We start from the raw sequence: 230,686 nt of genomic DNA, 5'->3' as shown, positions 1-230,686 counted from the left end.
CGGTCGCAACCATAGCCATGCAAAGTGTCTTAATTAGGATACTTCTCATCTTTCTGATTTTTTAAGTTGATGTCTGGTTTAGAAGTATAAAAGTTAATCCGGTTTAGGCTCTAATGCGATTTTAATGATTAATCAATTCGTAATCAATAAGTTGAATTCTCGTTCAAGTGTCTCTTTAAATTGCATTATTTGAGTAATTTCTTCCTCAATGCAGAGCATTTTGGTACAGATCGCAAGTCTTCCAATGTTTTTTCTGATGCAGTTTTAGTGTCAATACTGTATACTGCCTTATGTTTTGCATTAGTAAATGGCTAAATTACATCAGCTATTAACCTCAAAAAACAAATATTATGAGTCTTAACCCAGAAGAAACTGCTGTTGTTCTGATAGAATTTCAAAACGACTTTACCACTGATGGAGGTATTTTTCATGGTGCAGTCAAGAGCGTGATGGATTCCACAAATATGCTGGAAAATGCAGCAGAAACCGTAAAGCAAGCGCGGAAAGCTGGCATTAACATCATACATGTGCCTATTTCCTTTACCGAAGATTATCATGAAGTTACACCGAACCCGTACGGTATTATGAAAGGTGTTGTGGATAATGGCGCGTTTAAAAAAAATACCTGGGGAACCGACTTTGCTCACTCACTTACTCCTGAGCCGGGAGAAATAGTAATCGAGGGAAAAAGAAGCTTCTGCGGTTTCGCCAGTACTAATCTTGACTTTGTATTACGTAGTCGGGGCATCAAAAATATTGCCCTGGCAGGATATTTAACCAATTGTTGCGTAGAATCAACGATGAGAACTGCATACGACAAAGGTTATAATGTGATTTCATTAACAGACTGTTGCGCTACACTTAGCCAGGAAGAGCACGACAATGCGATCAAAAATGACTTTCCCATGTTTAGTCAACCTATGTTACATACAGAGTTCATCGCGATATTAAAAAATGAGGCTGCTCTTGACCTGAAGGGAAAAGGTTACGAGTGATGTTGTATCTAAATAATAAAAAATGAAATTTTGGAAAACGATCATTGTTGCATTTTTGCTGACTCTTGCACATGAAAGCTATAGTCAGAATTTCAACGCCGAACTTCGCAAACTCAATGGCCAGATTGATGCAGCACGAAAATCCGGAAAACTGACTGAACTTGAATACAGTAAGTTGAAAAAGGAGCAGGATATTATCAAACTGGCTATCGACAAGGCCAATGCAGATGATATAATGACGCCTGCAGAAAAGAATAAAATCCACTCAAAAATAGTCAGATCCAAGAAACGACTGGCGAAGTATAAAACCAATCGTGAAATCTATTGAAATGAATACAAAAATGGCAGTCACTTCGTGGCTGCCATTTTTAGCTTTAACTACTAGTAATCTTTTTTTCCGTCTTTTTTTGCCTTCTTTTCAGCTCTTTTTTCTTTGAGGTTTTTCTCAGGCTCCTTTTTGGTGCTGCCTTTGTCCAGGTTTTTTCCTTTTGCCATGACGATATGATTTAATATGATTGGTGTAAAAGTAACTTAATGCCTCCTATTTTTGGTATTCAGGGCATCCGGTTAATTTGAATTTTCTAAGGTTCTCCAACGTATCAGCCCTTATTGGTGATCATATCTATGATTATGTTGGACCTGATGCCCGTTTTTCCATTACTTATGGACTGACCATTTCCTGTAAGTTCACCTACTATCTGAGTAATTAACGGCTGCTGAACATGCTCTGGATATGGAATTGTAAACACTTCTGTGCTATTTTCAGTAATTACGGTAATATCGAACTTTTCAAAAAACGAAAATATGATCTGCCCCCTGGAACCTATGATTTTTGCTTCATCCAAACGTTGTTCTTTGCTCACTGTAAAGCACCAACTACCGGTTCCTAATACACCCGAATCAAATTCCCAGTTTGCTATGGTAATATCATCTGCTACATACAAGCCAGCTTGATTTGCTGTAATTCCATTGGCAGATTTCACTGGCCCAAAAACATATTCCAGAAAGTCGAACTGATGAGATGCCAGATCGTGGAAATGCCCTCCACCGGAGATCTCTGGATCAACACGCCATCTTGTTTTCACAAGCTTACCTATCTCCTCCTGGTGCGGTTGCCATTGTAACACAATGCTCACCAGGCGTATATCTCCTACTAAACCACTGTTAACTAAGTCTTTTACTTTCTGAAAATAAGGCATTGCCCTGCGATAATAGGCTACGAAAAGAGGAACTCCGGTTTGTTCACTCACATCTATCATTCGCTGGCATTCTGCCGTATTTCTGCCCATAGGCTTTTCTACATATACCGGCTTTCCAGCCTGCATTGCTCTTATTGCATACAGTTCGTGGGTATCGGGAGGTGTTGCAACATATATAGCGTTGACGTCCGGATCGTTAATCAGTTCATCCGCGCTATCGTACCATTTTGGCACGCTATGTCTTCTGGCGTAGTCAGAGGCAAGATCTGCATCCCTTCGCATGACGGCTACCAGTTCAGAATTGTCAACCTTATTAAATGCCGGACCGCTTTTTACTTCCGTTACATTTCCGCAGCCAATAATGCCCCATTTTACTTTTTCCATAACAAGCACGTAATTTTGAACTAATAGTTAAGTACAATTATTATTAATTCTAATGAATTTACCTTAAATTATATATTAATAGAAAAGAGATGTCGACGCAGCTAAACAATCCCCTACACGGAAAAACACTTGAAGCCATACTGAATGAACTGGTTGACTACTATGGATGGGAACAAATGGGCTATCATGTCAATATCAATAGTTTCAGATTCGAACCCAGTGTCAAATCCAGTTTAAAGTTTTTGCGTAAAACGCCCTGGGCCAGGAAAAAAGTAGAGGAGTTGTACATACAAATGCTCGACAGAAAATAATAAAGGTTTCATAAGAAGTCTTCGTCACACAACAGCTTATACAGAATGTCATTTGTTGATTACTATCAGATACTTGGCTTGCAGAAAAGTGCAACCGATAAGGAAGTGAAGAACGCCTATCGGAAGCTTGCCAGGAAGTATCATCCCGACTTAAATCCGGATGATAAGGAAGCACAAAAGAAATTTCAGGAGTTAAACGAAGCTAATGAGGTGCTGAGTGATCCTGCGAAAAGGAAAAAGTACGATCAGTACGGAAAGGATTGGCAACATGGTGAGGAGTATGAACGGGCACGTCAGTCTCGATCTAACACTCACGAGAGTTCATGGTATTCGGGAAATGAGGGAGGAGGTTTTTCTGACTTCTTTGAATCCATGTTTGGATCGTCGGGAGGTTATGGTGGGCGTCAGACAAGATTCCGTGGTCAGGATTATAAATCCGAATTGCAAATGAATCTGGAGGATGCTTACACATCACATAAACAGACATTGACTGTAAATGGCAAAAATATAAGAATTACAGTTCCGGCAGGTGTTGAAAATGGGCAAACAATTAAAATCCCAGGGCATGGCGGACCAGGTGCTAATGGTGGTCCTCATGGGGATCTGTACATCACATTTGTGATTACAGGCAGTGAAAAGTACCGTAGAGGTGGAAATGATATTCATATGAAAGAAGACATCAGCTTATATACAGCCGTATTGGGAGGAGAGTTGATTGTGGATACACTGAGCGGAAAGGTGAAGTTGCCTGTAAAGCCCGAAACTCAGAATGGGTCGATAGTTCGGCTCAAAGGGAAAGGTTTCCCGATTTACAAACGGGATGGCCAATACGGAGATCTATATATTACGTTCAATGTATTAATCCCTACAAATCTTACAGATAAGCAAAAACAGCTTTTTGAAGAATTGTCTAAATCATAAAACTGTATAGCAATGGATAAGGATCAGCTGATTGCCACTGAGAAGTTCTGTGTATACTATAGTGTGAGTAAGCCTTTTATGGAGTCGTTGATATCGATAGGGATGATTGAGACTGTCATTGTCAGTGATGTTAGCCACCTTAAAATTTCTCACTTAGGTCAGATTGAGAAGATGATAAGATTGCATGAGGATCTCGGTTTAACCCCGGAGGGTATTGAGATTATCCATGCTTTGCTTGAAAAAATAAGCGTTCTCAACGAAGAGGTGATGACACTGAAAAACCGCGTCAGATTCTACGAGTCATAAGAGCATTTGGTCATAATCTGTAAAATGCCCGGCTACAACCGTATCTTTACGGTCTTATTTATTATATCAGGCAAATAGAAAATGCCTGTAACACCTGTTTTTATGAAATTTGAAGATTATCGCATTGCAAGCGAGATAAAGAAAAACCTGGCAACTGCAGGATTTAAAAAACCGACTGATATTCAGTTTAAAGCTATTCCAGCTATTTTAAAGGGAGAAGACGTACTTGCTATTGCGCAAACAGGGACTGGAAAGACAGCAGCTTTTGCCATACCTATAGTAGATATTTTGAATGCCAGAAAGGTTTCATCGAGAGCTGAAGGCATCAGGTGTGTAGTGATGGTGCCGACCAGGGAACTGGCTATTCAGATTACAGGTGTTTTTGAAAAAATCGCAAAACATACCAAAGTAAAGGCATTTAGTGTTTTTGGAGGCGTAGAACAGGGTCCACAAATCGCTCAGCTTGAAAAAGGTATCGATGTACTTATATCTACGCCTGGCAGAATGTTCGATTTGGTGAGTCAGGGACATATCAAGTTGAATCAGGTGGAGATGCTTGTGTTGGATGAGGCAGATCATATGTTGGATTTGGGCTTTATCAAAGATATACAGGACCTGGTGAAGCATTTACCTAAGAACAGACAGACTATGTTTTTCTCTGCAACCATTAACGAGAAAATTAAGAAGCTTGCTTATTCTTTGGTTCGAAATGCAATTCGGATTCAGATATCACCGAACAATCCGGTGGCACGAAATATCACTCACTCCGTTGCATTTGTCGGCATGGACGACAAGCGGTTTTTTCTTGAAAGGATTATTAAAGAAAACCTGGAAAGTAAAATACTGGTTTTTGTAAGAACAAAAGTTAGAGCGGAGCGGGTCTGCAGCGCGTTGGAAAGGATGGGATTGAAAAGTGCTACATTACATGGAGACAAGGAACAGGCCGATCGTTTGATTGCTTTAAATGAGTTCAGAAGTGGGAAGGTTAAAGTATTGGTTGCAACAGATGTAAGTTCGCGTGGAATTGATATTGCGAATGTCGACTATGTGATTAATTATGACTTGCCGGAGCAGCCGGAAAACTATGTTCACCGTGTCGGACGAACGGGGCGAGGCACTCAGAAAGGCTTGGCAGTGTCATTTTGCAGTCCTGAGGAAAAAGCTTTACTCGAAGAAATTGAAATGTATTTGGATAAGCCTGTTGAGGTCGTTAAAATAAGTCATCAGGATTATTCTGAGACGCTAGACTTTACCGCAGATACCACTTATGATCTGAATGCTTTGATGAAAGAAGTGGAAGATTACGAAGGTAACAGGAAAAAGAAGAAGAAATAAACGAAGAAAGGGGCATTATTGCCCCTTTCTTCGTTTGAACCGTTTTATTTATTCGACTGGTAAAATCTGTCCACGGTATTCCTTTGTAGGATCAGCGGCAGTTGTAATATTTACATAAAGCTGACCAATAATCAAAGCAGTCACTTCAACATCTGAAAGCGCACGTGTTTTACCAGTGACCTGTGAGGATGAAAAACCTGACAAAGGGAATAAAGCAGATCCTCTCTCCCATGCCGGATCCGCACGGTTAATGGCTACCGCTGTAGGTGTAACTCCACTGTAAGAAATGTTATAAGTCAATTCTTTAGTTACTTTGTTGTATTCAAAAGCACCAGTACCTACGGCTGGCGAAACGTTAATTGCTGCTGTAAATTTCACAATATCATCTTTGTGAGGTCCCTCCTCTTTGCAGGACATGATTGAACCCATCACGGCAATACTCATCATAAACAGTAAAAAACTTTTCATCGGCTTTTTCATACATCAATTAATTTAAAAAAAGTTAACCCTTAAAACTAAAATATAAACTTGTCAGTTACAAAAATAATACCAGCATTGATAGATCATATACTGAGTAGGTCATTTTTACGTATATAAACGATTTTGTTATTCCAAATTACCCTGTTCCAATGATCGACCGTACCAAACAGTGTAAGTTTATGACCTTTTTTTACCACATCTACTACCCCGGATGCAGATGATGGCTCCTCCCGGAGAAATGTATTGTCATTTGCGATCACAGCAGTTTTATATAAAGACGGTGCATTAATCATTGCCAGAATAATTAGGAGGTACACCAATGTGGAAGCTTTATGAATCCATAAGATGGACTCGTGCCGCCGCGTTTTCAACATCATGATAAAAACGATGTATGCGCCCAAAGTTAGGAGCAATATCGGAATGTACTCACCATATTTGCGATAAAAAATGATAAAGTAGTTATAATCGTCGAACTCATAGCCAGTTAAATTTTGCTCTTTCGCCAAATTATCCATTTTTTCGAAAAGAGAACGTGAGGGTTTTGTAAGAGCTAGTTTGCTAAGGTAGTAAAGGCAGGATGTGTAGTTATTTCTCTTTTCAGAGAGAAATGCAAGCTTTAAAAGCAGGTTAGGATTATTTTTTTCGTTGTCCCGAAAATTTTTTTTGTATAAAATTTCTGCTTCCGTATACTTGGCCATAGCGAACAGAGAATCAGCAGATTTTAACTCTCTTAAACCAGCAGAAACTGCCGGGTTTTGGAAACAAAAAAGGGAAGTCAGAAGTAATATTGACAGTTTTTTATTGAACAGAATTTGCATTATACTTTTAAGAATTCTACTTTTGCATCGCAATTAAGGAAAACGCAACGGCTAATCCAACAAATTGTAACATTCATTGAAATAAGAAAAATTAAATAGTGTAGTTCTGGATTACAGCTCTACATTACTTCCCTGGCTCATTTGGTAGAGCAATACATGTCAGCACAACCGGCAGTGTAGAGGTAAGGGTTCAAGGCCCTTGGGACAGACAACTGCATTGGACAGTAAGCCAATAACGATTCCGTAGCTCAGCTGGTAGAGCAATACACTTTTAATGTATGGGTCCTGGGTTCGAATCCCAGCGGGATCACAAGTCTGAAAGTTGATAATATATCAAAATCAGAATAAGGTATAAACTGAAATCGAACAGTTTTAAAATAAATCGGTAATGATTCCGTAGCTCAGCTGGTAGAGCAATACACTTTTAATGTATGGGTCCTGGGTTCGAATCCCAGCGGGATCACAAGTCTGAAAGTTGATAATATATCAAAATCAGAATAAGGTATAAACTGAAATCGAACAGTTTTAAAATAAATCGGTAATGATTCCGTAGCTCAGCTGGTAGAGCAATACACTTTTAATGTATGGGTCCTGGGTTCGAATCCCAGCGGGATCACCTGATGGGATAAATCTGAAAATAACAGATTTGTCCCTTTTTTATTTCCAGATAACTCACTGTTTTTCTGATAAATAAGATTGAGCACTTCATTAATTCTGGTGGTTCGATGTTGCACACCATCAAAAGTGAGTTTTTCCGGGAAGATCGAACCAAGAATCTTTCGCTTTTCTTCAATATTGCCGTTTTCATAAAGCAAATCGAGTCCTGAAAGGTTTTTTAAGGCTTTTTCAAGTAGAACACTAATTTCCTTATCCCTTCCTTGAAGGCTGTTCAATTTCTTTTCCAGCTCCTCAGTTTTGGTGGCTGATTCCTCCTTAACCATCTTAAAGTCCGATTCATCCAAATCTCCGTCTATCTTCATGATCCTTGCCTTTTGCATGCGGATACCAATACTATCCAGTTCAGACAGTATCTGCTTACGGTCGGTTTCCTGATGTTTCACTTTTTGCTTCAAGTCATCCGTGATGGCTTGGGTGAATAGTTCTATCCTTCCGGGTTTCGGTATCAATTCTCGCAAGTCGTGCAGTAACCTTTCGTTTGCTAATTGGGCTTTAAACCTCACTTTGCAGGCCGCAGAACAGTGGTAATAGTAATAATAGCCACCATTCCCCTTCGAAGCGCTTCCCGTGAGCATCCTGTTACACTTTGGACATTTCAAAAAGCCACGTAGTGGTAAATCTTCCAGCGAACGAATTTTAGGCTTTTGGTTTGAATTTCGTTTTCGGCCATCCAGTGACTGTTGTGCCTGCTCAAAGAGCGACTCCGAGATAATTGTTTCATGAACACCCGTTACAAAATAACCAGTTTCATCTTTGTAGGGAGGGATAAAGATTTTCCCGCAGTACACCGGATTACGAATAGCAACCCAGAAATTATTTTTACTACTTCTAAGCCCTTTTTGTCTTGCCATCTTCCAAATCTGCTCGGTGTTATAAGTTCCGGCAGCAATTTGTTCGAAGACTTCTAGCATAATTGGCGCATTAACAGGGTGTGGTGCAATATGTTTTCTTCCCTCTGGCGTTATCCTGTTGATATATCCAATAGGTGCTGTAGCCATCCAGCGGCCTTCTTTTTTTGCACGCCTCATTCCGTGAAACACATTTAATGCCCTTCGGTCATTCTCTACCTCCGGAGCTGCCAGATAAACTGCCAGCATCATTTTGTTCTCAGGAACAGATAAATCCAAAGGCTGCTCAATTGCCTGGGGTTCCGCTCCCAATTTGCCCAGAAGACTGATCATCTGATAAGCATCGCCCGTATTGCGGCTAAAACGATCCCATTTTGTAAACAGGATCAATCTTGGCTGCCGGGATTTTCTCAGGTGTGCAAGAAGGCGTCGCCAGGACGGGCGTTCAAAAGTTTTGGCCGAATAGTCTTCAATAATGACTTCGTCGATTTCGATGGATTGCAGTTGACAGTGCCGCCTGAGCCTTTCTTCCTGATCTCTTTGGGAGTAACCTTTGTCAGCCTGCTCATCGGTACTGACCCGGATATATAAACATGCCTTTCTCATCTTTAAAAAATCGATTAATGGAGTAATAATTATTCGATTAAAATCAGCAACTGTAAAAAAATCTAACTTTTGGTATTTCTAAGATACTGATTTACTGCGATTCCGGCAAGTAAATTCACCATTTCTAACATCCTTTTTGCCTCTTGGACGGTGACAATTTCATGATGTCTTGCCAGTATTTTAATAACCATCTCCGGTGTCATTCCTTTGCTTTCCTTATGCTCCTCTTCCATATCCCACTGTCTTTAACGTTAAACAAGCCGGAAACTAGGAAAAGACGATTTGTTGAGCGTTCCAAAGGATCCCGCCGGAATGAAAAGAATCTTTTTTATTGTAACGCAGATGGAAGTAATGCTATTTATCTTCAAAGAGCCTGAAAGTTCATGATTGATAGTCTTTAAAATAGCATAGCCCAGCGATGTGCTCAGGGCCATCGCTTGCTCCAATCGAAGAAAAAATGACGGGGTTTATCCCCTTGGCTGCAAGGTCAGTCTGCGGTTTAAGGAGCTGCATTAAGCCGGGGGCGCCCAGCCGCGGTAAATAGCGGACTATTCTTGCAGCCGTCATTTTTGCTTTGTAACTTTCGTCGCACTGACTGATAACCTGTGCGGCTGATACCTTGATTTGAGCTTTAAAATAATTGCTTATACTGCCACCGGGGCGCCTTTAGGAAAATATAGGCTAGTGCTGCAGTAGCAGGTCAATATTGCCACGGGCTCGCGTAGAGAGTTAAGGCATGTTCAAATCTTGCACGCCTCATGAATGTAGCACAAGATTCAAGTCTTAAAATTTTAACAATTGAAAAGTCAAGTTGGCTGGCACTGGCGGGAAACAAATTGATATGATCGAACCCACTGCTGTTAATACCGTTACCCTCTTCATTCCAGCTTTGGACGCTTTTTAGAGCTTTGCCAGCCTTTTCCGTACCGCCAAATTGATTCACTAGCATAGACCACTCGCTATCCGTTGGTAAATGCCAACCGCTGGGATTGGCTTTTTTCGCTGCCTCCCAATTGCAAAGCAAGCCAAACTATTAACGACCATTCTCATTGTCATTATAAGCATAGCTACCTTCAACTTTATAGTTCAGGTTTTGTGCCATCCATTTAACGGTTCTGCCCGTCAAAGCTTCTTTAAAGCTGATCGTTTGATACGTTTGACCATTGCGCGAGTCAGTGAAGGCGCTAGTAGATTGGGCAATTCCCACCTGTGTGAAAAACAGGGTAGCAAGTATTGTAAAGATGTGGTATTTCATCTTTGTAGTTTAAGGTTATTTTTGTCATTATAAGAATTACCAGCTGATACTAATCTACTTAAAGTATATTAAAAAGCGATCTTTTGTGCAAAGTAAACATAGGAGAAATGTATCTTTGAGTTATCTTCCTTCGTCATTGACTAGAACTTCAACATGAATAGAATTGTTATTTTGGGAAACGGCTTTGACATAGCACATGGGCTTCCGACTAGTTACCGCAACTTCATCGCACATCTTCAAAAAGACTTTGTCGATTTTGTAAATGTTAGTAGCCAAGAATGTATTCCAAAAGAGCATCTCCTTTTTTATTTCACCCCGGCTGATGCTATACGTATTAATGAAGCAGAACCCTCTTATGTAGTTTTTAGACGTAATAAAGAAGTAATCAAGTGTTGGGGCGATTTAGAGGCCCAAGTATCTATAAGGTACAATGGCAATGATGTGTGCAATGCGCAGTTGTCTTTCAATAATTTACTGCTTGGCTATGTTTTTATTAGCTCAAGCAGTACCACATGGGGAGGATTTGAAAATGACTATAAGGATGTTCTTACAAGAATTATGCAGGGCAAACCTGACAACGGAAAGGGCATCATTCCCAAAAATTATACTGCCAAAAATTTAAATGATGACCTAAGGCAGATAGTTGACCTTTTGTACAAATATTTGAAAGACCAAATAACTATTCCCAAGACATTAGATAATAAGGTTCTATCAAGGTTGCTTACCAAACCAATTAGAAAATCAAGGATGGATAGCAAGCATGTTCTTAGATATGGAGAAATTCCAATTATTAACAAGCAAGAAGAGACTGACAAATTAGAAAACGTCTTATTTCTCAGTTTCAACTATACCGCAACAATACAGAATTATCTATTCAAACAGGAGAATTTTAAAGCAATAGACAATTGTAACTTGGATTATAACAGTAGGAACAGAATTACGACCTCATTAAGGTACATACATGGAGACCTTGATGACGACAGCCCGGAATCATTAATATTTGGTTATGGTGATGAGCTCGACGAGAATCAGGCCATTCTTGAACGGTCAGACGATGAATTCTTAAAACACATTAAATCAGTTTTGTATACTCGAAGCCCATACTACAGGGAAGTTATTGATTTCGCAGATGCAGATCAATTTGATATCGTAATTTACGGTCACTCATGTTCTAATACTGACCGAACACTTTTAAATGCGCTATTTGAACACGAAAACTGTGTTTCAATCCAGCCATATTTATATGACCAAAATGACCCGTCAATTTATATAAATATTTATCGTTGCTTCAAGGATAAACAGCTAATGAGGAGGAGAGTGGTCGATCAAACGAGCACTATTTGTGGATAGTCATTGCATCCATATATCAAATCAATACTTTGGACTAGAACAATTGGCGTATTTATGAAATCGTTACGAGATCGAGTTGAAGTCGTTCCTTGGTTTGATGCGTTATTATCTAAATTTCTTACAATGCGTAATGATCTGATTCATGATGTTGAACGAAATTTTGGATTTGGTGTCAATTCGGAGGAAGAATAATTAGTAGCGTCAACATACCTTAATAAGCGCTTAGATTATAATAAAATCAAACAAAATACTATGTTTGCCTTAGGAAGGGCTTGGCAGCTTCATAAAGAAATTATTTTGCCACATTTCGATGCTAACCAGGACTTTATGAAAGGCGTTGATCACATGGTTGTTCCATTGATTGATCAAGTTTTATTATAAAAAAGGGACAGTAGCATTTTTATAATAGTCTCCATTCAGGATCCATTAGAAACATTCGTTATACGTTTACATCTTGAAATTGTGTCAGAAAAGGAAACAACAATTCTATTCAATTATGCAAAATATTGACTATAAAATATTTTACTCAAGCTATGCTGACGACTACCATATGTATAAGTTAGCAACCCTAAATTCGATATTAACAGATATTCCAAGGTTTGAAAAAGAATTTTTGCGAACTACGATTACAGGTACTAACGAAAGTAGATATACTAGATTTCTAAAATCGGAAATTAGAATTACCTGTTTTCATGCAATTGAAACTCTATTTGAGTTAATATTTGCGCTTGAACCTCGGGGTAATGATTTACAAGATGAAAAACTTATGCAGAATCTTAGTACAGCTAATTTTAGTGTAAACTATGATAAAATTGTTCGAATTTCGAATGATATTAATGAATTAAACTTTCTTGATTCGATTTATGCTGGTTTAGGCAGTTCTCCCGCATGGCTATATGTTTTTTACTTTGGATTTACTTTAGAGAATAGGGATTCTGATACTATTAATGAATTTCAAGAATGCAATGATGCTATTAAGATATTTATCAAATCTATCGCTGAAATATTCAGCAACAGGGCCGAATACAATGCATATAAGCACGGTCTACGAATAATGAATACAGTTACAGAAATTTCTCTTGGTTCTGGTTTGAATAATTCTTTGGTTGAGTGGGATATGAGTGATTCCATGTCAATATATTCTGTGGAAAAGGACAATAAGAAGAAACCTATTGCGGAAATTATTGATGTTTTGATATTTGATACACGTAGAGATATGGAGATTATTCGAATCTGCTCTCTTTTAATTCAAAACATTATTGGCCACCGTCGAGCGCATTATTTATCCCAATATAGTGCTCCATTTTATATGTTTACCCAAGTGGCTATTAAAGATAGCCTTCAAAATACTGCTATTGAAGGTGGAATGCAATTCAGAAATCCAATAAAGAATTAGCTATCAGATTAATACATAAATTTTGGCAAAAAATCTCAATTATATCATGCCCCTCTATAATTCAAGAATTTTTAATTACTATGATCTAAGCTGTAAAAAATACATTCATCAATTTAGTAATCCCAACAATTTTTTGATGGAGCTTCGAAATGATTTTGATTTTATAATTTGTTACCATTCGACGAAAATTAGCACCCAAGAATCATCTTCTATTATGGAGCATGGATTATTAAGGAGTGATAACGAATTATTACAAGTTCTTGCCAATAATAGATTCGTAAGTTCTTCTGATGCTGTTTCAACACAATCGGAAACCAAAGCCTTCATTGCTGATTACTTTCTAAAAAATGAATCAGATAGAGAAATAAATTTTGTAATTGATCGAAAATTGTTTCGAGAGTCTTACCAATATCTCTTATTTGGTCCAGAGTCATTGTTACCATTGGCCGATTGCCTTTCTCGAAAATTTAGTAAAAGGTATCGTGATAGGTTATTAATGTATGGTGAAAGTACTATTATTACAACAAAGGTACCTGTCGAAATTGTCCAGGATATATGGATCAGTGGAATATATGAATATCATATGGAGGAGGGCTTAGATTGTTCTTTAGTAATTCAAAATGATCTTGCTCCTGAATACATACTTAAAATTGAAACTGTTGAAAGATGTAAGCGGTAACTAACAATGCACCAAAAATGGAAATTAGGAGTGCACCAAAATTGGCAACAGGAATGCACCACTTTGGCAAATATACATGGGTTAATTTTGGGGTTCAAAAAAAGTCTTTGTATCGTCCTAAAAAAAGCTTACAGTTTCGATTGATAATCCTGATTAAATCTTACGCTACTTTTTAGTAATCCTACCATAATCTTACACCTAAATTTTCTTAATACTGTATTTACTTTACAAGTATAATGTAAGCCATTTGCCAATCTAAATTTATAGTTAAAAAAATCTCTATTGGCTTTGAACATTGCTTCTTGTAATCCCCCCACAAGTAAAACGGGGGGTTATAAGAAGCAATGTGGACTTCGAATTATACCTTCATGCTTCAGTTGCCTCGGGTACGTCTTTCCTTTTCCTACGATAGGTCTTCCAGCGCTTTAATAACTGTCCTTCGCGTTCGTGAGCTTGTTCAGGAGTTAAATAATCCAGACTCGCGTGTGGCCGTTTGCCGTTGTAAATCTGAATAATTTTCGAAATAGCCTTAGACGCTTCCTTGTGATTCTGATAAACCCGCTTTGGAAAAAATTCATTCTTTATGATTCCATTTACCCGTTCTGCAAGTGCATTGTCATATGGACTACCACTCTGCGTCATACTTATCGCAATATTCTCGTTGCCCAAAATACTTACATATTCCGCAGAACAGTACTGAATTCCTCGATCAGAATGATGAATTAGAAAATAGGGCGAATCACACTTTCGTCCTTCGACTGCCATTCTTAACGCATTGATACAGCCAACTGCCTCTAATGTTTGGTAAAGAGAATAACCTACGATTTTTCTCGAAAATGCATCTGTTATCAGACTTAGATAACTGAATCCTTCAAGAGTTCTTATATAGGTTAAATCACTTACCCACAGCTGGTTTGGTCCTGTCACCTCTAATCCCTTGATTAAATTAGGATACTTTTTTAGCCAGTGATGAGAGTCGGTAGTCTTTACCATACGCTTCCTTCTACGGATCAACAGACCATGAAAACGTAGTAGTTCGAACAATTGATCTCTTCCGATTTTAATACCATGTTGTATTAAATCAGGCACTAATAGGAAAAGAAGCTTTCTAGTTCCAATGAAAGGAATGTTGCTTCTGTATTCTCGGACTAAAGACAAAACGAGCATGTGAGCTATTGATGTTTTCTTTTCATGCTCCGCCGCATCGTAATAAGCCTGACGGGTGACACCAAACAGTTCGCAAAGACTTCCGAGGCTTTCTTCCGGATGTTTCTGCCGCATCCTTTTTACCGTTTGGTACCAGGCTTTTTTCTGATCTTAATATGAAGTTCCTGTTCACTTACTTCGATCATAGTTTGCAGTCCGCTGATCTTCAGGTTTGCCTTTTCAAGTTGCTTCGTTAAATCCTGGACTTGTTTGGCCAGAATTTTGGTCTTTGAATTCTCAGTCATTTTGTCAATTGCTTCTGCTGCCACTTCTCGTGGCTTAACATTAAACGAAGAAAATTCTACTACCCATGCGCCAACAGTCTTTCGATTTAAACTGTATTTTCGAGCAGCAGCCCTCTGACCAATTAATCCGGAATTGATTTCATGAACAATCTTCTTCTTTTCGTTATCGCTCAATCTTTCATAAGGTTTCCGAGTTTTCACAGTAACTTTTTTCTCTTTTGCTTTCATCCTTTTTTGCTTTTGTGTAAAGCTATTTCAGGACAATACACTTTCTGTTTTTCATTCGGTAACTTTTTCCACTCATACTGATCACGTCGCATCTGTAAAGCAATCGGTCCAGTAAAGCCGTTGCAAGCACTTCGTCATCCAGCATTTTGGCCCATTCCGTTGCCATTTTATTGGTTGTAATAATAAAACAGGTTTTCTCGTAGAGCAGGTTGATGAAGTTAAACAATGAGACCGCCTGACTTTTTTCTACTGGAAAGAGCATGATATCATCAATGACAATCAAGTCAGCCTTTATAAGCCTCTTATAATCAGCCAAAGCAGACCCTGTCAAGTCTTTCATCTTGAGAATACTTATCAGTTCTCCCATCGTTTTAAAATAGGCCTTGTATCCTTTTTCAATGGCGTCTGCACACAGACCGGCAGCTAGGAATGTTTTTCCTGTTCCGGAAGGTCCAAGAAGCATCAGATTAAATCCCTGGTCCAGCCAATTAAGTTCTCGGAGTTGATTCAGACGCGTTTTGGGTACTCCGTTATCAAAAGTGTCATCATAAGCATTCAGGTCACTTGTTCTTGGAAGTCCGGCCGCTTTTCTGCGTCTTTTTGCATCATTTTCCTGCCTGTGCCTGGACTCAGCATCAAGCAGTTGGAATGTAAATTCGATATACCCACTATTTTGTTTTTCGGCTGTGCTGATGATTTCATCAAGGCCGCGCTGCATGCCGGCTATTCTAAATTGCCGGCAGTAGTCAATAATCTGTTCTTTTTTATCCATTGTTCTGATTGGTTTAAGTCCACCAGGATTTACGGGACCCTGGTGGACTGGTGGTTACTTATTGATTTTCTTGTTTTAAAAGATTTTGATAATCATCGATGGAACTTTTATCAGGCTGTATTAAAGCATTTTGTGGCACTTTTCCATTTAACGGGTTTAGGGGTATTATTTTCGGGTCTGCTCTTTTCTCTTTTTTCTGCATTCCGATAATGCTTTTAAAGTCCGATGCCCGGCTGATATGGTTTTCAAGACAGTATTCCAGCACCTGTCCCAAGGTTTGAGCATCCAGGTCCACTATGCTGCTTTTGATCACAATCAGTTGATCGCGGACATATCGAGGCTTTTCTGACTTAACTATTTCGAGCCATTCCAACGCTTTCTGCTGATCAGGGAATAAAGCTGCAACCTGCGTGATCATTTCATGGACGGCAATGCTTTTATCCCTGTTATGGTCAGTTTTAAGCACTTTTTGTCCTCTACCGGCGGCGATTGTGTGGCTGCATATTTCCTGATTACCCTCTGTAGAACTGATAATTAATCGGGAATCTTCCGTTCTTACACACACCTGTGTTTGTTTGCCCTTAAAGGTGCCAATCGGTAGTGAATAGAAGTTTCCCTTGTAAGAGATTGTATTATCTTTTCTGACAGCGTAAGTGGAAAAAACGACTGGCTTGAAAGTATGTGCCCGGTAGGGTTGCAAGAAGCTACGCTCGATGATGTGTTCGACATAAGGCATTTTTCGCGTCACAGCATGTGGCAGTGAATTAGCGGTCCGTCCAAGCCAGCTCATGGCTTCGCTATTCAGAGTCTCAATGTTGTGGTAGGTCCGATTGTAAAGGAAATTTTGTTTGATATACTTGACCAGATTTTCCACCTTTCCCTTACTTTCTGGATCGGATTTTCTACAAAAATGAAGAGAGAAAGACTGTTCCCTGGTGAAGGCGCGGAATGCGGCTGTAAGGATGATATCGCCACCGTTTTCGCTGACGATAAATACTTTATCCTGATCATAAACGATCTCGTCAGGAACACCTTCTATATACTCAAAAGCCTTCTCATGAGCTATGATCGCCAGTTCTGATGTAAAGTAGCGATCTGTAAACCAGACATATTTAAACCTGGATCGAGACAGGATCATCGTGAAGAAGAATACCTTCGCCCTGGTGCCAGATGGGCTTCGCATATTGTACTCACCAAAGTCTACCTGGGCCTGCTTTCCATATGGAAGCTCGTCGACCATTTGATACTCGCGCTCGGTACTTGTTACCGGAATCTGATGTTTGTCTCTGACCCAGCAAACAAAATTAAACACCGTTTTTTGCGAGACTGCCGGTAAGTCATCAAAGTGCTCTTTAAGCCAATCATGCATTTGGGCAGCCGAAGTGTCCTGGAACTTTTCCAGACGCTCTCTGACGAAGTCTTCATACGGAAGTAGGATCTTTTTACGATCCGCCTGCTGGATCAAAAAAGACTCGTACTCCTGTTCGCTCATGTTAAGATACTTGATAACCGTGCGCCGGTTCAGTACCAGGTAACTGCTGATGTGCCGGACGGACAGACCTTCACGGTGCATTCGGTGGATTTCGAAATAAGTCATAAATTTGGCTAAATACACATTCATAAATGCCAGGGTTGGTAAGCCGGCAATTTAGGTGTAGAAAGCTTTGGGGGCATGCCCCCAAAGCTTTCTATCTGGTGCATTCTTGTTACCAATTATGGTGCACTCTTATTTACCAATCGTGGTGCATTGTTATTTACCGATCACAAAAGACCGAAAGATATTTATAATATGTTATCCATTAATTGATAATGACCTCTAAAAGCCAACATAAATAGACTCAAAAACTTGTATATATTACTGAAGGCTTTCAAAAAAATTGAATCATTAGTTTCAAAAAATGACCGTCATAGAAACTGACCTCCACTCGGACAACTGGATAATTAAAAACTAGAGAAAATCGGTCGATTTTGATAATTTAACCATCAGGAAAATCGCTTATAAAAAAGATCGCAGCGGCGGCCGCAAAATTTAGTGAAGCGCAAATCATTTTAGCATTACGCCAGGCGGAAAACGGCGGTTTAAAGAGCGGCATTAAGCCGCGGTAAATATCAAGGTACTCTTGAAACGTTCAGTTTTTTTTGCTCTGTAACTTTCTTGTATTATCCGTTAAAATTCACACACTAATTGCTTGTGTTTCTATACCTACACTGCCATTCAGACTTTGTCTAATCTTTGAGAGTCCGGTCTACACGACTCCGGCCAGATGTCAGGTTGTATCACAACCTATCTGGCGGCCGGCTGCCTCTCACTCCGAAGTCGTTGGCAGGTGAGTTTTAAAGTAGCATGGCCGGACCCTAAAAATGATCTTGCGATGAATAAGTAAAATAATATACCAAATTGTTAAATTTGTAAAGTGACCATAAAAAGTAGGGGTATAGCGGTCAAGGAAATGAGATTTGAAAATGGAAGACTTTGGGGGCTTCTCATACCTACTGAAGATATAGAAGAACTTAAAGGCGATTGACAGTTTCTGAGTGACCTAGATGAAATTTTGTTCAAACAACAGGAATTGGAATAGACCTTACAACAGCCTCTACCAAATGGTCTTTCTTTTCAGCAGACGAGTGAAAGAGCGGCGGAAGTAATCACAAATCTTTATTGAGAAGCCTTTTTAAAGTAATTTTGATTTACCATCGGGACGCCAAGATAACTCCCCAAAAGAATTTATCAGGGACAATCCCGACAGTTCAGAGGATTTTGTCTCAATGGATCTATTAACGGCTAAATATACTCTAATCAAACGTTTAGTACCTAAGGGAGAAGGAAGCTGGACATAGCTTCAAAAGTTTTTTACTTTAAAAACGCCAGCGGGAATTGAAATAAATGTCCAAACAACGTATACAAAATAGAGTATGTTTCCTTATTAGTAGCGGCATTGACCACCGCATTTATCGCTATTTCTTTTGCTAATTTTAGCCATGTAAGTTTGTTTTCAGTCTGCACCAACTCAATTAATTGGTCCAATTTACTTTCCAGATTATTAAGCCGGTCCGTTGGAAGACCGATTTCCTGAACATGTTTTTTGGAGATATCCAGATCATGTTGGATCAATAATTTTTCAGATTCTGAGAATGGTACATCAACTTTGAAATCGATTGTTTTAATACCTGAACTCAGCTCTTTCGGAAGCTTATATTTTTTGTATCTTTTTTCCCAGGGATCTTCGTAGGCTTGTTCAGTGGTCCACTTCTCAATATTTTCGATCCAGATATCAAGTTCACGCGCAACACTTTCAAAATCAATATTTTGAATCGCTATTACAGGGTAATTCTTTTCGAAATTTGTTCGTTCAATTTCAAACCAATGAAAGGATGTGGTCTCCTTAATTTTGATCCATAACCGTTGATTTGGATCAAAAGTTAATATTATTCCATCTGTGACGTCACTTTTTAAGACTTTTTTTTCTAATCGGTTTTGGCGAGTGATGTCGTAAATTTCGTCCCGGTATGAGTTCAGCATAAGAATTTATCTATTCACATAAGTACGTCAGCAGCCATATTGCCGACCCGATCTTGACAGGCACAATTATTTTTTATTAAAAGTTGGCAACACGTATTTAATCATTACATCAAATGGCAGTTTGGATTTAGCGGAGCCGTAACTATTTCCAGTAAAAGCTACTACCAAATTCAAATCCTTAATGACCATAATGTACTGTCCTCCGTTCCCCGAAGCAAAAATGATGTTGTAATCAAATTCTTTTGTTTTCACCTGCTCATTATACCACTTATAGCCGTAGTAAGTGGGTTGCGGAATTGCATTTTTATTTTTTGAGATTCTGACATTAGAAAAATCGTCTATCAGAGTTATCCTTTTGGTCATTTGCACTATCCATTTGGCCGATACAATGCTCTTCCCACCATAAATCCCATTATCCAATACCAATTGACCAATTTTAATCATATCAGTTGGCAGCATATAGAAACTTCCAGCAGTGAGCTCGTGCCCAAGCGGGTCTTTGGCCCAGATGTATTTTGTGATGTTTAGCGGATTGAAAAGGTATTTTTCAGCAAATTCAGAAACGGTCATATGACTTGCATTTGCGATAATCCCGCCTAATAGCATTGTATTTATTGAGGTGTAATCCCATTTACTTCCTGGACTGTTCTTTAAATCCAAATCGAGACAGAATTTGATCCAGTCGTTTGTAGTGACCATATCATCCTCACAGTCTTTGTCTCCATTCCATTCTTCACAATTGAAACCCGATTTCATTGTGAGCAAATGTTCAATGGTCATGCTATCCTTTCTCTTGTCCCAAACCTTTGGTTTATGATAATTTGGAAAAAAATCATACACTTTTTGGTTTAAGCTTTTTATGAACCCTTTGTCAACGGCTATACCGATTAAGATTCCCGTAATTGATTTGAAAGCTGATCTTGTATCGTGTAAGCTATCTTTTGTTTGTGCGTTGTAATAACTCTGAAATACAATTTTCCCATGTTGAGATACAACAATAGCGTCAAGATTAGGATAGGTGCCGTTTTTAGCAAAAATATCTATACTGTCCAGTTTAGGAAACCCTGATTGGGCACTTGCTGTAAGTTCAAAAAGGAGTATAAAAATCAGTAAGATTAGTTTCTTGATCACTAAAATAGCTGTTAGTTAGGGAAGAGGAGCAATAACCGTTGTTTCGTTATCTCTACGAAGTCTTTAGGTATTGTCATCAACTCTTAAGAGAATTGAAAACTTCCAAATAAATCAACTTTTTCCCTTCAACAATTCCGCCTTTTCCCGTTCACTTTGAAGCAAGCGTTCAAGTAGTGCTACCTTTTCATCATAAAGCTGAATAATCTTCTCGAGAGGATTAATGGTGCATAAATAGTTATTATTATTTGAGCTATTATCGCCAAAACTATTTCCAATAATATTGAATACCGCTTCTTCGCTAAAATTTTTAATTCCTTCAACGGGCACTCCTAAGATTTGTGCAATCTGTTCCAATATCTGCTCTTCCACTGTTTCACTTTGTTCAATTTTCGACACAGTCTGCTGGCTCACTTTTAACTCAAAGGCCAATGATTCCTGTTTCAGTCCGCGGAGTTCGCGAATGCGGCTTATTTTGTGTCCGATGTGATTGGGTTTCGTTGATGTGCTCATAGTTACAAATATAAAAAAACTTTCAAGGAACGGCAACTCCTCTACGCCGGTAATATACGCATCAAAATTGGTAGAATACAACTTCTTTTAATTCGGTACGCGCCTGAAATCGTTTTCATTTGTCTAAAATCTAACAAACACGCAAGATGGAAAATCACGAAAGTTACGAGAGGTACGGCGGTCAGGCGGACATTGATCATTCGATGCAGAAAATCAATTCACTGCTTCACATTCCCGCAAAGCACAGCGAGCTGAAACCAATTTTAGATCTTGTTATCATGGCCTTTGCTCCGATGCGGGTTTTCATGATCACACATCAATTAAATATTGCCAACCAGACTCAGACCTACACTGAAATAATCCTGGTGCTGGATACTATTGACGGACAAACGAAAGATAAAATGAGAACTTTTGGGAAGCTTGCATTCGCGGAAAAAGAAAACATCTTTATCTCAATGCTTACTGAAAGTGATATGGAATCTCGCCTCACATTTGGGCATCCCTATTACTGCTGCCATTTTCAGAAAAAGTACCAGGTCTATTCCTGTAAGAGAAGTAAACTTATTAAAATGGATCATGATCAATTAGCCAAATTAAAATTGACAGCACAATCCGCTTTCCAGACACTGATCGAACGGGCCACAGAACTGCTGACGCTGGCGGATAATTTCATACAAAATGAGCGTTACGACACAGCTGCCTTTTTACTTTATCAAGGCATGCTGGTCATCTATCAATCCATCACTACGTCTTTTATCGGGAGGTTTCCTAAACATTATACAGCAAAGCAATACCAGAAAGTTGCGTTCATGTGTCTTCCGGCTATTAAATCTACACCGGCACTAAAAAAACTACCTTTAAAGCTTGAAGAAGCATGTAGTCTGCAGTGTCAGCCCAAATATCAAAATACTCCTCTAGCTATAGAAGTCCTGTCAAGTGACGCGCAATTGCTGATGCAAATTTCCAAAATGGCTTTTGCAGCTAAGATCAGCTTGTTTAACAGCGCCCCGAAAGATTATTAGGGTCATGAAATCATTACTTAAATTCTATAAATCATGAGCACAATACTTAATATCAACAATTTCTATGGTGGTAAGGTCATTATTGCGAATTCCGGTAACGAGTGGAGAGCGCTGATTGAACATTTTATCAGTAAACAGCAGCAGCGCAACGACCGAATCAACCAATTACTGGAAGTGCTCGCTGATGCAGAACCGGAAGAAAAGCAGAAAGCCATTTCTACACTGCACCTGCTTCAAAAGGATAACGAAGCTTATCTGGCAGCATTCAAGCAAGTCACAAACGGCGAATAGCATTAGAAGGTCAACTAATCACGATAAAAATCTGGGAGGAAATCATGGAAAAGCTTGAAACTAATCAAACGGAAACCGGTTCATTGAAGGGCATCATTGGTCAGATTATTGCGTTGGTCGATGTGGAAAGGATTTATGTGCATAAGCATGAGAAAGAGAAAGAAGAAATCTGCCATACCGTGCTGACCATCCTGATCGCGAATACCTGCACCAAGTCTCCAGTCGAACTGCTGCCCCTTGTCAATATTCTCTTTAACGAGCAACAGGAACTGCGCTTCACCCTGCATCCTGCCCATCAGATTAAGGACGCCATAGGCAAAGGCAATCTTTATTTTTACAATATATGTACAGAAGCTAATCTGCTCTACGTAAAAGCCGGATCAGATTATGAGCTCATTTCAACATCAATGGACCGGCATGAATTGCTGGAAAATGCCCGGAAGCAGTATGACTCAGAGGAAGAAAAAATCAAAGCGTTTATCAGTGGAGCTGATTTTTACCTGGAAAAGGAAAATTACGCCCAGTCGGCCTTTATGCTGCATCAGGCGATGGAGCTCACTTACCGGGCTATGGAGCACTTTATAACCGGAAAATCGAAAATCACACACAGCATCAAAGCGCATCAAAAATACCTGGAACCTTATGATACAGCACTGAGTAGCATCTTTTTGCCGGATTGTGAAAGAGATATAACACTCCTGAAACTACTGGACGATGCCTATCTGGCTGTTCGATATGAAAACAGCTACCAGATCAACAAACTGGATCTTTCGTCACTGCGGGTAAAAACCAGCGAAGTGAAACTGGCTGCATTTAAAACGTATCAGCAATTGTTGTCAAACTTCCGGCAGTGCTCAGAGACAGCCAGTTTGACGCAGAAAAGCACTCAGGCAGAACAAGAGAAAGCAGTACATATTCAGACTCTTTCGAAGTATGACGTACCTGTTTCTTTAATCAATCAGATAGCAGGTGCCTTTGCGGTTGACAGTATCTACTGTTTTGGAAAAAGAAAATTTTCAAGCTCGCGCACGAGTCCATTTTCCAACATAGAGGCAGATCAAACGCGCGAAGTGCATTATGACCTGCTGATCATAACCAGTGTTGAGCCGGTCAATTGTCCTGCCGACCTTCAAAGCAAAATCAATGGGGATACCGAAAGCGGGTGTTCGTTGTTGTTGCTTGTTTACAGCGTAGCGTCTGCCACACGCGCACTGCGGTTGAACAATCGCTTTTTTCATCAATCCATGCAACAATCCGCCCGGATTTATTGCAGGCAGGATTGCATTCAACCGGAAGGCATACCGGTGTATGATCCGGCAAACGCGCTCTCAAATTGTGATCTGCATTGGAGACAGCGTTGTTTCCGGGCCGACGCATTCATAGATGCAGCAGAGTGTATCTGGATTGACCAGGATGAAACCGTTGTTTTATCCTTAATTGGCCAGGCGGTAGAGCAGCTCTGCCTGGGCTTAATCTATGTATTTCTTGGCTATCGGCCCAAGCAGCATTCATTGCATCATCTGGTGGACTTGTGTAATAATTTTACCAGAGCGGTAGATCATATTTTTCCCCGCCAGACCGAGCAGGATAAAAACATTTTCTCCGTCCTAAGCAAAAGTTCTAGCAGTGCACGGTTTGTTGTTAAGTCATCTGTTGATCCGACTGATTGTGGTCTGCTTCATCGAAAGGCGAGATTGCTTTTGGAAAAATCCGAGCAGATTGCCGAGCAAAGATTACTTACGATGTCCGACGGGTAACTTTCGCCTTCCTGACCGCTGAACGAGGTTTAAATTGGCCTCTGGATTTTGGAAAAACGCTACATAGGGAGAGTTCTGAAATAGAAAAAATAGTGATCAAAAAATATTCATATGCGGATCCGGTTTTTTGAACTGCTAAGTTTCCTGCTTCCGACAATTCGTCGTCTGAAACCAAATCCCGTTCATAAGAAAAAATTAGGTATGGTTGAATCTGGTGTGTAAACCTAGCGTTAAAAATCACATAACTATTTTTAATTCCTGATAATCGTTTTACCGAAGTGTTTCTGCTTCCCTTTGAAGGAAAAGAGCGTGTTGACGCGGTTTTAAGTGCTTACTCTTTTTATAGTTGGATAGCTTATATTGTGTGGCTGTTTTGGTAGTAAGAGAAAATACATCATCGCCTATACGCGCGAAATAATATCTTGGCGCGATGTAAAAAACAGTCACGTCATCCACCGTAAGTGTCCATTCATCAATTTCTTCTTTATATATGTGTTTAGATTTTGACTGAGGAAGCAGCTTATTCCAGGCTAACGAGCCAGTTTTCATCGGCTGATACAGGTCCATAGGTGAGGGTTTAATCTCAAGATAAGATAATTTACCCAAGTCCTGGTCGTCTAACAGAATCAAATTGGAAAATTGGCCAGAATAACGCTGGCCTTCCTGACCAAGTCCATGCATAAAAAACCGGCATATCGCCCTTATGCCTTTCTCAATACATACAACAGCTGCGTTAAGCACCATCATTTCTTCCTGCTCATAAGACATCTCGCTTACATCTGTACCAACAGTGAAATTGTAGACAAACCTCTTAAATTTTTCAAATGGATTAGAATTATCGTTGGTTTTTTCGAGGATGATCGTGTCGATATAAAAGTACCTCTGATTTATAGCAAAGTTCGTTACAACAGCTAGGAACTGACGAAACGACTTGTCATGCGTGAGATAATCAACAGCCTCCGTGAGTAGCGGATGGTGAGGTGAAGTAAGTGTAGCGGAGTACTCAATGAGCTCAGACAACATCAAATCAATGCCATGCCCGTTGGCATAATTACGGAACCTTAGCCTGGCCGTCTGCTCGTTAGGGAACGATCCGGTTAAGTGTTTGTCTTTAATCAGGAGTAAAATTTTCAGTAACCGTTCAGTACCTGATGCAAATAATTGAAGTGCAACATGGTTATTAGATACAGCAGAACTTTGGCCTTTTAAATGCCATAATCCCGCAGTTATGTACTTGTAGGATGCCGTAATTTCCTCACTAACGGCATTTACTTTATTGCTTTCTATAATTATTTCCTCCATTCTATTTCTTACAATTGGTTTTCAGCAGGCAATTTAACAATATCACTGTCAACTCAAAATTTCAGTGTGCCCTGCAATGCGATTGTCCTCCGCATGGTATTTCACATGGGCTGTTTGTTAAAGTTAGAAAATCCAGGAAGAAAACCATCTCGAAAAGATGTCGTAGCTATACATTGGGAGTTACGTTCATGGATACTGCGTTAGAAAAATCATAGAGATAACGGAAAATTAATTACTACAAGTGAATCCCAAAGTATTTAGCCACGGTAAAAATTTTTCCTTCCAACCCCTCCGTGACCTGAGAGAGGGGATTGAAAGAAAAAATTTGTTTATCTGGGGAAGAAATATGAAATGAGCGCAATAGCAGATTCATCGCCCAATCGGAACCATCGGCAATTTCCAGATTTTTTGATCCAAAAGAATCATTCTTCCGCCACCAAGATATCTTCAGAGCAGAATGAGATTGAAATGAGCTAAAAAGAGATGAATACGTTCTATCTGGGATCATTTTGGCTAAAAAACGATGAATGGTTTATTCATTCGGATTTGGTCTAATTGGAAACTTTTCGTCCGAGTTCGGAAATGCTAGTCTGGATTCATCCAAATTGATAATTGTAATAATTTGGATCCCGCTCAGGTTTTTCGTTTCGAGTTGACTTTTCTTAACTTTAGCTGCCAAAAGTTAACTTTCACTACCATTTTTGAACTTACTGTCTCCTGCGGTTAAGATGGGATGAATTCCGGAAGGGTGAATTGGGGTGCATGTCAATCTAAGGCGTCTTTTTAAAGCAATACCTGAATCAAAACTGAAATATTAATACAAAACTAAGGCTCTTTGACTTGGTCTTTTTAGAATAACAAAATGCTGAAACCACCTGCTTTCCCGTGGTTGTCCAGATGTACAGTTGTATCACCGTCACCGGGTGATACAACTGAAATCTGGCCCGCGAAATCGCCTCGAAATTCGGCTTGTGCTTTGAAGTCCATAAGTAAGTAATGGGCATGCTGTTAGAATGATGGTGGAAGGCCCACCGTAGAAGTTGGCAGACAATTTCTACAAACCGCCTGCTGGTGCTTTATTTCGAAAGGGTAAGATGCTGAACGAGCATCGAAATGGCGAAGCATATTCGTCAGGTATGGGACAGAGAGTTGAACAAGGTGAATTACCAAACAAAGCATCGTTATAGGTGATAACCCATCAAAATTTGAGACTGCCGAGATCTCTTAGACATAGCTTAGCAGCAGTAATCTGAAAAACGATTTTCAGTTAAACTTTTGATTTTGTGATGTCAAATCATAGAATTAAAATGTTCTGGAAATCGTGGGTAAAGGGGATTACAATTAGGCATATTTTCTAATTCAACTAAGCAAATGCCGGCTTCATTGGATACTGCTACTACATGTTATGTCAAAATTAGATTTATGGGATTTTAAATTACAAAAATGTTTACTTTCAGGATAATAAAATGGATAATGAATAGGAGGTAACATCATTGACCTGGCTTTCCAGCTGAACAAGTTGTTGGTTAGAGCCCAACTTCGGATGCTTTGAAAGTTAAAAGGCTTGATAATCAAACGATTATCAAGCCATATTTGTTGCATAATCACCTGTGCTTTGAAGTTTTTCTCTGAATGCCGTGCCTAAGCCTAGTTTTTTAGAGAAGTGAGCCAATGAAAAATTATATAATAGCTTTACGTAAAATAAATAGATGAGCCTAACATTAGAAGATTTTAGTTATTCAACATTTCTTAGTAGCATGGATTTCGGGGTCTCCACGGGCTCTGGCTTTCGATTGCATAATAAAAATGCAGAATACTTGATTACAGCCCGACATGTTATCTTTAGCGAAGCAAATACCCTCAGGTGTAATTCATATCTATGCACTTCTCAGAATTATAAAGGGGAACCAGAGGATGCAAGAACAATAATAATTGACTTGACGCTATCAAGTATAAAATCCTTTACGGAGATAGACTTGGTTGCGATTGAACTAATTGAGGGTCATAATTATGATGTGCAGCAAAATGGTAACGATATAAATTCTGTTGATGTTGAGGATCTCATTAGGCTTGACGATGTTATGATCGCGGCAAATATTATACAGGTTGGATTTCCAACATCCTTATATTTGGATGGCTTTAAATTTTTTGATATTAATCGCCCTTTACTTCGAAAAGGAATTGTTGCAGGGGTACATGTTAAAGAAGAGACATTCATAATTGATTGTCCAGCCTACTATGGTAATAGTGGTGGTCCAATAATTCAAATTGTTAACGAGGAAGTCAAAATTGCAGGCATAGTCTCTCGATATATACCTTTCGTTACTGAATGGAGAAATAAGCATGAGAAGCAGTTTGCAAGGGAGGAGTTTTACAATTCAGGGTATGCCGTTTGTGTTCCTCTGGATTTAGTAATAGATTATGTTTTACAAAATCAGAACTAACAGAATGAATACAATAAAAAATCCTAGGGTTAACCAAATGATCAATCCAAATATTAATCGGATGATCAATCCAAATATTAATCGGATGATCAACCCGAATGTTAATCGGATGATTAACCCGAATGTAAACCGGATGATTAACCCGAATGTAAACCGGATGATCAACCCGAATGTAAACAGAATGATCAATCCGAATGTAAATCGGATGATTAATCCGAATGTAAACCGAATGATCAATCCGAAAATAAATCGGACGATCAACCCGAATGTAAATAAGGCGTTTGATGGTTATTTTATTTACGACATGGAGCTGAATCCCAAGGAATTCGTTATTCAAGCTAATGGTGATGTTATTCAGGTATTTAATCTTAAACTTGAAAATGTTAGGTTTGGGGTGAAGCATTCACAAAATGGATATTCAATTTTTGATCTGATGCTAAATTACGTCGGTCATTTCGAAAGTGATTCGCAAAATGGCTTTAACGAATTTGGAATTAACAATGATTGGAAAGGTATTGTAAAATAATTTTTAAGAGTTGGTGATTATTTTATTTGTAGTGGTTCTACGGTTCCGCTACACATAATTACCTTATTATGATAATTGATTTACAGCTGAAGTATACATTATATTAATAGCCTCGGTGCTTCAGCTGTGCTCGATGGATTTCGAGAGCATGTTGACCCCAAAAATCCGGAATTTTTTGGAATGTTAAAGTAGCCTTATTCGCTGGAATCGCCTGTCATTCAGGCACATGTCAAAATCAAATTTGCAAGTTAAACTACAAAATTCCCATTTGCTCTTCGCTACTCAATGACTATTTCTGCATGTTCCTCAAACTTTCTTACACTTATTGTGCATGTCGAAGAAGATGATCTTGAAAATTTTAGGTGGTCTAAAACAATGAGCTATGAGCCCAGAGGCGAATAGCTGGGGGTCAAGGGGGCTCTGCCCCTTGCAAGCTTCCGCCGGTCGCCGTTTTTTACGGCGTACCGGCGATAGCTTGATTTGGGGAAGCCAACGCCTATGTTCTATTGAAGCTGAAATGTTTCTAAAATGGCTCTTATGATTGCCCTTTCGGGCTGACTTTGGCTTATTGTTGCCTGACTGGACGTACTTCTGCTTAATTTTCGGACTATTTGAGATCAACAGGAAAGGTTTTGGATCATTGTAGCCGTTTAAGGGGCACTTTGACCACTTTTTGCCTTTCGTCAAACTCGTAGGTCTGCCCGAAGGTGTGTCTGCCTTTTTTGACCGGCTTTAAGATCAGGTAAACAACCCCGTCGTCCTCTGTCAATTCCCCCTGACTGATCAGGTATTCATAGCTGGTCACATTACGGTAGCTGCGGACAGTGTCTTTCAGGTTTTCATAATCTTTGTACGTACTCATGTAAACGTAAAAGAAAACACCTAGGATCAATGCGCAGACAGCGTACGGAAGACTCCGCCCAAAACCGTAGCGAAAAGCTTCCGGTTTTGAGTTGAAGTGTATCTGTTTGATCGAACCCTTGAAGGTTTCACTAAGCCGTTTGTTTTCTCTCAGGTTTGCCAGCAGCTGCATATTCATTTTATCAAACTGTACCTGATTGTCCAGCATCGTGATCGCCGTCCAGTCATCCATCTCCATACCGTATCGGGCCAGGTAATCTGCCTTGATAAGTAGCAGCTCTTTCTGCTGCAGTGGCGTCTTGTCAGTCATAGTGAAAGTTGATATCGAGTTCTCTTATCAGTCTTTTTCTTGGACCACGGTCATAATTTTCCAGGGCTAGTCCTTTGCTTACTCCCGAGAGTATTTCAGTACCAACGTATGTATCTGGCTCAAAGTCACCAAATCTCCGAAAAGTGAGGCCCATGTTCTCACAGTTCTCAGCGAGTTCCTTTGCCAGTTCTGGAAATTTGCGAAATCCGGTAACACTTTCCCACACCGTAATCTTAAAGTCATCTCTTACAACTTTTACCATTTTAAGCAGGTATTCAACCGAAGCATTGTACGCACCTGCGCCGCCGATGACAATGTGAAATTCGATGTCCATATCATCGGCAAATTCCCGTAGTGGCAATTGCACATCATCAAATTCAATCAATGCAGGAAGCTGCTCACTTTCCGGTGCACCCAGGTCAATGTATATTTCCTGATAACGGCTCCGGGATAGCTTATCCAGATAAACAAAAAGATTGTCCCGCTGAATAGCTGCTCTTTCATTTAAAAGACTTACTGTGTCAAGCTTGTCTTCATCTACAAAACTCAGCTGACGTCTGCTGGTAAACGTAGAAGCATCCATGTCTACAAACAGACAATTCTCCTTATGGTGGTTTTTAAGTGCCATCAGATACATCAGAAGGGATTTGCCAACGCCCCCTTTAGACTGTGCAATAAAATGTAGCTTTTTCATAATGAGTCAAGTTTAGATCCTGTGAAAATTGGATTTTTCAATTCTTCCTGGTTTGTCCAGATTTCTTTCTTTACGTTTTTCCTTTCTACCGTGTGCTGCTTGGTTTCAGCAGTTTCTGGCTTAGCTGTTTTCCACTGATTGCAATGGGCCCGAATGTATTTGACATCCTGACGGTTTACCAAAGCAAAGCCTAAATCTGCATTGATTAGCTCGATGGTAAACCGGGCGGAGTGCTGCTGCTGAAAATAATGCTCATAATACTCGTATAGCTTCCTTCGTCTTCTGACATCCCTGCTTTCTAAAAGCCGGATGAGCTGCTCTTTGCTTGCTTTCATACCGGCTGGTTTTGAGATGGAAGAGACACATCCTGCCAGTCATTCAGTATTTTCCAAAGTTGCAGGACGTCTTTAAAAAAATACAGCCGTCCACCCTGACGGATGTGCGGGATCCTGTTATGAGCGCATTGGTAGTAAAGCGCATGCTTTGAAATACCGCCCAGAAAGACGCGCGCTTGACGGGTGTCAAGAAGCATAGCGGCGTGTTGTCCGGTGTCCGGTGAAGTAACCCGGACTAAAATGGTTTCCAGATCGGCGAGTGTTAGATCGGAGACTTTGGTTTGACTGTTTATCATATTGCAGCTCGTTTTAGTAGAACAGGCTGCAAAGTTGATCCGGACAGATGGCAAAAACATTCCCGCAGTTCCGGCGGGAATGAAAAGAACATAAAAGTGAAATTTCAGGCCCGGATCGGCACTATAAATCCTGAATCAGCAACTTACAATCCTGGACATATTTGTATCGCGGCTGGCGGACACTGCAATTAAAAGCGTCCTGTTGCTCGGGCTGGAAAGATTTGACAAATGAGTCCTTTGAAATATGATGGGAAAGCCAGCTACCAAAGAGCGCTGCGATTTGTGTAGCCAAGAGCTCCTGGGCAATATGCCCTTGTTTGTTGAGCACATAATACAAAGCCGCCAGTTGCAGTCTTGCGCCTCTGCCGGTATTTCGGAAGCTGTAAATGCCATCGTTATCTGTTGGAGTAATCCACTGTTCCCGCATCAGGACTGAAATCAACCGCTCGAACTTTTGCCGCTTCTCTCTATGATCTGCACCGGAGAGTATCTGACAGAAATGTTCATACGCAGACTTTTTACAAGATTTTACAGGCATTGTCTGAGTTGATGCTGAAAGAAACGGTGCCAGTGCCGTTTCTAACTCCTGTTTCCATTGATTGAAATCTATATCTGAGGGCGGATGGATTCTGGATGGTAATGTTTCAAGCCATCTAAAAATTTCAAGAATCGTCTGCTGTTTGGCTTCCCAGGAGCTGTAATCCTTTCGGGCTAGAAGCTGATCAAAGATTTGGCGGTTATTTTTAAGAAGAAAATACATTCTTTTTCTGACGATCTCGATCCGCTCTCTTTTGAAAGCCGCCAGATACCAGAATCTCAGGGGTTTTTCCAGATACTTTTCATAATCATCCAGGTAATTTTCGGTTTCATCATAAATCGAGAACACATACCGGTTATGGTAAAGAATTAGCATCCTGTTCAGACATGTGAGCTCATTCTGGTAAAAGCTACCTGCGAATTCCTCTGATAGATACTTGAGTAAGGGGTACTGTAAATTTGAATGTAGGTTCATCTTTCTCTCCGTTTTCGTTCTGCACATTTAAACCTGGGTAAAGTCCATAAGAGACCTTAATCACACGAATATAAAAAATTTTGGGCGAATTAGAAGACCGAATTGAAATCTAGATAAGACATGTATCCCCTTATTGCATTAATCACAGTAGCGCAATAGGAATGAATAATCTTAGTTTCGCTACCACCAACTCAAAACCGTGGCTGACCGCAAGCATCCACACATTAGGAAATGAAATTATTTTATATGAAATATGCATATTAGGGATATCTAACTGTCAGTATCCTGCTAAGATATCCCAAAACCACTTTTGAACTTTAAAATGAACAACATCAGCGAATTTTTTTCTAAACCGTGGTGGCAGGGTATTTCTGTTATACTGACAGTTCTAGGCATAGCGGTCACTTTATTTCAGTTTCGAAAGAAGAAATTAGGTTATCTGGTGCAATTTTCTGAGTCGATTTTTAATGATGAAGATCTTGATATAGCAAAGCAACTTTCAATTTCTTACAAAAATAACCCCGTTGAATCATTAAGAGTAGTTTCGATAAAAATTATGAACTATGGTTTCTTGCCAATAAAAAGAGATGATTTTCAAGAAGCTATTCAAATTCAACTACAAGGGAATTTAAAAATTCTTTATCATGAGGTGAAATCAATAGTTCCGAATAATCTAAAGATAGTGTGTGCGCAGGACTTGCAATCGATTTTCATTGAACCCACGCTGTTAAATTCAAAAGATACCTTCTCTATTAAAATTGTTTATGATGGAGATGATGCTCAAATCGAACCGGCCTGCAGAATTGTTGGAATAAGCCGTATCAAAGATTTAGAGCTCGTTCGACTCGCTGGCCGTAATCTGTTCGCAATAGGTGTTTTTGCGGCCATCACGATTTATGCTCTATTTAATTGGGCTTTCTATACAACTCAGCCCGGTTATGGTTTTCAAGTCCTAGGATGTTTATTATTACTAGCTGTTATTTCTTACATATCCGTTTATCGGGATCGGATGATTGAAAATCTATGATTTCAGGAATTTTATAGCTAAACGGTCCTCGGCAAAAGCTATATATGAACGAACCGCTTAATATTACAAATCAGGATATTGCGACACCAGAATATCGGTGTTTTGAATGAGGTTTACTTTATACTGCAATGTAGGATCATCTTTCTATCCGTTTGATTCTGCACATCGTGAATAATATGGAGGTTTAGCACGGGGTAAAATTTAATGTCCACTACTCTAAATGTTACTAAATAAAGGCAGTAACATGGATTTACACAGCAAATACTTAACCCAAACTTCCCGATGAGGCCTATCACAATTATATCCTGAGCTGATGCAGCAAACTACAAGTAGGTTGACCCATTTTTTCTAGTTCTCAATCCTAAAATCTCCCAAGTCTCATGTAAGCTAGCTCATTGTAATTATTATTATAAATTTTATGACTAAATATTTAAATAGGATGATAGCCCTGGTAGAAAATATACATTATGTCTCTTAGGAAGTAAGCTAAGAAACACTTAGATTTGAGAATATCAAATTAAAACCTTCCTTATTCTATCTGGATTTGGCACCATGCTCCAGATACTCATAATTTATTATATGTCTGAAACATTACTTCCAAAACTAGAAGCATCAAGAAAAGAACTGTTAGATCTGGGGATGAGAAATTCCCTACTTAACTATAAAATACCTCAGGGGAGAGGCCTTCATATAGTTCAAGAAAAATCTTCTGCCATATACGACATCTTGGTTAGGCAAGCCAAAGCAATGACCTTTTTGGGAAGGCCAGGTAAAGAAGAGGATAATGAAACAGATCTGCCGGAACTGACAGAATTGGAATTGACTGATGCATATAACGATACTAGGCTTCAAACAAACGAGACAGAGAAAAAGCTTCAGGCAAAAATACTAAACACCTATTACTTCGCTCGCACAAGTATTGAGGAGCAAGGGGTTAACATTCTCTACATCTCCTTGGGAATGCTCAATTGGTATGAGGAAGGAAATAAAGAAAATGCTAGACAAGCCCCTTTGATTTTGATCCCTGTCTCGCTTGAAAGGTCAAGTGCGAATGAGCGTTTTCGTTTGAGATATACTGGTAGTGATGTTGGAGGTAACTTATCGTTACAAGCAAAAATGCTTGCTGATTTCAATATTACTTTACCAGAACTTCCCGAATTCGAAGAACTTAATATTGAAAAGTATTTTGATGTAATATCTGAACGTATTAGTCATCATCCTTCCTGGAAAATTGAAAAAGATGTAATTGAGCTGGGATTTTTCTCTTTTGGCAAATTTATGATCTATCATGATCTGGACAGCTCCAAATGGCCAGACGATAAAAAGCCTTACAATAATGCAATTCTAAAATCACTGTTTGAGACGGGTTTTCGCGACCCGGCTCCCACAGCGACAGAAGACCATAACCTGGATACTGAAACCAGTGCCGACGATCTTTATAATGTGGTAGATGCAGATAGTTCGCAGGTTCTTGCAATGCTCGCAGTTCAGGAAGGCAGGCATATGGTGATTCAAGGCCCTCCGGGAACCGGAAAGTCACAGACGATTACAAATATTATTGCAAATGCAGTCGGCCAAGGCAAAAAGGTGCTTTTTGTGGCTGAAAAAATGGCGGCACTTGACGTCGTTAAGCGGAGACTTGATAGTATTGGTTTAGGCGAAGCCTGCCTGGAATTACACAGTCACAAATCGAATAAAAAGGAACTTCACGAAGAACTCAAGAGAATATTGGAGTTGGGAAGGCCTACACTATTGCATTTGGAGCGAGAAATTTTTCTTCTTCAGGCACAGAAGGATGAATTAAATGCATATTGCAGTTCAATAAACGTAGAGATTTCTGCAAGCGGACTGTCTGCACAAAAAGTAATTGGCCATTTATTAAATATAGATCAAGAGACGGAAGGTGTTCAGCTCCCCAAAATTAATGTTGATTCAGTACAATATTACAGTAGAGAGCAGATAACCATGGCAGAAGCGATGGCAGATCGCATACAGGCTCGGCTTAAGGATATAGGCGTTCCAACAGAGCTATTGTTTTGGGGCAGTCGTTTGAAAATGTTTCTCCGTAGTGACCAGGAAACGATTTTAACTCTTCTAAACACCACATATCAGGCTACGGCAGACTTGCAGTTAGAATCAGTCAAAATCGCAAATTCCTTTGAAACCCATATTCCAGATAGTTCTGAGCAGACTGCATCGCTGATTCGATTTGGAGAACTTGCCGGGCAACCTCACGATTTACGCGATTTAGCTGTTGAGGACGAACGTTGGCTGTTGAACAAAGAGGATATTGCCGAATTATTGGATACAGGAAAAAAGCTATCTGCAATTCGTAATGAGTATGCTGAGATATTTTTACCTGAAGCCTGGGACCAAAATGTTCTTGAAATCAGACAGAACTTAATTACACACGGTTCAAGCTTTTTTAAATTCCTTAACGGCTCCTATAAGCAAAGCAACAAACAATTAGCTTCTTTTTGCAAAACTGCACTACCGAATGATCTTCAGTTAAAAATCACTTATGTTGATGCAATTTTAGAAGCAAAGCGGCTAGAGAATACACTCAGAGATCTCGAACCTATGGGGGTAAGCCTATTTAGTAAACGTTGGCATAAATATAGGGCAGACTGGGAAGCGCTTAAATCTCAATCTGATTATTTATTGCTTGTCCATCAACAGGTTTTAAATGGATTTGTTTCGAAAGATATTCTGAAATATCTAACTCGCAACGAACCTGCTTCAACAGCTTCAGAATACACGCGAATTCTTAACCAGAAAATCAAGGAACATAGAGAAGCGATAAATGCTGTCCTGGGAAAACTAGAAATTGACGAAGTTAGAAGGTCACCGGGCAAATTTTTGTTGAATGAAAAATTTGTCTCTCAAACAGAGGTATTAGGCCTATGGAAGGAACGCCTTTCTGAAATTCAACAGGTAATAGCATGGAATAATTTAGAAGAAACTGCCAAAAACGATGGATTGCAATTCCTAACTAATGCATCTGTGCATTGGCCCGGGGCAGCCGATTTCTTAAAAATTGCTTTTCAGAAAACCTGGTATGAAAGTTTAATTGAACAAGCGGTGTCGTCAAGTGCTGCCTTAAGAAATTTTGAACGGACAAGCCATGAAGAGGTCGTAGAAAAATTTAAAAAAATAGACCTTTTAAAACTCCAGTATAACAGGGCATTGGTAGCATTGAAACATTGGGAAAGTGTTCCTCGGCAAGAAGCGGGTGGCCAGGTTAATATTTTAAGAGCGGAATTTAACAAGAAAGCCCGGCACAAACCGATTCGTAAACTCGTGCACGAAGCTGGGCTTGCAATTCAGGCAATAAAACCTGTTATCATGATGAGCCCTATGTCCATTGCAAATTTTATGGCACCTGGTTCAATCGAATTTGATCTTGTAATATTTGATGAAGCAAGCCAGGTACGTCCCGTAGATGCTTTGGGCGCATTACTTCGCGGAAAACAACTAGTAGTTGTGGGTGACACAAAACAGCTTCCCCCAACAAGTTTTTTTGATAAAATGAACAATGACTCAGAAGATGAAGAAAACGTTACTTCTGATATGCAAAGTATCTTGGGGATGTGTAACGGACAGGGTGCATCCGAAAGAATGTTGAGGTGGCACTACAGGAGCCGTCATGAATCACTTATCAGTCTTTCGAACCGTGAATTCTACGAAAACCGTCTGGTGATATTTCCAAGTCCAGGCTCTAAAACCAGAATGGGGTTAGCTTATCATCATTTGCCCAATACGGTTTACGAAAAAGGAAAAACAAGTACCAATCCCAAAGAAGCTGAGTATGTCGCGGATGCTGTCATTGAGCATGCCCTGAAAAATCCGAAACAAACGTTGGGTGTTGTTGCCTTCAGTTCCAAGCAAATGCAGGCTATACAGTTTGCGCTGGAGATCAAACGTAGGAAAAACCCTGCTGTCGAATCATTCTTTACGAGCCATCCGAACGAGCCATTTTTTGTAAAAAATCTGGAAAATGTTCAGGGCGATGAGCGAGATGTTATTTTAATAAGTATAGGTTACGGACGAATCGAGGATGGAACAGTACCCAAACGCTTTGGCCCGCTTAATAACGAAGGCGGGGAACGCAGATTAAATGTATTGATCACCAGAGCAAAATTGCGCTGTGAGGTCTTCGCAAACATAATTTCAGATGATATTGCGATAACGCCCGGTGAAAAATTTGGAATTAGGGCATTAAGGAATTTCCTTTATTTTGCTCAACATGGAAAATTTAACGTTGAGAAGGATATAAGTATTCCCTTAGTCCGGCCATTTGAAGATCATGTTGCTGATCAATTAATTGAGGCGGGCTATACAGTTCGTAAACAAGTTGGGTCAGATGGCTTTTATATTGACTTAGCAGTTGTTGACAATGATAACCCAGGTCGGTATCTTCTGGGAATAGAATGTGACGGAGAAGCATATGCCAGTGCGAAATCAGCCAGAGACCGTGACCGGCTCAGAAGACAGGTTCTTGAAGCAATAGGCTGGAAAATATACAGGGTATGGAGTACTGACTGGTTCCGAAATCCTGAAAAGGAACGGCAAAGACTCATCGCTGCAATCGAAACTGCCAGAAATCAAACGCTGGTGGATGATTCCGTTGAAGAAGAATTACAGATGGAACTAAGTGCTGTGATTCGTGAAGAAGTAAAAGTAATTGAGGTGTTGCTGCCCATTTATGAATTAGCGTTGTTGCCAGCCGAAGTAGCGTCCCAAGAATTACATCTTCATTCACTGGGAAAGCTTGGTGGATGGATACAAGATATCGTAGCCGTTGAAAGTCCTGTTCATTTTGATGAAATGGCAAGGCGACTTGCAGACGCGGCTGGCGTATCAAAAGTTGGCTCACGTATCAGGCAAACTTTGACTGATGCAGTCAGATATGCATCTTCGTCTGGCCTTATAAAAGTTAACGGCGATTTCTTATGGTATCCTGAAATGCAAGTTCCCGTAATTCGAGAGCGAAGCAATTTCCCTGGTACCTCCAAACGCTTACAATATATTTCTTCCGAGGAAATTCAGCAGGCAGTTAAGAAAATTGTAGAAACCTCGCTGGCGATTCAACCAGATTCAGCTGTTCCGCTTGTCGCAAAGCTATTTGGTTTTTCACGAGTAACTGAGGAAATGCGTAAGGATATTTTAGTTGCAATCGATCGTAGCACAGAAAATAATCTTGTATTAAAAGATGGTGAATTTCTGAAAATACCTTGAAATCAGTTTGTCCCTCAACGATCAGAAAAATGCGTTTTTTCTGAAATCTCGCTTCAACTATGAATATCAATAAGGTCACCTACGTCGAGATTGAACGACTAAATGATATACAACTATCAAAATTGCTATTGCTTCTTCTAAGCAAAGAGGCGGAGCGTTTCCAGTTTACTGGCATTGAAAAAATTTTGGTTCCACTTAAGATTAATGTTGGAGATGGAGGGGAAGATGGACGAATAGAGTGTGAAGACACTAATGGGTCGATTTATATTTCAAATAAATTATCCTTATTTCAATGTAAAGCAACGGATCTTTCGGAAACCGAAATATTCAATGAGTTCTTTATCAAAAAGAAGTCAAATTCGAAAGCAACAAAAGCTAACAAATTAGTATTGAAAGATAAGATAAAGGAGGTCCTTGACCAAGGAGGGCAGTATGTTTTTTTTATAAGTCACAGCTACAATACTACTCTATCTGATCGAAGATTAAAAGGTGCGCGAAATGCAATAAGCGATTACAATGATCTTGAAGGTACAAATTATACAAGTAATCAAGTCAAGATACTGGAAGGAAATACAATTGCAAATTGGGTAAACGAGCATTTGGAAGCAGTGATTTTAGTTCAAAGATTTAATGGAATTACAAGACCTATTGGGCTAAAAACGATAGATGAACTTGGAGATTTCGATAGGTTCAATGCTATACAATTCTATTCCAATGAAAAATTGGATAGATATATGGAACAAATTTTAGAAACCACGAAAAATCCAAGAACTTCTCTTAGGATAATTGGGCATTCGGGTCTAGGAAAAAGTAGGCTTGTTTACGAAAGTCTGAAGGGGCTTGGGAAAAATAGCGACGCAGTATATTATAACGTTACCAAAGATGCCCAAGGAATAATAGATTTTGTCATTTCACACAGCACAACTTTGAGCGGGACGCTTATTGTTGATAATTGTGATTATAAAAGTCACAGATTACTAAAGGAAGAAATTGACAGGTTCAACAGTAAATTCAAACTTATTACTATTGACTACAACGTTGCAGAAGAATCGGATGTCTCTAAAACAAACAGTGAGAGCTACATTTTTCTTAAGAATTCGGACTATTTTTTAATTGTTAAGCAAATATTAGCTGAGTTGTTCGGCCGTCGGTTAGAACCAATTCAAATTGATCAAATTGCTGACTTTGCAGAAGGATTTCCTGGAATGGCTGTTCTGTTTGGACGCGCAAGGCTGAGAGGAAGTGAAAACTTAACAGAATTGCTGGAAGACGAAATGATTCAAAGACTTGCGTTCGGTCGAGATTGGGAAAGTAGAGATAATCGGAAATTAGAGATGTTAAAATCTTTCTCCATATTTTCTTCTTTTGGAAACCCGGACCAAAATTCAATCGACCTACTATCAATTGACGAGAGGAATCATTACGACGCTCAGAAGGAATTTATCATCAATAAAATTTGTGAACCGGTAAGTACTCATCGTGAATTTATGGATAGCTCCCACTACTTCATTGAAAGACAAGTAATGGAGCGCAGAGGAAACTTTCTTTCAGTCAAGCCCGCACCTTTAGCTATTAAGCTTGCGATGCAGTGGTGGAAGTCTTATAATCATATTCAACTTGTAGACATATTCGAGGATCTTGAAAGATTAAATTTGGCTATTCCACTCGTTAATAGGCTCTCGCAGTTAAATCAATTGAAGAGCGCGAAAGCAATCGTTAATGACCTATGGGGACCTGAAAGCCCTTTTGGGAAAGCGGAAGTTCTTAATACTTCTTTGGGGGCACGCCTCTTCCGCTCGATTTCAAATGTGAACCCAGAGAGTTCGGTTGCCGCCCTGGAAGTAGCATTCGGAGAAATTAAGATTCAGGATTTGAAACAAGGAATGGGCCCAGGTCGTAGAAATATCATATGGGCCCTCGAAGCCTTAGCTTTCCGAAGACAGGTGTTTGAACGTGCGGTTCGCCTTCTGTTTAGATTTGCGGCAGCTGAAAACGAAAATATCAGTAATAATGCAACTGGACAGCTAATGCAATTATTTGGCATAAAGCTGGCAGGTACAGAGTCCGATTTGGAACAGAGATTATCTGCAATCGACACAGCACTATCTGATAAAGAGGATTCTATTCATAACCTTGCGGTAGATGTTACTATTAACGGGCTCACAAAGAGTACCTTTAACCGCCTAGTTGGAGCAGAATTTGTTAGCCCAGATTTCAATTTAATTGACTTTAATCCAAGTCGTGAACAAATTTCACATTACCTAGAGGGCTTAGTACAAAGATTGGTGATGGAAGCAAAAACCAACATTAATCAAAGAGAGAAAATTAAGGAAGCAGTCGCCCAGTCAATCAGGCTACTTTATAGAAATAAGAAATTTACACTTGTACAGGATTCAATTAAAGCAATTCTGGAATTTGATAAAACTTTATGGATTAATGCAATCAATAATCTAAATGATCTTGCAGAATATGAAAATTTGTCGAGTAATGAGTTGAAATCCGTAAATGATCTGTTGGAGAATTTACGACCTCAAACCCTTGAAGCCCAATTAGAATACTACGTTAGTACACCTTTGAGGAGAGGGAAATCAGATCGTGCTCATCTCAATTTTGACGTTGCTGGTGCAGAAGCTGAAAAATTAGCAGAAAGTATTGTTGAAAATGGTTATGACATTTTACCTGTAATCGAAATTCTTCTCTCCGGCGAGCAAAGGAGAGGTTTTATCTTCGGTAAAAAACTTGGAGAACTTACACAATCCTTTGATTTCGTGAAGTACTTGTTAGATGCTCTCAAAAAGATCAATTTACAAGACCAGAATCCAGAGGTAATTGGCGGTTACATTTCTTCTTTGTCTGTTGAGCAAAGAGAGCAAATTTTAAGAGCTATATATAACGACGATCTTTTGTTAAGACATGCATTCTATTTGACTAAAGCGCAGAAGCCAAATTTAAAAGATATTGAAAATCTTTTCACTTTGGTCTCAAACAACAGACTTCCGATAGCAGAGTTTTACCAATTTTCTTATGGCAGAGGGTTTTACGACATAAGTGAACAGGATACCCTTGTAGTTCTTGAAAGAATTTCCAAATTCTCAGGTGGCTCTGTTATTGCACTGGAATTATTTGATGACTACATCGGCATTGACGAAGCCCGATGGATCTACTATAAGAGTTTCCTAAAAACATTACTATCCGATAGTAGTATTTTGGCATTGGGTGGCAGGATCACATATACGTGGTTTTTATATGTTAAAAAATTGTTAGATGACTCCGTTGACAGTAATTTTTGGAAAACAATATCTCGACAAATTTTAGACGCGATCGTAGCGGATAGAATCGACTCCTATGACGGTTATGTTAAAGAAATTTTGATTATAATTATTGAAAGTCACTTTGAAATATTTCTGGAAATATTTGGAGAATCATTCTTAAATAATTCTTCATACTTTAAGCTTAAATTCTTTTTAGGACCAACCAATGGCTCTATGCCAGAAGCAGGGCTTCTAGGATTTGGCAATCACGAAATGTTGATAGATTGGTGTAAAAGAGATCCGCAACGAGCTCCCCTCAAAATTGCCTATATGATGCCAATAACAAATAACAAAAATTCGAAAGATTGGCACCCATTGGCACTCAAAATGATTGATACTTTTGGTGATCAAGAAGGGTTTATGGATGAGGTAGGCGCCAACATGGGAAGTTTTGGTTATTCTGGCTCTGAAGTGCCATACTATAAAAATCAAATAATGTTAATCTCAGTACTAAAAACACATCCTGCAAAGAATGTTAAAGTTTGGGCAGATAATATGATTCAAGCTCTAGAAAAAAGAATTAAAAGAACAATTTTAGATGATCAAAACTATCAGGTCGACAGATGAAAATTTAAAAAAGTTAGACTCTTTGTGGTAGTATTTTTTTTAGTCGACAATGAGCTGCTAATAGGATGTCATGGTTTTAGAGCGGAGGAATTGAAAGTTATGAGAGATAACTGGAAAAAATGCAAAGAAGAAGAACTGAAAATAGCACATAGATGCGTATATAGCTATTAGTAACGTAAAATTATTATGAAAATATTGAAAATTGAAATCATAAACTTCCGACTATTGAGACAGTTTTCCATGGATTTGGAAAATGAATTATCTCTTGTAATTGGGAAGAATAATACCGGGAAGACATCCATTCTGGTAGTCTTAGAAAAATTTCTAAATCAGTCGGAGCGAAATAAATTTCTGTTTGATGATTTCAATATTGAATACAAAAAACACGTAAAAGGTTTACTAGAGAGCGATACCTTACTTCAAGAGAGTGAATACAATGCATCAGGTATAAAACTTAAAGTTTTTATAGACTATAACGAACACGATAATCTATCTAACGTCAGCCGCGTGATGATGGATTTAGATCCCGACAATAACATTATTGTACTTGGTTTTGAATATGTGCTGGATTACACGAATTATCTAAAAATAAGAAATGCGTTTACGGAGCATAAAGCTATTGAAGCTGAAAAGTTAGCTAAAGATGAAAATTATAGGACGAAAGGTGTTTATGAATTTTTAAAGGTAAAGCAACAAGACTTTTTCCAACTTCATAAAAAATCTTTTGAATACAGCCTTACAGATAGTAAAGTAAATGAAGACGTTTATCTTAATTTGATTAAAGAAGATATAAGTGTTAAGGATATTGTTAATTTCAAGTTTATCAGCGCGCGAAGGGATGTTACGAACAAAGAGGTAGATAAAACCCTTTCTGGCCAAACATCTAGAATCTATGAAAAAACAGAATCAACCGAGGAGCAGAACAAAGCGGTAGATGACTTTAAGGAAACCCTCAGTGAAACAGATGATCATCTAAGTGGAATTTACAAATCCTTATTTAATGGGATAGTTGAGAAAGTTAAGGCGTTTGGAGGTGTAAAAATAAACGAATCCGACATCGAAATTATATCTACACTACAACACCGTGAACTTTTAAAGGGTAACACAACAGTAGTTTACAAACATGACGAAGAAAACCGACTACCCGAACATTATAATGGATTAGGCTATATGAACCTAATCAGTATGATATTTGAAATCGAGATATTGGTGCATGAGTTCAGGAGAGAAGCAGATAAAATTCCGGCAGATATAAACCTTCTCATTATCGAAGAGCCAGAAGCTCATACACACCCGCAGATGCAATATGTTTTTATCAAAAACATTAAGAGCCTACTTGGTGAGGGCGTTTTAAGGAAAGACGGTATTCAAGGGAAGTTACAATATATCATTAGTACACACTCTTCACATATTGTTGCGGATAGCGACTTTAATGACATTAAATACCTGAGGAAACAAGGCATTAACGGTGTTGATGCGAAAAATTTAAAAGATCTTAAGAAGGATTATGATTTGAACACCAATCAATACCAATTCCTAACCCAATATCTTACTATCAGTAGAGCAGAGATTTTTTTTGCTGACAAGGCCATACTCATTGAAGGCGACACAGAACGAATTTTGCTGCCGACAATGATGAAAAAAATTGATATTCAGGAGAAGACAAAATTTGACTTAGCTAGAGAAGAAGATACTTGTCTACCACTTCTTTCTCAGAATATATCGGTTATCGAAGTTGGTGCTTACTCTCACATTTTCGAGAAATTCATCGACTTCTTAGGTATAAAATCTTTAATCGTCACCGACTTAGATGCTATAGATGAAAACATGGAAGCGATTGCTGTGGCAGACGGCATCAATTACTCTAATGCTGCACTTAGTTTCTTCTTTGGTGCTGCTACATTAAACGACTTAAAAGGCTACACTATCACCAACAAATGCTTCAATAAGGTCGCTGAATTTTGGCAAAATGCGGAAGATGGGAAACTTTGTGTTATTTACCAAATTATGGATGATGGATATCACGCAAGAAGTTTTGAAGATGCCTATATCCACATCAATCGACAGTTTATCACCGATAATAAAGATAATTTTAATGGACTAAAAAATAGAAACCTCATGGACGTGGCGGACAATAATGCGTATTTCTTAGCGGAAAAATGCATAAAGAAAAAAACACATTTCGCTATGGATATAATTTACCATAGTAACTCTAATTTGAGTAACTGGAAGATTCCTGCATACATTAAAGAAGGCTTATTATGGTTGAAACAAGATTAGAGCTCGAGCCAGAGGTTCAGGAAATCTTTGCGGCTATTGATGCGAAAAAAAACTTCCTGCTTAGCGGCGGTGCCGGCAGTGGCAAAACTTATTCATTAGTACAGGTCATCAGACAAGTAATAGAAGAACACCCTTCCTCAAAAATAGCATGCATGACTTACACCAATGCAGCTGTGAAAGAGATTGAGGAACGTGTTAATCACAAAAATTTAAATGTTACCACAATTCATGACTTTCTCTGGGACAATATAAAGCATTTTCAGAAAGAGTTAAAGCTTGCCTTGGTAAATCTTTGCAATGATGAAACAATAACGCAATTTACAATTGATGACCTCAACCCGCTACCAAAGGACTATTTCGACTTATTTGAGGAAGGTATTCAATACAAGGAGTATGTGAAGTTAAAAGAAGGAATTATATCTCACGACGAGATACTGACCATCGCCAACTTCCTTTTTAAGACGTATCCTAAATTGAGCGATATCGTCAAAGATAAATACCCTTTTATTTTTATAGACGAATACCAGGATACTAGTCAGTCTGTGGTAGATATCTTTCTAGTCCATTTCTGTCTTAGTAAAAAACAAAATATAATAGGGTTCTTTGGTGATGCTATGCAATCGATTTATGACGACACTATTGGAAATCTAAATGATTATCCAGATCAAGTCACTGAGATTAAAAAAGAACAGAACCGCCGTAATCCGAAAAAAATTATTGATCTGGCCAATCTTTTGAGAACTGATGGAATAATTCAAATTCCTTCAGTAGACAATAAAGCTCCTAATATGTCAGGGGGCACGTTAAAAGAAGGAAGTATAGTATTTCTTCATTCAATTAATGGGGATATTTCAAGAGTTGAAAAATTCCTTTCAGAGCATTCCGCCTGGCAATTTCAGGATGCTGCGAAGACAAAAGAATTGAACCTGACCCATAATCTAATAGCAGATAAAGCTGGATTTAGAACGCTTATGGATATCTATGATAAAGATCCTGTAATTGGTCTAAAAGCTGATATCTTGAAAAAAATAAAAGACAACAAAAAAAACAATGTTACTGACATAGAAATATTTGACACTGATACTTTTGATATGGTAGTAGACAAATACCAATTGAAGAACAGGCAAAGAGAATTGAAAAAGACTATTCTCCTTCAGGAACCAGCAAGTGCAGAATTATACAATCAGTTGAAGGATAAATTATTTTCAGAAGTTCGAAAAATATATCTGGATAAGGATGCTCTAATCGACGACAAAAAGAAAGATGAAAAAGACGCTGCAAAAAAGGGCACTAAGCGAGATAATTTAATAAAGCACCTATTTAAGATACAGACCAATATTTCACTTTACCAAAAACGCTTCTACAATGACTTTCTGCGTGCGACTGACTATAGGTTTCGTATACAAAATATCGCTGACAAGAAAGTATTAAAGGAAAACATCGAGAGTTTAATAAACGTTGGAGAAAAAACTATCGAAGATATAATTGTCGAGGCAGATGAAAAAGGCATCTGTTTTATTGACGATAGGCTTAGCGCCTTTATTGATAGTAATCCTTATCTGTATAACAGAGTGAAAGGCGTTCGCTTTTCGGATTTTCAACTGCTATATAACTATTTAGAAGGCAAAACCCCGTTTTCAACTCAACACAAAACCAAGGGAACAGAATTCGATAATGTACTGGTCATTTTAGACAACGGAGGATGGAGTGATTATAACTTCAACTATTTATTTGATACAGATAACGTATATAACGAGCTGGTTGCTGGAAGATCAAAAACTAAAAGTAAGTTGGAATCATTTCCGAGAATTCTTGACAGAACCCAAAAGATATTTTACGTCTGCTGTACCAGGGCTAAAGAGAAATTAGCCGTTTTTTATCATAATCCGCATCCAAATATTGTAAATAAAGCCAGGGAATGGTTTGGCGATGACAATGTTATGGAAATAACTAACTAAATTTCATTCTACACATTATGCAAGCAAAGTCAGCTAGATTACTTGATGTCATTAAAGGACCGAAACAATTTGTAATTCCAATTTATCAGAGAACATACAGCTGGCAGTTATCACAATGCCGACAGCTTTTTCAGGATATATTAAAAGCTGGCAATACCAAATCTACATCGGGTCATTTTGTGGGATCTGTGGTTTATTTTCAAGAAAGCATTTACAATACCACAGACGTTCCCCAACTATTAATTATAGATGGTCAGCAGCGGGTAACGACTGTGTGTTTAATTATTCTCGCACTATCAGAATATCTGAAAACTACCGAGATTGATATTGAAACTAATAACACTAAACTTAGAAACTATTATTTACTTAATGCGGAGGAAGATAAGGATCTGCATTATAAATTGCTCTTAACCAGAAAAGATAAAGAAACCTACATAAATTTATTAAACAGTCATCCGCTTCCAGAAAAACACTCTCAGCGTATTACAGAAAATTATGAATTCTTTAGAAAAGAAATTTCTATTGATAATGTTATAGCTATTTATAATGGCTTAATGAAGTTGTTTGTCGTAGATGTAACCCTTGAAAAGGAGAAAGATAATCCCCAATTGATCTTCGAGAGCATGAACTCCACGGGTCTGGATTTATCACAAGCCGACTTAATTAGGAATTATATTCTGATGGGTCAGGAAATTAAGATACAATCAACTTTGTATGAGAAGTATTGGTATCCGATGGAACAGAATTATGGCAATGACTACACCGCGTATTTCGACCGCTTCATGAGAGATTTTCTTTCTGCTAAAACAGGGTTGATCCCAAATATAAATAACGTATACAACGCCTTTAAATCTTATGCTAATGGATTATTAATTGAAGATATCGTTGCGGAAATAACCGAATACGCAGCTTACTATGCTAATATGGTGCTGTTAAAAGAGAAAGATAGAGATCTTCTTATCGCTTTTAAAAATCTTGCCACCCTAAGAGTCGATGTTGCATATCCATTTTTACTTGCCGTTTATAATGATTACACGCAAAGTACTATAACGAAGGAAATTTTCCTTCGGCTACTCCAACTTGTAGAAAATTACGTCTTCCGCCGAGCAATCTGTGGTATTCCCACAAACAGTCTAAACAAAACGTTTCTCACCCTTTACAGATCTGCTGATAAATCCGATTATTGGAACAGCTTAGCAGCTACTATGCAATTGTTTAATGGTTACAAGCGTTTCCCGAATGATAATGAATTCATAAGGGAGATAAAGATAAAAGACCTTTACAATTTCCGTTCGAAAACCTATTTTCTAAGTAAGATGGAGAATTATAAGCGGAAAGAGTGGGTTTCCATTAGTGATTATACGATAGAGCATATTCTGCCCCAGAATGAAAACTTAAATAGTGAATGGCAACAAATGCTAGGAGAAAATTGGAAGGAAATTCAAAGTACATGGTTACACACATTAGGTAATATCACCTTGACCGGCTATAATTCAGAACTTAGCGATCATTCCTTCAATAAAAAGAAAACAATTGATGGTGGGTTTAATAACTCTCCTCTGAATTTAAACAGCTACATGCGCACCATAGAAGTTTGGGGCGATATTCATATTCAACAACGCGCAGAGCAACTAGCTCACAAAGCATCACTTATTTGGAATTACCCAAATATTCCCATTGAAAAACTTGGATTATATGCTGAGTCGGAAAAACGGCAGGCTAATGAATATTCTATATCACATTATGAATATCTTTCAGGGGATATGCTTGGAACATTTGAAGAACTTAGAAAAAGAATTCTGGAATTAGATGAATCGGTTAGAGAAGAGTTTAAGAAGTTATACATCGCCTATAAGACATCTACAAATTTTGTGGACATAGTCCCTCAAAAATCGAGGCTTCGTCTATCCTTAAATATGCCATTTGCGGAACTCATTGACCCGGATAATCTCTGTAAAAATGTAACAGATTTAGGGCGATGGGGAAATGGCGATGTTGAAGTTGGAGTAGTTTCTATTGCTGACATTGATAGGATAATGAATTTTGTTCAACAAGCCTTAGATTATCAGGAACAATAAAATTAAATCACGGATATTGAAATGACCTATAACCGATGTTTTAAATGATTACCTTGTAAAATGAAAAAGATACAACTATATATTATTTCTTTATGGCTGTTATTCTTGTTGATAGCAGTTAAAGAATTCGTGTTCGTATCTTGGGAAGTTGATTTTAGTTGGGTGGGCTTTAAAACTTTCGCACTTCCTAATACATCGATGCTTGTTTCTATTTTTTTTCTACTATTAGGAATTTTCTACTATATACGGTTTTCTTATCTACTTAAGGGTTCTACAAAACTTCCAAAAAGGATCACCAAAATTGAAGATCAGAATTATGAACATCTTACATTTCTTACGACATATATTATTCCATTTCTTAGAGTAAAATTGGAAGGCAGAGATCTAATAGTGACCATCTTATTGTTGATAATTATAGGGGCAATTTACGTACGAACTAACCTTTTCTATAAGAATCCAACCTTAGCGTTGCTCGGCTATAAACTATATAAAGTTGACACAGAGAAAACTAGTAATTTAATTTTCATATCTAAAGAGGAACTAAATCTGGGAGACAGTGTCCATCACATCCTCCTTCATAATAATGTATATTTTGTAAAAAAATGAATAGAGAACAATTACTTGAACGACTATCGTATTTTCTTAACCCTGAAAACGGAATCGGTGCAGCCTTATATTTTGTGTTAAATGAAGGCGGTGAAAACATTATTCGTTTTGCCGACATTGAAGACGGCGCAAAGGGGGAACTACTTATTCGATTCCTCGAGTATGTAAGAGAGAAATTCACAGATAATCAAGACTTTCACTATCTTGATGTAAGTCAGGCGGATGAAAGAAAAAATGTAGTCTATAGGTATGATATTGAAGAGCGTCCGGAAGGTTTAAGTATTTTAGATGAGATATTGGATAATGGAGAAAGAGACCCATTCAATTTCAATAATCATGGATTAGAAAACCTTCAAGGATATCTAATTACAATTGGCAATGAGGGAAACCAAATAGCATTATATAAAAAACATCATCCAGTGAATCTCCTTAAACGGGATCGTTTTTTATTGGTTCCAAGCAACCAACGGTTAGTAGCTTTAAACAGCGATGCCATAGCTATTGATAAAAGCTTTGATTTCATGATGGTTGATGGTAACCTTATAGTGTTAAAACTGAATATCCTTGAAAGATTTTTCGGATTTGAACAAGTTATACGCACTCAGGCTCAGAACACAATCGCATCGGTCGAGGCTCTAGCTCTATTGGAAGATATTGAGCAGCTTAATGAACTTGCAGCAAGTCTACCTAACGCCCGGAAGCTAATGAGAATTCGCTCATCTCCTGTTCTAGGAGTGCCTGTAAATAATGTTATAAATTTCATAAATAACCATCCTGAATTAACAGGAAAGATTGGGTTCAACGATGATAATTCGCGGGTCAGATTGACAACAGGTGTCTCAAAAAAGCTCTTTCTAAAATTATTAAATGACGATTACCTTTTTTCACAACTGACCGAATTGCAATATGATAGTCTTGCCAAAGACCGCCTTAATGCTAATCCTCAGGCAGATGAAAATTAATTTATTATTTATCACTAACTTGAGGCAGTAGGCCTAGGGTGCTAGGGCCGCTAATAACTCACTTAAAAGCTTTAAATCTTCAAACAAATGGTTCGAGTTTTGTACCAGCGGGATCACTGAAAGCGCCTTAAAAGGTGCTTTTTTTGTTTGCCGCCAATCTGTATTCTAGCTGGTAAAACAATATACTTCTTATATATGGGTTCTGGCCGTGCAGCCGTTGCCGTTCGAATCCCAGCGGAATCACCTCATGGAATCAATCAAATTTTAAGAAACTTGTCACTTTTTTTGTCTTCTAAGTTACTGTACTTCAATTAAATAATACTAATCACTTCATTGATCGCAGAGTTCGATATTGTGTTCCGTGAAAAGTCAGATTTTCGGGGAAGATCGAACTCTCGATAACTTTTTTCTCAGTTGTTGTTCCTTTTCGATAGATTGAATGCAGCCAATTAGTCGAATTCAGGTCTGCCGGATGTAATGGCCAGCTAAATATCTGGCAGGACCTGGTCATTCAGCTACTGTCAAAGCTGCCCTGTTTCAGCATAAGCTGCTGAAAATGCGTTCGCACAGCATATAGCCACTGCTCAAAGTATTTAATTGTTTGGATCTTGCGTGAGGTATGTTGCGTAATCCCTTAAGCTCCAAATCTTTTTTCTGGTTTAAACATCTCTACACCTCGAAGGATCTCATTCCATGAATTACGGTTTTCACTTTTAAGAATGACTGATAACTATAAACCAGGATGAGAACTTCTTGACCGGCAGCTCCCAATCGATTCCACGACCCGCCACTTCGGGTTTCACTCGGCAAAGTAATTGCAGAGATGCTTTCAGTACATGTAAACACTTTTAAATCGTGCTATTAAGCAAACAACCGGCCGCACTACTATTGATCATATCAATGAACGGTTGATTATTCAAGCAAAGGCATTATTAAAATATACCAATCTAAACATATCTGAAATTAGCTACATGTTGGTTTTTCAGGATCAGGAACATTTCAATAAGTTCTTCAAAAAAACAGAACTTCTTCTCCTTCTGCATTCCACAAGGTTTGAATTTGACAAAAATCTGTTTGCCAGCGACCAAATCACCGGCATGTCTCTCCATTGTAAATTTGTATCAGATCATAGCCAGCTTATTTTCCAACTTGCGGACTGTTTTGATCTGTTCATTTATTAAATCTTTGTAAATTCTCTTGAAATGATGAAAGTGATAGAAAGGAAGTTATGTATACTCCTACTTTGATCGAAAGCAGGTATGCGTCTGTGGCAGGGGTGGCAATGGGTTTTAGCTGGCGTTAGAAGGCTAATTGAAATTATTGCGTCAATCCTCTATTCTGACTTTTTCGAACATTTTAGCTTTCTCTCTGGAGCCTATCCCGCTTACCTCCTAGCTGAAGCTCACTTTTGTCGATATCAGCTTGCAGCCAGCTTCGGATATTTTCGATCTCAGCTGCACGCTGACCCTTACGAAATCTTTTGCCAATTACTGAAGTTACATAAAACCCCGGAGGCATATATGCTATAATTGTTCTATACTGACAATGTCGAAGTTTTTTGAACATGAATTTAACTAGAAGGGACCATTGCAACAGCACTCATGCTATTCTAATCATCACAAAAATGGAATTTGACAACAGAAAATCACAGTAGAATTACAATATGATCCCACGGACATTAGCTCTCTTTCAAACCCATGGGCTGGATTATTGTTTAATCAGGAATAATAATCCAGCCCATGATGTTATTCTTTTGATGGTCACGGACAATGATTTAGGCCTCCGGATCTTGTTAGCAGAAGACTTCAATCGCAAAAAAGGCAATAATTGATGAACGAAACAGATAATATATATAGAGACTTCAGGATATCTGTCCCAAAGGAATTTGAAGAAGTATTTACGCATTTTTATTTTGCGGAAAACAAATCCGGTGAAGTCATCAATAAGACCCTGCTACCATCTTATGAAACCATCTTAATTTTCAGTTTCGGTGCCAGCCCATCCCTCCATACCAAGCAAAATACGACGGTAGAAGTAGGCAGATGTATTATGATTGGCCCCATCAAACAAAGCTTTAATTATGCCCTGCCACCCGAGGCCGAAATATTAACCTTGAATTTTAAGGATGATGCCTTTTTTCGATTCTTTGGCAATGCTTCAATGGCGGAACATTTACCTGTAAATCCTGATGAACTATTACCAGAAGACTGCTTCTCGGTCTTGTGGTATGAACTGAAAAAAATAAACCAGATTAATGATAGGGTTAATCATATCCTTGGATTTTGTAAACCCTATTTGCGGCACCGAAACAAGATAGCTGAACATTTGGCTACCTTCAAAACACAGGATGTGGATCCTATAAAATCTGTAGCTCTGGAAAACAGCCAATCCAAGCGCAGTATCCAACTGATGCATAAAAAGCATTTTGGTTATTCGGCAAAAGAGCGAAACCGGTACCAACGATTTTTAAAAGCTATTGAGTTGATACAAGCGCATGCTTTAGAAACTTCAAAAATTGATTGGTTTGAAGTAATCAGTGGATGTGGCTACTATGATCAAAGCCAACTCATACACGACTTTAATCACTATATCAGTTTAAGCCCGGCACAGTACCTTAAATTTCAGCAGGACATTTGCAACCCGGTGAGCTGATTTCGTTTTCTTACAATTGTAGCGCATAAGGGTACCATACCTTTGTTTCATCAACAATAAATGTAAAACGATGAAACACCTAATTATTTATGCCCATCCTAATCCCGCCAGCTTAAACAGCCATTTAAAAAATGAATTAATTGAACATCTTAAAACCGGCAAACACGAAGTAATAGTCAGGGATCTTTATCTGCTGAATTTCAATCCGGTCCTTTCGCTGGAGGATATGGCCGGCCAACGGCAAGGAATAGTGAGCGGCGACGTAAAAGAGGAACAGGAATATATCAGCTGGGCAGATTGCATTACTTTTGTTCATCCCATATGGTGGACAGGATTACCTGCAATTATGAAAGGATACATAGACAGGGTTTTCAGCTATGGATTTGCCTATTGTTATAATAATGGTATACAGAAAGGTTTGCTCAGCGGGAAAAGGGCGGTCATGATCAATACACATGGAAAATCGAACGCGGAATATAAAGTAATCGGAATGGATAAAGCACTTTTGCTGACCTCAGATACAGGCATTTATTCTTACTCCGGCTTAGACATCGTAGGACACCTTCTCTTCGATCAGGCAGATAGACCAGTCCAGGAAAACCTTGAAAATTGGACGGCAGAAATTAAATCATTATTTGTAAACTAAGCTGTAATGGAAGTACTGATTCAAATTGAAGAACTTACGATACACCTAGGGTGCATTTACCTGTTCTTGCGTCTGAACCTGAAGTGATGGTGGTTTCCCATGCGCTACTGTTAGTATCCGACCTGGCAACGGCAGGTTATCTGGTCAGCCTCAGCGTTGGAGCGATTATATACAATATCGTGCATTTCAAAGGCAAGGCAGTGGCAATCGGGCTTTACGGGCTGGCAAAAGGAAACAGAACTTTGATGCTGGCAGGAATAATACTTATAGCGCGTGCAACAACGGACAGAGCTATAGGTGCGAGCCTGAAATACTTTGACGGATTCTGGCATACAAGTTTGGGTAGTCAGAAATTCTTGTAAGGTCCAGGAATTAACTGATAAATATACCCTTTTAATATCTTGCTATATCTCATTTCGAAGAGCAAACAAGCCGCTAAGAACTGATCCTTATAAGGATCAGTTCTTAGCGGCTTGTATTATCAGGACTTATCACCTTATAAATTTACAGATACTGTCGGGCATTCTAATTTGAATTCGCAATTTAATTCAGTAAGGTATAATATCTTGCTTCTTGTACTCCCCTACTCAGTCGGTAGAACAAGAAGCAAGGTGTATTGCAACTTTGCTTCTTGTTTTCAGCTTACTTTTTAAAATATGTCAAAATTGGAATCGTATCTTACAACAAGCTGGATTAAGGATGACCATTTCCTCCAGCAGCTCCATAAATTTGCCCTGTTGCATAACTAGCATCATTGTCTGCCAGTTGAACGAAGATAGATGCAAGCTCTGCTGGCTGGCCTGGCCTTCCCAGGGGTGTGACCTTACCAAATTCGACTATTGAATCCTGTGGCTGCCCACCGCTGACCTGCAAAGGTGTCCACACCGGACCCGGAGCTACGCCGTTAACCCGTATCCCCTTCGGACCTAACTGTTTAGCCAAAGATTTCACAAATGCGACGTTGGCTGCTTTCGTTTGGGCATAATCAAATAGATTTTCTGAAGGGTCATATGCCTGAACTGAGCTGGTGGCGATAATCACAGATCCTGCCGGCAAATGAGGAAGCGCTGCTTTGGTGATCCAGAACGGGGCATAAATGTTGGTTTTCATCGTTATATCAAAGTTCTCTGTTGATAAATCCAGCAAAGAATCCACGGCCTGCTGTCGTCCGGCATTGTTAACCACAATATCCAATCCACCCAATTTCTCAACTGTTTGATCAACTAATTGACTGCAAAAGGCTTCATCTGTAATATCTCCCGAAATACCGTATATTTTCCCTCCTTCGGATTTTAATAGTTCGATGACTTCATCAGCATCTGACTGCTCATCGGGTAAATAATTGATAACAACCTCTGCACCCTCTCGTATATAGGCAATCGCGGCAGCACGTCCTATTCCGGAATCGCCACCTGTTATCAATGCCTTTCTACCGATAAGCCGTCCGTTTCCTTTATAAGATTTTTCTCCGTGATCAGGCACTGGTTGCATTTTCGATGCTAGTCCGGGTACCGGTTGCGGCTGTTTATTGAATGGCGGCTTTGGATACTTATCAGTTGGATTTTGAAGCGATTTTTTAGTTTGGTCTGACATGTTAGTGAGTTTTGTTAAAGTTATATTTGGTATAAATGATTACAGCACCCCATCTGATAAATCAAGTTAGGTTGATACTGCAGTCAAACAGTACGCGAGGTTTAATAAAACTTTGCCAGAGATGTGATTTAAACAAATGAATAGTGAATACTGTTAATTTTCAAACAAATAAGAATCATAAGAACATCTGCTTTAAAGTAATCGATAATGCCATGTTTTATGTGTGTAATGGACCAAGAAGAGATTGGTCTTTGCTTTTAGTTAGCGACTCCGGGCATAACGTTACTTCATTTTAACTCACTACTAGGGAAATAATTTTACAAGATTTATCAGTTGTAAAACAAAACAGACTTCCGTAAGAATCGAAAGTCTGCTTATAACCCACGTGAATCCATAGTGTATACGAGATTTGCTTTACTATGGACTTTCTGCCTGATATTGTCTGCAAAAGCAAATTGTCTGCATCTTTCCAACATTAAACTGATTCTAAATTTTTAAGATCTATAATGCTGAATTCGAAGCGGATAAATCAATTGATGTTAAAACTTAATCATTCTTTCTGACACCTTGTGGCTTAACATCACTTTTGTTTACGTTATTGGTATCTGTATTTTTACGATCAGCATCCATACGGCTAGCTGCTGGCTGTTTACTCCCCTTATGGGTAGAAGAAGGCTGACCTTGAGCCGCGTGACCTCCATGGCTTACCTTCGCTTCTTTATTTGTATTCACATTTTTATCAGCGTTGGTGGCACGTTCACTTTGAAAGGCATTGTTTTGATTTTTAGTTGCAGTACCATCCGTCTTATCTGCCTTTTCAACTCCTTTTGTTGTAGCAGGAACATTGTTTTGGTTTTTCACTGTGCTATCACTGCTGGTTTTAATGGAATGACTTTGCGAAAATGCTGCCGTTGTACAGACCATCACCACAGCAATTGTATTTGTGATTAATTTTTTCATGTTAGATAAGTTATTTAGTTAGATAAGTTATTGATAATGTTTAAGCGGACAGGTATGGTAAAAATTGTGCCACTTCCGTCCAGAAGTGGCATAATGTTCAGACTTACTTGGTACGTAATTATGTCATTATCGGTCTTCCTCTATCCTCATTAAGTGCCCTATGTGCATACGGACAAAAAAATGGAGTTGAGATTTCAACTACGAAATACCCAGCTCCAAGTGTGGTGTTAAGATTATAATTAGTCTAAACGGCCGAATTCTTTTTCAACTCGTGCCACTTGTCAATTTCATTATCTCCTGCATCCGTGAAGTTAACCTTCAGGTATTGCAACATAGCAAATTTATCCTCATCGGATTTCAGGTATAGCTGATCCTCTTCTCCGTCAGCTTTAACTAATTATTCATAACCGTCGTTTGTTACATTTTTATTAGTAAAAAACTTGCCGGATCTTTCGAAGTTATTAATCGAATTGTACAGATTATAAACGTCCTCGGATTCTTCCAGGTTCAAAATAGAAAGCCACTGCTGATAGTCTGTTGTTTTTTCTATATTACAAAAATTTTCGATTCGCGCAAATGTTGTAAAAACCGTACCAGTTTAACATATTTTGATATGTATGACCCCACTGGTATTAAACCAACTACACTTTATTATCCTGAAAAGCTGACTATTGATCAAATAGCCAACTTTTCAGAATAAGACATATCATCCAAGGGATAGCTCAAATTTGATTCACCTCGTTAATGATAGTTTTGGCGATCATGTCTGCCGTTTGGAGTATGATTTGTTCAGGAGATCCTTCAAACACTGAATGCAGAGCAAGAGAGTTATTTTTGAATAATATATGAATAAACATGGTCCCGATCGGTTTCTTTTCATTTTCGCTGCCACCAGGCGTAGTTAGTCCTGTAACTGCTACCTGGATATCGGATTTGATGAGATTTCGAAGTCCATATGCGAGCGCAATGGTTACCTCCGGTGATTCAGGCGTAAATTCTTCGACAAGCAGTGGATCGATGCCTAGTAGATCCTGCTTTACCTGAACATTATAGCACACAACTCCACCTTTTAGTACACCTCCGGAGTCGGGAGTCATGGCAAATTCTGAACTCAATCTCCCTGCACTTGCACTTTCAGCGAAAGTAATTGTGAGGTCACGCTCTTTCAAAATTCGCGCACAGGTTATAATTTGGTCTGACGGCATATTTCTGACATTGTTTAAGGTAAGATATATTCAAATTGGAGGGTGGCTAAACGAAAAAACCATGCCATTACCTATCTGTGATATAATCTATACTAATGTTATCACTTTCACATTGTGCGGTGAAATATGATCAGTATTTGATCCCCCACGTATTTTTACTTTTAGCTGCATTATCCGTGAGCTGCTGCGAGATGAGTTCCTGGCCCCAAAACAGAGCTTGTCGGGACGGGTAATGCAAAACACGGGCATGTTTGTCTGAGAAATCTGTATCCCAAAGTCCGGAATGATGCCATATATGAGGGTGATCCCAGTCGGGCCGGTCAATAATGGGATATATACAAACGCCAAATAATGGTATCTCTTTCTCAATCACCTTTGCACATTCTCTCGCAATCATCCGGATCCATATGGGTCTATCTTCTTTCGGATGGCTGGTTTCTGATAGTACGATGGGCTTGTTGTACCTCAGATATCCGGCTTGCAGCATGTCTGAAAGAGCCCTCCAGCGCGGATCCGGAACCGGACTGTTCCAATCCAAAAATTCGTAATTACCTAAAATCCACTGGTTGTTGTAGTAATAATTGAAGCCAATGATATCTACCAGCTCCGGGCTGCCTCCGAGTTCAGGACATATGTGTCCATACAGCATATCCACAGCCTGGTATTGTAATTCATTTTCATATATCGCCCTTTCAAGGTCTTCTTCCGTAGGCTCAAGACTTGTAACCATATTTACCAGTGGTTCCGTAGTTACTATTCTCACCAGACTGCTCATTCTTTTCATTGCTTTAGCTGCAGCAATATAAGCTTTCATTAAAGCATATTTCAGTTCCCATCCGTTTCTCACGCAATAGGGTGTGGTTGCACCTACTTCTCCACCCAGCCACGAAATGAAGCTCACTTCGTTAATGGGCGTAATTAGTATTGGTTCGTCAGGATTGCTATCTGCCAGAAAAGCGACAAAAGCTTCACAAAGCGCCACAAAACGAGATACAAAATGGGGGTGAAAAGGACTGAGATCATCCGGATACCCAAAATGACACACATCCCATATTTGCTGTATCCCGTTTTCTTTACCAGCACGAATCATCTCTGCAACTTTTTCAAAATTGTACTGGTAAGGGCGGGGCTCAACAACACTCCATCGGATTCCTTCACGTACGGATTCGATATGTAGCGAACGTAGCCGTGCGTAATCCTCATTTATCAGTTCTATATGTGCCGTCATCTCTAAAAGATCGACCCTGTTACCGGAAGAATTAAGCTGATCACTACATTCAAACCCAGCCATCCAAAAAGTTTTGAAAGGATTCTCAAAATGTGTCAACGTGAAAGAAGAAGTTTCCGGTTGCATGTACAAGGTTTTATAATGGCAGATGATTGTAGATATTACTCTTTTGGACTATTAACTCGCGCTTTTCAGTACTTCCTTCAGAATGTCCGGTTTGCTATTTTGAGATGCGGAGAACATCTGTTTTTGCATGGAGTGAAAAGTGTGCTCCCAGGACTTGTCAGCAAGAAAACGATCCACAGCATCCAGCCATGTTTTATTTTTCCGATTGTTCAATTCGTGTTCAATGGCCTGAATGAAAGAATCGGCGTCCTCTCCTATGCTCACTAATCCTAGTTGTTGATAGGGACAAACCACATCGGTGATTGCCGAGGAAACAACCGGCCTTCCGGCAGCCAGGTATTCAGGAGTCTTTGTAGGACTGATAAATCGTGTGGATTCGTTCAGCTGAAAAGGGATTAGGGCCACATCCCACCCGGAAAGGTAATCAGGCAGCTCCTGATAACTTTTGCCACCAAGATAGTGAATGTTAGCAGCACGAGGCAGTTCGGCAGGGTCTATTTTAACGACAGGGCCAATTAAGACGATATGCCATTCCGGACGTTTAGCTGCAATTTCTCTGATCAGATTTTGATCAAATCTTTCGTCAATCACCCCGTAAAAGCCCAGCTTGATACCAGGAATATTCGCCTGATCTTCCGGCTGCTTGGTCATTGATCTCGCCTGTTGGAAGTGTTCTTTATCAATGCTACTCGGAAAAGGATGAATATTATTGTGGCTATCTTTTTTGGCCTCATATAGACTCTGGCCTCCTGTGAATACCAGATCTGCTTTCAACATCAGTTGGCGCTCCATGTATTTCAACTGAGGCGGGGCAAACTTGAAGGCAGATAACTCATCCATGCAGTCATATACAACCAGATCCAGGGCAAAAGACCGGGAGAATTCGAATGCAAGTGGTGTGTAGTACCAGAATACAGGATTGGAAGAAAAACGTTCGCCAAGAAACGCTTCCAGCAATAATTTCGTCGCCTCTAAAAACTGTTCATGTGTGTAGCCATCAGGTAAATGTGGTATGCAACGCCACAGGTTTGGGAGTTGCTGCTCACATTCCAAATAGGGAGCGATATGGCTGCCAAATATGGGTTCTTCCCAAAAATATACATTTCTGGCTTGGGCAAATCGGGTCATTAAATGCTGAGGACGTTGAAATACAAAATCCCAGCGTAAATGTGAAAAACAAAGCAGGTCTTTTTCTACGTTGATGGTCATAAAGTAAAAGTGTGAGGTTTGAAAAATGATCCCACTTTAATAAGAATTATGCCAGCATTAAAATGCCCCTGTACAGCGTTGAAGAATCACAGTTGCAGCTGTATCCGGCTATGGTTACGCTGGATTTTTCCATGGCAACTCTGATCAGGAACTTTTATGGTATAATAATCTTTTTGAACATAAACTGAGTTTGAAAATAGAAACCTGAAAGATGCTTTAATGAAGAAAATAGGATTTTTATCGTTCGGGCACTGGTCCAACCATCCCGCATACAAAGCTCAGACAGCCAGTGATACGCTGCTTCAGTCCATCGACCTGGCCGTGGCTGCTGAAGAAATCGGTCTCGACGGCGCCTATTTTCGCGTACATCATTTTGCAGCACAGTTGGCATCGCCATTTCCTTTACTTTCGGCTATAGGTGCCAAAACCAGCAAAATAGAGATAGGTACAGGTGTCATCGACATGCGTTATGAAAATCCATTGTACATGGTGGAGGACGCCGGTGCTGCAGATTTAATTTCAGAAGGCCGATTACAATTGGGAATTAGCAGAGGATCGCCGGAACAGGTTATTGACGGCTGGCGCTATTTCGGGTACGAACCGGCTGAAGGAGAAACAGACGCGGACATGGGCCGCCGTAAAGCATTGGAGTTCCTTGATAGACTTGAAGGCGTAGGATTTGCCCGGCCTAACCCATCCCCAATGTTTCCGAACCCTCCCGGCTTGTTACGTTTGGAGCCGCACTCAGAAGGATTGCGTGAACGTATCTGGTGGGGAGCTGCCTCTAATGCAACGGCTGTCTGGGCTGCCGAAAACGGCATGTATCTTCAAAGTTCTACCTTGAAATACGATGAAAGTGGTAAGCCTTTCCATGTGCAACAAGCCGAACAAATCAGGTTGTATAAGGAAGCATGGATGAAGGCCGGACACAAGCGTGAGCCCAGGGTTTCGGTGAGCCGATCTATTTTTGCATTGGTAAACGATCAGGATCGTTACTTCTTTGGACAGGAAGCAGACAGACGCGACAAAATCGGTATGATTGAACAGGATAAACGGGCAATTTTCGGAAGAAGCTATGCTGCGGAGCCTGATCAACTCATCAAAGAATTGGCTCAGGATGAAGCTGTTCAGGAGGCTGATACGATTCTTTTAACAATACCAAATACGTTGGGCGTTGATTACAATGTACATGTATTGTCTTCCATTCTGGAGCATGTAGCACCGGGACTTGGCTGGCGTTAGATCCTATAAATCAGTTCGATTTTATTAATTCGTATAGTCAACAATGAAAGCCACACTCATTGCTTTTATTGTTGACTATATAAAAATCAGTCGGGTAATTGACTACTAACAGGTCGTATAGAAACGATATAGTTCATATACGGTAAAATTATTCCCTCCTCTACCCCATTCCCGACAAGTGGATATCCGCGTATAAGCTGATCATCGTTACATCACCGCAGAACTAATCTGATATTCTTCATTACACCAGGTAAATAAGTGACCAGCCAGCCAAGTCTTATTTCGTTTGATCCGACTGGAGGAAATAATCTGATTGAGTACCGAGGGCTCGTTGTATCAGATAGTTACTGAATCCCTATTTCTATGGCATGATATTTATAATCAAGCCGTGCAATTTTTATTTTAATTCAAACTTCAACAATAATTATGAAAACGAAAAAAGCTGAAACCACTGCTAAAAAACAAATCACTGAACAAGATGGTGACAAGCTCAAGGAGCTTTTCGTAGATGGTCTTAAAGATATATACTGGGCTGAAAAAAACCTGGCGAAGGCATTAGTAAAATTAGCAAAAAACGCTACTTCGGATGAATTGAAAAAGGCCTTCGAATTGCATAAAGGGCAGACTGACGAACATGTTACAACCGTTGAAAAAGTATTCGAAATTGTTGGAGAAAAGGCGCAGGCAAAGAAGTGTGCTGCCATGGAAGGATTAATCGAAGAAGCTAACGAAATTATCGAGAGCACAGAGAAGGGTACAATGGTACGCGACTGTGGCCTCATCATGGCTGCTCAAAAGGTGGAACATTATGAAATCGCATCTTATGGTACACTTCGTAACATCGCTCGCACACTAGGATATACGGAGGCTGCTGATCTGTTACAACAAACACTAGATCAGGAAGGAGAAACAGATCATCTGCTGACGGAGCTTGCAGAAACCTATGTGAATGAAAAAGCAGGAGTTGAATAGGATGTCTTTTGTTGACGGAAGGGCCGCGGTTTTTTAAAGAACCGCGGCCCTTCCGTTTTTATGTAAACGCTCGCAAACAAGTACAGGTATCAGAGTGAAAGTGACAGGGTGATCAGGCGCAGATTTAGGCAGATTCAATGATCTGGGCAGCCGATTGATTCATCATATCATATCAGTATTTAAATCCACACCTATAGCCATGTGTGGATGGAACGATTTTTAACTTAGGTAAGGCTCATCAAAATAATTCTGAATATGAAGAATCTGACAGACGCCACCCACGGGGAAGGCAAAGTTGCGGAAGCAATCGAAGAGCAAACTGCTAAAATTCCTTCGGATGTATTTCTTTGGGCATCAATGGCGGCCATAGGTGCATCACTGGCTCTTAAGATTATGGGACGCAAGCATACAGCATTATTTGTGGGTCAATGGGCTTCTCCGTTTTTATTACTTGGGATCTATAACAAAATTGTTAAGACGCAAGGACATGATAAGGATGATGAGTAGTTGTAAAACGATTTTCCTATACCACTGACCCGCCCTGGTACAGTTTTCGCCTGCTATCCCCTACCATTGTGGTTGTGGATAGCAGGCGTTATAATAATGGATTTTATGTGGATGTATATGCCTGTTTTCTACAACGCAATACAGTTCACTTTAAACAGTCAGTAAGTTTTGTATGGGCAAGGAAATATTTTTAGTGGATGATGACCCCGATTTTCAGTTTATATTTTTTAAACTTCTCAAATCACTTAAGAAGCAATATCCGGTAAAGTTTTTTGAAAATCCCAAAGCATTATATCAGCACTTAAAAGTTTTACAGATCAGAGACGAGGAGAGCCTGCCCTCCCTGATCGTCTTGGATCTCAATATGCCGGGAATGAATGGCGTGCAGTTACTCAAAACGATAAAGCATTCGAGATCACTTCCAGGCGATAAGATACAAAGAATACCGATCATCGTGATGAGCGGCGATATATCCAATGATAACGTCCGGCAGTGTTATGAAGCAGGTGCCGATGCCGTTTTACATAAAAAGCCTGACCTGCAACTCATGAAAGCTACTTTACAATCCGCTTGCGATTTCTGGCTGGAAAGAGATCATCTGGTGCCCACCATTATTTAATATGTTTCAGATCTACTGCGTGGTCCGACTATAACGAAAATTTGAAGCAGAATGGTTTTAAGGCTTAATTGCGCTAACAAAAGTAGTATTGTCGTAAGGGTAAATGGTCTCTTTCTTACGTCTTAGAAATACTGATGGCAATTGTAATGCAGATTCAATACAAATTTGTACAAAATTGCATTCCCAACTTACGACAGCAACCGCATGAAATTATTCGTTCTTTTGAGTCTTTGCTTTACAAGCCTGTTTACATTTGATTTAATTGCCCAAAAACAAATGTCGAGGACAGAAAAAAGAGATGCAGTTCTTAAAAATATTGTTGCGCCCAGGATTTCAGTAAATACCTTTCTTTTGACAGATTTTGGAGCGAGAGGTGATTCTGCTACAGATGCCAAGCCTGCTTTTGATCAAGCACTTCAGGCTTGTAAAGATAAAAAGGGTGGGAAAATAGTTGTTCCACCAGGAATCTATATTGTAAACGGACCAATTCATTTGGTGAGCAATAGCAGTCTTGAGATCCAGAAAGGAGCTAAACTTGTTTTTGGAACAAACCCTTCCGACTACCTGCCTGTAGTTCCGACCAGCTGGGAAGGAACTTTCATCAACAATTATAGTCCTTTGATATATGCATACAAGGTTGAAAATGTGGCTATAACGGGTGAAGGAGTTATTGATGGAAATGGTAAGGAAGGTTTTGCGAAATGGTATGACAAGCAAAAGCCGGCCCAGCAGCTCAGCCGCAAAATGAATCATGAAAGTGTTCCGGTAAAAGACCGTATATTCGGAGAAGGACATTTTCTGCGTCCTCAACTTATTCAGTTTTTTGAATGCAAGAATATTTTGATCGAAGGTGTAACCGTGGCCAACTCTCCGTTCTGGTGCGTTCACTTTTTAAGGTCCGAAAACATCATCGCCCGCAAAGTGAAATTCGATGCGTTCAATAAAAATAATGATGGTTTTGATCCAGAGTATTGCAAAAATGTGCTGATCGAAGATATAGACTTCAATAATGCAGACGACAACGTAGCTATTAAAGCCGGACGGGATCATGAAGGACGTAAAATGGGCATTACCTCAGAGAATATCGTTATTCGTAACTGTCGGTTTAAAGGATTACATGGTGTGGTGATCGGTAGTGAGATGTCTGCAGGTGTACAGAATGTTTTTGTAGAAAACTGTACTTATGGCGGTTATTGCAAACGTGGTATTTATCTTAAATCAAATCCGGATCGTGGTGGATTTATTAAAGATATCCATGTGAATGATGTAGCTTTTGGTAACGTGAAAGATGCCATCTTCATCACCTCATTTTACCATGGCGAAGGACAAGGTTTCGAGACTGATATCCGTAATGTCTTTTTTGAAAATGTAACGTTTAAAGCAGCAAGTAATGCAGGGCTTGTTATTCAGGGATATCCTACCAAAAAGGTAAGTAATATCCATTTCTCCCAGGTAAAAATAGATTCCTGTGCTACCGCGGTTAGTTTTACCAATGCAGAGAAAATTGTGTTTAACGACGTCGTGATCGGACAAGAAATAAAAGAACAGCCGTCGGCGGTTAAGTAGATTTACGGAATCGTGTAGACAGTTGATAAACATGTCTTTGGGTGTGAAAAATGGTGAACCATATCCATTCTAACCGCGTAAATGCCCCATATTCCGGAATGATAAAATCCGTACATAATGCTTCCAGATTTTCATTTAAGATAATGTCTTCAAATTCCTCCACACAGGTATTTATTTGAGAAAGTAGTTGCGCTTGATCAATAAAATGCTCTGAAGGCAAAATGGCTTCAGGCGATTCCATTCTGATTGAAAAATCCAGAAATATATCACGTATCATTTCAACATGCATATCCGGCTGGCGGTCAACGGGGCATGTACTACCACGCAGCGTTTTTATCAAGCCGTATGATTTCAACAAGTGATCTCCTATTTGACCGGCCGACCAAATGCGACTATCAGGTTTGGTATTAAAGTCTTTCTCCTGAATCTCAGAAAGAACATCTATCAGTTTATCGGTCGTCTGCTGGAACGCCATGAGCGGGATATCAGTATGCATATACATGGATCAATAGTAGAGAATTATCTTCATAACAAAACTCATAAAACCATCATAGAATAACTATCCGCATACAAGACAATCATAAGGGCCATACGCGACAATTTTTAAAAACAGCAATACAAAAATGGATTTTTTCACCCATTACTGATCAGCATTGTAGGACAAGGCGGAAATTTAATACGCAACAATGTTGCATAAGTAGCCTTTATTGATTCATTTTGCAACAATGTTGTGGCTTCCAAATTGATGAAGCTATTGGCAAGATCAATGTCTTACATGAAACCTAACGATAGTATATGCAGCCCAAGCTGATCAGAATTATAGCCTCACATGAAATCAAAGTGATTTTTCGTAACAAAATATCATGGGTGCTATATCTCATACTGCTATGCGTAAGCGTGATAGCTGTATATACGGGATGGAGCTATGTAAGTCAATTCAATGGCCAGCAAACAGCTGCAAAGAATGAAGTCACCAAGCACTGGATGAACCAACCCGAGCGGCATCCTCACAGGGTCGCACATTATGGGTATCTGGTATTTCGTGAAAAATCAGCCTTGAGCTTTTTCGACTACGGACTGGATAGTTACGTCGGCAATTCTGTATTTCTCGAAGCTCACAGACAAAATACTGTCAATATGAGTGAGGCGGGATTTTCTAACGGTATGCTCCGATTCGGCGAATTAAGTATTGCAATGGTGCTGCAAATGCTGGTTCCTTTGTTTATTATTTTTATCGGATTCCAAACTATTTCCGGTCTTAAACAAAACGGCGTACTGAAAATTCTACTATGCCAAAAAGCATCTTACTTCGACATTTTGACAGGAAAAACGCTGAGTATCGTGCTCGTTTCATGGCTTCTGTTTCTGCCGCTGATTCTGTTGAGTTTGTTATTAGGTATCGGGTACTCCCAGACTGGCTTTACCGGCGACGTTTTATTAAGATCCTTACTGGTTATTTTAACATATGCAGGATATCTGCTTGCCATTTCGCTATTTGTAGTGGGTATTTCAGCAATATGTAAGTCGGCAGGAAATGCTCTTATTACCCTCATTTTATTCTGGATCTTGTTTTGTATAGTGATTCCCAAAAGTGCACAGACCGTGGGAAGTCGTCTGTTTTCAGCCCCCGACAAAATTGCTTTTGAACATAGTATTGAGGAAGACATCAGTAAGGAAGGTGATAGCCATGATCCGGATGATCCTCATTTCTCGAAACTAAAATCCGAAATGTTGAAAAAATATGGGGTTGATTCCATATCGCAGCTACCTGTTAATTACGGTGCTCTTGTCATGCAGGAGGGCGAAAACATCAGTTCGGCTATATTTTCATCCCATTTCGATAAGCTGATTAATACATATCGTCGACAGAACAGTGTGTCGTCCGTATTTAGTCTGGTGAATCCTTATCTGGCGATCCGCAATATTTCCATGAATCTTTCCGGTACCGACTTTGAAACTTTTACTGAATTTCAGAGACAAACGGAGAAGTACAGATTTGATAAGACAAAACAAATCAATGATATACATCTTACCCAAATCAAATTTAAAAACGACAGGGATCAAAAGGTCAGCAGCAAAAACTGGCAGGAACAGTCTGAATTTCGCTATCAGCCTGTATCCGTTAAAACGAATTTGTTAAATTCTTTTTTAAGTCTTTTCGCGCTGGCATTGTGGATTGCAGGAGGGCTTGCTGCACTCAAATACATCTCCTCAAAACAGGCATATCAATCATGAAAAATATCCGCAAGGTTCTTTATCTGGAAGCAAAAAACTTCCTGACTGGCCGTATTGTTCAAATCGGTATTGTTGCTATAATTCTATTTGGAATGTATGGGTTTTATTACGGAGACAAACTCATCGGTGACCAGCAAGCAACAATCAACTCGTTGAGTGAGGTACAAAAAAAACACTTGAATCAGGTGGTGGAACATGGGAAAGGTAAGGCAGCCGGAAGCACTGCCTACTATCCGTTCTTTTATACGTACAATAGTGGCACACCATGGGCGAAGTTCTCCGTCGGACAGAGGGATGTGAACCCATTTACACTGAAGGTGAAGATGCTCGCTATTGAGGGACAGCTATATGATTCCGAGCTGGTTAACCCCCTTACGTTACTGGTCGGGAATCTGGACGCAGCGTTTGTTTTCGTATTCCTCTTCCCTCTTCTTATCATCGCATTTACGTACAATGTCATATCGAATGAGCAGGAAAATGGTGTCTGGAAACTTGTTCAAACGTCTAATTCGGAAGTTATGAAGACAATCCTTCTGAAATTAGCTGTGCGTTACGTTACCATCCTCGTTACAGCACTATTCCTCTTCGGCACTGGCATTGTAGTGTTAGGTTTACCATTGTCGGTTCCTACGTGGCAACTTGCAATAGGTTTACTGCTCTATGTGACTTTCTGGTTTGGTATTACCATGTTGGTCATTTCATTCAACAAAAACTCGTCCTTTAACGCTACAACTCTGCTCGGAATATGGATATTGCTGTGTATTCTTTATCCGGGAGTCGTTAACATATGCATAAATAGAGCAGTACCTGTCCCTGAGGCAACTCAAACAGCTATTGATCAGCGGGAAGGTTATCATGAAAAGTGGGATATGCCCAAAGCACCGACGATGGAGAAATTCTATGCAGTTTATCCGCAATACAAAAAATACCCGATCTCAGAAGATACCTATTCATCGGGTTGGTACTATGCCATGCAGTTTGCCGGAGATCAGGAATCTGCGAATTCTTCGGCGAAATTGTTTGGCAAACTGAATGAACGTCAAAGGTTGTCAGAGATAGCGGGGATGCTAAATCCTGTTGTAGGTGTTCAACAGCTCTTCAATACCGTAGCCAATACCGACCTGGCAGCACATGTTCGCTATTTGAATGCCGTGAAAAGTCATCACAGGAAAGTGAGAGAGTATTTTTATCCTTTCATTTTTGAAGAAACACTCACAGAAAATCTGGATTGGCATGCATACCCTGGTTATGAACCTGCAGGATATACACAAGAAGACATTAATGACAACACTTGTTCTTTTGCGATCTGGACCGTGTTGCTAACGGGGATATCATGGATACTTATCAGAAGAAATTTCATTTACATTCAGGCCTGAAAAATATGTTGGAAGCAAAGAAATTAACAAAATCATACGGTGATCACCTCGCACTCAACAACCTAGACTTATCGGTGGAACGGGGTGAAATATTTGCACTTCTCGGGCAAAACGGAGCTGGGAAAACAACCACGATCAACCTTTTCCTTGGATTTCTGAAACCCACGTCGGGTGGTGCTTTCGTCAACGGCATTTCCGTTGCAGAACATCCGGGGGAAGTTAAAAAACATCTGGCTTATCTACCTGAAACAGTATTGTTGTATCCGAATCTAACGGGTAGGGAAAATCTTGGATATTTTTCTGCTTTGGCAGGTTTCGAGTATACAAAAGAAAAGTTGGGCGATCTGCTGTCTGCGGCAGGATTACAGCAAAAGGCGTTTGATGTCAGATTAGAAGGTTACTCAAAAGGTATGCGGCAAAAAGTGGGTATCGCGATTGCTATGGCGAAACAGGCTAAGTTTTTGCTATTAGACGAACCTACCAGTGGATTGGATCCAAAAGCCTCCAATGATTTTTCAGAGCTCATAACAACGTTATCAAAAAATGGTACTGCTATACTCATGGCGACGCATGACATATTCAGAGCTAAAGAAGTAGCTACGCATATAGGCATTATGAAACAGGGTGTTTTACAAGCTGTGGTAAAGGCTGCGGATATATCGGCCAACGAGCTGGAAAGCCTTTATTTACGAACTGTTTAATAAAATACCATCCATTTTTTTGCAAATGATGGATGGTATTTCCTATAGATATAAACCTGTTCAGAGCGGCTGGATTATTTCCATTTATTCTGAATTATTTTGATTGCTCCTGCCGCTGCAATGCCACCAATTGTGTACCAGGCTACCGTGAGTACCTGAGTCCTGATATTCCGGTTTACGGGACGGTCGTCCAGGCCCAAGGGTTTTGTCAATCCCAACGCCCCCACCCCAGCCGTAATACCATACGCTGCACCACGTAACCAGAGACCTTTTGGATCTCCCTTTCCAATCATACTGAAATACGAGGCATTACCAGCTAAATCGGCAAACAAAGTGGTACCATATAGTTTGTTTCCTGTTGGCGGTGTTACACCGGCCGCGAGTGCAGTCTTAACAATAGCTTCCTCTCCTACCTCCTGAATTTGAGGAGCATCTACCCAAAGTTTCCTCGCTGCCTCGTGAACTAGATTAAGCACCACTGCGCCAAACAGTCCGCCTAAAAGGTTTTTCGATAATTCCATTTTCTGATTTAAGTTGATGTCAAAAAAATGCTTCAAAATTCAGACCAGCATGTCATAGCCTATATCAGAGTTGATTGTACTTGATTTCTGCCTGATCTGTTAATGCTGTTGTAGTACCTTGTGAGGATTCAGATTCACTTTCGTATCCTTTTCTGGTCGTGGTATTTTCACTGTGTGGTAAATACTGGTTTGCAAATGCAGCCACCGCGGCCACGGAATCCGGAGCAAGTGCCTGTAGTATTACGGCTAGTTTCGCAGTCAGTGTGAGTGTAACATTACGTTTTTCCTGTTCAACAGCAGATAGGATTCTTTTGGCTGCGTCATGTGCGGTTTGTGAAAGCAGTGGCATGGAGTCAGATATTTTAAACCATGCATATTCGGCCTGGTGATCTCCCTTCAAAGTTATATTACGCGGGCTTCCTGTGATCATCAGATTCGGTGTAACTGTTGTTACTTTAATACCTGATTTAGACAGTTCAGCCGAAATTCCCTGAGAAAAGCCTGAAAGCGCGAATTTGCTTACGCTATATGGTAACATGTGAGGAACTGCAATTTTGCCGCCAATTGAAGTGATATTCACAATATGACCTGCTTCCTGTTTTCGGAAATAAGGTAACGCTGCCTGAGTAGTGTAGAAAGCAGACCAGAAATTAGCATCCATAATTTCTTTATAATCGGCGGTTTGCAAAACGTTCTCAGGCGCAACGAGCATAACACCGGCATTATTGATCAGCACATCTATATGTCCGTAATATGCTATTACTTGATCTATCATTTGTAGAACATGCTGTTCATCCCTTAAATCTGCAGAAACACTGAGTACCTCGGCGCCTGTCTTGCGGAGTTGAGATGCTGCGAGATTAAGATGCACTTCGTCTCTTGCACAAATTGCCAGACGTGCTCCGCGAGCTGCAGCTTCCATACCTATCGCAAGTCCCAGACCTCTGGATCCTCCGGTAATCAGAATAACTTTATCTTTCAGATCCTTTCTGCCAGCATGCTGTATGATTTTCCTGCCAACATATAATGCTCCTATGCCGAATGCGATCAAATACTTTGTTCCTCCTGAACACAAGTATTTATATAAGCTATTGATCTTTGTCATTGGTTATTAAGTGTGTGATCGTAATTGCATGAACTAATAAGAAGCGTTTTTCTCAACTGGTTTCTGCTGTTCCTTCATGGTATCGGCTGCCATACTATCAGGAATCACACTTCCAATCGCAACCTGCAGCTTATTTTGTAGTCCCGACACGACCATATCTTTACCGGCCATAAGTGCTTCGTAGCCATCTTTGGCTACACTTACGGCTTCGCCCAGTTTACCGTCCTGAACAATTTTAGACTCCTGCATATCTGCTTTATTGAAGAAATCTGTGTCTGTGGCTCCTGGCAACAAGGAAGTTACCGTAATATCCGTACCCTTCAGCTCACTTCTTATGGCCTCAGTGAATGAGTGTACAAAAGCCTTTGTACCATGATAAACAGCCTGATAAGGGCCAGGTACTTTACCCGCAATAGAAGACACATTCAGGATTTTTCCTGATCCCCTCGTTATCATATCTTTGACAAACAACTTTGTCAAAATAATCAGGGAACTAATGTTTAAATGAATGATATCCAATTCCCGGTACAAATCTGTTTCTGAAAATTTCCCATAGACGCCCTGCCCGGCATCATTCACCAAAATATCTACGATGACACCTTCCGCCTTGAGTTCCTCATAGACGGCAACCGCATTATTGGTATCAAAAAGGTCTTTTGACAAAGTTTTTACGTCTACACCAATGTATGAAAACTCATCAGCTACCAAATCAAGTTGCTCTCCATCCCTGGCTACCAAAATCAGATTGTATCCATCTGCAGCAAAAAGTCTGGCGAGTTCAAGACCTATCCCGGATGTCCCGCCTGTGATCAAAACGTAATTTTTCATAACTAAATGACTTTAAATGATAATAGAATTGATGTTCTAAGATTGAGGTTGGCGTGTAAGAACAAAAGTCGTGCCCGTTGAGTATGAATTCAGCATGATTCGGATTTCAAATACCCGAAACAATCGCAACCTTTGCAGAGGAAAAAGAAGTAATCATGAGCGAACAGGAATCCATAGATTATAATCGCATTGCAGCAGCGATCAACTACATCAGACTCAATTTTAAGGAACAGCCCGATCTGGACAAAGTTGCGGAAAGTATCCATTTAAGTCCATCGCATTTTCAACGGATGTTTACAGAATGGGCTGGCACAAGCCCGAAGAAATTCCTGCAGTACGTCAGTATTGAACATGCGAAGAAAGTGCTCCGCAGATCGGCAGAAACTACTTTATCGGTTGCAGCTGCTGATACGGGACTTTCAAGTACGAGCAGACTGCATGATCTGTTTATTAATATTGAAGGCATGACTCCTGCAGATTATAAGTCGGGAGGAATCAACTTGTCTATTCATTACAGCTTTGCTACAAGCCCATTCGGTAATCTTATAATCGCTTCGACTTCCAAGGGCATTTGCCATATGGCCTTCTTTGAAGATGAGCTTAAGGCATTGGAGCATCTCCGGGAAGGGTTTCCCAACGCTGCAATCAAGTATAAAAAAGACAATATGCAGGAGCAAGCACTGTTATTTTTTAATCATCAGAGTATTCACTTACCATCTGTCAAGCTGCATTTAAAAGGTACCAGTTTTCAGATTAAAGTTTGGGAAAGTCTGTTGAAAATACCATTCGGAGCGATGGCTACTTATGGAAGCATCGCTAAGCAAGTGGGTAATCCGAACGCTGCACGGGCGGTTGGAACGGCAATAGGCAGCAACCCGGTCGCTTTCCTTATTCCCTGCCATCGTGTGATTCAGGGGAGCGGTGCGTTGGGTGGATACATGTGGGGAACAACCCGGAAAACTGCCATACTGGGTTGGGAAGGTTCCAGATCTGATTATGAAATGAATGTAAACACCCATGAAATAGAATGATAGATCTTTTTGGAAATGCGCCAGACAAGGATCGAAATTGGTTGCCGGACGGTGGCATAGTGCAGTACCATGGAAAAATACTGACTCATCGGGCTGCGAATGATTACCTGCAGGCATTACTCACCCATATAGCATGGCGTAACGATGAGGCGATTATATTCGGTAAACGTATAATTACCAAGCGCAAAGTCGCCTGGTATGGCGATCAGCCGTTTCAGTACTCCTATTCAAATGTAACCAAACAAGCTCTTCCATGGACTAAGGAATTGCAGGAATTAAAAAAGTTGGTAGAGACTGAGTCAGGTGAAACCTATAACTCATGTCTGTTGAACTTGTACCATACAGGAGAAGAAGGTATGGCATGGCATAGCGATGCAGAAAAGGATTTAAAGAAAGATGGAGCCATTGGTTCACTTAGCTTGGGGGCTGAAAGGAAATTTGCATTCAGGCATAAACAGACCAAAGAAACGATAAATTTGTTTCTGGAGCATGGAAGCCTCTTGGTAATGAAGGGATCCACGCAGACGAATTGGTTACACAGGCTGCCTCCGTCTAAAAGAGTGTCGGAACTAAGGATAAACCTTACTTTCAGATCAATTGTGACTTCTGGATAATTTAGTATTACATACCTGTGTAATTATTATCGGGAACGGTTTTTTACGATGGCGGGGTCAAATGACTTTCGGGAGTATCCCGGAAAATGGACCACACAAATCAAAGATCATGGAAAACGAAAATAAAGGTAACGCAGAAAACCCCGAAACTAAGTTTCCACAACCACCATTTCCAAAGCAGAAACAGGAGTTCCCCGGAAATGAAGCAACTATGGAACCGAAGGCAGATCATGGACAGAAAAGCTATAAGGGATCCGAAAGATTAAAAGGAAAAAGTGCAGTGATTACCGGTGGAGATTCCGGAATAGGTAAAGCAGTGGCGATTGCTTTTGCGCGGGAAGGAGCCGATGTACTGATCAGTTATCTGGATGATATGGAAGACGAGGATGCAAATGATACCGCGGGTTATGTCAGGGATGCAGGTCAAAAATGTGTCATTGTGAAAGGCGATATTACCAGCGAAGCGCATTGTAAGAAAATCATAGATATAGCGGTCAAAGAATTTGGCTCTATTGATATTCTCGTGAACAACGCTGCTTTTCAGATGGCTCGTAAGGGTGTACAGGAAATCCCATCTGATGAATGGACGCATACCTTTGCCGTAAATATTCACGCTATGTTCTATCTGACCAAGGCAGCCGAGCCGCATATGAAGCCAGGTAGTTCTATCATTAATACCACTTCAGTGAATGCTTATCACCCGTCGCCCGATTTATTGCCTTATGCGGCGACTAAAGCAGCCATTCAAAATTATACGGCCAATCTCAGTCAGATCTATCTGGAACAAGGAAAAGGAATTCGTGTGAATGCTGTTGCACCGGGGCCTGTATGGACACCGTTGATCCCATCAACCAAGTGGGAAGATGCTGATATATTTGGTGAGAACACGCCGATTGGCCGTCCGGGTCAACCTGTAGAAATAGCACCTGCATACGTATTCCTCGCATCCGAAGAAAGCAGTTATGTATCGGGAGCCACTTTACCGGCAACGGGCGGACGTATTACGATTTAATTTGTTATATCAGGTTACTTTAAACCCATTCATAAGCGTATATTATTTTATAACGCTTATGAATGGGTTTCCACACAATACTGAATCTGAAAAGAACTTATGCAGGCAAAAACGATTACCATAGATGGAAATACCTTTTCTGATCTACCGGGATTTTATGAAGAAATGGACCGGCTATTTATGAAAGGTGTGGATTGGAAGCTAGGACATAGCCTTGATGCACTCAACGACATTCTTTACGGCGGGTTCGGTGTCTTTGAACCGAAGGAACAGATATGTGTAATATGGGTAGACTTCAAAAAAAGCCAACTTGCATTGGGCAAAAACGAAACTGTCAAATTATACCAACGGAAGATTGAAACCGGCTATCCTTATAACGTAGCGCTCTTTAAAGAAAAATTGAAGGAGGTAGAAAAAGAAGATGGTCCCTTTCTCTGGCATATTGTGCTTGAGATTTTCAGGGACCATCCAAATATTGAGTTGATTCTGAAAGATTAAACAGTGTCTTACTCGGAATAACCGTTTGCCTTCAAATAAGTCTTCCAGTCATCAATCATAAAATTCTTAAATACACGTGGAAACTTGTGCTGTCCGCCCATCTTCCCTTTTGATTCCATCCAACCGTAGAATGCTTTATTGGGTAATACAGTGATAAAGACCTCCTTCAAAGCGTGTTTTCGTTCTACCGCATAATCATCGTTCAATTCAGAAAGACGTTCGTCAATTTTCCTCTTCAGGAGCCTGGTATCGACATTTTCTTCTTCCACACCTATATACCAGTGATGCGCAAATAGCGACCCATAAGGAACTCCACACACCGTAAACTCTTTCACGGTAAGTCCCATTTCATCGGAAACGAGATCTATGGCTTTATTCATGTTGTCAACTGAAAGGTGTTCGCCACATAAGCTGAGATAATGCTTCGTACGACCGGTAATAGCTATTTCTCCGCGCTGCTTATCCACGAATTTAATGGTGTCACCAATCAGGTAACGCCAGGCGCCCGAGCATGTGGAAAGTACCAGAGCATATTCCTTGTTCTCCTCAATCTGATCAACCATCAGTGTTTCGGCGCCTGCCTTCAATGTACCGTCGGAATCAAAATTCTTTTCATTAAAAGGAATAAACTCGAAGAAAATACCATTATCACATACCAGTTCCATTCCCTGTGCACCTGGTCGGGTTTGATAAGCGATAAAACCTTCGGAGGCCAGATAAGTATTGATATAGATCAGCGGTCTGGCCAATAATTTTTCAAACCCTTTGCGGTATGGTTCGAACGATACACCACCGTGCGCGAATACCTGCAGGTTTGGCCATATATCGTGAATCGTTTTCACATTGTAATGAGCAATGATCTTTTCCATCAAAAGTTGAATCCATGCCGGAACGCCCACGATAAAACCAATATCCCATTCGTGCGCCTGTTTTGTGATTTCTTCCAGCTTGATACCCCAGTCCTTTTGAGAAGCAATTTTTTCGCCGGGTTTGTAATAGGGACGGAACCAATAAGGTATCTGCTTGGCAGTGATGCCACTCAAATCTCCCTCAAAATGTTTGTCCTGATTATTCAGATTGGTACTTCCTCCCAGCATCAGAAAGCCCTTTTCATAAAGGTCGTTTGGGAGATCCTTATAATGTCCCAGTGACAAAATCTGGCGAATACTGGTTTTTTGAATCGCCTTCGACATGGCCTTTGTGACAGGAATGTGCTTTGTTGCAGCCTCGGATGTACCGGAACTCAACGCATAGTACTTAATCTGCCCTGGCCAGCATATATCTTTTTCTCCGTCCAGCGAGCGATGCCACCATTCATTGAAAATCTTGTTATAATCGAAAATGGGAACAGTCTTCTTATATTCCTCATAAAATGCACCGGGTTTACCAAACAGGATCGAAGAAAGCACCTCATCAAAATTGTACTTCTCTCCAAATTCGGTATACCGCGCTTTACCTAAAAGTTTAGCGAGCGTCTTTTTTTGCTGTTGATGCAAGCTCGCCTTTTTTCTGTTAGCTACAATGTTGCTGAACAGAATCCCCTTTTTAAGTAAACTTCCTACTAAAGCCATAACTAGTTTTTCAATCGTGAACTATAAATTCCAGGTAGAAAGCTGTTTGAGTGCTTCATATCCTGTAAGATCGTATTGACATGGAACTACTGATATATAGTTGTTATCCAATGCCCATACGTCAGTGTCTTCCCTTTCTGTATCAAAGTTAACAAAATCACCTGCCATCCATAAATAACCTCGTCCATTAGGATCAACACGGTAATCAAACTTTTCCTGCCATTTGGCATTCGCCTGTCGACACACTTTAATTCCTTTTAGAGGTGATTCGGTTTTGGCCGGAATATTAACATTCAGCGCGATTCCTTTTGGAATACCATTTTTCAATGCTGATTCTGTAATAGATTTGATATGTTCAACGGCATGACTAAAATCTGCGTCTTCTCTGAAATCACAAAGTGAGAACCCTATAGATGGTATTCCTTCAATTGCTCCTTCTATAGCTGCTGACATGGTACCTGAGTACAGTACGCTGATTGAACTGTTGCTGCCATGGTTGATTCCACTTACAACCAGATCCGGTTTGCGATCCTGTAATACGTAATGCTTAGCAAGTTTTACACAGTCAGCAGGTGTTCCTGAACATTCATATTCAACCACGTTATCAAAAATGTGTGTTTCATATAAGCGGAGCGGTTCACCAATGGTAATAGCATGGCCCATCCCTGATTGCGGGCTGTTGGGAGCAACAACGATGACATCACCGATCGTCTGCATGGTTTCAACTAGTGTTTTAATTCCCAGAGATGTGATTCCGTCGTCGTTTGTTACTAAAATAAGGGGTTTCATATTTGTTGATGAATTCCTGACGATCCTCAGAACCGTTTGGAAAATTCATATGTTGGATTTTTGAATGAACAGATCGTTTTCAGAAACAACAGCTTTTGACAGCTGCACATTTACCAAAATTAACTAAAATGCCATCATTCACAATAAGGCTTGCCAGCGTTCAGGATATTCCTGCAATCATCGATATTCATCAGAAAACATGGGAACCTACTTACAGGGAGATCCTTACCAAAGAACAGATCACCTTTATGTCGCAAAAATTTTATTCTGCAGAAGCGCTTAGCATATCAATATCAATCGATAAACATCAATTTATGTTGTTATACGTCGATGATGAGGTATCCGGTTTTGCATCTGTTTCCCAATTGGATGACAAGTTTTATAAACTTCATAAAATTTACGTGCTGCCGTCGAGCCAGGGCACCGGAGCAGGGAAGTTTCTCATAACCGAGGTAGAGAAATATGTAAAAAATGAAGGTGGTCAAAAGCTCCTGCTGAATGTAAACAGATACAATAAAGCCCGTTATTTTTACGAAAAGATGAATTACCGGGTTACCCATGAAGAAGATATCCCGGTAGGTCCTTATTGGATGAACGACTATATTCTGGAGAAAGAGCTATAGCGCTAGGCTGACTCCCGTTCGGCCTGCTTTTGTTGCTTAATGTTTCGCTTCTGACTTTTCAAACCCTGAACAGGCTGATAGTGGTTACTCTTGCTCACGTAATATCCTGTGCCGTCATAGATACGTTTGTGGGGATGTGCTTTGCATTCTGCTGAGCATGCGCCTTCCATTTCTTCTGCACATTTGTGGCAGATCGGCAAGTGGTTATTACATTCTGCATTAGCACAATTGACCATTCGGTCGCAGGGCTCATGACAAATATGACAAGTAGAAATGACGCTAGGATTGACGGTATTAACGTCTACAGTGATACGATTGTCAAATACATAACATTTACCATCGAAATTCTCCCCTCCTTCTTCCAGGCCGTAGCGTATAATGCCGCCATGAAGCTGATAAACATCAGTAAAGCCTTTCTCGATCAGGTATGCACTTGCCTTTTCGCATTTGATACCGCCGGTGCAATAGGTAACAATTTTTTTATCTTTTAAATGTTCAATTTCATGTACATGATCGGGAAGCTCCCTTAAGTTGTGCATGTCAAAAGTGATAGCACCCTTAAACTTCCCTACCTCATGCTCGTAATCAGAACGCATATCGACCAGAACCACTTCTGGATCATTCAGCAGTGCTTTGAATTCTGATGGTTCCAGATGTTTGCCCGTTTTTAACAACGGATTAACCGGCAGATCAGAATTCACAATCTCGTCTTTAACGCGCACGTGGAGTTTTTGAAATGCAGGTTTATCATGCTCTTCCACTTTAAACTGTGTATGCGCAAATCTTGGATCTGCGTGGATATAATTCATGTATGCCTTGCAATCTTCAGGAGAGCCGGAAACCGTTCCGTTCAAACCTTCAGGGGCAATGATAATACGTCCAAGAAGATTATTTTCTACGCAAAAGATATGATGCTCATCGCGGTATTTTTCGGTATCCTCAATCGGCGAATAGCAATAGTACAATATAACTTGATACGGTTTCATTTATTTATAGTATTGAGCGTCTTAATTGTAAACGCTGGTTCTTCATCTCACTCAATCCCTGCTTCAAGAGGAATTGAAGTCTTTAAGACTGCAAATATACGAATATTACAAGTTTTGAGAAACAGCGCATCTTGTGACTTTGATCACAATACAGCATTAATTGTAATTTGTTACTTTTGCCATGACCTCCTGATTGGAAATTGATCATTCATTTTTATTACATATTTATGCATATCGCAATAGTAGGAAACATTGGCGCAGGAAAAACCACATTGACCCAAATGCTTGGAGCACATTATAAATGGGACGTCATGTATGAGGCGGTTGAAGGAAACCCCTACCTGGCTAGTTTCTACGAAGATATGGAGCGCTGGGCTTTCAATCTGCAGATTTATTTTTTGAATAGCCGTTTTGCGCAAGTACAACAGATACGATCCACGACGTATGCGACAATTATCCAGGACAGAACTATTTATGAAGATGCTTTCATATTTGCCAGAAATCTTTTCGATAGCGGTGTCATGACTCAGCGGGATTACGATACCTATTTGCTTTTATTCAATTCGATCATTAATACTGTATCTCAGCCGGACTTACTGATTTATCTGAAAGCAGATATACCTAAGCTCGTGTCGCAGATTAAAAAGAGAGGTCGGGATTTTGAATCTGACATTTCTGTTGAATATCTGACGAGTCTGAATGAATACTACGAGGACTTTGCCAGAAATTATGAACACGGACGGTTAATCGAGATTGATGTGAACAGTATGGATTTTGCCAATAATCCCTCTGATTTTACATTAATCACCAATAAATTGGATAAGGAATTATTTTACATTTAAGGCGGAGCGGTAATGGCAGACGAACATATCACAAGAAAAGATTTTTTACGCAATTCGGCGGCAGCCACTTTCGGCTTGGGCTTATCCTCACACCTGGTGAACGCAAAGCAGGCAGTATCATCCGATGCTGCCCGGAACCTCAATACTGATACATTGATTTTTAAAAATGTAAGACTGGAAACCGGATTTGAATATGATGGAGATGAGGTTGTTGCAACACGAACCGAGCTATTTAACGTCAGAATGGAAAATGGTAAATTTAAAGCCATTCTTCCCAATGAACCGAAAAGTAAAGCGGTTGATGCGAAGGGACTTCTGATGTTGCCGGCATTCAGAGATATGCATATTCATTTGGATAAAACGTTTTATGGCGGACCTTGGAAGGCGGTTCGTAAACGTCAGGGAGGTGTGAAAGGCATGATCGGGCTTGAACAGAAGATTCTTCCGGAGCTCTTGAAAACTTCAACGGAACGCGCAGAAAAACTCATTGAATTACTGCAGTCGTACGGAAGTAGTTTTGCCAGGAGCCATGTGAATATTGAACCGACATCCAGGCTGGATTCGTTGAAAAACCTTCAAAAGGCACTGGAAAACAAAAAGCAAACCTTCGGTGCAGAGCTGGTGGCTTTTCCTCAGCATGGACTTTATTACACGGACTCGACAGCATTGATGAAGGAAGCTGCTCAGATGGGAATAGATTTTATCGGAGGAGTTGATCCTTATACAGTAGATGGCGAAATTGCAAAATCCATGGACTTTACGGTGAAACTGGCACTTGATTACAACAAAGGAATTGATATTCATTTACATGAATCCGGAGAATCGGGTTTGAAAACAGTAGCATATCTGATCGACCGCGTGAATGAGAATCCGGTTCTGAAAGGAAAGACCTTTCTGAGTCATTGCTTTGTGTTGGGTAAATTGGATACCAGAAAACAGGAAGAAATGGCCGACAAACTGGCTCAGGCTGGGATTGGCATAGTTTCGACTATTCCTTTTGGCGGACTCATCATGCCCATTCCTACACTTATGAAGTACGGCGTAGATATAGCTACGGGGAATGACAGCATAGTTGATCATTGGAACACTTGGGGAACTGGAAGTGTACTGCAAAAAGCACAATTGATGGCTCAGCTATATGGTTTCGGAACGGAATTTCTATTATCCAGAAGTCTGAAGCTGGCAACGCACAAAATTACCCCGCTTGATGATGCGGGTAAGCAGCAGTGGCCGAAACCGGACGATGAAGCGAATGCTGTTTTAGTGGACGCCAGTTGTTCTGCTGAAGCGGTATCCAGAATTTCACCGGTAAGATCATTGATTCACCAGGGAAGAAAGGTCTTTTAATTAAAAAGTAGAGATCATGTTAAGGAAAAGCATCTTACTTATTTTATGGACTACACTGAGCTACATGTCAACAGCATATGCGCGACAAAATATGGAAACATTTCAGAATGAGGAAATTGTAAAATTTGTATTGCAGAATAACCTGCAAGCTGTAGAGCGGTTACTAAAAACGGGAACAGCGGTTAATACCCGGAGTGAAGAAGGACGCTCCCTGCTGCTCCTTGCCACGCGTGAAGGTCTGGCAGATATGGCAAAGTTACTTGTATCATTTGACGCAAATGTGAATCAACAGGATGATATCGGTGACAGTCCGTTTCTGTATGCAGGTGCTACAGGTCAAACTGAACTAGTTAAACTATTCCTCGCAAACGGTGCACGGTTCAACATCTTTAACAGATATAACGGAACTGCGCTGATACCTGCATGTGAACGTGGACACATTGAAACGGTGCGTTTATTGGCGCAGACAAAAGGATTTCCCATCAATCACGTAAATCGGCTGGGCTGGACCGCATTGATGGAAGCCGTAGTATTAGGAGATGGTAGTAAGAAATACCAGGAAATTACAAAAATCCTCAAAGCGGCAGGGGTTGATCTCTCAATTCCTGACAAAGATGGAAAGACCGCACTGCAACATGCGAAGTCTTCAGGGTATACGGAGATTGTAAAGGTATTGGCTGGCAATTAAACTTTTCCGAAATTGCTTATCGGGAAATGGTTATAAATAAGAAAAGTGCGTTTAAAAACTCCAAACGCACTTTTCTTATGTGACCAAAAGGAGATTCGAACTCCCACACCCGTAAGGGCACTACCCCCTCAAAGTAGCGTGTCTACCAATTCCACCACCTGGCCGTGAGTAACAAATATCTGAGTCGATTCTCAAATGTGTTGCAAAAGTAAAATAAAATTAAAAGCTTCCAACATCTTCAGAAAGGTTTTTACAATAGTATATCGTTCACCGTGCTCCACTTGTGGAAAATACATACATTAAGTAATTGTGAATGAGGAGTCCGCAGTCAGGTTAATTGAATGGCAATTTTTTTTAAAATCCGTCAGCAGCTCCGGTTTTTTTTGTTTTCTTGCTGGCACGATATATGCGTATATAGTCTGAGAGTGCAGTAGCTCTGTGTTCAGCAAAATCCCTTTACGATATACCACAACAATCTGTACCAAATCAACTTTTACATTTTTTATCTATGAAAGATCTACCATTAACCGTGCGACGCTCTATTGAATTGCTGGGCCTTGTATTGCTAGGCTATTTGCTTGTCATTGGGAATGACATCATTATGCCGATCATCATGGCTTTTTTTATCAGCATTGTTCTATTACCTGTGTTTCGTTTTCTTAAGAAAAATCGGTTTCCGGAAGTGCTGGCCATTGTTCTGCCCATTTTACTTCTCGCGATCATACTTGCAGGAATCATTTGGTTTTTTTCTGCTCAGGTCAGTTTGTTAGTAGCTGATTTTCCCCAGATCAAGAATAATGTAAATGCACATCTGTTGGCTTTGAGCGACTGGATTTCTACCATTAGCCACTATTCAACCAAAGAACAGGTCGACTTCATCAATAAAAATACCAATGAACTCATCAGTTTCGCAGGAAAGAGAGCAAGTGGTGCAGCGGTGACACTGAGTTCTCTTTTCGTTTTCGTCGGACTTTTACCCATTTACATTTACCTGATGCTTTTTTATAAAGATATCATACTTCGTTTCATCTTTATGTGGTTTCAGCCTGACCATCACGACAAAGTAAAAGAAGCTATTTACGAGTCTGAGGTGATTATCAAAAGCTACTTGGTCGGCTTGCTGATCCAGGTAACCTACATGACAATTCTTCTTGGAGGCACATTAATGATCATTGGAATCAAACATGCTCTTCTCATAGGTGTCATTTTCGCCTTTCTAAACCTGATTCCATATGTTGGGGCACTTTTAGGCAATATTATTGGCGTACTGATCACAATTACTTCCTCAACAGAATTGTGGCCTGTAATCACCGTGCTGGCAGTCATTGCAGGAGTGCAGTTTCTGGATAATAACATACTGATGCCACGAATCGTAGGATCCAAGGTTAAAATCAATGCGCTTTTTGCAATTTTGGGTGTCATCATCGGTGGAAATGTGGCCGGCGTCTCGGGCATGTTCCTTTCCATGCCGATTATCGCCGTTCTGAAAGTTATTTTCGACCGTACAGATATGTTTAAACAATGGGGTGTGTTACTTGGTGATGCACGTCCGCAGCGGAGTCCTATGCAGTTCGCCGCATTTCGAAAGAAAAAAGACGTGGCCAATAAGCCAGGTGTCGAGCACTGATTGCTTCAGTTAAATTGGGTTTTGATCCGGCTATGATTAGCTTTATGGTTTGTGCTATCTCATTTTTGACTACGTATCAGTTGCTATGAAAAGAAAATTTATTGCCAGCCTGATGGCTTTCCTTTATGTAAATATATTAAATGCGCAAAACACGCCTCCACCATTCCGGGATCATGTACCTATAGATTCTATCCGCCTGAGTGATCCTTTTATCCTGACAGATAAGAAAACTGCCACTTACTACATGACTGGAACCGGTGGTATGCTCTGGAAAAGCAAGGATCTAAAAACCTGGAGTGGCCCTTCTGCCATTGCAAAGACTGATCCCGATTCATGGATGGGTGCTAAACCCATGATTTGGGCGGCAGAAATTCACGAGTATAACGGAAAGTATTTTTACTTCGCTACTTTCACAAATAAGGCACTGAAATCAGAAGGTGATCTTGAACGCAGAGCCTGTCATGTGCTGGTGAGTAATAAACCTGAGGGACCGTATGTGCCTATGAAGCAACCTACCTACCTTCCTGCCAACAAGTTAACACTGGATGCAACCCTTTGGAAAGATACGGATGGGAAGCCTTACATGGTCTATTGTCACGAATGGCTGCAAAATGATGATGGAACCGTTGAGAAGATTGAACTTCTCCCGGATTTGTCAGGAACAAAAGGTGAGCCCAAACTGATGTTTTTGGCAAGTGACTCTCCCTGGAGCAGAGAAAAGGATAAAAATGGAAAAGATATTCCTAATAAAGTCACAGATGGTCCCTGGTTATTCAAAACGCAAACTGGAAAGCTGGGCATACTTTGGACAAGCTGGATCTATGATGTGTATACCCAAGGGGTAGCATATTCAAAAAGTGGTACATTGGACGGTCCCTGGATGCAGGATAAGGAGCCTTTTACCCCACCAAACCATGGTCATGGAATGATGTTTAAAACATTGGAAGGGAAATTACTGCTTGTGATGCACAGCCACAAAAGTGTAAACGGCAAGTTTATCCGTGTCCCCAAAATCTTCGAAGTAGATGATTCCGGCGATAAGATCACACTCGGCAAGCAGCTCTGAATTTTTAAAAGAAAGTTCGATAGGCTATCTGGCAGGCGATCAGTATAAATACTGCGCCGGTCACCCTGTTAAATATTAAAACAACTTTCGGGGTAAAAAGGCGTTTGAGTTTATGGGCATAAAAGGCAATAATACACTCCACAACGAGTATGGCAATTACACTGGCTGTAAAAAAAGCAACTACCTGTCCCATATGAAAATGCAGATTCGAACGGATGTAGGTAGCAATAGTTACCCATGTAATAAAGTTAACCGGGTTAAGCGCATTAAGTAAAAAGCCGGTTGTAAAATAGTAAAGCAGATTACCAAAGCGGGTTTTCGGATAAGCTATATTTGGCTGTCCGTTTACAAAATTATTGACTCCCAGAATAAGCAGAAATATTATTCCTGCACCCGCTATCCATTGTTTGAAATTGGATACGTCGGGAAGAAAGGTGGTTCCGAATATGGCACAAAAAACGAAAATGACATCACTGACAAATACGCCCAGTGCAATCTTCACTCCTGTCCTGAACCCATTATCTACGCTGTTCTGAACGAGTGAAAAGAAGACGGTACCGAATGTGAGGCAAAGCGCAATACCGGTGGCCGTACCATACAACAAAGCTTCTAGCATGATTATATCCCTCTGTGCCTGGCGGCTATTAATATAGCACAAACAGACAGGGAATCCGTAATCTCGGATCGCATCACCATCTCAACCGCGTCTTTAAGCGGCAATTTTTGTATCTGAAAAACTTCTGTGTCTTCTGGTTCAGCTTCTTCCTGACTAAGATCTTCAGCTATAAACAGAAACCCTTCTTCGTTGGTTGCGGAATTAGATGTATGTATTCTACCCAGGTTGGTCCAGGTGTTGGCTACCAGTCCGGTCTCTTCTTTCAATTCACGTTTTGCTGCAATAAGCGGATCTGCACCAAGTTTCCCCCCTCCTTCCGGTATTTCCCAGGAGTATTCATCAATGGCGTATCGGAATTGGCCTACCAGATATATATTATTTTCATGATCAATAGGGAGTACACCGATTGCCTGGTTTTTAAATTTGACCAGACCATAAATTCCATTCGATCCCCCGGGGGTGATTACTTCCCGATGACTGAGTTCCAGCCATGCATTTTCGTAGACTGTGTTAGTAGTCAGCGTCTTCCAGTTATTTTCAGTATTCATAACATCCAAATTCTCAGTTCTTCCATGGTAATGGAGTTTGCAAAGAAACCAAAAATTACCTTTAGGAACATCGCTTACCCTCATCTTTCGTGATGACTTTAATTTTATATGTTAAACTCGTTCACAACAAAAATCTGTTTGATAAGCTACTTATAATGAATTATTTGGAAGGTGCGCATATATGAAGTTAATTACCGGGTCTGATTAGAATTTGGCAAAAGATCTCAGAATAAATGCTGAAAAATTCATAAAAAATGAGAAACTTCACACCGACGCACAAATGAATCAACTCGAATATCTATCATATTTAAATTTCTAATCCATGATGAATTTCTCTAGAAGAGATTTCCTTAAGAAGGCTGGTGCTACTGCTTTGGCCGCGACTGCTTTTACGGACCTGATTGCCGCGACTGCACCTCAAAAATTGTGGTTTGACATCTCACTCGCCGAATGGTCGCTGCACAAAGAATTATTTGCAAAAAAAATTACCAATCTTGACTTTCCTGAGCTAGCCAAAAAAGAATTTGGAATCAGTATTGTAGAATACGTAAATCAGTTCTTCAAAGACAAAGCTGAAGATAAAACGTATCTGGCGGAACTATTGAAAAGAGCAAAGGATAACGGCGTTAAAAATAATCTGATTATGATAGATGGTGAAGGCGGCCTGGGTGACACGGATACCGCAGCACGTAACAAAGCGGTGGAGAATCACTACAAATGGGTGGAAGCTGCGAAATTTCTGGGATGTAAGACAATTCGTGTAAATGCCTTTGGTAGAGGTAGTAACGAAGACGTAGCAAAGGCTGCTATTGAAGGTCTTGGTAAATTAGGTGAGTTTGCTGCTAAAACGAAAATAAACGTAATTGTTGAAAACCATGGTGGCTCTTCTTCCAACGGACAATGGCTATCAGGTGTAATGAAGCAGGTGAATATGAAGAACGTGGGTACACTGCCTGATTTCGGCAATTTCTGCATTACCAGAAAAGATGGCGGCTGTGCAGAATCTTACGACAGATACCAGGGAACCAAAGAACTGATGCCTTTTGCAAAAGGTGTAAGTGCAAAAACGTATGACTTTGATGAGAAAGGGAATTGTATAGAAACCGATTATGCAAAAATTCTAAAAATCGTTAAAGACAGCGGATTCCGTGGTATCGCCGGTATTGAATATGAAGGAAGCAAGCTTTCAGAATATGAAGGTATTAAAGCAACGAAGGCGCTTTTGGAAAGAATTGGGCCGACGGTTTAATTTTTAATTAGGAATGAAAAGTTAAGAACTAAGAGTTGCTTACTAATAGGAATGACTCCGACTGATCTGGTCGATCTTTCTGAGTCATTCCTCGTTATTCTTAATTCTACATTCTTAATTAACTTCCCAGATTCAGATAGCTCAGGAACTCTTTCTTCGTAGCTTCTTCTTCAAATTTTCCACCATAATAAGCAGTTACGGTTGAGCTTCCGGAATCTCTGACGCCACGTGACTGTACACACATGTGTCGTGCGTCAATGACTACTGCAATATCGTCAGTATTTAAAGCCTCCTTCAATTCGTTTGCGATTTGTACAGTAAGTCGTTCCTGCACCTGTGGGCGCTTGCTGTAATACTCCACAATACGATTAAGCTTGGATAATCCTATTACCTTTCCACTTGATATATAGGCGACATGCGCTTTACCATAAATGGGTACAAAGTGATGCTCGCAGTTTGAAAATACGGTAATATCCTTCTCAACAAGCATTTGGTTATACTTGTACTTATTTTCGAAAAGTGCCACAGCAGGCTTATTTTTTGGATCAAGTCCGCTGAACACTTCTTTGATATACATTTTAGCAACTCTTTTGGGAGTTCCCTTCAGGCTGTCATCTATCAGATCCAGCCCCATAATTTCCATAATGTGGCGAAAGTGCTTTTCGATCAGCTCGATTTTGGTATCATCATCCAGCGCAAAGGCATCTGCGCGCATCGGTGTTTCGATTGATGTCAGCAGGTGACTGTCCCCTACTTCTTCAGCCTCCAGCAAATCAATTGACGGGATATTCGACAAAGTTCCGTTCTGTTTCATATAGTCTGATTTTCAGGTCCAGCGCCTGATCGATTTTGTTTCTTAAGATAGAATAAATTACCACTGCGATATTTTCAGCTGATGGATTCAGATCAGAAAATTCCTCGACATCCAGGTTTAGATTTTTGTGATCGAAACGATCCAGGACAAACTCCTTGATCACATCGCTCAAAACCTTCATGTCAATCACATAGCCCGTTTCAGGATTGATCTCGCCGGTAACCTGAATGATTAGTTCGTAGTTGTGCCCATGAAAATGGGGATTATTACACTTTCCAAATACAGCTTCATTCTTCTCATCCGACCATTCGGGATTGTGAAGACGATGTGCCGCATTAAAATGTTCTTTACGGAACACCGACGCTTTATGAGCCATATTTTTTCCAACTAAAATTGCTAATGCCTTAAATGTCGTTACAAAGTATGTGTCCAACACACTTAAAGCCGCCGAGCGATGATGGATGCTCTTTGGAGTTACTTGCATGGTGTCAACGTCAAAGAAAAAGAAAATGTTCAGTATGAATCAAAAATCCTGCAATTGCATGGCTTCATGAAGGATTAGGTAGTTAATAAAAAAAATTAAAAATGTCTGGATTTCGCGTATATTGCGGTCATTGAGTTCTTCTAACATTTAAACCTATAACCCTTTAACTGCTGCCTCAATGAGCAATAAGAACAATAATTATTTGGTTCCGCTTATTATTATCGGTGTTTTATTCTTTGTAATGGGATTTGTTACCTGGGTCAACGGGACGCTCATTACCTTCTTTAAAAAGGCTTTCAGTCTTGATAATACAAGTTCTTATCTGGTCACCTTTGCATTCTTCATATCCTATACACTTATGGCAATACCGTCCTCAATGGTATTGAAAAAGACTGGCTTCAAGAATGGGATGTCCTTAGGTCTGCTGGTGATGGCGGCAGGAACTTTGATATTTATACCAGCTGCTGAAATGGCGAGTTACAACTTGTTTCTGGTAGGTCTTTTCACCATTGGAATAGGACTTACAGTTTTGCAGACAGCCTCCAATCCCTACGTGACCATATTGGGACCCCGTGAAAGTGCAGCACAACGGATCAGCATCATGGGTATTGCCAACAAAACCGCTGGTATAATCAGCCAGGTCGTAGTGGGTAGTCTTTTACTTGCTGGTGCAACCAGCGTGGACCCTAAAGATGAGCTTGATAAAGTGGTTGTCCCTTATCTGGTACTAACAGGTATTTTGATAGGACTGGCCTTATTAATCCGTTTGTCAAAAGGATTAGTAGAAGTGAGTGAAGAAGAGGAAGCTCCTGTTGCTGCGGCTCATGTAGTAGTTGAGAAAACGAGCGTTTTTCAATTTCCGAATCTCGTCCTGGGCGTACTTGCACTGTTTTGTTATGTAGGTGTAGAGGTGATTGCAGGAGATACGATTATCAGTTATGGGGTTTCACTGGGTTTTGCTGAAGAAGAAGCACGCCTTTTTGGTACTTACACGCTGGCAGGCATGATGTTCGGCTATGTGCTGGGTATTGTTCTGATTCCTAAATATGTTTCACAGCAGTCCTATCTGATGTTTTCCGCAGTTCTCGGTGTGGTGGTAACCATAGCTGCTATATTCTCAACTGGCTTCACCTCGGTATTATGCATTGCTGTGCTGGGGTTTGCAAACGCGGTAATCTGGCCTGCCCTTTGGCCACTGGCTTTAAGTGGTTTGGGGAAATTTACTAAAATAGGTTCAGCATTGTTAATCATGGGTATATCAGGGGGAGCTATCATGCCATTGATATATGGTGGTATTGCTGACTTCATCGGTAGTACGCAAAATGCATACTGGCTAATGCTCCCACTTTATTTATTCATTCTGTATTTCGGTCTTTTTGGTCATAAAAAAAGAAGTTGGTAGCTATAATATAAAGATGATTCAGCCTGAGGTTCAGATCGAATCTCAGGCTTTTTTATGCCGTATTATTGCCTGTTCCGTATATTATTTGGCTGAATTCAACATTATAAGGAAGAAATGCACCATTGTAATTCGTATTGTGTTTTAGTTTTGTCAACTTTGTACGGCGATGTATGGCTTTGCCCGACCGCCAACAGTAAAATTGAATAGACACTGCAGATGACATTGATCACAGCTCCTGAAAAGCTAAACTTATATTGTCCGTCACTGACGGAGTACAAACGCCGTAAGAGTATCACGATCCATATTGGTGACGTAGCTATGGGGTCAGACTATCCTATAAGGGTTCAATCGATGACTACCGTAGATACCATGGATACGCAAGGCTCCATAGATGAAGTAATCAGGATGGTGGATTCCGGCTGTGAATACGTGCGTATAACCGCTCCGAGTGTAAAGGAAGCACAGAATCTGGAAAATATCCGAAACGGACTTCGTAAAGCAGGCATATCCGTTCCGCTTATCGCTGATATACATTTTACTCCGAATGCTGCAGAATTAGCGGCTAGGATTGTAGAAAAAGTGAGGATCAATCCTGGAAATTATGCCGATCGTAAACGTTTCGAAATCATTGATTATACCGATGCTTCATACGCAGCAGAACTGGAGCGGATCCGTGAAAAATTTATTCCGCTGATTAAAATCTGTAAAGAGTATGGTACTGCAATGCGGATAGGAACCAATCATGGCTCACTTTCAGACAGGATTTTGAGCCGCTATGGTGATACACCGCTTGGCATGGTGGAATCAGCATTGGAATTTCTTCGGATTTGCGAAGAGCTTAACTATTATAACATCGCTCTTTCGATGAAGTCCAGTAATACGCAGGTGATGGTAGAAGCATACCGCTTACTTGTTCAACGGTTGGATCAGGAAGGATTGAAGCCATATCCGTTACACTTAGGTGTTACCGAAGCCGGAGAAGCAGAAGATGGCCGTATCAAGTCAGCGGTGGGTATCGGTACATTATTGGAAGACGGTCTGGGAGATACGGTGCGTGTATCGCTGACAGAAGCGCCTGAAAAGGAGGCACCTGTTGCAAGAGCACTTATTGATCGATATACAAAACGCAGTCCACACGCCTACATCGAACCTATAGAAAACTGTCCGATTAATCCATTTCAATACACAAAGAGAGAGACCAGCGAAGTGTATAATATTGGACATCTGAATGTTCCCAGGGTCATTGCTGATTACTCCAATATCGATGTAAAGGGATATGATGATCTGAAAAGTATCGGACATTTCTTCCTGCCAGTTCCTGATAAATGGGCTATGAATGATCAGGGGGCCGATTTTATGTATTCTGGTCAAAAGACAGTACCCTTTATGCTGCCGAATGGATTAAAGGAAATTCTTGATGTTCGGGTTTGGCATAGCCAGCAGGATAGGACAAATCGCTTTCCCTTGTTTTCTGTGGCGGAATGGAGTGAGCTTCATCATTCAGGCATCTCCGCGCAGCTTAATTTCATAAAAGGCGATATTCATCAATTTGATATAGCATTTCTGGAGTCAATCAAAGACACCGCCAATGTAGTGTTGGTGTTATCCTCAGAAAACGCTCATGCCATGCCGGAAATGAGAAGATTTTTCTACCGGATGACGGAGCAGAATTACAAGGTACCTGTTATCATACAGCGTGATTATCCGGCGTATGCCACAGATGAACTGACTCTGTTTGCAGCAACAGATATAGGCGGATTATTGGTGGATGGTTTTGGTGATGGTGTACTTGTATCTCCTGTTTTTGATTCCATAGAGCAACAGAAACTCACATATGCGGGTACTTTCAATAGTGTTGCATTTGGAATTTTGCAGGCTGCCCGTACCCGAATGTCAAAAACAGAGTATATCTCCTGCCCTTCCTGCGGTCGTACACTTTTCGACTTACAGGAAACAACCGCAATGATCAGGAAACACACTGAACATCTCAAGGGTATCAAAATTGGTATTATGGGGTGTATAGTAAATGGTCCTGGAGAAATGGCTGATGCCGATTATGGGTATGTAGGAATGGGTAAAGACAAAATTGCTTTGTATCGTGGCCAAGAGGTTATCAAACGCTCGGTACATTCATCCAAAGCAGTGGAAGAATTGATAGAATTAATACGGGAAGATGGCAGATGGATCGATCCATCTGAAGTGGAAGTTTTGAATTAGTGATTTTAATAGAAAAGAATATGAAAAAGTATTTTCAGCTGGGGGAAGTATTTCATTATTTCATCCGGGTTTTTAAGAAGCCTGATCCTAATGCTCCAAACTCGTTTAACCTGCGTGTCATGCATGGTATAAACCGGATATCCATCGTGATGTTTATCTTCTGTCTGGTAGTAATGATTATCAGAGCGTTTACCCGATGAATCCGGAATCACTCAGAGATTTTTGTCTCTTATTGGCTGGCGTGACCGAAGAATTGCCTTTTGGTCCTGACACGCTTGTTTTTAAGGTAATGGGAAAAGTATTTCTGCTAACTCCTTTAGACGGAGTGGAATTTACGATAAACGTAAAGTGCGATCCGGAAAAAGCAGAAGATTTACGTGCTGGTTATACTGATGTGCAGCCGGGTTATCACATGAATAAAAAACATTGGAACACAGTGTATATCAATGGGAGTATTCCAGGTAACTTGCTTTTTGAATGGGTCAAAGATTCTTACGATTTAGTGGTCAAATCGCTGACCAAGGTTCAAAAGCAGGAGCTAAAAGACTTAACAGACAAATAACAAAAACCCGGAATGTCATATTCCGGGTTTTGTTTTATTTGGCAGCTTTCATTTCTTCATCCAGCTTCTTGCTAAGTGTTTCGCAAAGCCCCTCTATCGCTTCTCCCATTCCTCTGTCGTTGGTCGCTGTCAGCAATGTATCAGCAATTCCACTCATGATTTCGATATAAAAACGCTTCATTTCGAAAACCTCCATTTCCTTAGTCCAAAGGTCAATTTTCAGTGTTCCCCGGTGGTAGTGATCCCATACAGCAATAGCAATGGCCCTCGTATCATTGATCCCTTCATTCGGATTATCTGTAGCGTTCCAGTGAATTTTTTCTGGTACATTCTGGGCATCAAGTTCTATGGTGAAATTTATCTCTGAATTTTTCATAAAAATTTTAAAATTTCACAAAAGTAAGCAATAAACGTTCACCAGGTATCAATAAAGCCTATTTTCCGGCTTGACTGAATACCTTTTTGAGCAAATCGCTTACCCTTGCCATAGGATCCTGTCTTATTTTTTTCTCTTCCTGAGCTATCAAAACGTACAATCCGTCTATTGTTTTCTGCGTAGCATATTCTTTCAAATTCGGATTAACCTTTTTAACGAGCGGAACCTGGTTATAAATGTTTACGATATTCGCGTAGTAATCTGTTGCTTTGTTGATTCTTAGTGTACTGTCTACGACGGGAAAGAATGTTTTAAAAAGCTCGTCATTGGTGGTCTTCTTAAGGTACACCGTCGCCGCATCTTCCTGTCCCTTTAAGATGCTTACTGCATCTGTAATGGTCATCGAGGTTACAGCTTTTACAAAAATAGGTTTAGATTTTTTCGCTGCATCTTCTGCTGCTCGGTTGAGTGATAATGTAAATTTATCAACTTCACTTCCCAAGCCCATTTTACGGAGTGTTTCAGCCACTTTCTGAGCCTCCGGCGGGATCGCAATTTTGATCAGTTCATTTTTAAAGAATCCATCCACTTTTGATGCCTCTGCAGATCCGTTACTCACGCCCACATTTAAAGCTTCCTTCAAACCTGCTGCAATGTCACCTTCGCTGAGCGCACCTGACGACCCCTGTACTTTTTCCAGAACTTTGCCAAGCTTCGTTTTAAACTGTGCTTCAGACGCACAACTAGTGAAAACCAGTAACATGGCAGTAATAATCCATTTTTGCTTCATTCCTGTTTTAAGTTCGTTAATGTCTATCTATGTTTCAAACGTAATCAATAACGATTAATTTTACTTATTTTTGAGAAAATATACGCTTAATTTCAACCTGTTTCTGTTCTATGAATCCCATTATAAGGGCTGAGATCTTAACAATCGGAGATGAAATACTTTTCGGACAAATCATAGACACCAACACCCAATGGATTGGCTCTGAGTTAACAGGTATTGGCATTAAACCTGTTCGTAAATCTTCCGTGGGTGATACGAAAGCAGACATTATCTCGGCATTTGCAGAAGCGGGTAACCGTGCAGACGTAGTCATTGTCACGGGTGGGCTCGGACCTACCAAGGATGATATTACAAAAGACGCATTTTGTGAGTATTTTGGAAGTACCCTACAAATCAATGAGGAGGCGTTAACTCTTGTAACCAGCTTTTTTGCGAAACGGGGGCGAGCTATGACTGAATTAAATATTCAACAGGCTGCCCTTCCTGATAACTGCATATATGTTCCCAATCTTTGGGGTACAGCACCCGGAATGTGGTTTGAAAAAGATGGTGTCGTTTATGTTTCGCTGCCAGGCGTTCCCTATGAGATGAAAAGTCTGATGGAATTTGAGATTCTTCCCAGATTGAAGCAGAAATTTATTCTCAACATCATTCAGCATAAATCTGTAAGAACAATAGGTATAGGTGAATCTTTTCTGGCAGAAAAAATTGCGGCCTGGGAAAGGGCCCTGCCTGACCATATCAAGCTGGCATATCTGCCTCATTTCGGACAGGTCAAACTGAGATTGACCGGGACTGGTGCTGATGCGAATATATTAAATGCAGAATTACTCGAACAGATAGAATTGGTTAAGCCAATAATCGGGGAGTTCATCTTTGGTTATGATCAGGATGAACTGGAATCGGTAATAGCAGCGTTGTTATTGGAGCGCCAGGCAACGGTAGGCACCGCGGAAAGCTGTACAGGCGGATATGTTTCTCACAGACTGACAAGTTTGCCTGGTTCTTCTGCTTATTTTCAGGGAGCTGTTGTGAGCTATAGTAATGAGCTCAAAATGAGGTTGCTGGGCGTATCAGGTGATACGCTGGTACAACATGGTGCAGTAAGTGAGCAGACTGCCCGTGAAATGGCAGAAGGCGCCAGACATGTCTTGGGCACTACCTACGCTATTGCCACAACAGGCATTGCCGGCCCAGACGGAGGAAGCGATGAAAAGCCGGTGGGAACGGTTTGGATTGCCTGCGCAACACCTAATGAAACAGTAACTCAGCTATTGAAACTAGCTAATGTCCGGAGCATTAATATTGAAACGTCTTCAACCTATGCTTTGAATTTACTCAGAAAGTCTATATTAAAGTCAGAGCAGTTATAGAGTAAATTGATTGTTTAGACAAAGATTCAGGACGAATTTCAATTTAAATTTCTTATTTGCGAAACTAACTATACCTACTGTCAACTATTGTGTCAGTTTGGTCAGATCATATTTTATGAAAGTAATTGAAATGCTGATGCCCCCAATGGGCGAGAGTATTATGGAATGTACAGTATTGCATCTTCTTAAAAAGGAAGGTGATAACGTGTCTGCTGATGATTCTATACTCGAAGTCGCTACTGATAAGGTAGACACCGAGGTGCCGTGTCCTATTGACGGGATTTTGAAAAAATGGCTCGTGAAGGAAGATCAGGTGGTTCCTATTGGCAGTCCGGTAGCGCTCATCGAAACTTCGGGTGAAGGAGCTGCAACGGAAGAGCAAGGAATAGAGCCGGGTGATACGGAGCAGGTCAGTGAGGAATCTGTGGTAGCATCCTTAGAGAAAGATTTTGAAACTGCGCTGGAAACCCGAACAACTACTCCTGTAAATTCGGGTGATGGCGAGGGAAATACATTTTACTCTCCCCTTGTTTTAAGCATAGCCCGTGAAGAAGGTATATCATCAGAAGAACTGATGAAAGTAAAAGGAACCGGAGTAGAGGGAAGAATTACTAAAAATGACATTCTGGCGTACCTCACAAATCGTGATGTACCAGTGGTTTCTCCTGTAAAAACGGTTTCTGTTAGTGGTGGGAACGAAATTCTGGAAATGGATCGGATGCGTAAGATGATCTCTCAGCGCATGACAGAATCCAGGAAGATATCGGCACACGTAACCTCGTTCATAGAAACAGATATGACACCTGTTGTGAAATGGCGGGAAGGAATAAAAAATGATTACCGGAAACAATCCGGAGATAGCATTACTTTCACTCCCATATTGATTGAAGCAGTTGTGAAAGCAATTAAGGACTATCCGCTGATCAATATTTCGGTTGAAGGAGACAAGATTGTAAAGAAAAAAGATATTAACATCGGAATGGCTGTTGCACTACCTGACGGCAATTTGATTGTTCCTGTTATTCACCGTGCGGATCAGTACGATTTAGCAGGTTTGGCAAGAAAAGTAAATGAGCTGGCGAAAAAAGCAAGAGAAAATAAGCTAAAAGCCGATGATGTTTCTGGCGGAACTTACACTGTTTCTAATATCGGTGCCTTTGCGAACCTGATGGGCACGCCAATCATTGTTCAACCACAAGTGGGTATTATGGCATTTGGAGCCATCAAGAAAAAACCGGCTGTGATAGAAACTCCTCAGGGAGATTTACTAGGCATAAGAAGCCTGATGTTTATTTCTCACTCTTACGATCACCGGGTAGTGGATGGCTCTTTAGGTGGCCTGTTTCTGAAACGGGTAAATGATTATCTGGAGGGTTTCGATACACATAGAAAGTTGATCTGAATGCTTAGACTCACGCTGGATATGGACGATGTGCTGGCCAATACACATGAAAAGTTGGTCAGCGTGGTATTGAACGACTTTCCGACAAATCTGACGCTGGAGGATCTGAAATCGGCACCATTAAGGGATTTGTTACATCCGAAGCAACTGACTAAACTTAATAAAATCATTAATACACCCGGTTTTTTTGCTGATATAGAGGTTAAGGAGGGAGCTGTCGAAACTGTGCTGTCACTTTCCAGATTTTACGAGTTGTTTATTGCCACCGCATGTATGGAATACCCTAATTCTTTCAAGGATAAATTCGACTGGCTCGGAAAACACTTCGGCTTTATTCCATGGAGCAATATTGTTTTCTGTGGTTATAAAAGTATTATACACTCAGATTATCTTATAGACGATCATCCCAGAAATTTACACGCCTTCAATGGGCAGGGCATTCTTTTTACTGCATTACATAACATAAAAGAAGAAGGATTCAGAAGAGTGAATAACTGGAAAGAAATATCTGAACTATTTTTACCTATTGTATGAAGCTACTACTCATAGAGGATGAACCCAAGACTGTACAGTCGCTCAGACAAGGGCTGGAAGAAGACGGATATGAAGTTGATATTGCCTATGACGGCCTGATCGGAAAGCAACTGGCGAAAAATAACACCTATCAATTAATTATCAGTGATATTATCATTCCCGGAATAAACGGAATTGAGCTCTGCAGGGAAATTCGCAATTCTGGTGATGCTACTCCTATATTGATGCTGACAGCGTTGGGTACTACCGATGACAAGGTCACCGGCCTTGATGCCGGCGCTGACGACTATCTGGTGAAGCCATTTGAGTTTAAAGAATTGCTGGCACGTGTACGGGCGCTTACTAAACGTGGCGCTGGTATTATGCACACATCGCAAACACTGAAATTTGCAGATGTGGAAGTATCAATCGATGCCAAAACCGTTCACAGAGCGGGTAATAAAATAAACCTCACTGCAAGAGAGTTTAATTTGCTGGTTTATCTGATACGCAATCAGGGGCGTGTGGTTTCCAAAGTCGAAATTGCGGAACAGGTATGGGATATCGGATTTGATACAGGTACTAATATCATTGAGGTGTATGTCAATTATCTTAGAAAGAAACTTGATAAAGATTATCCTGTCAAACTCATTCATACTCAGTTTGGTATGGGGTATGTGCTTAAAGTAGAAGATTAATGCAGATCAGAACCAAGCTTACGGTTCAATTTTCGCTGCTGGTGAGTAGTATCCTCCTGGTTAGCTTTCTTGCGATTTACTATTTTTCTTATGAAAACCTTACAGAGGATTTTTACGATCGACTGAGGTCTAAAGCAAACTCTACTGCAGCACTACTGGACGGTCCGGTTGTAAGCCCGGATATAATTCGTGCTTTAGAAGGTTCTAATGCGGATCGTATCTACAATCAGATCATTCTCATATTTGACGAGCAAAATCGTCTTATTTACACGAATTCAGCTACCGGGCATCAAAACATTCACGTATCTAAATACTGGCTGGACGAAATCCGTAAAGCCGGCGAAATCCGCTATACAGACGGAGATTCAAAAGTTGTAGGTCTATACACTAAATTTCCATTTACTCGTGCTGTAGTGCTGATGGGGGCTCAGGATAAGGTCGGTGAGGTAAACCTGATCAATCTTCTGCAACTGCTTGTAGCTTCATTTCTGATTGCAACCATCATAGTCACTTTCGCAGGCTGGATATTTGCAAAAAGAGCCCTTCGACCTATCTCGAAAGTAATGAATGCCGTGGAGGGAATATTACCGCAAAATTTACACACAAGGTTGGATGTTGCCAATCAGAAGGACGAAATCGGGCGCCTCATCACTACATTTAATAATCTGCTGGATCGTATTGAAGCAGCATTTCAGATGCAGAAAATATTTGTGGCAAACGTTTCTCATGAACTAAAAAACCCATTAACAAAGATACGCTCCCAACTGGAAGTAAGTATTTTGAAAGAAAGAAGCCAGCTCGATTATCAGTTGACAATCCGTTCGGTGCTGGAAGATATTCTGGAACTAGCGCAGCTTTCCAATACATTACTTGAATTGGCGAAGGTCAGCGAGGATCAGAACGACTTGCTCACAGAGACAGTACGTGTTGATGAGCTCCTGCTAGACTCAAGGCAAATGCTCATACAGTCCAATCCTTCATATAAAATTGCTATCGACTTCGACGATCTTCCCGAAGATGACACATGGCTTGAAATCGCAGGTAATCCAACACTTCTCAAAACAGCATTTCTAAACCTGATGGACAATGCCTGTAAGTTTTCAGAAGACCTGAGTGTCTCGGTAATGCTTAAATGTAACAACGGTAATATTTATATCAAATTCTCTGATCAGGGCAAAGGAATTCCTGAAAAGGATCAAGGTTTAGTGTTTCAACCTTTCTACAGAAGTGAAAATACGGCTAACATCAAGGGGTACGGGATCGGTCTCTCTCTTGTTGAAAGAATCGTCCGCTTGCATAATGGTACTATCGTCATTCAGTCTAACCAACCCAAGGGAACCACATTCCTTATCAATTTCCAGATTTAATGGTTAAAGTTTTTTTGCTCTTTAAGCAAATTCTAAGTTATTATTAACGTGCTTTTAAGTATTGCTATATTTATTTGTATTGTTCTTATAGGACAATGCCTCGCAAAGAGGAAGACATTGAACTAGATTTCATTTTTTGTGGTGTTAATAAGCAAACTTGGCAGGTGTTTCTCACACCTGCCAAAGTTTTTATAGGGCCAGCAAGATTTCTTACAGGCACAAAAAAAGCAGCTACATCTCCACAGCTGCTTTCTAAACATTTTAAATAACTAGTGCTTCTTTCTGATTTCGATAATCTTCATCTTGTTCAAAAGTTTGATTACCGGATAAGTCGGGTCAACTTCCCACCATTTGGAACCGAAATTAATGCTGTTCGGTCGTTTGTGATGATTATTTTGGAATAACTCTCCCATCATCAAAAAGTCGAATATTAAGGAGTTTTTTGACTTATCTTCATTGTCGAAGTTCTGATAACCATACTTGTGTCCGCTCCAGTTAACTATTGCACCATGAATGGGTCCCATCAGGAAATGGATAGGCAAAAGAAAAAAGAATGCCCAGTGCATATCCAGATATAAATAAGCCAGAACATAAAATGCAGTGTAAAGGATCGCCCATCCTGCACGTGAAAACCAGGAATCTCCCAGCTTTTCCACCAATCTCCATTCCGGATAATTTCGCTCGAAGCGGGATTCAATTGCTCTTTTCCGATTTAATACCGCATTGTAAATATCCTTTGTTTCCCACATCATCGTGAACACATTTTTTGTGTGGTGTGGGGAATGTGGATCTCTTTCAGTATCACTGAAAGCATGATGCATACGGTGAAGAATAGCATAAGCTCTCGGACTTAAATAAGATGACCCCTGGGAAATATAGGTTAACAAATAGAAAAATCGCTCCCAAGGCTTGCTCATAATGAACATTTTGTGAGCTGAATATCTGTGCAGGAAAAAGGTTTGGCAAAAAAGGGATAGATACCAGTGTATTACAAATACGGCAATGACTATGTACATAGAAACTTTTAGATTATAACATAACTATCTACAAAAATAGCGCTAACCACTCAGAATCCCATACAAGTTAAAACGAAATTTGAAAAATTATTTATACTGATTCTATTTTAGGGCTGTGAAACGTGGCGCTTCTATATATTTCAAAATATGGTAAAGGCATAACTCACAAGATTCGCGCCCATTTGCAATGCCTTACTGCGCGTTTCTTCGGGATTATTATAGACGCTCTGATCTTCCCAACCGTTACCCAGGTCGGTTTCATAAGAATAATAACATATCAACTTACCTTGCCAGATAAGACCAAAGCCTTGTGGACTTTTACCATCATGCTCATGCACCTTTGGTAAACCATCAGCAAACTGGTATTTTATTTTATACACCCCATGATCATAGGGCAGCTCAATAAATGAAAGTTCCGGGAAAACTTTCTTCATTTCCCTTCTGATAAACGGATCCAGTCCGTAGTTATCATCGATATGCAGAAAACCTCCGGACAGCAGGTAGCTACGCAGGTTTTTAGCTTCAGCATCGGTAAAGACTACATTGCCATGTCCTGTCATGTGCACAAAAGGATATCCAAATATATCAGGACTACCTGCTTCCACGACATCTTCGTTGGGGTTGATATTCATCCGAAGCTCAGTATTGCAGAACTTTATCAGGTTAGGTAAAGATGTTTTATTGGCGTACCAGTCGCCTCCTCCACCATATTTCAATTTGGCAATCTTAAGCGAAGTTTGTGCCGTCCCCACCTGAGGCAGAGTAACTGTCAGGTAAAATAAAAAAAACAGGTAAGGCAATCTTATTTTAATCATGTCTACTCAGATTTATAATTCCGGTAAATTGGCAAGATTTATCGCGTGGCAGCCAGCTATCGCTGCAGTCTCAGTTCTCAATCTGGTTGCTCCTAGGGAAGTCGCCACAAATCCTTTATCAAGTACAAATCCAACTTCTTCAGGGGTAAAATCACCTTCGGGACCTATCAAGAGTAAAGTGTCTCCACCCTTTTCAGCCAATTTAATCACATGTGGAGATAAGTGATTATCCGGGACATAAGCGATTAACCTGGTTTTCTCCGTCCGACTATTTACAAACGTATTAAAGCTGAGGTTTAATGTAATCTCCGGAAGGTAAAACTGCTGAGATTGTTTCATCGCGGCTACAGCAATTTTTTGGAGTCTGCCGAGGTTAACTACCCTATTTAAGGATTCTTTTATGGTATTTGTAGTAACAATGAAATCAATACGCTCCACCCCCATCTCTGTCATTTTCTCCACCATCCATTCGTTTCTTTCCGATTTTCTGGTGGGAGCAACAGCCATATTCACAGCATAACCACGGCGTGGAATCAATTCAGATTCCAATATATTATATTTAATCTTCTTTCCTTGTACATCCAGCTGACATTTTTGGAGCAGTCCCCGGCCATCCGTAATATATATGACGTCACCGGATGAAAGACGTAGTACTTTGCTACAATGTCTTGCTTCCTCATCATCCAGTTCGTTCGATTTATGTTCTGTTTTGTAAAATAAGTGCATACACTACTATTGTCATCATGGGAATCCCTGTTTTTCAAAAGTATAAATTTTTGATAGCAATATGGGCTATGAAAAATAACAATTCTAAGATGAGTACTTTTTATAATAAATCCTATTTATAGGATTTTATTACGATCAAATAACCAAAGTACTTTTTTTTGTACCTGTTTTTTTCTGTTTTACAAAAAACACTATTTGTTAATAAAATAAACAAACCTCACCTTAAATATTGAAATAGTGCATTTTTTACTGACAATACTACAACTGACACAATAATATTCTGTACTTGATTAAATTTTATTAGTTTTTATTTCTTACAAATACATTTTTGCATTAATATTGTGTCGTTATAAATATTCGTCACCACCTTATCTAGTATTATTATGTCAAAATCCAAGCTGGAATATATTTGGTTGGATGGCCACAAGCCGACCCAAGGTTTACGTAGCAAAACCAAAATCGAAGACAATTTTAGCGGCAAACTTGAAGATTGCAGCAACTGGTCGTTTGATGGTTCATCAACAGAACAAGCGCTTGGCGGTTCTTCAGACTGTCTGCTTAAACCTGTTTATATTATTCCGGATCCACAACGCAGAGATGCCTATCTGGTAATGTGCGAAGTTTTGAACGCTGACGGAACTCCTCACGTAACAAACGGTCGTGCTACTATTGAGGATGACGATAACGATTTCTGGTTTGGTTTTGAGCAAGAGTATTTCCTTTGGGATGACGAAACTAACAAACCGCTTGGCTTCCCGGCAAACGGATACCCTGCTCCACAGGGCCCATATTACTGCTCAGTTGGAGCAAAAAATGCATTCGGACGTGAAATCATTGAAGAGCATCTTGATGCTTGCCTTGACGCCGGCCTTAATGTAGAAGGTATTAATGCGGAAGTTGCTGCAGGTCAGTGGGAGTTCCAGATTTTTGCAAAAGGTGCTCAGGAAGCTGGTGACCAGATCTGGTTGGGACGTTATCTTCTGGAGCGTATCGGTGAGAAATATGGTGTATCCATCAACTGGCATTGCAAGCCCCTGGGTGATTTAGACTGGAATGGTAGCGGTATGCATGCTAACTTCTCAAACACTGCTTTGAGAACTGCAGGCAGCAAAGAAGTATTTGACAAAGTTTGCGAGTCTTTCCGTCCTGTTGTAAAAGAACACATCGATGTTTACGGTGCTGACAACCACCTTCGTTTGACCGGTAAGCACGAAACTGCTAGTATCCATGATTTCAGTTATGGTGTTTCTGACCGTGGAGCTTCAATCCGTATCCCTGTTCTGGTTCCTCAGAAAGGATGGAGCGGATACCTTGAAGATCGTCGTCCAAACTCTGCTGCTGATCCTTACAAAGTGGCTGCACGTATTATTAAAACTGTTAAGTCAGCTTTGTAATAACGATATAGAATTAAACAAAAAAACCACCGCAAAGGTGGTTTTTTTGTTTAATAACGTCAGGGACGTTGCCTATTCTTCATCCTCCGCGGTATATGAATACAATGTATTATCAAGTTGAATCCGGCCTGCGTTAAAGCGTATGATAAAATCGCTGATTGTCTTTTCATTAATCTCCGACTTGTTCAGACCCACTTCAAGTCCGATCCCATATTCGAACTTGTCGTCAGTTTCAATGTGTTCCTTTACCTTGATCTCCTCATTTTCTTCGATTTCTTCGATGAATTCTGTTAACAGAATTTCTGCTTCCTCATCCTGTTCCGGATCTGCCTTATAATCTTCCGGTCTTTCATCGGGAGAAATATAGTCTGGCATTTCCTTCTGAAGTCTTTCCAGCGCAGCATCATATACAAGTGTAGAATGGTGCAGTCTCAAAGTATAAATCAATGCATCGTAAACTACTTCCTTTTCTTTGTAATAACCAACAAATTGCACGTGTGCATGCTCGTTGTTCTCCTCTTCCTCCTCTTCGAATTCATCAGCTACATAAACAAAGTTCAATCGTTCAGCTTTACATTCCGCTTTTAGCTGAGCAATTTCTTCTGGATTAAATCCCGGATTCATAATTTTAAATTATAAGTTTGAGCATTGTTAAAAATTATTCCAAAAATAGCATTTCGCGGTATTTTGCCAAAGGCCAGTCTTCATCGTCTATCAATAATTCCAGTTTATCAACATGATAACGGATTTCTTCAAAGTATCCTTTTACCTCCGAGCCATATAATTTTGCTTTTTCATAAAGGTCATCTACATTGTTAGCCCGTTTTCTCGCTTCCGTCATTTCATGAACCAGACGTTTGATTACGACAACATGTGACGAAATATCTTTAATGATCTCTTTGATAGGTTCAGCCTCTTCCAGCATATCAAGATCGGTTAGCGAACGGGCAGTTTGTGCCAGCTTGAACTGATATTTAACTACTGTTGAAACAATGTGATTCAATGCAAGGTCGCCAATAACCCGCGATTCGATTTGCAATTTCTTCACATAGTTCTCCAATTCAATTTCGTGACGGGCATGAAGTTCACGGCTTGTCAACACGCCTGTTTTTTCAAATGCTTTGATTGTGCTGTCTGTAACATATGCAAACAGGGCATCATAAGTTTCACGTATATTGCTCAATCCCCTTTCCGCTGCTTCTGTAACCCACTCTTCCGAATAGCCGTTGCCTTCAAAAAGGATTTTCTTTGATTCTTTAAAGTAACGCTTAAGAATTTCAACTGTTGCTACTTTTTTCTCCTCTCCTGATGCCAGTCTTTCGTCCATTTCTTTTTTGAATTCCAGCAGCTGGTTGGCTACAATGGTATTCAGTACAATCATGGGCGATGCACTGTTCTGTGCACTTCCTACGGCGCGGTATTCAAATTTATTTCCTGTAAAACAGAAAGGAGATGTACGGTTTCGATCCGTATTGTCTCTCTGAAGATTTGGTATACGTGTGATTCCCAGCTTATAATAGAAATTTTCTCCTTTTTCAAGTGTAATCTCCCCTTTGTTCACCAATTCTTCCAACATGCTGGTTAACTCGCCACCTAAAAATACGGATACAATAGAAGGCGGAGCTTCATTCGCGCCCAACCTGTGTTCATTGCCCGCAGACGAAATGGAAGCACGTAAAAGATCGGCATGATCATGTACAGCCTTTACAACGTTCAGAAGGAAAGTTAGGAAGCGAAGGTTTTCTTTTGGTTTGGTTGTAGGCGCAAGAAGGTTAATTCCTGTATCCGTAGACAGTGACCAGTTGTTATGCTTTCCGCTGCCGTTAATACCAGCAAAAGGTTTTTCATGGAACAACACCTGGAAATTATGTTTGTCTCCTATTTTCTGCATCAGATCCATCAACAGGGCGTTGTGATCGATAGCGAGATTCACTTCTTCAAATGTGGGAGCACACTCAAATTGTCCGGGAGCTACCTCATTGTGGCGTGTTCTGACAGGTATCCCCAGTTTAAGTGCTTCAAATTCAAAGTCTACCATAAATGCATTAACCCTTGGAGATATGGATCCGAAATAGTGATCATCTAATTGTTGTCCGCGTGCGGGGCTATGTCCGAATACCGTACGGCCTGCCATCAGCAGATCCGGGCGTGCATAGTACAATGCCTTGTCCACCAAAAAATATTCCTGTTCTATACCGAGAGTTGGTGTAACCTTATCTACATCGCGGTTGAAAAGCTGGCAAACCGATGTTGCCGCTTTATCCAATATGACCAGAGAACGAAGCAACGGGGCTTTGTAATCCAGTGCTTCTCCGGTATATGAAATAAAAACAGAGGGTATACAAAGCGTTTTGCCTCCTGCCCCATTGTCCATCAAAAATGCAGGTGAGCTCGGATCCCAACCTGTATAACCTCTCGCTTCGAAAGTGGCACGCAAACCTCCACTTGGAAAAGAAGAAGCATCCGGCTCCTGCTGAACCAGCGCACTACCTTTGAACTTTTCTACCGCTTTTCCTTCCAGAGTAAGGTCAAAGAATGAATCATGTTTTTCGGCAGTTGTTCCTGTTAAAGGCTGGAACCAGTGCGTATAGTGGGTTGCCCCTTTGGATATTGCCCACGACTTCATTGCTGCCGAAACCTCATCTGCTACTTCTCTGTCGATGGTGGAGCCAGAACGAATGGCATTTGATATTTTGGTGTATGCTTCCGCCGATAATAACGTTCTCATTACGTCATCACTAAAAGTGTTACTTGCATACAGGTCTGCTACTTTTTCAGTGGGAGGGCTAAGAACCGGTGCTACGCGGCCTTGAGCTATTTCAAAAGCTTTCGAACGAAATGTCATTTCTGGTATTGATTAGATATTATTTCCCCAAAATTATTTATTTAACCATACCTTCTGTAATTTATTCTTAAGTTTTCTGTTTTTAGTTTGTTTTTCACCAATTCTGCAGTGAATAGAAACCATTTTTGTAAAATTGACGGTGATGGCGACCAAATTTATAATTTCTGAAATGTCTTACATGTTTCCTACACGCTCGGAACTGGGATGCGGAAGAACAAAGCATCTTCCTGCTGATGATTAGCTGATTGATCATAAAAGATGTAATTTTGCAGGATTAAGATTTGAATATGAAAAAAGTCGCTTTTTATACATTGGGATGTAAGCTTAATTATTCTGAGACCTCATCCATCGGACGTATGTTCGTAGACAAAGGATATCAGAAGGTTGAGTTTAATCAGACACCAGATATATTTATTATCAATACTTGCTCTGTTACGGATAATGCAGACAAGAAATGCAGAAAAATTGTTCGTGAAGCACAGAAGATCAATCCGGATGGCTATGTGGCCATTATAGGTTGTTATGCGCAACTTAAACCCAAAGAAATTTCGGAAATTCCAGGGGTGGATGCGGTGCTTGGCGCAGCAGAAAAATTCCGGCTTGTTGAGCTTATAAATACCTTTGAAAAAATTCCCGGAAATCATCCGGCTCAGATTCGGGCTTCACATATTGACAATGCTGTAGACTATCACACTTCGTACTCGCTCAATGACAGGACCAGAACTTTTCTGAAGGTGCAGGATGGATGTGATTATCCGTGCGCTTATTGCACGATACCCTTAGCCAGAGGAAAGAGTCGTTCAGACACCATCGCCAATGTCGTGATCGCTGCCAAAGATGTCGCGTCACGTGGGGTGAAGGAAATTGTTCTTACGGGAGTCAATATCGGTGACTTTGGAATTCAGTCAGGCGATAAAAAAGAGACTTTTTTGCAACTCATTAAAGAATTGGATGAAGTGGAGGGCATTTCACGATTCCGGATTTCATCTATTGAGCCAAACTTGCTCACAGACGAAATTATTGAATTTGTAGCCCAATCAAAGAGATTTGTTCCTCACTTTCATATCCCGCTGCAATCAGGATCGAACAAGGTATTGAGTCTGATGCGTCGTCGCTACAAGAGGGAATTGTATGCCGAACGTGTTGCAAAGATCAAATCGCTCATGCCGGATTGTTGTATCGGTGTGGATGTGATTGTGGGACATCCCGGAGAAACTCAGGAACTGTTCCTGGAAAGTTATCAATTTCTGAATGAACTTGACATCTCCTATTTGCATGTTTTCACCTATTCAGAGCGCGAAAATACGACCGCTCTTGACATCAAGCCTGTAATCCCGAAATCACAACGTTCCGATCGATCCAAGATGCTGCATATACTTTCTGAAAAGAAGAAAAGATACTTTTATGAGCAGCAGGTGGGAAAAACCGGCACTGTTCTATTTGAAGATGAAGTAGAAAACGGACAGATGTCAGGATTCACAGAAAACTATGTACGCGTTGCAGTAAAATATGATCCTTTGCTCATCAACGAAACCAAGAAGGTTTATTATAATTTTCTAGATAGCGAAGGTTTGATGCAGGTGACTGAAACGGAAGAAGAAATACTAGTGCACTGACCGGTATGATTCAAGTAGGTCATAAAAATAAAAAACCCCGGATACCGGGGTTTTTTATTGAAATAATATCCAATTTATCGGTTAAGCTTCTACAAGGAATTCATCGTGCTGACTGATATCTAAACCAACTTTCTCATCTGTTTCAGACACACGAAGCGGAAGAATCATATCAGTAATTTTAAGAAGGGCAAAAGATCCGCCGAAAGCGAATACGGAAGCACCTATCAACGCGATTACATGGTTGATGAAAAGGGTTGTTTCGCCAAAGGCAAGTCCCTGATCGGTAACTGCAGAGTTAACACCGCTGGTTGCGAAAACACCTGTTAGCAGCATACCAACCATACCACCTACACCATGGCAAGGGAACACATCAAGGGTATCATCCAAAGTAGAGCGAGTGCGAAGATGCGCTACATAGTTACTGATAATAGAGGCAACAGTACCTATGAAGATAGATGAAGGAACAGTTACGAAACCAGCAGCAGGTGTGATAGCTACAAGTCCTACTACTGCACCTATACAGAATCCAAGAGCAGATACTTTCTTACCTTTTGCGGCATCAAAAAGAACCCATGCAAGACCAGCAGCACCAGCGGCAGTGTTGGTAGTGGCGAAAGCGGAAACAGCCAACGGACCAGCAGATAATGCAGAACCTGCGTTGAAACCGAACCATCCGAACCAAAGTAATCCAGTTCCTAAAAGTACAAATGGAATGTTTGCAGGAGGAAGTACGTGATCTTCAAGCAAAGACTTGCGTCTTTTCAGATAAAGCGCACCAGCGAGAGCCGCCCAGCCTGCAGACATGTGAACAACAGTGCCGCCGGCAAAATCAAGTACCCCCATTTTGAAAAGGATACCATCTGCATGCCAGGTCATATGAGCTAGAGGAGAGTAAACGAATACGCAGAAAAGAATGATGAAAAGAACATAAGAGCGGAAATTAACACGTTCTGCCATCGAGCCTGTAACCAAAGCAGGTGTGATTACGGCGAATTTTAATTGGAACATTGCAAAGAGAGCGAAAGGAATTGTTCCCCATGCCGGCGCATCAAATACTCCTTTAAACATAAAGTAGGTCATTGGGTTACCGATAAAACCCCCGATGTCGTCACCGAACGCAAGACTGAAACCAAATACGATCCAGAGTACACTGATTACGCCCATAGCGATAAAGCTCTGAAGCATCGTAGAGATCACGTTTTTGTTGTTCACCATCCCGCCGTAGAAATAAGCGAGACCAGGTGTCATCAAAAGTACCAGGGCTGCAGATACCAGTAACCATGCGGTGTCACCGGAATCAATTCCCTCAGTTACAATTTTTGTAGGTACATTTGGCATAAATGCTCCCAATACAGCAATTGCCAGTAAAATGATCAATGGGATGTAACTCCTCTTTTCCATTGTTGTAGATGTTATAATGTTTATAGATTTTAAGAAGGTATTTGATTAGAATTTGTAGATAAGTGCCACTCCGAAAGTAGTTTGGCTATTTTTTGTCCAATCTCCATTGGAATCCTGGAACTGCTCAGACTTGCCACCACCCAGTTTTGGATATACATCCATTCTGAATTCAGGTTTGACAAGAATATGTCCATCAGCAAGATTGATATTGCCCGTAAGTGTAACGGAGTTAACGCTCGTTCCAATGCTTGGATTTTCAGCACCGGGACCTTCTGGCTTTGCTACCAGACCTCTTACGGCCTTGTCGTTGTTAAAGTTTTCATATCGAAGACCTAGTCCAAAATTATCTGTGATTGCGGTATTGGCATATATAGCTACCCCACCCCATGCTTCAGTGTTTGTCGGTCCACCGCCGCCCTGGAAATCACCTTTTTGTGCTCCGTAAGAAGCATTCAATCCTAAAAGGAACTTTTCGGTTACCTGATAACTCGTCGCAAGGTCGAACATCGTGTAGGACGCACTTGGCGTTACCCCATTCTCTTCGCTCGGATTTGCCTCGTTACTGTTTATGAAGTTAACGTAGACATTCCAGTTTTCTACCGGGGAAAGGTAAAGCTGACTGATAATCCCTTTTTTCCTGTTGTTGTCTTCGATACCATCTACATTATTAACAACACCTACCATTAAAGAAGCGCGGTCAGAGAACGCATATGTAGCTTTAAGGCCTGTGTGATAAAATGGTCCGTTGTTGAACTGATTAGATAGTGAGTAGTTGAAGTTCGCAGGAGCGTCAATTACCTCATATCCGATGTGTGTTCCAAACTGACCTGCTGTCATGGAGAATTTGTCGGTAAACTTATACGTGAAGTACGCCTGCTTGATTGCAAGAGCTGTACTGAATACGGCGTTACCATAGTTACCCATATTTGCATTCGGACCAAATGTAAGATCTACAACTGCTTCCGATTTGCTGTTCGTATAGGCAACTCTGGTCTGAACAAGTCCAAGTGAAAACTGACCGCTTCTTGTATCAAAAACCCTTGCTGTACCGGCCGCGCCGCCATTGCTGCGAGACAGGGGCTTGTTGAAATTCGCGGAGTAGTAAGAATCCAGATAACCTGAAAAAGCGAATGCGCCTTTGGATTCCTCATCCTCTTTCACTTCTGCAACAGTTGTCAAGGTGTCGGCCTTTGTTTTGTGATCTTCGAATGACTTTGTAAAACCCAAAAATGGTATCATTAAAGATAATACTGTGCAATAGACTTTTTTCATAATTATATTCTGTTTAAGTTAAATTCTGATTCGGGTCATTATTGTGATTCAAATATTGTACTAAATTTAGATTTATCAAATATTATCCTAAAAATTTATCTTAAAAATGTTAATATTCATTCTTTTGTACTCTTTTTTATAGTTTTTGATACAAAAATTACATAAAAACTCAATTATTAAAAATATATTAATATTCTGCATTAGATATCAAATGCAAAATATTATTAAATCCTTTTGCCCTTATACAACAGTAGTGTTTATTATTAAATTACCATTAAGTGAATGGAAAGGGCACAAAAAAACCCCGCAAGTGCGGGGTTTTGTATTCTTATATAAGGACTGCCGTACTACTCGCCGTGCATCCAGGCTTTCTTTGCCAGAAGTGTTTCTTCCTCCTCTTCATTGTCGGGGTCGTCAACGCAACAGTCAACAGGACAAACTGCTGCGCATTGCGGTTCTTCATGGAAACCAACACATTCAGTACATTTATCTGAAACTATATAATAGAATTCATCTGAAACGGGAGCTTGCTTTTCTTTGCCGCTCACCACGGTGCCATCGCCAAAATCTACTTCATCTAAACTGGTGCCTTCCCCCCATGTCCATTCAACGCCTCCTTCATAAATAGCAGTATTGGGGCACTCTGGCTCGCACGCCCCGCAATTTATGCATTCATCGGTTATCATTATAGCCATAGTCGCCGGATTGTTTATATTTGTTCTTATTTTCTCACTCTTGAAGAAACAAATATAATTATTTAAAGTTTCACAACAACCAGAAAATTAAAAACCTTAATTACCATTATACTTTTTATAGTCAAGCTAGAATGATATCAAGAAAAAGCCGCGTTGACGCGTTTGTTAAGTTGGGTACATATATATATAGTGAAGAAAATGCACCGGAGATAGAGAAATGGATTGCTGCATCCAACAGCAAGAATAACTGGTTTACACCAGTCAATGTACGTACCTCTCTAGGGGCATTTACAAGCTCGTATCTGAATCGGACGGCATTGGAGTCATGGGTGGAGAAGTACACCGAGCCGACGCAACGGGCAAAAATTGGGGTTGTTATGGCAGGTAACATACCAGCAGTAGGTTTTCATGACGCACTATGTGTTCTCATCAGTGGGCATATCTTACTTGCCAAACCAGCCTCAGATGATCATGTTCTGATCAGCTACTTGCTTGAAAAATTAATAGAGATAGAACCTGGTTTCGCAGACAGTATATATTTTGTAGATCGGCTCAACGATGCTGATGCTTACATTGCCACCGGCAGCGATAACACTGCCCGGTATTTTCATTATTATTTTTCTAAAAAACCCAATATTATCAGAAAGAATCGTACATCCGTGGCGGTTCTGAATGGAACGGAAAGTACAGAAGAGCTTACTGCATTAGGACAGGATATCTTTCAGTATTTCGGACTGGGGTGCAGGAATGTATCTAAGCTGTTTGTACCTTCAGGATATAACTTTAGTAAGTTGTATGAATCGATTGAGGTCTTCCGTCCCACTTGTGTCAATCACCATAAGTACTTTAATAACTACGAGTATAACCGGTCTGTGCTCCTGATAAACCGTGTGCCCCACTTTGACAATGGATTTTTAATATTCAATGAAAGTACTGCACTGGTCTCTCCTATCAGCGTTGTCCATTTTGAATTTTATGATGATGCAAAATCTGTCCAAACATTTTTGGAAGAATCGTCAGAGAAAATACAGTGTGTTGTCAGTAGCTCAGAAAACCATATCAACGGCGCTCTCCGTTTTGGGCAGGCGCAAAGTCCTGCAGTTTCCGACTATGCAGATTCGATAGATACAATGGCGTTTCTCTCGTCTCTATGATTTTAAGAACTGGTGGCTGATTTATTTTATTCGCCAGTTCTTACCAAATGGAATTTGTTAATTCTTGATTTTTCTTTGGAAATGCCCATGTTAAAAAATCATTCATAACACCAGCCCATGTTGATACGTTATGTTCCCCTCCTTTCACTTCCAGATAGTGTATATCCGTTTTCCACTGATATCCTTTACGCTCAAGTTCGGCAATGCATTCGAGTGTATCCTGTATGGAATCAATAACACCGTCGTGATCCCGATCATCTGTTTCATCCTGTGTTCCGCATTGAAACCAGAATTTTAGTCCGGGCTTGTAATGCTGGTTGCGGATACGCGCATGCATAATCCGGTCATTCTCCTGATAGCCTGCATCGAGGGCTTTTTGCCTCCACCAAAGTGCTCCTGAAAAAACGCCGACTTTTGAGAATATATCCGGCCGGGACCAGACAATATCCAGCGCCATTAAACCGCCAAGGGAAAATCCTCCATACACGATATCAGTATCATATATAGTATATGTATTCAACAAGAATGGGATCAGTTCATCAGTAACAAAACTGGTTGTGCAAGATGCCCTGGTGCCTCGGTCTGCGTAATCTGGCTGACCTGCCGTTCCGTACTCCTGAATACGATCGTGGTTTGCATGAATGCCAACTATCAAAAATGCTTCATAAGCTAGATTGTGCCGATCCATGATGTGAGCCAGTCCCAACGTCTCTATATCCTGACCATCGTTGAGCAACAGGAGCCTGTATATTTTCGAAGAATCATAAGCAGCAGGCAATATGGTTGTAAGGGTAACCTCTCGATTCAGATGCTTGGAATAGATTACTGATATAGATGGTTGATATGTTTTCAAGTCGGTATCTTTTGACTGGATAAAATACAGAAAGATAACAAAGTACGGTAAACCATTCTTTTGTCGAACACATTTGCATCTAATATTTTCTTTTGTATATTTCAAAAGATAACCCTTAAAATTACTTAGCGTTTTGGAAGAGAAACACATCAGATTCTATTCACATCATCTGGAAAAAGATATTGACCTACTTGTCTATGGTAACTGGGGGTATCCCATTTTGCTATTTCCTACTACACTCGGCAGGTATTATCAGGCAAAAGACATGGGACTTATCGAGTCCATAAGAGGACTTGTGGAAGCAGGAAAATATAAGATCTATTGTGTTGACTCTATTGATGCAGACTCCTGGTATGCGAAGCATCTCAATCCTGAATACAGAATATTGAATCATCTAGTGTATGACCGTTTTTTAGTCAATGAACTCATACCTTATATAAGGCATGAGTGCCATGTAGACAAGATCGGAGTTGCAGGTTGTAGTTTTGGAGGATTTCATGCAGCCAACCTTGCCTTTCGTCATCCTTCTCTGGTATCCTATATGATCAGCATGAGCGGCGCGTTTGACATACGTAGTTTTATGGATGGATACTACAGCGATCAGGTTTATTTTAATAATCCGATCGATTACGTGCCAAACGAGCAGGCTTGGAAGTACAAACACATGAAGATAGTCCTGGGAACATCTGAATGGGATATCTGCCTGGAAAGCAACCTTAAAATGTCCGATATACTTAATCGAAATGGCATAGACCATTGGCTTGATGTGCGTGGTTGGGAAAAACACGATTGGCCGTTATGGAACGCTATGTTTCCACATTACTTGTCCCGCATCATGTAGTTGAAATCATCTCGTTACTTTTCATTCAAGACAAATAATTAAACCATATTATGAAGAAAATTGGAATTCTCTTTGGAATGGAAAATTCGTTTCCGCAAGCTTTCATTGACCGTGTCAATAGTAAAGGAAAAAATGATATTATTGCAGAGGCGGTGCGGATCGATAAGGTTGTTCAGGCGGATCTGTCAGAGTATGCTGTGATTATTGATCGTATCTCTCAGGATGTTCCTTTTTACCGTGCTTTCCTGAAAAACGCAGCACTAAGTGGTACTGCGGTTATAAATAATCCATTCTGGTGGAGTGCGGATGAGAAGTTCTTTAACAACGCATTAGCCGAAAAAATAGGTGTTCCCGTACCGAGAACAGTACTTTTGCCGTCCAAGGAACGTCCCGAAAATACAACAGAAACATCATTCCGTAATCTGGCTTTTCCGATGGCATGGGAGGAAATGTTTGAATATGTAGGCTTCCCTGCTTACATGAAGCCGCATGATGGTGGAGGATGGAAGAGCGTTTATAAAGTTCATAATATTCAGGATCTTTGGAATAAACATGAAGAAACAGGACACCTGGTCATGATGCTTCAGGAGGAGATTGAGTTTGATGATTACGTGAGGTGTTATTGCATAGGACAGAAAGATGTTCTGATTATGCCTTATGAACCAAGAAATCCACACCACCTGCGTTATGCAGCGGAATTAAAAGCTACGGGTGAGGAGAGAGAACAATTGCTGGCTACCATTAAAGATTATGTATTAAAGCTGAACATCGCATTGGGTTATGACTTCAATACGGTGGAATTTGCCGTGCGAAACGGAGTACCGATAGCCATCGATTTTTGCAATCCTGCACCTGATGCAGATGTATATTCGGTAGGTCATGAAAACTTTGAATGGGTGGTGGAAGCTTCTGCGAATATGGCTATCGAACGGGCAAAGAATCATAAGGAAGGCCAGATTAATCTGACCTGGGGTACATTTATAAAAAATGCGCTTGTGACGCAAAATGCTGTTTCTGAAGTAGTAAGTAATGCTTCGGAGGAAGCAATTCAGGAAGCAGAGACTGCTGCACCTAAGACTGCATTGAATAAAACACCAGCGGAAGTAGCTCCTAAAAAGGTAGAGAATCCACTTGTTAAGGATGATGCCTCAGCCAAACCTGCTGTTAAAAAAGCAACAGCGAAGAAGCGCACTGAAGCAAAATTACCGGAAGTTGCTCCTATCGCGCCGGTTAAAAAATCAGCTGGTAAAAAGTCCTGATCATTATCATTTAACAGCAAGCAAGCTCAACACATGGCTATGTTCACTCTCGGTATTGAAGAGGAATTTCAAACAATTGATCCCGTTACACGCAATTTGAGATCCCATATGTCCAAGCTTGTTGAGGATGGGAAAATTACGCTTAAAGAACGTGTTAAAGCGGAAATGCACCAGGCTGTGGTTGAAGTAGGTACCAATATATGCCATAATATTCAGGAAGCGCGTGAAGAGGTAACTTATCTCCGCAAAATGATTCTTGATTTGGCTGATAAACAGAATCTGCACGTAGCTGCTGCCGGTACACATCCGTTTGCTGACTGGGTTGAACAACTTATTACACCGGATCCACGTTACGACGAGATCATTGATGAAATGCGCGATGTAGCCCGGGGCAATCTTATCTTCGGGCTGCATGTTCATGTGGGGATAGAGAATAGAAATGAAGGTATCGAAATCATGAACGCTGTGCGGTATTTTCTGCCGCACATATATGCCTTGTCTACCAACTCTCCATTCTGGTGCGGACGCAATACTGGATTTAAATCGTACCGGTCCAAGGTGTTTGACAAATTTCCCAGAACTGGTATACCTGACTACTTTTCGAGTGCGGCAGAGTACGACGAGTATGTCAATCTGCTGATCAAAACTAAATGTATTGACAACGGGAAAAAAATATGGTGGGACATCAGACTCCATCCATTTTTCAATACCATCGAGTTCAGAATGTGTGACGTTCCCATGCGAACAGATGAAACCATATGTCTTGCCGCTATTATGCAGGCCTTGGTCGCTAAGATACATAAGCTTCACAGGATGAACCTCAGCTTTCGCCCCTACCATCGCATGCTGATCAATGAAAATAAATGGAGGGCAGCACGTTATGGTATACATGGGAAGTTAATTGATTTCGGAAAGCAAGAAGAAGTGGACTACCGTATCCTGGCCGGTGAACTTCTGGAATTTATTGACGATGTAATTGATGAACTGGGGAGCAGGAAAGAGATCGAATATATTCATCAAATTATGGACATGGGGACAGGAGCAGATAGACAACTGGCCATATTTGAACAAACCGGTGACTTGAAAGCTGTGGTGGATTATATCGTATCAGAAACCAAGATAGGTATCTCTTAGTTACAAATTGGCAACGGCTGACCCAGTGTTACGGGGAGGGTTAATAATACTTTTTGTACTTTTGTAAAAGGTATAGGCATAATAACTAGCAGAATAGGTATAAACTGCAGTACCGATTCTTGCGCTTTTTTGTAAACTGAAGATTAGAAAACAACGCCCATGAATAGGGAGAACAAACATTTCAGAATCGCAATTCTGGACATGTATGATGGATTTGAGAATGAAGGAATGCGCTGCATCAAACAAATTATAGGTGCATTTGGTAAAATTGAGGATATACAAATAGGTTACGAAGTTTTTGATGTACGTGGTAAATCGGAAATTCCTGCCATGGATTTTGATGCTTATATTTCCACAGGTGGTCCCGGTAATCCTGCTCCGGTTGGCGAACCTTGGGAAAGAAAGTATTTTAAATTCCTTGACGGGATTTTTCAATACAACGGCAACCGGCACAACAAAGATAAAAAGCACCTTTTTTTGATATGTCACTCTTTCCAAATGGCATGTTTGCATTGGCAACTTGCTAAAGTAAGTAAGAGAAGGAAAACCTCTTTTGGCACATTTCCAGTGCATAAAACTTCATTCGGAAGAAAAGATTCGCTCCTGTCCGGCTTGGCAGATCCATTCTGGATTGTGGATTCGCGGGATTTTCAGGTAACGCAACCTAATCAGATGGCGTTGGATCTCAACAATTTTAAGATTCTTTGCCTTGAAAAAATACGACCTCATGTACAGCTGGAACGTGCAGTAATGGCTATTAGATTTTCAAATGAAATTGTCGGTACACAGTTTCATCCGGAAGCAGACGCAGAAGGAATGCTTCGTTATTTTCTACGCGAAGAGAAAAAAGCTGCGATCATATCGCAGCACGGAGAGCAGAAGTATCATGATATGATTGAGCATCTTAATGATCCGGATAAGATTTTATTAACTGAATCAGTAATGATTCCGACATTTCTGAAAAATGCCCTGTTAAAAAGCAGAAGTACCGACCATGTTATTGTCTGACTATTTCATCAACCTCAACTGACGAATGGATCCCCAAGCGCGCTTCGAATTCAATCATGTTTTTTCAAATGAGAAGTATAATGAGTTTATAGCGTCCATTCACTCAGATTTTCCTGGTCAACTGGATTTCAGAATCGCAGAAACGCCGGTCTTCGTGCCCAACGAGTTGAAAAATAAGCTTTTGGAAGCGTGCGAGGAGATTATCGATACGATTGTAACTCCGGAGTTCAAAAGTAAAACGGACCGGGCAGTTCCGGTTGAGCAACTTGTCCCAAATGAAAACGGACATACCTCTTTTCTTGCCATTGACTTTGCAATCTCAAAGTCCGACCAGGGAGAACTGCTTCCCCAACTTATCGAATTGCAAGGCTTTGCTTCTTTATATGGATATCAGGCATATCTTTCAGAGCGTTTTTCTGATATGTTTCCGGTGCCTGAAAATTACGTTTATGCGCTGAACGGGAGTTCTTATCAGGAGTATGTAGCAGCTTTACGTGATTTAATCGTCGCTGACGAAAATCCGGACCAAGTGATATTACTCGAGATATTTCCGGAAAAGCAAAAAACCAGAATAGATTTTGCTATTACGGAGAAGATGATCGGTGTGAAGGCAGTTTGTTATACCAAGTTGATTCGCGAAGGAAACCACTTGTATTACGAGCTTAATGGCAAAAAGACGCAGGTGAAACGGATATACAACCGGCTTATTTTCGATGATTTGGTTCGATACAGCGATCTTCCGGGCAGTTATAAGTTCACAGATGATGTAGACGTAACCTGGGTAGGACATCCCAACTGGTTTTACAGGATCAGCAAGTTTGCTATGCCTTTTCTTAAAGGTAGGTATATACCGGAAACCCGCTTTCTCAGCGATTTTGCTGGTATATTTCCCTCAGATCTGGACGGATATGTATTGAAACCCTTATTCTCTTTTGCCGGAAGCGGTGTCAAGATTCAGGTAAACAAAGAGATGTTGGAAGGTATCAAGGATCCGGAAAATTTTATCTTACAGAAAAAGGTTGTTTATGAACCAGTCATTCAATCGCCGGACGGATTGGTTAAATGTGAGATTAGAATGATGTTCGGCTGGCCGGACAAAGCGGATCGTCCCGAGCTTCTGATCAGCCTCAGTCGTCTGAGTCGAGGTGAAATGATCGGAGTGGATTACAACAAAAATTTTTCATGGGTAGGTGGCAGTGCTTGTTTTTACGAACAGCAGCCTTCTCCCCTAATTTAACTATTAAATACATTATATACTTTTTAAAAGTATTTACCATTTGAAATGCATATTTCTCATCGACAACTATTTTTTGATCATCTTGCTCAAACCTCTGATTACCCACTCGCTTTAGAAATTGACCGTGCAGAGGGTGTTTATATGTACGGTACAGACGGAACCAGATATCTGGACCTCATTTCCGGAATAGGTGTAAGTAATGTAGGGCATCGACATCCTGACGTTTTGAATGCCATATATGGGCAGTTAGATAAACATATGCACCTTTTGGTGTATGGTGAATACATTCAAAGTACCCAGGTTCGGTTGGCTAAAGCACTTTCCGATACACTTGCTATTGATAGTGCGAATCCTTCTCCATACGGAAAAATAAACAATGTCTACTTTACCAATTCCGGTACAGAAGCTGTTGAAGGCGCCATGAAACTTGCCAAACGTTTTACTGGAAGAGCAGAGTTTGTTTCATGCCGCAATGCTTACCACGGGGCCTCCCAAGGTGCATTGAGTCTTTCAGGTTCTGAAGATTTCAAGCGTAGTTTCCGGCCGTTGTTGACGGGTATTACCAATATTCAGCACGGGCTTGAATCCGATCTGGAATGTATCACGAATAAAACTGCAGCTGTTATTATTGAAATTGTGAGCGGCGAGGCGGGTATCAGGCAGGGGAGCATCAATTATTTTAAAGCATTACGGGAACGTTGTAATGAAACGGGCGCATTATTGATTCTTGATGAAGTTCAAACTGGATTTGGAAGGACAGGGACGTTCTGGGCATTCGAGCAGTTTGGCATATACCCGGATGTTTTGCTGAGCGCCAAGGGAATGGGAGGAGGTATGCCAATCGGAGCTTTTATGGCTTCACAAGAGATCATGCAGGTTTTTAAGACAAATCCTGTACTTGGTCATATCACTACCTTTGGGGGCCACCCAGTCAGTTGCGCAGCCTCGTTAGCAGCTCTGCGCGTCACTGTAGACGGTAATTTATCAGCGAAAGCGATTGAAAAAGGTAAATTGTTTAAGTCCCTGCTGGTACATGAGAAGATTAAAGAAGTGAGGGGTTTAGGTTTAATGCTTGCTGCAGAAATGGAGTCGTTCGAGAAATTAAAGCAAACCATTGATCTCTGTATTTCTAAGGGTGTGGTTACCGATTGGTTTTTATTTTGCGACAATTCCATGCGGATTGCTCCTCCATTGATTATCACAGCAGAGCAAATCATTGAAGGATGTGCGGTGATTAAGGAAGTTCTTGACTCCATCTGATGCGATTTTACCCAAATATAAATTCTGTTATGAAACACGAAATAAAAAATAGCAAGCTAAGCATTACTGTAAATGAAACAGGAGCTGAGTTATGTAATATTCAATCGGTTGCTACCGGAAAAGAGTTTATGTGGAGTGGCAATCCGGCAATCTGGGGAAGCACCTCTCCTGTTCTATTTCCAGCAATCGGGGCGATTAAGAATGGATTTGTCACTTATCAGGGACAGGAGTATAAAATACCACGACATGGTTTTATCAGAAATAATGATAGGGTCAAGCTTATAGAAAAAACGGACAGAAGCCTCATTTTTGGCTTGTCAGATGATCCGGAATTACTTGAAATATATCCTTTCCGGTTTTCATTTCAAATTAGTTACATACTGAAAGAAAATAAGATTGAAGTCCGTCACCAGATCACGAATAAAGGCGAAGATAAAATGCTGTTTTCCCTTGGAGCGCATCCAGCTTTCAAATGCCCTATTAATGAATTTAACAGTTATGAGGATTACTATTTAGAATTTGAGCATACAGAGACAGATTCTACCTGGTTGCTTTCTTCAGATGGATTGGTGAGTTCGGATACCAAATCGATTCTAAATCAAACAAATGTATTAAATCTTACACACAGTCTGTTTGACAATGATGCGTTGATTTTTAAAAATCTGAAATCGAAAAAAGTGGCTTTAAAAAGTAAGAAAAGTGCTGAATCCGTAACTGTGCAATACGATGATTTCAAGTACCTTGGGATCTGGGCTAAGCCCAATGGTGACTTCGTCTGTATCGAACCTTGGTTAGGTATAGCGGATAGCACGGATTCGAATCAGCGACTTGAAGATAAAGAGGGAATTTTATCGCTGGCCGCCGGGAATACTTTTGAAGCTTCATATAGCATTGAAATTGCTGAATAGTGTACCAATCTGGAACATGCCTTGCACCTGTTCAGGTATGTTCCGGACTCATTCCTTTATCCAGTCAGAGTTTTATAATTGGCTTCGCCAGCTAAATTCCGTCTTTGTGCTATTTCAAAAGATTTCCTCCGATGAAGTGTATGCAGCTTAATAATCCCGACGGTATTCAATTACTTCCTTCCTCCTCCCCTGCTGCGCATTTGTAACCAACTTTCTCATTGGACTTCATAATGCCCGTTCGCGAACAAAAAGTGTCCGCTAATGAACAAGTTGTTTTATGTATATATTTGATTTTCAGTAAAATAATGAATGGCATACATTTTAAATGCTCTCCTGAACAAGATAGTATGTATGTAGTAAATTACGATAATGCGGTAGTATTATGATCAAAAATTACTTCAAAATTGCGTGGCGGAATTTGATGCGAAATCGCTTGTATGCCACTCTTAATATCGCCGGTTTATCCATTGGGTTGGCATGTGCGTTGATTGTTTTCTGGTTTATTCGCTTTCAGACCACACACGACCACTTTCATAAAAATATTGACCGTATCTATCAGATAACAACGGAGTTCCACTTCGAAGGCATAGGACATTCCCGCGGTGTACCTACGCCAATGTGGAAAGCGATGCGTACAGAAATGCCATCTTACACGTCGTCCATGTGTATTGAAAGTTATGATCCGTTTTTGTCTATACTTGATAATAGCGGTAAGCCCATCAAGAAATTCAAAGAGGAAGGACCTGTTCTCGCATATGTACATCCCGAATACTTCTCCATTTTCGATGTAAACTGGCAGATTGGAGATCCAAAAAATTCACTTGCCAAGCCCAATACAGTTGCCATTAGCGAAGCAATGGCCAGGAAGTATTTTGGTAGTGAAAATCCGGTTGGAAAGGTGCTGAAGTTATCTAACCAGTTGAACCTTGAAATCACGGGAATCGTCGATACCCCGCCAGACAATACTGATCTACCCTATGAGTTTTTCGTATCATTTTCCACGCTTACAGCCAATCCTGAATATAGGTATGGTGGCAGTGGTCTGGAGCATTGGGGGGGCGTTAATTCCAATACATATTGTTTTGTTCTGCTTCCTGAGCGAGTAGCTTTAAGTACGGCTAACAAACAGATGGCTGCATTAAACAAAAAGTATCACGGAACTGATTACAAATCTTATGTTCACAACCTGATTCCTTATAAAGATATGCATCACTCCATTCCCTATTATGGTGCTATGCCTATGAAGTGGATCTGGATTATGAGTGCAATAGGGATTTTCCTGATTGTCACAGCTTGTTTTAATTTCATCAACATGGCCACTGCGCAGGCACTTCGAAGATCGAAAGAGGTGGGCGTTCGTAAGGCTGTAGGTGGTACAAGAGGTCAGGTATTCAGTCAATTTATACTCGAAACTGCGCTGATTACTCTTTCAGCTATGACGATCGGTTTTATCCTTGCTTCTTTCATTCTTCCTAATATCACCGACTGGCTGGATCGTCCTGGTTCCTGGCCAAAGTCGGTAGTCTGGGCTGATCCTTTGCTTTGGACATTTTTAGCTCTTCTTTTTGTCGTCGTTGTGTTATTGGCAGGGACCTACCCGGGTACTATTCTGGCTGGATTCCGGCCTGTACTTGCTCTGAAAGGAGATGTTACAACAAGGCATATTGGAGGAATCTCACTTAGAAGAGGTCTTATCGTTTTTCAGTTTGTACTAATTCAGCTATTAGTAATCTGTACGCTGGTTGTAAATAACCAGGTCAATTACATGTTGTCCAGTTCAGTAGGATATGAGACCAAAGGGATTGCCAGCGTCCAGATTCCCACACCAGATAAAATCAACCAATCCACGTTCCGCCAGAGACTTTTGGAAATTCCGGGTATTTCCGAAGTTTCGTTTTGTTTGTTTTTGCCTACTACCAGCTCTAACAATACAAGTAACTTAACTTTTGACACCCGCCAGAAAGATGAGTTATGGCAAATTAATACCAAAACAGCCGATAATAATTATGTCAAAACATTTGGTCTTACCCTTCTTGCTGGTCAGAATGTACCGTTAAGTGATACCATTCGCGGTTATCTTGTCAACGAAAAAGTTGTCGAAAAGCTGGGTTACAAGAACCCCGAAGATGTGATTGGCAAAAATCTTAAAATTTGGGGTGTGAGTGCTCCTATTACTGGTGTACTCAAAAACTGGAACAATACTTCCTTTCAAAATGGCATTGATCCGGTGGCCATATTTACTTACAATGAAAACAATTACCGATGTGCTATCCAAATTAACTCCAGGAATTTGCATGCGACAATGAAGAGCGTTGAAAAGCTATGGAATGAATACTTTCCTGATTATCTGTATGAGCAAACATTCATGGATGAACAAATTGCCAAAAGTTATGAGCTCGAAAATATCATGTTGAAGTTGATTCGTGTTTTCTCTATGATCTCCATTTTTATTGGCTGCCTTGGATTATACGGTTTGGTTAAATTCATGGCTTCTCAAAAAACCAAAGAAATAGGGGTACGGAAAGTTTTGGGAGCAAGTTTGGGAAGTATCCTCGGAATATTCGGAAAGGAAATTGCATTGTTGATCGTGATCGCCTTCGCCCTGGCTGCTCCTATTGGCTGGTACATCATGCACGCGTGGCTGCAGGATTATGAATATCGGATTCCTATTGGTGCCGATATTATGAGTATAGCAATCATGATCACTTTTGTTGTAGCTGCTGTTACTGCAGGGTACGAGTCGTTGAAAGCGGCATTAAATGATCCGGTTAAGTCTTTAAGATCAGAATAAGTAAGAAGCGAACAACATTTATTATAAAGCAAGAAAGGGGCCATGAAGGGCCCCTTTCTTGCTTATATGTTTAACAGAAACTTATACAGCAGCCTCCATTTGTGCGTTCAATTTATCTTCTAGTGTAGTTTTAGGTACTACACCCACAACCTTATCCACCAATTGGCCATTCTTGAAAATCATCAAAGTTGGAATGCTGCGAATACCGAATTTCGCCGGTACAGCTGAATTCATATCTACATCCATTTTACCAATTACCGCCTTACCTTCATATTCACCAGCCAATTGTTCTACAACCGGTCCGATCATCTTACAAGGTCCGCACCACTCTGCCCAGAAATCTACCAGTACAGGTTTATCGCTTTGTATTAATTCTTCAAAGGTGCTATCGGTTATTTCGAGTGCTTTTCCCATTTCAAATTTTGTCTAGTTTTTTATTAATCTGATTGGATAATCAATATGGATTACTAAAAGTTCCGTGCCAATTCATGTGAAGCTATTAAAATGTAACCCTCGCAATTACCTGCTATCTGAAATAGCATTTAATTCAGAAAGAACTTGACTCCCTCCATCTTATTTAATGCTGCAAAGAACTCATTGGACGGAGCCACGCGATAAGCACGTGACAACATTTCCACTTCCAAACGTGTTTCAGGATCTGTCACCGTCATATTGACAGAACATCCTCCGGGATTCGCTCCGAATGTTTCATTAAGGATCATGATGGATTTTTCATCAATAAAATCCAACGGCAGATTAATCCTTATTTTTTTACACATTTTCTCTCTGATTTCGGTTAAAAGCTGAATGTTCTGTATTTTAAATTCGAATTGGTCTTCTTGTTTCCAGCGATTCTGGATTTTTCCTTTGATGTACAGGAAGTGACCGACCTGCAGATAATTTTTAAATCTGATATAATCCTCACCACCCAGCAACATTTCAATAGAGCTTTTGTAATCCTCTACTTTAAATATCATAAAGGTGTTTCCATTACGCGACACCCTTTCGACAGCACTCGTCACTATTCCGCCGATTGACATTTCTTTATCAAAATGCTTTGGCCGTTTTTCTCCCTCCGGAATAAACATGACCTGATCGGTCGTGCAGGTGCAAAAATTATCAAGCTCGATCCTGAATGTGTCGAGCGGGTGCCCCGATATATAAAAGCCTACGACATCCTGTTCCAACCGAAGCCTTTCCAAATCACCCCATTCAATAACATCAGCAGCTTTAGGTTTGCTCATCAACATTTCATTTCCTCCAAAAGCACCGAACAAGGAAGCCTGTGCAGAAGATTTCTCTGCATGGTAATTATTGGCATACCTTATCAGGCGTTCTATGAATGTTCCGTTTTCTCCTTGTTCGGTTGCAAAATACTGTGCTCTGTGGAATTCAGGAAAACAGTCAAATCCACCCGCATAGGCCAGACTTTCAATGGTCTTTTTATTAACAGTTCGTAGGTTAACCCTTACCATGAAATCAAAGATATCTTTGAAAGGACCTCCGTTGTTTCTTTCCTCGATAATGGATTCAACAGCCGCGTCACCACTTCCTTTCACCCCTGCCAGTCCGAAACGTATTTCTCCTTTACCACTCGCATTGAATTGTCGGTCGGATTCATTCACATCGGGTCCCAGCACTTTAATTCCCTGGGCCTTACATTCCTCCATAAAGAAGGTTATCTTTTCGATGTTGCCCAAAGAGCTCGTCAATACAGCAGACATATACTCAGCCGTGTAATGCGCCTTCAGGTAGGCTGTCTGGTAAGCAACGAAAGCGTAGCACGTAGAGTGAGACTTGTTAAATGCATAGGATGCAAATGCTTCCCAGTCGGTCCATATTTTTTCCAGTTTCTTAAGATCCAGTCCTTTTTCTCCACCACCTTTCATGAAATCCCCTTTCATCTTGTTCAGGGTTTCTATCTGCTTTTTACCCATCGCCTTTCGCAGTGTATCAGCCTGGCCTTTGGTGAATCCACCCAGTTTCTGGGATAAAAGCATTACTTGCTCCTGATAAACGGTAATGCCATAAGTATCTGCCAGGTATTCTTCCAGTTCCGGAAGGTCATACGTAATTTCTTCCTGTCCGTTCTTTCTGCGGATGAAATTGGGAATGTAAGCAATAGGGCCCGGGCGATACAGTGCGTTCATCGCAATAAGGTGTTCGAAACGGTCTGGTATCAGATCACGCATGTGTTTCTTCATGCCGTCGGATTCAAACTGAAAAATTGCGTTTGTTTCTCCGCGTTGGAATAATTCAAACACTTTTGGATCATCCAGTGGAACATCATCAATCACAATATCTATGTCATGATTTTGTTTGATAAGCCTCAGTGCTTCTTTGATGATGGTAAGATTTCGTAATCCCAAGAAGTCCATTTTGATTACACCGGCATCCTCAATAATCTTGCCCTGATATTGGGTGATCAGAAAGTCGGAATCTTTGGAAGTACTTACAGGGATAATTTCTGTAAGATCACTCGGAGCGATAATGATACCCGCAGCGTGAATACCTGTATTTCTTACGGTTCCTTCCAAACGACGAGCTTCCTGTAAAACACTTGCCTGCAGATCATTGCCAGAAATAATTGCACGCATTTTTTTGACGTTATCCAATTCTTCCGGAGCTATGCCTTCTTTTTTTAGAAGACTCCCCTCTCCTTCCAATGGTGCTGAAAATATGCGGTTGAGGGTCATGTTATAGGCAGGTTTGTCCGGAACAAGCTTAGCCAGCATATTAGCATCCTGCAAAGGCAGGTCCATTACACGGGCGACATCTTTTATAGCGGACTTAGCCGCCATAGTACCGTACGTGACGATTTGCGCAACCTGGTTATAACCGTATTTTTTGACCACATAATCAATCACCTTTTGACGACCCTCATCATCGAAGTCTGTATCAATATCAGGAAGTGAAATACGATCCGGATTCAGAAAACGCTCAAAAAGTAAATCATACTTGATGGGGTCGATATTCGTAATGCCGGTGCAATAGGCGACAACGGATCCAGCTGCAGACCCACGCCCTGGACCAATGAATACGCCCATTTTTCTACCGGCATCGATGAAATCAGCAACAATCAGGAAGTAACCCGGAAACCCCATGTTCCGGATCGTATCCAGTTCAAAATTCAATCGATCCTCAATTTCCGCAGTGATGGTCCCATATTTGAATTTTGCACCCTGAAAAGTGAGGTGCTTCAGATATTCCCACTGATTCAGTACATCAGCGGTAAGCTCCTTCTTCCCTACCATTTCTGACAACGTATGTGTCTTGAACTCATCCGGAATCGGGAAGTTAGGCAGCAGAATATCCTTATTCAGGTTCAGGGTTTTGATCTTATCAACTATCTCATTGGTATTGTCGATCGATTCAGGCAGATCATTAAAGAGCTGCATCATCTCATTTGTATTCTTGAAGTAGAACTGATCGTTGAAAAAAGCAAAGCGCGATCCTTTCGGTATGCCTTTGTCATCGTCAAAATCTTTGGCAGATGGTGTACTCTGTTTGTCTCCGGTATTGATACAAAGTAAGATATCATGGGCATTCCAATCTTCCTGATCTACGTAATGTGAATCGTTGGAAGCAATAATTTTTACATTGTATTTTCTTGCAAATCGTATCAGCACTTCATTGACAATGTACTGATCGCGAATCTCATGACGCTGTAATTCGACATAAAAATCTTCCCCAAACAGGTCCAGCCACCAGCGAAATTCCTTTTCCGCCTCTTCCTCTCCTTTCCGCAAAATTGTTTTCGGAATGATGGCACCGATACAACAGGTGGTCGCAATCAAGCCTTTATGGTATTTAACGATCAGTTCTTTATCAATTCTCGGGTATTTACCATACATGCCTTCAATGAATCCCAAAGAACACATTTTCACCAGATTCTTATAGCCTATTTCATCTTTGGCTAATAACAACTGATGATGCCTTACGTCTTTTTTATCCTTGGTAAATTGCCTGATATGGCGGTCTTCCACGACATAAAATTCGCAACCGACAATCGGTTTGATTCCTTGCTTATTTCCCTCCGCTACAAATTCGAATACACCAAACATGTTTCCATGATCCGTTATGGCTACCGCGGGCATGTTGTCAGCCTTTGCCTTTTTAAAAAGTTTCTTAATATCGGCGGCACCATCAAGCAGTGAAAATTGTGTATGGCAGTGTAAATGAGAGAATTGCATTGTATTTTATTTAAATTTTTTACCACGGCTGTGGTTTGTTTTCATTACTTATGAAAAATTGGTCAGCTCAACGAGTTAGAAAGAACGCTATTCTTCGGTGTGATCCAGTATATAATTCATATAGTCGCAATAAGGTTTCAGCAATCTGATTCCATACATCACTTTCTCGGCGAAGTCTGAGGACGTTACTTCCCTATCCGTGTAGCTGTGCATAAAGAACATCTGCTTTCTTCTGAGCAGAGACAGTTCAGGATGATCTTTGGGGTATCCTTTCGGAGCAGTCTTCAGGGAATCACCATGAACTTCCGGGAAGTAGGCATGAAATTCTTTCTCTTCTATGATATCTTTTATCTCCTGCGCGTTGTAATCAATTTCCTGCCGGTATTTTGCTAGCTGCTCGGCAGTAGGCGACCACATTCCTCCTCCCAGAAATGACTGACCGTTGGGCTGGATGTGTAAATAATAATCAATTTTACCGGAACTGCGTCCGCCGGCTCCAATAGCAGCAGCCAGATTATTCTTGTAAGGATCTTTATTTTTTGAGAAACGTACATCTCTGTTGATGCGGAAAATGCAATCTTTGACCTGTAACTTACCCAGATCCTGAAATGTTTGCACTTGCCTGATCAGATGGGCGACAAGCTGTTCCATATCCCCTTTCGCTTCATCATATCGCTTTCGGTTCTCTTGAAACCATTCTCTGTTATTATGGGCTACAAGGTCTTTGAGAAATTGCAGTGTTTTTGCCTGAAGCATATAAAAGTAGTTTTACTGGCAATTAAAATTGTCCGGAGATTTGTAAAAATCCGGATTATACTTATTCATCATTGAGGGGATAATGTCATATATTTTCAAATTTACTATCATTTTTCGATTCAATTTAACGAATTTTGGCAATTGAAAAACATTAATTCCTTGTTAACTGATAATCAGTGTCAGTCGCGTGATCCCATTGATAACGACAGTCAACTCTGGTATATGTAGTGCTGAATATCTTTGTAATTTTTTCAATTCAAAAGCCTTCTACGAGGTACTAAAGAATTTTTAATATAATTATTTATAGTTAATGGCCAGAATATTAACTGGAATTCAAAGCAGCGGACGCCCTCATTTAGGTAATATCCTTGGTGCGATCCTACCAGCTATTGAGCTTTCTAAAAATCCGCAGAATGAGTCCTTCTTTTTTATCGCTGATCTTCATTCTCTTACATCATTGAAAGATGGTGCGCAACGCGCAGAATATGTCAGAGCTATCGCTTCTACATGGTTGGCGTTCGGATTTGACTTTAACCAAAATACATTCTGGAGACAATCAAGGGTTCAGGAACACACCGAACTGGCCTGGTATCTGAGCTGCTTTACTCCATTTCCAATGCTTGCCAATGCGACATCGTTCAAGGAGAAATCGGAAAAGCTGGCAGATGTAAACGCTGGTTTGTTCACTTATCCGGTCCTGCAAGCTGCCGATATTCTGCTTTATGATGCCAATATCATTCCGGTCGGTAAAGATCAGAAGCAACATCTCGAAATGACAAAAGATATTGCAAGCCGGTTTAATCAACTTGCAGGAGAAGAGATTCTCGTGTTACCCGAGCCACAGATTGATGAGCGGATCATGACGATTCCTGGTATCGATGGCCAGAAAATGAGTAAATCGTATCATAATTACATAGATATTTTCCTGCCGGAGAATGAGCTGAAGAAGATTACAAAGAAAATCCTATCAGATTCAAAAGGACTTGACGAACCAAAGGATCCTGATCATGATATTACTTTCAAATTATATTCTTTGCTTGCAGGTGAAGATGATATAGCCAGCATGCGAAGCAGCTACCTGAACGGAGGCTACGGATATGGACATGCCAAACAGGCACTGTATGAATGCATACTGCAGAAGTTTGAAGAGCCCCGTCGTATTTTCAATTACTATATGGAAAATAACGACGAGCTTGAAAAGATACTTATTGAGGGTGAAGAAAAAGCGAGACAGGTTGCCCGACATACGATCAATAAGGTTAGGAGCGTACTAGGATTTACCTCATGACTGATAGTGTAACATCACTTATCCACTACGATCAACAGCTGTTTCTCTGGTTGAACGGTTTTCACGCCCCCTGGGCTGACCAACTGATGTATTGGATAACCTATAAGTACACCTGGATACCACTTTACATACTTTTGATTTCTTTGACTATAAAGGCGGAAGGGAAAAAAAGTATTGCCATTATTGTAACCGTGTTGGTGGCTGTCATCATTGCCGATAAGATTACTTCGGGAATAATGAAGCCATACTTTGGCAGATTCCGACCCTGTCACGAACCGGCGCTTGCAGGACTCGTACACGAGGTTGCCGGATGTGGCGGACAGTTTGGATTCGCATCCTCCCATGCTTCTACCAGCTTTGCGTTGGCAACAGTCTGGTTCGGCCTGCTTTACCGAAAGGTTAATTTTATGTGGCTGATTCTGTTATGGGCTGGTTTATATACTTACAGTCGTGTATATGTGGGTGTACACTATCCGGGAGATATATTCGTTGGTGCTCTTGTTGGGATACTCAGCGGTTTAGGATGTATTCGCCTCTATTTCATTTTTTTAGAGAAATACTATCGTAATTAATTGATTTTTATTTAATTTTGCGCAAATTTTAGTTAGCCATGGGCTCATTTAACACAGTTAAAATTTTTTCAGGAAGTCAATCAGAATATCTGGCGAAGGATATAGCCCGCTATTATGGTAAAGAACTTGGAGGATACAATCTTCGCAAGTTTAGTGATGGTGAATTGTCTCCTAGTTTTGAGGAGTCGGTTCGGGGTTGTGACGTATTTCTAATTCAGTCTACATTCCCACCAACAGACAATCTGATGGAGTTACTTCTGATGGTAGATGCAGCAAGACGTGCATCTGCGCATTATGTAACTGTGGTTATTCCTTACTTTGGTTACGCACGTCAGGATAGAAAAGATAAACCACGTGTTGCCATTGCGGCGAAAGTAGTTGCCAATCTTCTTACTTCTGTGGGTGTCGACCGACTAGTCACACTGGATCTTCACGCAGGGCAGATTCAGGGATTTTTTGATTTCCCTGTAGATCACCTCGAAGGTACCTCCATATTCGTTCCTTACATTAAATCACTCGGACTGAAAAATCTGTTAATCGCTTCTCCCGATATGGGTGGTGCGGCACGTGCAAGAAACTTTGCTAAGTTTTTGAACGTTGACATGATACTGTGTGATAAACATCGCAAGAGAGCCAATGAAATTGCGAGTATGCAGGTGATCGGAGATGTGGAAGGAATGGATGTCGTACTTGTGGATGACCTGATCGATACAGGAGGAACGCTTTGCAAAGCTGCAGAAATTATTCTTGGTAAAGGTGCTAATTCTGTACGTGCGATCAGTACACACGCGATCATGTCCGGTAAAGCACATGAAAATATTGCCAACTCTGTATTAGAAGAATTGATCATTACTGATACGATTCCTTTGAAACAGCATAATGAGAAAATCCGGGTACTTACTGTTGCAGAAATCTTTGCAAAAGCGATTGGCCGGATTCGCGATCATGAGTCTATTAGTTCATTATTTATAAATCACAATCAGTAATTTTTTTAATTTTTTAATTTTTTTATTCTATGAAAGCACTTGAGATTGTAGGGTTTAAAAGAGCGAATCTCGGTAAGGTACAGTCCCAGGAACTACGCTCACAAGGTTATGTTCCATCTGTACTTTATGGAGGAAGCGAGCAGGTTCATTTTTATGCACCGGCTATGTTGTTCCGTGAATTGCTTTTCACACCGGATATTTATAATGTAACCTTGAACATCGAGGGAACAATATACAATGCCATTCTTCAGGAAAAACAGTTTCATCCTGTAAACGATTCTCTTATCCACGCTGACTTTTTACAAATCATCGACGGAAAAGAAGTAAAAGTTGATGTGCCTGTTAAACTTACCGGAGCATCTTCGGGAGTTATGAAGGGTGGTAAAATGAACCAGAAATTACGTAAATTGCGTGTTCAAGGCTTAGCTGAGAACATTCCTGACTACGTTGAAGTTGATGTAACTGAGCTTGATTTAGGAAAATCAGTGAAAGTTGGTGCTGTTAAAGCTGAAAATTTTGTTATATTAACAGCCGCTAGCAACCCGATTGCTTCAGTTGAAATCCCACGTGCACTTCGCGGTACGCTTGGTAAATAATAAGTATTTTATTTTTCATGGCTAATAGATGCAAATGTGCCGACCTTTGGTCGGCATTTTTGTTTATTTAGAAACACAGATCATGGAAAAAATATACGGCTTACATTGGGGAGAAATGTTTGTCCCAAGCCTCTCTTTATTGGAAGTATTTGTCAGAGGAACGATTACCTACTGGATCATTTACCTGTTTTTGCGCATTTTCAGACGCGGAACAGGTCAGCTAAGTATCAGTGACTTGCTACTGATCACGATGATTTCGGATGCGGCTCAGAATGCAATGGCAGGGACATATAATTCCATTACAGAAGGTGCAGTACTTATCGGGACGCTTGTCTTTTGGGATTACGCGATCGATTGGATGGGTTACAAAAAGGTCTTATTTGGCAGATTAAGCAGGCCCGCTCCGATTCTTCTGATCCGAAACGGGCAACTGCATCATGCCAATATGGAGAAAGAATTAATGGATCTCAGCGAACTACAGGGCCTCCTCAGAGAAAATGGTGTCGACGATTACCACAAAGTAAAAACCTGCTATCTGGAATCCACGGGTAATATCAGCGTGGTTCTTCTTGAGTAGGATGTTTATTTTCATCAGTCCAACTTTTGATCTGACGTACAAGCACTTCATTAATCCTGTTGTAGCTTTCATGTGTCCATCCGGCTATGTGTGGAGTAAGTACGACGTTGTCCTGCAATTTGATGTAGTCAAATGCCGCCTGTTGTTCAGAATTAAGTTTAGCAAGCTTTTCATTTTCGAGTACATCCAGACAAGCCCCTTTGATTTTGCCGGATTGAAGTCCAGAAGCAATAGATGATAATCGGGCTGTTTCGCCGCGCGACAGGTTCAATAGGTAAAATGGCTTTGTAAAACCAGTTATAAAATCATCGTTAATAAGGAATTTTGTTTCATCGGTCAAAGGTATATGAAGACTGAGTATATCTGCTTCTTTCATTATCTGCTCAATAGGACTTTCCTGCGCAAACTGATCACCATAATTGTTGCGGTACTTGTCATAAGCCAATACCTTGCAGCCAAAACCGCTTAGCCTGCGCGCCGTTGCACTTCCATTGTTACCATAGCCAATGAGTCCAACCGTTTTGCTCATCAATTCAACCCCTCTGTTCCCTTCCCTATCCCAAACGGATGTGCGCACCTGACGGTCGGCACGTAGGATATTGTTAAACAGCGCCAGCAGCATACCCAGGGCATGTTCCGCCACCGCATCACGGTTGCCTTCCCCTGCGTGAAAAACATCAATGTTTAAATCTGCAGCAGCTTCAAGATCGATCAGATCCAGACCTGCCCCGGCACGTCCTATGAAATTAAGACCTGGAGCCACTTCTAGCACTTCACGGTTTACGGAGGTTTTGCTTCGGATAATCAGGCCATCATAAGCTGGTAATTCTCTAATTATATCTTCTCTGCGGTATTCAGGATGGTAAGCATATGCCCAGCCCTGTTCTTCAAACATGGTAAAAAGAGAGGGGTGCATGGAGTCTGCTATCAGGATTTTCATATGAGGCACGGGATTTTTTGTAACTTGCCGCTCTATTGCTTCCGCAAAAGTAATAGAGAAATGCACATTAGAATTGTCGGAATATCATTTAAAGTTCATGAGCGAGCAAATAAGCACCAAACCCATTATCGGAATCACGTTAGGTGACTACAATGGCGTAGGACCGGAAGTAATCCTTAAAGCACTAGAAGGAAATCAGTTAGCAAAATTATGCACACCTATTGTTTACGGCTCGTTGCGTGTGCTGAATCAATATAGAAATCTTTTGGATATGAAAGATTGGACCCTGCATGGTATTCAAAAAGTTGAGCAGGCTAATCCTAAACTATCCAACGTAATAACTTGTTGGCACGATCACCAAACTGAAATTGCGCCCGGACAGGTTACGGCGGAAGCAGGACAGGCTTCTTTTTCATCACTGAAAAGGGCGGTAGAAGATCTTCGCCAAGGGAAAATCCAGGCTATTGTAACAGGACCGATCAATAAGGATAATATCCAGAATGAAAATTTTAAATTTCCGGGACATACAGAATACTTCGCTACATCTTTTGAAGTAGACGATGCACTTATGTTTATGGTTGCCGGGGATCTGCGCGTTGGTGTGTTGACAGGACATGTTCCTTTGGAAAATGTGAAGGCAAGCATCACGAAGGAAAAACTGAGTACAAAGATCGAACAGATTATTAAATCACTGAAAAGTGACTTTGGAATTAAAAAGCCTCGTGTGGCAGTTTTGGGCCTAAATCCTCATGCAGGTGAGAATGGATTGCTGGGCTCTGAAGAAATTGAAATTATTGAGCCTGTTATTAAGGAATTCAAAGATAAAGGGCATCTGGTAATCGGTCCGTTCCCGGCTGACGGATTCTTTGCGGCCGGCACCTATAAAAAATATGACGCTGTACTTGCTATGTATCACGACCAGGGTTTGATTCCATTTAAAACATTGGCGTTTAATGAAGGTGTGAATTTTACAGCAGGATTACCAGTGGTGCGTACTTCGCCGGATCATGGCACTGCCTACAACATCGCAGGAAAAAAGATGGCGTCTGAAGGTTCGTTGCTCCAGGCTATATATCAGGCTATCGATATAGCGCGGTATAGAGAAGACAGTAACGACATTGACAAAAATGCACTTGTTTCAAAGCCGCAACAATCAGAGAGCCAGCATCCGGCCAAATCGGGAAGCAAGCAACGATTTAATAACCAAAATAAAAACGACTGATTTCAACCATTATAACTGTAAATTTTACATGCTAAAATCTATGACAGGATACGGTGTTTCTAACATCGAATCTGAATCAATAAACGTGACTGTTGAGATCAAGACCTTGAATTCCAAGTTTTTGGATATCTATTGCCGCATTCCAAGACATTTCTCCGAGCGTGAAATTGAGATCAGAAATCTGTTGACACAATCTCTGGAAAGAGGTAAAGTGGAGTTTACACTTACAGTACAGCCCGTGGGTAAAGCTGTTGCTTCTACCACAGTGAATCGCGCCCTGGTAGCGGCATACTATCAGGATTTGTACGAAACAGCTAGTGGCGTAGGTTTTGAGCCTGACAAAACTGAGCTGTATCGGTTAGCATTACAAATGCCAAATACCTATAACACGGAATCCGTAGACGAATCCGGTAAGGAGAATGACTGGTCACAAATTAAAGTGGCTGTACTGGAAGCAATCCGGAAGTGTAATGTATTCCGTGAGCAGGAAGGTAAGATGACCGCAGATAAGTTCAACGACTACATTACGACCATAGAAGAACTGCTGGCAAGTGTTATCGAACAGGATAAACTGCGTATTCCAGCGGTGAGAGAAAGACTGGAGAAGCAGGTACGCGATCTTCTGTCTGACGATAATTTCGATCCGAACCGTTTTGAGCAGGAATTAATTTATTACATTGAGAAGTTTGATATATCCGAAGAGAAAATACGCCTTGCCAACCACCTGACTTATTTTCGGGAGACGCTTGACTCCACTGAAAGCAATGGTAAAAAGCTGAATTTTATCGCACAGGAAATCGGACGGGAAATTAACACAATCGGCTCCAAAGCGAACGATGCAACTATTCAGCATTTGGTGGTCAGGATGAAGGATGAACTCGAAAAGATCAAGGAGCAGACCATGAACATTATTTAGTATTACATGAAGCTTCAAAGGCTTTCAGAATCTTTTTACAATTCTTTCGACACCATTACACTGGCCCAAAAACTCTTGGGCTGTGTTATGACACATCATCATCCCGCCGGACTTACCAGCGGGATGATCGTAGAAACCGAAGCCTATCTTGCCGATGACCCAGCCTGCCATGCGTACAACAGAAGAACAGCAAGAACTGAACCTATGTACAATGATGCAGGGACTATATATATCTACACGATATATGGTATGTATCAGTGTATCAATGTAGTAAGTAGTCGAAATGGCATTGGTGAAGCAGTACTAATCCGTGCATTAGAACCCATTGAAGGAATAGATTTGATGCGCAGCAGAAGAGTGAACGGCAGAAAATCTTCCTTATCGAAATATATTTCAGATCGTGACCTTTGCCGTGGACCTGGCAGATTAGTGACGGCAATGGGTATAGATTTAAAAGCACTGAATAACCAGACCTTCACGGAAGGCCCCTTAGGAATTTACAGTCGTACCTCGGTAGATTTTGACATTGAAATTTCGCAAAGGATTGGAATCAATGTCGGAAAAGACCTACCCTACCGTTTTTCGATTAAAGGCAATACTTTTGTAAGCAAATGACGATACAAAATTTTATAATTTCGATGCGCAAGTCGGATTTGTTTTACACTTTCACATTTCGTCCATATATTTGAATTTTCCAACTCAACGTTATACCCTGACATCTTTTTGCGGGCCAGCATGATGCGATCCGACTAGGTATACTACGATATGATTAATTTATACAGGTTAGGATTTCTTTTCTCCATTGCCATTCTTCTTGCCGCAGTCAGATGCTCTCCAGTCAGAAATGAAAAGCTGCCTGCTATAGAATCAGCTCCAATAGAGGAACAACATCAACCTGATTTTGCAAAAGACACAGCGGACATTCACGGCTACCTGGCGTTAGCCAAGTCTCACCTCTATGTAGATGCAGAAAAAGCCATGGCGAATGCGAAATTGGTGCTCAAACTATCTCAAAAGCACCAGTGGAATAAAGGCAAGGTGTTGGCCTATAACCTGTTAAGTACATTCTACCTCATGGACGGTAGCTATGATATGCTTCGCGAACTTTCCAATGAAACTATTCTACTGACCAAAAAGGTAAACCTTCCTATTTACAATGCGCACGCCAGGCGATTTATAGCTGAGAGCTTTTCAGAGTATCGCCAGTGGGATTCTGCTCAGGTCAGCTATGAACGGGCATTAAAGACATTTGTAGAAATGAAAGACGACAGTTCACGTGCGCTTTGTCTGGAAAGTATGGGAAACATGTGGCGCGAACGTGATAAGATAGAGCTTGCCACTGCCCACTACCAAGAATCTTACGATATTTTTGATGGCCTTCATCTGCAAAATAACATGGCTTCGGTCCTTGAAAGCAGAGCCTACATGCATGTCAGGTTAAATCAACATGAGCAAGCCGAAAAATACTTCATCAAGTCATTGGCATTGTTTCGCCAAACAAAAAATCTGTTTGGCGAAATAAGTGTGCTGAATAATATGGGGAACTCGTACTACTGGAACAAGCAGTACGATAAGGCTATCGATGTTTGCCAAAAAGCACTTCGCTATTCGCGGCAGTACCACACCACACAACAAAGCAATTGGGCACATCAAACATTGGGACGTGCCTACAAGGAAAAGAAAATGCTTGAAGAGGCTATCTTTTACAGTGAAAACGCCTATTTCGCAAGACGTCAAATACACGACGAATATATTCAGCGGCAATATACCATGTACCAGTTGATGTTCGAAAATCAGCAAATGGATTCAGCTATCCAGAAGCGGATCATTGAGCAACAGGAACAAGTTCAGCGTTTTCTCATAGGACTTACCTGTCTGATTATTGCCTTTGCTGCATTCTTATGGTATAATAACAAAAAACTAAGACTTAAAAATGCCGAAATCCAGGAAGCGATGGCACAGGGACAAGCGCTGGAACGTAAGCGTGTTGCCGCAGAACTGCACGATCACCTGGGCGGAACGCTTGCTTCCCTAAACTGGTATTTATTTGGAATTGATAAAAAGTCTCTTCCCGATAGCGATCAGAAGATATATAACCGGGTTCATGAAATGGTGAATGCGGCCTATAAGGAAGTGCGTAGTCTTTCTCACAATTTACTTCCCGCAGAGCTGGAAGAACAAGGGCTTACAGTAGCGCTAGCCCGACTTACCAGCAAACTGAACGACAATAAGAGTATAGCCTTTACTTTTGAAAATAAAATAGATCAGAAGCGATATGGGACTAAGACTGAGTTCGAACTTTATAGTATTGTACTTGAATTAGCGAATAACATTATTAAGCATTCCGGCTCATCCGTAGCAAACATCATCCTGAGCGAGAGCTCGAAGACGATTCACCTTCTCGTAACAGATAACGGGACAGGTTTTGATAAATCTTCGAAATCCGGAATGGGCCTTTTCAATATCAAGAACCGGGTGGAAAGTCTATCCGGAAAGATAAAAATTAATGAAAACTCTGATTCCGGGACACGTATCGAAATTGAAATTCCTGTCATCAACCGCCAGAATCCATAACGGCACCATCGAACAGATCAACATCAAATACAATGAGTCAACCAAACGTCGGTCAATTTATTCAGAAAATTCAGTCGGGTTTACTAGATGATACCTTTGTGAGCCTTACATTGGGAAACTACAAAGGACAGGAAGAGGGGCTGAAGAATATTTATGTAAAAAAAGTACAAATCAAGCGGGAATATAAACTCAGCTTTACCTATCGTTACAAAACAAGAGATATTGTCAAAAACTATGGGATTGATGAAGGGATAAATTTAGTTCAGGAAAGGCTAAACGAGGGATTCAGATTCGGTAATCTGCTTACGACCTCAGCGGACTTTATGTTGGATATAAATAAAAAAGGAGAATTTTTCCTGAAGCAAACTGCCGCATCTACCCTTTCGATTCCGGGTACGCAACACGACAAAGTAAAAAACCGACCTATTTCAAGCAAGAATAAGACCTATCTGACTGAGCTAAACATCGCAGATAAGGATGGAAAGGTTTTTAAGAACGCACAGGATAAATACCGGCAGATCAATCACTATATTGATATATTGAGCCCATTAGTGAAGGAACTGCCTCGAAAGGACCTTTTGAAAGTGGTAGATATGGGTTCGGGCAAAGGATATCTCACCTTTGCACTATATGATTACCTCACGCAAGTAGCTAACCGGCCCGCTGAAGTAACCGGTGTAGAGTTCAGGGACGACCTGGTAGATCTTTGTAATCAGATCGCCGACAGGTCAGATTTTGAGAATCTGAAATTTGTACAAGGAACGATTGACGATTTTACTGCATCTGAAATGAACGTTCTTATTGCGCTACATGCATGTGATACAGCTACGGACGACGCCATCAGTAAAGGTATTACGGCAAAGGCAGATTTGATTGTGGTAGCGCCTTGTTGTCACAAACAGATTCGCAGAGAGATAGAGAAGAACAAGGCAGTGAATGACGTGGATTTCCTGACCAGACACGGAATATTTATGGAACGCCAAGCTGAAATGGTTACGGACGGGATCCGAGCATTAATACTGGAATACTTCGGGTACAAAACAAAGGTATTTCAGTTTATTTCCGACGCACACACGCCTAAGAATGTGATGATTGCGGCCGTGAAGGGTAAGGTGTCAGAAGTTGAGCAGGAAAAGATACTTGCAAAACTGCAACAGGCTAAATCTTTTTTTGGTATCGGAACACATCACCTGGAAAAGATACTACTCAAGTAGCGTAAAAATGCTTTAATTCAATTTAGAGGTATTTTTAGTAGCAGTTCATATCTTTGCCTCCCTTTTGAAATCAATAAGAACAGCATATGTGGAATAAAATCGCGACCGGCATCATTCGCTATCGCATGATGTGGGTTGCACTGGTACTCGCGTCCACCCTTTTCATGGCCTACGAAGCCAACAAAATTGAACTGTCATATCAATTTGCCAGAATACTCCCCTCAACAGATCCGGTAGAAAAAGAATATCAGGATTTTCGAAAACTTTTTGGAGAAGATGGCAGCGTAATGGTGATTGGTTGGCAGGATCCTCAACTTTTTGAAGTCGATAAATTTCGTGACTGGTGTAAACTAACCCAACGCATCAGGGAAACGGACGGTATCAAAAGTGTTCTGTCGCTGGCCAATCTGCAGAAGGCAGTGCGAAACGACAGTCTGCGTCAATTTGATTTTGAGCCGGTCATCAGACAAATTCCTTCCACACAAACAGAAGTTGACAGTCTTAAAAAGGAGATTTTAAATCTTCCAATTTACGAAGGCCTCGTTTTGAATTCTGAATCTAATGCAACGCTTATTGTTGTTACCTTTAATGACAAAGAACTTAATTCCAAACGCCGACTTACCATAGTAAGTGATATTGAAGCAATTGCGGAAGAGTTTGCCACTAAATATTCAGCTGATCTGCACTATTCGGGTATGCCTTATATCCGTACGGTGAATATGAAAAAGATATCAGGTGAAATGCAGCTCTTCATGGGTCTGGCTGTTTTTGTTACTTTGTTGATTCTATGGGCGTTTTTTCGCTCATTCCGGCTTACTTTATTATCCATTCTGGTGGTACTGATCGGAGTAGTTTTCTCAGTTGGAATCCTACATTTGTTTGGATATAAGATCACCGCACTTACAGGCCTTATTCCTCCCCTGTTGATCGTAATTGGTGTTCCTAACTGCGTTTTTCTGATCAATAAGTACCAGGCAGAGCTGAGGGATAACAAGACAAAAGATGAGGCGATCAGAGAAATGATTCGTCAGATCGGGTTATCCACTTTCCTTGCCAACACCACAACTGCAATCGGTTTTGGTGTTTTCTATTTTACAAACAGCAGCCTGCTGGTGGAATTTGGTGTGGTGGCTGCGATCAGCGTCATGGTCACGTATGTACTTTGCCTAATGCTTTTGCCTATCACCTTGCATTACATGAGCGTGCCCAAAGCGCGGCATATGAAGCATTTGGATGGGAAATGGGCAGCTGGTTTTCTGTCAGCTGTAAATAAACTGGTGCACTACCGTAGAAAGGAAATCTACATTTCGATGGTAGTGATGATCCTTGTTTCTGCTTATGGTATGACCAAAATTGAAACAATAGGCTATGTGGTGGATGACCTGCCCAAAAAGGATATCGTGTATACTGACCTCCGTTTCTTCGAAAAAAACTTTCATGGCGTTTTACCTTTTGAGGTCATGATCGACACAAAAGTAAAAAATGGTGTCTTCGGCGACCAGGCTAAGGTATTATATAAGATCAAAGCACTGCAAAACGAAATGGCCAATTTTACTGAATTTTCTAAGCCGTTGTCTGTTGTACAGGGTTCAAGATTTCTTTATCAGGCTTACCGGGGTGGGGATGCTAAATATTTCGCTCTGCCTGGCGTACTTGAACTTGCCAAGCTTACTGGGTATGTTGAAGGAAAACAAGGTGCTTCCCGCCAGCTCAATTCCTTCCTGAATGAGGATAAAAGTGTGACACGCGTAAGCTTTCAGATGGCTGATGTCGGATCAGAAAAAATTAAGGAATTAATGAATCAGATCAGGCCCAAGGTAGATTCTATTTTCAGTCCGGATCAATATAAGGTAAGTCTTACTGGTCACAGCTTAGTATTCCTGAAAAGTAATGATTACCTGCTGAGTAATCTTTATGAAAGTCTGTTGATTGCAATTGTACTTATTGCTATTGTAGGAATGGTCTTGTTCCGTTCCGTTCCTATCATTTTACTTTCCAAGCTTCCCTGTCTGATACCATTAGCACTCACTGCAGGTATTATGGGTTATTTTGGCATCTATTTTAAGCCTACTACTATCCTGATTTTTAGTATCACATTTGGTATAGCGTCAGATGGGACGGTTTATTTCCTGACACGCTATCGCCAGGAGATCTATGAAAAAGGGATGAGTCCATCTCAGGCCATTACCAATTCAATTTTCGGTACAGGCCTGAGTATGATCTACACCGCTGTCATCCTTTTTTGCGGTTTTATCATTTTTGCAGCTTCCAGCTTTGGCGGTACTGCTGCAATGGGTGTAATGGTTTCTATCACGTTGTTGGTTGCCATGTGTACAAATCTTATCTTGCTTCCGGCCTTACTTTTATCCATTGCCAAAAGGCAGGGAAAAGATGTAAAACCTTCTTGAAATGTAGGATTATGGTTTAACTCCCGCTTTTTTCCTGACAGCAAGTGTATGATAAACTGTAATAGCTAATGGTCGGATATTAAAAGATTATCGATTCTTTGGCAGCCTTGTATGGATCCTACGATTTAGAGAGAGTATAATTAAAAATGCCCGGTTGCTGATTGTTTAGTGACCGGGCATTTTTTCTATAATTGTGCTAAGGAATCTTGTCAAAAGATGAGTCCATCCATTCTTCAGGAATATCGTCAAGAGCCTGTTTGAGTTTATCGGCCCATATTTCAGACACTATTTCCAGGTCTTTCTTTTCATAACGATGCTCCACGATTTGAAAGCTGTCTTTTTTATACAGTACCACATCTATAGGAAATTCAACGTCATTGTTACTCACTCTGGTTGAGTCAAACGAAAGAAATCCCGCTTTTAAAGCTTGCTTCATTGAGGATTCATCGTTCAACACACGGTTCAGAATAGCCTTCCCCTGGCCGGAATTACCTATAATTACATATGGTGACCCCTCATCGAGCTCCACCCAGTTACCCTCTGAATATAAAAGAAATAGTTTATGTTCGGCATCATCTTTAAGTTGACCTCCAACAATAGTATTCAGATTGAACTTAAAGCCTGCTTTTTCAAGTGCTTGCCGGTCTTCTTCAGCAACTCGTTTGATCTGCTCCCCGAAAGCATTCACTGCCTTGTAAAGCTTGTTATATACAACCCCTTCATTCAACAATTCCTCAAAGTAATGTACAGCCTTATCCCGCACAGACCGCAATCCACTAGTCATCAGAAATAATGAATAATTGTCCTTCTGCGTAATGTACATTTTCTTCTTAACAGTGGTGTTGGTGCCTGCTGTAATTCTGGTGTCTGCAATCGCAACCAGGCCCTCTTTAACTTTTATTCCGAGACAGTAAGTCATCTTTTCTTGGTTTGCCAATATAATTCTGAGTTCAACGGATCCCAGGCTGATCATTTCAACGCATCAAAAATACCAAATTGGCTTTGTTGAAAAGAAAGTTTTCCTACATTTAATCAGATTCTTTATGATTGCTTTCATTAATATCTCACTTGTTCTATCAACTTTTCTCGCTAAACATCTACAAAAATGACTGAAAATGAAATACTTATAGATCGGTTTTATTCCGCTTTTAAAAAAGGTGATTATAAAACAATGCAATCATGCTATGCCGATCAGGCTACCTTCAGCGATGCTGCCTTTCAAGGTCTTGATAGCGATCAGGCCAAAGCCATGTGGGAGATGCTTTGTAAAAATGGAAAGGATTTTCAATTGTCCTACTCCAATGTGACAGATCAGGCTGGCGGAGCGTCCGCAGACTGGGTGGCTTCTTATACTTTTTCCAAAACTGGTAATAAAGTTGTTAATCGGGTACACGCAGATTTTGTGATAGAAGATGGGAAAATAGTAAATCATATGGATCAATTCGATTTTTACGCCTGGGCGAAACAAGCCTTTGGAATAACAGGGCTACTGATTGGCTGGACAGATTTCTTCAAAACAAAGGTTAGAAAGACTGCTGATGAAAATTTGGCCAGATTCATGGAAAAAAGGTCGTGACAGAACTTTTTGTCATCAGCATAGAGTCGCGCTCCTCATTTACCAACTAATTCTTCAGGGATTTTGATGATCTTTTTTCCAGGTTCTATGTCGACTGGATTTCTTCTGACGTAATTTCTCCTGCCGAATGAATCCAAACAACTATTTATCCAGTATATCTCTATCCAACCTTTTCGATAGAATAGAGTATGATAAAGCTGGTAAATATAATAACTGCCCTATTCCTGGTATTTACAGCATGTAAAACCAGTTCAGAGCAACCTCCAATCGCTCCGGGAGATAGTAACGGGCAAACAGGCAGCATTCGATTCCTGGCCTTGGGTGATTCCTATACGATAGGACAAAGTGTAAGTGAAGATCAGCGGTGGCCTGTTTTGATGGTAAATGAATTGAAACGAGCCGGAAAAGCAATAATGCCTGCAGAAATTATAGCACGTACCGGCTGGACCACTCGTGATTTGATCAACCGGCTCGATGGTACTCCTCCCAAACAGAAGTATGATCTTGTTTCACTGCTAATCGGAGTAAATAATCAATATCAGGGAAGAAGTGTTGAGGAATACCGAAATGAATTTAACACGCTTTTGGAGAAGGCGGTATCTTACAGTAACGGTGGAAGAAATAAAGTGTTCGTTCTTTCCATTCCGGATTGGGGAGTTACACCCTATGCATCCGGATCCGACAGAAATAAGATTTCTGTTGAAATTGACCAGTTTAATAAAATTGCAAGAGAGGAATGTATGAAACAGGGAATCGTATTTATCGACATTACGCCGGTGTCACGCACAGCATTAAACGATAAAAGTTTGGTAGCAACAGATGGGCTTCACTTTTCGGGAAAGATGCATCAGCTGTGGGTGAATGAAGCTATTTCTATTGTGAGTAAAAAGATTTAGAAAAACCTCCACTACACGAGTAATGGAGGTTTATGTACTATTATTCCAAAATTCTGTAACCTTTTAGCTTCCTTTAAGCGCTTTTAATCTTTTTTGCGATTCTCAGCAACCGCTGATGATTTGTGCCATTTCAAGCTGTGTGTATATCGTAAATTGCTGTATTAATAACTCTATACAATTGATCTGATTTCTTTTTAAAGCACTTCTTTATGCCGATTCGATAGTACAAATGTAACATCAGTATATATCCGGGTCCAATCATAAAAGGTTATATCTTATAACTAAAAGTTATTGGTTAAGCTTTTTCCGCTTCGCTTTGAGTAACTAGGAATTCTAACAAACCGGGTAGTACTTCAATAGTTATCTTTAAAGGTTTATCCAATTTCAGGCGTTCATCATCTATATGAATATCCTTTCCATCCTCCCACTCTATCTGTATTTTTTTAGCCTTGATCGTTGTAAATGCAAATTCATCAGTTCCGCCGTTGATCTGATTCAACAGAAATTGTTCGAACTTTGACTGATGTTCATCAGGTATTAACACGATTTCAAATTCTCCGTCACCGGGATCTCCGTTTGACAATTTCAAATTCGGACCAATAGACTTTGTGTTAATTACTTCAACCATAATATATTTCCCTGTATGCTCACTGCCATCGGCCACAATACGGCATTTTTTTGGCTTATAGTTGAGCACAACATCATACAGGACTGCCTGAGCGGCCTTTAGCTTTTCATCTACATCCTTTCCTATTTCGTCTTCCATTTGATCCATCACTTTGATGAGCCTGGGGAATATACCAAAGCCAAAAGCTTCAAGGAAAAACATATTTTTTTCAAGGCCGGAAACCTTTCCGATATCAAATTTCTTTTGCTTACTCTCCAGCCATGTTTTAATAATATCCTTTTCTTTGCCTTCAATACCTAATGTTGCGGCGATATTGTTAGCTGTACCATGAGGGAGTAGAGCCAATGGATATTGCTTGTCGATTAATCTACGTTTAACAAGTGCTTTGGCTGCACGTCTTACAGTACCATCGCCTCCTGCCACGATCAGAAAGTCACTTTTATCAGAAAAATCATCCCACCCGTCCTGCTTCACAGAAGCATATGTAACTTCAAAGCCTTGTTTCTTAATCAATTCCATCAACTCGCTTTTAGAAAAGTCTTTTTCGCCGGCAGTTGGATTGTGCAAAAGAGTAGCTCGTTTCATAGTCATGTTATGTGTATAACCAATGATTTTATAAAAAATATACCAGGCATAATTTTGTTATGTGCTGTGCCAAACAATACAAACGCATATGAAAATTCTGGTAACGAATGACGATGGAATATACAGTCCGGGTATTGCAGCATTAGCCAAAATTGCATCCAGATTTGGTGAGGTAAAAATTGTTGCACCGGATGTTGAACAATCCTCTATGGGTCATGCCATTACAGCTTCCAGGCCTTTGTCTTACAAGAAATCGCCTGTACATTTCGATGGCATTGATGCCTATCGTGTGAACGGTACGCCAGCCGACTGTGTGGCCTTGGGACAACACCTTTGGGACAAGCCCGATGTTGTACTTTCAGGTATAAACATGGGGCCAAACCTGGGGAATGCTATGTGGCATTCCGGCACATTAGCTGCTGCCAAACAGGCTGTTTTGTTTGGTTTAAAGGGTATTGCGCTGAGTACTCCGGCCGGAGATATAGATCCCGATTTTGAGAAATTGGATAATTACGTAGAAAAAACGCTGGCCTTATTGTTTGAGAATCCACACCTCAATCTGGTTAACGTAAATTTTCCGGTAAATCCAAAGGGGGTGCGCTGGACGAGGCAATCAGTCCGTTTGTATGATAACCGCATAGAACCAGGACTTGATCCTATGGGCAGGAAGCATTACTGGTTTACAGTATTTCCACTAGAACCAGCCGATGAAGGAACGGACAGATGGGCAGTTGAAAACGACTTTGTATCCATTACACCGCTCAGGCTTGATCTTACGAATGAGGCTGAATTGGAAAAAGCCCGACAGGCCTACCCTATTGCTTAAAATAAAAAATTCATACTGACTGATCCGCCATATTATCAACCCGTTGTATATGGCGGATATCTTTTGTTGGAAATCCGGTAACGGTGGTAAGGGGTAAAACGGCTAAATTGTAGTCTTATAGCCAGAGATCATATTTACATCCTATTCCCCTAAGTGAAGTAGTATACTTCTTTTCCACTATGAAAGAAAATAATACCGGCAATTATCGTTGGGTGGTTTGTGGTTTGCTCTTCTTTGCAACCACTATTAATTACGTTGACAGACAAATCCTGGGTTACCTTAAACCTACGCTTGAAGTTGAATTTAACTGGACAGAAAGCGACTACGCTAATATTGTCATGGTATTTGCAGCCTGTTACGCATTCGGTTATGTACTCTTCGGAAATTTTATTGATCGCATCGGCTCAAAATTAGGCTATACAATATCTATTGTGATCTGGAGCATTGCCGCCATCGCGCATGCATTCGTAAAGAGTACCTTTGGTTTTGGTGCAGTAAGGGCTATCTTGGGACTAGGTGAAGCCGGTAACTTTCCGGCGGCAGTGAAGGCAACAGCCGAATGGTTTCCTAAAAAAGAACGAGCACTCGCAACAGGTATATTCAACTCGGGAACAAGTATAGGAGCTGTAGCAGCACCCATTCTGGTGCCCTGGCTATTAGGTACCTATGGATGGCAGGATGCATTCATCATTACCGGGGCGCTCGGTTTTATCTGGCTTGTATTCTGGATCATTTTTTACGAAATACCATCTAAAAGCAAAAGGGTTTCGGCTGAGGAATATGCCTATATCCACAGCGACAACGAGACTGTTTCGGAAGGCGTACAGCAACCGATTAAATGGTCTGAATTACTTGGATTGAAACAGACTTGGGTATTTATTGTTGGTAAATTACTCACTGATCCTATCTGGTGGTTCTTCTTGTTCTGGTTGCCAGCCTATTTTGCTACTACTTTCTCGCTAGATCTTAAAAAACCTAGTATACACCTTGTAATTGTTTATACGGCTACAACGTTTGGAAGTATTGGCGGAGGGTGGCTGTCTTCCTATTTGATAAAAAAAGGTTGGGCACCATTAAGAGCGAGGAAAACGACTTTGCTCATTGTTGCTTTCGTCGTATTACCGATCGTATTGGCCAAATTTGCCACAAACGTGTGGGTGGCTGTAGGAATAATCAGTATCGCTGCGGCCGCCCATCAGGCCTGGAGTTCTAATATTTTCACAATTGTTTCGGATATGTTTCCGAAAAGAGCTGTTAGTTCTGTCGTGGGTATCGGAGGAATGGCGGGGTCGCTAGGCTCTACATTTTTCCCCCTTTTGGTAGGAGCATTACTGGATTATTATAAAGGTTTAGGCAATATTGGTGCTGGTTACAACATTCTTTTTGTTATATGCGGACTGGCCTACATCGTGGCCTGGCTCATTATCAACTATTTAACAAAAAGTATGAAGCCGATTGACAATTTATAGGAATTAAATTTGAAACTCATTCACCGTGAGGATCTGTAAATAGCAGATCATTATTGAAGCATAATTAACCAGATGAAAAAATACCAGTATCCTTTTTTGATAGTCGGTTTCTCGACGCTACTGTTCTACTGTACTGCCAATAGGCAAGCTGGAAGTGGACAGACTACTCAGGTTGTGAAGACTGAAGACGTGCAGGTCACAGATTTCAGTAAATCACCATTCGTTTCTCCGGAAGCGACAATAAGTAAAATGGTGGTTGAAGATGGGTTTGAAGTGAAGCTGGTAGCAGCCGAACCGCTCGTTAGTGCGCCGGTGGCGATGCTTTTTGATGACAAAGCCAGAATGTGGGTCGTAGAAATGATCGGTTATATGCCGGATACAATCGGAACGGGAGAAGATATTCCCAACGGGAAAATTGTTATCCTGGAAGATAAAAACAAAGATGGTATATATGACGACCGTAAGGTTTTTCTGGATTCGCTCGTTCTGCCAAGAGCCATTTGTCTGATTGATAATGGTATTCTTGTTGCTGAACCGACTAATTTATGGTTCTATGAAATACAGGGTGACAAGCCTGTAAAAAAGCAGTTGGTGGATGATCAATATGCTGTAGGAGGAAATGTGGAGCACCAGCCCAATGGTTTGTTGCGCACGATGGACAACTGGATTTACAACGCAAAGTCAGATAAACGATACCGCAGGGTCAAAGATAAGTGGGTTGTAGAGCACACGCATTTCAGGGGCCAGTGGGGAATTACTCAAGACAATTACGGGCGGGTTTACTATAATAATAATTCTCAGAACCTGCTGGGGGATTATTTTTCACCGGGCTTCGGAGCATCTAATAAGAATCAGAGAGGAGTTGCCGGATTTAATGAAAAGTCTGTGGCAAACAACAAGGTTTATCCCATCCGTCCTACACCTGGTGTAAATCGCGGATATATGAAGAACGTGCTTAATGATAGTCTTAAGCTGAATGAATTTACAGCTGCAGCAGCACCTGTTATTTACAGAGGAGATTTGTTCGGAAAAGAGTATGAGTGGAATGCTTTTGTTCCTGAACCATCAGCCAATCTGATCAAGCGAAATGTTCTGAAGGAAAACGGTTATGTTACAAAGGGCGAGCAAGCGTATAAAGGCAAGGAATTCCTGGCAAGCACTGATGAGCGTTTTCGCCCGGTCACGTTGACTAACGCACCGGATGGATCCATGTATATTCTGGATATGTACAGAGGAATTATTCAACATAAAACCTACCTTACTCCTTACCTTAAAGACCAGATCGGCAAACGGGAGTTGACTCAGCCATTAGCAAGTGGCAGAATTTACAAGGTAGTGCCCAAGGGTAAAAAAACACAGAATGTAACCCTACAGGGAAGTCCGGCGGAGTTGGTAAAGTTGCTAGGACATGCTAACGGGTGGGTGCGCGACAAGGCGCAACAAAAGCTGATTGATACCAAATCCACTGAAATCATTCCTCTTTTACGTACCGCTATTGGACAAAAGGAAAGTCCGTTATTCGCATTGCATGCGCTGTGGACGTTGGAAGGTTTAGGAGCCTTGAAAATCGAAGAAGTACTGGCATTTGTTAATAATCCTACCTGGACATTCAAAATGCAGGGGCTGACTGCAGTTCCGTCGGTCATTTCAAAAGACAATTATGCGAAATTGACGACTGCGCTGGATCTGTTAATATCGTCAGACGATACTTTGTCTGCGCCATACGTCGCCTTTCTTGCTCCGTCAATCAAACAGTTTGATAGTGCTGCTTCGATGAATCTTTTGAAAAAACTCTCCCTTGCTTATCCGGATAACAGATATGTGGCAGATGCTGTAGTGAGCAACCTGCAGGATGAGGAAGAAGGATTTTTGGTAAGTTTGAAAAGTGATCTTAAAACTACCGATCCGTTCGTAGCGAAGCAGCTTCAAAAAGCAATTGCCAATGCAAAAAGTGCTGCTGCCAATCGCAATCCTGAAATATTAAAGAAACAATTTCCAAAAGGCGAAGCGCTCTTTACATCGATCTGCCAAACCTGCCATGGTATTGATGGTAATGGTGTGAAATCCTTAGGGCCTCCATTGAATCAGTCGGAATGGGTAACGGGAAATCGTGATAAATTGATATCTATCGTTTTATTTGGACTGACCGGTCCTGTGAAGGTCAATGGCCATGTATATCAGGCACCTGAGATCAGCGGGGATATGCCGGGAATAGGATACGATCCTGATATGCAGAGTGAAGACATTGCGCAGTTACTGAGCTACATACGTAAGTCATGGAGAAATAACTCGGATCAGGTATCTACCGAGGATGTAGCGAAAGTGAGGAAGAAACTTTCAGGACGTCAAAAGGCATTCACCGAAGCAGAATTGAATAATATATAAGCCAAATAGTTTTAGGAGTTTGCTAAATCGCAGAGACGGAAATTCCTCTGCGATTTATTTTTGCAATTGATTGTCTCATATCTGAGACATGCTTATATTTGTCCGATGATTCAAGATACCAGACATGCGCTTGTGGAAGCGGCTATTATTGTTTTCAATGAAGATTTCTCTGCTCCGCTAGAAAAAGTGGCAGAGAAAGCAGGGACAACCCGCCGGACGCTGCATCGTTATTTTCGCGACAGAAAGGAGTTGATGGTCGAATGTGAAACCGAGATGCAAAAAGCCTGTCGTATAGCCAATGAGTCTGCTTATCAACTAAGTGATGAACCCTTAGTCCGCTTGGAAAACATGTTTAACGCTGGCTTGGAATGTGGCGTTAAGAGTGCATTTCTGAGGAAGTTACATCATCAATATGGACATCAACACAAAAGTCAGACAAAAACCTGCAAAGAGTATGACCGGACGACCTCGCTTTGGCGCATACATATGTTGTCGCTTCAGGAAAGAGGATTGATCAGTAAAGAGTTGAGTATGTGCTGGATCGATTCTTTTTTTTACAGTATTGTAGAAGCAACTACAAATATGGACAGTATTGCAGACAAGCAAAAGGTTCGGAATTTGGCGTGGTATTCATTCAGTAAGGGAATAGGATTATAAAATTTTTGACCATATGTGTCTCACTTTTGAGACACAATAAAACATAAAAAGATGGCAACACAAAAAAAATCAGATGTTATTGTTGTTGGTGGCAGTTATGCCGGACTTGCAGCGGCCATGTCTCTGGGACGAGCGCTGAGACATGTTCTGATCATAGATTCGGGTAAGCCGTGCAATGCGCAAACCCCACATTCCCATAACTTCCTCACACGCGACGGAAGTACCCCGGCTGAACTGGCGTCTATTGCCAGAGATCAGGTTCTGTCCTACCCTACCGTGGAATTTTTAAACGGCACGGCTACGTCTGTAACGGGAACGGATGGTAATTTTGTAGTCGAAACTGAAAATGGGGAGCAGTTTGAAACATCCAAGGTTTTATTTGCAACCGGTGTAAGAGACTTGCTTTCTGAAATTCCGGGTGTGCGTGAGTGCTGGGGAATCAGTGTGATCCATTGCCCCTATTGCCATGGTTATGAAGTAAGAAACGAGAAAACCGGCATCTGGGTGAATGGTTCTGCAACACTCGAATTTGCATCTCTGATCAGAAACTGGACTCCGGAGCTCACCGTGCTTACCAATGGAGCAGCGACTTTTGACAGTGAAACTTTTGAAAAGTTAGATCAAATGGGCGTCGTGGTAAATCAGTTACCTATTGCTCAGATTATACATGAAAAAGGATATGTAAATAACATCAGCTTCGAAGATGGCAGTAGCCTTACTCTCAAAGCATTATATGCCCGATTCCCATTTGAACAGCATTGCAATATACCGGAACAAATGGGATGCGAAATGACTGAGCATGGCTATATCGCAACCGATCATTTTAAGAAAACCAATATTGCCGGAATTTATGCTGCAGGTGATAATTCCTTGATGATGCGTTCTGTGGCCAATGTGGTAGCCGCCGGCAGCATGGCAGGTGCAATTATAAACAGGGAGTTGCTGGACATACGCTGAAGCTTTTGATTTCCAAACAATGTCAGATAAAAGCTGAATCTTCCAAAGCAAACCAGTAATTTCGTGCTTTGTTTCATTGGACGCTATGTCCCGGAATTTTCTTTCATGTCTTTATATACTACCAAAGCACCCGTAACAATAACCTGTAACAAACGTCTGGCCCCTTACCTCGAACAGGAGGTCAAGAATTTGGGATTCAGGATTGAAGAAGCATTTATTACCGGTGTACGGGTTTCGGCATCCATGAATGAGTGTATCCGGCTGAATCTGAATCTATACTGTGCAAGTCAGGTGCTTTACAGTATAGAAAGGTTTCAGGCAAGAAATGCAGATGAGGTATATAAGTATCTTTTGAACATCAGCTGGGAAGATATCATTCCTGATCCCGGATATTTTTCAGTAACCAGTAACGTCCAGAATCCCACAATCAACAATAACATGTTTGCCAATGTGAGGGTAAAAGATGCCATTGTAGACAGGCTGAGAGAAAAACGCGGGACCAGGCCTTCAACGGGTTCTGAACTGGCAGGAACAGTGATACATTTATTCTGGAAAAACGATGCGGCTGAAATCTTTATTGATACTGCCGGTGATTCGCTTGCTCGGCATGGTTACAGAAAAATTCCAGGTCGGGCTCCGATGCTTGAAGCACTCGCATCCGCCACTATCCTTGCCGGACAATGGGACAGGAAATCGCCTTTCATCAACCCTATGTGCGGATCGGGTACATTGGCGATCGAGGCTGCTTTGATTGCAAGCAATAGTCGCCCCGGCTTATTCAGAGATAATTATGCATTTATGCACTTGCAGGGATATGACGAAGAGGTGTATTTCAAAGAGCAGGATCTGCTGGAGGAACAGATTATTGATGTGCCGGGGTTACGCATCATTGCATCCGATTACAGTGATTTGGCAATCATCAATGCTAAAAAGAATGCTGTTGCAGCAGGTGTTGCCAGTCTGATAGAATTTGATGTATGCGATTTTGCCGACGCCGAAGTTCCGGCAGGTGAAAAAGGAATATTCATAGTCAATCCGGAATACGGTGACAGGCTGGGTAATGTTGATGAACTGGAAGAAACTTACAGTCGTATAGGTGATTTTATGAAGCAGAAGTGTGGTGGTTACTATGGCTATGTTTTTACAGGAAATCTGGAGCTCGCAAAGAAAATCGGACTTAAAGCAAAAAGGCGTATAGAGTTTTATAACGGAACCATTGATTGCCGCTTACTCGAATATGAGCTTTACGAAGGCAGCAGAGTAAACAAAGCTGTCAATCCGGCATAATTTTGGTGTTACTGTATGTATTATCAACAAATATGATCATGAAACAGGCACAAACATCGAAAACCGGAAATGCGGGTAAAATGAAGCATGTTGAGAACAAAGATAACCTCGACAGCCGTCATAAAGAGGAAGAAATTGTAAAAGGTAATCATATTACGAATAACCAGAAGGAAGCAAAAAGTTCAACGAAGTCCAAATAAGGAAATCCCCGGAAACTGGCAGTTGGTTCCGGGGATTTTTTGCAGGCGATAAGTTCGGTCAGACGATGTGTTATATGCTTATTTTCTTGCTTGACATAACATCAGCTACAAAGTAAACGTTGGAAAAGAGAATAATCATAAAAAAATGAAGATATCTGTTTGGCTGATTCTTGTACTGTTTTGTCTGACTTCCTGCGGGTGGTGGGGTAATCAGCCTAGTTTTGAAGATGATTTTATTACATATACCATTAAAACCGGTTCTCACGAAGTGGAGAAAAATGCGAACAGCCTGTTTACCGGAACTTCCATGAGATTTCAGGCGGTGTTCGATAGCAGTTGCATCTATAAAACCAGGTTAGCAGAAAATCAACATGATATCAATAAGCTGCTGGGATTTTCCGATTGTAGTTCACAGCATCATATGAACAGTGCACGCTTTGGATGGAACTGGCGTGAAAATGCACTGCGTATCTATGCCTATACTTACGCAAATGGTGAAAGACAAGAAAGGGAGTTAGGGGTGGCTGAATTGGGAAAAACGATGACTTATGCTATCCGGATGGAAGGAAATAGCTATGTCTTCTCATTTAATGGAACAGAAACGACTCTCCCAAGGCATTGTTCTGGCGGACCAGGAGTAGCGTACAGACTCTTACCTTATTTCGGTGGTGACGAACCGGCACCGAATGATATCTACATTAAAATACGTAATCTTTAGCTTCCCGCTTTGGGGAAGATATGCTACGAGATTCAATCAAATCAAGACTTATAAGCAGCGTTTATGGGGTGCACGGTGTTTGTCAACGGCAATTAGATTACCTTTACCAGTAAGATTTGGGAATTTTTTCCCACGACTGATTGAATACATCGAATTGACCATCCACAACTATGAGGAATAATATTTCTTCCGATAAACATCAGCTACGCCTTTTAAAAAATTTTTTAACGACGGTTGGCGATTCCAATGAAGATACAAGCTATAGTACGGATCAGGAGCCGCTGGTTCAGTTGCTTATTAATCTTTGTAAGGATCTGGGAAAAACCTCTATTATTGAGGACTTTGACCAAGAATATGTTCATCCCATGATTACCATCCAGAAGTGGAACGTGGAACTGAAGGAAATTGTCGAGGAGGAGATCACAAAAGGGCTTGTGAAATAATTTGTTCTACTATGTAACCGCATGTGTTCAGTGGTATGATATTTTTATCATTTTACTTGTTAAGTTTGCGCGTATAGCTCAAAGCGTTGTGTTTTGACATATCAATCCGGGCTTAACAGGCGATAGATAGTACACATTGTATGCACACCCAATTTATTTCAAATTAACTGTCAGGTTTGTACACGTGATACAATATCCGGAATATTTTAACGGAACAGCTTGATGGCTCAAAAGTAATTAACAGTACGGCATGATTCTTATCGTTGACGACAGGCCAGAGAATATTCTACCTCTGAAGCGTATCCTTGAAATGCATGGATACAGGACAGACTCGGCAGAATCCGGGGAGGAGGCGTTAAAAAAAGTATTGTCTACCGATTATTCTGTCGTAATCATGGATGTACAGATGCCAGGGATGGATGGGTTTGAAGTAGCAGAGGCCATGTCTGGATTCAGTAAAGCAAAAGATATTCCCGTCATCTTCCTGTCTGCAGTAAATAAGGAGAAAAAATTTATTACCAAAGGCTACTCGTCAGGAGGAATAGACTACCTCACCAAACCGGTAGATACAGATATCCTGTTACTTAAAGTCAGGACTTTTAAGAAGCTTTTCGAACAACAACAGGAACTGAAAAGCATTCAGATTTCTTTGCAGAAAGAAATCGAAATCAGAAAGCAGGCACAGGAAGAACTTGACGGACGCAATATAGAGCTGCATTCTGTGCTTGAATCACTACCTCAGATTGCTTTTACCATGAGCGTCGACGGACGAATAGAGTACGTTAACGCGCATTGGTATAGTTATTCGGACAATGCCTTTACATTTCCCGAAGCGCATGTAGATGACCACATTGCGTGTCAGCAATTTTTGGCGCAGTTACAGAGCGCCGACGAATTTTCGCGGGAGATCAGGCTGTTAGAGAAGAAAAATAACACGTTCAGGCACTTTCTTTTTACAGCCATTCCGATACAACAGCAAAATATAACCACAAAATGGGTCGGTACTTTTACGAATATCGATCAGCAAAAAGTCGCCAATGAGATTTTAGAAAAGCAGGTTTCTTTGCGAACGAATGAACTTGTCAATAAGAATGCTGAACTCGAGACATCAAATCACGAGCTCCAGCAGTTTGCATGGGTAGTATCACATGACCTTAAAGAGCCTTTACGTAAAATACAGACCTTCAGCCATTTGGTGAAGGATAAATTTTTAGCAGGTAATGAGGAAGCCATCTCGTACCTTGACAGATCTATCGGCGCTTCTGCGCGGATGTCGTTGCTGATCAGCGACTTATTAGACTATTCACGCCTTTCTGTACAGGCAAGCTTCTCTCCTACCAATATCAACCAACTTATAGATGATATTCTGGAGGATTTCCGTGAGACTGTTTCGGAAAGGAATGTACAAATCTCAATAGGTACAATACCTGTTATCGATACGATTCCCAGCCAGATCAGACAGGTGTTTCAAAACCTGATTAGTAATGCGTTTAAGTTCTCCAGAAATCAGCCTGATCCTATAATCACCATTCATGGAGAGCTCACTGATCAGCTATCGATTGATAGCCCTGTAAGTATTAATGGAGACTTCTGCCGGATTACGATTGAGGATAATGGAATTGGCTTTGATGAAAAATTCCTGGACAGGATCTTCGTCATTTTCCAGCGCCTGAATAATCAGCGCAATTATGAGGGAACTGGTATTGGCCTGGCGATAGCCAAAAAAATCATAGATAAACATAATGGGCTAATTTCAGCTCAAAGCAGAGAGAATCAGGGCGCACGGTTTATTGTGGTCATTCCTGTCATACAACCCGTAGAGCCTGTAAATAGCAACGTCCCACAACCAACCAATGAGAAGAACTTCTAATTCAATTATTTATCAGCTGAAAATTGTATTTACTGCATCAGTTCTTCTGTTGCTGGTCAGCCTGATTGCTTCCTTTTACAGCACCCAGAAACTGATCTATAATTCGCAATTGGTAAATCATACCAATCAGGTTTTAATCGAGGCCGAAAATATTATCTCGTACATCAAAGATGCGGAAACGGGTCAACGTGGCTTTTTACTCACCATGGATCCAAGGTTTCTTGAACCCTATAATGGGTCTTACGAAAAAGCCAATGCTGCTTATAATCTCATCCTAGGTCTCACTGCCGACAGCAAGGTTCAGCAGAAATTATTGATTCCATTGAAGGAACGTTTAGAGGCACGATTCGCTCAGATGGACCGTGTCATTAACATGTCCAGAAATGACGAGACCTATATTCAGAGTTCAGAAAGGCGTGTGGCCGAGATGAATCGGGGTAAAAAAATTATGGACGATGTTCGTATGATCGTAAATCAGGTAAAGACTGAAGAGGAGAATATGCTCCAGGCCAGGTTAAGCCAACAGGAGCTTTACATTCGATATACACCCTATCTTCTTTTACTAGCAGCCCTGGTTTCAGTATTGATCACTGCATTTGCCTATATTCGAATACGTAGAGATATGGGTCAACGTATTGCCCAGCAGGAACAGGATGACAAGGTTTACCAGCAGACCCGCAGAAGAATAGCAGCCATGGAAGAAGTAACGGAACAGATATCCGGTGGCAATTATTCGGTACGATCCAGCGATAAGGAAGACGACGATCTGGGCCGTATATCGCTCGCGCTTAATACCATGACAGAGTCTTTGGAAAAAACGTTTAGGGAGCTTGAAGATCGTAACTGGCTGCAAGGTGGAATAGTGCAGATATCTGATGCTATACGAGGAGAGCGTATCCTGAAAAATTTGTCGGTCAATCTGATTGAGTCAATTACCGGTTATATCAATGCCCCGGTGGGTACCATATACATTCAGGATAAAGACTGGAATTTTAAACTTACTGCGGCGCACGCCGCTTCCGATGCGCCTGAATATCTTTTTGCGGGAGATGGTATCTCGGGGCAGGTAATACTCAGTAAAGAAATAACTGTTGTCAGCCAGATCCCGGAGAACTACATGACAGTGAAATCAACGATCGGTTTCACCTCTCCTGCCGCCATTGTCATAATTCCTCTTATGCATACAGGTGAATGTCTTGGAATTATAGAACTTGGATTACTGGCCTCACCTGACGAACTGCAACTGCAATTGTTCAAAGATATGCAGGATGCTATCTCTATTGGCGTGAATTCTGCATTGGATTACGTGAAGCTTCAGAATTTCCTGGAGGAAACCCAGGCACAATCTGAGGAACTGCAGGCGCAGCACAACGAACTTGAAAATCTCAATTCAGAACTGGAGGCACAAGCGCAAAAATTGCAGGCATCTGATGAGGAGCTACGTGTACAGCAAGAAGAACTGCAGCAGATTAATGAAGAATTGGAAGAGAGAAGCGGTCTGCTTGAAGAGAGGAATTACGAAATAAGAAAGAAAGCGGCCGAATTGGAGCTGACCACAAGGTATAAATCGGAGTTTTTGGCTAATATGTCGCATGAGCTCAGAACGCCATTAAATTCTATATTACTGCTCAGCCGTTTGCTGGCAGAAAATGAAGAAAAAAACATGACAGCTGATCAGATTGAATATGCTTCTGTAATTCGATCTTCAGGAAATGGGCTGTTAGGACTCATAGACGAAATTCTTGATCTGTCCAAGATTGAGGCAGGGAAAATGGAACTCGACTATGTACCCACTTCAGTCAAAGAAATAAGTCAGGATTTAAAAGCCATGTTTGCACCCGTTGCTAAGGACAAGGGACTCGAATTCGACATTCACATATCTGAACAGGTCGCCCCTAAATTTGAAACTGATAAAACCAGACTAGGACAGGTCTTAAAAAATCTGGTCTCCAATGCTCTTAAATTTACTTCGCACGGCAGTGTGAGTATTGATATAAGACCGGGCAAATCAGATGATAAAATTGAGTTTGAAGTACATGATACCGGAATTGGAATAGCCCCGGATAAGCTTCATCTCATATTCGAAGCTTTTCAGCAGGCTGATGGCTCTACGAAGCGTAAATATGGAGGAACAGGTCTTGGCCTTTCAATCAGCAGGGAGATCGTGAAACTGTTGGGTGGGGAAATATGGGTGACCAGCGACCCTGGACAGGGAAGCAGCTTTTTTATCAGTATTCCTGCCGGAAAGGAAGCGGCGATGGCTGCCAGAGAAAATGAAATATTTCCCACGCATGAGGTAACGCAGGTAGAAACAGGACCCGAAATAACTCCGGCATATGTTACTACCACCATACCTGAGAATCTCCCGGATGACAGAGGAGATATTCTTGCTACTGATAAAGTGCTACTAATCGTAGAAGACGATACGCTTTTTGCGCGAACATTGCAGGATTATACGAGGAAGCAAGGCTATAAATGTATAGTGGCTGTGAGGGGTGATGAAGGATTAAAACTTGCAGAGGTATTCAAGCCAATGGGTATTTTGTTGGATATAGAACTGCCTGTAATGAGTGGCTGGCAGGTTATGGATGCGCTGAAAAGCAATCCTGAGACGCGACATATACCAGTACATATTATGTCTTCACACAGGATGAAAAATGAGAGTTTGCTGAAAGGGGCCGTTGATTTTATCGATAAACCAATGATGGCAGACAGAATGAAGGAAGTATTTGAAAAGATAGAATATGTCATAAGCAGAAAATCGAAAAAGGTACTGATCGTAGAAGATAACAGCAAACATGCCAAGGCTCTCGCCTATTTCCTGGGTACTTTTAGCATCAATTCTGAACTGAAAAGCAATATAACCGAGGGCGTTGAAGCATTGCAAAATAACGAGGTTGATTGCGTGATACTGGATATGGGTATTCCAGATAAGCGTGCCTACGAAACGCTGGAAGAAGCAAAGAAAAATCCGGGATTTGAAAACATTCCGATCATCATCTTTACAGGCAAGAGCCTGTCGCTTTCAGAAGAGCAAAGAATAAAGAAGTATGCTGACTCCATCATTGTAAAAACAGCACACTCCTACCAACGCATGCTGGACGAAGTTTCATTGTTTCTTCATGTAGTAGAAGAAAATAAAAAGCCAGCTACCGATTTGGATCTGCGTAAACTGGGAGCATTGAGCGAGATACTCAGTAATAAGACAGTTTTGATTGCGGATGATGATGTGAGAAATATTTTTTCGTTGTCTAAATCGCTGGAAAACTACAAAATGAATATCGTTACTGCGCTAGACGGAAAAGAGGCGCTTGCACGTTTACATGAAAATCCGGAAATTGACGTCGTATTACTTGATATGATGATGCCGCAGATGGATGGCTATGAAACAGCCCGGCGGATCCGTGAAAATCATAAATGGAGAAATCTGCCTGTAATTGCGGTAACTGCCAAAGCAATGACCGGCGACAGGGAAAAATGTATCAACGCCGGTGCATCGGACTACATTACCAAGCCGGTGGACATAGATCAGCTTTTGTCATTACTGAGAGTGTGGCTTTACGAAAAAGCCTGAAAAAGTGAGGAATTATCTGAACAGGAAAATGATGAATAATAAAAAAGTGTTGATAATAGATGACGATGCAAGGAATATCTTTGCGCTGTCTGCAACGCTTAAATCCAGATCATATATATGTTTATCCCGTAATGGTGCTCCGGAAGCTATTGAGCTTCTTAAAGATGCGGATGATATTGACATTGTATTGATTGATATGATGATGCCGGAAATGGATGGATATGAGGCAATTCCAATTATTAAAGGGCTCCCTAATCACACGCATACACCAGTTATAGCAGTAACTGCACAAGCCATGGTTGGTGACCGTGAGAAATGCCTGGCTGCAGGAGCGGATGGATACATTTCGAAACCCATTGATGTGGATCAATTATTATTGCTACTAGAGAAAGATAATAGCGATAAAGATGATTGAGGATGAGGATATTGAACTGCTTCTTACAGATCTGTTCGAATTATATGGTTATGATTTCACGAGTTACTCCCGCGCTTCACTGAAGCGTAGGATTAATCGTCTGTATTCCCTGGACAAATTTCCGAGCTTTGCTGAATTGCGTTACCGCGTGAGAAGCGACACATCTTATCTGAAACGCTTTGTGGAAGAGATTACAGTCAATGTAACCGAGATGTTTCGCGATCCTGCCTTTTACCTTTCGTTGCGCAACGACATCTTACCTATCCTGGGCACAAAGCCATTTATAAGAGTATGGCATGCTGGCTGCTCTACAGGTGAAGAAGTTTATTCCATGGCCATCTTACTGAAGGAAGCAGATTTGTTACGAAAATCATTGCTTTACGCTACTGACCTGAATCCTACTGTATTGGAAAAGGTAAGAAGAGGTATTTTCCCGATGAATCAAATGAAGCAATATTCTGAAAGCTACATTGCCTCAGGTGGTGTAAAAGACTTTTCTGATTACTATACAGCCAACTATGGACAAGCTAAATTCAATAGTGAGCTTTCAGAAAAAATAATCATTTCAACACACAATCTGGTTTCAGACAGTTCATTCAATGAGTTTGACCTGATCCTGTGCCGAAATGTGCTGATATATTTTGATAAAAACTTGCAGGATAGGGTTTTAAAGCTTTTTGATTCAAGTCTTGGTTCACTGGGATATCTGGCATTAGGCTCTAAGGAAACCTTAAAATTCTCTATAGTACAACACAACTATAAGCAGTTGAACCGGGAGAAGATATGGAAGAAAGTAGTATAAAATCACAAATTAAAGCTGTAGTAATCGGCGGTTCGGCGGGAAGTTTAGAAGTGCTTTTTCAACTGCTTCCTCTCTTGCAGAATGATATCAATGTTTCAGTTGTAATCGTTCTTCATCGGCGTAGTTCCGCTGAATCCTCACTTTGCGACTTATTGGCTAATAAGTGCAGTTTACCACTTCATGAAGCGGAAGATAAAGATATCATAGAGCCGGGTCATATCTACCTGGCCCCTGCTGATTATCACCTTCTAGTTGAAAAGGACCAGTCATTATCTCTGGACGACTCAGAAAAAGTGAATTACAGTCGACCGAGCTTGGATGTTACTTTTGAATCGGTGGCTGATGCATATGGTCCATCCGCGGCGGGCATTGTCCTGTCGGGAGCTAATGATGACGGAACGCTGGGATTAAAAGTGATCAAGAGTATGGGAGGAATAATTATTGTCCAAGACCCTGAAACTGCGCAAATGCCGGTAATGCCTCAAAATGTTCTTACACATCTGTCCGTAGATCATATTTTTACCATACCGCAGATGGCAGATTATATTAATGGTCTGAAAGTGGACTGATTCGCTTTAGCAGTAAATGCTGTCGTTACATTCGAACGAAACTGATATTCGTTGATTAGTACCACAGATTATGGCATTAGTATTTAAATTTCCACCGCAAATTTGAGAACTTTGTAACTGTTCCCCACCAGTTGTTTGAGGACATTCTATTATTAATCTGACTTCGTCATGGCACATACAAACCGACTTTACAGCGTACTCTTCAACAAATGCCCTCGTTGCGGAGAAGGAGATTTCTTTATCACCAAAAGCGCATACAATCTCAGGAATTTCGATAAAATGAATAAGCAGTGTCCGAAATGCGGAGAAAATCTTGTGCCGGAGCCAGGATTTTACCAAGGTGCACTCTACATGAGTTATGCATTTTACGTGGCCTTTATGGTGGTATACTTCCTGATTTTTGTAAATTATTTCGAGGAATATCTGGATTACTTTTTGGTCAGTATTATTCCTGTTTTGATCCTGCTGACACCTTATTTCTACCGGCTGGCCCGCAGATCCTGGTTGGCACTATTTATCAAACCGGCTGAAAAAAAAGTGACCTGAAAAAGCAGATGAGCCGGAGGTTTTCACATCACTTGCTGACAGCATTTTGCCTGAACACCTCCGGTGTTACTCCTGCGTACTTTCGAAAAAATCTGGTGAAGTAAGAATTATCGTTAAAGTTTAAACGATATGCAATTTCTGCTACTGTGAGATGAGGCATAATCAGTAATCGTTTAGCTTCTAATAGCACTCTCTCCCGAATGACTTCTCCAGCCTGCTTCCCCAAATGTTCCTTTGCTAATGCATTTAAGTGATTAGGTGATACATGGAGTAATTCTGCATAGCTACCAGGTAGTCGCTTTTCAATAAAGTGAGTCTCAACTAATTTGAGGAAGTTTCTTACTACAACGTTCAGTTGGGGTACAGACAGCCCAGTAAAATGGGTATGGCCCTGCTCTATCGTAATAAAAATTTGCAATAGTGTCAACCGGATCATATCAACCTGCATAGTACCTTCCTGCTTTGCCTGTATGACCAGAGACTCAAACAAATTGTTGACTTGCCTGGCTAGTATTCCTTCCAGATTGAGCACTGCATTTTCGGTCACCCCATTTAGAAAAGAAAACATCTCCAGGTATTCGGGTCTCAGCAGAAAAGACTGAAAAAATGTCCCTGAAAAATTAATCACAAATCCTTTCATATTTCCCTCAAAATGCCAGGCATGAACCTGTCCGGGCACCATAAAATAGATTTGGTTTTTTACAACTTCAAATTCTTGAAAATCAATGGTGTGCATTCCATTGCCATCGGTAAAAAATACGAGATGATAAAAACTATGACGATGAGGAAATACCAGATTCTGATGTTCAGACAAATAATTGGATAATCTACTGATTATTAAATCATCTTCCGTATAATCCGATAAGGTGCATATATCAAGCCTGGGAATCATTGTTTGTCTTTATAACATCGTTAAATTGTAGCCTTAGGGTGCAAGTTAGATTATTTTTCGCTAGATGAGATTTTCTCAAATATACACTGTCAGGACGCAGCAGCACAGTCAATGTGATGATAACCGCCCTGACAAGTAAGATCTGATCTGGCTGGATGCAGCTATGTATCACTTCTTCCTGCACTTCAGAATAATAATATCCCGCTCTACCGGCTGCCCCATATTACCAACCGTAATATCAAGCTGCTCTATAACATCGTCAATTGCAAATCCTGCATTTTTAAGTAATGTAACTACATCCGGTTTTCCGTAAAGTGTGAATCCATATCGTGTGAATGGTAATTTATCCATAAACGACTTGTCAGCTAAAGCCAGATTAAACAATGCCCCTGGCTTCAACACACGGTATATCTCTGCTGTGTAGCCCGCGGGGTCTTTCCAAAAATAAATAGTATTTACTGTAAAAACCCTGTCGAACGAGTTAGCCATAAATGGGATCAATCTTCCATTAGACAATACGAATGTGACTTTCCCTTCCATAACCCGGGAGCTGTTGATTTGCGTCGCTTCGTTCACCATCGTTTCAGATATGTCCAGCCCGGTATAGGTGAGTTGCTCACATGATTGGAAAATAGTATTCACATGTTTACCATTACCCGGCCCTATCTCCAGGATTCTTTGTCCTTCCTCTATTTCAAGTAATGCAATGGTTGTGGCGATCATGCCATTATTGCTCAGGTTCATGATTTCCCCTGTCTTCACCCCACCCTGACCACTTGGATTACCTAACTGACTTGCTATTTCTTTCAGATCATTCTCTGTCCATTCTTTGTGCATGATGGTGCTATTTAAATATGGGTAAACTATGTGGTGTTCATTACATCTTCCAAAAGAGCGACTGTTACAGTACAATAGCAAACCGAACTACCCTTATCCTGTAATGATGTAGCATTAACCAAAGATTTAATAGTCCGGCATTATTGTATCCGTTGTCGTATTTTAGCATTATCCTCAAATTGATTAAGTTTGAGATACGCTAAATTGTTTTAGTTTCCGCTCAGCGGGCAAAAGCAGATAAGTATTCACATTTAACCTCATGGATGAAAACATTTTTTTTAACCACATGCGTACTGATGCTGAGCCTACCAATGTTTGCTCAGAAAAAGACATCTAAAGACAAGGGAATTACATCTACCAAGAAGCCTTTGGACCACTCTGTATATGATTTTTGGAAGGATAATACGGAGAGGTTTGTTTCCAACGATGGGAAATATTTCGTATATGGCCAAAATCCACAGGAAGGTGACGGCAGAATAGTAATTCGCGAACTTTCCGGTACAAGGGAAGATTCGATACCGAGAGGATCCGGTATCAGGCTGTCATTCGATTCCGAGTTTGCAGTCTTTCTGATCAAACCACAACTGAAACTGGTGAAAGATGCCAAAAGAGCAAAGAAAAAAAAGGAGGATATGCCCAAAGATTCATTGGCTGTTTACAATCTGAAAACGCGAAAGATTGAAAAAATCGCTAATGTGACGAGCTTCAAGCTTCCTGAAAAAGGGGGTAATTGGTTGGCTTATCAATTGGGAGCAGCTCCGTTACCCAAAAAAGACACATTGACAAAACCGGTAAAACCAACAAAAGCTCCTAAAAAGGAGAGTGATGATAATGGTTTCAAACTGGCAGTACTTGATGTAAAGTCGGGCAATACCGACACCTTTGACTATGTAAAGGAATATAGCGTATCGGAAGATGGGAAATGGCTCGCTTTTGCAAGTACAGGTAATGACTCTACAATCAAAGCGGGTGTTTATGTGTGGAATGCTGCAAGTCATTCGGCGAAATTGATTCACGAAGGTGTGAACAAACTTAAGTTCAGTAAACTGGCATTTTCTAAAAGTGACGGTCAACTGGCGTTTATCGTGGATGCTGACACCAATAGTAAAACCCAGATTCGTCTTCCAAAGTTATATTATTGGAAAGATGGAAATGACAAGGCCACATTGGTTGCTGATGAGCACAACCAGCCGGGTTTCAAAGGGTGGTTAGTGAATGCAAATTATACGCCTGAATTTTCGAACGATGGTAAAAGGCTTTTCTTCGGAACCAATCCGGTGCCTGTGGTGGCTGATACTACTTTATTACCGGATGAGATCGTCAATGTGGAAGTATGGCATTGGCAGGATAAACAGCTTCAAACCAGACAAAAAGTGACCGCTGAGCAGGATAGAAGAAAATCGTATCTGGCCATGTTTGAACCGGATTCCAGAAAGCTTTTGCAATTAGGTGATCAGCAACTTACCCGTACAGACCTTGTGAACCAGGGAGATGCGGATTTCATATTAGGGATTTCTGACTTAAAATATTCGCATGAACACTGGGATTGGAATCGCAAACAGGATGTATATCTGGTGAGTACAAAGGATGGTTCTAAAAGGTTAGTGAAGGAAAAACTGGAAGGCAATGTGAGAATTTCTCCTCTTGGGAAATATGCCTACTGGTTCTCAAATCCTGATACAGCCTGGTTTGCCTATGACATTGAGAAAGGACAGACAGTTCAGCTGACCCACAATACAAACGTCACGTTTGCAGACGAACAGGATGATCATCCTGACTTTCCGAATCCTTACGGTATGGCAGGATGGACTGCTAACGATGAACAGGTAATTGTTTACGATAGATATGATATCTGGAGTGTCACTCCAGCTGCCCAACCCATTCTCAGAAAGCTGACAAGCGGAAGAGAGCAAAGGAAGCAATACAGATATGTACGACTGGATCGCGATGAAAGAAACATTGACATGAGTAAGCCTTTGCTACTTTCAACATTTGCAGAAACAGATAAAAAAGAAGGTTATGCGCGTTTAAATACAGTAACCGGTAAAACGATTACACTGTACGAGGGCGACTTTAAAACTGGAAACGGCGTACTCATGCCTAAAACTGCAGATCGTTATTTATTTACAAAAGAAAGCTTCAGGGAGTACCCGGACTGGTACGTATCGGATACAAATTTCAAATCTGTAAAGAAGATTACAGACACCAATCCTCAGCAAAAGGACTACAGTTGGGGAAGCGTGGAATTAGTAAGCTGGATGGCCGGAGATGGAACGCCTTTACAAGGGTTGCTGTATAAACCGGATAACTTTGACCCGAAAAAGAAGTATCCGATGATGGTGTATTATTATGAAAAGAATACAGATAATCTGAATACGCACATTACACCGAAGCCGATAAGATCGTATATCAATTTCAGCTATTTCGCCAGCAATGGCTATGTGGTGTTTGTACCGGATATTGTGTATCAAATCGGTTATCCCGGACAAAGCGCTTATAACTGCCTTGTTCCGGGCGTTTTAAGCCAGATAGATAAAGGATTTATAGACAGAGAAAGAATCGGAATCAGCGGGCATAGCTGGGGCGGATATCAGACTGCATACCTTGTAGGGCAAACCAATCTTTTCAAGGCGGCTGAAGCCGGTGCTCCCGTATCCAACATGACAAGCGCCTACGGTGGCATCCGCTGGGACACAGGTCTGACCAGACAAGCTCAGTACGAAAAAACACAAAGCCGTATAGGTGGCACTTTGTGGGAAAAGCCCATGCAGTACATTGAGAATTCACCGTTGTTTTATGCTCCAAAAGTACAAACCCCCCTTCTGATGATGCACAATGACGACGACGGTGCTGTACCCTGGTATCAGGGGATTGAATTTTACATGGCTTTAAAACGACTTGACAAACCCGTGTGGATGCTGAATTACAATGGTGAGAAACATGGCTTAGGCAAACGTCAGAACATGAAAGACTTCTCGGTGCGACTATATCAGTATTTTGATTATTATCTGAAGGATGCTCCGATACCGTCTTGGCTTGGTGAAGGTTTACCTTATATTGAAAAAGGTATAAACCAACATCTCGAACCGATGAAAAAGTGATTAAAAGGGGCCATTCGATTAGGATTGCCTCTTGACCTTTTAGCCACTCCATTACAGGTTCAGCCTCACTTTTCTCGTCTTTGTATTGTGGATAACGCAAATTAAAAAACTATACAACAGTAATTCCCGCCCATATCCACATTTATATATTGAGCTTAAAATTAACTCGGTTTCACCTGAACTCATAACTATAATAAGATGTCATATTTTAACATTGATTCCCGACAACAACGAACGTTTGACGCCATCGTGATCGGAACAGGAATTAGCGGAGGTTGGGCTGCGAAAGAGCTCACAGAGAAGGGTTTAAAAACGCTTGTATTGGAAAGAGGAAAGGATGTTAAACATATTGTGGACTACCCTACCACCAACATGCAGCCATGGGAATTCGAGCATTTGGGACAACCCTCACTGGCACTGCGCGAAGCAAATCCGATTGTCAGTAAACATTATATTTTCAGGGAAGATGCCATGCATTTTGTAGTCAGAGATGCAGATCATCCATATATTCAGGATAAACCATTTGATTGGATGCGTGGCTACCAGGTTGGCGGTCGCTCACTTCTATGGGCACGGCAAACGCAGCGGTTCTCGGATTATGATTTCGAGGGTCCCGCACGTGACGGCTTTGCGGTGGACTGGCCCATCCGGTATAAAGACATAGCGCCCTGGTACAGCTACGTAGAGAAGTTTGCGGGTATATCAGGCAACAGAGATGGACTTGCGCATTTGCCGGATGGTGAGTTTCTGAAACCGCATGACATGACTTGTGTAGAAAAGCACTTTAGTCAGAAAACAGCTGGTAAATACAACAATTCCAGGCATATCATTATCGGAAGAGTCGCACATATTTCAGATCCCAAACCGATACATCTGGAGCAAGGCCGTGCTCAATGTCAACACAGAAACATGTGTCAGAGAGGATGTCCTTTCGGAGGCTATTTCAGTTCCAACTCCTCCACGCTTCCCTGGGCAGAGCGCACCGGGAATATGACACTGAGACCTCACTCAGTTGTTCAATCCATTATTTATGACGAGCAGAAACAAAAGGCTTCCGGTGTCAGGATAATTGATACTTTGACGAAAGAAATGACAGAGTTTTATGCAGATATTATATTTCTGAATGCTTCGGCTATTAATAGTAACCTTATTTTGATGAACTCAAAGTCTTCCAGGTTCCCTAACGGATTAGGTAACGATAGCGGGGTATTAGGGAAGTACATTGGTTTTCATAATTACCGGGGTAGGGTTTCAGCGGAGTACGATGGATTCCATGACTTTACAACTGATGGTCGCAGACCGAACGCAGCATATATGCCAAGATTCCGAAATGTAGCCAAGCAGGAAACTGACTTTTTGAGAGGTTATGCTGCATCTGTTTCTACCGCCAAACTAGGAAACTCAAGAGATGGACTTGGTGATTCACTTAAACAAAACCTTTTCAAGCCTGAAACCGGCGGCTGGAGTATCGGAGCGCAGATGATGGGAGAAACAATAACCAAGGAGAGCAACAGGGTAACGCTTGACCCGGTTGAAAAGGATGCCTGGGGTATCCCAAAGCTACGCATGGCGGTTGATTTCGATGATAACGATATGAAAATGGTTCAGGATTTCTATAATGAAATGTCTGAAATGCTGGATTCTGCGGGTTTTACCAATATCAAAACAGCCGATACCAAACGTAACCCAGGAAGTGAAAACCATGAAATGGGCGGAGTTCGTATGGGTAAGGATCCCAAAACTTCTATGCTGAATAAATGGAATCAACTTCATCACTGTAAAAATGTGTTTGTTACCGATGGGGCATGTATGACTTCCACGGCGACGCAAAATCCATCATTGACTTACATGGCTATTACAGCCCGGGCAGCCGATTATGCAGTAAAAGAAAAACGGAAAGGAAATCTATAAAGCTTCTATCTGCGACTGGTCCGGTATCAACTCAGGTACTGGCTGGATTGCAGCAGTCTTAAATTGTGATTAATCCTACCGCCGCACATCACATTTTAATTACCTTTGCCGCATCAGTAATTCATTTGTAATGGCAGTTCAAAAGTACAACGATGGTGCGCGTGTGAGCGTAAAAAATAATCCTGGAGTATGGGTAATCATGACGCATGAGACCATACAAAAAGGAGCCTCAACCAAATTTACAGGCAAAGTAAAGTGCAGAAATCCGGAGACAGGGGTAATCAAGTTTTTTAGTGAAAATGCCTGTACGCCGGTTTGATGCATTGAGTAAATCCGTTTCATATTGCAGCATGCTATTCGCTATTAACCATTAAAATTTAGAATCTAATGACTACTAAAAAGCTTTTAAGCTTAGCAGCTGCTATGCTTTTTGCAACTAGTGTTTTCGCTCAGGGGGCGCTTGGAGTGAGAAAAATAGCTCCTTTTAATATCAAGTTGACTACCGGTCAGAATTATACAGCTGCTCAAATGGCTCCAGGTCCCGCTGTATTGATTTACTTTTCTCCTGACTGTGATCACTGCCAGCATTTTACGGAAGATATGGTAAAAAATCAAACGGCCATTGCCGGAAAACAGATTGTGATGGTTACTTTTCAGGACATGAATATGCTTGCGCCATTCGCCAAGAAATATAAGCTGGCACAATATCCGAACATAAAAGTGGGGACAGAAGGGCTGACCTATGCTGTTCAGCGTTACTATCAGATCCGCTCTTTTCCTTACATTGCCATTTATGATAAAACAGGAAATCTGGTGAAGACTTACGAAGGTGAGCAACCTCATGCGGAGATATTTAAAACGATTAAAGCAGTGAAGTAATCAGGCATCGTCAGCCATTGACTTTTTCGAAACGGTAGTTTCCTTTGATATTGTTGTTGAAATACGTTCCTTTAGAAATAGCAGTCCTGAATGAATCAAAAACATCCGCAGAAACTGAAAAATAATCATACACGGTCCCGGACACAAAAGTGATTCTCAATGTTGAGGAATACTCCAGATAAGTGAAAGCTTTGATGACTGTGGATGGCATGGGTTGAAATAACAAAAATTATTACGTAATGCATATAGTAATCATTGGAGGAGGATTTGCAGGAGTAAACCTTGCCCTTTCGCTTGGTCGCAGTACAAAGCATACCATCACAATAGTTGATAAAAATAATTACAATTTTTTTCCACCTCTGATTTATCAGGTGGCCACAGGCTTTCTGGAGCCTTCCAGCATTAGCTATCCTTTTAGAAAGCTTTTTGCAAAACAGTCCAACACTGATTTCCGGCTAGGTGCTTTGGAAAAGATAATTCCCGAGGCGAACAAAGTGATTTTGTCCAATGGAGAACTGACTTACGATTACCTTGTTATCGCGACGGGCGCCCGGACAAACTTCTTCGGAATGGAGAATGTACAGCGAAATGCCATCGCCATGAAAACGCTGGATGATGCTATTGACATGCGGAACACATTGTTATCACGCATGGAACAGGCAACCCTGCTAAATGACCCGGCAGAGGTTAGAAAATTACTAACTATTGTAATCGCCGGAGGCGGACCTACGGGAGTGGAATTATCAGGAATGTTTGCTGAGATGCGAAATGGAATTCTGAGAAAAGAGTATCCGGAACTGGTGGGCAAGGGAAGTGAGATTTATCTGATCGATGGCAGTGAAGCATTGCTATCACCGATGAGCCTTCAATCTCAGAAGCACACCTACGAGGACCTGTCAAAACTGGGTGTAAAAATTATGCTCAATAGCCGGGTGAAGGATTTCGTAGATGACACCATATACCTGGGGAGTGGTGAAACAATTTCTGCCAAAACCCTGATATGGGCGGCGGGAGTCACCGCAAAGACTTTTGAGGGACTTCCTGCCGAATCCTACGGACGCGCAGGACGTATGGTCACGGACGAATACAATAAAGTAACGGGCACAGCAAACATATTCGCTATTGGTGATACGAGCATACAAGTTTCAGATGAGGCCTTTCCGTTTGGTCATCCACAGGTAGCACAGGTAGCCATACAACAAGGACGACATCTTGCCAAAAATTTGAAAAACATCGCTGAAAACAAACCGCTTGTACCTTTCAAATATACCGACAAAGGATCCATGGCGATCATAGGAAGAATGAAAGCTGTGGTTGATCTTCCAAAACCAAAGGCTCATTTCAGCGGGACAATTGCCTGGTTTGCCTGGTTATTTATTCACCTGATTTCTTTGATCACTTATAGAAATCGGGTCAGGACACTTTACAATTGGATGATCGCCTATTTCACAAAAGACCAGTCGCTTCGAATGATCATTAAACCTACACTTAAACCGGACAGAGATAAATAATAAGGATCAAAGAAAACTCCCAGCCATAGCACGAAGGTTGCCTGATTTATTAAAATTTCAGGCAATTTTCTTTTTGAGTGCTTTTGTAAATTCTTTAACTGTTTTCTGTTTGTCTTTTTTAAGTAAGGAATTTAACTCGGACTTGGAAGCGTCAGGATTATGCCTGGAACCCCAGATCGACAGTTCAGTTACAATAGGCATAAGTGAAATCCCTTTTTCAGTAAGGTTGTATACAAACATGGTCTTGTTTTCTACTGAGGAAGTTTTGGTGATGAAACCATATGTCACAAGCATATTCAGCCGGTCAGCCAGAATATTGGTAGCTATTCTTTCATCCGAAAGCAGGAAATCTCTGTATGCGGACTTCCCTTCAAACATCATATCTCTTAAAATCAGTAGTGTCCATTTGTCACCAATAAAGTCAAGCGTGTAACTGATCGGGCAGTCAGATCGGGTTGTAATCTCTTTGAACTTCTTCATAAGCAGAATGACTCGGATGGTAAGATTGCAAGTGTACTCCAATGGTAAATATACATGAATATACTTTTGGCAGACCATTTAGCCTGTATCTTTTGCTGACAATTGGTGCTCTTGTACAGTTCCGAAATTCCTGCCTGATGATTGGCTGGTCTATATACGCATTGGTATGATTATTTTGATTTGCATTGTGCATTTTAAGGCCCTAATACAAACAAAAAACAACTCAAACGATATACAACATGAATGCCGAAGCAATCAGCTTAACAGAAAAAGAAGTGAAACCCGTTGTGGACTTATTGAATGATTATCTTGCCAATTATCATATTCATTACCAGAAGCTACGGGGCTGCCACTGGAACATTAAGGGACAAAATTTCTTTACCCTACATGTGAAGTTTGAAGAGCTCTATACCAATGCACAATTGACGATAGATGAAATTGCAGAACGTGTACTGACCCTTGGAAAGCCTCCTCACAGTCGGTTTGCAGATTACATCCAGGAATCCAAAATTAAGGAAATAGATACCATTGGGATGAAAGACCTGGTTATGGTAGATGCTATTCTGGATGACATGGCTAATCTCATCGAACTTGAGAGGGAATTACTGGAACTTACAGACAAAGCCGGTGATGACGGTACAAATGATATGGTTAACCGTTTTATGCAGTTTAAGGAGAAAAATACCTGGATGCTGCGGTCATTCGCCGGAAAAAAGTAATCACTTAGTTATCATAGAAAAAACCCATTCTGATGCCGGAATGGGTTTTTTCTATACATATCATATCTTAAAGCCGGCCTCTCTTTCAGCTTTGGTTTTGGCATTTACGGTTCTGATGGCAGGCCTCAAAATTCTTTGAATACCGGGAGTTTGTAAACCTACTCCAATAAATACCAACTCTGATATGGGATTAGCTACTTCCCAGCTTCCGTGACTTTCCAATGTCAGACGCTTACCTGTGGACTGCAGCAAGATTTTTTCATTACTTTTTTCCAATTTTATAAACCCTTTAATGCGGTATATCTGGCGGTAGTGTATCATCATGCTCACGTTAAGCGTATGTAGCAGATAATCCCTGTAAAACTCGTTTTCGGTGCGGTACGTGACGGTGTTTATTTTATGTTTTCCGATGCCCAGAGTAACCCCCTCATGTTCAGGTAGAAACGGGTTTTTATTCAATACAGGTGATGTCAGCAGATTTTCCGGGATACTTCCATCTTTCGAAAAAATAACAGATGCAAACGGGTTGACCTTTGACAGAATTTCCTTCAACTTTAATGTGTAATCTGCTGATACAAAGTCAATTTTGTTGATCACAATCAAATCTGAACAAACAAGTTGGCGGATCGTTTCATTGGTCTCTTCGAGATAATCTTCAACGTTCTCTGCATCTGCTATACATATTACGCGTTGCAAATTGAAGGCTTTAGCAACATCTTCCCTTGTAAAAATGGCCGCAACGCTGCCGGCATCTGCTACACCAGTTGTTTCAATAAATAAATTTTGAGCTCTTTCACTGCTATTTGCCATCAGGGAAAGTACGTTGTACAACTCTTCATCCAGCGAACAGCAAATACATCCATTGCTTAGCTCATACATTTGATCATACGACTGTGTAATCAGGCTTCCATCTACAGCAGCTTTCCCAAATTCATTTTCTATCACCACATTTCTCTGTCCGGCTACACCCTTTAAAAGGTGGTTGAGGACCGTAGTTTTCCCCGCTCCAAGGAAGCCGGTGATCAGAAATACATTAATCCTGTTATTCATTCTAAACCATCATGTTGTTTACCACCGGGCAGACCGCCGCCATCATTTTATGTTTGCCGGAATACCTGTCGAAGAGGAAATCCAGGCGTCCCAGATTAATACCTGCAAAGCCCACCTGATTTATTAACGTTGCTTTTCCGTCAAGGTTCATTACCGTTTCTGGTTCTTTCAGGAAAGTGTGCGTGTGGCCGCCAATAATCAGATCAATATTGCGGGTTGACTTAGCCAATACCTGATCTGAAACTTTGTTGTCTTTGTATTTATATCCAAGGTGCGATAGACAAATGACCAGATCACAGTGTTTTTCATTTTTTAGCAGGGATGCTGTTTCATTGCCTTTCAGGATAGGATCAAGATACTGCGTTTCGCCGTAATTGTTTTTACTGACCAGTCCTTTCAACTCAATTCCAAGCCCGAATACACCTATTTTGATACCTTGCTTTTTAAAAATTTTATAGGGCTGGGTTTTACCATGTAATGCAGTGTTCCGAAAGTCATAGTTGCTGATCAGAAATGGAAAATCAGCATTCGGCATTTGCTTTATAAAGCCTTCGATTCCGTTATCGAAGTCGTGATTTCCGAAAGTGGAGGCGTCGTAACCCATATCACTCATGAGTTTCAGCTCCAGCTCTCCACCAAACACGTTAAAGTAAGGTGTGCCCTGGAAAATATCACCTGCGTCGAGCAGCAACACATTTTTTTGCTCAGCACGTATGGATTTGATGATTGCTGATCGCCTCGCCACCCCTCCCATTCCTTGGTTACGTGAACCGTCCATCGGAAAGGGATCTATACGACTGTGTACATCATTGGTATGAAGTATTGTGAGCTGTATCGCGTCGCGCCCGGCAAAGGCAGATAAGGGCGAAGCACCTAATCCCAAAAAGCCTGCAATAGTGCCTGCTTTCTTTAAAAAATCTCTTCTCTCAGTTCTCTGAAACAACAATTCTTCCATCTATCAGCGGGGTTATTGATTTTCCATTTTTAGTTTGTTCGGCTACATAGTCCAAAAGCGCTGTACGGATGAGTTTTCCGGTATCATGACGTTCAAGGGGATTTGCGAGACTATTCTGGTCATCACCATTGTTAGCCAGGTAATCGGAAGTAGCGATCATATATTCCTTGTTGAGGTCCAAAGGCTTTCCGTTGATGGAAACATCATAGGCTTTTTTATTCAAAATTTTCATTCTGATGCCTGATACCGGCTGTCCATTGCTGGAAGCCAGATAATCCACTATTTTCTGAACACTGGTTCCGGAAAGCTTCAGGATTATAATCTCATTATCAAAAGGCATCAGCTCGAAAATATGGGCAATCGTAATACTGCCAGCTGGAACAGAATTCCGTATACCGCCTTTGGTAGTCGGGAAGGAGATATCAGTACCGGGCTCAATTTTCCTGGCCTCAGCCAAAATAGCGTCAGCGAAAAAATTACCTAAAGAAGTCTCAGGTTCGGAAGATTTTTCAAGTTCGGCAGTAACATGGCCAATCACTTTGTTCATTTCCGACTCCATCTTTTGCTTATACGGCGTAGACGTACGAATTACGGATGAATCTACGGCTACCTCTTGGGTGATGCCATATTGCTTGTATTCGTTATGCTTGACCGTGAAATGTTTGTTACAGGAAAGACTTAAAACAGATGCTACCAGCAGGGCACCAACACTCTTATATCGAATCATAAATTGATGAATTGAGTTGCAAAGGTAATAGCCGTATCGTGACGAAGATGATATTAGCCAAAAATTCATCGGCTACGAACGTGTTTACATTTGAAAGGATCATATTTCTAATCTCAATCCTATTTATTTCCGCGTTCGGTTATCGCCCTTGTTATCTCTTTCTCGTAACGGTTATAACGTTATATAGCCCAGATAAAATAAAAGCGGGCAGATCATACATCCGCCCGCTTTCGTAAACTTCTAAGTCAAATCTCTTTTACCAGAGTGGATTTTGTCTCAGATTAGGATTTGCATCTATCTGTGACTGTGGTAGTGGATAAAGCTCCAATTTGGGTGTGTATGGAAGCAGTATGTTATCCACGATCTGTTCCGGTGACATTGCGGTGATTTCATCGCTCAATGTGCCCCATCGGCGAATGTCAAATACCGTATTAAACTCTCCTGACAGTTCCAACCTTCTTTCCTTACGTATCGCTGTTCGTAATTCAGTTGCGTTGGTTGCTTTGGAAGCAGTTGCCTTGGCACGCGTACGGACGCGGTTCAGTAAAGGAAGCGCTTCAGCAGGTTTGCCAGTTTCAACCAGTGCTTCTGCGAGGCATAGCAAAACATCGGAGTATCTCAACTCGATCAGGTCAGCTGAATACCCCTGATTTGCTGCACCTGCGGGGCGGGGATCCCTGGCCATTTTACCAAATGACATCCCATATTTATAATTACCTGTACCCACTGCTGTCTTAGTGCGTTGATTTATGTAATTAGCTTTCACCGTATCATAAACGATACTGTCACCCGGTTGGGCATCACCCCTTGCAGTTCCTCTGAAAACATATTTGCTGATGACAGTAAAATCACGGCGAACATCTGTCGGTTCATATAACTTGTAAAAATCATAAGTCAGGCCGTAATTGGTTTGTTCATCGCCGTTTACCAGTCCCGGCGGAAATAGATTAAAAGGCAAAATGTTGCCGTTGGGATTAGCGGAGTTGATAAAATACCCGAATGAAAGTACGATCTCAGCATTTCTCTCATTGTTCAGAGCGAAGATACGCGGGAAATCTGCCATTAATTCGAAACCATATTTAGCTTCATTTGCGCTTCCGGTTACCTCTTTCAGTTTATCAACTGCCTTCTGGTAGTTTTCAGTTTTGGCAAGCGGTTTGCCGGCCATTGTTAAATATACCTTACCCAGCATGGCTTTTACCGTCCCGGCTGTGACGCGGCCCAGTTCAGCTCCGCTACGGGAGTCGGGAAGATGGGTTTCTGCAAAGGCGAGATCTGCGAGTACAACATCATAAACTTCTGTAGCGGTTTTTTTGCCGCCAAAAATCAGGTCGGTATCTTTCAGGGAATTGATGGGCTCTAAAATAATCGGAACATCTCCGAACAATCTGACCAGATTAAAGTAGGCATAACCACGTAAAAAACGCGCTTCGGCAATATAGGGATCTGCCTCAGCTTCTTCGCCGGGAACGGCCAGTTTCGCATTAGCAATCACAATGTTGGCTCTGAAAATGATTTTATAGAATCTGGACCACACTGCAGCGAAAGCGCCTGAATTAGGCAAATGGCCAAAACGATAATAAGGTTCACCACCCACTCCTATTCCGGCGGTTGCATAACGGTGGCCGGTTTCTGTAAGCGTAAATCTGGCACTGATATCATTCACATCGGGTGCGGTATATGTTTGATATACTCCGACTGTGGCCTGGTTAAGTCCTTCTTCATTTTCAAAAACGACTTCCTTACTTAGCGATGAAAACGGCTTTTCATCCAGGTTATCTTTGCAGGAAATAATGCCTAGCAAGAATAATGCGGGTAGTAATGTATTTAATCCTTTCATGAGTGTGATCTTAAAAATTACATGAAAAACCAATGGTGTAAGAACGCTGCATAGGATACGCGCCGTAATCAATACCTTGCTGAAGAAGCGATTGTGCATACGAACTCACTTCAGGATCATATCCGGTATACTTGGTAAGTGTCCAAAGGTTTGTACCTGTTACAAATAATTTGGGATTCTGAATCGGGCCTAATTTTGGGAAGGTGTAAGAAAGAGCCAGCATTTTAAGTCTGACGAAACTTCCATCTTCTACCATCGTAGAGTTAATATCTCCCGATGCTATACCCCGCTGAATACCAGGATATTTCGGATCATTGTGCTGGTTGCTTTCTGTATAGCGGCGGTTATACCATTCTTCCGACTGGTTGAAGCCGACGCCGCCGTAATCCACCACCCCATTGTTGACGTAAAAGCTGGTAAGATTCAGTACATTGTTACCTACAGAACCTGTAAATAACGCATTCAATGAGAAGTTTTTCCATGTGAAGTCATTGCTCCATCCAAATGTAAAATCCGGGTTGGATTTTCCTAAAACTACTCTGTCTTCATCATTGATAATATCATCACCATTTGTATCCTCATATATCCATGAACCGTAAACAGGTGTTCCGATTGAGCCAGCAGGTCTTGGTCCTTCAAATGTGGCAAACAATGGATTTCCATTTGCATCAAAATCAGATACCTGAGATAAACCTGCTACGCGGTAGCCGAAGAATCGCCCAACTTCTTCTCCCGGTTTGAGTATACCTGATACTCCTCCAAGCAAGTTTCCATTGATCGATACGTAGTCAGGCTGTGTTCTTTCGCCTAAGTCTACCAGTGTAGTTACGTTTTTCGAAACGTTGATACGTGATGAAAATGTAACATTTTTATGCTGAACTATATTAGCCTGTAAACTCACCTCCACACCACGGTTCCGCATTGTCCCATAATTATCCAGGATAGAGTTCACACCGGATTGAGTTGGCAAAACGCGTTGTTGGAGCAAATCAGATGTGACTTTATTGTAATAATCTGCGCTGATCACTAGACGATCTTTTGCTGTGTTAAAATCAATACCGGCATTAAACTGTCTGGTACGTTCCCATGTCAGGTTCGGATTTGCCAGTGTAGTCGGGAAGATACCGGTAGTGATAGTACCGTCCCCATCTCCCAACTGGTAAAAGGCACTGTTGAATTGCATAAGTGAAGAATAGGGTCCTATTGCCTGGCTCCCCGTCTCTCCGTATGAAGCTCTGAACTTGGTATTTGAAACGAACTTCACATTTTTCATGAATTCCTCCTGATCCAGGTTCCATGCCAGCGCTACCGATGGAAATAAGCCATACTTGTTGTTTTCCGCAAAAGCAGAAGCACCATCCATTCTAAGTGAAGTATTTAACACATATCTTCCTTTGAATGAATAGTTGATCCGTCCGAAAGCAGATTGCAGAATTCTCTTTTCCTTAAATGAACCCAATGACTGAGATTGTGCACTTCCTATATTGTCTGTGCCGAAGTATGGAATATCGAAACCCGATGTACTGGTATTGACGAATTCAACGACCTGATCGTTATATTCCACACCGGCTGTTGCATTGATGTAGTGATCCTTCTTAATCGTATTTTCATACTGCAGGAATGCATTAACGTTATACGAATAGGTGTTGGAGGTATTGTTACTTCCTCGTCCGCGCGATTGATTTCCTTCTGCTGTACTTGGTGGCAGAAATACACTGCGTCGGGTAAGATTTTGATTGCTTCCCAAACTCACTACAAATTGCAATCCCGGAGCCAGCTTGAAATAGTTTTCCAGGTTGATGATCGAGTAATCATTTTGCGTTACATCTGACTTAGCCATCAGTTCATTGTATGGATTGGCAAAATAATATCCCTGGTAGCCGGGTATTCCCAGACTGTTGAAACCGAGATAATCACGCTCCAAAGTAGGTGCTGCTCGCAAACCATCCATCAGGCCACCTGAAAATGGCCATGCACGGGATGCAGTAACAGCCCTGTTGGACTTCTGGCGGGTGTAGGCAAGTTGTCCTTTCAGCGTATACCAGTTATTGACTTCATTGTTCAGATTAGCCCGGATACTTCCACGTTTGTTATCGGAATTGATGATTGTTCCCTTATCAAACAGGTAATTCCCTGAGATGTAATATGATGATTTGGCACTGCCACCTGATACACTCATGGTAACGTCCTGACGGAAGCTCGGCTGTGTGATCTCATCTACCCAATTGGTGTTGGTAGTAACGCTGTTGGGATTTTCAAATGGCTCTGCACGATCTGTCAGCCGGAAACTTTCATTGATGACTTCAGCGTATTGCTGCGAATTCATCATTTTTATAGGGTTGGAAATTGTTCCGAATGAAGTCTTGTTTACCAGTTCGACGCGTCCGGTTCCGCGTTTCCCGGCTTTAGTAGTAATCAGAATTACACCATTAGCACCTCTGGATCCATATATAGCTGTCGCTGAGGCATCCTTAAGTACTTCCATGCTTTCTATGTCATTCGGATTTATACCATAGAGGCCATTTTGTGTATAAGATCCGGTAAAATTGGCACCTGCTTCACGATAGGGCGGCATAGGAAATCCATCAATTACATATAAAGGTTCATTATTTCCGCTTAGCGAGTTATTCCCTCTGATCCGGACTACAGCTGCTGCGCCAGGCTCACCGGAGGTCTCTACCACCTGTACCCCTGTCGTTCTCCCTTGCAGGGCCTGATCTACGGTATTTACAACAGCTGACTTGTATTCGGTACCCGTTACACGCGTGGTCGAGCTGGCCAGATCTCTTTTACTTTGTGTTCCGTATCCGACAACCACAACTTCCTGTAATGCCTTGGCTTCCGGATTCAATTGTATGTTATAAGTCGTTTGTCGCCGTACAGGTACTTCCTTAGTAGTAAAGCCGACGTAGGAAAGCACCAAGATGGATCTTTCTGCCGGCACTTTCATATCAAACGTACCTTCCGGTGTTGTAACGGTTTGTATCTTGGTGTTTTTTACTACGACACTAACTCCCGGAAGTCCGGTACCATTCTCGTCCACTACCAGTCCTTTGATTGCCCTTGCACCAGCGCCAAGGTCCGGAATGCTATCCTGAGGTACCACTGAAGCCGCAACCGCTGTATCTGATTCGGCAGTGCTGCCTGACTGGATGGTTGTGGAATCTACATTTACCGGCTTATTAACGTTGCCTGGGATTCGGCTCATCGCGGCACTATCCGATACTGCCTCGGTATTCTGAGTGCTGGACGGTGTCGCGGCTTTTTTAGAGGTATCTGCCTTTGTTTGCGGCTTGACAAGCGGATCAAATTTTTGAGTTGGCTTTACCACCGAGTCTGATTTCGGCTTCCCGACTGTATCACTCTTAACTTCAGGCTTTGCAACGGTGTCGATCTTGGGTTTGGGGATGGTATCGACTGGAACTTGTGCGTAGGTGGCAGTGCATGTCCCTAGAAAGATCAAGGTAGCAGTGATCTTATTCCTGAACATATTCTGCCAGGGAACACAACCAACCTGATGGGGTCGTTGAGCTTTTGTCATAGGAATTGTGGCTAAGTAATGGAATTCTATTCCGTAAAGTGATATTGTAAAGCCACAATTATCAAAAATCATACCTTAGGAAGTGATGAATATAAAAAAGGTGACATATCATCTGGGACTTGGCGGCCTACAACCTATCGAAGTGTACGAGACTTAGCTTGTCATTAAGAATTTATTTTCACAAAAAATGATAAAGAGAAGTTTTAATTTTTGGAAAAAAGTACTTACCGATTACATTTGTCGAAATGCTCCTATACCAAGTGTTGAAAGTTCGCATTTAGAAATACTATTAGTAAATAAAATACATCACCATGCGTCAGGAACAATTGCTTACGGCCGACTACATAGATTCTCAAATTGGAAATGTAATCGAATATTATATTAAATGGGATTTTGAAGAAGATCCGTTTTACGGGAAAGCAAGAATAAGAGGACTGGCAGATGACGATTTCGGTAAGCTTAAAATTATATGTGACGTGATTGAGGGCAGTGATCTTGAACTTGCCTATGAAGAAGAAGAGGTTTTTTACCACTCAGACAACAGACCAATAATCGCAGGCCCGCTTCCTGAGATTTATTCTGCTAACTGGGTTTCTACGGACGGAAAGAAAAAAAAGCAGATATTCCTGCTGCCAACCAACGAACATGCTAAGGAGTATGCTGTTTCTCAGACCAATAGCAAAGTAGTAGTGAAACGAATTCTTTAAATTGGAAGATAAACGCCGGCTAATCAGCCGGCGTTTATCTTTAGATGTTAATTAACCTTTACAAATTTTTTGGTTAAAATGCGATCTTCGAATACCGCTCTTACCACGTATACTCCCGCGTTGCAGTTATTTAAAGTGAATTCATAGATATTCCCCGGGACCTGACCATTTACGATCTCTCTTTCTACCATTAGTTGTCCCGCAACATTATAGATCTGAATCGCTTTAAGGCTGGCTGGATGCGGATAAAACTGGACTGATATTGCACCGTCGGTTGGGTTGGGAGTTACAAGAAAACCTGCTTCTTTCAGATTCGGATTTACTGTTACCGTGCGAATGTTGATATCATCCAAATAGATGAAGTTACCATTTCCACTTGTATTTTGGAATGCGACCAGCACTTCTCCACTGGCTATAAAGCGGCCTATATTGATTTCTTCCATCCGCCATTCTGAACTACCAGGGACGAATTCTGTGCGTGTCGCTCCGGCTCTTGTTACCAGTGCAGCACCCCACTTTTTATAAACAGGAGTGTATGTTTTTCCGCAATCTGTACTAATAAGCACCTGTAATGTATCCCAGACGGCTGTCTGTGATGCAGCATTGGCATAACTGGCAGCTGCTAGCTGAAATGATACAAAGGCAGAATCAGTGTTGGCAATGTTAACCGTAGGGCTTCGCAGGTAATCTTTTTGGCCCGTTTCAATATTGTCCATATTGTTGATCCGTACTGAATATACTCCGGTTTTAGCGGTAATATTTGTCCGTTCCCAGGTTACACCGGCATCCTCATTCACGATATCCCAGCCAGCAGGCAAAAAGCTGTTTTCAAAGCCTTCTCTAACCGGCGCCTCAAATGGGCCATAGTATATGAACTCTTTTGTCAGTACGTCACTGGAAACGTCCTCATCCGTTACGCCATTAGGATTAGATATAGTTACGGTAATAATATGATTTCCCTCTTCGGTTTGCAGTCCGGGAAAGTTAATCAGTGCTTGCTGATACGTTTCTAGGGAGCCGGTCCAATTTGAACGAACAGCTATTCCGTCGTCCACTTTTGCTTCTATTAATAAGGAAGTTAATGTCCTGCTACCTCTGTTTTCAATGGTGATTTGTGGTACGAATGTATCTGTACACAATCTTTGCTCCGGGCTGTTGATCAATTTGAGCTGAGCGTCATTGTTTTTAAGCATTAAAGGGACACATGCGTTGGAAGCCCCTAACGAGGATCTGTATGTGTCAAATGCAGCTTCCATTCGGGCAACCTGTAAATTAGTAAACATGAGCAGCCCGGCATCAAAGGTATAATCCATGAAGTTCTGATACATAATACCAGGAGCTGTTGGTGAGCAATTATCGGTAACTATTCCGGTAGGCAATCCTTCTGTTTCTTTCGCTTGATTTGGCGTGTCGTCGATATAATCTGTACCCTGGCAACTTCCGTTATCATCTCCCCAAATATGATAAAGGTTGAAAAAATGTCCTAATTCGTGCGTCAGTGTTTTGCCGTAATTATAATTTGTAGCTGATCCGCCCGGCAGACTTCTCTGGTTGATCACAACACCCTGCTCGTCAGGTCTACCCGTATTTGGGAATGTGGCATAACCCAGCAAATTGTTGGTAAAGTCACACACCCAGATATTGAGGTATCGACTCGGGTCCCAGGAATCTGCACCGCCCGTACTTACATGTTTCACGCTGCCCGCCTGAACACCCACTACATCAGTGAAGCCAGCCTGGTTAGTCGTATACCTCACGATCCCGGTTGTAGGTTGATCATTTGGTGTTCTTTGTGCCAGACAGAACTCAATGCCGGAAGAACCATATACATCCCGGAATGCAGACAGGATCCGCGCATTGTTTTGATTGGTACCGGCATAATCTCTGTTTATAGTATCCAGCTGAGCCAAAATCTGATTATCCGTAACAGCGGCCGGACGCCGCATTACAATATGAAAAACAACGGGAATGGTAACCGGGCCAGTTGTTCTCATTGTTTTTTCGGAAGCTACCCGCTGATTAATGATCCGTCGCAATTCAGTCTCTCTATTGTCAAAACTGATTTTTTGTGCAGGATTACTTAAAAAATAGGTATTCAGCGCTTCCATTGTTCCACATCTTTCCTGCGTATAACCAGCAAATGAAACCAGCATAAACAGAAGTGTGATATATGAAAATGGAGCTATTCTATGTAATTTTAAACTCATTTGTACTTTAATTATGCGATCTTGGTAAAGAAAGAATACAGAAGAGTTATCATCCTATAGGCTCCCACATATACTTACGAAAAAAAACGATTTGTTGATGCGACCCTTTGAAAAAAAGCTGCGTTACTACAATTCCACGCTAAACTAGGAAGAAATCCTTTGGAGAGATGATTTCTCATACTTATTTTGTAAGGTACATAGTTGTATATGCATTGAGTTAATTTTTCCATCCTGCGTCAAAAAGATGAATGATATACCAACGGTGATCCGGAAAATCATCCATATTGACATGGACGCTTTTTATGCATCTGTGGAACAGCGAGATAATCCTGACCTTCGCGGCAAGGCAATTGCGGTAGGCGGTTCTCCGACCGGACGCGGGGTTGTAGCAACAGCCAGTTACGAGGCCAGAAAATTTGGTGTACGTTCGGCTATGCCTTCCATTACTGCCATTAAATTGTGTCCGCATATTATTTTTGTTCGTCCTCGTTTTGATGTATACAAAGCTGTGTCACGTGCTATCAGGGAAATATTTGAGCGCTATACCGATCTGATAGAACCGCTTTCTCTGGATGAAGCTTTTCTTGACGTTACTTATGATAAAGCCGGGATAGGCTCAGCGCTGGAAATAGCGAAGGAAATTAAAGCAGCCATTTCCAGTGAACTTCACCTGACTGCTTCTGCAGGCATATCTACCAATAAATTCGTAGCTAAAATTGCATCTGATATCAACAAACCAGATGGTCTGACATTTATCGGACCTTCAAAGATTCAGAAATTTATACACGAACTTCCGGTTGGCAAATTCTTTGGAGTCGGAAAGGTTACGGCTGATAAAATGAATAATATGGATCTCTTCACCGGGGCAGATCTTTACCGTCTCTCTGAACAGGATCTGGTCAAACACTTTGGAAAGAGTGGTCATTTTTACTATCGCATAGCCAGAGGTATCGATGACAGGCAGGTTCAGCCCCATCGTGAAACCAAATCGCTTGGAGCCGAAGATACATTTATGTATGACCTTTCAACGAAGGAAGAGATGTATAAAGAACTCGAGAGGATAGCAGTTACGGTGATTGATCGCCTGGCCAGGAAGCAGCTTTCAGGTCGCACTGTGACATTGAAAATCAAGTATAGCGATTTTACACAGATTACAAGAAATCAATCTTTCCTTCATCCGGTCAGCGATTATGACAGTATTTATAAAGCAGCTACAACACTATTGGATAAGGCTGATTTAGAAGATAGAACAATAAGACTTTTAGGGATATCCCTTTCCAATTTTGGAGAAATCGTTCCCAAGGGACGCAAACCCAAAGACCCTGATCAGCTTGATCTTTTTGATCCTGGCCGATGATTTTCTACAACAGCAAAGCGTCAACTCTGTGCGCCTGAACTTTTTGTTTATACGGTGTCCAGGAAAAGATGGTAAATCTTCCATCCTGAGATGCTACCAATGCAGTCGCATCATGTTGATCGTGAATAAACTGAGCCGCAGACAAATGCCGTGTGCCGCCGTTTTGAACCGGGTGTATAATCTTGCCCTGATTACCGATAATAGGTTCTGTGACCAGCATCTCTTCCACTGGTGAACCCTTGGGTGAGCGCCCGATTTTAGCGCCAAAAGCAAGCAGCTCGTAATTTTCATTGATGATCGTTGCGCCATCTACAGCGGTCAATCCCGCCAAATTGTGTATTGCAGCATTCAATTTCGCCTGCCATATCCCGCTTCTGGTATTTGTAGAAACCTGGTCCCGCAAACCGGCAAGTTCAGAATAAGCAGGCTGTACGGCATAGGATATAGGATGAATAATGGATTCGCGCCAGGTATCTGATCCGGAAGGTACTACAAGCAAAATCCCGCCCCGACCATGATCCCGCATGGATACAGCCAGCTGTACCAGTACATTCAGCGAATCGTCCCATATAGAGGGCGCATCAAATCCCATCATGGAGTTTACCAGCGACGGACAGGCCGGAACGCGTCCGCTGTTTTCATCAATGATCTTTACCTGATCGCCTTTGAGAACAGCTACGTTTACAAATTTGCCGAAACCATCAATACGGCGATGCTTGATGACCAGCATTCCCGGCTCGATCACTTCCAGAACAAAGCATAGAGCAGGAATTTGCCTCGTGGTACCCCAAACGTAAAGTTCGTTATCATAAGCCCACACGCCTAGGTGGATGCCTGAGCGCTCTACCGCCGGTGCAAGTTTGGTGAGGGAATTGGCATTAAACGGCAACATCTCGCCAAAAATAAGAGGATTATCAGCCTGCTCAGGCGCCAGATAGGCAATTGAGATCTTGGGAGATCTTCCCTCTTCCTTTCTTAGACTTGTCCAGAATGTTGTATCTATGATCGACTCGATGATCTGCGGTGATGGAGGGGATGCTAACAACGGTTCCGGATGCAGAAATACATCCTGGTGATGTTTGTAAAAATGATCACTCACCGTTTGTGAAATAGAGCGAGCCGCCTTGTACGCGCTATGCATATCGGGAAAGTAACTGTCAATTGGGTCTGTATCAATCTTCATTTTTTCACATCATAAATAAAACCTACCAGCTGGATGGCTACTTTCTCACAACATTGCACTTTCGGAAAAAGTTGATGTTTCTTTTAAAATACACGGTAATATTGCCAACAAGCCCCCGAAATCTGTGAATATTTTTACACACAATGGCTATAAAACGTTCATAGCTTCGACATTCAGCCAGTTGATTTCCAGCATAGTGCAGAACTGATAACAATGTATTTAATCTTTTTTACACTTTCGCTACAACCATTTCATTGCATTCTTAGTCTCTTTAATGACGAGAGCGTCGCAGTGATTTTGTTAAAGCGTGGTTTGCCTGATTAATTTTAAAACCAGGGTCCGACTCAGCTTACAATTATTTACCATGATAGTACAATAGATGAACATTTTTAAGAAGATTCCGGCAATAAATTTTATTCTGATCTCTCGAAGAGAGTTATTCAGTTGTCCAATACATCTTACTCAGTATTCCTAGGTTCATCTCACCCCACTCCTGCCCTAAAACAGGAATTTCTGTAATTGGGTATTAGTGTGCTGTATGCGTATGAGCCTATGGGTTATTAAATGCTCTGGTGTAATTATTGCAACCTGAACGGATTGATAAGAAGGAAAAATTCGTTTAATCACCATATTAAACGATATGATTCTGATACCGGCTTTATTGATGTAATTTAAGAATGCATATATCGCGTTGATTTACAAGCACTTAATAAATAATTTACCTAAATTTAAGCGTCTATATTATCATTCAACCCAATGAATGGGCAATCTTTGTATTTTCTTTTACCATTTACAAAGATTCACGGCTATATTTTTCCGGCCATTAAACTAAAAAATGAAGACCTATTTCAGACTACTCTCTTTTGCCCGGCCAATTGAAAAATTTGCCATACCCTATATACTGCTTACCCTTTTAGGTGTGTTTTTTACCACAATGCAGCTGGTGCTACTTGCTCCGTTAATGGATACACTTTTTGTAAAAGGAAGTTCAGCAGTACCTGTCAGCAAACCTGACAACTGGATTGACGTTACAGGATACCTCAATTATTATGCTCAGCAGGTAAGTGTAAATGAAGGTCCATTTGAGGCATTAAAACTTGTCTGTGGTATTACAGTATTGTCTGTTTTTCTCGGTAACCTGTTCAAATACTTCTCACAAAGGATTATGGAAAATTTGAGAATTCATACCCTGTTAAATATCCGTAAAGCAGTATTTGACAATGTAATGAGTCTGCATACAGGGTACTTCAGTAACCAACGAAAAGGTGATATTATTGCTAAAATCGCATCGGATGTAGGCGTTGTTCAATTTTCAGTAACAGGCACACTCCAGGTTGTTTTCAAAGAGCCTCTGCAATTGTTAGCTTATGTATTCGTACTTTTCAGTATTTCCTTTAAACTAACCTTTTTTGCAATACTGGTTATTCCTATTTCAGCTTTTCTTATATCAAAAATCGTGAAGAGATTGAAAGAGCAGGCCGCTGAAGCACAACATCTGTTCGGACTCATGATCAGTTATCTGGATGAAGCATTGGGCGGAATTAAAATTATCAAGTCCTTTAATGCTACAGAAGCGATCAAACAGAAATTCCACTCAGAAAACGTGCGTTTTTCGGAGTTAGGAAGAAAAATGGCAAGAAGACAGCAGTTGGGAGCTCCGGTATCCGAGTTTTTGGGTGTAGCTATGGTAAGTTCAATCGTGTTGTACGGTGGCTGGCTAATCCTCAATGGACAATCTGATCTTTCCGGGGCTGAATTTGTGGCTTATATAGCTATTTTTTCGCAGGTAATGCGTCCTGCAAAAGCTATAACGGAGTCATTCAGTAGTATTCATTCAGGTATAGCAGCCGGTGAAAGGGTACTTGAACTGATAGACGAAAAGCCGGTGATATCAGATGCGCCTGAAGCCAGGGATGTTACCAGCTTTAATGAGGCGATCAAACTGAAAAATCTGTCATTCTCCTATCCTGGACGCCGGGTTCTGGATTCCATCAACCTTACAATTCCAAAAGGAAAAACAATCGCTTTAGTTGGTCCTTCCGGCGGTGGGAAATCTACCTTGATGGATTTAATTCCGAGATTTATTGAAGCAGAGAGTGGTGAGGTTACAGTAGATGAGTTGAATGTGAAAGACATTAAACTGGAATCACTGTGGTCTCTTATTGGCGTAGTGAACCAGGAATCGATATTGTTTAACGACACCATCTTTAACAATATCGCATTCGGACTTCCAAACGCTACTTATCAAGAAGTGGAAAATGCCGCGAGAATTGCCAACGCGCACGAATTTATACTTCAAACCGAGAATGGCTACGAAAGCAATATTGGTGACCGTGGCATGAAATTATCAGGTGGACAAAAGCAACGGATCTGTATTGCACGCGCTGTTTTGAAAAATCCCCCTGTGATGTTGTTGGATGAAGCAACTTCTGCCCTGGATACGGAGTCGGAAAAACTGGTACAGGAAGCCTTGAACAACCTGATGAAGAATCGTACTTCGCTGGTAATTGCCCACAGATTGAGCACTATACAGAATGCTGACAAGATTGTTGTGCTGGAAGATGGTAAAATTCGCGAGCAGGGCAATCATCAGGAACTGATTGCGAAAAACGGTCTGTATCGCAGACTGATCGACATGCAGACATTTAATGAGTAGTGAAAATTGGAGAAAATGACTTTAGCGAGCATATTTAAAACGAAACATTTGGCGGCGTTGCTGTGGCTAAAACATACGGCGCGTATAAAGTATAAGCAATATAAATGGGATCTTGTAAAATATAAACAATATAAATGGGATCTCGTAAAGTACAAGCAGGTTGAATCAACCAATTTTATTGCTAGGGAAAAATTAACAAGCCCAGGCAAAATAATAGAATATGCTGAAAAAAATGGTAGACTTCGGCTATGTCACAGTGGTAACGCTGGAGATATCATGTACGCGCTTCCTACGATACGCCAGTTGAAAGCGCTAATTAATGTTCCGGTGGAGCTTTATCTTAGAATTGGGCAACCATTGAAACTGCCGGCATATAATACACATCCATTGGGAAATGTCAGACTCAATAAAAAGACGGCTGAAATGTTGATTACTTTGATCCGTCCGCAATCTTACATTGACCGATGCGAAATACTTACCGACCAAACCATTGATATTGATCTTGATCACTTTCGGTCAGGTGGTGTGCCAACTAACAAAGGTAATATTGCACGCTGGTGCAGTTATCTCACTGGTGTAAATCCGGTTTTATGGACACCCTGGCTGACCATAGAACCTAATAAAAATTACCGGGATTCCATTGTTATGGCCCGAAGTGAGCGATACAGAAATTATACAATAAGCTACAAATTTTTGAATCAATATAAAGATATTATATTTTTGGGGGTCGAATCTGAATATAAGGACATAAAAAAGGTCATTCCTCACATCCGGTGGGTACAGGTGAAAGACTTTCTCGAAATGGCCCAAATTATTGCCGGTTCAAAGTTTTTTATAGGTAATCAATCTTTCCCTTTTTCCATTGCCGAGTCGTTGAAGATACCTCGCGTTTTGGAGACGTCCTTTGAGGTCATTAATGTAATTCCTGAAGGCGAAAATGGCTATGACTTCTTTTTTCAAGAACATCTTGAATCTATAGTCAAAATGCTGAACGCAAAGTAGCGCTGACTAATACATCTTTTGAACCGATATGGCTGTTACCATACAACGTATGAATGCGGTTAAATCTCTGGATGTGTTAGTTGATTATGTATAATGAAAGCATTAGAGCAAGAACAGCGCATCGCACATCTTGCACTCATTCGATCAAACGGTACTTTTAAAAGACTGATCGAAACACAACTTCTAATTTTAAAAGAAATTAAAGGAATTAAACATAAATACAGGCATGTTTAAAAAGAAAAATCTTTTTGCACGACTTTGGCTGAAACATACCGACAAAATAAAATATAAACAGTACAAATGGGAACTTACGAATTACAAACATGTTGAATTTGCCAATCTGATAAACAATACAGAAAGGTTAACAACTCCCGATAAGATTCTCGAATATGCCAGGAAAAATGGAAAGATACGTCTGTCCCATAGTGGAAATGCTGGTGACGTTATTTACGCCCTCCCGACGATACGACAGATCAAAGAGATTACGAATGTGCCTGTTGAGCTGTATCTGAGACTTGGACAGCCGCTTAAGCTGGAAGGTTATAATACACATCCGCTCGGCAACGTGATGCTGAATGAGAAAATGGCCAATATGCTTATTGCCCTGCTTGCTCCTCAGTCGTACATTGATGTATGTGAAATACTCACGGATCAGGCAGTTGACATTGACTTGGATTACTTCCGTTCCGGCAATATACCAATGGACAAAGGAAACATTGCACGTTGGTGTAGCTACCTTACTGGTGTAAATCCGGTTTTATGGACACCATGGATCACAGTGGAGCCAAATAAATTCTATGCTGATACCATTGTAATGGCTCGAAGCGAGCGTTATCGCAATTTTACAATCAACTACAAGTTCCTAAACAATTATGAAAATATTGTTTTTATTGGTGTTGAATCAGAATATAAGGACATAAAGAAGACCATACCGCATATCAAATGGGTGCAGGTGAATAACTTCATGGAAATGGCGCAGATCATTGCGGGCTCCAAGTTTTTCATCGGTAATCAGTCCTTTCCATTCTCCATTGCTGAGTCGTTGAAAGTGCCGAGGATTCTGGAAACCTCTTTTGAAGTAATCAATGTGATTCCTGAGGGTGAAAATGGCTACGATTTCTTTTTTCAGGAACATCTGCAGTCACTCGTTGAAATGCTGGACAACAAATAACAAACTTGCTTGGTTATATGAAAGAAAAAGAGCAGGTCGCGGTAGTTATTCCATTTTATAAATCGGAACTGACAGCTCTTGAATATATTGCGCTCAAACAGTGCCTGAGGGTGCTGAAGCCATACCCTATTCTGGCGATAAAGCCATCGTCACTTCGTATGGATGGTATTGAAGGGACTGAGCATTTTTCGGAAATCATCTCCTTTGACGATACTTTTTTTCAGGGGATACAGGGTTACAACAGGTTGATGCTGTCACCCAAATTTTATAGGACATTTTTGAATTATGAGTACATACTGATACACCAGCTTGATGCCTTTGTGCTCAGAGATGAATTATCTGAATGGTGTTCGAAAAGTTATGATTACATAGGAGCGCCCTGGCTGAAGCGACTCCCGAATCCTGATATATTTAAGGAGTGGAAAACAAGGCTGAATACGCGCTATCATATATTCCGAAATACCTTTGAAGATGGATTGCCGAGTGACAGGCAATTTGATAACTCGGTAGGAAACGGTGGTTTTTCTTTGCGCCGGGTTACAAAATTCTATCATCTTTCACTCACCTTCAAAGATAAGATTGAGGAGTATCATCAACGCGATGAACATCAGTTTCACGAAGATGTTTTCTGGAGTATTGAAGTAAATCGCATGCGGACAAGGCTCAGAATACCATTTTATAAAACGGCTTTGAAATTTTCATTTGAAAACAGACTGGAGCAATCCATGATGCACACAAAAAACCATCTTCCATTTGGCTGTCATGCGTGGGATCAGCATCTCGATTTTTGGAAACCTTATCTTCATCAATTGGGATACGAGTTGCCTGACCATCTTTAATTGCTCCTCGCTTCCCGGATCCGCTCTTTTCGCACTTTCCACAAATCCAGGTATAGCTTCAGATATATACGAAGAGGAAAAATTCGGGACTTACGACTATAGGAGATAATTTCTTTTAGCTTCGCATAGGAAACGCCTTCATCCAGAGATCTGTTGAAAAATACTTTGTAAGCCCTCCTCTCGTATCGTTTTAATGTACGTTCATCAAGACCGTCCGAATTTACGGGCAGCAGCCATCCCCATTTTTTGTGTACTTTAAGTGTATCCTCCATCCAGGTCTCATCGAAATTACCCTCAGAGAAGTGCTTCAGCAATATTTCATATGTTACTGCCACCTTATATTCCTGATTTACAGCCAGTGAAAAATCAAGGTCATAACCATGAAATTTCCTCAGCAACTGCTCATCGAAGGGATACTTTTCCGCTATTTCTTTTCTGGTACACATCCAACACCCATCTACACAGGCGACTGTAGACAGACTTTCATTACGCGGATTTCGGTAGTCGTGAAATTCGTCCCTTCCCGAATACTTGAAACCCTGAATAAGATTACAATAGAATTCCCCATTAACTTCAAGATCGGCATTGTACCAACTGGACGGAACAATTGATTTATATCCTCCACCAGCTACTCCGACTAACCCAATGTCCGGGTGGGTTTTGAAAATTTGGATTACTTTCGTTCCCCAATCGGATGTTTTCATTTCGATATCCTCATGCGTGAAGCACAAAATTTCGTATTTTGCCTGGCGTGCCCCTATGTTGTAAATCTCACAGATGCCTTTTTGCCCGTTTGAATTATCAATGGCGATAATCTCGTGCTCCACACCTATGGTTTGCGCTATACTCTCGCTAACATCCCGAAGATCATCCGCGTTTGCGGAGCAAATAATTACTGATATCATGTACTCTCGTTTGTCTTAAATATGGCGGGCAATCATCTGACTCAACCGTACAAAGTTATTTAATCTCTCAAATTCATTACTGAATCTTATTTTTTTGTCGCAAGTATACAAAAATCATGACCGCTGTATCACCATTCCTTAGTCAAATCACAACTGATCCTCATATTACTTTATTTGCCTTTCTATCATGATCCGGTTTAGATGGTAATGGTTGTACTACCTGCTGTTTTTTCAGAGTTTATTAAGTTTCTGTATTTAAATATTATTTGCTATAACTCTTCCTCTATTCTACTTCAATCTCGTTGCTATTGACAATGAATAGTCGGAACTTGCTCGGCCAAAATTAAAAATCAATATGACATCAGTCTCCTGCGGCATTGACTTCGGAACCTCTAATTCTAGTATAGCTGTTGCTAACAATTCAAATATATCCCTCGTAGCGGTAGAAGGAACCAGTATTACGACCCCAAGTGCCATGTTCTTTCTTCGAAAAGGAAACGTCCCTTTCTACGGACGTGAGGCAATGAATCAGTTTCTTAGTCGTCAACCAGGCAGATTGATGCGCAGCCTGAAGCGCGTGCTTGGAACTCCAATCATGAAACAGGGTACAATGGTGAATGGGGAGCATATGAGGTTCGATCAGATCATTGCAACATTTCTTCAGAATTTAAAGGAGAAGGCAGACGTCCAGGCAGGTTTCGAAATTGAAAATGTGGTCATGGGACGTCCGGTCAATTTTATCGATAATGACCCTGGAGCCAACGTTCGTGCTCAAGAAGAACTGGCTAAAGTGGCCCGTTTGCTTGGATTCAAAAATATTGATTTTCAGTACGAACCTATTGCAGCTGCATTCGCACACGAAGCTAATGTCAGTGGGGAAAAGTTGGCCCTGGTAGCAGATATTGGTGGTGGAACATCTGACTTTACCGTAATAAAGCTGTCATCCAGGAATATTGGAAAGCCCGACCGTACGGAGGATATTCTTGCCAATACCGGAGTTAGAATAGGCGGTAATGACTTTGACAAAGATTTGAGCCTTTCCGCTATTATGCCTGAGATCGGCTATAAAACCACTTACGGTACTAAGAATCTGGAAGTTCCGCTTCGTCATTATTATGATTTATCAGAATGGAGCAAGGTTAACTTTCTCTACACACCAAAAATCATTTCTCAGACCCGTCAACTTTTATTTGAATCCCACGATAAGACTCGGTACGGACGTTTGCTGCAAGTGTTGGAACAAGAAACGGGACATGCTCTGCTGGCAGTAACAGAGGAGACAAAAATTGCACTAACAGATTCAGATTCCTACGACACACCATTTGCCTTTATTGAGGAAGGATTATCTACGAGTGTCACCAGACAGCAGTTTGATGTAGCTATTGCACAACAGATTGAAAAAGTAGCCGCTGCAGCCAGACAGTGCCTTGCTGATGCAGGAGTAAGCCCCGAACAGATTGAACTTGTCATTTTAACAGGTGGTACCACGGAGGTTCCAGCTGTGCAAGCAGAGTTTAGAAGTCTGTTTCCAAATGCCGCAATAGCTGATGAGAACAAGTTGTCTAGTGTAGGGTTAGGCTTGGCATATGATAGCCAGAATAAGTTCAGGTAAATTTATTTTTGATACAGAAAACGGCCTGCGGATAAACTATCAGTTCATCCGCAGGCCGTCTTGTTATATTTTTCTTATATATGTTATTCGACGTTGTTGCCGTCTTTGTCCAACTTGACCCTTGCGGTTTCTGAACCATTTTTAACATTCAGCTCATAATATTGAGTTTTGTCTGTGTTGGTTATTAAAAACGCCGACACAACTTTCCAACCTTCAAAAGCATCGCTTTTAATTGTATTTTTAACCCCGTCTGGAAGATTCTCAGCCTTTACACTTACCTTCTCCTGAGTAGTGATTTCGGTTGGAGCGTTGTTAGCTTTTACGCTATTGTCAGCCTGCACCGAGGCAAATGAGATGAGAGTCAGGGCAATTGCCGATACTATTAGCTTTTTCATAATCCGTTTTAGTTTTGATTCAAAATATTCTTCATATGGGTTGCTACCCTATGCGAATCATAGCAAAAGAATTTTGCCATTATTCATAATAAACTGATATTCAATTTGTTAAAGTATGTGGCGCTGTCGTTTTGTGTTTAACATACTCCCCGTTTTGTGGTGAAAGTCCTCGGAATCAGCTTCGGTTAGTTAAGTACTTTACCTTCTTTATCCACTTTCATCCAGGTTTCACCATCAGGTTTTTGGACGTACAAATCATAAAATGTTGTCTTATCCGGATTTGTAGTCAGGTAGGCCTTGAGTATGGTCCAGGCCAGTTCGGTATCGTGACCAACGGAAGCTTTTACTTTCTCTGGCAGATCGGCTACATCAACCTGGACTCTTTGTTGCTCTTGTACTACCACTGATGCTATGGTCTGTTTATATGCAATTGCATGGACAGAATTGGTGAAGAAAAACAGGATTGGTAATGCCAGAAGATATTTGATAACGGTTTTCATAAGGACGGATGTTTAATTCAGATTTATACCCGACTATCTAAAAATATGCCTGCATCATTATAAGTAGATATTAAATCTTAATCGCAGGTATAAAATTCGGAAAATTAACTAAATTTGCTACTGTATATAACCAGGTACCTTGTTAAGTATATTGCGCTATGAAATGTTTTATTAAGAGTGTTGGAATTTATTTACTGCTGATGGCCGGTGCGTGTACTTCATCCCATGAGTTGAAAGTTGCTGTAAAAGATTCCGATTCGGAATACCGATTTAATGCTCACTATGACAAGTCAAGAACGGTAGCGGCACAACAGTTGGTGAACCGGTCTGTAAAACCTAACAGAATTTTCGTAGATCACGAAGATGATATTGATAAAGACATAACGCTTGTAGATGGAACAACTTTTCATCTCAATTCTTCGCCGGGTAACATGGAGATTATCTTTGATAAAACTGCAAATACAGCGCATTCCTATGAAATGATCAAAAAGCTGGGGGAATCCATAAAAAAAGTGGTGACTGCTGAGGAATGATTAATGATGGCGAATCTGTGATTAGTAATTCGCCATCATCCGTATCAGCCCTTGGTTAGTTTCATCCTAACCGGATCCCAATGGATTACCTTTTTTTCAAAGTAACTGCTATTGCATGCTAATACAGGTGCTGCAGCTCTGAATCCAAATACAGGATCCTCCACCGTGCCAAGGCTTCCCTTGCGGATGTTGTCGAAAAAGTCTTTGAAATGTGCGACGTGCGCGTCATCCTCTTTGGGGGCTGTGAACCGTACTTCCTTTACTGGTTCTGCTTTACGCGTGTCATCCGGAAATTGTGCGTCATATTGCTTTTTAAACTCAGCCTGTTCTTTTTCTGAAAATGTATTGTAGCTGTCATATCCGCCATAACCCGGTGCCTTGGGTAATTTCTTCTTGGTAAGTATCAGGTTATTCTCCGTAAACTCAATCTGCCCTTCTGTACCAATAATGCGTGTGTTATTAGCAATAGCACCGGCATTGGCAAAATTTACCCTCAGTACCATTTGAAAGTTACTGTGAATGTCCGTTTTAGGATATTCAAGTATTGAAACCATTACATCAGGAACATCACGACCGTCTTTCCAATAACTTAGCTGTCCTGATGAGAAAATTCGCTCAGGACCCATTGAATTTGTTACGAAATGAACACCCGTAATTAAATGCACGAATAAGTCACCCGCTACACCCGTACCGTAATCCTTGTAATTTCTCCACCTGAAAAATCGTTTGGAATCAAAAGCTGTTTTGGGAGCATCGCCAAGAAAGGTATCCCAGTCAAGTGTGGTCAACGAAGCGTCAGTAGGAATGGAATAGTTCCACGCTCCTATCGCATTGAACCGGTCATTGTTGGACTCTACATAGTTAATCTCTCCTATTTCTCCTGCCTGGAAAAGTCTTTTCGCTTCTTTGAAAGAAGCTGAGCTGATTCTCTGGCTGCCGATCTGCATCGTTTTGCCAGATTTCTTCCATGCATCAATGACAGACAGCCCTTCATTGATATGATGTACCATAGGTTTTTCACAGTATACATGTTTGCCGGCAGCGAGGGAGGCTTTAGTAATGTGATCATGCCAGTGATCCGGAGTGACTATCAGCACTGCATCTATATCCTTTCTCTCCAATATTTTACGGTAGTCACGTGATGTGAACACCTCGTTGCCATATATTTCTTTTACCCTTTGAAGTCGTCCGTCATACAGATCTGCTGCTGCAACGAACTCTGTTCCCCCTGATCGTAATGCGGCCTTAGTGTCCTGATGCCCTTGTATACCCATCCCAATCGTTGCAAAACGAATTTTGTCATTGGGGCTGATCTTTTTCAGGTTGGGAATAATATTAAAGGGTTTGGCAAAACTTTCTGTTGCCGCCAAGGCTGATACAGCCGTCATATTTTTTAGAAAAATTCTTCGGTTGCTTTTCATAAGATGCGTATGTGAGTTTAAGATAGTTAAGGTATGTATGCTTATAATTCCTCAATAAAAATATCCATAAAAGCTACGCGTGCCTTGCCACCGCCATGTATCTGTAATGCAATCAGTCCCAACTGCGGTATATGCTGATCAGTTTCTTTGTAATCCACTGTAAGTTTTTTGTTAAGATAAATTCTGATACGACCGTTTTCGCTTCGTATCTGATAGTCGTTCCAATCCCCGGGTTTAAGTAATTTCGCCACCAGTTCAGGTGTAGGGGCAGCCAGCGTCTTGTTTCTTCTTGATTCATCGTACAGGCTTGCCCAGAACTTATCCCCTAAATCTGCTTGATAGCCAGTCATTTCATACGGCGGATTTGTAATTCTCTTACTATGAAACTGTACGCCCGAATTAACAAATCCTTCAGAGCCGGTCAACTTAAATTTAAGATTAAGTCTAAAGTTTCTATAGCTCGTTCTTGTACTCAAAAACTCATTGTGAGGGACTTCATCGTCCAGAGAACCACCTACAATCGCACCACCTGCGACATGCCAGGTTTTTACAGTATCACCCTCCCAGCCTTGAAAGTTCTTTCCATTGAACAGGCTTATCACTTTACTTTCGGGGACGTGAATACTATTAGTAAATAGCCCCAGGATCGCAAAACAGCCCATGAGCCACACTAACTTTTTACGAAGACCTGATATCCATGTCGTCCTGTTTTCCATGTCCGTAGGTGTAAATTTTTCTCAAAAATTATTAATTATAAGTGGTAAATTGTCATATTTACTCTCCTTTTTTGAATTCACTGCAGCAGCAAAGATGTAAGACACAAGGCGCGGCTTAAGGAACTATCTGAAAAATTCTTTTTGCAATGCCCCTTTTACTCATAAGTTATAATGGCCGATAATAATATGCATTCCAATGACAACTTCAAACAGGATAATGAAAGATTTGAGCTTGTAGCGAAAGCAACACATGATATCATTTGGGATTGGGATCTGGTGAGTAACACGTTGTGGTGGAACGAAGGAATGCAGGAATTATTTGGCTACGAAGAGCTTGAACCAGGGCCAGAGTCGTGGTATAACAGAATCCATCCTGATGATAAGGAAAGAGTTGTGAAGCACATTCATGATGTGATAGAGTCCGGTGGCTCTCGTTGGACAGACGACTACAGGTTCCAATGTGCTGATGGCTCTTATGCTTACGTACATGACCGCGGCTATACACTACACGAAAACGGGCGTGCTGTGAGGATGGTTGGTGCGATGCAGGATGTTACCCTGCAACTACAGCATCAGCGCGCGTTGGAAGAAAGCGAGCAGCGTCTGAATTTTGCACTTCAATCTGCACAGTTAGGAACATGGAATCTAAATCCGGAAACAAATCTCGTTGACTGGGATGAAAGATGCAGAGCGTTATTTGGTATATCTCACCAGGACAGTATTGCTTACGATACCATTCTCACAAGAATTCATCCAGAAGATCGATTCCGGGTGCATCAATTGGTATCCAAATCCTTGATGAATGATTCGGAAGGTTCTTATAATATTCAGTTTCGAACAATCGGAATAGATGGGCTTACCCTTCGCTGGCTACAATGTAAAGGGCAGGCTTATTTCAAGAATGGGAAGGTTTATCGTTTTTCAGGAATTGCTCAGGATATCACCGATCTGATTACCAATCAGGAAAGAGCATTTTACGCTGATCAGCAGGCTACAATGACTATAGAGGGTACCGGAGCTGGCTCTTTTCTGGTAGACATGTCGACGAATGAAATCGTTTATTCGCCTACCCTGTGCAAGATTATTACAGGAGAAGTATCTGATTCTTTGTCAAGGAAAACCTTCATCGAACATCTCCATCCTGACGATATTGCTTTGAGGAATGAAGCATATGAAAGAGCCAGGGAAACGGGTGAACTGGATTATGAAGCCCGCTTCATTTGGAAGGATGGTTCTGTACATTGGGCGAAGTCTATTGGCCGTTATCTCTATGATAAATCAGGTAATGTTATTACCCTTTCTGGCATAATACTGGATATCACTGAAAGGGTTGAAGCAGAGCAGAGAGTCAGGGAGAGTGAGAGCCGGTTCAGAAGTCTGATAGAGCAAGCGCCTGTTGCTACTGCTTTGTTTGTAGGACCGGATATGATTGTCGAAATTCCGAATGAGCCTATGATCAAAATGTGGGGAAAGGACGCCGGAGTAATCGGAAAGCCACTTCGTGAGGCCGTTCCTGAGTTGATCGGGCAGCCTTTTCTTGACATTCTCGATGAAGTTTATAAATCCGGAATCGCATATCATGCCAATGGAGCACGAGCTGATCTGATCATTAATGGTATGATGCAAACCAGGTATTATGACTTTACCTATAAGCCATTACTTGACGAAAACGGAGCAGTTTATGCCATCATGGACATGGCTGTCGATGTAACACCTCAGATGATAGCTGCTCAGGAACTGAAAGCAAGTGAAGAACGATATCGGCAATTAGCAGATCAGCTTGAAGCTCGCGTGGTACAGCGTACGAATGAATTGAAGCTTGCCAATCAGGAACTGGTAAACTCCAATACCAATCTTCAGCAATTCGCATATGCCGCCAGCCATGACATGCAGGAGCCATTGCGCAAAATACAATCGTTCAGCTCAAGATTACAATCTTCTTACAGTGATCAACTGGATGAAACCGGAACTTACATGCTGAGTAGAATGCAGGATGCTGCCCACAGAATGTCATTGATGATTGATGATCTTCTGGCTTATTCAAGGCTTAGTAGCAATGTAGATACAGAATTCGTCGCCGTGGATCTGAACAAGGTGATCAAACAAGTTATTTCTGATCTTGAAATTGGTATAGCAGAGCATCAGGCAGAGATAAAGGTTGATAAAATTCCACCTGTTACAGGCAATCCCTCGCAATTGGTGCAACTCATGCAAAATCTGATCAGTAATTCCGTAAAATACAAAGTGCCCGATCAACATCCTGTAATCCGGATTAAAGGTTGGGAAGCAGAACCCGGTGAGCTTGCCAGCATTCCATATCTGTTACAGGACTTAAGATATGTAGCGATATCGGTTAGTGATAATGGGATCGGTTTCGACGAGAAATACCTGGAACGTATATTTCAAATGTTTCAAAGGTTACATGGAAAAGGAGAATACAGCGGATCTGGCATCGGCTTGGCGCTATGTAAAAAGGTTGTCCAAAACCATAATGGCTATATTACAGCACATAGCAAACCCCGTGAAGGTGCAGTTTTTCTAATTTACCTGCCTATGGCAACTGATTGATGCCGGCTACTGTTTCCAGATGTCAGCGTAAAGTTCGGGGTGACGTTTGAACTGTGTATGAACATAAGTACATAAGGGCATGACCGTCAAATTATTTGTTCTGGCATAAGTTACCATTTCTTCCAGCATCAGTTTAGCCATTCCTTGTCCTTCAAATTCCGGATCGACCTCCGTGTGATAGACTGTGAGTGTAGTACCGGATATCCCTATTACCATTTCACCAGCCTTCTCGTCTTTTTCGAAAAGGTAAAAAGCACCTCTCCCCTTTTCTCCAAGTTGCAATTTAACTTCAGCCATAATATCTGTTATTTATCTTCAAACGGAATATGCAGATCAACTTCTTAAAACAAGACAAAATCTGTTAGTTTTACTGCATTACTGTTTAAAATTATTATTCCTTTCAAATCCCATGTATAAAAAAATTTGTTTGGCTGGTCTTCTGTTGGCCACAGCACCCACATTAGCACAACCTGTTGCCGATTCTATTCGGGTCGGAGATCACTACCGTTCATTTTACTATAATGAGCCACAGACAAAAAAATTAAATGGAAGTCTGATGTTCGCTATTCATGGTTCTGGTGGTAATGCAGCCAGCTTCATGCGCAACGCGGAAAAACTTGAGAAGCGGGCTGAAAGTGAGAATTTTATAGTTGTGTATCCACAGGGGTATAAGTCATTCTGGAATGAATGCAGAAAGCATTCGGCAGCGGAAGCCAATAAAATTGATATTGATGAGCAGGCATTTTTTCAAGGGATGATCAATTTTTTCGAAAAAAAGTATTCGATCAATAAAAAAAATGTTTTTGCGTCAGGCTTTTCAGGAGGTGGTCAGATGGCGTACAAAATGGGAATTACTATGCCTGAAAGTTTCAGGGCAATATGTGCAATGGTTGCTAATATGCCAACTGAGGAAAATATGGACTGTGTGGAACGGAAAAAGCCGATAGCAATTATGATTATAAATGGCACAGCTGACCCGGTCAATCCGTATGAAGGAGGAGAAATGAAATCGGCGGGATTAACACTTGGTAATGTTCAGTCCACAGATCAATCTTTTGCATATTGGGCGAAACTCGCCGGATATAATGGTAAGCCCCAAAAGCAAATTGTACCAGATCCAGATCAGTCCAATGATATTACCATTGAAAAATATACATTTAAAGAAAAACGTAAACCAGAGGTAACTTTATTAAAAGTGAATAATGGGAAACACGAGTTTCAAAGTGACATGGATTTCTTCTCTGCTGCCTGGGGCTTTTTCAAAAGACAGATCGAATAGTACCGTAAATAATAACGTCTGAATCTATTTCAGCAGCAACAGGCGTTATTATTATATCAAACCAGACTCAGACGCTTTATATATAGCTGATAAAAACCGGAAGCAGATAACAAACAAAGGACAATTAATGTCACCCACAGTGTATCATAACCCCAGTGGGCCGCGATAAAACCGCCGGATGCCGGTCCTATTACCTGCGCAACAGCCCACGATAGTGAATATACTGCTGAATATTTACCTCTGTTATGCTCACTAGCTCTGTTGATCACAATCGTGCTGATATATGGTAACGTTAGCATTTCACCAATAGTGAACGACAGAACAGCCAGTACACCTGCGATCAGACCCGGTAAGCCCGGAATCAGTAGAGCAAAAAATGCGAACAGGGTGCACAATACGCCGGCTATAATATAGTGGTAATCAGAATGTCGGCTTCTAAGAATTTGGATAAACACCATTTCAAACAGTGCGATTACGATTCCGTTCATCGCGATCAGTAAACCAATTGTCGCCTCTCCGATATGCATTTGTTCTTTCCAAAATACCGGTAAAATTCTGAATATCATGATAAACGCAATCATGTATAAGGTTACCATACCAATAAAGCGTATAAAAAACAGATCCGACCAGGGGGATTTGGATGTCAGAGCTATTTCTGTATTTTCCTCTTCCTGGACTTTATTGATCTTTCCTTCTGGTAATAATATCATGATCAGTACACCCGCCAGTGTATAGACCACTCCATCTACCCAAAAAAGTAAGTCATAGTTGATTGCTGCTAATATTCCACCGACAGAAGTGCCAAAGCCAAAACCAATATTTGTAGCCAAACGGTTAAGCGCATAAGATCTCGTCAGATTTTCATGTGACGAATAAAATGCGATAGCTGAATTATTGGCTGGCTTAAATGCTTCCACAAAAAAGCCCAGAACGACCGTGAGCAGGCATAAATGCTCAAAAGTATTAATTTGAGAGAAAAGTATAAAAAGTAATCCACTTATTAGTAAGCTAACGATCTGCACAGAACGAAAACCAACTCTATCGGACAGATATCCCCCGGCAATCGCACCCAGTACAGAGCCCGCTCCGAAGAGCGTAATAATCAGACCGGCATCTGCAATACTGCGGTTAAGATTTTGAGTGATATACATGCTCATAAATGGTACGGCCATATAGCCGCAGCGATTAATAAGCACCACCATGCTTAATAACCAGGTCTCCCGACTTAAGCCGCTGTATGATTCACGGTACTGTTGAGTAATTGTTTTTATCATAAGTATGTAAATAAAAAATCCGCCCGGATATTGATATCGGGCGGATCGCTAATGTTTTTTTAAATCACTATGTAGCTACTCACGCCAGACATCCTTTGATGACCAGTTGCGAATGGCGCGATAGACGATTTGTGTTTTCATGATGCAAAGCTAAGAGAATTATAGAAAATTTAATAAATGGTTCCGTGGAAATTATGATAGATAAATATTCCAACCTTACTTTCCAACCATTAGCGAATCAACTTACTCATTGTTAATGATTAGCCCTATTTAAACTCCTGATCATCTCTCGCCGTGAAAAACATCCTTCTATTCTTCATCCTAATGCTGACATTTTCCACCTGCATTGATAATGAGATTGGCCCCTGCGCCTGCAAAAGCAATATCAATTGTACAGAGGAATATCGGAACATTATTCTGGAAATTAAAGATGCCGGTGGAAAGCCATATCTGCTAGATGAATACAAAATAACCAGAATAGAAGATGGCCGGGAGATCGTGTTAGAAAGGGATGAATATATCGATATCCGGCAATCGATGGGTAACTACCTTTTAATGGGCGACAAGCACAAATCGTGGACAGATAAATGTGGAAAGGCATTTCGTTTTACAGGTCAGAAAGATGGAAAAGAGGTGATTTCCAAAGACTATCTGATCGCCCACGATTGCTGCCACATCATGGTTAAAGAAGGAGATGTTAAAATTACCATCGAATGATGTAATCGAATTTTAAAACAAATACCATCTTCATGCAACCTTTTTTGTCTGTTGAACATCTTTGGTTCATATTAGCCATGAAAATATAAATTGCATGACAGGTAAAGAACTATTCGATCATTATCAGGCAGCAGCACTGCGCAACGGATTCGGCTCAGCAGAATTCAGCTACGGAAATGTGCTGTTTGAAGCTATGAAGCTGGAAGGAGAAGCTACAGTTTTCAGAAAACTGGAAGAAGCAAACGCAAAGGGTCGGAAAATCCAGCTTGCTTATTCTACTTCAGCCAAAGGGGAGAATACTGAGCCGGACTTAGTTGTGATTGCCTGAAAACAATACAGCCGGGCTAATATACCCGGCCGCATTCAGAATTTATGAGGTAGTTTAAGGGCAGAATACTCTATCAGAAAGACTAGTAACAGCCGGACGCTGATAACTACCAAATCGCTCACAAAAGGCTCTCTCCAGATTTTCTCTATGATTTGGATGCGCAATACTGATCAGCGCACGTGCCCTCTGCTTTAAGCTTTTGCCAAACAAATCCACCATACCATATTCGGTTACCACCCAATGAATATGCCCTCTCGTGGTCACTACACCTGCTCCTTCTTTCAAAAATGGTACAATGCGTGATTCACCTTTTGAAGTTACGGATGGAAGCGCTATAATCGGGGTTCCTCCCTCAGACAACGACGCTCCGCGTATAAAATCCATTTGTCCGCCAATACCTGAATACTGATAGGTGCCTAACGAATCCGCACAAACTTGCCCCGTTAAATCTAACTCAAGTGCTGAATTAATCGCAGTGGCCTTTTGATTTTGACGGATGATACTCGTATCGTTCACATAAGCAATATCCATTACACGAATCGCAGGGTTGTCGTTCACAAAATCATATAGCTTTTTCGTGCCCACCATAAATGACGTGACTGACTTACCCCGGTTGAGCTTTTTCTGACTGTTATTGATTACTCCACTTTCGATCAGCGGAATGACCCCATCCGAAAGCATTTCTGTATGCAGACCCAAATTTTTATGGTTTTGCAGATTTCGAAGGACCTGATCCGGAATGGCACCGATACCTACCTGAATGGTAGCGCCGTCCTCAATTAATGATGCCACATTTTGACCGATCTGAATCATGGCGGGCTTTACATTCAGGGAGTAATCTATTTCCGGCAATTCACACTGATGCCATACCAGTGAATTGATTTTGCTGATATGGATAAATCCGTCACCATGCGTCCGGGGCATGGAAGGATTCACCTGGGCTATTACATGTTTAGCAGAATCTACAACTGCACGCGCAATATCCACAGATGTTCCCAGTGAGCAAAACCCGTGCATGTCAGGCGGGGATACCTGGATCATGGCAACATCAACGGGTAGTTTATCGGTTTTAACCAACTGAGGAATCTGACTTAGAAATACAGGGACATAATCGCCGTAATCACTGTTCACAACTGCTCGTGTATTGGCAGAGACAAAAAGCGAATTGAAGAAAAAGCTGTTGTGGTGAGCCGGGTCATTGAAATCGACATCTCCCAACGTTGTTATACTTATAAATTCGACATTTTTCAATTCCCAATGTCTTTTCTGCAATGCCTGCACCAAATGGATAGGGGTAGCAGCACTACCATGGATAAAGACTCTGTTGCCGGACTGGACCTGGTTTACTGCCTCTTCAGCAGTAGTATATTGGGGAGTATTCATAACCTTTTTGATATAGTAGATTGGATCTGCATTTCAGATATTGACGTATCTCAATACTAAAATTTTCTATACAAATGTCCGTCTGGAGTGGCAGCTTATAAATGATTTAGGCAGTGTTCATTTATGACCAAAGTCAGGGTTGCAGGAATTCCTGATAAATATTAAATGCAGAATACAGTTGGCTTAATTTTTGTGCTTGACTTAAAAAAATCTTTATCATGGACCAAATCGAACAGCAGAGAAAAGATCTGCAGGAGAAAATTTTAGCCAAACGGCAGCAAGTCGAATTCGAAAAGGACAGTATCAGCGACAGTAAGATATCGGATCCGGATAATATCCAAAATCCGGAGATCAGTGAAGAATTCAAGAACTTTTACGATCCCGAGGGGAATGTCATTGAACCTTCCGAATTGAAAGAATTGAGCAGATCAGAGCAAGAGCTCATTTACCTGATAGACAAGCTGAACAAACTTAACAAGGAACATAGTTAGTAGCCGTCAGGTTTGAAACCACTATAAAATTCCTTTTAAAACTTCAATGGATCTGACCAATTCGTCTGTCGTCGATGAGGCGAAACCCAGTCGGGTGTATCCGCCGGAAGGTATATCGTGTAGCAAACCATTGGAAAAAGAGAGGCCATTTTTAGACGCTTTCTGTGCTATCAAAGTCAGGTTGTAATATTGATCAAATTTAGTCCAGACGGCCAATCCGCCGTCCGGTTTTACATAGCTTACTTCGTCCCGAAGTTCAGTCCCCAGCAGCTCACAGAAAATATCGCGTCGTTGCCGATATTCTCTTAATGATTTCCTTAAATGTCGTTGAATAACTCCGCTATGCAATAGATCTGCTATCGCGTTCTCAAGTGCCACATCACCCTGCCGGTCAATGATTCTGCGCAGTTGTGTTAACCTTTCGATTACATTTTCAGCTGCAATTACATAGCCTACCCTGAATGCCGGAGCGATAGACTTGGTGAAAGACCCGCAATAAAGTACCATACCATGAGGATCATCGGCAGCAAGCGGTAATAAAGGTTTGCTGAGGTAATGGAAATCGTAGTCGTAGTCGTCTTCGAATATAGCGAATCCATATTGCTCAGCCAGGTTTAGTAATTTCAGTCTCCGGTCTGCACGGAGTGTGACGGTAGTAGGGTAATGGTGATGAGATGTAACATAGACCAGTCTGATGCGTTGATTTTCACAAAGTTGTTCCAGTTCATCAATGTCCAAACCATTTTCATCCACTTTAACAGTCATCATCTTACCTCCAGCCTGTTGTAGATTATATTTTGCTCCTGCCCAGCATGTATTTCCGGTTACAACTATATCGCCTTTTGAAATAATGGAGGAAGCTGCCAGATGCAATCCCATGGTTGTTCCGCGTGTAATGATGATGTTTGCTACAGATACCCCCATCCCACGGGTTTGATTCAGATACAAAGCCAACTCCTGACGTAGCCAGAGGGAGCCGGCAGGGTCAGAGTACCCTAGCTTACTATAGCTATTTCCTGTAATAAGTTGGGTGCGATAAGCCTTCGCCAGATCAGCCAGAGGAGCCAATCTCACGTCAGGAAATCCATCGTCCAGATGCAGTGGCTCAGAATAGGTCGTAACCGGCCTATTTGGATAGTTCAACGCTTTTAAGGGAAAACCGCTTACCTTTTTCAAAGTTGTAGTATGATGCCGGCCAATCAGGTCTGGCTTAATAACAGGTATATGTTGCGCTACAAACGTTCCACTTCCCTGTCTACCTTCCAGCCAACCCTGAGATAGTAATTCGTCATAGGCTTCCGTAATCGTCTTCCGGTGGACACCAAGCTCCTTAGCCATCGCTCTGGAACTTGGCAATTTAAAGCCTGCTGACATCACTCCTTTCCGAATCAGTTCAGCCAGTTGATTCGCGATTTGTATGTAAACTGCTTCAGGAAGTGTTCGATCAATGGTGATGAAGGATACAACGGAAAACATAACTGGACTATGATAATTTTATAAATTGGACGATTATGACAATCCAATTCTATAGGATATTTGTTAAAAAAACAAGTAACATGAAAAAGCCAGAAGATCACCTCGTTCCCAGCCGTGCTGCCAAACGGGCTCATTATGTACCGGAACAAATTTATCCGATACTAGACGAAGCATTATTTTGTACGATCAGCTATTCGGTAGACAATCAGCCGTTTTCTATTCCTACCTCATTCGTTCGTTACGAGGATAAGATTTACATTCACGGATCAGTGGGAAGCCATTTTTTGAGGGAAATTGAAAAGGGAATTCCTGTTTGTATTACGGTAATGCTCGTTGATGACATCGTTGTAGCTAAATCTGCCTTTAGCCACTCTGTGAATTACAGATCCGTAGTCATCTTTTCTAAGGCCGAGAAAATAGAAGATTTTCAAACCAAATTTGAAGCTTTCAAATGGCTTACGGAAAAAATAGTCCCAAACAGCTGGGATTATCTCAGACCGATGACCGAAAAAGAAGTTGATAAAACCATAGCACTGGCATTTTCGCTTGACCACGCATCAGCCAAAATACGGACAGGTATGCCTAATGACGAAGCAAATGATAAGGAACTTCCGATATGGTCTGGATTGATACCTCTGCCTGCGGGAAGGTTGGCTCCTGTTGCAGATGAATCCAGTCAGGAAATTCCTCTTCCGCCACATCTGGCTTCAATGTCCTGAAATGATTTACATGAACATGATCTACCTGACATCCGTGGGTAAATTATTGCTCACAGGAAACAGTTTTTGACATTCACATTCAAGTACGGTGAGTATCAGTGTCATTTGCCTGACGACTTCATTCCATTGACCCTCAGTACTGCTAAATGGATCATAATGCAGGTTGATACGGCCAGTCACTCTGAACCAGCCGTTGCTCAATGGTCTGGATGCGGTGGTAAGCTGATACTTTCTGAATATGTCTACAACCTGATCAGCGTACTGTTTTTCGTACGCTGACGTTGTAGAAAAAACAAGGGAGCCATTTTTATAATGGCATGTGGTGTACTTTTTCATGGCTTTTAGTCTGATGGTGAAGACAAATGAAAAAATACTATACCACAACTGAGTCGTTTAACAATTCATTTTATTCTGCAATTGACAGCCGCCGGGATGTCTCAATCAGAATCAGATAACTTCTTGTACATGACTGACATTCTTTAAAAAAAATGATGTAATATTAACGGCAATAACCTATTCACTTACCTCCATGATACACAAACTATGCATTGCCCTCCTACTTTCTGTAGTCCTTTTCAGCTGCCGGGAAAAAGCAGAAAGGGCAAAAGAAATTGTATCACGGGACACAACGATAACTGTTGAAAATTCATTTACAGAACTTTTTGTTGATTCATCAGCATTGCAAAAATATTTGCAGAGCTTTCCACAAGATGACAGCTTATCTGATAGAATGAGTAACTTTTACAATCAGCGTAATTATCAGTTTGCGTGGTTCTTTCCTGATGGCATGGCTGAATTTGTTCCGACTTTCCTGAGTTTACAAAACGATTTTATACATTATTCCGGTGATAGTTCGCTGTACAACGCCTCGCTTGTTACAGCCATCGATTCACTGTCTAAATACAGAAAAATAAATCCTCAGGATTCGCTCGTCATCAAAACGGAATTACAGCTTACAAACCAGTTTTTTCTTTATTCGAATCTCGCTTATGCTGGTAATAGCAAGCTTAACACCCAGGAACTGGAATGGTTCATTCCAAGGCGAAAGCTGGACGCGGTATCTTTTCTGGATTCGCTGGTGAAAAATAAAGGGCAGAACCTGGCTGCCTATGAGCCGGTTAACCGTCAGTATAATCTACTTAAACAATACCTTCTGCAGTATCATCAGATACAGAAAGATTATCCCTGGACTCCCATCGGGTCTTCCAGAAAATTAAGCAAGGGAAGTGTTGATACGATGGTGGTTCTTTTAAAAGAAAGATTGGTTTTACTTGGTGACTTACAGCAAACGGACAGCAGCAAAGTATTCGATTCCACATTGGTCGCAGCTGTAAAGCAGTTTCAGCGGCGGGTTGGATTAAAAGCCACAGGGGAAACCGGACCTGCTTTTTTCAAAGAACTGAATGTATCCCCAACCAGTCGAATTCACCAGATGCTAATAAACATCGAGCGGATCAGATGGATGCCTGCCTCTCCTACCACTGATTATTTATTGGTGAACATACCGGAATTTATGCTTCACGTATATGAAAAAGGTAAACTGTCGTTCGAGATGAATGTAGTTGTCGGATCAGAAGCAAACAGCACTATTATATTTTCCGGAACGCTGAATCAGGTTGTTTTCAGCCCGTACTGGAATGTTCCAACGAGTATCCTCAAAAAAGAGATTTTACCAGGTATCAAGCGTAATCCTAATTATTTAGCAAGACATAACATGGAATGGAACGGCGGCTCCGTGAGACAAAAGCCAGGTAAGTCGAATTCTCTTGGACTGGTCAAGTTTCTATTCCCGAACAGCTACAATATCTATCTGCATGACACACCTTCTAAAAGCTTATTCGGAGAATCACAAAGGGCTTTTAGTCATGGATGTATCCGCTTATCTGAACCTAAAAAGCTGGCCGAGTTTCTGCTAAGAAAAGACAGCACGTGGACGAGTCAGAAAATAGAGCGGGCCATGAATGCGGGAAAAGAAAAATATGTACGCTTGCGCGGAGAAAATGAAATCCCGGTATATATAGGCTATTTTACAGCATGGGTTGACTCAGAGGGCAAACTCAACTTTCGCAGAGATGTTTATGGTCATGATAAAACGATGGCTCAAAGATTATTTGGAAACGTTGAAACTACAATAGCTGATTGAAAAGTAAACACGGTGTTTCAGCTTAATACTGATTGACACCGTGTTTATGACATTTCTTTAATCCACCGTCGTCCACCCGGGATCTATAGCAGATAATAAAGGTAATCTGGTTTTGTATCCATCTTCCATCCGGAAATTGATTTCTGTTATCCTCAGTGTTTCCGATGTTGCTCCGAGTATTTCACTGAATTCGTGAAATGATCTGATCGAACCTTCCAGCCATCTGGAGTTATCCGGAGCCAGAAAAAATGTTTCAACCATGCAAAAGAAAATAACTTTTTCTCCTTTACGCCTGTATGCATGGATATGGTAATGGTCCTTACTGCTCCGGTTCTCATAACAGACAATCCTTTTTTCATCCATAGCCTTCAAAAAAAGAATCTCATACTCATAATTTGTCATTCTGTATTTCTATCGGTTGCCAATTGATTTACAGCATGACCTACGACAAAAAAAACCGCACGGATTAGTGCGGTTGTGATATAGAGCTATGAGGAATATTTATTCCATTTTCGACTGATCTTCCAAAACCTCGGAAACAGCAGTTTTACTTTCCGGGCTGCTGTCGTCATCACCAAGTACCATTCCCCAGGGTTTCAGGCCATCTACGCGATCGAAAACAACCTTAATAATCGCAATCACAGGGATAGAAAGGAACATACCAGTGATTCCCCATATCATTTCGCCCAATACAAGTCCAAGTAGCGCCACCAGGGTATTGATCTTCACTTTCGACCCTACAATTTTCGGCATTACATAGTTACTGTCGACAAGGTGTATAGCAATTACTGCAACCAGTACCATCAAAATTTTGGTGGTACTGGCAGTCGCAAACGTGATGAGAATGGTCAGCAGCAATGCTGTCACAATACCAATGTATGGTATCAGATTAAAGATTCCGGTAATAAGTCCCAGTAAGAAGGCGTATTTCACCCCAATAATCCAGAAGGCGACGCAGGACAGAAGCGTTACGATCAGCATCTGCAGAAACAATCCGACAATGTATTTTTTTACAATATACTGAACCTGCGCAACGATATCATAGACCACCACGGCATGCTGTTCACTAAAAAGAGAAACGATGAAACGCAACAATAATCGTCGGTGAAGCAATATGAAAAATGTATACAGAAAGATAAAAAGTAGAAACAACAGCACCGAAGAAACGGAAAGCAAAGTATGCCCTATTAGTGATGTACCTGTATCCAATGCCTTGGTCGCCGATTCGCTCAGGTAGTTGATCTGTTCGTCGGCATTCACATTAAAAGTAAGTGCAATCCACTTTTGAAGATCAGCGGTAGCACTGATCACCTGTTGTTTAAAAGCTGGCCAATCCTGAGCGAGTTGTGTTACCTGTGTTCCTAAAACGGCAATAATGGCAACAATGCCTAATACAAGAGATAACAATGCTATCAGGGAAGAGACCGACCGTGGGAACCTGAACTTTCTTTCCATATACCCAGCAAACGGCAGCAATAACATGGAAAATAACAAAGCAAAAATAAGTGGCGCCAGAAGCGTGCGTCCCACGATCGCAATATAGCAAAGGCAGATCAGGCTGATGAGTATGTGTGCGAGCCTGGTGTAAAATGGTGTAATTCGAATCATGGGAATGCCCGCGAATATGAAAGATGATAACTGTATATACGATAAAATTGTGCCAATTGTTCAGACCTGACCGACAAAAAAAGTGGCCTTTTCCCGTCCGTGTACTAAACTGGCACATATTTACGATAGTGCATATACTTTAATATACAACCTGTTTGTTTATGGTAGTGCGAAAGCGACAATCTGGTTCCCTTTTGCGGTCCCTAACTTTGTTCCTCCACACGCGATTACGATAAATTGTTTTCCGTTGCACTCATATGTCGAAGGAGTCGCGAAACCTGCAGCCGGTAGCGTTGTTTCCCAGAGAAGTTTCCCGGTGTTTTTATCAAAAGCCCTGAATTTTCCGTCTTTCGTAGCAGCGATAAACAGCAACCCACTGGCAGTCACTACCGGGCCACCGTAATTTTCTATACCTGTATGATGAATTCCTTTTGCTTTCAGGGATTGTTCTTCTCCCAAAGGAATTTTCCAAAGGTAATCACCCGTATTCATATCAATGGCGTTAAGAGTTCCCCAAGGTGGCCCAATTGCCGGATGTCCGTTAGCATCCAAAAACTTGTTATAACCTGTACTTTGATAAGGCACTTTTATCTTTTTAGAAGAGATAGCAACCGCCGCCGCCTCCTTTTTCTCATCACCAAAAAGAAAAGAAATCAGGGCCTGTTTCTCGACTGAATTCAAGGTAGTGAATCCGGGCATCATTCCTTTTCCGGAGGTAATGATGGCAGATACATAGGCTTTGTCGCGCCTGGTATGTATATTCATCAGCGACGGATAGCCACTTTTGATATTTCCGGCCCTATTTTGTCCGTGGCAGGTTGAACAATATGTGCTATATACTTTTTCTCCGTCACTCATTGAAGACAGGTCGCTCGCTTTCGGCATTTCTTTCATGGTGAGGACCCATGGCATTTCGGAACTGTTGACATACAGAATTCCTTTGGTGGGATCTGCTGCGGCTCCCCCCCATTCTGCGCCTCCGTCAAAGCCTGGAAGAATGATCGTTCCTTCCCGGGATGGTGGAGCAAAACGCTCTTTACGATAAGTTCTGAATCGTGCAATCAGTGAATCGCGATCAGGTGCATGGGTGCTGATATCTTGCTCTGTCAGCAAATGGGATTCCCGGGCGAAGGGTAAGGGTCTTAGAGGAACGGGTTGCGTAGGCCATGAATGTTCTCCGGGTAAATCGCTTTGGGAAACACTCACTTCCTCGATAGGAAAGAGGGGCGTTCCGAGAGTTCGATCAAAAATAAAGACATATCCTTGTTTACTCACTTGTGCAACGGCATCCACCCTGCGGCCCTTATGTGTAACGGTGATCAGGTTGGGTGGAGCAGGTAAGTCTCTGTCCCAAAGGTCATGATGCATAGTCTGAAAGTGCCAGATGCGTTTCCCCGTACGTGCATCAAGGGCTAACAGACAATTGCTAAAAAGGTTTTTGCCTTTTCTTAAACCACCAAAAAAATCATAGCCTGCGGAGCCGGTAGGTACATATATGATTCCCCGCTTACGATCAATGGCCATACCTGCCCAATTATTCCCTCCACCTGTATAAGTATTTTTGTAAGCGTCTTCCGGGAAAGTCTCGTATCCGAATTCACCTGGGTATGGAATGGTATGAAAGGTCCAGGCCACTTTCCCTGTTCTTACGTTAAAGGCTCTGATATCACCCGGTGCAGCATCCGTATCTTCAGAAAGGCGAACAGGCATGATAATCAAATCGTTGAAAATGGTTCCGGGCGTATTCGAAACAAGGTATTTGTCCCGAGCAATTTCGGGCAGTCCGTCATGAAGATCAATGCGTCCGCTATCTCCGAAACTTTGGATCGGTTTGCCATCCTCTGCATTCAAGGCATACAGGTAAGAGCCTATCGAATGAAGAATACGTTTATCATTCCCTTTCTCCCAATAAGCCACTCCCCTGCTCGTATTGGATCCCACTGTTGAATCAATCCCAAAAGTCCAGATTTCCTCTCCGGTTGAGGCATTCAACGCAAATGCCCGGACACCGGCCGTTACACCATACAATATTCCGTTAACGATGATAGGATTCATCTGCATTTGTCCGGAATCAGGTGCGCTGTAACTCCATACAGGTTGTAGCTTTGCTACGTTGTCAGGATTAATTTGAGTTAAAGCCGAGTAATGATTGCGGTCAGGACCTCCCAGATATTCCGTCCAGTTGGTGAGAACCGAATTTCCTGCCATCATGGTCAGCTTTCTTGCAGCTACCAAAAATAGGCCTGCTGCCGCGACAATAAAGATAAATCTTAGCTTCATTAACTAGTTAAACTTGTTTTTTTCTGTAAGTCCTTTCCATGAGTCCGTACGGAATGGAGCAAGAGGAAAGCCCGCTGCATTGAAAATCTGCCCATCTTCAGTTGCATCACTCCAGTTGTATCTCACCGCTATTGGTTTGATGACTTTACTGTTGAAGACTTCAATTTTGCCGTCCTTGATGGCTGCCTGTGCATAATGAAAGATCCTGTCCTCACCCGCTATTTCAAAGCCAGTGATATATCCATAACGATTCCTGACGTTTAAGTCACCGGTGTTGGTCTTCAAAGAAATGACAGCCTTATTGCCGATGACTTCCATTTTATCAAAAGATGGGGATTCAGGCATATCGGCTAATCCATAATCCTGACTCAATGCCTTTGCTGCCAGCCGCCTGGCAACATCCTGTTTATTGGTGGGATGAATGTCTTTTGGATTTCCGATATCAGTGGTGACGGCCATTCCGGTGCCAGGCAGCGCCAATGTCATATTTTGGGCTTCACGAAGTTCTGCCCAGTTACTTCCTTCATTACTGCTTACATCTCTGCCAAAACTAGATAGCTGCACCCAATAGAAAGAAAACTTGTCACCCCACACCTTTCGCCAGCTGTCAATCAGAAGTGGAAATGCCTCTCTGTACTGATACGCTCTGCCGGCATTACTCTCACCTTGATACCAGAGTGCTCCTCTGATCGCGTATGGCACCAAAGGAGCAATCATGGCATTGTAAATGGTAGTTCCGACATTATTCATCAAATGTGCATATTCATACTTGCCCGCAAATGAAGGCATTAGTTTCCAGTCATTTGCCAGATTTATCTTCTGCTGACCTGCCTCGACATACATATCTGAACCACTACCCATCAATCCGGGACCAAACCAGGATGGGCTAAGCACTTTACCTACTTTAAGCACCAGTTGATTTTCGCCTGATTTCCAGGTGTTTGCAGGAAGTTGTATTTTACGGGATCCTTTGATCTCATCAGAGCTTACTAATTTGCCATTGATATACACATCCAGACGATTGTCATTTTCTGCCAATGACAGCGTCGTAGGCTTTGCAGACATTTCATCAGGTATAACCACTGTTTTGGCCATAAATCCGTCTCCACGAAATCCCATAAGTCCTTTCCAGTCCCACTGCCCGACAGCCTCGCCAGCAGACTGCCATTTACCAAAATCGGCGGTACCGCTGGTGTATTTAGTTTCGTCTGACTCGGAAGGCTTGAAATCTGTATTTTTAAAGAGCTGCGCACGTAACTTTTTGTCCATCATGAGGTCTGCCTGCTCCCATGTATGGGGGAGGTTTTCTGCATAATCCCTGAACGAGTCGCTGCCGGCCATTGCCTCTTTCCCAATCCAGCCTTCAATCTGTGAGCCTCCCCAGGAAGAATGTAATATCCCTATGGGAACGTTAAGTTTTTGGTACAATTCACGCGCAAAGAAAAATCCGACAGCGGTGAAGTCACCAACTGTTTCAGAAGAAGCCAGCTCCCACTCTCCTGATTTGAGGTCTTTCTGAGGGGCTAAGGTTACAACATGTTCAACCTTGAAATGTCGTATTTGCGGGAAATCAGCGTTTTTGCGTTCTTTTTCGTAATCGTTGGCTTTTGATACCGGCCACTCTATGTTTGATTGTCCGGAACATAACCATACCTCTCCAATTAATACATCTTCAACTTTCGCTTTTCCTGATTTCGCTTGAACCAAAAGGGTGTGTGGGCCACCTGCCTTCAATGGTTTAAATTTCACTATCCATTTTCCATCACTTCCTGCTTTACTGATCTGAGTTTGACCGGCCAAAGTAATCGTCACTTTTTCTCCCGGTTTGGCCCAACCCCACACAGGAATAGGCTTTTCTCTTTGCAGAACTACGTGATCTGAAAATATGCGGGCTAAGCTAACCTGTGCAAATGAGATTCCCGGAAACAAAAAAGCCAGGAAGAAAAGAATGCGAAACATTATTGTAATTTTTTTGAAGTATGCATTATATAGTCACGAAGCATACGTTTCTACTATACGAAGTAACAAAATAATTGCCCGGAACTATAAAACGGTTACAAAACTATCATGCTATATATGACAATAGCCCCGACGCACGAACGCCAGGGCTACCCGAATACATATATCTTCTGACTTACCTTCTTATCACTGAACCAGTGAAGGTATTACCCGATCCGTCCTTCCAATTATAAACCAGTTCAGATCCATCTCCAGAGAGATAGCGAGACTTGTATTTGGAGTGAAGTGAGGAAGATTGCTTCACGCCGTTAACTTCCAAACTGGAATCAGTCAGGCGATAACTTAAATTGGTATTGTCGGTAATGATGCCATCGCTTTTTAGGTCAGAAATCAATTCTTTCCGTTGTTTTTCAGACTCCAGTCTGAATTCCCGTACTTTGTCACGTTCAGCTTCAGCATTGATTTTTAGCCCTTCGGCTTCCTTTTTCAAGACAAGACTTTGTTTTCTCAGCTCTTCGCTTTTAAGGCGTAATTCTTCAGTATCAACTTTACTTAGCTCTTTGGCTTGGGCAGCCAGTATTTGCGATTCGCGCGCAAGTTGCCGGAGTTTGTCTGTGTCCAAATAGGCCAGTTCTTTTGCGTTTCCTGCGCTCACTCTCATGAGTTCAGCTTGCTTTTTGAGCTCTCCGGCTTGCTCTTTAAGGTGCCCGGCTTCCAGCTTTAATGCCTCTGCCTGTAATCTCAGTGCTCCAGCCTCTTCCGTTTGCTGTTTAATATCAGCCATAACCGGCTCCAGCTCTGCCTGATACCCTGCAATCTCATTCTCTGCGATGGTTTTTCCATTTATTTTGAGATGTGTAATCTTTTCATCGACTTCCGTTATCTCATACCTTTTTTTGTTTCTGGTAATATGATACGTTGACACATCACCGTCGCATTTTACATGGTTATGCTTTGATGGCGCAGGAACGGTATCTATGACCAATGCTGGCATAGCTGGAGCCGAAGGCGGAATCGGTGGAGGTAATGGAGCGACCACATCGACTTTTGGTGCAAGAGGAGGTGTAGGAATTTCTTGTTTTTGGAAAGCTGCAAGAAGTGCAGCTCCAGCCAGAAGGCTGGCAGTTACAAATAATTTTTCCATGGCATCTAAAGGTTTATTATAGTTGTTTATAATACGTTTGATTCTGATCAGCAAGTGATTACGCTTTCCTGCGAATGCCATCAACTGTGCGGACTCGTTTAATCTGTATTCCTGAAAAACTACAAGTGCATTGACAAATACTTTTTTATCCGGAACCGCTGATATAGCAAGGTCATCACAGCAATGCTCTCTTTCCTGACGGATCAGGTAAGAAACCCATAATAAACCAGGGTTGAAGAAATAAACACTTTCTGCAAAATTTTGAATCAGGTTGACCAAAAAATCCCGTCTTCTGGCGTGCGCAAGTTCATGCAGTAGGATCGCTTCGATCTCTGCTTGTGGCAATTGAAGAAAAAATCCAGCAGGCACAATAATCATCGGTCTGATTATACCGGTTACAATAGGACTGATGATCTGTTGCGATTGCTTGATAAGTACTTCACTTTTGAATTTCAACAAAGCCGACAACTCCCCGACTCTTTTTTGCCAATGCTCGTTTACCGATGCTGAATGGGAGGTGCGAAGACGGTAAATTCTCGCAAGACCGGCAACCGTTTTTAAGCTTTTAAATACAAATATGAAAAGCCAAATTGCCACAATTGCACAGGCATTTTCAGAAGCCATCTGTAAGGATTGTTTAAAGAAACCGGTAGACGCACTTTGCAAATATTCCTTATTTAATTGCATGCCGGATAGTATTTCACCAGAAAGCCGGGTATCGGCATGGATATCTTCGGTGCCACCATACTCCACAAAACACGTGATACAGTTCGCCAGAACAAAGCAGAGCATTAAACCGGAAAGAATGTTGTACCGGATTGCCGGCCTCACATTTCGAGACGTTAGAAGTAAGATTCCCGCCAGAATGGCCAGAATAATTCCCTGCCATAATGAATGGATAAGCGTCCAGCTGAAAGCCTGAACGAAATCAGAATTCCAAGTCGATAGATTGATATGCTTCATAATCATGGCTAATAGATCTTAAGATACTTTAATCAATCCAGCTTGTTAAGAAATTCCTTTATCTCATCCAGCTCTTTCTTACTGGTTTTTTTATTCCCGAAAAGTTGCATGACCAGGCTGCTTGCCGACCCGTTGTACATCGAGTCTACAAAGCGTTCTAATAATTTTGTTTTGGTATTTTGCTCTGCTTCAGCCGGGCTATACACATGCTTCATATTGCTTTCGTCTCTTGTGACAATGCCCTTTTCGGCCATGATCTGCATGAGCTTCAGGGTCGAAGAATATTGCACTGCCCGTTTCTCTTCATTCAATTTGTCATTTACAAAACGGACAGTCGACGGCCCGTTTTGCCAAAGCACCTGTAATATTTCCAGTTCTGATTTTGTAGGTTCCATACGTATGTATTCTGATATCGATTCAAAGGTAGGAAATATTTCGTACGAACAAATGTTTAGGGTTTATTTTAACATAAATTATTTAAAATAATCTTTGAGTAACCACACCTCATTTTGGTAAACTACTGATTATAAACAAAAAAAACTGCTGCATGTCTGGTTTATCCACCACGCAACAGTTTCGTTAAAGTTGTTTAATTAAATTAATCCCTGTGTTTCAATACATATCTCCCCTGTGCTTTGCCGTCCAGCAACTCCTGCAATTTATCCTGCAAATCTTCAGGATGAATAACTTTAACAAGATCGCTGAGTTGCTGAGGTTTCCAGTTGTTGGCCAATTGCTTCCAAACCTTTAACCTTATAGACATTGCAGCCTCCGCCGAGTCTATACCATGGAGAGTTATCCCTCTCAGAATGAATGGAAAAACAGAAGTATTTAATGAAGCCGATGCCACATTGCCACAGCTCGTCACTACGCCACCAGGCTTTACTGACTTTAATATCCCGGACAGGATCGCACCTCCGACATTGTCTATACCAGCGGAAAAATCCGCTCCTGACAGCGGTTTGGTATCGTATTGATTTACAAAATGGTTCCTGTCAATGATTCGGGTAGCACCAGTCACATCTGTAAGAAAGGAATTTGACGTTTTGCCTGAAACCGCCGCAACCTGATAACCGATTGTACTTAATATTGCAATGGCCGTGCTCCCCACACCTCCGGTAGCTCCACTCACCACAACCGTTCCGGACCCGGGCAGAATACCCGCATTCACAATCTTCTCTACAGAAAGAGCGGCGGTAAATCCGGCAGTGCCAAAACTCATAGCTTCTAAAAGCGTTAGGTTTTCGGGCAAAGGTACTATCCATGACGCAGGCACGCTGATGTATTCACCAAAACCACCCCAGGTATTCATGCCAAGGTCGTAGCCTGTGACCAGCACCTTGTCTCCGTTTTTGAAGGATATATTTGTTGAGCTCTCGACGATTCCTGCAGCATCAATGCCCGGAACATGGGGGAATTTCCGTGTTACACCTTTATTCCCGGATGCGGACAAGGCATCCTTATAATTCAACGACGAATATTGAACCCTGATCAGAACCTCATTTTCAGGTAGATTATTTATAGACAGAGTTTTAATTTCTGATTTGAAACCCTGATCTGTGTTTGTCACATACAATGCATTGAAACTTTTATTCATAGCCAAACACGGTTTGTTGAAAATCACAAAATCTTACTTACCAATTCATAACAACAGAACCAGAGGGAATTGATTCCGCTTCAGAGAATGCGCGTAAATATTCCTTCTTGTAGATATCAGTCTGCTGTTTTTGTGCCTCTAAACTTTGGTGAAGTCCCATGTTTGACCACCCGTTACCCGGATTTTTAATCAGGTCGCGCCGGTATACTGCTTCAGCTTGTTTGAATTTCCCAAGCTTAAGAAGATATGCCCCCAGGTATTGTCTTGCAGGAACCGGCCAATCGTTAGGTTCGGTGTAGATCAGTTTGTCTTCAGCATCAATCGCTTTTTCCAATGCTGCCACACCGGCGTCATTTTTTTTATCCGCAAACAAAATCGCAGCGGATAGAATTTGCTCAGGTATCACCACAATATCGGATGGAGCATTAAACGGAATACGTCTTTTGCTCAGACTTACATCACCCATAGCGCCTCTTAATTGCTGTAACTGGATCCGGGCTGATTTGAGATTGCTCTTGTTTATATATGCCATACCTGTTGCAAAATTTTGAAGTAACCTGGCATACACCCAGTCTGTTTTGATAACTGTCGTATCTGCAAGTATTTCGTCCCACTTTCCAAGTCTTACATTTGTCAGCACCGGGAGCATGAACAGGTATTGATCATAAGTATGCTCTGCAGACGGTGCAACACTCCTTCGCGTCTTGTAAGCACTTTTCATTGCAGTTGAATACATACCACCACTCAATGCGCAATAGGTTTGTACGGCAAAATAATGTGAGGAATGCCTGTTGAGATTCAGGTTTTCGGCCAGAGATTTATAAGTCATCAAATTATCATCTGCCTGGTCATTTACCATTACACCCTTTTGATAAATGCCATTGCGCTGATACTCGTGACTGGCCATGTGAACCATGTGCGGAACACCAGGTAATAATCTTGCAAGCGCATCTGCATTGGGTAGTGCTACCTGAGGATGATCCGATGCCTCAGTAAGATGTATGTGATAGTGCAGCGCAGCCGGGTGTTCAGGGTTTTCTTTCAGAATCTGTTCACAGATCGAAATGGCTTCCGGTGTCCAGGCTTTGGCATTTCCCGATTGATCCCAAAAATCCCAGGCATGCATCAGCATAATGGCATCTACATACAGGACGCGGATATCCTGGTCTTCCGGGTAAAGCGTAATAAGTTCTTTTAATTTCTTCGCGTATGCATCTTCCGATGTTTTCTGGTCTCCACCTCCAAGGGTCGGATTATAACGCGTATTCATCGCTTCAATCAGGTACTTTTCCTTTTGAGATGCTCTAGCACTATATTGGTTCATCCTGGCCAATACGCTTCCAATGGATTCAGGTTTGCTATATGTATGAGCGGCATTGTAATAGGGCCCCATGGTCAGGGCTTCTCCCCAGTAAGCCATCGCCAGCGAAGGATCCATTCGTGCAGCTTCTTTGAAAGATGCTGTAGCTTCCTTCATATGGTAACTGTAATACATGCTGAGTCCCTGATTGAAATAATATTGAGCACTGTCAATTTTTGTTGAAACAGGATACTGATACGATCCCCACCCTGGTAGTACTCCGATAAACTTCCCATTAAAAGCCGGTAATATTTTTCCGCCCACCGCCGGGCCGCACATGGTGATAGCCATTTCTGGTTCGTTATCATCAGGCTGCTGCACCCTATCGGGAAGCAGTAGAAATACTGAAATGCTTAATGTAAGGGAGGCAGTAAATAAGAGGAATTTCATATAGTGGGAGTTTCAGGTATGTAACAGACAGGTTAAGCGTGACCAGTGACGAAATTTCAATTTAGCGATTGGCATTCTTATATCACACCCATTTCTCCATTATTTCGCATTTACAGATTCTATTCACGATTATGTTATCAATCATCCATTGAATCTTACAGATTTTATTCTTTTTTTTATTCGGATTTTAATCTCTATCCTCCAGGCTTATGACATATATCAAAATCATTTTCGTATTAATTATCGCGCTGCTAGACAGATGCGGCATTATCAAACGACCTATCCCCGCTCCGGAAAATGAACAGGAAACGGTCTATCAAAAACCTGACTTTACTCCTGAAGGTACATGGCGGCTCAACGATACTGTGAATGACTCCTTAAAGCATGAGGCATTGGGTACCGCCACATTGTTTTCCTTTTTTCCGGATAGTAGTTTCTCCGAAGTAAACAGTGCCGGAGTATTTTCAACTGGCACCTGGAAATATATCAAAGCCGAAAATAGTTTGATCATTACGAAAAAGAAAAAGGAGCTCACCTATCATATTCGGGCTGGTCTCGACAGAAATGGAATTAAGATGTTGACACTGATTAGGCCTGATAGCAGCTCAATAGAATTGGGTGCTTTTGGAAAAAAACTGGAGATATATAAGGAAGATCCATTTTATTATGCTAACAACACATGGCGGGATAAACCTGCTACTGCGGAAGATAAAAAGCAGATTCTGGAGCGGTTGCGCGGCTATCTGCTGCATAGCGCCTACTTATTAAAAGCAGCAGATACCCGGAGACAATCCATTATTTCGTGGGAATTTTCTAAGGGTATCATTAAAATATACAGAAGCGGAATCGGTGTAGTGTCCAAAGAACATATTCCTGACGAATGGACCGTTAGCTTCCATTCCAAAGAAGATGCATTATTGGCTCACGCTATTCTGGAAGACTTTTTTCTTACCACCTCCTACAAAGGAGAAGCAACCGGCAATTGGGTCAGGGATGACTACGATATTCTTATGAGCACTTACGAACGGCTGAAGACCAGAAATCTGGCCTCCATAAAGCTGACTACAAAAAAAGAGAGCAGATAAACATCCGCTCTCTTTAACCAATCTCATTCTCAATCCAAAACCCCACCTAATCAGGGGTTTAATTTCTTACTTAGCAGAGTTGCTTTTGAAGTTAAGCTCTATAATAGCTGCTTTCTGATTTGCATTGTACTTGTTAGCTTCACCGATATTTTTTACAATCTGAGGAGCAGGTGTCTCAATAGCCTGTACGTTTGCTGGCAGTGTGTTCACCGCAGCAACATTCTTAATTTTCTCATCAATAGTGTTAGCGTTAGCAAACGTTACTACTGTCATTGCCATCAGGGCAGCCGCGAATATATTTTTTGTATTTTTCATCGTTCTAATTGTTGTTGTGTATTTCGTTGTCTTTCATTCGAATTGTGATACAAATATACCACAATGTTTTGATATAAAGCAATTCAAGCTACTCCGATCAAAATTTTATTCTGTAAAAATATCGGTTATAGATTATTAGAATGGGTTTTAATATATAACTATTACAAGATTTTTGTTTTTATGTACCGCACTTTTTCAGAATCTTGGTCAAATCTTATTTTGAGTCTGGAAAGATGAGATTTTGGTTGTATTTCTACTTATTTAACTTCCTACTTTAAATGTTCCTCGGCAACTCTAAAACCAAATATTATTTGGAGTGGATTTTACCAATGCTTCATTTTCACCCTAATCTCATGTTGAAAGCATTCCAAGCATAAAAAAAAATTAAATTTTTTTTAAAAACTGTGCTCATTCGGCTGTTATTCAGCCAGGAGCCAGTCTGTTTTTTTCTTTGGAGTGACCCGATGCTTTCCTTCTGAAGGATACAAAATCAATAAAATTGCTAAACTTTGTTCTTCAATTTTAAAGGATCGCGGCCTGACCTCGTCCATGTATAGCGCACATGAAAGTTTGTATAGCTGAGAAGCCCAGTGTAGCCAAAGATATTGCAGCCGTATTGGGGGCGAGCCAAAGAAGAGATGGCTACTATGAAGGGAACGGATATCAGGTTACCTGGACCTTCGGCCATTTTTGTACACTCAAAGAACCACATGACTATACGGACAGATGGAAGTCTTGGCGCCTTGAGGATCTTCCGATGATTCCACCCAGCTTTGGAATTAAACTGATTGACAATGCTGGCGTACTCAAACAGTTTAATGTGATCGAAAACCTGGTTAGCCATTCAGAACAGGTCATCAACTGTGGAGATGCCGGCCAGGAGGGTGAATTGATACAACGTTGGGTACTCTTAAAAGCGAAATGCAAGGTCCCTGTAAAAAGACTCTGGATTTCATCACTGACAGAGCAGGCCATCAGAGAAGGTTTTGATAAATTGCGTGAAAGCGATCAGTATGATAACCTTTATGCTGCCGGAAGTGCCAGAGCGATCGGTGACTGGCTGCTGGGAATGAACGCGACCCGCCTTTTTACTAAAAAGTTTGGGCAGGGAAAGGTGATTTTGTCGATCGGGCGCGTACAAACTCCTACCCTTGCTTTGATCGTACAGCGCCAAAAAGAAATTAATGCTTTTGTTGTAGAAGAATATTTCGAGCTTAAAACTTTATACAGGGAGACGGAATTTACGGCTACAATAGAAAGAATAAGGCTTCAGGAAAAGGCCAACAAAGGATTAGCATATCTATTGGAACATCCTTTTGAAGTAACCTCATTTGAAAAAAAGGAAGGCAAAGAAGGTAATCCAAAACTCTTCGACCTTACCTCACTTCAGGTTGAAGCCAATAAAAAATATGGCTACTCTGCGGAAGAAACGCTCAAGCATATACAAAACCTGTACGAAAAGAAGTTTGTCACATACCCCAGGGTTGATACGACGTACTTGTCGGAAGATCTTCATCCCAAAATAGAGGGTATTCTGAAAGACCTTACCTATTATAATGAATACACGGCGGTCCTTTTGAGCAAACCGATACCTAAGTCAAAAGCTGTTTTTGATGACAAAAAGGTGACAGATCACCATGCAATTATACCTACCGGCGTATTACCCGTTCATGTAAGTCAGGATGAAAAACGTATTTACGATATGATCGTCAGAAGATTTCTGGCCGTATTTTACCCTGAATGCCGTATATCCACCACGACAGTTCTTGGTATGGTCGGTAAAGTCGAGTTTAAAGCAACTGGAAAACAGATTCTTGATCCGGGCTGGCGTATTTTATACGCTAACGACAAGCCTGAGAAAAGGGATGGAGTTGATGAAGAAAAGGTAATGCCTAATTTTGAAGTTGGTGAAACCGGTCCCCATGAGCCTTGGGTACATCAGGGAAAAACATCTCCTCCTAAGTCTTATACGGAGGCAACACTATTACGTGCGATGGAAACTGCCGGAAAACAAGTGGAAGATGAAGAAGTAAGGGAGTTACTAAAGGACAATGGCATCGGCAGGCCATCTACACGGGCTAATATTATTGAAACGCTTTTCAAACGGAAGTATATAGAGAAAAAGAAGAAAAACATCTCTGCCACACAAACCGGAATGGATCTTATCGACACCATTAGTAATGATTTGCTCAAAAGCGCCGAATTAACAGGCGTATGGGAAAGGAAGTTAAGACTGATTGAGAAAGGCGAATACCAAATGGATACTTTCAAACAGGAATTAATACAAATGGTTGTAGAGTTAACACGGGAAGTCAAAATGAATACCGGGAAATCGATTGCCATTGCGAAAGAAATAGTCGAAGAGCCGGCGGAAAAACCAAAACGTGTTTCCAAGCCAAAAGAGGAAGTAAGTATTGAAAGTCTGAAATGTCCAAAATGTAAACAGCATTTGCTCAAAAAGGGCCGTACTGCCTATGGATGTTCCAATTTTCAGGAATGCGGTTTCAAAATTCCTTTTGAGTTTTTAGGTAAAAATCTGACAGACAAACATGTTTATGACTTGCTGAGTAAGGGAAAAACTGTCAAAATCAAAGGTTTGCAAATGCCGGGCAATCCAGAACCTGTTAATGCCCGGCTGATTATGAATGGTGATTTCAACTTTGAAGTGGAGTGAGCTACAATCACATCGGATTTTGGGGTGTTTCTACGGAAGGCATATTGATAGTAATGCCAGAGATTTCGCACAGGGCTAAAAATTCATCGAGAGTAGGTAATTTTTCACCGGATAATATTTGTTCAGCATTTAAATCCGGTAACGCCGCATCTTCCAATGCAGATTGCAGGTCGATTCCCTTTACTTCAATAATCTCTTTCATTTCAGCGACAAGCTTTTTTGCTTTTTGCTGGTATACCTGAGTTTCCTTACTATTAGTTATTTGGTTTGACGGTGGGGTTAGAAAATCATGCCAACAAAAAAGCCCCCGATGTTAACATCCGGGGCCTGGGTGATCTATAAAAGATATCGCTATTTAATGTTCTTTAAATTCTGAGCATTTTTCTGCGCTTTCAGTGCTAACTCAGTTGCCAGGAAACAATGCTCTTGCGACATCGCCGTTTCAGTTCTGTTGATTACATCGTCTACCAGTTGCCGACCATAAGGCAGTTCTGTTTTGCTGCAATCAATGTACTGTGTTTCTTTGCCATTCACCAGGAATAAGTGGTTCCCACCATCGCGACCGGCAATATCGACGTTTTTGCGCAACTCAATAAATCCTTCTGTTCCCAGAATAGTAAGTCGTCCATCGCCCCAGCTTTTAAGTCCGTCAGGAGTAAACCAGTCCACCCTGATATAACCGGTCCCGCCATCACCTCTCAACATGGTATCTCCAAAATCTTCAAATTGAGGATATTGAGGATGGTTAACATTGCCAACCTGCGATGCTACGATCTCTGCCTTGGTTGAGCCGGTGAAAAATAGGAACTGATCAAATTGATGTGAAGCAATATCACATATGATCCCGCCAAATCTCTTCTTATCAAAAAACCATTCAGGTCTTGAACTAGCAGAGATTCGGTGTGGCCCCAGGCCAATAGTCTGAATCACCTTGCCGATTGCGCCTGCTTTTACAAGCTCTCCTGCCTTCACAGTAGACCTGTTCTCTAATCGTTCGCTGTACATGATACTATATATACGCTTGGTTTCTTTCTGTACTTTCCTCACCTGGGCGAGTTGTTCAAGGGTAGTAATACCTGGCTTATCAGACATATAGTCCTTTCCACTTTTCATAACCCGGATTCCCAGAGGAGCTCGCTCGTCAGGAATAATCGAACTTAATACAAGCTGTATGGATTGATCGTCCAGTATTTCTTTTTCAGTGGCCGCTTGTTTGGCCTGGGGATAGCGTTTGGCAAATGCGCTGGCAAGATCTTGTTCCCGGGCATAAAAGGAAACCAGCTCTCCACCGCCTCTGACTACCGCCTCTACCTGTCCATATATATGATTGTGATTAATCCCAATTACCGAAAATTTAATACGTCCGGCTGCTACAGGCGTGATCGAAGGTGCATCTGTCTGCATCGTATAATCAGAAGCCTTAGCTTCTTTGATTATCATGGGTAACATGAGTAATCCTGCGGCTGTGCTCACCGAGTTTCTGATAAATTCCCGGCGGTTATCCTGTACTTTTTGCATCTTGATCTAGGTTTGCTTGTGTAATAAGCGGATTTATGACTATTGGATTATCCAAAGATACTTTATTGACTAATAATAATACAGCTATCCCTGACAAAGCTGTTTACATATCTGAATTTTACTTTTACTGTTATTTCAATCTTACCTACAGTATACTGTGAGTTACATTATAGAACATTTCCAATTAATAGTATGTTTTGTCAAGTAATATATCCTTCGACATATCTAAGATGTCCCTGCGACACTTATTTTTCGTATTTAGGTGCTATTTTTGCGGTCTTACATCGCATTTGGGCAGATATAATTAAGTTGCAATCGTTTGCATTTGATTTTATGCCTTCTCAGTCTTTTAATAATTCTAATCTATGTTAAAAATTACATTAAGCCTGTTTTCCGCTTTATTGTTTTTGTTTTGGTTCAATCCTTTGCAAAATAATAAGGTTGTAAGCAGGGACAAGTATGCTACGAGTAGCCGGGCTGATTCTTTGCCGAATGCAGCGAGTTATCCGGCTGAATTGAAACTCACCCACTTTGCAGGATCTGCACTTACACCCAGCCCATCTTGTCTGGCTGTAGCTGCCTCAGGAGAGGTGTATGTGGGAATAGATATGATCGGTTCACTAGGCAAAGAAGCCGGGAAAGGTCGTATTGTCAGACTGGTTGATAGTGACAATGATGGCCAGGTTGATAAAAATACGGTTTTCGCTGTGGTTGATAATCCAAGAGGAATCATTGCCAACAGAGATCAGGTTTTTGTTTTGCATACCACCTTTTCTAAAGAAACAGGTATTGCTACAGGAATGGATCTTGTTGTTTTTGAAGACAAAGACGGAGACGGCATAGCGGACGGTCCTTCCAAGCCGTTAATTCAAAACATCAGCTCTCCTAAGTTCATTCAGACCCGTGGAACTGACCATGCTACCAATGGTATTCGTATGGGTATCGACGGCTGGATTTATATTGCAGTGGGTGATTTCGGTTTCCACGGGGCAGTTGATCGCGAAGGTACCAAACTCACCATGCTTGGTGGTGGTATTGTCCGCGTGAGACCAGATGGTACCGAAATGGAAATCTATACCCATGGTATGCGTAACATTTACGATGTGGCTATTGACCCTTTCATGAACATTTTCACAAGAGGAAATACCAATGATGGTGGTGGTTGGAACATACGTTTCAGCAACCAGATTCAATCTGGAGAATACGGATATCCTGTTTTATTCCAGCATTTCACGGAGGAGATAATTCCTGCATTGGTAGATCTTGGTGGCGGTTCTGGTACTGGTGCGTTGTTTATGGATGATGATACATGGCCGGCAAAGTACAACAATGTACCGATGATGGCCGACTGGGGAAGAAACCAGCTTTACATTCACCGCGTTACACCGGATGGCCCTAGCTTTAAGCAGCAGGAAGAAGATTTCATTAAACTATCTCAGATTACTGATATCGATGTAGACGCATCAGGCCGGGCATATCTTTCTGCGTGGGATGGTGCAGGGTATTCCGGAAGTGATGCAAAAGGCTTCGTTGTAAGGGCAGTTCCTCATCAGTGGAAATACAAAGCGTTTGCAGATGTGAAAAAGTCGTCTGTTAAGCAACTGATCGCCATCCTTAAATCAGGAAGTGGCGTAGCACGTCTGGCTGCACAGCAAGAGCTATTAAACCGTCCCGCAAAATCCACTACGGCTGCCGTATGGAAACTCGCAATTGATAAAAAGCTTCCTATGTACACACGTGCTGCAGGTATATTCACCTACGCGCAGATGGCCGGAGAATCAGGCATCGGTAATCTGATCAAATTAGCAGATGATGATGCCGTTCGTGAACTTGCTCTCCGTGTGATCACTGATAGAAAAGCGTTTACTAAAAATGTTCCGACAGACTTATATCTGAAAGCCCTCAACGATCCTTCTCCGAGAGTTCGTCTGATTGCCGAGATCGGATTAGGCAGACTGGGACGTGTTGAAGCTGCTCAGGCTTTGTTGAATACAAAAGTGCCAGCATCTTTCGTAGCCCCTGCAAAGGGTGTGGAAGGCCCGCACGCAACACCAAACCAAGCTATTATTTTACCACACATTGCAGTGCGTTCGTTGGTAAGCCTCAATGCGGTGGATGCCTGTGTAGCTGCGATTGGAACGGAAAATTCTACTATTGCACTTTGGGCACTACGCTACATGCACAGCGACAACGCGGTTAAAGGATTGATAGCTGCTTACGATAAAGCTTCAGATGCTACACTTAAAACAGAAATCCTGAATACATTGGCGCGTCTCTATAAAAAAGAAGCGGATTATGATGGATCTTGGTGGTGGAGTACTCGTCCTGATACCCACGGACCCTACTACAAGGCCATCACATGGGAGTCATCTGCTGCAATCAAAGACCTTCTGACACAAGAATTCAATAAAGTGAATGCATCAGGCAAACAATTCCTTGCTGACCTGAATGCTAAATACCGTATGGATATTACTGAATTTGGTGGAGATGAAGTCATAGCAGTAAAAGAAGAGGTTAAAGTCGATTTGGAAAAAATACGTAATAAGAAGGGTCAGGTCGGCGAATCATCTATTGAAGATGTGATGCTTGCAATGGCTAAAATCCCGGGAAATGCGGCTTTAGGTAAGGAGCTGTTTACGCAGCAAGGATGTGTTGCATGCCATAGCATCAGTAAAGGTGAGACAATGAAGGGGCCATTTATGGGTCAGATCGGCTCTATCATGAACCGAGAACAAATTGCAGAGTCTATCCTGAAACCCAACGCATCTATCTCACAAGGTTTTGCTTCGGTACTGATTAATGCAAAAGGAGATAAAAGCTATATGGGTTTTATAACCAGCGAATCAGCCGACCGTCTTGTTTTGAGGGATATCACCGGTCAGGTTTATACGATTAAAACCAAAGACATAGTATCTCGCCAGGAACTGGAAGATTCAATGATGCCATCGGGATTGGCTAATTCTCTATCCTATGAGGAACTTGCATCTCTGATCACATTCCTGTACGAACAGAAGAAATAATTTTGTAAGCGTGGTAAGTAAAGGCGGCACGATCTGAGTATTGTGCCGCTTTTTTTGCTTTTATAATTTAAAAATTCCAGTTTCGATATTCACAAATTACCATAGTAAGTAATGAAAAAAGATATCAGCCTGCTAATGCGCCATTGGGTTTTTGTTGACGGGCAAAAGTTTTTTGGTCCCGGAAGGCTCGAATTGCTTGAAGGTATAGATCAAACCGGCTCCATTGTAAAGGCTGCAAAATTAATGGGTATGTCATACAAAAAAGCCTGGGCCATGGTGGATGCGATGAACACCTTGGGCAGCCAGCCATACGTTGTGACTCAAAAAGGAGGACAACTAGGCGGTGGTGCCCAGCTTACAGACCAGGCCAAACAAGTAATTACAGCATACAAGCAACTTACCGGTGAGCTCAACAAGGTGCTTGAAGCTGAAAAAGAACTAATGAAACTGATCTGAATTGCTTATACATCTGCTATATAAATCTACAGTATATCTATGAAACATATCTTTTTAGCTATTTTGCTTTTCGGGAATTCAATCTGCTTTTTTGCATCGGCCAAAACTCGTAACCATCCTGAGAAAGATAATATTGAACATGAAATTACGGCTGATGCGGACCGTTATAAAATAGTTTATAAAGGAGAAAAAGGTCCGGGCGTAGGAAAACACATTGTATTCCTGGCTTCTGACCATGAATATCGTAGCGAAGAGTCTTTACCTGCACTAGCACGCATTCTTGCCAAACATCACGGTTTTACATGTACGGTTATATTCGGGCTGGATAAGTCCGGAAATATTCTGCCGGGAAGCTCGGATATAAAAGGACTTGAAGTATTGAAAGAGGCGGACCTGTTTGTCATTTTTGCCAGGTTTCTCAACCTTCCTGATGATGAAATGTCTCACGTAGATGCCTATTTAAAAGGTGGTAAACCGGTTGTGGGCTTGCGGACTTCTACGCATGCTTTCAGCAATAAATCCAATCCTGAATACGGACATTACAGCTGGGATTACAACGGCAATGATAAGGCATGGACGGACGGCTTTGGAGAAAGGGTATTAGGTGAAACCTGGGTATCACATTATGGTGCCAATCACAAACAATCATCCAAACTTTTAATTGAGGAAAACCAGTTAGGACATCCTATTATGAGAGGTGTGAAAGATATGGCAGTCAAATCCGGTGCATATACTACTTATCCCAAAGGTGTAGTACTTGCGCGCGGTCAGGTGCTGAATGGCATGACCCCGAACTCCCAGCCCGACAAAACCAAAGAACTGCTACCCGTAGCATGGATTCGCGACTATCAGATACAGGATGGCAAAACAGGAAGAGCATTCGCCACCACGCACGGCGCTTCTGAAGATCTGTTAAACAATGATTTCAGACGGATGCTGATCAACAGTACATTTTGGGCACTAGGGATGGAAAAGG

At 41.2% G+C, this 230,686-nt stretch carries 205 protein-coding genes, 4 tRNA genes and 1 pseudogene (2 of these 210 only partly in view); 122 read left to right on the top strand and 88 right to left on the bottom strand.

Going from position 1 to position 230,686, the window contains the following annotated elements:
• Positions 1 to 49 carry the 5' end (the start) of a hypothetical protein gene (locus AC1XUE_RS02595; protein ID WP_483354370.1) on the bottom strand. Its footprint begins 557 nt before the window's first position, so 49 of the gene's 606 nt are visible here — the first part of the coding sequence; it begins with the start codon at positions 47 to 49; its stop codon lies off the left edge, out of view.
• Between the two features lie 301 nt (positions 50 to 350).
• Here AC1XUE_RS02595 and AC1XUE_RS02590 point away from each other — a divergent pair, with 301 nt between their 5' ends.
• The gene (locus AC1XUE_RS02590) at positions 351 to 995 is read left to right on the top strand and encodes a cysteine hydrolase family protein (protein ID WP_483354369.1); all 645 of its coding nucleotides are present in this window, start codon (positions 351 to 353) and stop codon (positions 993 to 995) included.
• Between the two features lie 22 nt (positions 996 to 1,017).
• Positions 1,018 to 1,323 (top strand): hypothetical protein, encoded by a 306-nt coding sequence (locus tag AC1XUE_RS02585; protein ID WP_483354368.1) that lies wholly within the window; start codon positions 1,018 to 1,020, stop codon positions 1,321 to 1,323.
• 271 nt (positions 1,324 to 1,594) lie between these two features.
• On the opposite strand, the gene AC1XUE_RS02580 is transcribed toward AC1XUE_RS02585, so the two are convergent.
• Positions 1,595 to 2,578, bottom strand: a complete 984-nt coding sequence (locus tag AC1XUE_RS02580; protein WP_483354367.1) for a Gfo/Idh/MocA family protein — start codon at positions 2,576 to 2,578, stop codon at positions 1,595 to 1,597.
• An 89-nt stretch (positions 2,579 to 2,667) separates the two neighbouring features.
• On the opposite strand from AC1XUE_RS02580, the gene AC1XUE_RS02575 reads away from it, so the two are divergent.
• The 4 genes from AC1XUE_RS02575 to AC1XUE_RS02560 all read left to right on the top strand — a co-directional run bounded on the left by AC1XUE_RS02575 (position 2,668) and on the right by AC1XUE_RS02560 (position 5,451).
• Positions 2,668 to 2,889 carry a VF530 family protein gene (locus tag AC1XUE_RS02575; RefSeq protein WP_483354366.1) on the top strand — a complete coding sequence of 74 codons (222 nt, stop codon included), beginning with the start codon at positions 2,668 to 2,670 and terminating at the stop codon, positions 2,887 to 2,889.
• A gap of 45 nt (positions 2,890 to 2,934) precedes the next feature.
• Entirely contained in the window at positions 2,935 to 3,810 is an 876-nt protein-coding gene (locus AC1XUE_RS02570) for a DnaJ C-terminal domain-containing protein (RefSeq protein WP_483354365.1), read from the top strand.
• 12 nt (positions 3,811 to 3,822) lie between these two features.
• Positions 3,823 to 4,116, top strand: a complete 294-nt coding sequence (locus AC1XUE_RS02565) for a chaperone modulator CbpM (protein WP_483354364.1) — start codon at positions 3,823 to 3,825, stop codon at positions 4,114 to 4,116.
• Between the two features lie 102 nt (positions 4,117 to 4,218).
• Complete coding sequence (locus tag AC1XUE_RS02560) at positions 4,219 to 5,451, top strand: DEAD/DEAH box helicase (RefSeq protein ID WP_483354363.1); 1,233 nt, start codon at positions 4,219 to 4,221, stop codon at positions 5,449 to 5,451.
• Between the two features lie 48 nt (positions 5,452 to 5,499).
• On the opposite strand, the gene AC1XUE_RS02555 is transcribed toward AC1XUE_RS02560, so the two are convergent.
• Positions 5,500 to 5,931 (bottom strand): CHRD domain-containing protein, encoded by a 432-nt coding sequence (locus AC1XUE_RS02555; RefSeq protein ID WP_483354362.1) that lies wholly within the window; start codon positions 5,929 to 5,931, stop codon positions 5,500 to 5,502.
• Between the two features lie 83 nt (positions 5,932 to 6,014).
• The gene (locus AC1XUE_RS02550; RefSeq protein WP_483354361.1) at positions 6,015 to 6,629 is read right to left on the bottom strand and encodes an SH3 domain-containing protein; all 615 of its coding nucleotides are present in this window, start codon (positions 6,627 to 6,629) and stop codon (positions 6,015 to 6,017) included.
• A gap of 357 nt (positions 6,630 to 6,986) precedes the next feature.
• Here AC1XUE_RS02550 and AC1XUE_RS02545 point away from each other — a divergent pair.
• The 3 genes from AC1XUE_RS02545 (at position 6,987) to AC1XUE_RS02535 (ending at position 7,365) form a co-directional block, all read left to right on the top strand.
• Positions 6,987 to 7,059: transfer RNA gene (locus AC1XUE_RS02545), tRNA-Lys, on the top strand.
• An 80-nt stretch (positions 7,060 to 7,139) separates the two neighbouring features.
• Positions 7,140 to 7,212 (top strand) — tRNA-Lys (locus AC1XUE_RS02540).
• An 80-nt stretch (positions 7,213 to 7,292) separates the two neighbouring features.
• Positions 7,293 to 7,365, top strand: a tRNA-Lys gene (locus AC1XUE_RS02535).
• A gap of 736 nt (positions 7,366 to 8,101) precedes the next feature.
• On the opposite strand, the pseudogene AC1XUE_RS02530 reads toward AC1XUE_RS02535, so the two are convergent.
• The 4 genes and pseudogenes from AC1XUE_RS02530 to AC1XUE_RS02515 all read right to left on the bottom strand — a co-directional run.
• A pseudogene (locus tag AC1XUE_RS02530) lies at positions 8,102 to 8,881 on the bottom strand (recombinase family protein); the annotation flags it as partial.
• Between the two features lie 62 nt (positions 8,882 to 8,943).
• Positions 8,944 to 9,114 (bottom strand): hypothetical protein, encoded by a 171-nt coding sequence (locus tag AC1XUE_RS02525; RefSeq protein ID WP_483354360.1) that lies wholly within the window; start codon positions 9,112 to 9,114, stop codon positions 8,944 to 8,946.
• Positions 9,115 to 9,581: 467 nt separating this feature from the next.
• On the bottom strand, positions 9,582 to 9,905 hold the full coding sequence (locus AC1XUE_RS02520) for an FISUMP domain-containing protein (RefSeq protein ID WP_483354359.1): 324 nt from the start codon (positions 9,903 to 9,905) through the stop codon (positions 9,582 to 9,584).
• 9 nt (positions 9,906 to 9,914) lie between these two features.
• On the bottom strand, positions 9,915 to 10,136 hold the full coding sequence (locus AC1XUE_RS02515) for a hypothetical protein (protein WP_483354358.1): 222 nt from the start codon (positions 10,134 to 10,136) through the stop codon (positions 9,915 to 9,917).
• Positions 10,137 to 10,289: 153 nt separating this feature from the next.
• Here AC1XUE_RS02515 and AC1XUE_RS02510 point away from each other — a divergent pair, with 153 nt between their 5' ends.
• From AC1XUE_RS02510 to AC1XUE_RS02500, 3 genes are all read left to right on the top strand, one after another.
• Positions 10,290 to 11,486, top strand: coding sequence for an AbiH family protein (locus tag AC1XUE_RS02510; RefSeq protein WP_483354357.1), 1,197 nt, complete (start codon positions 10,290 to 10,292; stop codon positions 11,484 to 11,486).
• 496 nt (positions 11,487 to 11,982) lie between these two features.
• Entirely contained in the window at positions 11,983 to 12,882 is a 900-nt protein-coding gene (locus AC1XUE_RS02505; protein ID WP_483354356.1) for a hypothetical protein, read from the top strand.
• Between the two features lie 136 nt (positions 12,883 to 13,018).
• Positions 13,019 to 13,561 carry a hypothetical protein gene (locus AC1XUE_RS02500; RefSeq protein WP_483354355.1) on the top strand — a complete coding sequence of 181 codons (543 nt, stop codon included), beginning with the start codon at positions 13,019 to 13,021 and terminating at the stop codon, positions 13,559 to 13,561.
• A 366-nt stretch (positions 13,562 to 13,927) separates the two neighbouring features.
• On the opposite strand, the gene AC1XUE_RS02495 is transcribed toward AC1XUE_RS02500, so the two are convergent.
• From AC1XUE_RS02495 to AC1XUE_RS02465, 7 genes are all read right to left on the bottom strand, one after another.
• Positions 13,928 to 14,842, bottom strand: a complete 915-nt coding sequence (locus AC1XUE_RS02495) for an IS3 family transposase (RefSeq protein WP_483354354.1) — start codon at positions 14,840 to 14,842, stop codon at positions 13,928 to 13,930.
• Positions 14,843 to 14,847: 5 nt separating this feature from the next.
• A complete protein-coding gene (locus tag AC1XUE_RS02490) occupies positions 14,848 to 15,240 on the bottom strand; it encodes a hypothetical protein (protein ID WP_483354353.1) in 393 nt (130 codons plus the stop codon).
• A gap of 22 nt (positions 15,241 to 15,262) precedes the next feature.
• Entirely contained in the window at positions 15,263 to 16,012 is a 750-nt protein-coding gene (gene istB / locus AC1XUE_RS02485; protein WP_483354352.1) for an IS21-like element helper ATPase IstB, read from the bottom strand.
• Positions 16,013 to 16,070: 58 nt separating this feature from the next.
• Positions 16,071 to 17,633, bottom strand: a complete 1,563-nt coding sequence (istA, locus tag AC1XUE_RS02480; protein WP_483354351.1) for an IS21 family transposase — start codon at positions 17,631 to 17,633, stop codon at positions 16,071 to 16,073.
• A gap of 1,230 nt (positions 17,634 to 18,863) precedes the next feature.
• Positions 18,864 to 19,532 (bottom strand): hypothetical protein, encoded by a 669-nt coding sequence (locus AC1XUE_RS02475; protein WP_483354350.1) that lies wholly within the window; start codon positions 19,530 to 19,532, stop codon positions 18,864 to 18,866.
• Between the two features lie 66 nt (positions 19,533 to 19,598).
• The gene (locus AC1XUE_RS02470; RefSeq protein ID WP_483354349.1) at positions 19,599 to 20,663 is read right to left on the bottom strand and encodes a serine hydrolase domain-containing protein; all 1,065 of its coding nucleotides are present in this window, start codon (positions 20,661 to 20,663) and stop codon (positions 19,599 to 19,601) included.
• Positions 20,664 to 20,774: 111 nt separating this feature from the next.
• Positions 20,775 to 21,173, bottom strand: a complete 399-nt coding sequence (locus tag AC1XUE_RS02465) for a helix-turn-helix domain-containing protein (RefSeq protein ID WP_483354348.1) — start codon at positions 21,171 to 21,173, stop codon at positions 20,775 to 20,777.
• A 146-nt stretch (positions 21,174 to 21,319) separates the two neighbouring features.
• Between AC1XUE_RS02465 and AC1XUE_RS02460 the strand changes: the two genes are divergently transcribed.
• From AC1XUE_RS02460 to AC1XUE_RS02450, 3 genes are read left to right on the top strand one after another with little or no spacing between them, the layout of a single operon-like run.
• Complete coding sequence (locus AC1XUE_RS02460; protein ID WP_483354347.1) at positions 21,320 to 22,195, top strand: hypothetical protein; 876 nt, start codon at positions 21,320 to 21,322, stop codon at positions 22,193 to 22,195.
• 33 nt (positions 22,196 to 22,228) lie between these two features.
• Positions 22,229 to 22,486 (top strand): hypothetical protein, encoded by a 258-nt coding sequence (locus AC1XUE_RS02455; protein WP_483354346.1) that lies wholly within the window; start codon positions 22,229 to 22,231, stop codon positions 22,484 to 22,486.
• 44 nt (positions 22,487 to 22,530) lie between these two features.
• Positions 22,531 to 24,243 (top strand): HEPN domain-containing protein, encoded by a 1,713-nt coding sequence (locus tag AC1XUE_RS02450; protein ID WP_483354345.1) that lies wholly within the window; start codon positions 22,531 to 22,533, stop codon positions 24,241 to 24,243.
• Positions 24,244 to 24,513: 270 nt separating this feature from the next.
• Here AC1XUE_RS02450 and AC1XUE_RS02445 read toward each other — a convergent pair whose 3' ends face one another.
• Positions 24,514 to 25,545 carry a hypothetical protein gene (locus tag AC1XUE_RS02445; protein WP_483354344.1) on the bottom strand — a complete coding sequence of 344 codons (1,032 nt, stop codon included), beginning with the start codon at positions 25,543 to 25,545 and terminating at the stop codon, positions 24,514 to 24,516.
• A 1,757-nt stretch (positions 25,546 to 27,302) separates the two neighbouring features.
• Here AC1XUE_RS02445 and AC1XUE_RS02440 point away from each other — a divergent pair.
• Both AC1XUE_RS02440 and AC1XUE_RS02435 read left to right on the top strand, forming a co-directional pair.
• The gene (locus AC1XUE_RS02440) at positions 27,303 to 27,989 is read left to right on the top strand and encodes a trypsin-like peptidase domain-containing protein (protein WP_483354343.1); all 687 of its coding nucleotides are present in this window, start codon (positions 27,303 to 27,305) and stop codon (positions 27,987 to 27,989) included.
• A gap of 4 nt (positions 27,990 to 27,993) precedes the next feature.
• Positions 27,994 to 28,515: a hypothetical protein gene (locus AC1XUE_RS02435; protein ID WP_483354342.1), complete on the top strand. Its 522-nt coding sequence runs from the start codon at positions 27,994 to 27,996 to the stop codon at positions 28,513 to 28,515.
• Between the two features lie 637 nt (positions 28,516 to 29,152).
• Here AC1XUE_RS02435 and AC1XUE_RS02430 read toward each other — a convergent pair.
• The 5 genes from AC1XUE_RS02430 to AC1XUE_RS02410 form a co-directional block, all read right to left on the bottom strand.
• The gene (locus tag AC1XUE_RS02430; RefSeq protein ID WP_483354341.1) at positions 29,153 to 29,686 is read right to left on the bottom strand and encodes a hypothetical protein; all 534 of its coding nucleotides are present in this window, start codon (positions 29,684 to 29,686) and stop codon (positions 29,153 to 29,155) included.
• On the bottom strand, positions 29,679 to 30,380 hold the full coding sequence (locus tag AC1XUE_RS02425) for a P-loop NTPase family protein (RefSeq protein ID WP_483354340.1): 702 nt from the start codon (positions 30,378 to 30,380) through the stop codon (positions 29,679 to 29,681). The genes AC1XUE_RS02430 and AC1XUE_RS02425 overlap by 8 nt, the downstream gene beginning before the upstream one ends.
• Positions 30,377 to 30,715, bottom strand: coding sequence for a hypothetical protein (locus AC1XUE_RS02420; protein WP_483354339.1), 339 nt, complete (start codon positions 30,713 to 30,715; stop codon positions 30,377 to 30,379). Before AC1XUE_RS02420 ends, AC1XUE_RS02425 begins: the two co-directional genes overlap by 4 nt.
• Entirely contained in the window at positions 30,712 to 31,011 is a 300-nt protein-coding gene (locus AC1XUE_RS02415; protein WP_483354338.1) for a helix-turn-helix domain-containing protein, read from the bottom strand. Before AC1XUE_RS02415 ends, AC1XUE_RS02420 begins: the two co-directional genes overlap by 4 nt.
• Positions 31,012 to 31,132: 121 nt before the next feature.
• Positions 31,133 to 32,023 (bottom strand): hypothetical protein, encoded by an 891-nt coding sequence (locus AC1XUE_RS02410; protein ID WP_483354337.1) that lies wholly within the window; start codon positions 32,021 to 32,023, stop codon positions 31,133 to 31,135.
• A 322-nt stretch (positions 32,024 to 32,345) separates the two neighbouring features.
• On the opposite strand from AC1XUE_RS02410, the gene AC1XUE_RS02405 reads away from it, so the two are divergent.
• From AC1XUE_RS02405 to AC1XUE_RS02365, 9 genes are all read left to right on the top strand, one after another.
• A complete protein-coding gene (locus AC1XUE_RS02405) occupies positions 32,346 to 33,050 on the top strand; it encodes a hypothetical protein (protein WP_483354336.1) in 705 nt (234 codons plus the stop codon).
• 579 nt (positions 33,051 to 33,629) lie between these two features.
• A complete protein-coding gene (locus AC1XUE_RS02400) occupies positions 33,630 to 38,288 on the top strand; it encodes a DUF3320 domain-containing protein (protein ID WP_483354335.1) in 4,659 nt (1,552 codons plus the stop codon).
• Between the two features lie 59 nt (positions 38,289 to 38,347).
• Positions 38,348 to 42,166, top strand: coding sequence for a hypothetical protein (locus tag AC1XUE_RS02395; protein WP_483354334.1), 3,819 nt, complete (start codon positions 38,348 to 38,350; stop codon positions 42,164 to 42,166).
• A gap of 186 nt (positions 42,167 to 42,352) precedes the next feature.
• Positions 42,353 to 44,446, top strand: coding sequence for an ATP-dependent nuclease (locus tag AC1XUE_RS02390; protein WP_483354333.1), 2,094 nt, complete (start codon positions 42,353 to 42,355; stop codon positions 44,444 to 44,446).
• The gene (locus AC1XUE_RS02385; protein WP_483354332.1) at positions 44,428 to 46,404 is read left to right on the top strand and encodes a UvrD-helicase domain-containing protein; all 1,977 of its coding nucleotides are present in this window, start codon (positions 44,428 to 44,430) and stop codon (positions 46,402 to 46,404) included. The genes AC1XUE_RS02390 and AC1XUE_RS02385 overlap by 19 nt, the downstream gene beginning before the upstream one ends.
• Positions 46,405 to 46,421: 17 nt before the next feature.
• A complete protein-coding gene (locus AC1XUE_RS02380; RefSeq protein ID WP_483354331.1) occupies positions 46,422 to 48,482 on the top strand; it encodes a GmrSD restriction endonuclease domain-containing protein in 2,061 nt (686 codons plus the stop codon).
• 60 nt (positions 48,483 to 48,542) lie between these two features.
• Complete coding sequence (kwaA, locus tag AC1XUE_RS02375) at positions 48,543 to 49,088, top strand: anti-phage protein KwaA (RefSeq protein ID WP_483354330.1); 546 nt, start codon at positions 48,543 to 48,545, stop codon at positions 49,086 to 49,088.
• Positions 49,085 to 50,050, top strand: a complete 966-nt coding sequence (gene kwaB, locus AC1XUE_RS02370; protein WP_483354329.1) for an anti-phage protein KwaB — start codon at positions 49,085 to 49,087, stop codon at positions 50,048 to 50,050. The genes kwaA and kwaB overlap by 4 nt, the downstream gene beginning before the upstream one ends.
• 860 nt (positions 50,051 to 50,910) lie before the next feature.
• The gene (locus tag AC1XUE_RS02365; protein ID WP_483355990.1) at positions 50,911 to 51,231 is read left to right on the top strand and encodes a helix-turn-helix domain-containing protein; all 321 of its coding nucleotides are present in this window, start codon (positions 50,911 to 50,913) and stop codon (positions 51,229 to 51,231) included.
• Between the two features lie 175 nt (positions 51,232 to 51,406).
• On the opposite strand, the gene AC1XUE_RS02360 is transcribed toward AC1XUE_RS02365, so the two are convergent.
• Positions 51,407 to 51,616, bottom strand: a complete 210-nt coding sequence (locus AC1XUE_RS02360) for a hypothetical protein (protein ID WP_483354328.1) — start codon at positions 51,614 to 51,616, stop codon at positions 51,407 to 51,409.
• A 264-nt stretch (positions 51,617 to 51,880) separates the two neighbouring features.
• Between AC1XUE_RS02360 and AC1XUE_RS02355 the strand changes: the two genes are divergently transcribed.
• The 3 genes from AC1XUE_RS02355 to AC1XUE_RS02345 all read left to right on the top strand — a co-directional run bounded on the left by AC1XUE_RS02355 (position 51,881) and on the right by AC1XUE_RS02345 (position 53,710).
• Positions 51,881 to 52,702, top strand: a complete 822-nt coding sequence (locus tag AC1XUE_RS02355; RefSeq protein WP_483354327.1) for a hypothetical protein — start codon at positions 51,881 to 51,883, stop codon at positions 52,700 to 52,702.
• Between the two features lie 70 nt (positions 52,703 to 52,772).
• Positions 52,773 to 53,348 (top strand): NAD(P)H-dependent oxidoreductase, encoded by a 576-nt coding sequence (locus tag AC1XUE_RS02350; RefSeq protein WP_483354326.1) that lies wholly within the window; start codon positions 52,773 to 52,775, stop codon positions 53,346 to 53,348.
• A gap of 50 nt (positions 53,349 to 53,398) precedes the next feature.
• Complete coding sequence (locus tag AC1XUE_RS02345) at positions 53,399 to 53,710, top strand: DUF4260 family protein (RefSeq protein ID WP_483354325.1); 312 nt, start codon at positions 53,399 to 53,401, stop codon at positions 53,708 to 53,710.
• 331 nt (positions 53,711 to 54,041) lie between these two features.
• Here AC1XUE_RS02345 and AC1XUE_RS02340 read toward each other — a convergent pair whose 3' ends face one another.
• The 5 genes from AC1XUE_RS02340 to AC1XUE_RS02320 all read right to left on the bottom strand — a co-directional run bounded on the left by AC1XUE_RS02340 (position 54,042) and on the right by AC1XUE_RS02320 (position 59,669).
• Complete coding sequence (locus AC1XUE_RS02340) at positions 54,042 to 54,941, bottom strand: SDR family oxidoreductase (RefSeq protein WP_483354324.1); 900 nt, start codon at positions 54,939 to 54,941, stop codon at positions 54,042 to 54,044.
• A 546-nt stretch (positions 54,942 to 55,487) separates the two neighbouring features.
• Positions 55,488 to 55,901, bottom strand: a complete 414-nt coding sequence (locus tag AC1XUE_RS02335) for a hypothetical protein (RefSeq protein ID WP_483354323.1) — start codon at positions 55,899 to 55,901, stop codon at positions 55,488 to 55,490.
• Positions 55,902 to 56,623: 722 nt separating this feature from the next.
• Positions 56,624 to 57,106, bottom strand: a complete 483-nt coding sequence (locus tag AC1XUE_RS02330) for a CinA family protein (protein WP_483354322.1) — start codon at positions 57,104 to 57,106, stop codon at positions 56,624 to 56,626.
• 130 nt (positions 57,107 to 57,236) lie between these two features.
• A complete protein-coding gene (locus AC1XUE_RS02325; protein WP_483354321.1) occupies positions 57,237 to 58,460 on the bottom strand; it encodes an amine oxidase in 1,224 nt (407 codons plus the stop codon).
• Positions 58,461 to 58,511: 51 nt separating this feature from the next.
• Positions 58,512 to 59,669, bottom strand: a complete 1,158-nt coding sequence (locus tag AC1XUE_RS02320; protein ID WP_483354320.1) for a glycosyltransferase family 1 protein — start codon at positions 59,667 to 59,669, stop codon at positions 58,512 to 58,514.
• Positions 59,670 to 59,888: 219 nt separating this feature from the next.
• Here AC1XUE_RS02320 and AC1XUE_RS02315 point away from each other — a divergent pair, with 219 nt between their 5' ends.
• From AC1XUE_RS02315 to AC1XUE_RS02295, 5 genes are all read left to right on the top strand, one after another.
• Positions 59,889 to 60,911 (top strand): LLM class flavin-dependent oxidoreductase, encoded by a 1,023-nt coding sequence (locus AC1XUE_RS02315; RefSeq protein ID WP_483354319.1) that lies wholly within the window; start codon positions 59,889 to 59,891, stop codon positions 60,909 to 60,911.
• Between the two features lie 426 nt (positions 60,912 to 61,337).
• Positions 61,338 to 61,883, top strand: a complete 546-nt coding sequence (locus AC1XUE_RS02310) for a YciE/YciF ferroxidase family protein (protein ID WP_483354318.1) — start codon at positions 61,338 to 61,340, stop codon at positions 61,881 to 61,883.
• 255 nt (positions 61,884 to 62,138) lie between these two features.
• Positions 62,139 to 62,390: a hypothetical protein gene (locus tag AC1XUE_RS02305; protein ID WP_483354317.1), complete on the top strand. Its 252-nt coding sequence runs from the start codon at positions 62,139 to 62,141 to the stop codon at positions 62,388 to 62,390.
• 172 nt (positions 62,391 to 62,562) lie between these two features.
• A complete protein-coding gene (locus AC1XUE_RS02300; protein WP_483354316.1) occupies positions 62,563 to 63,009 on the top strand; it encodes a response regulator in 447 nt (148 codons plus the stop codon).
• A 276-nt stretch (positions 63,010 to 63,285) separates the two neighbouring features.
• A complete protein-coding gene (locus AC1XUE_RS02295) occupies positions 63,286 to 64,575 on the top strand; it encodes a glycoside hydrolase family 28 protein (protein ID WP_483354315.1) in 1,290 nt (429 codons plus the stop codon).
• Here the strand turns inward: AC1XUE_RS02295 and AC1XUE_RS02290 are convergent.
• Positions 64,568 to 65,071: a DinB family protein gene (locus AC1XUE_RS02290; RefSeq protein ID WP_483354314.1), complete on the bottom strand. Its 504-nt coding sequence runs from the start codon at positions 65,069 to 65,071 to the stop codon at positions 64,568 to 64,570. The two genes, AC1XUE_RS02295 and AC1XUE_RS02290, sit on opposite strands and share 8 nt — an antisense overlap.
• A 299-nt stretch (positions 65,072 to 65,370) precedes the next feature.
• On the opposite strand from AC1XUE_RS02290, the gene AC1XUE_RS02285 reads away from it, so the two are divergent.
• The 3 genes from AC1XUE_RS02285 to AC1XUE_RS02275 are packed head-to-tail and all read left to right on the top strand — an operon-like array spanning position 65,371 to position 68,887.
• A complete protein-coding gene (locus tag AC1XUE_RS02285; protein WP_483354313.1) occupies positions 65,371 to 66,810 on the top strand; it encodes an ABC transporter permease in 1,440 nt (479 codons plus the stop codon).
• Complete coding sequence (locus AC1XUE_RS02280) at positions 66,807 to 68,186, top strand: ABC transporter permease (protein WP_483354312.1); 1,380 nt, start codon at positions 66,807 to 66,809, stop codon at positions 68,184 to 68,186. The genes AC1XUE_RS02285 and AC1XUE_RS02280 overlap by 4 nt, the downstream gene beginning before the upstream one ends.
• A complete protein-coding gene (locus AC1XUE_RS02275; RefSeq protein WP_483354311.1) occupies positions 68,144 to 68,887 on the top strand; it encodes an ABC transporter ATP-binding protein in 744 nt (247 codons plus the stop codon). Before AC1XUE_RS02280 ends, AC1XUE_RS02275 begins: the two co-directional genes overlap by 43 nt.
• Positions 68,888 to 68,961: 74 nt before the next feature.
• On the opposite strand, the gene AC1XUE_RS02270 is transcribed toward AC1XUE_RS02275, so the two are convergent.
• The 3 genes from AC1XUE_RS02270 to AC1XUE_RS02260 form a co-directional block, all read right to left on the bottom strand.
• Entirely contained in the window at positions 68,962 to 69,408 is a 447-nt protein-coding gene (locus AC1XUE_RS02270) for a hypothetical protein (protein ID WP_483354310.1), read from the bottom strand.
• 64 nt (positions 69,409 to 69,472) lie between these two features.
• Positions 69,473 to 70,513: an SDR family NAD(P)-dependent oxidoreductase gene (locus AC1XUE_RS02265; protein WP_483354309.1), complete on the bottom strand. Its 1,041-nt coding sequence runs from the start codon at positions 70,511 to 70,513 to the stop codon at positions 69,473 to 69,475.
• A gap of 33 nt (positions 70,514 to 70,546) precedes the next feature.
• Positions 70,547 to 71,341: an SDR family NAD(P)-dependent oxidoreductase gene (locus AC1XUE_RS02260; protein ID WP_483354308.1), complete on the bottom strand. Its 795-nt coding sequence runs from the start codon at positions 71,339 to 71,341 to the stop codon at positions 70,547 to 70,549.
• A 155-nt stretch (positions 71,342 to 71,496) separates the two neighbouring features.
• On the opposite strand from AC1XUE_RS02260, the gene AC1XUE_RS02255 reads away from it, so the two are divergent.
• The 4 genes from AC1XUE_RS02255 to AC1XUE_RS02240 all read left to right on the top strand — a co-directional run bounded on the left by AC1XUE_RS02255 (position 71,497) and on the right by AC1XUE_RS02240 (position 74,496).
• On the top strand, positions 71,497 to 72,372 hold the full coding sequence (locus AC1XUE_RS02255; protein WP_483354307.1) for a methylated-DNA--[protein]-cysteine S-methyltransferase: 876 nt from the start codon (positions 71,497 to 71,499) through the stop codon (positions 72,370 to 72,372).
• Entirely contained in the window at positions 72,369 to 72,986 is a 618-nt protein-coding gene (locus tag AC1XUE_RS02250; protein ID WP_483354306.1) for an alpha-ketoglutarate-dependent dioxygenase AlkB family protein, read from the top strand. Before AC1XUE_RS02255 ends, AC1XUE_RS02250 begins: the two co-directional genes overlap by 4 nt.
• 109 nt (positions 72,987 to 73,095) lie before the next feature.
• Entirely contained in the window at positions 73,096 to 73,998 is a 903-nt protein-coding gene (locus tag AC1XUE_RS02245; protein WP_483354305.1) for an SDR family oxidoreductase, read from the top strand.
• A gap of 99 nt (positions 73,999 to 74,097) precedes the next feature.
• A complete protein-coding gene (locus AC1XUE_RS02240; protein ID WP_483354304.1) occupies positions 74,098 to 74,496 on the top strand; it encodes a barstar family protein in 399 nt (132 codons plus the stop codon).
• A gap of 8 nt (positions 74,497 to 74,504) precedes the next feature.
• Here AC1XUE_RS02240 and AC1XUE_RS02235 read toward each other — a convergent pair whose 3' ends face one another.
• Positions 74,505 to 76,067: a GH3 family acyl-acid amido synthetase gene (locus tag AC1XUE_RS02235; RefSeq protein ID WP_483354303.1), complete on the bottom strand. Its 1,563-nt coding sequence runs from the start codon at positions 76,065 to 76,067 to the stop codon at positions 74,505 to 74,507.
• A gap of 21 nt (positions 76,068 to 76,088) precedes the next feature.
• Positions 76,089 to 76,856: a 5'/3'-nucleotidase SurE gene (surE, locus tag AC1XUE_RS02230; protein ID WP_483354302.1), complete on the bottom strand. Its 768-nt coding sequence runs from the start codon at positions 76,854 to 76,856 to the stop codon at positions 76,089 to 76,091.
• Positions 76,857 to 76,984: 128 nt separating this feature from the next.
• On the opposite strand from surE (AC1XUE_RS02230), the gene AC1XUE_RS02225 reads away from it, so the two are divergent.
• A complete protein-coding gene (locus AC1XUE_RS02225) occupies positions 76,985 to 77,479 on the top strand; it encodes a GNAT family N-acetyltransferase (RefSeq protein WP_483354301.1) in 495 nt (164 codons plus the stop codon).
• Positions 77,480 to 77,481: 2 nt separating this feature from the next.
• Here the strand turns inward: AC1XUE_RS02225 and trhO are convergent, their stop codons facing one another.
• A complete protein-coding gene (gene trhO / locus AC1XUE_RS02220) occupies positions 77,482 to 78,465 on the bottom strand; it encodes an oxygen-dependent tRNA uridine(34) hydroxylase TrhO (protein ID WP_483354300.1) in 984 nt (327 codons plus the stop codon).
• A 227-nt stretch (positions 78,466 to 78,692) separates the two neighbouring features.
• On the opposite strand from trhO, the gene AC1XUE_RS02215 reads away from it, so the two are divergent.
• Genes AC1XUE_RS02215 through AC1XUE_RS02205 form a run of 3 tightly spaced genes read left to right on the top strand, consistent with a single transcriptional unit; the run spans position 78,693 to position 81,342 of the window.
• Positions 78,693 to 79,307: a deoxynucleoside kinase gene (locus AC1XUE_RS02215; protein WP_483354299.1), complete on the top strand. Its 615-nt coding sequence runs from the start codon at positions 78,693 to 78,695 to the stop codon at positions 79,305 to 79,307.
• A 12-nt stretch (positions 79,308 to 79,319) separates the two neighbouring features.
• Positions 79,320 to 80,654, top strand: coding sequence for an amidohydrolase family protein (locus tag AC1XUE_RS02210; protein WP_483354298.1), 1,335 nt, complete (start codon positions 79,320 to 79,322; stop codon positions 80,652 to 80,654).
• 16 nt (positions 80,655 to 80,670) lie between these two features.
• On the top strand, positions 80,671 to 81,342 hold the full coding sequence (locus AC1XUE_RS02205; RefSeq protein WP_483354297.1) for an ankyrin repeat domain-containing protein: 672 nt from the start codon (positions 80,671 to 80,673) through the stop codon (positions 81,340 to 81,342).
• A gap of 80 nt (positions 81,343 to 81,422) precedes the next feature.
• On the opposite strand, the gene AC1XUE_RS02200 is transcribed toward AC1XUE_RS02205, so the two are convergent.
• Positions 81,423 to 81,506: transfer RNA gene (locus AC1XUE_RS02200), tRNA-Leu, on the bottom strand.
• Positions 81,507 to 81,850: 344 nt separating this feature from the next.
• Here AC1XUE_RS02200 and AC1XUE_RS02195 point away from each other — a divergent pair.
• Positions 81,851 to 82,969 carry an AI-2E family transporter gene (locus AC1XUE_RS02195; RefSeq protein WP_483354296.1) on the top strand — a complete coding sequence of 373 codons (1,119 nt, stop codon included), beginning with the start codon at positions 81,851 to 81,853 and terminating at the stop codon, positions 82,967 to 82,969.
• An 85-nt stretch (positions 82,970 to 83,054) separates the two neighbouring features.
• On the top strand, positions 83,055 to 84,035 hold the full coding sequence (locus tag AC1XUE_RS02190; protein WP_483354295.1) for a glycoside hydrolase family 43 protein: 981 nt from the start codon (positions 83,055 to 83,057) through the stop codon (positions 84,033 to 84,035).
• 4 nt (positions 84,036 to 84,039) lie between these two features.
• On the opposite strand, the gene AC1XUE_RS02185 is transcribed toward AC1XUE_RS02190, so the two are convergent.
• The gene (locus AC1XUE_RS02185; RefSeq protein ID WP_483354294.1) at positions 84,040 to 84,651 is read right to left on the bottom strand and encodes a LysE family translocator; all 612 of its coding nucleotides are present in this window, start codon (positions 84,649 to 84,651) and stop codon (positions 84,040 to 84,042) included.
• 2 nt (positions 84,652 to 84,653) lie between these two features.
• Positions 84,654 to 85,199 carry an NUDIX domain-containing protein gene (locus tag AC1XUE_RS02180; protein ID WP_483354293.1) on the bottom strand — a complete coding sequence of 182 codons (546 nt, stop codon included), beginning with the start codon at positions 85,197 to 85,199 and terminating at the stop codon, positions 84,654 to 84,656.
• 325 nt (positions 85,200 to 85,524) lie between these two features.
• On the opposite strand from AC1XUE_RS02180, the gene AC1XUE_RS02175 reads away from it, so the two are divergent.
• Positions 85,525 to 86,448 carry a sugar phosphate isomerase/epimerase family protein gene (locus tag AC1XUE_RS02175; RefSeq protein ID WP_483355989.1) on the top strand — a complete coding sequence of 308 codons (924 nt, stop codon included), beginning with the start codon at positions 85,525 to 85,527 and terminating at the stop codon, positions 86,446 to 86,448.
• Between the two features lie 118 nt (positions 86,449 to 86,566).
• Here AC1XUE_RS02175 and folE read toward each other — a convergent pair whose 3' ends face one another.
• Positions 86,567 to 87,262, bottom strand: coding sequence for a GTP cyclohydrolase I FolE (gene folE / locus AC1XUE_RS02170; RefSeq protein WP_483354292.1), 696 nt, complete (start codon positions 87,260 to 87,262; stop codon positions 86,567 to 86,569).
• Positions 87,222 to 87,638: a 6-pyruvoyl trahydropterin synthase family protein gene (locus AC1XUE_RS02165; RefSeq protein ID WP_483354291.1), complete on the bottom strand. Its 417-nt coding sequence runs from the start codon at positions 87,636 to 87,638 to the stop codon at positions 87,222 to 87,224. Before AC1XUE_RS02165 ends, folE begins: the two co-directional genes overlap by 41 nt.
• A gap of 286 nt (positions 87,639 to 87,924) precedes the next feature.
• Between AC1XUE_RS02165 and AC1XUE_RS02160 the strand changes: the two genes are divergently transcribed.
• The 4 genes from AC1XUE_RS02160 to AC1XUE_RS02145 all read left to right on the top strand — a co-directional run bounded on the left by AC1XUE_RS02160 (position 87,925) and on the right by AC1XUE_RS02145 (position 91,927).
• Complete coding sequence (locus tag AC1XUE_RS02160; protein ID WP_483354290.1) at positions 87,925 to 89,148, top strand: sugar MFS transporter; 1,224 nt, start codon at positions 87,925 to 87,927, stop codon at positions 89,146 to 89,148.
• 216 nt (positions 89,149 to 89,364) lie between these two features.
• Positions 89,365 to 91,365: a (E)-4-hydroxy-3-methylbut-2-enyl-diphosphate synthase gene (ispG, locus tag AC1XUE_RS02155; RefSeq protein ID WP_483354289.1), complete on the top strand. Its 2,001-nt coding sequence runs from the start codon at positions 89,365 to 89,367 to the stop codon at positions 91,363 to 91,365.
• A 20-nt stretch (positions 91,366 to 91,385) separates the two neighbouring features.
• Positions 91,386 to 91,565: a DUF6728 family protein gene (locus tag AC1XUE_RS02150; RefSeq protein WP_483354288.1), complete on the top strand. Its 180-nt coding sequence runs from the start codon at positions 91,386 to 91,388 to the stop codon at positions 91,563 to 91,565.
• The gene (locus AC1XUE_RS02145; RefSeq protein WP_483354287.1) at positions 91,562 to 91,927 is read left to right on the top strand and encodes an MmcQ/YjbR family DNA-binding protein; all 366 of its coding nucleotides are present in this window, start codon (positions 91,562 to 91,564) and stop codon (positions 91,925 to 91,927) included. Before AC1XUE_RS02150 ends, AC1XUE_RS02145 begins: the two co-directional genes overlap by 4 nt.
• 34 nt (positions 91,928 to 91,961) lie before the next feature.
• Here AC1XUE_RS02145 and gldC read toward each other — a convergent pair whose 3' ends face one another.
• Together gldC and AC1XUE_RS02135 are read right to left on the bottom strand one after the other, a co-directional pair.
• Positions 91,962 to 92,303: a gliding motility protein GldC gene (gldC, locus tag AC1XUE_RS02140; RefSeq protein ID WP_483354286.1), complete on the bottom strand. Its 342-nt coding sequence runs from the start codon at positions 92,301 to 92,303 to the stop codon at positions 91,962 to 91,964.
• Between the two features lie 58 nt (positions 92,304 to 92,361).
• Positions 92,362 to 93,093, bottom strand: coding sequence for a DUF4197 domain-containing protein (locus AC1XUE_RS02135; RefSeq protein WP_483354285.1), 732 nt, complete (start codon positions 93,091 to 93,093; stop codon positions 92,362 to 92,364).
• 110 nt (positions 93,094 to 93,203) lie between these two features.
• On the opposite strand from AC1XUE_RS02135, the gene AC1XUE_RS02130 reads away from it, so the two are divergent.
• The 5 genes from AC1XUE_RS02130 (at position 93,204) to AC1XUE_RS02110 (ending at position 98,446) form a co-directional block, all read left to right on the top strand.
• On the top strand, positions 93,204 to 94,466 hold the full coding sequence (locus AC1XUE_RS02130) for a competence/damage-inducible protein A (protein ID WP_483354284.1): 1,263 nt from the start codon (positions 93,204 to 93,206) through the stop codon (positions 94,464 to 94,466).
• Positions 94,467 to 94,581: 115 nt separating this feature from the next.
• Positions 94,582 to 95,868: a dihydrolipoamide acetyltransferase family protein gene (locus AC1XUE_RS02125; protein WP_483354283.1), complete on the top strand. Its 1,287-nt coding sequence runs from the start codon at positions 94,582 to 94,584 to the stop codon at positions 95,866 to 95,868.
• Positions 95,869 to 96,402 (top strand): 5' nucleotidase, NT5C type, encoded by a 534-nt coding sequence (locus tag AC1XUE_RS02120; protein ID WP_483354282.1) that lies wholly within the window; start codon positions 95,869 to 95,871, stop codon positions 96,400 to 96,402.
• The gene (locus tag AC1XUE_RS02115) at positions 96,399 to 97,079 is read left to right on the top strand and encodes a response regulator (protein WP_483354281.1); all 681 of its coding nucleotides are present in this window, start codon (positions 96,399 to 96,401) and stop codon (positions 97,077 to 97,079) included. The genes AC1XUE_RS02120 and AC1XUE_RS02115 overlap by 4 nt, the downstream gene beginning before the upstream one ends.
• On the top strand, positions 97,079 to 98,446 hold the full coding sequence (locus AC1XUE_RS02110) for an ATP-binding protein (protein ID WP_483354280.1): 1,368 nt from the start codon (positions 97,079 to 97,081) through the stop codon (positions 98,444 to 98,446). The genes AC1XUE_RS02115 and AC1XUE_RS02110 overlap by 1 nt, the downstream gene beginning before the upstream one ends.
• A 269-nt stretch (positions 98,447 to 98,715) precedes the next feature.
• Here AC1XUE_RS02110 and AC1XUE_RS02105 read toward each other — a convergent pair whose 3' ends face one another.
• The 3 genes from AC1XUE_RS02105 to AC1XUE_RS02095 form a co-directional block, all read right to left on the bottom strand.
• On the bottom strand, positions 98,716 to 99,462 hold the full coding sequence (locus tag AC1XUE_RS02105; RefSeq protein ID WP_483354279.1) for an acyl-CoA desaturase: 747 nt from the start codon (positions 99,460 to 99,462) through the stop codon (positions 98,716 to 98,718).
• A 140-nt stretch (positions 99,463 to 99,602) separates the two neighbouring features.
• Entirely contained in the window at positions 99,603 to 100,277 is a 675-nt protein-coding gene (locus AC1XUE_RS02100; RefSeq protein WP_483354278.1) for a DUF4159 domain-containing protein, read from the bottom strand.
• Between the two features lie 12 nt (positions 100,278 to 100,289).
• Positions 100,290 to 101,003 carry an RsmE family RNA methyltransferase gene (locus tag AC1XUE_RS02095; RefSeq protein WP_483354277.1) on the bottom strand — a complete coding sequence of 238 codons (714 nt, stop codon included), beginning with the start codon at positions 101,001 to 101,003 and terminating at the stop codon, positions 100,290 to 100,292.
• A 383-nt stretch (positions 101,004 to 101,386) separates the two neighbouring features.
• Between AC1XUE_RS02095 and AC1XUE_RS02090 the strand changes: the two genes are divergently transcribed.
• Entirely contained in the window at positions 101,387 to 102,397 is a 1,011-nt protein-coding gene (locus AC1XUE_RS02090) for a glutamine synthetase beta-grasp domain-containing protein (protein ID WP_115832122.1), read from the top strand.
• A 72-nt stretch (positions 102,398 to 102,469) separates the two neighbouring features.
• Here the strand turns inward: AC1XUE_RS02090 and AC1XUE_RS02085 are convergent, their stop codons facing one another.
• Both AC1XUE_RS02085 and AC1XUE_RS02080 read right to left on the bottom strand, forming a co-directional pair.
• Positions 102,470 to 103,021 carry a hypothetical protein gene (locus AC1XUE_RS02085; RefSeq protein WP_483354276.1) on the bottom strand — a complete coding sequence of 184 codons (552 nt, stop codon included), beginning with the start codon at positions 103,019 to 103,021 and terminating at the stop codon, positions 102,470 to 102,472.
• Between the two features lie 34 nt (positions 103,022 to 103,055).
• Complete coding sequence (locus tag AC1XUE_RS02080) at positions 103,056 to 105,242, bottom strand: glutamine synthetase III family protein (RefSeq protein ID WP_483354275.1); 2,187 nt, start codon at positions 105,240 to 105,242, stop codon at positions 103,056 to 103,058.
• Positions 105,243 to 105,529: 287 nt separating this feature from the next.
• On the opposite strand from AC1XUE_RS02080, the gene mtaB reads away from it, so the two are divergent.
• A complete protein-coding gene (mtaB, locus tag AC1XUE_RS02075; RefSeq protein WP_483354274.1) occupies positions 105,530 to 106,858 on the top strand; it encodes a tRNA (N(6)-L-threonylcarbamoyladenosine(37)-C(2))-methylthiotransferase MtaB in 1,329 nt (442 codons plus the stop codon).
• An 81-nt stretch (positions 106,859 to 106,939) separates the two neighbouring features.
• Here the strand turns inward: mtaB and AC1XUE_RS02070 are convergent, their stop codons facing one another.
• The 3 genes from AC1XUE_RS02070 to AC1XUE_RS02060 all read right to left on the bottom strand — a co-directional run bounded on the left by AC1XUE_RS02070 (position 106,940) and on the right by AC1XUE_RS02060 (position 110,226).
• Positions 106,940 to 108,259, bottom strand: coding sequence for an ammonium transporter (locus AC1XUE_RS02070; RefSeq protein WP_483354273.1), 1,320 nt, complete (start codon positions 108,257 to 108,259; stop codon positions 106,940 to 106,942).
• A gap of 45 nt (positions 108,260 to 108,304) precedes the next feature.
• Positions 108,305 to 109,531 (bottom strand): porin, encoded by a 1,227-nt coding sequence (locus AC1XUE_RS02065; protein ID WP_483354272.1) that lies wholly within the window; start codon positions 109,529 to 109,531, stop codon positions 108,305 to 108,307.
• 347 nt (positions 109,532 to 109,878) lie between these two features.
• Complete coding sequence (locus AC1XUE_RS02060; protein ID WP_483354271.1) at positions 109,879 to 110,226, bottom strand: 4Fe-4S binding protein; 348 nt, start codon at positions 110,224 to 110,226, stop codon at positions 109,879 to 109,881.
• 131 nt (positions 110,227 to 110,357) lie between these two features.
• On the opposite strand from AC1XUE_RS02060, the gene AC1XUE_RS02055 reads away from it, so the two are divergent.
• Positions 110,358 to 111,380, top strand: a complete 1,023-nt coding sequence (locus AC1XUE_RS02055; RefSeq protein WP_483354270.1) for an acyl-CoA reductase — start codon at positions 110,358 to 110,360, stop codon at positions 111,378 to 111,380.
• Positions 111,381 to 111,420: 40 nt separating this feature from the next.
• Here AC1XUE_RS02055 and AC1XUE_RS02050 read toward each other — a convergent pair whose 3' ends face one another.
• Positions 111,421 to 112,233, bottom strand: coding sequence for an alpha/beta hydrolase (locus tag AC1XUE_RS02050; RefSeq protein WP_483354269.1), 813 nt, complete (start codon positions 112,231 to 112,233; stop codon positions 111,421 to 111,423).
• 133 nt (positions 112,234 to 112,366) lie between these two features.
• Between AC1XUE_RS02050 and AC1XUE_RS02045 the strand changes: the two genes are divergently transcribed.
• From AC1XUE_RS02045 to AC1XUE_RS02010, 8 genes are all read left to right on the top strand, one after another.
• The gene (locus tag AC1XUE_RS02045) at positions 112,367 to 113,074 is read left to right on the top strand and encodes an esterase family protein (RefSeq protein ID WP_483354268.1); all 708 of its coding nucleotides are present in this window, start codon (positions 112,367 to 112,369) and stop codon (positions 113,072 to 113,074) included.
• A 50-nt stretch (positions 113,075 to 113,124) separates the two neighbouring features.
• The gene (locus AC1XUE_RS02040) at positions 113,125 to 114,333 is read left to right on the top strand and encodes an ATP-grasp domain-containing protein (protein ID WP_483354267.1); all 1,209 of its coding nucleotides are present in this window, start codon (positions 113,125 to 113,127) and stop codon (positions 114,331 to 114,333) included.
• 33 nt (positions 114,334 to 114,366) lie between these two features.
• Positions 114,367 to 115,467: a carboxylate-amine ligase gene (locus tag AC1XUE_RS02035; RefSeq protein WP_483354266.1), complete on the top strand. Its 1,101-nt coding sequence runs from the start codon at positions 114,367 to 114,369 to the stop codon at positions 115,465 to 115,467.
• Between the two features lie 159 nt (positions 115,468 to 115,626).
• Positions 115,627 to 116,475: a type 1 glutamine amidotransferase gene (locus AC1XUE_RS02030; RefSeq protein ID WP_483354265.1), complete on the top strand. Its 849-nt coding sequence runs from the start codon at positions 115,627 to 115,629 to the stop codon at positions 116,473 to 116,475.
• Positions 116,476 to 116,500: 25 nt separating this feature from the next.
• Complete coding sequence (locus tag AC1XUE_RS02025) at positions 116,501 to 117,712, top strand: hypothetical protein (RefSeq protein WP_483354264.1); 1,212 nt, start codon at positions 116,501 to 116,503, stop codon at positions 117,710 to 117,712.
• 45 nt (positions 117,713 to 117,757) lie between these two features.
• On the top strand, positions 117,758 to 118,972 hold the full coding sequence (locus AC1XUE_RS02020; RefSeq protein ID WP_483354263.1) for an aspartate aminotransferase family protein: 1,215 nt from the start codon (positions 117,758 to 117,760) through the stop codon (positions 118,970 to 118,972).
• A gap of 29 nt (positions 118,973 to 119,001) precedes the next feature.
• Positions 119,002 to 119,880 carry an aldose 1-epimerase family protein gene (locus AC1XUE_RS02015; RefSeq protein ID WP_483354262.1) on the top strand — a complete coding sequence of 293 codons (879 nt, stop codon included), beginning with the start codon at positions 119,002 to 119,004 and terminating at the stop codon, positions 119,878 to 119,880.
• Between the two features lie 382 nt (positions 119,881 to 120,262).
• Complete coding sequence (locus AC1XUE_RS02010; RefSeq protein ID WP_483354261.1) at positions 120,263 to 122,671, top strand: ABC transporter permease; 2,409 nt, start codon at positions 120,263 to 120,265, stop codon at positions 122,669 to 122,671.
• 81 nt (positions 122,672 to 122,752) lie between these two features.
• On the opposite strand, the gene trxA is transcribed toward AC1XUE_RS02010, so the two are convergent.
• The 3 genes from trxA to AC1XUE_RS01995 form a co-directional block, all read right to left on the bottom strand.
• Positions 122,753 to 123,085, bottom strand: coding sequence for a thioredoxin (gene trxA, locus AC1XUE_RS02005; RefSeq protein WP_483354260.1), 333 nt, complete (start codon positions 123,083 to 123,085; stop codon positions 122,753 to 122,755).
• Between the two features lie 128 nt (positions 123,086 to 123,213).
• On the bottom strand, positions 123,214 to 126,864 hold the full coding sequence (gene dnaE / locus AC1XUE_RS02000; RefSeq protein ID WP_483354259.1) for a DNA polymerase III subunit alpha: 3,651 nt from the start codon (positions 126,862 to 126,864) through the stop codon (positions 123,214 to 123,216).
• Positions 126,865 to 126,951: 87 nt separating this feature from the next.
• The gene (locus tag AC1XUE_RS01995) at positions 126,952 to 127,620 is read right to left on the bottom strand and encodes a DUF2461 domain-containing protein (RefSeq protein WP_483354258.1); all 669 of its coding nucleotides are present in this window, start codon (positions 127,618 to 127,620) and stop codon (positions 126,952 to 126,954) included.
• A gap of 310 nt (positions 127,621 to 127,930) precedes the next feature.
• Between AC1XUE_RS01995 and trpS the strand changes: the two genes are divergently transcribed.
• The 5 genes from trpS to AC1XUE_RS01970 all read left to right on the top strand — a co-directional run bounded on the left by trpS (position 127,931) and on the right by AC1XUE_RS01970 (position 131,639).
• Complete coding sequence (gene trpS, locus AC1XUE_RS01990) at positions 127,931 to 128,908, top strand: tryptophan--tRNA ligase (protein WP_483354257.1); 978 nt, start codon at positions 127,931 to 127,933, stop codon at positions 128,906 to 128,908.
• Positions 128,905 to 129,480, top strand: a complete 576-nt coding sequence (locus tag AC1XUE_RS01985; RefSeq protein ID WP_483354256.1) for a phosphatase PAP2 family protein — start codon at positions 128,905 to 128,907, stop codon at positions 129,478 to 129,480. Before trpS ends, AC1XUE_RS01985 begins: the two co-directional genes overlap by 4 nt.
• Positions 129,481 to 129,518: 38 nt before the next feature.
• Entirely contained in the window at positions 129,519 to 130,466 is a 948-nt protein-coding gene (locus tag AC1XUE_RS01980) for a ribose-phosphate pyrophosphokinase (protein WP_483354255.1), read from the top strand.
• Between the two features lie 29 nt (positions 130,467 to 130,495).
• Positions 130,496 to 131,062, top strand: coding sequence for a 50S ribosomal protein L25/general stress protein Ctc (locus AC1XUE_RS01975; RefSeq protein ID WP_483354254.1), 567 nt, complete (start codon positions 130,496 to 130,498; stop codon positions 131,060 to 131,062).
• A gap of 82 nt (positions 131,063 to 131,144) precedes the next feature.
• A complete protein-coding gene (locus tag AC1XUE_RS01970) occupies positions 131,145 to 131,639 on the top strand; it encodes a DUF421 domain-containing protein (RefSeq protein WP_483354253.1) in 495 nt (164 codons plus the stop codon).
• Here the strand turns inward: AC1XUE_RS01970 and AC1XUE_RS01965 are convergent.
• Positions 131,617 to 132,579, bottom strand: a complete 963-nt coding sequence (locus tag AC1XUE_RS01965; protein ID WP_483354252.1) for a 2-hydroxyacid dehydrogenase — start codon at positions 132,577 to 132,579, stop codon at positions 131,617 to 131,619. The genes AC1XUE_RS01970 and AC1XUE_RS01965 overlap by 23 nt on opposite strands.
• Positions 132,580 to 132,676: 97 nt before the next feature.
• On the opposite strand from AC1XUE_RS01965, the gene pdxA reads away from it, so the two are divergent.
• From pdxA to AC1XUE_RS01935, 6 genes are all read left to right on the top strand, one after another.
• Positions 132,677 to 133,801 (top strand): 4-hydroxythreonine-4-phosphate dehydrogenase PdxA, encoded by a 1,125-nt coding sequence (pdxA, locus tag AC1XUE_RS01960; protein WP_483354251.1) that lies wholly within the window; start codon positions 132,677 to 132,679, stop codon positions 133,799 to 133,801.
• Between the two features lie 28 nt (positions 133,802 to 133,829).
• The gene (locus tag AC1XUE_RS01955; protein WP_483354250.1) at positions 133,830 to 134,717 is read left to right on the top strand and encodes a YicC/YloC family endoribonuclease; all 888 of its coding nucleotides are present in this window, start codon (positions 133,830 to 133,832) and stop codon (positions 134,715 to 134,717) included.
• A gap of 6 nt (positions 134,718 to 134,723) precedes the next feature.
• Positions 134,724 to 135,332: a DNA-3-methyladenine glycosylase gene (locus AC1XUE_RS01950; RefSeq protein WP_483354249.1), complete on the top strand. Its 609-nt coding sequence runs from the start codon at positions 134,724 to 134,726 to the stop codon at positions 135,330 to 135,332.
• A gap of 150 nt (positions 135,333 to 135,482) precedes the next feature.
• On the top strand, positions 135,483 to 137,291 hold the full coding sequence (locus AC1XUE_RS01945; protein WP_483354248.1) for a tetratricopeptide repeat-containing sensor histidine kinase: 1,809 nt from the start codon (positions 135,483 to 135,485) through the stop codon (positions 137,289 to 137,291).
• Positions 137,292 to 137,323: 32 nt separating this feature from the next.
• Positions 137,324 to 138,505 carry a class I SAM-dependent methyltransferase gene (locus tag AC1XUE_RS01940; RefSeq protein WP_483354247.1) on the top strand — a complete coding sequence of 394 codons (1,182 nt, stop codon included), beginning with the start codon at positions 137,324 to 137,326 and terminating at the stop codon, positions 138,503 to 138,505.
• A gap of 86 nt (positions 138,506 to 138,591) precedes the next feature.
• The gene (locus AC1XUE_RS01935; protein WP_483354246.1) at positions 138,592 to 140,913 is read left to right on the top strand and encodes an efflux RND transporter permease subunit; all 2,322 of its coding nucleotides are present in this window, start codon (positions 138,592 to 138,594) and stop codon (positions 140,911 to 140,913) included.
• A gap of 196 nt (positions 140,914 to 141,109) precedes the next feature.
• Here the strand turns inward: AC1XUE_RS01935 and AC1XUE_RS01930 are convergent, their stop codons facing one another.
• Positions 141,110 to 141,832 carry a proteasome-type protease gene (locus AC1XUE_RS01930; RefSeq protein ID WP_483354245.1) on the bottom strand — a complete coding sequence of 241 codons (723 nt, stop codon included), beginning with the start codon at positions 141,830 to 141,832 and terminating at the stop codon, positions 141,110 to 141,112.
• 186 nt (positions 141,833 to 142,018) lie between these two features.
• On the opposite strand from AC1XUE_RS01930, the gene AC1XUE_RS01925 reads away from it, so the two are divergent.
• Both AC1XUE_RS01925 and AC1XUE_RS01920 read left to right on the top strand, forming a co-directional pair.
• A complete protein-coding gene (locus tag AC1XUE_RS01925; RefSeq protein ID WP_483354244.1) occupies positions 142,019 to 142,489 on the top strand; it encodes a nuclear transport factor 2 family protein in 471 nt (156 codons plus the stop codon).
• Positions 142,490 to 142,677: 188 nt separating this feature from the next.
• Positions 142,678 to 143,385 carry an SGNH/GDSL hydrolase family protein gene (locus tag AC1XUE_RS01920; RefSeq protein ID WP_483354243.1) on the top strand — a complete coding sequence of 236 codons (708 nt, stop codon included), beginning with the start codon at positions 142,678 to 142,680 and terminating at the stop codon, positions 143,383 to 143,385.
• 295 nt (positions 143,386 to 143,680) lie between these two features.
• On the opposite strand, the gene AC1XUE_RS01915 is transcribed toward AC1XUE_RS01920, so the two are convergent.
• Entirely contained in the window at positions 143,681 to 144,598 is a 918-nt protein-coding gene (locus tag AC1XUE_RS01915) for a diacylglycerol/lipid kinase family protein (RefSeq protein ID WP_483354242.1), read from the bottom strand.
• 88 nt (positions 144,599 to 144,686) lie between these two features.
• On the opposite strand from AC1XUE_RS01915, the gene surE (AC1XUE_RS01910) reads away from it, so the two are divergent.
• The 15 genes from surE (AC1XUE_RS01910) (at position 144,687) to AC1XUE_RS01840 (ending at position 161,316) form a co-directional block, all read left to right on the top strand.
• Complete coding sequence (gene surE, locus AC1XUE_RS01910; RefSeq protein WP_483354241.1) at positions 144,687 to 145,424, top strand: 5'/3'-nucleotidase SurE; 738 nt, start codon at positions 144,687 to 144,689, stop codon at positions 145,422 to 145,424.
• Between the two features lie 143 nt (positions 145,425 to 145,567).
• The gene (locus AC1XUE_RS01905; RefSeq protein ID WP_483355988.1) at positions 145,568 to 146,893 is read left to right on the top strand and encodes an MFS transporter; all 1,326 of its coding nucleotides are present in this window, start codon (positions 145,568 to 145,570) and stop codon (positions 146,891 to 146,893) included.
• A 72-nt stretch (positions 146,894 to 146,965) separates the two neighbouring features.
• The gene (locus AC1XUE_RS01900) at positions 146,966 to 149,278 is read left to right on the top strand and encodes a DUF7133 domain-containing protein (protein WP_483354240.1); all 2,313 of its coding nucleotides are present in this window, start codon (positions 146,966 to 146,968) and stop codon (positions 149,276 to 149,278) included.
• 105 nt (positions 149,279 to 149,383) lie between these two features.
• Positions 149,384 to 149,935 (top strand): TetR/AcrR family transcriptional regulator, encoded by a 552-nt coding sequence (locus AC1XUE_RS01895; protein ID WP_483354239.1) that lies wholly within the window; start codon positions 149,384 to 149,386, stop codon positions 149,933 to 149,935.
• 51 nt (positions 149,936 to 149,986) lie between these two features.
• Positions 149,987 to 150,892: an NAD(P)/FAD-dependent oxidoreductase gene (locus AC1XUE_RS01890; protein ID WP_483354238.1), complete on the top strand. Its 906-nt coding sequence runs from the start codon at positions 149,987 to 149,989 to the stop codon at positions 150,890 to 150,892.
• 105 nt (positions 150,893 to 150,997) lie between these two features.
• Complete coding sequence (locus tag AC1XUE_RS01885) at positions 150,998 to 152,179, top strand: THUMP domain-containing class I SAM-dependent RNA methyltransferase (RefSeq protein WP_483354237.1); 1,182 nt, start codon at positions 150,998 to 151,000, stop codon at positions 152,177 to 152,179.
• Positions 152,180 to 152,217: 38 nt separating this feature from the next.
• A complete protein-coding gene (locus tag AC1XUE_RS01880) occupies positions 152,218 to 152,379 on the top strand; it encodes a hypothetical protein (RefSeq protein WP_483354236.1) in 162 nt (53 codons plus the stop codon).
• A 145-nt stretch (positions 152,380 to 152,524) separates the two neighbouring features.
• The gene (locus tag AC1XUE_RS01875) at positions 152,525 to 153,097 is read left to right on the top strand and encodes a hypothetical protein (RefSeq protein ID WP_483354235.1); all 573 of its coding nucleotides are present in this window, start codon (positions 152,525 to 152,527) and stop codon (positions 153,095 to 153,097) included.
• Positions 153,098 to 153,267: 170 nt separating this feature from the next.
• Complete coding sequence (locus AC1XUE_RS01870) at positions 153,268 to 153,540, top strand: hypothetical protein (RefSeq protein ID WP_483354234.1); 273 nt, start codon at positions 153,268 to 153,270, stop codon at positions 153,538 to 153,540.
• Positions 153,541 to 153,790: 250 nt separating this feature from the next.
• On the top strand, positions 153,791 to 155,410 hold the full coding sequence (locus AC1XUE_RS01865; RefSeq protein WP_483354233.1) for a hybrid sensor histidine kinase/response regulator: 1,620 nt from the start codon (positions 153,791 to 153,793) through the stop codon (positions 155,408 to 155,410).
• Positions 155,394 to 158,984, top strand: coding sequence for a response regulator (locus AC1XUE_RS01860; protein ID WP_483354232.1), 3,591 nt, complete (start codon positions 155,394 to 155,396; stop codon positions 158,982 to 158,984). Before AC1XUE_RS01865 ends, AC1XUE_RS01860 begins: the two co-directional genes overlap by 17 nt.
• Before the next feature lie 31 nt (positions 158,985 to 159,015).
• Entirely contained in the window at positions 159,016 to 159,399 is a 384-nt protein-coding gene (locus AC1XUE_RS01855; protein WP_483355987.1) for a response regulator, read from the top strand.
• Positions 159,392 to 160,201, top strand: a complete 810-nt coding sequence (locus AC1XUE_RS01850; RefSeq protein WP_483354231.1) for a CheR family methyltransferase — start codon at positions 159,392 to 159,394, stop codon at positions 160,199 to 160,201. Before AC1XUE_RS01855 ends, AC1XUE_RS01850 begins: the two co-directional genes overlap by 8 nt.
• On the top strand, positions 160,183 to 160,770 hold the full coding sequence (locus AC1XUE_RS01845) for a chemotaxis protein CheB (protein WP_483354230.1): 588 nt from the start codon (positions 160,183 to 160,185) through the stop codon (positions 160,768 to 160,770). The genes AC1XUE_RS01850 and AC1XUE_RS01845 overlap by 19 nt, the downstream gene beginning before the upstream one ends.
• Positions 160,771 to 160,938: 168 nt before the next feature.
• Positions 160,939 to 161,316, top strand: coding sequence for a DUF983 domain-containing protein (locus tag AC1XUE_RS01840; RefSeq protein ID WP_483354229.1), 378 nt, complete (start codon positions 160,939 to 160,941; stop codon positions 161,314 to 161,316).
• Positions 161,317 to 161,344: 28 nt separating this feature from the next.
• Here AC1XUE_RS01840 and AC1XUE_RS01835 read toward each other — a convergent pair whose 3' ends face one another.
• Together AC1XUE_RS01835 and AC1XUE_RS01830 are read right to left on the bottom strand one after the other, a co-directional pair.
• On the bottom strand, positions 161,345 to 162,208 hold the full coding sequence (locus AC1XUE_RS01835; RefSeq protein ID WP_483354228.1) for a helix-turn-helix transcriptional regulator: 864 nt from the start codon (positions 162,206 to 162,208) through the stop codon (positions 161,345 to 161,347).
• Between the two features lie 168 nt (positions 162,209 to 162,376).
• Complete coding sequence (locus AC1XUE_RS01830) at positions 162,377 to 163,045, bottom strand: class I SAM-dependent methyltransferase (RefSeq protein WP_483354227.1); 669 nt, start codon at positions 163,043 to 163,045, stop codon at positions 162,377 to 162,379.
• A gap of 296 nt (positions 163,046 to 163,341) precedes the next feature.
• Between AC1XUE_RS01830 and AC1XUE_RS01825 the strand changes: the two genes are divergently transcribed.
• From AC1XUE_RS01825 to AC1XUE_RS01810, 4 genes are all read left to right on the top strand, one after another.
• Positions 163,342 to 166,146, top strand: coding sequence for a S9 family peptidase (locus AC1XUE_RS01825; RefSeq protein WP_483354226.1), 2,805 nt, complete (start codon positions 163,342 to 163,344; stop codon positions 166,144 to 166,146).
• Positions 166,147 to 166,344: 198 nt separating this feature from the next.
• Entirely contained in the window at positions 166,345 to 168,057 is a 1,713-nt protein-coding gene (locus AC1XUE_RS01820) for a GMC oxidoreductase (RefSeq protein WP_483354225.1), read from the top strand.
• A gap of 130 nt (positions 168,058 to 168,187) precedes the next feature.
• Entirely contained in the window at positions 168,188 to 168,376 is a 189-nt protein-coding gene (locus AC1XUE_RS01815; protein WP_483354224.1) for a hypothetical protein, read from the top strand.
• A 68-nt stretch (positions 168,377 to 168,444) separates the two neighbouring features.
• A complete protein-coding gene (locus AC1XUE_RS01810; RefSeq protein WP_483354223.1) occupies positions 168,445 to 168,936 on the top strand; it encodes a peroxiredoxin family protein in 492 nt (163 codons plus the stop codon).
• Positions 168,937 to 168,946: 10 nt separating this feature from the next.
• Here the strand turns inward: AC1XUE_RS01810 and AC1XUE_RS01805 are convergent, their stop codons facing one another.
• Positions 168,947 to 169,147 (bottom strand): KTSC domain-containing protein, encoded by a 201-nt coding sequence (locus tag AC1XUE_RS01805; RefSeq protein ID WP_483354222.1) that lies wholly within the window; start codon positions 169,145 to 169,147, stop codon positions 168,947 to 168,949.
• Positions 169,148 to 169,175: 28 nt separating this feature from the next.
• On the opposite strand from AC1XUE_RS01805, the gene AC1XUE_RS01800 reads away from it, so the two are divergent.
• The gene (locus tag AC1XUE_RS01800; protein WP_483354221.1) at positions 169,176 to 170,447 is read left to right on the top strand and encodes an NAD(P)/FAD-dependent oxidoreductase; all 1,272 of its coding nucleotides are present in this window, start codon (positions 169,176 to 169,178) and stop codon (positions 170,445 to 170,447) included.
• A gap of 57 nt (positions 170,448 to 170,504) precedes the next feature.
• On the opposite strand, the gene AC1XUE_RS01795 is transcribed toward AC1XUE_RS01800, so the two are convergent.
• On the bottom strand, positions 170,505 to 170,927 hold the full coding sequence (locus AC1XUE_RS01795; RefSeq protein WP_483354220.1) for a winged helix-turn-helix transcriptional regulator: 423 nt from the start codon (positions 170,925 to 170,927) through the stop codon (positions 170,505 to 170,507).
• 239 nt (positions 170,928 to 171,166) lie between these two features.
• On the opposite strand from AC1XUE_RS01795, the gene AC1XUE_RS01790 reads away from it, so the two are divergent.
• A complete protein-coding gene (locus AC1XUE_RS01790; RefSeq protein ID WP_483354219.1) occupies positions 171,167 to 171,646 on the top strand; it encodes a Dps family protein in 480 nt (159 codons plus the stop codon).
• 60 nt (positions 171,647 to 171,706) lie between these two features.
• Here AC1XUE_RS01790 and AC1XUE_RS01785 read toward each other — a convergent pair whose 3' ends face one another.
• The 5 genes from AC1XUE_RS01785 to AC1XUE_RS01765 form a co-directional block, all read right to left on the bottom strand.
• A complete protein-coding gene (locus AC1XUE_RS01785; protein WP_483354218.1) occupies positions 171,707 to 172,696 on the bottom strand; it encodes a CobW family GTP-binding protein in 990 nt (329 codons plus the stop codon).
• A gap of 1 nt (position 172,697) precedes the next feature.
• Positions 172,698 to 173,651, bottom strand: a complete 954-nt coding sequence (locus AC1XUE_RS01780) for a bifunctional metallophosphatase/5'-nucleotidase (RefSeq protein ID WP_483354217.1) — start codon at positions 173,649 to 173,651, stop codon at positions 172,698 to 172,700.
• Positions 173,623 to 174,378: a 5'-nucleotidase C-terminal domain-containing protein gene (locus AC1XUE_RS01775; RefSeq protein ID WP_483354216.1), complete on the bottom strand. Its 756-nt coding sequence runs from the start codon at positions 174,376 to 174,378 to the stop codon at positions 173,623 to 173,625. Before AC1XUE_RS01775 ends, AC1XUE_RS01780 begins: the two co-directional genes overlap by 29 nt.
• 256 nt (positions 174,379 to 174,634) lie before the next feature.
• Positions 174,635 to 176,218 (bottom strand): RagB/SusD family nutrient uptake outer membrane protein, encoded by a 1,584-nt coding sequence (locus AC1XUE_RS01770; protein WP_483354215.1) that lies wholly within the window; start codon positions 176,216 to 176,218, stop codon positions 174,635 to 174,637.
• Between the two features lie 10 nt (positions 176,219 to 176,228).
• Positions 176,229 to 179,759, bottom strand: coding sequence for a SusC/RagA family TonB-linked outer membrane protein (locus AC1XUE_RS01765; RefSeq protein ID WP_483354214.1), 3,531 nt, complete (start codon positions 179,757 to 179,759; stop codon positions 176,229 to 176,231).
• A gap of 311 nt (positions 179,760 to 180,070) precedes the next feature.
• Here AC1XUE_RS01765 and AC1XUE_RS01760 point away from each other — a divergent pair, with 311 nt between their 5' ends.
• Positions 180,071 to 180,466 (top strand): hypothetical protein, encoded by a 396-nt coding sequence (locus tag AC1XUE_RS01760; RefSeq protein ID WP_483354213.1) that lies wholly within the window; start codon positions 180,071 to 180,073, stop codon positions 180,464 to 180,466.
• A gap of 47 nt (positions 180,467 to 180,513) precedes the next feature.
• Here the strand turns inward: AC1XUE_RS01760 and AC1XUE_RS01755 are convergent, their stop codons facing one another.
• Positions 180,514 to 182,673 carry a M43 family zinc metalloprotease gene (locus tag AC1XUE_RS01755; protein ID WP_483354212.1) on the bottom strand — a complete coding sequence of 720 codons (2,160 nt, stop codon included), beginning with the start codon at positions 182,671 to 182,673 and terminating at the stop codon, positions 180,514 to 180,516.
• Positions 182,674 to 182,917: 244 nt separating this feature from the next.
• Here AC1XUE_RS01755 and dinB point away from each other — a divergent pair, with 244 nt between their 5' ends.
• Complete coding sequence (gene dinB / locus AC1XUE_RS01750; RefSeq protein WP_483354211.1) at positions 182,918 to 184,030, top strand: DNA polymerase IV; 1,113 nt, start codon at positions 182,918 to 182,920, stop codon at positions 184,028 to 184,030.
• A 4-nt stretch (positions 184,031 to 184,034) separates the two neighbouring features.
• On the opposite strand, the gene AC1XUE_RS01745 is transcribed toward dinB, so the two are convergent.
• A complete protein-coding gene (locus AC1XUE_RS01745) occupies positions 184,035 to 185,213 on the bottom strand; it encodes a putative sensor domain DACNV-containing protein (RefSeq protein ID WP_483354210.1) in 1,179 nt (392 codons plus the stop codon).
• Positions 185,214 to 186,048: 835 nt separating this feature from the next.
• Here AC1XUE_RS01745 and AC1XUE_RS01740 point away from each other — a divergent pair.
• The 4 genes from AC1XUE_RS01740 (at position 186,049) to AC1XUE_RS01725 (ending at position 190,881) form a co-directional block, all read left to right on the top strand.
• Complete coding sequence (locus tag AC1XUE_RS01740; protein WP_483354209.1) at positions 186,049 to 187,869, top strand: ABC transporter ATP-binding protein; 1,821 nt, start codon at positions 186,049 to 186,051, stop codon at positions 187,867 to 187,869.
• A 276-nt stretch (positions 187,870 to 188,145) separates the two neighbouring features.
• Positions 188,146 to 188,871 carry a hypothetical protein gene (locus AC1XUE_RS01735; RefSeq protein ID WP_483354208.1) on the top strand — a complete coding sequence of 242 codons (726 nt, stop codon included), beginning with the start codon at positions 188,146 to 188,148 and terminating at the stop codon, positions 188,869 to 188,871.
• A gap of 226 nt (positions 188,872 to 189,097) precedes the next feature.
• A complete protein-coding gene (locus AC1XUE_RS01730; protein ID WP_483354207.1) occupies positions 189,098 to 190,042 on the top strand; it encodes a hypothetical protein in 945 nt (314 codons plus the stop codon).
• A 17-nt stretch (positions 190,043 to 190,059) separates the two neighbouring features.
• Entirely contained in the window at positions 190,060 to 190,881 is an 822-nt protein-coding gene (locus tag AC1XUE_RS01725) for a DUF5672 family protein (RefSeq protein WP_483354206.1), read from the top strand.
• Here AC1XUE_RS01725 and AC1XUE_RS01720 read toward each other — a convergent pair.
• Entirely contained in the window at positions 190,878 to 191,786 is a 909-nt protein-coding gene (locus AC1XUE_RS01720; protein ID WP_483354205.1) for a glycosyltransferase, read from the bottom strand. The genes AC1XUE_RS01725 and AC1XUE_RS01720 overlap by 4 nt on opposite strands.
• Before the next feature lie 355 nt (positions 191,787 to 192,141).
• On the opposite strand from AC1XUE_RS01720, the gene AC1XUE_RS01715 reads away from it, so the two are divergent.
• A complete protein-coding gene (locus AC1XUE_RS01715) occupies positions 192,142 to 193,398 on the top strand; it encodes an Hsp70 family protein (protein ID WP_483354204.1) in 1,257 nt (418 codons plus the stop codon).
• Positions 193,399 to 193,481: 83 nt separating this feature from the next.
• On the opposite strand, the gene AC1XUE_RS01710 is transcribed toward AC1XUE_RS01715, so the two are convergent.
• Both AC1XUE_RS01710 and AC1XUE_RS01705 read right to left on the bottom strand, forming a co-directional pair.
• Positions 193,482 to 193,793, bottom strand: coding sequence for a hypothetical protein (locus tag AC1XUE_RS01710; protein ID WP_483354203.1), 312 nt, complete (start codon positions 193,791 to 193,793; stop codon positions 193,482 to 193,484).
• 185 nt (positions 193,794 to 193,978) lie between these two features.
• A complete protein-coding gene (locus AC1XUE_RS01705; protein WP_483354202.1) occupies positions 193,979 to 194,293 on the bottom strand; it encodes a hypothetical protein in 315 nt (104 codons plus the stop codon).
• A 158-nt stretch (positions 194,294 to 194,451) separates the two neighbouring features.
• Here AC1XUE_RS01705 and AC1XUE_RS01700 point away from each other — a divergent pair, with 158 nt between their 5' ends.
• Positions 194,452 to 194,826: a hypothetical protein gene (locus tag AC1XUE_RS01700; RefSeq protein ID WP_483354201.1), complete on the top strand. Its 375-nt coding sequence runs from the start codon at positions 194,452 to 194,454 to the stop codon at positions 194,824 to 194,826.
• A 44-nt stretch (positions 194,827 to 194,870) separates the two neighbouring features.
• Here AC1XUE_RS01700 and AC1XUE_RS01695 read toward each other — a convergent pair whose 3' ends face one another.
• Positions 194,871 to 196,247: a Gfo/Idh/MocA family protein gene (locus AC1XUE_RS01695; protein ID WP_483354200.1), complete on the bottom strand. Its 1,377-nt coding sequence runs from the start codon at positions 196,245 to 196,247 to the stop codon at positions 194,871 to 194,873.
• Between the two features lie 41 nt (positions 196,248 to 196,288).
• Positions 196,289 to 196,963, bottom strand: a complete 675-nt coding sequence (locus tag AC1XUE_RS01690; protein ID WP_483354199.1) for a 3-keto-disaccharide hydrolase — start codon at positions 196,961 to 196,963, stop codon at positions 196,289 to 196,291.
• A gap of 171 nt (positions 196,964 to 197,134) precedes the next feature.
• Between AC1XUE_RS01690 and AC1XUE_RS01685 the strand changes: the two genes are divergently transcribed.
• Positions 197,135 to 199,531 carry a PAS domain-containing protein gene (locus tag AC1XUE_RS01685; protein ID WP_483354198.1) on the top strand — a complete coding sequence of 799 codons (2,397 nt, stop codon included), beginning with the start codon at positions 197,135 to 197,137 and terminating at the stop codon, positions 199,529 to 199,531.
• 6 nt (positions 199,532 to 199,537) lie between these two features.
• On the opposite strand, the gene AC1XUE_RS01680 is transcribed toward AC1XUE_RS01685, so the two are convergent.
• Positions 199,538 to 199,828: a GNAT family N-acetyltransferase gene (locus AC1XUE_RS01680; protein WP_483354197.1), complete on the bottom strand. Its 291-nt coding sequence runs from the start codon at positions 199,826 to 199,828 to the stop codon at positions 199,538 to 199,540.
• A gap of 112 nt (positions 199,829 to 199,940) precedes the next feature.
• Here AC1XUE_RS01680 and AC1XUE_RS01675 point away from each other — a divergent pair, with 112 nt between their 5' ends.
• Positions 199,941 to 200,810 carry a CE1 family esterase gene (locus AC1XUE_RS01675; RefSeq protein WP_483354196.1) on the top strand — a complete coding sequence of 290 codons (870 nt, stop codon included), beginning with the start codon at positions 199,941 to 199,943 and terminating at the stop codon, positions 200,808 to 200,810.
• Between the two features lie 56 nt (positions 200,811 to 200,866).
• On the opposite strand, the gene AC1XUE_RS01670 is transcribed toward AC1XUE_RS01675, so the two are convergent.
• The gene (locus tag AC1XUE_RS01670) at positions 200,867 to 201,982 is read right to left on the bottom strand and encodes an MFS transporter (protein WP_483354195.1); all 1,116 of its coding nucleotides are present in this window, start codon (positions 201,980 to 201,982) and stop codon (positions 200,867 to 200,869) included.
• 396 nt (positions 201,983 to 202,378) lie between these two features.
• On the opposite strand from AC1XUE_RS01670, the gene AC1XUE_RS01665 reads away from it, so the two are divergent.
• Together AC1XUE_RS01665 and AC1XUE_RS01660 are read left to right on the top strand one after the other, a co-directional pair.
• Positions 202,379 to 202,801 carry a hypothetical protein gene (locus tag AC1XUE_RS01665; RefSeq protein ID WP_483354194.1) on the top strand — a complete coding sequence of 141 codons (423 nt, stop codon included), beginning with the start codon at positions 202,379 to 202,381 and terminating at the stop codon, positions 202,799 to 202,801.
• Positions 202,802 to 202,895: 94 nt separating this feature from the next.
• On the top strand, positions 202,896 to 203,129 hold the full coding sequence (locus AC1XUE_RS01660) for a hypothetical protein (RefSeq protein WP_483354193.1): 234 nt from the start codon (positions 202,896 to 202,898) through the stop codon (positions 203,127 to 203,129).
• Between the two features lie 54 nt (positions 203,130 to 203,183).
• On the opposite strand, the gene AC1XUE_RS01655 is transcribed toward AC1XUE_RS01660, so the two are convergent.
• The gene (locus AC1XUE_RS01655; protein ID WP_483354192.1) at positions 203,184 to 204,512 is read right to left on the bottom strand and encodes an acetyl-CoA hydrolase/transferase family protein; all 1,329 of its coding nucleotides are present in this window, start codon (positions 204,510 to 204,512) and stop codon (positions 203,184 to 203,186) included.
• A 218-nt stretch (positions 204,513 to 204,730) separates the two neighbouring features.
• Between AC1XUE_RS01655 and AC1XUE_RS01650 the strand changes: the two genes are divergently transcribed.
• Entirely contained in the window at positions 204,731 to 205,003 is a 273-nt protein-coding gene (locus tag AC1XUE_RS01650; RefSeq protein WP_483354191.1) for a hypothetical protein, read from the top strand.
• Between the two features lie 21 nt (positions 205,004 to 205,024).
• Here the strand turns inward: AC1XUE_RS01650 and AC1XUE_RS01645 are convergent, their stop codons facing one another.
• Positions 205,025 to 206,479 carry an aminotransferase-like domain-containing protein gene (locus tag AC1XUE_RS01645; RefSeq protein WP_483354190.1) on the bottom strand — a complete coding sequence of 485 codons (1,455 nt, stop codon included), beginning with the start codon at positions 206,477 to 206,479 and terminating at the stop codon, positions 205,025 to 205,027.
• 80 nt (positions 206,480 to 206,559) lie between these two features.
• Between AC1XUE_RS01645 and AC1XUE_RS01640 the strand changes: the two genes are divergently transcribed.
• Positions 206,560 to 207,198 carry a pyridoxamine 5'-phosphate oxidase family protein gene (locus tag AC1XUE_RS01640; RefSeq protein ID WP_483354189.1) on the top strand — a complete coding sequence of 213 codons (639 nt, stop codon included), beginning with the start codon at positions 206,560 to 206,562 and terminating at the stop codon, positions 207,196 to 207,198.
• A gap of 21 nt (positions 207,199 to 207,219) precedes the next feature.
• Here AC1XUE_RS01640 and AC1XUE_RS01635 read toward each other — a convergent pair whose 3' ends face one another.
• Positions 207,220 to 207,534, bottom strand: coding sequence for a hypothetical protein (locus AC1XUE_RS01635; protein ID WP_483354188.1), 315 nt, complete (start codon positions 207,532 to 207,534; stop codon positions 207,220 to 207,222).
• Between the two features lie 193 nt (positions 207,535 to 207,727).
• Between AC1XUE_RS01635 and AC1XUE_RS01630 the strand changes: the two genes are divergently transcribed.
• Positions 207,728 to 209,341: a L,D-transpeptidase family protein gene (locus AC1XUE_RS01630; protein ID WP_483354187.1), complete on the top strand. Its 1,614-nt coding sequence runs from the start codon at positions 207,728 to 207,730 to the stop codon at positions 209,339 to 209,341.
• 57 nt (positions 209,342 to 209,398) lie between these two features.
• Here the strand turns inward: AC1XUE_RS01630 and AC1XUE_RS01625 are convergent, their stop codons facing one another.
• The 8 genes from AC1XUE_RS01625 to AC1XUE_RS01590 all read right to left on the bottom strand — a co-directional run bounded on the left by AC1XUE_RS01625 (position 209,399) and on the right by AC1XUE_RS01590 (position 220,642).
• Positions 209,399 to 209,743 (bottom strand): hypothetical protein, encoded by a 345-nt coding sequence (locus AC1XUE_RS01625; protein ID WP_483354186.1) that lies wholly within the window; start codon positions 209,741 to 209,743, stop codon positions 209,399 to 209,401.
• 99 nt (positions 209,744 to 209,842) lie between these two features.
• On the bottom strand, positions 209,843 to 210,949 hold the full coding sequence (locus AC1XUE_RS01620) for an AI-2E family transporter (protein WP_483354185.1): 1,107 nt from the start codon (positions 210,947 to 210,949) through the stop codon (positions 209,843 to 209,845).
• A gap of 159 nt (positions 210,950 to 211,108) precedes the next feature.
• Entirely contained in the window at positions 211,109 to 213,229 is a 2,121-nt protein-coding gene (locus AC1XUE_RS01615; protein WP_483354184.1) for an outer membrane protein assembly factor BamB family protein, read from the bottom strand.
• 3 nt (positions 213,230 to 213,232) lie between these two features.
• Positions 213,233 to 215,188: a sialate O-acetylesterase gene (locus AC1XUE_RS01610; protein WP_483354183.1), complete on the bottom strand. Its 1,956-nt coding sequence runs from the start codon at positions 215,186 to 215,188 to the stop codon at positions 213,233 to 213,235.
• 175 nt (positions 215,189 to 215,363) lie between these two features.
• Entirely contained in the window at positions 215,364 to 217,295 is a 1,932-nt protein-coding gene (locus AC1XUE_RS01605; RefSeq protein WP_483354182.1) for a M56 family metallopeptidase, read from the bottom strand.
• Between the two features lie 32 nt (positions 217,296 to 217,327).
• Positions 217,328 to 217,690, bottom strand: a complete 363-nt coding sequence (locus tag AC1XUE_RS01600) for a BlaI/MecI/CopY family transcriptional regulator (protein ID WP_483354181.1) — start codon at positions 217,688 to 217,690, stop codon at positions 217,328 to 217,330.
• A 203-nt stretch (positions 217,691 to 217,893) separates the two neighbouring features.
• Positions 217,894 to 218,892, bottom strand: a complete 999-nt coding sequence (locus AC1XUE_RS01595) for a YhdH/YhfP family quinone oxidoreductase (protein WP_483354180.1) — start codon at positions 218,890 to 218,892, stop codon at positions 217,894 to 217,896.
• Positions 218,893 to 218,929: 37 nt separating this feature from the next.
• Positions 218,930 to 220,642: a tetratricopeptide repeat protein gene (locus AC1XUE_RS01590; RefSeq protein ID WP_483354179.1), complete on the bottom strand. Its 1,713-nt coding sequence runs from the start codon at positions 220,640 to 220,642 to the stop codon at positions 218,930 to 218,932.
• A 209-nt stretch (positions 220,643 to 220,851) separates the two neighbouring features.
• Here AC1XUE_RS01590 and AC1XUE_RS01585 point away from each other — a divergent pair, with 209 nt between their 5' ends.
• Positions 220,852 to 221,727 (top strand): hypothetical protein, encoded by an 876-nt coding sequence (locus AC1XUE_RS01585; protein ID WP_483354178.1) that lies wholly within the window; start codon positions 220,852 to 220,854, stop codon positions 221,725 to 221,727.
• Positions 221,728 to 221,793: 66 nt separating this feature from the next.
• On the opposite strand, the gene AC1XUE_RS01580 is transcribed toward AC1XUE_RS01585, so the two are convergent.
• Positions 221,794 to 222,042, bottom strand: a complete 249-nt coding sequence (locus AC1XUE_RS01580; protein WP_483354177.1) for a hypothetical protein — start codon at positions 222,040 to 222,042, stop codon at positions 221,794 to 221,796.
• A 562-nt stretch (positions 222,043 to 222,604) separates the two neighbouring features.
• Here AC1XUE_RS01580 and AC1XUE_RS01575 point away from each other — a divergent pair.
• Positions 222,605 to 224,716 carry a type IA DNA topoisomerase gene (locus tag AC1XUE_RS01575; RefSeq protein WP_483354176.1) on the top strand — a complete coding sequence of 704 codons (2,112 nt, stop codon included), beginning with the start codon at positions 222,605 to 222,607 and terminating at the stop codon, positions 224,714 to 224,716.
• Positions 224,717 to 224,723: 7 nt separating this feature from the next.
• Here the strand turns inward: AC1XUE_RS01575 and AC1XUE_RS01570 are convergent, their stop codons facing one another.
• Together AC1XUE_RS01570 and AC1XUE_RS01565 are read right to left on the bottom strand one after the other, a co-directional pair.
• The gene (locus AC1XUE_RS01570; RefSeq protein ID WP_483354175.1) at positions 224,724 to 224,918 is read right to left on the bottom strand and encodes a transcriptional regulator; all 195 of its coding nucleotides are present in this window, start codon (positions 224,916 to 224,918) and stop codon (positions 224,724 to 224,726) included.
• A gap of 149 nt (positions 224,919 to 225,067) precedes the next feature.
• Entirely contained in the window at positions 225,068 to 226,234 is a 1,167-nt protein-coding gene (locus AC1XUE_RS01565; protein ID WP_483354174.1) for a Gfo/Idh/MocA family protein, read from the bottom strand.
• A gap of 365 nt (positions 226,235 to 226,599) precedes the next feature.
• Between AC1XUE_RS01565 and AC1XUE_RS01560 the strand changes: the two genes are divergently transcribed.
• The 3 genes from AC1XUE_RS01560 to AC1XUE_RS01550 all read left to right on the top strand — a co-directional run.
• Entirely contained in the window at positions 226,600 to 229,254 is a 2,655-nt protein-coding gene (locus AC1XUE_RS01560) for a DUF7133 domain-containing protein (protein ID WP_483354173.1), read from the top strand.
• A 111-nt stretch (positions 229,255 to 229,365) separates the two neighbouring features.
• The gene (locus AC1XUE_RS01555) at positions 229,366 to 229,710 is read left to right on the top strand and encodes a winged helix-turn-helix domain-containing protein (protein ID WP_483354172.1); all 345 of its coding nucleotides are present in this window, start codon (positions 229,366 to 229,368) and stop codon (positions 229,708 to 229,710) included.
• Between the two features lie 39 nt (positions 229,711 to 229,749).
• A protein-coding gene (locus AC1XUE_RS01550; protein WP_483354171.1) for a ThuA domain-containing protein crosses the window boundary here: on the top strand, positions 229,750 to 230,686 show its 5' portion. 149 nt of this gene lie beyond the right edge of the window; only the first 937 of its 1,086 coding nucleotides appear in the window; the start codon lies at positions 229,750 to 229,752; the stop codon falls past the right edge of the window.

This window comes from Dyadobacter sp. HNCC25DJ187 (assembly GCF_056895255.1).
This window is presented reverse-complemented; position numbering and strand designations above follow the sequence as displayed.

Coding starts and splice junctions, on each gene's coding strand:
- AC1XUE_RS02235 (WP_483354303.1), bottom strand. CDS start 76,067: ATGGCTTTAGTAGGAAGTTTACTTAAAAAGGGGATTCTGTTCAGCAAC.
- AC1XUE_RS01930 (WP_483354245.1), bottom strand. CDS start 141,832: ATGACTTACTGTCTCGGAATAAAAGTTAAAGAGGGCCTGGTTGCGATT.
- AC1XUE_RS02310 (WP_483354318.1), top strand. CDS start 61,338: ATGAAAACGAAAAAAGCTGAAACCACTGCTAAAAAACAAATCACTGAA.
- AC1XUE_RS02120 (WP_483354282.1), top strand. CDS start 95,869: ATGCTTAGACTCACGCTGGATATGGACGATGTGCTGGCCAATACACAT.
- AC1XUE_RS01825 (WP_483354226.1), top strand. CDS start 163,342: ATGCTGAGCCTACCAATGTTTGCTCAGAAAAAGACATCTAAAGACAAG.
- AC1XUE_RS02125 (WP_483354283.1), top strand. CDS start 94,582: ATGAAAGTAATTGAAATGCTGATGCCCCCAATGGGCGAGAGTATTATG.
- AC1XUE_RS02410 (WP_483354337.1), bottom strand. CDS start 32,023: ATGAACCTACATTCAAATTTACAGTACCCCTTACTCAAGTATCTATCA.
- AC1XUE_RS01690 (WP_483354199.1), bottom strand. CDS start 196,963: ATGGAAAACAGGACGACATGGATATCAGGTCTTCGTAAAAAGTTAGTG.
- AC1XUE_RS02325 (WP_483354321.1), bottom strand. CDS start 58,460: ATGCAACCGGAAACTTCTTCTTTCACGTTGACACATTTTGAGAATCCT.
- AC1XUE_RS02385 (WP_483354332.1), top strand. CDS start 44,428: ATGGTTGAAACAAGATTAGAGCTCGAGCCAGAGGTTCAGGAAATCTTT.
- AC1XUE_RS02275 (WP_483354311.1), top strand. CDS start 68,144: ATGGATACTTATCAGAAGAAATTTCATTTACATTCAGGCCTGAAAAAT.
- AC1XUE_RS01775 (WP_483354216.1), bottom strand. CDS start 174,378: ATGATTCGATATAAGAGTGTTGGTGCCCTGCTGGTAGCATCTGTTTTA.
- AC1XUE_RS01845 (WP_483354230.1), top strand. CDS start 160,183: ATGGAAGAAAGTAGTATAAAATCACAAATTAAAGCTGTAGTAATCGGC.
- AC1XUE_RS02165 (WP_483354291.1), bottom strand. CDS start 87,638: ATGGCTCATAAAGCGTCGGTGTTCCGTAAAGAACATTTTAATGCGGCA.
- AC1XUE_RS01680 (WP_483354197.1), bottom strand. CDS start 199,828: ATGGCTGAAGTTAAATTGCAACTTGGAGAAAAGGGGAGAGGTGCTTTT.
- dnaE (WP_483354259.1), bottom strand. CDS start 126,864: ATGCAATTCTCTCATTTACACTGCCATACACAATTTTCACTGCTTGAT.
- AC1XUE_RS02305 (WP_483354317.1), top strand. CDS start 62,139: ATGAAGAATCTGACAGACGCCACCCACGGGGAAGGCAAAGTTGCGGAA.
- AC1XUE_RS01575 (WP_483354176.1), top strand. CDS start 222,605: ATGAAAGTTTGTATAGCTGAGAAGCCCAGTGTAGCCAAAGATATTGCA.
- AC1XUE_RS01555 (WP_483354172.1), top strand. CDS start 229,366: ATGAAAAAAGATATCAGCCTGCTAATGCGCCATTGGGTTTTTGTTGAC.
- AC1XUE_RS02055 (WP_483354270.1), top strand. CDS start 110,358: ATGATATCAAGAAAAAGCCGCGTTGACGCGTTTGTTAAGTTGGGTACA.
- AC1XUE_RS01705 (WP_483354202.1), bottom strand. CDS start 194,293: ATGAAAACCGTTATCAAATATCTTCTGGCATTACCAATCCTGTTTTTC.
- AC1XUE_RS02355 (WP_483354327.1), top strand. CDS start 51,881: ATGAACGAAACAGATAATATATATAGAGACTTCAGGATATCTGTCCCA.
- AC1XUE_RS01770 (WP_483354215.1), bottom strand. CDS start 176,218: ATGAAAGGATTAAATACATTACTACCCGCATTATTCTTGCTAGGCATT.
- AC1XUE_RS02440 (WP_483354343.1), top strand. CDS start 27,303: ATGGATTTCGGGGTCTCCACGGGCTCTGGCTTTCGATTGCATAATAAA.
- AC1XUE_RS01945 (WP_483354248.1), top strand. CDS start 135,483: ATGATTAATTTATACAGGTTAGGATTTCTTTTCTCCATTGCCATTCTT.
- AC1XUE_RS02145 (WP_483354287.1), top strand. CDS start 91,562: ATGAATCCGGAATCACTCAGAGATTTTTGTCTCTTATTGGCTGGCGTG.
- AC1XUE_RS01725 (WP_483354206.1), top strand. CDS start 190,060: ATGAAAGAAAAAGAGCAGGTCGCGGTAGTTATTCCATTTTATAAATCG.
- AC1XUE_RS01915 (WP_483354242.1), bottom strand. CDS start 144,598: ATGAAACGAGCTACTCTTTTGCACAATCCAACTGCCGGCGAAAAAGAC.
- AC1XUE_RS02555 (WP_483354362.1), bottom strand. CDS start 5,931: ATGAAAAAGCCGATGAAAAGTTTTTTACTGTTTATGATGAGTATTGCC.
- AC1XUE_RS01975 (WP_483354254.1), top strand. CDS start 130,496: ATGAAAGCACTTGAGATTGTAGGGTTTAAAAGAGCGAATCTCGGTAAG.
- AC1XUE_RS01820 (WP_483354225.1), top strand. CDS start 166,345: ATGTCATATTTTAACATTGATTCCCGACAACAACGAACGTTTGACGCC.
- AC1XUE_RS02010 (WP_483354261.1), top strand. CDS start 120,263: ATGATCAAAAATTACTTCAAAATTGCGTGGCGGAATTTGATGCGAAAT.
- AC1XUE_RS01715 (WP_483354204.1), top strand. CDS start 192,142: ATGACATCAGTCTCCTGCGGCATTGACTTCGGAACCTCTAATTCTAGT.
- pdxA (WP_483354251.1), top strand. CDS start 132,677: ATGAGCGAGCAAATAAGCACCAAACCCATTATCGGAATCACGTTAGGT.
- AC1XUE_RS01640 (WP_483354189.1), top strand. CDS start 206,560: ATGAAAAAGCCAGAAGATCACCTCGTTCCCAGCCGTGCTGCCAAACGG.
- AC1XUE_RS02225 (WP_483354301.1), top strand. CDS start 76,985: ATGCCATCATTCACAATAAGGCTTGCCAGCGTTCAGGATATTCCTGCA.
- AC1XUE_RS02570 (WP_483354365.1), top strand. CDS start 2,935: ATGTCATTTGTTGATTACTATCAGATACTTGGCTTGCAGAAAAGTGCA.
- dinB (WP_483354211.1), top strand. CDS start 182,918: ATGAATGATATACCAACGGTGATCCGGAAAATCATCCATATTGACATG.
- AC1XUE_RS01840 (WP_483354229.1), top strand. CDS start 160,939: ATGGCACATACAAACCGACTTTACAGCGTACTCTTCAACAAATGCCCT.
- AC1XUE_RS02190 (WP_483354295.1), top strand. CDS start 83,055: ATGAAAAGAAAATTTATTGCCAGCCTGATGGCTTTCCTTTATGTAAAT.
- surE (WP_483354302.1), bottom strand. CDS start 76,856: ATGAAACCCCTTATTTTAGTAACAAACGACGACGGAATCACATCTCTG.
- AC1XUE_RS02015 (WP_483354262.1), top strand. CDS start 119,002: ATGAAACACGAAATAAAAAATAGCAAGCTAAGCATTACTGTAAATGAA.
- AC1XUE_RS02510 (WP_483354357.1), top strand. CDS start 10,290: ATGAATAGAATTGTTATTTTGGGAAACGGCTTTGACATAGCACATGGG.
- AC1XUE_RS02390 (WP_483354333.1), top strand. CDS start 42,353: ATGAAAATATTGAAAATTGAAATCATAAACTTCCGACTATTGAGACAG.
- AC1XUE_RS02040 (WP_483354267.1), top strand. CDS start 113,125: ATGAAGAAAATTGGAATTCTCTTTGGAATGGAAAATTCGTTTCCGCAA.
- AC1XUE_RS01595 (WP_483354180.1), bottom strand. CDS start 218,892: ATGAATAAAAGTTTCAATGCATTGTATGTGACAAACACAGATCAGGGT.
- kwaB (WP_483354329.1), top strand. CDS start 49,085: ATGAATAGAGAACAATTACTTGAACGACTATCGTATTTTCTTAACCCT.
- AC1XUE_RS02405 (WP_483354336.1), top strand. CDS start 32,346: ATGAACAACATCAGCGAATTTTTTTCTAAACCGTGGTGGCAGGGTATT.
- AC1XUE_RS02360 (WP_483354328.1), bottom strand. CDS start 51,616: ATGTTCAAAAAACTTCGACATTGTCAGTATAGAACAATTATAGCATAT.
- AC1XUE_RS01805 (WP_483354222.1), bottom strand. CDS start 169,147: ATGCCATCCACAGTCATCAAAGCTTTCACTTATCTGGAGTATTCCTCA.
- AC1XUE_RS02070 (WP_483354273.1), bottom strand. CDS start 108,259: ATGGAAAAGAGGAGTTACATCCCATTGATCATTTTACTGGCAATTGCT.
- istB (WP_483354352.1), bottom strand. CDS start 16,012: ATGGATAAAAAAGAACAGATTATTGACTACTGCCGGCAATTTAGAATA.
- AC1XUE_RS02515 (WP_483354358.1), bottom strand. CDS start 10,136: ATGAAATACCACATCTTTACAATACTTGCTACCCTGTTTTTCACACAG.
- AC1XUE_RS02300 (WP_483354316.1), top strand. CDS start 62,563: ATGGGCAAGGAAATATTTTTAGTGGATGATGACCCCGATTTTCAGTTT.
- AC1XUE_RS02195 (WP_483354296.1), top strand. CDS start 81,851: ATGAAAGATCTACCATTAACCGTGCGACGCTCTATTGAATTGCTGGGC.
- AC1XUE_RS01760 (WP_483354213.1), top strand. CDS start 180,071: ATGCGTCAGGAACAATTGCTTACGGCCGACTACATAGATTCTCAAATT.
- AC1XUE_RS02130 (WP_483354284.1), top strand. CDS start 93,204: ATGAATCCCATTATAAGGGCTGAGATCTTAACAATCGGAGATGAAATA.
- AC1XUE_RS01565 (WP_483354174.1), bottom strand. CDS start 226,234: ATGCAAAAAGTACAGGATAACCGCCGGGAATTTATCAGAAACTCGGTG.
- AC1XUE_RS02030 (WP_483354265.1), top strand. CDS start 115,627: ATGAATAGGGAGAACAAACATTTCAGAATCGCAATTCTGGACATGTAT.
- AC1XUE_RS01580 (WP_483354177.1), bottom strand. CDS start 222,042: ATGAAAAATACAAAAAATATATTCGCGGCTGCCCTGATGGCAATGACA.
- AC1XUE_RS01660 (WP_483354193.1), top strand. CDS start 202,896: ATGACAGGTAAAGAACTATTCGATCATTATCAGGCAGCAGCACTGCGC.
- AC1XUE_RS01590 (WP_483354179.1), bottom strand. CDS start 220,642: ATGAAATTCCTCTTATTTACTGCCTCCCTTACATTAAGCATTTCAGTA.
- AC1XUE_RS01745 (WP_483354210.1), bottom strand. CDS start 185,213: ATGAAGATTGATACAGACCCAATTGACAGTTACTTTCCCGATATGCAT.
- AC1XUE_RS01790 (WP_483354219.1), top strand. CDS start 171,167: ATGAATGCCGAAGCAATCAGCTTAACAGAAAAAGAAGTGAAACCCGTT.
- AC1XUE_RS01785 (WP_483354218.1), bottom strand. CDS start 172,696: ATGAATAACAGGATTAATGTATTTCTGATCACCGGCTTCCTTGGAGCG.
- AC1XUE_RS01600 (WP_483354181.1), bottom strand. CDS start 217,690: ATGGAACCTACAAAATCAGAACTGGAAATATTACAGGTGCTTTGGCAA.
- AC1XUE_RS02100 (WP_483354278.1), bottom strand. CDS start 100,277: ATGATTAAAATAAGATTGCCTTACCTGTTTTTTTTATTTTACCTGACA.
- AC1XUE_RS01940 (WP_483354247.1), top strand. CDS start 137,324: ATGAGTCAACCAAACGTCGGTCAATTTATTCAGAAAATTCAGTCGGGT.
- AC1XUE_RS01800 (WP_483354221.1), top strand. CDS start 169,176: ATGCATATAGTAATCATTGGAGGAGGATTTGCAGGAGTAAACCTTGCC.
- AC1XUE_RS02430 (WP_483354341.1), bottom strand. CDS start 29,686: ATGACTGACAAGACGCCACTGCAGCAGAAAGAGCTGCTACTTATCAAG.
- kwaA (WP_483354330.1), top strand. CDS start 48,543: ATGAAAAAGATACAACTATATATTATTTCTTTATGGCTGTTATTCTTG.
- AC1XUE_RS01970 (WP_483354253.1), top strand. CDS start 131,145: ATGGAAAAAATATACGGCTTACATTGGGGAGAAATGTTTGTCCCAAGC.
- AC1XUE_RS02085 (WP_483354276.1), bottom strand. CDS start 103,021: ATGAATCCGGGATTTAATCCAGAAGAAATTGCTCAGCTAAAAGCGGAA.
- AC1XUE_RS01615 (WP_483354184.1), bottom strand. CDS start 213,229: ATGAAGCTAAGATTTATCTTTATTGTCGCGGCAGCAGGCCTATTTTTG.
- AC1XUE_RS01585 (WP_483354178.1), top strand. CDS start 220,852: ATGACATATATCAAAATCATTTTCGTATTAATTATCGCGCTGCTAGAC.
- AC1XUE_RS02585 (WP_483354368.1), top strand. CDS start 1,018: ATGAAATTTTGGAAAACGATCATTGTTGCATTTTTGCTGACTCTTGCA.
- AC1XUE_RS02575 (WP_483354366.1), top strand. CDS start 2,668: ATGTCGACGCAGCTAAACAATCCCCTACACGGAAAAACACTTGAAGCC.
- AC1XUE_RS01835 (WP_483354228.1), bottom strand. CDS start 162,208: ATGATTCCCAGGCTTGATATATGCACCTTATCGGATTATACGGAAGAT.
- AC1XUE_RS01900 (WP_483354240.1), top strand. CDS start 146,966: ATGAAAAAATACCAGTATCCTTTTTTGATAGTCGGTTTCTCGACGCTA.
- AC1XUE_RS02215 (WP_483354299.1), top strand. CDS start 78,693: ATGCATATCGCAATAGTAGGAAACATTGGCGCAGGAAAAACCACATTG.
- AC1XUE_RS01955 (WP_483354250.1), top strand. CDS start 133,830: ATGCTAAAATCTATGACAGGATACGGTGTTTCTAACATCGAATCTGAA.
- AC1XUE_RS01610 (WP_483354183.1), bottom strand. CDS start 215,188: ATGTTTCGCATTCTTTTCTTCCTGGCTTTTTTGTTTCCGGGAATCTCA.
- AC1XUE_RS02560 (WP_483354363.1), top strand. CDS start 4,219: ATGAAATTTGAAGATTATCGCATTGCAAGCGAGATAAAGAAAAACCTG.
- gldC (WP_483354286.1), bottom strand. CDS start 92,303: ATGAAAAATTCAGAGATAAATTTCACCATAGAACTTGATGCCCAGAAT.
- trhO (WP_483354300.1), bottom strand. CDS start 78,465: ATGAAACCGTATCAAGTTATATTGTACTATTGCTATTCGCCGATTGAG.
- AC1XUE_RS01670 (WP_483354195.1), bottom strand. CDS start 201,982: ATGGCCGTACCATTTATGAGCATGTATATCACTCAAAATCTTAACCGC.
- AC1XUE_RS01920 (WP_483354243.1), top strand. CDS start 142,678: ATGATAAAGCTGGTAAATATAATAACTGCCCTATTCCTGGTATTTACA.
- AC1XUE_RS02290 (WP_483354314.1), bottom strand. CDS start 65,071: ATGCATACTGATATCCCGCTCATGGCGTTCCAGCAGACGACCGATAAA.
- AC1XUE_RS02400 (WP_483354335.1), top strand. CDS start 33,630: ATGTCTGAAACATTACTTCCAAAACTAGAAGCATCAAGAAAAGAACTG.
- AC1XUE_RS01620 (WP_483354185.1), bottom strand. CDS start 210,949: ATGATTCGAATTACACCATTTTACACCAGGCTCGCACACATACTCATC.
- AC1XUE_RS01675 (WP_483354196.1), top strand. CDS start 199,941: ATGTATAAAAAAATTTGTTTGGCTGGTCTTCTGTTGGCCACAGCACCC.
- AC1XUE_RS02250 (WP_483354306.1), top strand. CDS start 72,369: ATGATAGATCTTTTTGGAAATGCGCCAGACAAGGATCGAAATTGGTTG.
- AC1XUE_RS01755 (WP_483354212.1), bottom strand. CDS start 182,673: ATGAGTTTAAAATTACATAGAATAGCTCCATTTTCATATATCACACTT.
- AC1XUE_RS01795 (WP_483354220.1), bottom strand. CDS start 170,927: ATGAAGAAGTTCAAAGAGATTACAACCCGATCTGACTGCCCGATCAGT.
- AC1XUE_RS02285 (WP_483354313.1), top strand. CDS start 65,371: ATGCAGCCCAAGCTGATCAGAATTATAGCCTCACATGAAATCAAAGTG.
- AC1XUE_RS01885 (WP_483354237.1), top strand. CDS start 150,998: ATGTCTTTATATACTACCAAAGCACCCGTAACAATAACCTGTAACAAA.
- AC1XUE_RS01965 (WP_483354252.1), bottom strand. CDS start 132,579: ATGAAAATCCTGATAGCAGACTCCATGCACCCCTCTCTTTTTACCATG.
- mtaB (WP_483354274.1), top strand. CDS start 105,530: ATGAAAAAAGTCGCTTTTTATACATTGGGATGTAAGCTTAATTATTCT.
- AC1XUE_RS02060 (WP_483354271.1), bottom strand. CDS start 110,226: ATGGCTATAATGATAACCGATGAATGCATAAATTGCGGGGCGTGCGAG.
- AC1XUE_RS02160 (WP_483354290.1), top strand. CDS start 87,925: ATGAGCAATAAGAACAATAATTATTTGGTTCCGCTTATTATTATCGGT.
- AC1XUE_RS01655 (WP_483354192.1), bottom strand. CDS start 204,512: ATGAATACTCCCCAATATACTACTGCTGAAGAGGCAGTAAACCAGGTC.
- AC1XUE_RS02245 (WP_483354305.1), top strand. CDS start 73,096: ATGGAAAACGAAAATAAAGGTAACGCAGAAAACCCCGAAACTAAGTTT.
- AC1XUE_RS02175 (WP_483355989.1), top strand. CDS start 85,525: ATGAATTTCTCTAGAAGAGATTTCCTTAAGAAGGCTGGTGCTACTGCT.
- AC1XUE_RS01740 (WP_483354209.1), top strand. CDS start 186,049: ATGAAGACCTATTTCAGACTACTCTCTTTTGCCCGGCCAATTGAAAAA.
- AC1XUE_RS01560 (WP_483354173.1), top strand. CDS start 226,600: ATGTTAAAAATTACATTAAGCCTGTTTTCCGCTTTATTGTTTTTGTTT.
- AC1XUE_RS02240 (WP_483354304.1), top strand. CDS start 74,098: ATGCAGGCAAAAACGATTACCATAGATGGAAATACCTTTTCTGATCTA.
- AC1XUE_RS02580 (WP_483354367.1), bottom strand. CDS start 2,578: ATGGAAAAAGTAAAATGGGGCATTATTGGCTGCGGAAATGTAACGGAA.
- AC1XUE_RS02115 (WP_483354281.1), top strand. CDS start 96,399: ATGAAGCTACTACTCATAGAGGATGAACCCAAGACTGTACAGTCGCTC.
- AC1XUE_RS02505 (WP_483354356.1), top strand. CDS start 11,983: ATGCAAAATATTGACTATAAAATATTTTACTCAAGCTATGCTGACGAC.
- AC1XUE_RS02065 (WP_483354272.1), bottom strand. CDS start 109,531: ATGAAAAAAGTCTATTGCACAGTATTATCTTTAATGATACCATTTTTG.
- AC1XUE_RS02265 (WP_483354309.1), bottom strand. CDS start 70,513: ATGACAAAGATCAATAGCTTATATAAATACTTGTGTTCAGGAGGAACA.
- AC1XUE_RS01870 (WP_483354234.1), top strand. CDS start 153,268: ATGAGGAATAATATTTCTTCCGATAAACATCAGCTACGCCTTTTAAAA.
- AC1XUE_RS02020 (WP_483354263.1), top strand. CDS start 117,758: ATGCATATTTCTCATCGACAACTATTTTTTGATCATCTTGCTCAAACC.
- AC1XUE_RS01780 (WP_483354217.1), bottom strand. CDS start 173,651: ATGGAAGAATTGTTGTTTCAGAGAACTGAGAGAAGAGATTTTTTAAAG.
- AC1XUE_RS01645 (WP_483354190.1), bottom strand. CDS start 206,479: ATGTTTTCCGTTGTATCCTTCATCACCATTGATCGAACACTTCCTGAA.
- AC1XUE_RS02320 (WP_483354320.1), bottom strand. CDS start 59,669: ATGACCATCAACGTAGAAAAAGACCTGCTTTGTTTTTCACATTTACGC.
- AC1XUE_RS02185 (WP_483354294.1), bottom strand. CDS start 84,651: ATGCTAGAAGCTTTGTTGTATGGTACGGCCACCGGTATTGCGCTTTGC.
- AC1XUE_RS01695 (WP_483354200.1), bottom strand. CDS start 196,247: ATGAAAAGCAACCGAAGAATTTTTCTAAAAAATATGACGGCTGTATCA.
- AC1XUE_RS01630 (WP_483354187.1), top strand. CDS start 207,728: ATGATACACAAACTATGCATTGCCCTCCTACTTTCTGTAGTCCTTTTC.
- AC1XUE_RS01995 (WP_483354258.1), bottom strand. CDS start 127,620: ATGCTTCAGGCAAAAACACTGCAATTTCTCAAAGACCTTGTAGCCCAT.
- AC1XUE_RS01605 (WP_483354182.1), bottom strand. CDS start 217,295: ATGAAGCATATCAATCTATCGACTTGGAATTCTGATTTCGTTCAGGCT.
- AC1XUE_RS02270 (WP_483354310.1), bottom strand. CDS start 69,408: ATGGAATTATCGAAAAACCTTTTAGGCGGACTGTTTGGCGCAGTGGTG.
- istA (WP_483354351.1), bottom strand. CDS start 17,633: ATGAATGTGTATTTAGCCAAATTTATGACTTATTTCGAAATCCACCGA.
- AC1XUE_RS02420 (WP_483354339.1), bottom strand. CDS start 30,715: ATGAAAGCAAGCAAAGAGCAGCTCATCCGGCTTTTAGAAAGCAGGGAT.
- AC1XUE_RS02350 (WP_483354326.1), top strand. CDS start 52,773: ATGAAACACCTAATTATTTATGCCCATCCTAATCCCGCCAGCTTAAAC.
- surE (WP_483354241.1), top strand. CDS start 144,687: ATGAAAATTCTGGTAACGAATGACGATGGAATATACAGTCCGGGTATT.
- AC1XUE_RS02495 (WP_483354354.1), bottom strand. CDS start 14,842: ATGCGGCAGAAACATCCGGAAGAAAGCCTCGGAAGTCTTTGCGAACTG.
- AC1XUE_RS02280 (WP_483354312.1), top strand. CDS start 66,807: ATGAAAAATATCCGCAAGGTTCTTTATCTGGAAGCAAAAAACTTCCTG.
- ispG (WP_483354289.1), top strand. CDS start 89,365: ATGACATTGATCACAGCTCCTGAAAAGCTAAACTTATATTGTCCGTCA.
- AC1XUE_RS02315 (WP_483354319.1), top strand. CDS start 59,889: ATGAAGAAAATAGGATTTTTATCGTTCGGGCACTGGTCCAACCATCCC.
- AC1XUE_RS02080 (WP_483354275.1), bottom strand. CDS start 105,242: ATGACATTTCGTTCGAAAGCTTTTGAAATAGCTCAAGGCCGCGTAGCA.
- AC1XUE_RS01700 (WP_483354201.1), top strand. CDS start 194,452: ATGAAATGTTTTATTAAGAGTGTTGGAATTTATTTACTGCTGATGGCC.
- AC1XUE_RS01880 (WP_483354236.1), top strand. CDS start 152,218: ATGAAACAGGCACAAACATCGAAAACCGGAAATGCGGGTAAAATGAAG.
- AC1XUE_RS01830 (WP_483354227.1), bottom strand. CDS start 163,045: ATGCACAAAGAATGGACAGAGAATGATCTGAAAGAAATAGCAAGTCAG.
- AC1XUE_RS02335 (WP_483354323.1), bottom strand. CDS start 55,901: ATGAAAAAATTAATCACAAATACAATTGCTGTGGTGATGGTCTGTACA.
- AC1XUE_RS02255 (WP_483354307.1), top strand. CDS start 71,497: ATGAGCGAACAGGAATCCATAGATTATAATCGCATTGCAGCAGCGATC.
- AC1XUE_RS02340 (WP_483354324.1), bottom strand. CDS start 54,941: ATGTCAGACCAAACTAAAAAATCGCTTCAAAATCCAACTGATAAGTAT.
- AC1XUE_RS01685 (WP_483354198.1), top strand. CDS start 197,135: ATGGCCGATAATAATATGCATTCCAATGACAACTTCAAACAGGATAAT.
- AC1XUE_RS01855 (WP_483355987.1), top strand. CDS start 159,016: ATGAATAATAAAAAAGTGTTGATAATAGATGACGATGCAAGGAATATC.
- AC1XUE_RS02135 (WP_483354285.1), bottom strand. CDS start 93,093: ATGAAGCAAAAATGGATTATTACTGCCATGTTACTGGTTTTCACTAGT.
- AC1XUE_RS02565 (WP_483354364.1), top strand. CDS start 3,823: ATGGATAAGGATCAGCTGATTGCCACTGAGAAGTTCTGTGTATACTAT.
- AC1XUE_RS02455 (WP_483354346.1), top strand. CDS start 22,229: ATGAGCACAATACTTAATATCAACAATTTCTATGGTGGTAAGGTCATT.
- AC1XUE_RS01860 (WP_483354232.1), top strand. CDS start 155,394: ATGAGAAGAACTTCTAATTCAATTATTTATCAGCTGAAAATTGTATTT.
- AC1XUE_RS02180 (WP_483354293.1), bottom strand. CDS start 85,199: ATGAATACTGAAAATAACTGGAAGACGCTGACTACTAACACAGTCTAC.
- AC1XUE_RS02425 (WP_483354340.1), bottom strand. CDS start 30,380: ATGAAAAAGCTACATTTTATTGCACAGTCTAAAGGGGGCGTTGGCAAA.
- AC1XUE_RS02465 (WP_483354348.1), bottom strand. CDS start 21,173: ATGAGCACATCAACGAAACCCAATCACATCGGACACAAAATAAGCCGC.
- AC1XUE_RS02295 (WP_483354315.1), top strand. CDS start 63,286: ATGTCGAGGACAGAAAAAAGAGATGCAGTTCTTAAAAATATTGTTGCG.
- AC1XUE_RS01765 (WP_483354214.1), bottom strand. CDS start 179,759: ATGACAAAAGCTCAACGACCCCATCAGGTTGGTTGTGTTCCCTGGCAG.
- AC1XUE_RS02525 (WP_483354360.1), bottom strand. CDS start 9,114: ATGGAAGAGGAGCATAAGGAAAGCAAAGGAATGACACCGGAGATGGTT.
- AC1XUE_RS01735 (WP_483354208.1), top strand. CDS start 188,146: ATGTACGCGCTTCCTACGATACGCCAGTTGAAAGCGCTAATTAATGTT.
- AC1XUE_RS02435 (WP_483354342.1), top strand. CDS start 27,994: ATGAATACAATAAAAAATCCTAGGGTTAACCAAATGATCAATCCAAAT.
- AC1XUE_RS01625 (WP_483354186.1), bottom strand. CDS start 209,743: ATGACAAATTATGAGTATGAGATTCTTTTTTTGAAGGCTATGGATGAA.
- AC1XUE_RS02490 (WP_483354353.1), bottom strand. CDS start 15,240: ATGAAAGCAAAAGAGAAAAAAGTTACTGTGAAAACTCGGAAACCTTAT.
- AC1XUE_RS01865 (WP_483354233.1), top strand. CDS start 153,791: ATGATTCTTATCGTTGACGACAGGCCAGAGAATATTCTACCTCTGAAG.
- AC1XUE_RS01810 (WP_483354223.1), top strand. CDS start 168,445: ATGACTACTAAAAAGCTTTTAAGCTTAGCAGCTGCTATGCTTTTTGCA.
- AC1XUE_RS02095 (WP_483354277.1), bottom strand. CDS start 101,003: ATGCACTTATTTTACAAAACAGAACATAAATCGAACGAACTGGATGAT.
- AC1XUE_RS02550 (WP_483354361.1), bottom strand. CDS start 6,629: ATGGCCAAGTATACGGAAGCAGAAATTTTATACAAAAAAAATTTTCGG.
- AC1XUE_RS02205 (WP_483354297.1), top strand. CDS start 80,671: ATGTTAAGGAAAAGCATCTTACTTATTTTATGGACTACACTGAGCTAC.
- AC1XUE_RS01985 (WP_483354256.1), top strand. CDS start 128,905: ATGACTGATAGTGTAACATCACTTATCCACTACGATCAACAGCTGTTT.
- AC1XUE_RS02210 (WP_483354298.1), top strand. CDS start 79,320: ATGGCAGACGAACATATCACAAGAAAAGATTTTTTACGCAATTCGGCG.
- AC1XUE_RS02500 (WP_483354355.1), top strand. CDS start 13,019: ATGGAGCTTCGAAATGATTTTGATTTTATAATTTGTTACCATTCGACG.
- AC1XUE_RS01875 (WP_483354235.1), top strand. CDS start 152,525: ATGAAGATATCTGTTTGGCTGATTCTTGTACTGTTTTGTCTGACTTCC.
- AC1XUE_RS02090 (WP_115832122.1), top strand. CDS start 101,387: ATGTCAAAATCCAAGCTGGAATATATTTGGTTGGATGGCCACAAGCCG.
- AC1XUE_RS02330 (WP_483354322.1), bottom strand. CDS start 57,106: ATGCCGTCAGACCAAATTATAACCTGTGCGCGAATTTTGAAAGAGCGT.
- AC1XUE_RS01935 (WP_483354246.1), top strand. CDS start 138,592: ATGTGGAATAAAATCGCGACCGGCATCATTCGCTATCGCATGATGTGG.
- trxA (WP_483354260.1), bottom strand. CDS start 123,085: ATGGGAAAAGCACTCGAAATAACCGATAGCACCTTTGAAGAATTAATA.
- AC1XUE_RS01635 (WP_483354188.1), bottom strand. CDS start 207,534: ATGAAAAAGTACACCACATGCCATTATAAAAATGGCTCCCTTGTTTTT.
- AC1XUE_RS01980 (WP_483354255.1), top strand. CDS start 129,519: ATGGGCTCATTTAACACAGTTAAAATTTTTTCAGGAAGTCAATCAGAA.
- AC1XUE_RS01895 (WP_483354239.1), top strand. CDS start 149,384: ATGATTCAAGATACCAGACATGCGCTTGTGGAAGCGGCTATTATTGTT.
- AC1XUE_RS01850 (WP_483354231.1), top strand. CDS start 159,392: ATGATTGAGGATGAGGATATTGAACTGCTTCTTACAGATCTGTTCGAA.
- AC1XUE_RS02590 (WP_483354369.1), top strand. CDS start 351: ATGAGTCTTAACCCAGAAGAAACTGCTGTTGTTCTGATAGAATTTCAA.
- AC1XUE_RS01730 (WP_483354207.1), top strand. CDS start 189,098: ATGTTTAAAAAGAAAAATCTTTTTGCACGACTTTGGCTGAAACATACC.
- folE (WP_483354292.1), bottom strand. CDS start 87,262: ATGAAACAGAACGGAACTTTGTCGAATATCCCGTCAATTGATTTGCTG.
- AC1XUE_RS02150 (WP_483354288.1), top strand. CDS start 91,386: ATGAAAAAGTATTTTCAGCTGGGGGAAGTATTTCATTATTTCATCCGG.
- AC1XUE_RS02445 (WP_483354344.1), bottom strand. CDS start 25,545: ATGGAGGAAATAATTATAGAAAGCAATAAAGTAAATGCCGTTAGTGAG.
- AC1XUE_RS02110 (WP_483354280.1), top strand. CDS start 97,079: ATGCAGATCAGAACCAAGCTTACGGTTCAATTTTCGCTGCTGGTGAGT.
- AC1XUE_RS01650 (WP_483354191.1), top strand. CDS start 204,731: ATGGACCAAATCGAACAGCAGAGAAAAGATCTGCAGGAGAAAATTTTA.
- AC1XUE_RS02025 (WP_483354264.1), top strand. CDS start 116,501: ATGGATCCCCAAGCGCGCTTCGAATTCAATCATGTTTTTTCAAATGAG.
- AC1XUE_RS02105 (WP_483354279.1), bottom strand. CDS start 99,462: ATGTACATAGTCATTGCCGTATTTGTAATACACTGGTATCTATCCCTT.
- AC1XUE_RS02460 (WP_483354347.1), top strand. CDS start 21,320: ATGGAAAATCACGAAAGTTACGAGAGGTACGGCGGTCAGGCGGACATT.
- AC1XUE_RS02260 (WP_483354308.1), bottom strand. CDS start 71,341: ATGAAAAATTACGTTTTGATCACAGGCGGGACATCCGGGATAGGTCTT.
- AC1XUE_RS02380 (WP_483354331.1), top strand. CDS start 46,422: ATGCAAGCAAAGTCAGCTAGATTACTTGATGTCATTAAAGGACCGAAA.
- AC1XUE_RS02395 (WP_483354334.1), top strand. CDS start 38,348: ATGAATATCAATAAGGTCACCTACGTCGAGATTGAACGACTAAATGAT.
- AC1XUE_RS01815 (WP_483354224.1), top strand. CDS start 168,188: ATGGCAGTTCAAAAGTACAACGATGGTGCGCGTGTGAGCGTAAAAAAT.
- AC1XUE_RS01710 (WP_483354203.1), bottom strand. CDS start 193,793: ATGAAAAAGCTAATAGTATCGGCAATTGCCCTGACTCTCATCTCATTT.
- AC1XUE_RS01925 (WP_483354244.1), top strand. CDS start 142,019: ATGACTGAAAATGAAATACTTATAGATCGGTTTTATTCCGCTTTTAAA.
- AC1XUE_RS01950 (WP_483354249.1), top strand. CDS start 134,724: ATGAAGCTTCAAAGGCTTTCAGAATCTTTTTACAATTCTTTCGACACC.
- AC1XUE_RS01570 (WP_483354175.1), bottom strand. CDS start 224,918: ATGAAAGAGATTATTGAAGTAAAGGGAATCGACCTGCAATCTGCATTG.
- AC1XUE_RS01890 (WP_483354238.1), top strand. CDS start 149,987: ATGGCAACACAAAAAAAATCAGATGTTATTGTTGTTGGTGGCAGTTAT.
- AC1XUE_RS02415 (WP_483354338.1), bottom strand. CDS start 31,011: ATGATAAACAGTCAAACCAAAGTCTCCGATCTAACACTCGCCGATCTG.
- AC1XUE_RS02475 (WP_483354350.1), bottom strand. CDS start 19,532: ATGCTGAACTCATACCGGGACGAAATTTACGACATCACTCGCCAAAAC.
- AC1XUE_RS02450 (WP_483354345.1), top strand. CDS start 22,531: ATGGAAAAGCTTGAAACTAATCAAACGGAAACCGGTTCATTGAAGGGC.
- AC1XUE_RS01720 (WP_483354205.1), bottom strand. CDS start 191,786: ATGATATCAGTAATTATTTGCTCCGCAAACGCGGATGATCTTCGGGAT.
- AC1XUE_RS02035 (WP_483354266.1), top strand. CDS start 114,367: ATGGCTATGTTCACTCTCGGTATTGAAGAGGAATTTCAAACAATTGAT.
- trpS (WP_483354257.1), top strand. CDS start 127,931: ATGGCCAGAATATTAACTGGAATTCAAAGCAGCGGACGCCCTCATTTA.